General features: G+C 67.1%; 203 protein-coding genes and 3 riboswitches (2 of these 206 cut by a window edge). Of the genes, 110 read left to right on the forward strand and 93 right to left on the reverse strand.

What is annotated here, in order from left to right; all coding sequences use genetic code 11:
- The 5 genes from aceK to DES44_RS15610 form a co-directional block, all read right to left on the reverse strand.
- On the reverse strand, window positions 1-954 hold the start of the coding sequence (gene aceK, locus DES44_RS15590) for a bifunctional isocitrate dehydrogenase kinase/phosphatase (RefSeq protein WP_058933812.1). 954 nt of this gene lie to the left of the window's left edge; only the first 954 of its 1,908 coding nucleotides appear in the window; it begins with the start codon at window positions 952-954; its stop codon lies beyond the left edge, outside the window.
- Window positions 955-1,049: 95 nt separating this feature from the next.
- On the reverse strand, window positions 1,050-1,787 hold the full coding sequence (gene can / locus DES44_RS15595; protein ID WP_058933811.1) for a carbonate dehydratase: 738 nt from the start codon (window positions 1,785-1,787) through the stop codon (window positions 1,050-1,052).
- 57 nt (window positions 1,788-1,844) lie between these two features.
- Window positions 1,845-3,023 carry an isovaleryl-CoA dehydrogenase gene (locus DES44_RS15600; protein ID WP_058933810.1) on the reverse strand — a complete coding sequence of 393 codons (1,179 nt, stop codon included), beginning with the start codon at window positions 3,021-3,023 and terminating at the stop codon, window positions 1,845-1,847.
- Window positions 3,024-3,266: 243 nt separating this feature from the next.
- Entirely contained in the window at window positions 3,267-3,596 is a 330-nt protein-coding gene (locus DES44_RS15605) for a BrnA antitoxin family protein (RefSeq protein ID WP_083525316.1), read from the reverse strand.
- The gene (locus DES44_RS15610) at window positions 3,593-3,892 is read right to left on the reverse strand and encodes a type II toxin-antitoxin system RelE/ParE family toxin (RefSeq protein ID WP_058933809.1); all 300 of its coding nucleotides are present in this window, start codon (window positions 3,890-3,892) and stop codon (window positions 3,593-3,595) included. The genes DES44_RS15605 and DES44_RS15610 overlap by 4 nt, the downstream gene beginning before the upstream one ends.
- Window positions 3,893-4,200: 308 nt before the next feature.
- Here DES44_RS15610 and DES44_RS15615 point away from each other — a divergent pair, with 308 nt between their 5' ends.
- Window positions 4,201-4,416, forward strand: a complete 216-nt coding sequence (locus DES44_RS15615) for a hypothetical protein (protein ID WP_058933808.1) — start codon at window positions 4,201-4,203, stop codon at window positions 4,414-4,416.
- A 44-nt stretch (window positions 4,417-4,460) separates the two neighbouring features.
- Here the strand turns inward: DES44_RS15615 and DES44_RS15620 are convergent, their stop codons facing one another.
- Together DES44_RS15620 and DES44_RS15625 are read right to left on the reverse strand one after the other, a co-directional pair.
- A complete protein-coding gene (locus DES44_RS15620; protein WP_058933807.1) occupies window positions 4,461-4,928 on the reverse strand; it encodes a cyanophycin metabolism-associated DUF1854 family protein in 468 nt (155 codons plus the stop codon).
- A gap of 16 nt (window positions 4,929-4,944) precedes the next feature.
- On the reverse strand, window positions 4,945-7,218 hold the full coding sequence (locus DES44_RS15625; protein ID WP_058933806.1) for a cyanophycin metabolism-associated ABC transporter: 2,274 nt from the start codon (window positions 7,216-7,218) through the stop codon (window positions 4,945-4,947).
- A 174-nt stretch (window positions 7,219-7,392) separates the two neighbouring features.
- Here DES44_RS15625 and DES44_RS15630 point away from each other — a divergent pair, with 174 nt between their 5' ends.
- The 3 genes from DES44_RS15630 (at window position 7,393) to DES44_RS15640 (ending at window position 14,449) form a co-directional block, all read left to right on the forward strand.
- Window positions 7,393-9,570 carry a cyanophycin synthetase gene (locus DES44_RS15630; RefSeq protein WP_058933805.1) on the forward strand — a complete coding sequence of 726 codons (2,178 nt, stop codon included), beginning with the start codon at window positions 7,393-7,395 and terminating at the stop codon, window positions 9,568-9,570.
- 26 nt (window positions 9,571-9,596) lie between these two features.
- A complete protein-coding gene (gene cphA / locus DES44_RS15635) occupies window positions 9,597-12,185 on the forward strand; it encodes a cyanophycin synthetase (protein ID WP_058933804.1) in 2,589 nt (862 codons plus the stop codon).
- 101 nt (window positions 12,186-12,286) lie between these two features.
- On the forward strand, window positions 12,287-14,449 hold the full coding sequence (locus tag DES44_RS15640) for an FUSC family protein (protein ID WP_211326938.1): 2,163 nt from the start codon (window positions 12,287-12,289) through the stop codon (window positions 14,447-14,449).
- Between the two features lie 12 nt (window positions 14,450-14,461).
- Here the strand turns inward: DES44_RS15640 and DES44_RS15645 are convergent, their stop codons facing one another.
- From DES44_RS15645 to DES44_RS15655, 3 genes are all read right to left on the reverse strand, one after another.
- Complete coding sequence (locus tag DES44_RS15645; protein WP_083525990.1) at window positions 14,462-14,914, reverse strand: Hsp20/alpha crystallin family protein; 453 nt, start codon at window positions 14,912-14,914, stop codon at window positions 14,462-14,464.
- Window positions 14,915-15,045: 131 nt separating this feature from the next.
- Window positions 15,046-15,525 (reverse strand): Hsp20/alpha crystallin family protein, encoded by a 480-nt coding sequence (locus tag DES44_RS15650; protein ID WP_058933802.1) that lies wholly within the window; start codon window positions 15,523-15,525, stop codon window positions 15,046-15,048.
- A gap of 147 nt (window positions 15,526-15,672) precedes the next feature.
- Window positions 15,673-17,589: a diguanylate cyclase domain-containing protein gene (locus DES44_RS15655; RefSeq protein WP_058933801.1), complete on the reverse strand. Its 1,917-nt coding sequence runs from the start codon at window positions 17,587-17,589 to the stop codon at window positions 15,673-15,675.
- A gap of 227 nt (window positions 17,590-17,816) precedes the next feature.
- Here DES44_RS15655 and DES44_RS15660 point away from each other — a divergent pair, with 227 nt between their 5' ends.
- Both DES44_RS15660 and DES44_RS15665 read left to right on the forward strand, forming a co-directional pair.
- Window positions 17,817-18,989 carry a low temperature requirement protein A gene (locus DES44_RS15660; RefSeq protein ID WP_058933800.1) on the forward strand — a complete coding sequence of 391 codons (1,173 nt, stop codon included), beginning with the start codon at window positions 17,817-17,819 and terminating at the stop codon, window positions 18,987-18,989.
- Window positions 18,990-19,223: 234 nt separating this feature from the next.
- On the forward strand, window positions 19,224-20,051 hold the full coding sequence (locus tag DES44_RS15665; RefSeq protein ID WP_058933799.1) for a hypothetical protein: 828 nt from the start codon (window positions 19,224-19,226) through the stop codon (window positions 20,049-20,051).
- Window positions 20,052-20,186: 135 nt separating this feature from the next.
- On the opposite strand, the gene DES44_RS15670 is transcribed toward DES44_RS15665, so the two are convergent.
- The 4 genes from DES44_RS15670 to DES44_RS15685 all read right to left on the reverse strand — a co-directional run bounded on the left by DES44_RS15670 (window position 20,187) and on the right by DES44_RS15685 (window position 27,207).
- Entirely contained in the window at window positions 20,187-21,599 is a 1,413-nt protein-coding gene (locus DES44_RS15670) for an efflux transporter outer membrane subunit (RefSeq protein ID WP_058933798.1), read from the reverse strand.
- 36 nt (window positions 21,600-21,635) lie between these two features.
- A complete protein-coding gene (locus DES44_RS15675) occupies window positions 21,636-24,893 on the reverse strand; it encodes an efflux RND transporter permease subunit (RefSeq protein ID WP_058933797.1) in 3,258 nt (1,085 codons plus the stop codon).
- A 95-nt stretch (window positions 24,894-24,988) separates the two neighbouring features.
- On the reverse strand, window positions 24,989-26,221 hold the full coding sequence (locus tag DES44_RS15680; RefSeq protein WP_058933796.1) for an efflux RND transporter periplasmic adaptor subunit: 1,233 nt from the start codon (window positions 26,219-26,221) through the stop codon (window positions 24,989-24,991).
- Window positions 26,222-26,349: 128 nt separating this feature from the next.
- Window positions 26,350-27,207 carry an alpha/beta hydrolase fold domain-containing protein gene (locus DES44_RS15685; RefSeq protein WP_058933795.1) on the reverse strand — a complete coding sequence of 286 codons (858 nt, stop codon included), beginning with the start codon at window positions 27,205-27,207 and terminating at the stop codon, window positions 26,350-26,352.
- Window positions 27,208-27,457: 250 nt separating this feature from the next.
- On the opposite strand from DES44_RS15685, the gene DES44_RS15690 reads away from it, so the two are divergent.
- Window positions 27,458-28,474, forward strand: a complete 1,017-nt coding sequence (locus DES44_RS15690; RefSeq protein WP_083525315.1) for a LysR family transcriptional regulator — start codon at window positions 27,458-27,460, stop codon at window positions 28,472-28,474.
- Window positions 28,475-28,495: 21 nt separating this feature from the next.
- Here the strand turns inward: DES44_RS15690 and DES44_RS15695 are convergent, their stop codons facing one another.
- Window positions 28,496-29,920, reverse strand: coding sequence for a sensor histidine kinase (locus DES44_RS15695; RefSeq protein WP_058933794.1), 1,425 nt, complete (start codon window positions 29,918-29,920; stop codon window positions 28,496-28,498).
- Window positions 29,917-30,609, reverse strand: a complete 693-nt coding sequence (locus DES44_RS15700) for a response regulator (RefSeq protein ID WP_232309920.1) — start codon at window positions 30,607-30,609, stop codon at window positions 29,917-29,919. Before DES44_RS15700 ends, DES44_RS15695 begins: the two co-directional genes overlap by 4 nt.
- A gap of 206 nt (window positions 30,610-30,815) precedes the next feature.
- Between DES44_RS15700 and DES44_RS15705 the strand changes: the two genes are divergently transcribed.
- From DES44_RS15705 to DES44_RS15715, 3 genes are read left to right on the forward strand one after another with little or no spacing between them, the layout of a single operon-like run.
- The gene (locus DES44_RS15705; RefSeq protein WP_058933793.1) at window positions 30,816-31,805 is read left to right on the forward strand and encodes an alpha/beta hydrolase; all 990 of its coding nucleotides are present in this window, start codon (window positions 30,816-30,818) and stop codon (window positions 31,803-31,805) included.
- Window positions 31,789-32,064: an acyl carrier protein gene (locus tag DES44_RS15710; RefSeq protein ID WP_058933792.1), complete on the forward strand. Its 276-nt coding sequence runs from the start codon at window positions 31,789-31,791 to the stop codon at window positions 32,062-32,064. The genes DES44_RS15705 and DES44_RS15710 overlap by 17 nt, the downstream gene beginning before the upstream one ends.
- Before the next feature lie 51 nt (window positions 32,065-32,115).
- Window positions 32,116-33,345: a beta-ketoacyl-[acyl-carrier-protein] synthase family protein gene (locus DES44_RS15715; RefSeq protein WP_058933791.1), complete on the forward strand. Its 1,230-nt coding sequence runs from the start codon at window positions 32,116-32,118 to the stop codon at window positions 33,343-33,345.
- Between the two features lie 83 nt (window positions 33,346-33,428).
- Here the strand turns inward: DES44_RS15715 and DES44_RS15720 are convergent, their stop codons facing one another.
- Both DES44_RS15720 and DES44_RS15725 read right to left on the reverse strand, forming a co-directional pair.
- On the reverse strand, window positions 33,429-34,049 hold the full coding sequence (locus DES44_RS15720; protein WP_058933790.1) for a response regulator transcription factor: 621 nt from the start codon (window positions 34,047-34,049) through the stop codon (window positions 33,429-33,431).
- On the reverse strand, window positions 34,046-35,989 hold the full coding sequence (locus tag DES44_RS15725; protein WP_058933789.1) for a sensor histidine kinase: 1,944 nt from the start codon (window positions 35,987-35,989) through the stop codon (window positions 34,046-34,048). The genes DES44_RS15720 and DES44_RS15725 overlap by 4 nt, the downstream gene beginning before the upstream one ends.
- A gap of 193 nt (window positions 35,990-36,182) precedes the next feature.
- On the opposite strand from DES44_RS15725, the gene DES44_RS15730 reads away from it, so the two are divergent.
- The 3 genes from DES44_RS15730 to DES44_RS15740 all read left to right on the forward strand — a co-directional run bounded on the left by DES44_RS15730 (window position 36,183) and on the right by DES44_RS15740 (window position 39,288).
- Window positions 36,183-37,202 carry a TRAP transporter substrate-binding protein gene (locus DES44_RS15730; protein WP_058933788.1) on the forward strand — a complete coding sequence of 340 codons (1,020 nt, stop codon included), beginning with the start codon at window positions 36,183-36,185 and terminating at the stop codon, window positions 37,200-37,202.
- Window positions 37,203-37,330: 128 nt separating this feature from the next.
- A complete protein-coding gene (locus DES44_RS15735; RefSeq protein WP_058933787.1) occupies window positions 37,331-37,963 on the forward strand; it encodes a TRAP transporter small permease in 633 nt (210 codons plus the stop codon).
- Window positions 37,960-39,288, forward strand: coding sequence for a TRAP transporter large permease (locus DES44_RS15740; RefSeq protein WP_058933786.1), 1,329 nt, complete (start codon window positions 37,960-37,962; stop codon window positions 39,286-39,288). Before DES44_RS15735 ends, DES44_RS15740 begins: the two co-directional genes overlap by 4 nt.
- A 188-nt stretch (window positions 39,289-39,476) precedes the next feature.
- Here DES44_RS15740 and DES44_RS15745 read toward each other — a convergent pair whose 3' ends face one another.
- On the reverse strand, window positions 39,477-39,812 hold the full coding sequence (locus tag DES44_RS15745) for a hypothetical protein (RefSeq protein ID WP_147307110.1): 336 nt from the start codon (window positions 39,810-39,812) through the stop codon (window positions 39,477-39,479).
- On the opposite strand from DES44_RS15745, the gene DES44_RS15750 reads away from it, so the two are divergent.
- Window positions 39,805-40,263 (forward strand): hypothetical protein, encoded by a 459-nt coding sequence (locus tag DES44_RS15750; protein ID WP_116001653.1) that lies wholly within the window; start codon window positions 39,805-39,807, stop codon window positions 40,261-40,263. The two genes, DES44_RS15745 and DES44_RS15750, sit on opposite strands and share 8 nt — an antisense overlap.
- A 53-nt stretch (window positions 40,264-40,316) precedes the next feature.
- Here DES44_RS15750 and fdhD read toward each other — a convergent pair whose 3' ends face one another.
- The 4 genes from fdhD to DES44_RS15770 form a co-directional block, all read right to left on the reverse strand.
- Complete coding sequence (gene fdhD, locus DES44_RS15755; RefSeq protein WP_083525313.1) at window positions 40,317-41,201, reverse strand: formate dehydrogenase accessory sulfurtransferase FdhD; 885 nt, start codon at window positions 41,199-41,201, stop codon at window positions 40,317-40,319.
- Complete coding sequence (locus DES44_RS15760) at window positions 41,198-41,503, reverse strand: hypothetical protein (protein WP_310732369.1); 306 nt, start codon at window positions 41,501-41,503, stop codon at window positions 41,198-41,200. Before DES44_RS15760 ends, fdhD begins: the two co-directional genes overlap by 4 nt.
- A 15-nt stretch (window positions 41,504-41,518) precedes the next feature.
- Window positions 41,519-43,873 (reverse strand): FdhF/YdeP family oxidoreductase, encoded by a 2,355-nt coding sequence (locus DES44_RS15765; protein ID WP_058933783.1) that lies wholly within the window; start codon window positions 43,871-43,873, stop codon window positions 41,519-41,521.
- Window positions 43,874-44,071: 198 nt separating this feature from the next.
- Window positions 44,072-45,742, reverse strand: coding sequence for an OFA family MFS transporter (locus DES44_RS15770; protein ID WP_058933782.1), 1,671 nt, complete (start codon window positions 45,740-45,742; stop codon window positions 44,072-44,074).
- Between the two features lie 694 nt (window positions 45,743-46,436).
- On the opposite strand from DES44_RS15770, the gene DES44_RS15780 reads away from it, so the two are divergent.
- The 4 genes from DES44_RS15780 (at window position 46,437) to DES44_RS15795 (ending at window position 49,367) form a co-directional block, all read left to right on the forward strand.
- Window positions 46,437-47,147, forward strand: coding sequence for a YoaK family protein (locus DES44_RS15780; protein ID WP_058933781.1), 711 nt, complete (start codon window positions 46,437-46,439; stop codon window positions 47,145-47,147).
- Window positions 47,148-47,328: 181 nt separating this feature from the next.
- Window positions 47,329-47,721, forward strand: a complete 393-nt coding sequence (locus DES44_RS15785; protein ID WP_058933780.1) for a hypothetical protein — start codon at window positions 47,329-47,331, stop codon at window positions 47,719-47,721.
- A gap of 47 nt (window positions 47,722-47,768) precedes the next feature.
- Window positions 47,769-48,641 (forward strand): hypothetical protein, encoded by an 873-nt coding sequence (locus DES44_RS15790; protein WP_232309919.1) that lies wholly within the window; start codon window positions 47,769-47,771, stop codon window positions 48,639-48,641.
- 168 nt (window positions 48,642-48,809) lie between these two features.
- Entirely contained in the window at window positions 48,810-49,367 is a 558-nt protein-coding gene (locus DES44_RS15795; RefSeq protein WP_058937180.1) for a cysteine hydrolase family protein, read from the forward strand.
- A gap of 34 nt (window positions 49,368-49,401) precedes the next feature.
- Here the strand turns inward: DES44_RS15795 and DES44_RS15800 are convergent, their stop codons facing one another.
- From DES44_RS15800 to dmeF, 3 genes are all read right to left on the reverse strand, one after another.
- Window positions 49,402-49,632 carry a hypothetical protein gene (locus tag DES44_RS15800; RefSeq protein WP_147307111.1) on the reverse strand — a complete coding sequence of 77 codons (231 nt, stop codon included), beginning with the start codon at window positions 49,630-49,632 and terminating at the stop codon, window positions 49,402-49,404.
- Window positions 49,633-49,946: 314 nt separating this feature from the next.
- Window positions 49,947-50,087, reverse strand: a complete 141-nt coding sequence (locus DES44_RS25115) for a hypothetical protein (protein WP_157592931.1) — start codon at window positions 50,085-50,087, stop codon at window positions 49,947-49,949.
- Window positions 50,084-51,205 (reverse strand): CDF family Co(II)/Ni(II) efflux transporter DmeF, encoded by a 1,122-nt coding sequence (gene dmeF, locus DES44_RS15805; protein ID WP_058933778.1) that lies wholly within the window; start codon window positions 51,203-51,205, stop codon window positions 50,084-50,086. The genes DES44_RS25115 and dmeF overlap by 4 nt, the downstream gene beginning before the upstream one ends.
- Window positions 51,206-51,266: 61 nt before the next feature.
- Between dmeF and DES44_RS15810 the strand changes: the two genes are divergently transcribed.
- Window positions 51,267-51,542: a metal/formaldehyde-sensitive transcriptional repressor gene (locus DES44_RS15810; RefSeq protein WP_058933777.1), complete on the forward strand. Its 276-nt coding sequence runs from the start codon at window positions 51,267-51,269 to the stop codon at window positions 51,540-51,542.
- Window positions 51,543-51,837: 295 nt separating this feature from the next.
- Window positions 51,838-55,539: a CheR family methyltransferase gene (locus DES44_RS15815; RefSeq protein WP_232309918.1), complete on the forward strand. Its 3,702-nt coding sequence runs from the start codon at window positions 51,838-51,840 to the stop codon at window positions 55,537-55,539.
- 27 nt (window positions 55,540-55,566) lie between these two features.
- Here DES44_RS15815 and DES44_RS15820 read toward each other — a convergent pair whose 3' ends face one another.
- Complete coding sequence (locus DES44_RS15820) at window positions 55,567-56,742, reverse strand: acyltransferase family protein (protein ID WP_058937178.1); 1,176 nt, start codon at window positions 56,740-56,742, stop codon at window positions 55,567-55,569.
- A 373-nt stretch (window positions 56,743-57,115) separates the two neighbouring features.
- Between DES44_RS15820 and DES44_RS15825 the strand changes: the two genes are divergently transcribed.
- On the forward strand, window positions 57,116-58,219 hold the full coding sequence (locus DES44_RS15825; RefSeq protein WP_058933776.1) for a catalase family protein: 1,104 nt from the start codon (window positions 57,116-57,118) through the stop codon (window positions 58,217-58,219).
- Window positions 58,220-58,251: 32 nt separating this feature from the next.
- Here DES44_RS15825 and DES44_RS15830 read toward each other — a convergent pair whose 3' ends face one another.
- Both DES44_RS15830 and DES44_RS15835 read right to left on the reverse strand, forming a co-directional pair.
- Window positions 58,252-59,322 carry a sensor domain-containing diguanylate cyclase gene (locus DES44_RS15830; protein ID WP_058933775.1) on the reverse strand — a complete coding sequence of 357 codons (1,071 nt, stop codon included), beginning with the start codon at window positions 59,320-59,322 and terminating at the stop codon, window positions 58,252-58,254.
- 48 nt (window positions 59,323-59,370) lie between these two features.
- Window positions 59,371-59,676 (reverse strand): hypothetical protein, encoded by a 306-nt coding sequence (locus DES44_RS15835; RefSeq protein ID WP_058933774.1) that lies wholly within the window; start codon window positions 59,674-59,676, stop codon window positions 59,371-59,373.
- 261 nt (window positions 59,677-59,937) lie between these two features.
- On the opposite strand from DES44_RS15835, the gene DES44_RS15840 reads away from it, so the two are divergent.
- On the forward strand, window positions 59,938-60,222 hold the full coding sequence (locus DES44_RS15840) for a hypothetical protein (protein WP_058933773.1): 285 nt from the start codon (window positions 59,938-59,940) through the stop codon (window positions 60,220-60,222).
- A gap of 25 nt (window positions 60,223-60,247) precedes the next feature.
- On the opposite strand, the gene DES44_RS15845 is transcribed toward DES44_RS15840, so the two are convergent.
- The 4 genes from DES44_RS15845 to DES44_RS15860 all read right to left on the reverse strand — a co-directional run bounded on the left by DES44_RS15845 (window position 60,248) and on the right by DES44_RS15860 (window position 66,011).
- Window positions 60,248-62,797, reverse strand: a complete 2,550-nt coding sequence (locus DES44_RS15845) for a 2-oxoglutarate dehydrogenase E1 component (protein ID WP_058933772.1) — start codon at window positions 62,795-62,797, stop codon at window positions 60,248-60,250.
- Window positions 62,794-64,338 carry a methyl-accepting chemotaxis protein gene (locus DES44_RS26000; RefSeq protein WP_083525311.1) on the reverse strand — a complete coding sequence of 515 codons (1,545 nt, stop codon included), beginning with the start codon at window positions 64,336-64,338 and terminating at the stop codon, window positions 62,794-62,796. The genes DES44_RS15845 and DES44_RS26000 overlap by 4 nt, the downstream gene beginning before the upstream one ends.
- Before the next feature lie 227 nt (window positions 64,339-64,565).
- Window positions 64,566-64,796, reverse strand: a complete 231-nt coding sequence (locus tag DES44_RS15855) for a hypothetical protein (protein WP_116001657.1) — start codon at window positions 64,794-64,796, stop codon at window positions 64,566-64,568.
- A 204-nt stretch (window positions 64,797-65,000) separates the two neighbouring features.
- Complete coding sequence (locus tag DES44_RS15860) at window positions 65,001-66,011, reverse strand: LacI family DNA-binding transcriptional regulator (RefSeq protein ID WP_058933770.1); 1,011 nt, start codon at window positions 66,009-66,011, stop codon at window positions 65,001-65,003.
- A 109-nt stretch (window positions 66,012-66,120) separates the two neighbouring features.
- Here DES44_RS15860 and DES44_RS15865 point away from each other — a divergent pair, with 109 nt between their 5' ends.
- Complete coding sequence (locus DES44_RS15865; RefSeq protein WP_058933769.1) at window positions 66,121-67,101, forward strand: aldo/keto reductase; 981 nt, start codon at window positions 66,121-66,123, stop codon at window positions 67,099-67,101.
- Window positions 67,102-67,178: 77 nt separating this feature from the next.
- Here DES44_RS15865 and DES44_RS15870 read toward each other — a convergent pair whose 3' ends face one another.
- Entirely contained in the window at window positions 67,179-68,255 is a 1,077-nt protein-coding gene (locus DES44_RS15870) for an NAD(P)H-dependent flavin oxidoreductase (protein WP_058937177.1), read from the reverse strand.
- Between the two features lie 345 nt (window positions 68,256-68,600).
- Window positions 68,601-69,605: an amino acid ABC transporter substrate-binding protein gene (locus tag DES44_RS15875; RefSeq protein ID WP_083525309.1), complete on the reverse strand. Its 1,005-nt coding sequence runs from the start codon at window positions 69,603-69,605 to the stop codon at window positions 68,601-68,603.
- 259 nt (window positions 69,606-69,864) lie between these two features.
- Here DES44_RS15875 and DES44_RS15880 point away from each other — a divergent pair, with 259 nt between their 5' ends.
- Window positions 69,865-70,107, forward strand: a complete 243-nt coding sequence (locus tag DES44_RS15880) for a glutaredoxin family protein (protein ID WP_058933768.1) — start codon at window positions 69,865-69,867, stop codon at window positions 70,105-70,107.
- A gap of 7 nt (window positions 70,108-70,114) precedes the next feature.
- Here the strand turns inward: DES44_RS15880 and DES44_RS15885 are convergent, their stop codons facing one another.
- Window positions 70,115-72,472 (reverse strand): S9 family peptidase, encoded by a 2,358-nt coding sequence (locus tag DES44_RS15885; RefSeq protein WP_083525308.1) that lies wholly within the window; start codon window positions 72,470-72,472, stop codon window positions 70,115-70,117.
- A 191-nt stretch (window positions 72,473-72,663) separates the two neighbouring features.
- Between DES44_RS15885 and DES44_RS15890 the strand changes: the two genes are divergently transcribed.
- Both DES44_RS15890 and DES44_RS15895 read left to right on the forward strand, forming a co-directional pair.
- Entirely contained in the window at window positions 72,664-73,515 is an 852-nt protein-coding gene (locus DES44_RS15890) for a transporter substrate-binding domain-containing protein (protein WP_116001659.1), read from the forward strand.
- 6 nt (window positions 73,516-73,521) lie between these two features.
- On the forward strand, window positions 73,522-74,175 hold the full coding sequence (locus DES44_RS15895; RefSeq protein WP_058933766.1) for an amino acid ABC transporter permease: 654 nt from the start codon (window positions 73,522-73,524) through the stop codon (window positions 74,173-74,175).
- A 22-nt stretch (window positions 74,176-74,197) separates the two neighbouring features.
- Here DES44_RS15895 and DES44_RS15900 read toward each other — a convergent pair whose 3' ends face one another.
- A complete protein-coding gene (locus DES44_RS15900) occupies window positions 74,198-74,953 on the reverse strand; it encodes an oxygen-binding di-iron domain-containing protein (RefSeq protein WP_058933765.1) in 756 nt (251 codons plus the stop codon).
- Between the two features lie 124 nt (window positions 74,954-75,077).
- On the reverse strand, window positions 75,078-76,670 hold the full coding sequence (locus DES44_RS26005) for a methyl-accepting chemotaxis protein (protein ID WP_083525306.1): 1,593 nt from the start codon (window positions 76,668-76,670) through the stop codon (window positions 75,078-75,080).
- Between the two features lie 633 nt (window positions 76,671-77,303).
- Here DES44_RS26005 and DES44_RS15910 point away from each other — a divergent pair.
- Entirely contained in the window at window positions 77,304-79,217 is a 1,914-nt protein-coding gene (locus DES44_RS15910) for a DUF1631 family protein (protein WP_211326939.1), read from the forward strand.
- 10 nt (window positions 79,218-79,227) lie between these two features.
- The gene (locus DES44_RS15915; RefSeq protein WP_058933763.1) at window positions 79,228-81,141 is read left to right on the forward strand and encodes an ATP-binding protein; all 1,914 of its coding nucleotides are present in this window, start codon (window positions 79,228-79,230) and stop codon (window positions 81,139-81,141) included.
- Window positions 81,142-81,148: 7 nt separating this feature from the next.
- Here the strand turns inward: DES44_RS15915 and DES44_RS15920 are convergent, their stop codons facing one another.
- Complete coding sequence (locus tag DES44_RS15920; RefSeq protein WP_058933762.1) at window positions 81,149-81,799, reverse strand: hypothetical protein; 651 nt, start codon at window positions 81,797-81,799, stop codon at window positions 81,149-81,151.
- Between the two features lie 215 nt (window positions 81,800-82,014).
- Between DES44_RS15920 and DES44_RS15925 the strand changes: the two genes are divergently transcribed.
- A complete protein-coding gene (locus tag DES44_RS15925) occupies window positions 82,015-82,530 on the forward strand; it encodes a hypothetical protein (RefSeq protein ID WP_058933761.1) in 516 nt (171 codons plus the stop codon).
- Window positions 82,531-82,549: 19 nt separating this feature from the next.
- Window positions 82,550-82,873: a hypothetical protein gene (locus DES44_RS15930; RefSeq protein ID WP_058933760.1), complete on the forward strand. Its 324-nt coding sequence runs from the start codon at window positions 82,550-82,552 to the stop codon at window positions 82,871-82,873.
- Here DES44_RS15930 and DES44_RS15935 read toward each other — a convergent pair.
- Together DES44_RS15935 and DES44_RS15940 are read right to left on the reverse strand one after the other, a co-directional pair.
- On the reverse strand, window positions 82,851-83,561 hold the full coding sequence (locus DES44_RS15935; protein WP_058933759.1) for a YjjG family noncanonical pyrimidine nucleotidase: 711 nt from the start codon (window positions 83,559-83,561) through the stop codon (window positions 82,851-82,853). The genes DES44_RS15930 and DES44_RS15935 overlap by 23 nt on opposite strands.
- A 74-nt stretch (window positions 83,562-83,635) precedes the next feature.
- On the reverse strand, window positions 83,636-84,337 hold the full coding sequence (locus DES44_RS15940; protein ID WP_157592930.1) for a hypothetical protein: 702 nt from the start codon (window positions 84,335-84,337) through the stop codon (window positions 83,636-83,638).
- A gap of 144 nt (window positions 84,338-84,481) precedes the next feature.
- On the opposite strand from DES44_RS15940, the gene DES44_RS15945 reads away from it, so the two are divergent.
- The 5 genes from DES44_RS15945 (at window position 84,482) to DES44_RS15965 (ending at window position 88,532) form a co-directional block, all read left to right on the forward strand.
- Window positions 84,482-84,976 carry a GNAT family N-acetyltransferase gene (locus tag DES44_RS15945; RefSeq protein ID WP_198164890.1) on the forward strand — a complete coding sequence of 165 codons (495 nt, stop codon included), beginning with the start codon at window positions 84,482-84,484 and terminating at the stop codon, window positions 84,974-84,976.
- 149 nt (window positions 84,977-85,125) lie between these two features.
- The gene (locus tag DES44_RS15950) at window positions 85,126-85,635 is read left to right on the forward strand and encodes a hypothetical protein (protein WP_058933757.1); all 510 of its coding nucleotides are present in this window, start codon (window positions 85,126-85,128) and stop codon (window positions 85,633-85,635) included.
- Between the two features lie 141 nt (window positions 85,636-85,776).
- Window positions 85,777-86,157: a hypothetical protein gene (locus tag DES44_RS15955; RefSeq protein WP_058933756.1), complete on the forward strand. Its 381-nt coding sequence runs from the start codon at window positions 85,777-85,779 to the stop codon at window positions 86,155-86,157.
- Window positions 86,158-86,235: 78 nt separating this feature from the next.
- The gene (locus DES44_RS15960; protein WP_058933755.1) at window positions 86,236-87,225 is read left to right on the forward strand and encodes a LacI family DNA-binding transcriptional regulator; all 990 of its coding nucleotides are present in this window, start codon (window positions 86,236-86,238) and stop codon (window positions 87,223-87,225) included.
- Between the two features lie 68 nt (window positions 87,226-87,293).
- Complete coding sequence (locus DES44_RS15965; RefSeq protein WP_058933754.1) at window positions 87,294-88,532, forward strand: AGE family epimerase/isomerase; 1,239 nt, start codon at window positions 87,294-87,296, stop codon at window positions 88,530-88,532.
- A gap of 69 nt (window positions 88,533-88,601) precedes the next feature.
- Here the strand turns inward: DES44_RS15965 and DES44_RS15970 are convergent, their stop codons facing one another.
- Window positions 88,602-89,531, reverse strand: coding sequence for a substrate-binding periplasmic protein (locus DES44_RS15970; protein ID WP_116001663.1), 930 nt, complete (start codon window positions 89,529-89,531; stop codon window positions 88,602-88,604).
- 91 nt (window positions 89,532-89,622) lie between these two features.
- Between DES44_RS15970 and DES44_RS15975 the strand changes: the two genes are divergently transcribed.
- Entirely contained in the window at window positions 89,623-90,072 is a 450-nt protein-coding gene (locus DES44_RS15975) for a GNAT family N-acetyltransferase (RefSeq protein WP_233441653.1), read from the forward strand.
- A 47-nt stretch (window positions 90,073-90,119) separates the two neighbouring features.
- Here DES44_RS15975 and DES44_RS15980 read toward each other — a convergent pair whose 3' ends face one another.
- Window positions 90,120-91,793, reverse strand: coding sequence for a cellulase family glycosylhydrolase (locus DES44_RS15980; RefSeq protein ID WP_083525305.1), 1,674 nt, complete (start codon window positions 91,791-91,793; stop codon window positions 90,120-90,122).
- A gap of 144 nt (window positions 91,794-91,937) precedes the next feature.
- Between DES44_RS15980 and DES44_RS15985 the strand changes: the two genes are divergently transcribed.
- Window positions 91,938-92,360: a VOC family protein gene (locus tag DES44_RS15985; RefSeq protein WP_058933750.1), complete on the forward strand. Its 423-nt coding sequence runs from the start codon at window positions 91,938-91,940 to the stop codon at window positions 92,358-92,360.
- Window positions 92,361-92,405: 45 nt separating this feature from the next.
- Here the strand turns inward: DES44_RS15985 and DES44_RS15990 are convergent, their stop codons facing one another.
- Window positions 92,406-93,500: a glycoside hydrolase family 5 protein gene (locus DES44_RS15990; RefSeq protein ID WP_058933749.1), complete on the reverse strand. Its 1,095-nt coding sequence runs from the start codon at window positions 93,498-93,500 to the stop codon at window positions 92,406-92,408.
- A 760-nt stretch (window positions 93,501-94,260) separates the two neighbouring features.
- Between DES44_RS15990 and DES44_RS16000 the strand changes: the two genes are divergently transcribed.
- From DES44_RS16000 to cobA, 17 genes are all read left to right on the forward strand, one after another.
- Window positions 94,261-94,833, forward strand: coding sequence for a PEP-CTERM sorting domain-containing protein (locus tag DES44_RS16000; protein WP_170156685.1), 573 nt, complete (start codon window positions 94,261-94,263; stop codon window positions 94,831-94,833).
- Window positions 94,834-94,849: 16 nt separating this feature from the next.
- Complete coding sequence (locus DES44_RS16005) at window positions 94,850-97,087, forward strand: phosphocholine-specific phospholipase C (RefSeq protein WP_083525304.1); 2,238 nt, start codon at window positions 94,850-94,852, stop codon at window positions 97,085-97,087.
- A 51-nt stretch (window positions 97,088-97,138) separates the two neighbouring features.
- Window positions 97,139-97,355, forward strand: a riboswitch (cobalamin riboswitch).
- Window positions 97,356-97,486: 131 nt separating this feature from the next.
- Window positions 97,487-98,167 carry an energy-coupling factor ABC transporter permease gene (locus tag DES44_RS16010; RefSeq protein WP_058933746.1) on the forward strand — a complete coding sequence of 227 codons (681 nt, stop codon included), beginning with the start codon at window positions 97,487-97,489 and terminating at the stop codon, window positions 98,165-98,167.
- Window positions 98,164-98,532, forward strand: coding sequence for an energy-coupling factor ABC transporter substrate-binding protein (locus DES44_RS16015; RefSeq protein ID WP_058933745.1), 369 nt, complete (start codon window positions 98,164-98,166; stop codon window positions 98,530-98,532). The genes DES44_RS16010 and DES44_RS16015 overlap by 4 nt, the downstream gene beginning before the upstream one ends.
- Window positions 98,529-99,278: a CbiQ family ECF transporter T component gene (locus DES44_RS16020; RefSeq protein ID WP_058933744.1), complete on the forward strand. Its 750-nt coding sequence runs from the start codon at window positions 98,529-98,531 to the stop codon at window positions 99,276-99,278. The genes DES44_RS16015 and DES44_RS16020 overlap by 4 nt, the downstream gene beginning before the upstream one ends.
- Window positions 99,275-100,144: an energy-coupling factor ABC transporter ATP-binding protein gene (locus DES44_RS16025; protein ID WP_058933743.1), complete on the forward strand. Its 870-nt coding sequence runs from the start codon at window positions 99,275-99,277 to the stop codon at window positions 100,142-100,144. The genes DES44_RS16020 and DES44_RS16025 overlap by 4 nt, the downstream gene beginning before the upstream one ends.
- Entirely contained in the window at window positions 100,134-100,937 is an 804-nt protein-coding gene (cobM, locus tag DES44_RS16030; RefSeq protein ID WP_232309917.1) for a precorrin-4 C(11)-methyltransferase, read from the forward strand. The genes DES44_RS16025 and cobM overlap by 11 nt, the downstream gene beginning before the upstream one ends.
- Window positions 100,934-101,953, forward strand: coding sequence for a sirohydrochlorin chelatase (locus DES44_RS16035; protein WP_058933741.1), 1,020 nt, complete (start codon window positions 100,934-100,936; stop codon window positions 101,951-101,953). Before cobM ends, DES44_RS16035 begins: the two co-directional genes overlap by 4 nt.
- A complete protein-coding gene (locus DES44_RS16040) occupies window positions 101,950-102,651 on the forward strand; it encodes a precorrin-8X methylmutase (protein ID WP_058933740.1) in 702 nt (233 codons plus the stop codon). Before DES44_RS16035 ends, DES44_RS16040 begins: the two co-directional genes overlap by 4 nt.
- The gene (locus DES44_RS16045) at window positions 102,648-103,859 is read left to right on the forward strand and encodes a cobalt-precorrin-5B (C(1))-methyltransferase (protein WP_058933739.1); all 1,212 of its coding nucleotides are present in this window, start codon (window positions 102,648-102,650) and stop codon (window positions 103,857-103,859) included. The genes DES44_RS16040 and DES44_RS16045 overlap by 4 nt, the downstream gene beginning before the upstream one ends.
- A gap of 13 nt (window positions 103,860-103,872) precedes the next feature.
- Window positions 103,873-105,246 (forward strand): bifunctional cobalt-precorrin-7 (C(5))-methyltransferase/cobalt-precorrin-6B (C(15))-methyltransferase, encoded by a 1,374-nt coding sequence (locus DES44_RS16050; RefSeq protein ID WP_058937171.1) that lies wholly within the window; start codon window positions 103,873-103,875, stop codon window positions 105,244-105,246.
- The gene (gene cobI, locus DES44_RS16055) at window positions 105,239-106,060 is read left to right on the forward strand and encodes a precorrin-2 C(20)-methyltransferase (protein WP_058933738.1); all 822 of its coding nucleotides are present in this window, start codon (window positions 105,239-105,241) and stop codon (window positions 106,058-106,060) included. The genes DES44_RS16050 and cobI overlap by 8 nt, the downstream gene beginning before the upstream one ends.
- Window positions 106,057-106,935: a cobalamin biosynthesis central domain-containing protein gene (locus tag DES44_RS16060; RefSeq protein ID WP_083525301.1), complete on the forward strand. Its 879-nt coding sequence runs from the start codon at window positions 106,057-106,059 to the stop codon at window positions 106,933-106,935. Before cobI ends, DES44_RS16060 begins: the two co-directional genes overlap by 4 nt.
- Window positions 106,932-107,342, forward strand: coding sequence for a cobalamin biosynthesis protein (locus DES44_RS16065; RefSeq protein ID WP_058933737.1), 411 nt, complete (start codon window positions 106,932-106,934; stop codon window positions 107,340-107,342). The genes DES44_RS16060 and DES44_RS16065 overlap by 4 nt, the downstream gene beginning before the upstream one ends.
- Window positions 107,339-108,346, forward strand: a complete 1,008-nt coding sequence (gene cobJ / locus DES44_RS16070; RefSeq protein ID WP_083525300.1) for a precorrin-3B C(17)-methyltransferase — start codon at window positions 107,339-107,341, stop codon at window positions 108,344-108,346. The genes DES44_RS16065 and cobJ overlap by 4 nt, the downstream gene beginning before the upstream one ends.
- Window positions 108,343-108,750: a (2Fe-2S) ferredoxin domain-containing protein gene (locus tag DES44_RS16075; protein WP_058933736.1), complete on the forward strand. Its 408-nt coding sequence runs from the start codon at window positions 108,343-108,345 to the stop codon at window positions 108,748-108,750. The genes cobJ and DES44_RS16075 overlap by 4 nt, the downstream gene beginning before the upstream one ends.
- Window positions 108,751-108,758: 8 nt before the next feature.
- Window positions 108,759-109,511 (forward strand): uroporphyrinogen-III C-methyltransferase, encoded by a 753-nt coding sequence (gene cobA, locus DES44_RS16080; protein ID WP_233441654.1) that lies wholly within the window; start codon window positions 108,759-108,761, stop codon window positions 109,509-109,511.
- Here the strand turns inward: cobA and DES44_RS25665 are convergent.
- Window positions 109,501-110,469, reverse strand: coding sequence for a PEP-CTERM sorting domain-containing protein (locus tag DES44_RS25665; protein WP_232309916.1), 969 nt, complete (start codon window positions 110,467-110,469; stop codon window positions 109,501-109,503). The two genes, cobA and DES44_RS25665, sit on opposite strands and share 11 nt — an antisense overlap.
- Before the next feature lie 273 nt (window positions 110,470-110,742).
- Between DES44_RS25665 and DES44_RS16090 the strand changes: the two genes are divergently transcribed.
- The 3 genes from DES44_RS16090 (at window position 110,743) to DES44_RS16100 (ending at window position 113,454) form a co-directional block, all read left to right on the forward strand.
- Entirely contained in the window at window positions 110,743-111,108 is a 366-nt protein-coding gene (locus tag DES44_RS16090) for a glyoxalase superfamily protein (protein ID WP_058933734.1), read from the forward strand.
- A 181-nt stretch (window positions 111,109-111,289) separates the two neighbouring features.
- Window positions 111,290-112,348 carry a glycosyltransferase family 9 protein gene (locus DES44_RS16095; RefSeq protein WP_083525299.1) on the forward strand — a complete coding sequence of 353 codons (1,059 nt, stop codon included), beginning with the start codon at window positions 111,290-111,292 and terminating at the stop codon, window positions 112,346-112,348.
- A gap of 8 nt (window positions 112,349-112,356) precedes the next feature.
- Window positions 112,357-113,454 carry a glycosyltransferase family 9 protein gene (locus tag DES44_RS16100; protein WP_083525298.1) on the forward strand — a complete coding sequence of 366 codons (1,098 nt, stop codon included), beginning with the start codon at window positions 112,357-112,359 and terminating at the stop codon, window positions 113,452-113,454.
- Here DES44_RS16100 and gmhB read toward each other — a convergent pair.
- The 4 genes from gmhB to DES44_RS16120 are packed head-to-tail and all read right to left on the reverse strand — an operon-like array spanning window position 113,440 to window position 116,052.
- Window positions 113,440-114,042 (reverse strand): D-glycero-beta-D-manno-heptose 1,7-bisphosphate 7-phosphatase, encoded by a 603-nt coding sequence (gene gmhB / locus DES44_RS16105; RefSeq protein ID WP_083525297.1) that lies wholly within the window; start codon window positions 114,040-114,042, stop codon window positions 113,440-113,442. The two genes, DES44_RS16100 and gmhB, sit on opposite strands and share 15 nt — an antisense overlap.
- Entirely contained in the window at window positions 114,039-114,545 is a 507-nt protein-coding gene (locus DES44_RS16110; protein ID WP_058933731.1) for an adenylyltransferase/cytidyltransferase family protein, read from the reverse strand. The genes gmhB and DES44_RS16110 overlap by 4 nt, the downstream gene beginning before the upstream one ends.
- Entirely contained in the window at window positions 114,542-115,486 is a 945-nt protein-coding gene (gene rfaE1 / locus DES44_RS16115; protein ID WP_083525296.1) for a D-glycero-beta-D-manno-heptose-7-phosphate kinase, read from the reverse strand. Before rfaE1 ends, DES44_RS16110 begins: the two co-directional genes overlap by 4 nt.
- Window positions 115,483-116,052: a D-sedoheptulose-7-phosphate isomerase gene (locus DES44_RS16120; protein WP_058933729.1), complete on the reverse strand. Its 570-nt coding sequence runs from the start codon at window positions 116,050-116,052 to the stop codon at window positions 115,483-115,485. The genes rfaE1 and DES44_RS16120 overlap by 4 nt, the downstream gene beginning before the upstream one ends.
- A gap of 287 nt (window positions 116,053-116,339) precedes the next feature.
- Window positions 116,340-116,429, forward strand: a riboswitch (cyclic di-GMP riboswitch).
- 56 nt (window positions 116,430-116,485) lie between these two features.
- On the opposite strand from DES44_RS16120, the gene DES44_RS16125 reads away from it, so the two are divergent.
- Both DES44_RS16125 and DES44_RS16130 read left to right on the forward strand, forming a co-directional pair.
- The gene (locus DES44_RS16125) at window positions 116,486-119,122 is read left to right on the forward strand and encodes a S53 family peptidase (RefSeq protein ID WP_198164889.1); all 2,637 of its coding nucleotides are present in this window, start codon (window positions 116,486-116,488) and stop codon (window positions 119,120-119,122) included.
- A 141-nt stretch (window positions 119,123-119,263) separates the two neighbouring features.
- Window positions 119,264-120,040 (forward strand): alpha/beta fold hydrolase, encoded by a 777-nt coding sequence (locus DES44_RS16130; RefSeq protein WP_058933727.1) that lies wholly within the window; start codon window positions 119,264-119,266, stop codon window positions 120,038-120,040.
- Between the two features lie 22 nt (window positions 120,041-120,062).
- Here DES44_RS16130 and DES44_RS16135 read toward each other — a convergent pair whose 3' ends face one another.
- Entirely contained in the window at window positions 120,063-120,401 is a 339-nt protein-coding gene (locus DES44_RS16135) for a hypothetical protein (protein WP_232309915.1), read from the reverse strand.
- Between the two features lie 507 nt (window positions 120,402-120,908).
- On the opposite strand from DES44_RS16135, the gene DES44_RS16140 reads away from it, so the two are divergent.
- Window positions 120,909-121,688 (forward strand): alpha/beta fold hydrolase, encoded by a 780-nt coding sequence (locus DES44_RS16140; protein ID WP_058933726.1) that lies wholly within the window; start codon window positions 120,909-120,911, stop codon window positions 121,686-121,688.
- 3 nt (window positions 121,689-121,691) lie between these two features.
- Here the strand turns inward: DES44_RS16140 and DES44_RS16145 are convergent, their stop codons facing one another.
- A complete protein-coding gene (locus DES44_RS16145; RefSeq protein WP_058933725.1) occupies window positions 121,692-122,099 on the reverse strand; it encodes a GFA family protein in 408 nt (135 codons plus the stop codon).
- Window positions 122,100-122,250: 151 nt separating this feature from the next.
- Here DES44_RS16145 and DES44_RS16150 point away from each other — a divergent pair, with 151 nt between their 5' ends.
- Both DES44_RS16150 and DES44_RS16155 read left to right on the forward strand, forming a co-directional pair.
- Window positions 122,251-122,631 (forward strand): DUF2946 domain-containing protein, encoded by a 381-nt coding sequence (locus DES44_RS16150; RefSeq protein ID WP_058933724.1) that lies wholly within the window; start codon window positions 122,251-122,253, stop codon window positions 122,629-122,631.
- A gap of 139 nt (window positions 122,632-122,770) precedes the next feature.
- Window positions 122,771-125,287 carry a TonB-dependent receptor gene (locus DES44_RS16155; RefSeq protein ID WP_232309914.1) on the forward strand — a complete coding sequence of 839 codons (2,517 nt, stop codon included), beginning with the start codon at window positions 122,771-122,773 and terminating at the stop codon, window positions 125,285-125,287.
- Window positions 125,288-125,339: 52 nt separating this feature from the next.
- Here the strand turns inward: DES44_RS16155 and DES44_RS16160 are convergent, their stop codons facing one another.
- From DES44_RS16160 to DES44_RS16185, 6 genes are all read right to left on the reverse strand, one after another.
- Window positions 125,340-127,469, reverse strand: a complete 2,130-nt coding sequence (locus DES44_RS16160) for a CHASE2 domain-containing protein (RefSeq protein ID WP_058933723.1) — start codon at window positions 127,467-127,469, stop codon at window positions 125,340-125,342.
- A 1-nt stretch (window position 127,470) separates the two neighbouring features.
- Window positions 127,471-129,234: an HD domain-containing phosphohydrolase gene (locus DES44_RS16165; RefSeq protein WP_058937167.1), complete on the reverse strand. Its 1,764-nt coding sequence runs from the start codon at window positions 129,232-129,234 to the stop codon at window positions 127,471-127,473.
- A gap of 4 nt (window positions 129,235-129,238) precedes the next feature.
- Window positions 129,239-131,254 carry a FecR family protein gene (locus DES44_RS16170; RefSeq protein WP_083525294.1) on the reverse strand — a complete coding sequence of 672 codons (2,016 nt, stop codon included), beginning with the start codon at window positions 131,252-131,254 and terminating at the stop codon, window positions 129,239-129,241.
- A complete protein-coding gene (locus tag DES44_RS16175) occupies window positions 131,251-132,615 on the reverse strand; it encodes a porin family protein (protein ID WP_058933721.1) in 1,365 nt (454 codons plus the stop codon). Before DES44_RS16175 ends, DES44_RS16170 begins: the two co-directional genes overlap by 4 nt.
- A gap of 228 nt (window positions 132,616-132,843) precedes the next feature.
- Complete coding sequence (locus DES44_RS16180) at window positions 132,844-134,244, reverse strand: cytochrome c (RefSeq protein WP_058933720.1); 1,401 nt, start codon at window positions 134,242-134,244, stop codon at window positions 132,844-132,846.
- Entirely contained in the window at window positions 134,241-134,852 is a 612-nt protein-coding gene (locus DES44_RS16185) for a c-type cytochrome (protein WP_058933719.1), read from the reverse strand. Before DES44_RS16185 ends, DES44_RS16180 begins: the two co-directional genes overlap by 4 nt.
- A gap of 329 nt (window positions 134,853-135,181) precedes the next feature.
- On the opposite strand from DES44_RS16185, the gene DES44_RS16195 reads away from it, so the two are divergent.
- Entirely contained in the window at window positions 135,182-136,678 is a 1,497-nt protein-coding gene (locus DES44_RS16195) for an aminotransferase-like domain-containing protein (RefSeq protein WP_058933717.1), read from the forward strand.
- Here the strand turns inward: DES44_RS16195 and DES44_RS16200 are convergent.
- The gene (locus DES44_RS16200) at window positions 136,665-137,471 is read right to left on the reverse strand and encodes a hypothetical protein (protein ID WP_147307113.1); all 807 of its coding nucleotides are present in this window, start codon (window positions 137,469-137,471) and stop codon (window positions 136,665-136,667) included. The genes DES44_RS16195 and DES44_RS16200 overlap by 14 nt on opposite strands.
- A 118-nt stretch (window positions 137,472-137,589) precedes the next feature.
- Window positions 137,590-138,393: a MipA/OmpV family protein gene (locus DES44_RS16205; protein ID WP_083525293.1), complete on the reverse strand. Its 804-nt coding sequence runs from the start codon at window positions 138,391-138,393 to the stop codon at window positions 137,590-137,592.
- Window positions 138,394-138,595: 202 nt separating this feature from the next.
- On the opposite strand from DES44_RS16205, the gene DES44_RS16210 reads away from it, so the two are divergent.
- The gene (locus DES44_RS16210; RefSeq protein WP_058933714.1) at window positions 138,596-139,261 is read left to right on the forward strand and encodes a response regulator; all 666 of its coding nucleotides are present in this window, start codon (window positions 138,596-138,598) and stop codon (window positions 139,259-139,261) included.
- A complete protein-coding gene (locus tag DES44_RS16215) occupies window positions 139,258-140,691 on the forward strand; it encodes a sensor histidine kinase (protein WP_058933713.1) in 1,434 nt (477 codons plus the stop codon). Before DES44_RS16210 ends, DES44_RS16215 begins: the two co-directional genes overlap by 4 nt.
- 69 nt (window positions 140,692-140,760) lie before the next feature.
- Here DES44_RS16215 and DES44_RS16220 read toward each other — a convergent pair whose 3' ends face one another.
- Entirely contained in the window at window positions 140,761-141,591 is an 831-nt protein-coding gene (locus tag DES44_RS16220; protein ID WP_058933712.1) for an alpha/beta fold hydrolase, read from the reverse strand.
- Window positions 141,592-141,693: 102 nt separating this feature from the next.
- On the opposite strand from DES44_RS16220, the gene DES44_RS16225 reads away from it, so the two are divergent.
- Together DES44_RS16225 and DES44_RS16230 are read left to right on the forward strand one after the other, a co-directional pair.
- The gene (locus DES44_RS16225; RefSeq protein WP_058933711.1) at window positions 141,694-142,587 is read left to right on the forward strand and encodes a LysR family transcriptional regulator; all 894 of its coding nucleotides are present in this window, start codon (window positions 141,694-141,696) and stop codon (window positions 142,585-142,587) included.
- Window positions 142,588-142,838: 251 nt separating this feature from the next.
- A complete protein-coding gene (locus DES44_RS16230) occupies window positions 142,839-144,713 on the forward strand; it encodes a carbohydrate-binding module family 20 domain-containing protein (protein WP_058933710.1) in 1,875 nt (624 codons plus the stop codon).
- A gap of 81 nt (window positions 144,714-144,794) precedes the next feature.
- Here the strand turns inward: DES44_RS16230 and DES44_RS16235 are convergent, their stop codons facing one another.
- Together DES44_RS16235 and DES44_RS16240 are read right to left on the reverse strand one after the other, a co-directional pair.
- Window positions 144,795-145,643 (reverse strand): DoxX family protein, encoded by an 849-nt coding sequence (locus tag DES44_RS16235; protein WP_058933709.1) that lies wholly within the window; start codon window positions 145,641-145,643, stop codon window positions 144,795-144,797.
- 89 nt (window positions 145,644-145,732) lie between these two features.
- Complete coding sequence (locus DES44_RS16240) at window positions 145,733-146,812, reverse strand: polysaccharide deacetylase family protein (protein ID WP_116001668.1); 1,080 nt, start codon at window positions 146,810-146,812, stop codon at window positions 145,733-145,735.
- Between the two features lie 382 nt (window positions 146,813-147,194).
- Here DES44_RS16240 and DES44_RS16245 point away from each other — a divergent pair, with 382 nt between their 5' ends.
- On the forward strand, window positions 147,195-148,673 hold the full coding sequence (locus tag DES44_RS16245) for an MFS transporter (protein ID WP_083525290.1): 1,479 nt from the start codon (window positions 147,195-147,197) through the stop codon (window positions 148,671-148,673).
- Complete coding sequence (locus DES44_RS16250) at window positions 148,670-149,911, forward strand: ATP-grasp domain-containing protein (protein WP_058933707.1); 1,242 nt, start codon at window positions 148,670-148,672, stop codon at window positions 149,909-149,911. Before DES44_RS16245 ends, DES44_RS16250 begins: the two co-directional genes overlap by 4 nt.
- Window positions 149,912-150,208: 297 nt before the next feature.
- Here the strand turns inward: DES44_RS16250 and DES44_RS16255 are convergent, their stop codons facing one another.
- Entirely contained in the window at window positions 150,209-151,336 is a 1,128-nt protein-coding gene (locus tag DES44_RS16255) for an MFS transporter (RefSeq protein ID WP_375137543.1), read from the reverse strand.
- A gap of 189 nt (window positions 151,337-151,525) precedes the next feature.
- On the opposite strand from DES44_RS16255, the gene DES44_RS16260 reads away from it, so the two are divergent.
- The 10 genes from DES44_RS16260 (at window position 151,526) to fumC (ending at window position 164,335) form a co-directional block, all read left to right on the forward strand.
- Window positions 151,526-152,434, forward strand: coding sequence for a LysR family transcriptional regulator (locus DES44_RS16260; RefSeq protein WP_058933706.1), 909 nt, complete (start codon window positions 151,526-151,528; stop codon window positions 152,432-152,434).
- Window positions 152,435-152,950: 516 nt separating this feature from the next.
- Window positions 152,951-154,141, forward strand: coding sequence for an MFS transporter (locus tag DES44_RS16265; RefSeq protein ID WP_058933705.1), 1,191 nt, complete (start codon window positions 152,951-152,953; stop codon window positions 154,139-154,141).
- On the forward strand, window positions 154,138-155,277 hold the full coding sequence (locus DES44_RS16270; protein ID WP_147307114.1) for a hypothetical protein: 1,140 nt from the start codon (window positions 154,138-154,140) through the stop codon (window positions 155,275-155,277). Before DES44_RS16265 ends, DES44_RS16270 begins: the two co-directional genes overlap by 4 nt.
- Before the next feature lie 180 nt (window positions 155,278-155,457).
- A complete protein-coding gene (locus DES44_RS16275; RefSeq protein ID WP_058933703.1) occupies window positions 155,458-156,777 on the forward strand; it encodes a heme oxygenase-like domain-containing protein in 1,320 nt (439 codons plus the stop codon).
- Window positions 156,774-158,927: a TonB-dependent receptor plug domain-containing protein gene (locus DES44_RS16280; RefSeq protein ID WP_058933702.1), complete on the forward strand. Its 2,154-nt coding sequence runs from the start codon at window positions 156,774-156,776 to the stop codon at window positions 158,925-158,927. Before DES44_RS16275 ends, DES44_RS16280 begins: the two co-directional genes overlap by 4 nt.
- An 81-nt stretch (window positions 158,928-159,008) precedes the next feature.
- Window positions 159,009-159,923, forward strand: coding sequence for a hypothetical protein (locus tag DES44_RS16285; protein ID WP_058933701.1), 915 nt, complete (start codon window positions 159,009-159,011; stop codon window positions 159,921-159,923).
- A gap of 27 nt (window positions 159,924-159,950) precedes the next feature.
- Window positions 159,951-160,802 carry an isocitrate lyase/phosphoenolpyruvate mutase family protein gene (locus tag DES44_RS16290; RefSeq protein ID WP_058933700.1) on the forward strand — a complete coding sequence of 284 codons (852 nt, stop codon included), beginning with the start codon at window positions 159,951-159,953 and terminating at the stop codon, window positions 160,800-160,802.
- Between the two features lie 46 nt (window positions 160,803-160,848).
- Window positions 160,849-161,679 (forward strand): hypothetical protein, encoded by an 831-nt coding sequence (locus DES44_RS16295; protein WP_058933699.1) that lies wholly within the window; start codon window positions 160,849-160,851, stop codon window positions 161,677-161,679.
- 8 nt (window positions 161,680-161,687) lie between these two features.
- The gene (locus tag DES44_RS16300) at window positions 161,688-162,896 is read left to right on the forward strand and encodes a pyridoxal phosphate-dependent aminotransferase (RefSeq protein ID WP_232309912.1); all 1,209 of its coding nucleotides are present in this window, start codon (window positions 161,688-161,690) and stop codon (window positions 162,894-162,896) included.
- 38 nt (window positions 162,897-162,934) lie between these two features.
- On the forward strand, window positions 162,935-164,335 hold the full coding sequence (fumC, locus tag DES44_RS16305; protein ID WP_058937163.1) for a class II fumarate hydratase: 1,401 nt from the start codon (window positions 162,935-162,937) through the stop codon (window positions 164,333-164,335).
- Between the two features lie 263 nt (window positions 164,336-164,598).
- On the opposite strand, the gene DES44_RS16320 is transcribed toward fumC, so the two are convergent.
- Window positions 164,599-164,790, reverse strand: a complete 192-nt coding sequence (locus DES44_RS16320) for a hypothetical protein (RefSeq protein ID WP_058933698.1) — start codon at window positions 164,788-164,790, stop codon at window positions 164,599-164,601.
- An 85-nt stretch (window positions 164,791-164,875) separates the two neighbouring features.
- Here DES44_RS16320 and DES44_RS16325 point away from each other — a divergent pair, with 85 nt between their 5' ends.
- From DES44_RS16325 to DES44_RS16335, 3 genes are read left to right on the forward strand one after another with little or no spacing between them, the layout of a single operon-like run.
- A complete protein-coding gene (locus DES44_RS16325; RefSeq protein WP_058933697.1) occupies window positions 164,876-165,157 on the forward strand; it encodes a LysR family transcriptional regulator in 282 nt (93 codons plus the stop codon).
- Window positions 165,148-165,432 (forward strand): BPSL0067 family protein, encoded by a 285-nt coding sequence (locus DES44_RS16330; RefSeq protein WP_058933696.1) that lies wholly within the window; start codon window positions 165,148-165,150, stop codon window positions 165,430-165,432. The genes DES44_RS16325 and DES44_RS16330 overlap by 10 nt, the downstream gene beginning before the upstream one ends.
- On the forward strand, window positions 165,426-165,902 hold the full coding sequence (locus tag DES44_RS16335; RefSeq protein ID WP_310732371.1) for an STY0301 family protein: 477 nt from the start codon (window positions 165,426-165,428) through the stop codon (window positions 165,900-165,902). The genes DES44_RS16330 and DES44_RS16335 overlap by 7 nt, the downstream gene beginning before the upstream one ends.
- A 39-nt stretch (window positions 165,903-165,941) precedes the next feature.
- Here DES44_RS16335 and DES44_RS16340 read toward each other — a convergent pair whose 3' ends face one another.
- Window positions 165,942-166,877 (reverse strand): LysR family transcriptional regulator, encoded by a 936-nt coding sequence (locus tag DES44_RS16340; RefSeq protein ID WP_058933694.1) that lies wholly within the window; start codon window positions 166,875-166,877, stop codon window positions 165,942-165,944.
- A 128-nt stretch (window positions 166,878-167,005) separates the two neighbouring features.
- Between DES44_RS16340 and DES44_RS16345 the strand changes: the two genes are divergently transcribed.
- The 3 genes from DES44_RS16345 to DES44_RS16355 all read left to right on the forward strand — a co-directional run bounded on the left by DES44_RS16345 (window position 167,006) and on the right by DES44_RS16355 (window position 169,248).
- Window positions 167,006-167,845 carry a type 1 glutamine amidotransferase domain-containing protein gene (locus tag DES44_RS16345; protein WP_058933693.1) on the forward strand — a complete coding sequence of 280 codons (840 nt, stop codon included), beginning with the start codon at window positions 167,006-167,008 and terminating at the stop codon, window positions 167,843-167,845.
- Between the two features lie 38 nt (window positions 167,846-167,883).
- Entirely contained in the window at window positions 167,884-168,585 is a 702-nt protein-coding gene (locus DES44_RS16350; RefSeq protein ID WP_058933692.1) for a type 1 glutamine amidotransferase domain-containing protein, read from the forward strand.
- 111 nt (window positions 168,586-168,696) lie between these two features.
- Window positions 168,697-169,248: an SMI1/KNR4 family protein gene (locus DES44_RS16355; protein ID WP_083525288.1), complete on the forward strand. Its 552-nt coding sequence runs from the start codon at window positions 168,697-168,699 to the stop codon at window positions 169,246-169,248.
- A 225-nt stretch (window positions 169,249-169,473) separates the two neighbouring features.
- Here DES44_RS16355 and glmS read toward each other — a convergent pair whose 3' ends face one another.
- The gene (glmS, locus tag DES44_RS16360) at window positions 169,474-171,348 is read right to left on the reverse strand and encodes a glutamine--fructose-6-phosphate transaminase (isomerizing) (RefSeq protein ID WP_058933690.1); all 1,875 of its coding nucleotides are present in this window, start codon (window positions 171,346-171,348) and stop codon (window positions 169,474-169,476) included.
- Window positions 171,349-171,486: 138 nt separating this feature from the next.
- Between glmS and DES44_RS16365 the strand changes: the two genes are divergently transcribed.
- Entirely contained in the window at window positions 171,487-171,990 is a 504-nt protein-coding gene (locus tag DES44_RS16365) for an Lrp/AsnC family transcriptional regulator (protein WP_058933689.1), read from the forward strand.
- Here the strand turns inward: DES44_RS16365 and DES44_RS16370 are convergent.
- A complete protein-coding gene (locus DES44_RS16370; protein WP_058933688.1) occupies window positions 171,962-173,143 on the reverse strand; it encodes a class I SAM-dependent rRNA methyltransferase in 1,182 nt (393 codons plus the stop codon). The genes DES44_RS16365 and DES44_RS16370 overlap by 29 nt on opposite strands.
- 122 nt (window positions 173,144-173,265) lie before the next feature.
- On the opposite strand from DES44_RS16370, the gene DES44_RS16375 reads away from it, so the two are divergent.
- On the forward strand, window positions 173,266-173,817 hold the full coding sequence (locus tag DES44_RS16375; protein WP_058933687.1) for a cytochrome b: 552 nt from the start codon (window positions 173,266-173,268) through the stop codon (window positions 173,815-173,817).
- Window positions 173,818-173,822: 5 nt separating this feature from the next.
- On the opposite strand, the gene DES44_RS16380 is transcribed toward DES44_RS16375, so the two are convergent.
- Genes DES44_RS16380 through DES44_RS16400 form a run of 5 tightly spaced genes read right to left on the reverse strand, consistent with a single transcriptional unit; the run spans window position 173,823 to window position 178,980 of the window.
- Entirely contained in the window at window positions 173,823-175,559 is a 1,737-nt protein-coding gene (locus DES44_RS16380) for a BamA/TamA family outer membrane protein (protein WP_058933686.1), read from the reverse strand.
- A gap of 11 nt (window positions 175,560-175,570) precedes the next feature.
- Window positions 175,571-176,500, reverse strand: a complete 930-nt coding sequence (locus DES44_RS16385; protein WP_058933685.1) for a tyrosine recombinase XerC — start codon at window positions 176,498-176,500, stop codon at window positions 175,571-175,573.
- Window positions 176,478-177,176 (reverse strand): DUF484 family protein, encoded by a 699-nt coding sequence (locus DES44_RS16390; RefSeq protein WP_058937162.1) that lies wholly within the window; start codon window positions 177,174-177,176, stop codon window positions 176,478-176,480. Before DES44_RS16390 ends, DES44_RS16385 begins: the two co-directional genes overlap by 23 nt.
- On the reverse strand, window positions 177,173-178,039 hold the full coding sequence (gene dapF, locus DES44_RS16395; protein WP_058933684.1) for a diaminopimelate epimerase: 867 nt from the start codon (window positions 178,037-178,039) through the stop codon (window positions 177,173-177,175). The genes DES44_RS16390 and dapF overlap by 4 nt, the downstream gene beginning before the upstream one ends.
- Window positions 178,040-178,089: 50 nt before the next feature.
- On the reverse strand, window positions 178,090-178,980 hold the full coding sequence (locus DES44_RS16400; RefSeq protein WP_058933683.1) for an LpxL/LpxP family acyltransferase: 891 nt from the start codon (window positions 178,978-178,980) through the stop codon (window positions 178,090-178,092).
- Window positions 178,981-179,145: 165 nt separating this feature from the next.
- Between DES44_RS16400 and metK the strand changes: the two genes are divergently transcribed.
- The 3 genes from metK (at window position 179,146) to DES44_RS16415 (ending at window position 182,775) form a co-directional block, all read left to right on the forward strand.
- A complete protein-coding gene (metK, locus tag DES44_RS16405) occupies window positions 179,146-180,324 on the forward strand; it encodes a methionine adenosyltransferase (RefSeq protein ID WP_058933682.1) in 1,179 nt (392 codons plus the stop codon).
- A gap of 156 nt (window positions 180,325-180,480) precedes the next feature.
- Window positions 180,481-181,500: a GGDEF domain-containing response regulator gene (locus DES44_RS16410; protein WP_058933681.1), complete on the forward strand. Its 1,020-nt coding sequence runs from the start codon at window positions 180,481-180,483 to the stop codon at window positions 181,498-181,500.
- 174 nt (window positions 181,501-181,674) lie between these two features.
- Window positions 181,675-182,775, forward strand: coding sequence for a DNA glycosylase AlkZ-like family protein (locus DES44_RS16415; RefSeq protein ID WP_058933680.1), 1,101 nt, complete (start codon window positions 181,675-181,677; stop codon window positions 182,773-182,775).
- Window positions 182,776-182,807: 32 nt separating this feature from the next.
- On the opposite strand, the gene DES44_RS16420 is transcribed toward DES44_RS16415, so the two are convergent.
- Entirely contained in the window at window positions 182,808-183,734 is a 927-nt protein-coding gene (locus DES44_RS16420) for an AraC family transcriptional regulator (RefSeq protein WP_058933679.1), read from the reverse strand.
- A 200-nt stretch (window positions 183,735-183,934) separates the two neighbouring features.
- Here DES44_RS16420 and DES44_RS16425 point away from each other — a divergent pair, with 200 nt between their 5' ends.
- Window positions 183,935-185,032, forward strand: a complete 1,098-nt coding sequence (locus DES44_RS16425; protein WP_083525287.1) for an aldo/keto reductase — start codon at window positions 183,935-183,937, stop codon at window positions 185,030-185,032.
- A 42-nt stretch (window positions 185,033-185,074) separates the two neighbouring features.
- Here the strand turns inward: DES44_RS16425 and DES44_RS16430 are convergent, their stop codons facing one another.
- The gene (locus DES44_RS16430; RefSeq protein ID WP_116001670.1) at window positions 185,075-185,551 is read right to left on the reverse strand and encodes an Lrp/AsnC family transcriptional regulator; all 477 of its coding nucleotides are present in this window, start codon (window positions 185,549-185,551) and stop codon (window positions 185,075-185,077) included.
- A 240-nt stretch (window positions 185,552-185,791) separates the two neighbouring features.
- Between DES44_RS16430 and DES44_RS16435 the strand changes: the two genes are divergently transcribed.
- Window positions 185,792-188,101, forward strand: coding sequence for an aminotransferase class V-fold PLP-dependent enzyme (locus DES44_RS16435; protein ID WP_058933678.1), 2,310 nt, complete (start codon window positions 185,792-185,794; stop codon window positions 188,099-188,101).
- Between the two features lie 30 nt (window positions 188,102-188,131).
- Here the strand turns inward: DES44_RS16435 and DES44_RS16440 are convergent, their stop codons facing one another.
- Window positions 188,132-188,980 carry an HAD-IIB family hydrolase gene (locus DES44_RS16440; protein WP_233441655.1) on the reverse strand — a complete coding sequence of 283 codons (849 nt, stop codon included), beginning with the start codon at window positions 188,978-188,980 and terminating at the stop codon, window positions 188,132-188,134.
- 42 nt (window positions 188,981-189,022) lie between these two features.
- Window positions 189,023-189,118, forward strand: a riboswitch (S-adenosyl-L-homocysteine riboswitch).
- Window positions 189,119-189,196: 78 nt separating this feature from the next.
- Between DES44_RS16440 and ahcY the strand changes: the two genes are divergently transcribed.
- From ahcY to DES44_RS16460, 4 genes are all read left to right on the forward strand, one after another.
- Window positions 189,197-190,630, forward strand: coding sequence for an adenosylhomocysteinase (gene ahcY / locus DES44_RS16445; RefSeq protein WP_058933676.1), 1,434 nt, complete (start codon window positions 189,197-189,199; stop codon window positions 190,628-190,630).
- 113 nt (window positions 190,631-190,743) lie between these two features.
- A complete protein-coding gene (locus tag DES44_RS16450; protein WP_058933675.1) occupies window positions 190,744-191,529 on the forward strand; it encodes a TlyA family RNA methyltransferase in 786 nt (261 codons plus the stop codon).
- Window positions 191,526-192,365 carry a methylenetetrahydrofolate reductase [NAD(P)H] gene (gene metF, locus DES44_RS16455; protein WP_058933674.1) on the forward strand — a complete coding sequence of 280 codons (840 nt, stop codon included), beginning with the start codon at window positions 191,526-191,528 and terminating at the stop codon, window positions 192,363-192,365. Before DES44_RS16450 ends, metF begins: the two co-directional genes overlap by 4 nt.
- A gap of 119 nt (window positions 192,366-192,484) precedes the next feature.
- Window positions 192,485-193,156 carry an OmpW/AlkL family protein gene (locus DES44_RS16460; RefSeq protein WP_083525286.1) on the forward strand — a complete coding sequence of 224 codons (672 nt, stop codon included), beginning with the start codon at window positions 192,485-192,487 and terminating at the stop codon, window positions 193,154-193,156.
- Between the two features lie 208 nt (window positions 193,157-193,364).
- Here the strand turns inward: DES44_RS16460 and DES44_RS16465 are convergent, their stop codons facing one another.
- Window positions 193,365-193,841, reverse strand: a complete 477-nt coding sequence (locus tag DES44_RS16465; protein ID WP_058937159.1) for a GNAT family N-acetyltransferase — start codon at window positions 193,839-193,841, stop codon at window positions 193,365-193,367.
- Window positions 193,842-193,957: 116 nt separating this feature from the next.
- On the opposite strand from DES44_RS16465, the gene DES44_RS16470 reads away from it, so the two are divergent.
- Window positions 193,958-194,653: a glutathione S-transferase gene (locus DES44_RS16470; RefSeq protein ID WP_058933673.1), complete on the forward strand. Its 696-nt coding sequence runs from the start codon at window positions 193,958-193,960 to the stop codon at window positions 194,651-194,653.
- 101 nt (window positions 194,654-194,754) lie between these two features.
- Here DES44_RS16470 and pepQ read toward each other — a convergent pair whose 3' ends face one another.
- On the reverse strand, window positions 194,755-196,182 hold the full coding sequence (gene pepQ, locus DES44_RS16475) for a Xaa-Pro dipeptidase (protein ID WP_083525285.1): 1,428 nt from the start codon (window positions 196,180-196,182) through the stop codon (window positions 194,755-194,757).
- On the reverse strand, window positions 196,179-196,745 hold the full coding sequence (locus DES44_RS16480; RefSeq protein ID WP_058937157.1) for a 5-formyltetrahydrofolate cyclo-ligase: 567 nt from the start codon (window positions 196,743-196,745) through the stop codon (window positions 196,179-196,181). The genes pepQ and DES44_RS16480 overlap by 4 nt, the downstream gene beginning before the upstream one ends.
- 245 nt (window positions 196,746-196,990) lie before the next feature.
- Here DES44_RS16480 and DES44_RS16485 point away from each other — a divergent pair, with 245 nt between their 5' ends.
- Window positions 196,991-197,500, forward strand: a complete 510-nt coding sequence (locus DES44_RS16485) for a TfoX/Sxy family protein (protein ID WP_083525283.1) — start codon at window positions 196,991-196,993, stop codon at window positions 197,498-197,500.
- Here DES44_RS16485 and DES44_RS16490 read toward each other — a convergent pair.
- Window positions 197,424-197,852: a DUF2917 domain-containing protein gene (locus DES44_RS16490; protein ID WP_170156686.1), complete on the reverse strand. Its 429-nt coding sequence runs from the start codon at window positions 197,850-197,852 to the stop codon at window positions 197,424-197,426. The genes DES44_RS16485 and DES44_RS16490 overlap by 77 nt on opposite strands.
- 82 nt (window positions 197,853-197,934) lie before the next feature.
- Between DES44_RS16490 and DES44_RS16495 the strand changes: the two genes are divergently transcribed.
- Window positions 197,935-198,924, forward strand: coding sequence for a LysR family transcriptional regulator (locus tag DES44_RS16495; protein WP_058933671.1), 990 nt, complete (start codon window positions 197,935-197,937; stop codon window positions 198,922-198,924).
- 60 nt (window positions 198,925-198,984) lie between these two features.
- Here DES44_RS16495 and DES44_RS16500 read toward each other — a convergent pair whose 3' ends face one another.
- Window positions 198,985-199,581: a 5-formyltetrahydrofolate cyclo-ligase gene (locus tag DES44_RS16500; protein ID WP_058933670.1), complete on the reverse strand. Its 597-nt coding sequence runs from the start codon at window positions 199,579-199,581 to the stop codon at window positions 198,985-198,987.
- 11 nt (window positions 199,582-199,592) lie between these two features.
- Between DES44_RS16500 and DES44_RS16505 the strand changes: the two genes are divergently transcribed.
- Window positions 199,593-201,653 (forward strand): lytic transglycosylase domain-containing protein, encoded by a 2,061-nt coding sequence (locus tag DES44_RS16505; protein WP_058933669.1) that lies wholly within the window; start codon window positions 199,593-199,595, stop codon window positions 201,651-201,653.
- A 43-nt stretch (window positions 201,654-201,696) separates the two neighbouring features.
- Window positions 201,697-202,410, forward strand: coding sequence for a glutathione S-transferase family protein (locus DES44_RS16510; RefSeq protein ID WP_198164888.1), 714 nt, complete (start codon window positions 201,697-201,699; stop codon window positions 202,408-202,410).
- Between the two features lie 72 nt (window positions 202,411-202,482).
- Here DES44_RS16510 and DES44_RS16515 read toward each other — a convergent pair whose 3' ends face one another.
- The gene (locus DES44_RS16515) at window positions 202,483-202,791 is read right to left on the reverse strand and encodes an LPXTG cell wall anchor domain-containing protein (protein WP_116001672.1); all 309 of its coding nucleotides are present in this window, start codon (window positions 202,789-202,791) and stop codon (window positions 202,483-202,485) included.
- Window positions 202,792-202,952: 161 nt separating this feature from the next.
- Between DES44_RS16515 and DES44_RS16520 the strand changes: the two genes are divergently transcribed.
- The gene (locus DES44_RS16520; RefSeq protein ID WP_058933667.1) at window positions 202,953-204,188 is read left to right on the forward strand and encodes a multifunctional CCA addition/repair protein; all 1,236 of its coding nucleotides are present in this window, start codon (window positions 202,953-202,955) and stop codon (window positions 204,186-204,188) included.
- Here the strand turns inward: DES44_RS16520 and DES44_RS16525 are convergent.
- From DES44_RS16525 to purE, 11 genes are all read right to left on the reverse strand, one after another.
- Window positions 204,176-205,321, reverse strand: coding sequence for a class I SAM-dependent methyltransferase (locus DES44_RS16525; protein ID WP_058937155.1), 1,146 nt, complete (start codon window positions 205,319-205,321; stop codon window positions 204,176-204,178). The genes DES44_RS16520 and DES44_RS16525 overlap by 13 nt on opposite strands.
- On the reverse strand, window positions 205,318-207,423 hold the full coding sequence (locus DES44_RS16530; protein ID WP_058933666.1) for a putative bifunctional diguanylate cyclase/phosphodiesterase: 2,106 nt from the start codon (window positions 207,421-207,423) through the stop codon (window positions 205,318-205,320). Before DES44_RS16530 ends, DES44_RS16525 begins: the two co-directional genes overlap by 4 nt.
- A complete protein-coding gene (locus DES44_RS16535; protein ID WP_058933665.1) occupies window positions 207,420-208,442 on the reverse strand; it encodes a uracil-DNA glycosylase in 1,023 nt (340 codons plus the stop codon). Before DES44_RS16535 ends, DES44_RS16530 begins: the two co-directional genes overlap by 4 nt.
- Window positions 208,439-208,936, reverse strand: coding sequence for a ribosomal protein S18-alanine N-acetyltransferase (gene rimI, locus DES44_RS16540; protein ID WP_058933664.1), 498 nt, complete (start codon window positions 208,934-208,936; stop codon window positions 208,439-208,441). Before rimI ends, DES44_RS16535 begins: the two co-directional genes overlap by 4 nt.
- A gap of 11 nt (window positions 208,937-208,947) precedes the next feature.
- On the reverse strand, window positions 208,948-209,733 hold the full coding sequence (gene tsaB, locus DES44_RS16545; protein ID WP_083525281.1) for a tRNA (adenosine(37)-N6)-threonylcarbamoyltransferase complex dimerization subunit type 1 TsaB: 786 nt from the start codon (window positions 209,731-209,733) through the stop codon (window positions 208,948-208,950).
- A 49-nt stretch (window positions 209,734-209,782) separates the two neighbouring features.
- A complete protein-coding gene (locus DES44_RS16550) occupies window positions 209,783-210,484 on the reverse strand; it encodes an OmpW/AlkL family protein (protein WP_058933663.1) in 702 nt (233 codons plus the stop codon).
- Window positions 210,485-210,507: 23 nt separating this feature from the next.
- Window positions 210,508-211,917 (reverse strand): alpha/beta hydrolase, encoded by a 1,410-nt coding sequence (locus DES44_RS16555; RefSeq protein ID WP_083525279.1) that lies wholly within the window; start codon window positions 211,915-211,917, stop codon window positions 210,508-210,510.
- A 318-nt stretch (window positions 211,918-212,235) separates the two neighbouring features.
- Complete coding sequence (locus DES44_RS16560) at window positions 212,236-213,174, reverse strand: SGNH/GDSL hydrolase family protein (RefSeq protein ID WP_058933661.1); 939 nt, start codon at window positions 213,172-213,174, stop codon at window positions 212,236-212,238.
- A complete protein-coding gene (locus DES44_RS16565) occupies window positions 213,171-214,220 on the reverse strand; it encodes an L-threonylcarbamoyladenylate synthase (RefSeq protein ID WP_232310002.1) in 1,050 nt (349 codons plus the stop codon). Before DES44_RS16565 ends, DES44_RS16560 begins: the two co-directional genes overlap by 4 nt.
- A 17-nt stretch (window positions 214,221-214,237) precedes the next feature.
- Window positions 214,238-215,398 carry a 5-(carboxyamino)imidazole ribonucleotide synthase gene (locus tag DES44_RS16570; protein WP_058933660.1) on the reverse strand — a complete coding sequence of 387 codons (1,161 nt, stop codon included), beginning with the start codon at window positions 215,396-215,398 and terminating at the stop codon, window positions 214,238-214,240.
- Window positions 215,398-215,862 (reverse strand): 5-(carboxyamino)imidazole ribonucleotide mutase, encoded by a 465-nt coding sequence (gene purE, locus DES44_RS16575; RefSeq protein WP_058937153.1) that lies wholly within the window; start codon window positions 215,860-215,862, stop codon window positions 215,398-215,400. Before purE ends, DES44_RS16570 begins: the two co-directional genes overlap by 1 nt.
- Before the next feature lie 385 nt (window positions 215,863-216,247).
- On the opposite strand from purE, the gene DES44_RS16580 reads away from it, so the two are divergent.
- Window positions 216,248-217,204, forward strand: coding sequence for a tetratricopeptide repeat protein (locus DES44_RS16580; RefSeq protein WP_058933659.1), 957 nt, complete (start codon window positions 216,248-216,250; stop codon window positions 217,202-217,204).
- Between the two features lie 18 nt (window positions 217,205-217,222).
- Here the strand turns inward: DES44_RS16580 and DES44_RS16585 are convergent, their stop codons facing one another.
- Window positions 217,223-217,990, reverse strand: a complete 768-nt coding sequence (locus DES44_RS16585) for a DeoR/GlpR family DNA-binding transcription regulator (protein WP_058937152.1) — start codon at window positions 217,988-217,990, stop codon at window positions 217,223-217,225.
- Between the two features lie 257 nt (window positions 217,991-218,247).
- Between DES44_RS16585 and DES44_RS16590 the strand changes: the two genes are divergently transcribed.
- The 7 genes from DES44_RS16590 to DES44_RS16620 all read left to right on the forward strand — a co-directional run.
- Window positions 218,248-220,509 (forward strand): TonB-dependent receptor, encoded by a 2,262-nt coding sequence (locus DES44_RS16590; RefSeq protein WP_170156687.1) that lies wholly within the window; start codon window positions 218,248-218,250, stop codon window positions 220,507-220,509.
- A 61-nt stretch (window positions 220,510-220,570) separates the two neighbouring features.
- Window positions 220,571-221,776, forward strand: coding sequence for an alkaline phosphatase D family protein (locus DES44_RS16595; RefSeq protein WP_058933657.1), 1,206 nt, complete (start codon window positions 220,571-220,573; stop codon window positions 221,774-221,776).
- Entirely contained in the window at window positions 221,773-222,870 is a 1,098-nt protein-coding gene (locus tag DES44_RS16600) for an ABC transporter substrate-binding protein (protein ID WP_232309911.1), read from the forward strand. The genes DES44_RS16595 and DES44_RS16600 overlap by 4 nt, the downstream gene beginning before the upstream one ends.
- Window positions 222,867-223,787 (forward strand): alkaline phosphatase family protein, encoded by a 921-nt coding sequence (locus DES44_RS16605; RefSeq protein WP_058933656.1) that lies wholly within the window; start codon window positions 222,867-222,869, stop codon window positions 223,785-223,787. The genes DES44_RS16600 and DES44_RS16605 overlap by 4 nt, the downstream gene beginning before the upstream one ends.
- A gap of 8 nt (window positions 223,788-223,795) precedes the next feature.
- Window positions 223,796-224,635: an ABC transporter permease gene (locus DES44_RS16610; RefSeq protein ID WP_058933655.1), complete on the forward strand. Its 840-nt coding sequence runs from the start codon at window positions 223,796-223,798 to the stop codon at window positions 224,633-224,635.
- Window positions 224,632-225,546, forward strand: a complete 915-nt coding sequence (locus DES44_RS16615; RefSeq protein ID WP_058933654.1) for an ABC transporter permease subunit — start codon at window positions 224,632-224,634, stop codon at window positions 225,544-225,546. The genes DES44_RS16610 and DES44_RS16615 overlap by 4 nt, the downstream gene beginning before the upstream one ends.
- Window positions 225,543-225,993, forward strand: the 5' portion of a protein-coding gene (locus tag DES44_RS16620; RefSeq protein WP_083525277.1) for an ABC transporter ATP-binding protein. 689 nt of this gene lie beyond the right edge of the window; the window shows 451 of its 1,140 coding nt (coding positions 1-451); its start codon is at window positions 225,543-225,545; the stop codon falls past the right edge of the window. Before DES44_RS16615 ends, DES44_RS16620 begins: the two co-directional genes overlap by 4 nt.

A 225,993-nucleotide genomic window follows, 5' to 3' on the forward strand; every position in this document is an offset into this window, starting at 1 on the left:
CAGCGAGCGCAGGAACTGCACGTAGGCGCTGGGCACTTCCATGTCCACCAGGAAGTAGGCGCGGGCGAAGCTGAACAGCATCAGCAGGTCGTCTTCGCCGAAGAGGGCTGCATCGATGTAGAGCAGGCCCGGCGATCCGTCGGTGGACCTGGCGGTGAAGTCGTCAGTGGGCGTGATGTCGGCCGTCGCGGCGGCCCCGCCCGAGTGACCTGCAGCCCCCGCCGACGACGGCGTCTCCAGATGCAGGATGGGCAGCGCAAAGGCCGTCTCGGTGAAGCCATTGACGATCTTGCCCACGATGTAGGCGCCCTTGTTCCGATAGAACAGCGACGACAGCACCTGCACCTGGAAATTCGTGCGCCAGCGGAAGTTGCCCAGTTCGCGGCTGATGGCCTGCAGCACGCAGTCGATGTCCCGCCCCAGGTCCTCGAACTCCAGGTCGAGCTGGAAGTTCCAGACGATGCGCATGAAGGTGTCGCGCAGCGTGTCGTGCGAGGGGTAGTAGCAGCGGTAGGTGGGTTGCGCGGCGGGCTCGTCGTTCTCGATGTATTCGGTCGAGATGGCGGGCCGCACGAAGATGAAGTCGTTGTGGAAGTAGCTGTGGTGCAGCAGCCGGGTGCAGACCGAATTGAAGAAGGTCTCGGCCAGCTCCGGCTGGCGGTGGTTGGTCAGCAGCCCGATGTAGTGCAGCTTGACCTGCTGCCAGACGTCGGTGGGCAGGGCGCTGGCCTGGTAGCGCTGCTCCAGCAGCGTCACGGCTTCGTCCACCCGCAGATCGTAGAACTCGATCCGCTCGCGCTGCGCCCGCTGCTGGCCGCGCCAGTCGGCCTGCTCGAAGCGCTGCTTGGCGCTGGCACTGGCGGCACGGAACAGACGGTAGTGCTTGTTGAAGCCCTCCAGCAGGGCCATCGCGATCTGGAAGGCGCGTGGGTCGGTCAGTTCATGAGGAAACATGGGCCTGCCTGCTGGTGGGAGATCGAGTCGGCGCGGGGTGGGCGCGGGGTGGGCGCGGGGTGGGCGCGGCGTCTTTCGGGTCCGTGCCGACGGGTTCAGCCCTGCGGCGAGGTCGATGCCGACCCCTGAGCAGCAGTTGGGACCGCGGTCGATGCCGGACCGGCGCCCCGCGCGGCTTCGTAGCGCTGATGCAGGGCCGCCAGTGCGCGGCGGTAGGCCGGGGTGACGTCGTCCGCATGGGCGGCCGACACGCTGAGGTCCTTGAGCAAGCCGTTGTGCAGGCCATAGACCCAGCCGTGCACGGTGACGGACTGTCCGCGGGCCCAGGCATCCTGCACCACCGTGGTCTGGCAGGCGTTGCGGGCCTGTTCCAGCACGTTCAGCTCGCACAGGGCGTTGACGCGCTGGTCCTGCGGCAGTTGCTCCAGCCAGTCCTGGTGATGATTGCGCACGTCCTGGACGTGGCGCAGCCAGTTGTCCACCAGGCCCACGCGCAGGTCCTGCAAGGCGGCGCGCACACCCCCGCAGTTGCTGTGGCCGACGATGATGATGTGGCGCACCTTCAGCTCATCCACTGCGAACTGCATCACCGAGAGGCAGTTCAGGTCGGAGTGCACCACCACGTTGGCCACGTTGCGATGCACGAACAGCTCACCGGGCAGCAGGTCCACCAGTTCGTTGGCGGGAACGCGGCTGTCGGCGCAGCCGATCCACAGGTACTGGGGGGTCTGCTGCTTGAGCAGGCGGGAGAAGAACCCAGGGGTGTCGTCTTCCGTCTGCGCGGCCCAACGCTTGTTGTTGTTCAGCAGGTCTTGGAGTTCGTTCGTGCTCATGGGTCCGATTTTGTCACCGGCCGGCCAGGCCGACCTTCGCAGGCCGGGCAGCGACCCTTACATCGTCTCGGCGAACAGCTCGCGACCGATCAGCATGCGCCGGATCTCGGACGTGCCCGCCCCGATTTCGTAGAGCTTGGCGTCACGCCACAGCCGGCCCAGCGGGTATTCGTTGATGTAGCCGTTGCCCCCGAAGATCTGGATGCCTTCACCGGCCATCCAGGTGGCCTTTTCGGCGCACCAGAGGATGACGGAGGCGCAGTCCTTGCGCACCTGGCGCACATGGGCGCCGTCCAGGGCGTCGAGGTTCTTGCCCACCGTATAGCAGAACGCGCGTGCGGCCTGCAGCACGGTGTACATGTCGGCCATCTTGCCCTGGATGAGCTGGAACTCGCCGATGCTTTGGCCGAACTGCTTGCGGTCGTGGATGTAGGGCGTGACGTTGTCCATCACCGCCTGCATGATGCCGATGGGGCCGGCGGCCAGCACGGCGCGTTCATAGTCCAGGCCCGACATCAGCACCTTGGTGCCCCCGCCGACGGTGCCCAGCACGTTCTCGGCCGGCACTTCCACGTCCTTGAACACCAGCTCACCGGTGTGGCTGCCGCGCATGCCGAGCTTGTCCAGCTTCTGGGCGATGGAGAACCCCTTCATGCCCTTCTCGATCAGGAAGGCGGTCATGCCGCGGGCGCCGAGCTCGGGCTCGGTCTTGGCGTAGACCACCAGGGTGTCGGCATCGGGGCCGTTGGTGATCCACATCTTGTTGCCGTTGAGGACGTAGTAGCCGCCCTTGTCTTCGGCCCGCAGCTTCATGCTGACCACGTCGGAGCCGGCGCCGGGCTCGCTCATGGCCAGCGCGCCGACGTGTTCGCCGCTGATCAGCTTGGGCAGGTATTTGCGCTTTTGGGCGTCCGTGCCGTTGCGCTTGATCTGATTGACGCACAGGTTGCTGTGGGCGCCGTAGCTCAGGCCGACCGAGGCGGAGGCGCGGCTGATCTCTTCCATGGCGACCATGTGGGCCAGGTAGCCCATGCCGGCGCCGCCGAATTCCTCGGGGACGGTGATGCCCAGCACGCCCAGGTCGCCCATCTTGCGCCACAGGTCCATGGGGAACTGGTCGCTGCGGTCGATCTCGGCGGCGCGGGGGGCGATCTCCGCTTCGGCGAAGGCCCGCACGGTGTCGCGCAGGGCTTCAATGTCTTCGCCCAGGAAAAAGTTCAGGCCAGGCAGGTTCATCCGTATGTCTCCTCGACCGCCTCTGACCAGCGATGAGGCCGGGCAGGACAGATTCTTTGATGGTTCGAGCGTGAGGGTCAGTGCCAGGCCGGTACGGCCACCGCCCCGGGGAGGATGCTCCTGGGTTTGGCTGACGTGCACGGCATGCAGTTGACGTTCGCGTCAATTGTAGGACGAGCCGGGGCGGGGTGGGGGTAGCGCAAAACTACTTAATCAGAACTGCGGGGCATGACCCGCCTTGCCTCAGCGGGGCGTCTGGAGATGACCGCTCAAGATCAACGATGCACGCAGCATGTCGTTGATCCGCGTCTGCCATCCGTCACCGGTGGCGCGCAAGGCGGTCAGGATGTCCTGGTCCAGGCGCAGTTTCACGGGCTGTTTGGTCTGGGCGGCCTTGCTTCCCATCGGTCGCCCTCTGCGTCGCTTCGCGATGTCTTCAGGCGTGTGGACGACGCCACTCACGCCGGCCTTCGCTTCGGCCAGCGATTCACGCAGACCACGGAGAGACTCGCCAGCATCGGCCTCGATGGCCGCGGCAACTTTGTCGATATCCAGGTTTTTCAGGGCCTTCATTTCATGCTCCAAAAGAGTCGCTTCCGGCTGACGTTGTCGCGATCGGACTTGGCATAGAGGAGTGCCAGGAGAACCACCTGATCTTCTACCCAGTGCCAATACACCACCCGCACGCCACCGCGTTTACCCAGTCCCTCACGCCCCCAACGCACTTTTCGCGCCCCCTCTGCGCCGGGAATGACGTCTCCGGCGTCAGGGTGGTTGGCGATGAAATCGATGAATTCATGCCGCTCGGCCTCTGACCACACATCAGCAGCCTGCCGCTGAAAAGTGGGCGTTTCAATGACTGTCCGCATTTATTGTGCACCCAAACAATTGGTTCATCAAGTTGCCATCTGGCATGAGATGAAGCTAACGGAATGGTGTGCGGCGGCGTATCACCTGGGATTGCCTCGGTTCGCTCTTGTGCGCCCGGAACCGGTCACCGACCGACTGGCTTGAGTGGAATTCGAGACGCGTGAAGCGCGTGCGAGCCCAGCGGAGAAGGCGGTACGGTCCGGCGCCAGCGCTCTGGTGCACAGCCAGGTTGGTGGTGTGCGTGACACGTGGCTGTGCTCAAATTCGCGCCGTTTGCTTCAGCGCCAGAGTCCAGGGATCCCCACCCATGTTTTTGAAGATCATCATCATCCTGCTCGCCATCGTGGCCATCACTGCAGGCGTGCGGACCATCCTCAAACGGGAGGCCAAGTTCGGCGGCGACTCGGAGGATGGAGATGGTTACCTGGTGATCGAAGGGTTCCCAGCTGTCTTGCTTGGCGTCGTGGAGATCGCCATTGGCGTGTACATGCTGATTTATCAGCGGTCGCCGGCGCTGTTCTGACGATCGCCACCAAGACGAGAGGAGTGATGCAAACGGGGCGAGCCTTACAGAAACCGCTCCAGCAACTTCTTCGACTGCCGATCCATCGCAAACCGGTCCGGCACCAGGAAATGAATGCCATGGCTGCTGCCAATCAGCAGCCGCCCTTCCCCCAGCCGACGGATGTCTTCCTCGCTCTTGAGGATGAAGCGCGTCTCTCCGCGATCCGTCTCCACCGTCCATTCGCTCGGCGTGGAGAAGGTCGACACCGCGAGCACCCGATGCACCGTCGGCATCAGCTCCCGGGCTGCGAACTCCTCGCGAAGCAGACTGCGCACCGCTTCAGGCTGGCGGTCCAGATGGTCGATCCAGGCGATCTCATGCCCGTCCTCGCCCACCAGCGCAATGCCCTCGTCGGGCGCGCTCAGCGGATGCGCCCGCACCGGCGTCACGTTGTCATGAATGCGGCCTTGCAGGTCCACCAGTTGCAGGCGGCCGAACGCATTGCGGACCAGATGTTGAATGTTGCTCATCAAGGGTCTCCCGGCCTCAGGCATTCGCGGTGTGGGCATTGGCATTGGGCGGCACGATGACCACCGCTTCCTCCGCCTCCTGGTCCACCCGGCGGGCCTGCGCCTCCCACAGTCGCCAGTAGGCGCCCTGCTTGGCGATCAGCTCGTCATGCGGGCCGACTTCCACGATCTCGCCGCGGTCCATCACCACCAGGCGATCCGCCTTGCGCAGCGTGGACAGGCGGTGGGCAATCGCAATCGTCGTGCGGCCCCGCACCAGGTTGTCCAGCGCCTTCTGGATTTCCTTCTCCGTCTCGGTGTCCACCGCCGAGGTGGCTTCGTCCATGATCAGGATGCGCGGGTCGATCAGCAGTGCACGGGCAATCGAGATCCGCTGGCGCTCGCCCCCGGACAAGCCCTGGCCGCGCTCGCCCACCAACGAGTCGTACCCCTGGGGCAGCCGCAGGATGAATTCATGCGCATGCGCCGCGCGGGCCGCCGCCACGATCTCCTCGCGGGTCGCGTCCGGCTTGCCGTAGGCGATGTTCTCGGCGATGGTGCCGAAGAACAGGAACGGCTCCTGCAGCACCAGGCCGATGTGGCGACGGAAGTCGGACAGGCGGAAGCGCCGCAGGTCCACCCCGTCCACCTTGATGGCGCCCTCGGTCACGTCATAGAAACGGCAGATCAGGTTGACCAGCGTGCTCTTGCCCGAGCCGCTATGGCCCACCAGGCCGATCATCTCGCCGGGCTTGATCTGCAGGTTCAGGTCGCGGATCACCGTACGGTTGCCGTAACGGAAACCAATGTCCTGCAGCGTGATGGCGCCCTCCACCCGGTCCAGCTTCACCGGGTTGGTGGGTTCGGGCACATTGGACTGATGGTCCAGGATGTCGAAGATGCGCTTGGCGCCAGCGGCAGCCTTTTGCGTCACCGACACGATGCGGCTCATCGAATCCAGCCGGCCGTAGAAGCGGCCGATGTAGGCCAGGAAGGCGGTCAGCGTACCGACGGTGATCTGCGAATGCGCAATCAGGTAGATGCCAAACGCCCACACCACCAGCAGGCCGATTTCCGTGAGCAGGGCCACGGTGGGCGAGAACAGGCTCCAGGTCTTGTTCAGCCGGTCGTTGACCTCCAGGTTGTGGTCATTGGCTTGCTTGAAGCGCTGCGCCTCACGGCGCTCCTGCGCAAACGCCTTCACCACCCGGATGCCGGGAATCGTGTCGGCCAGCACCGAGGTCACTTCGCCCCACACCCGGTCGATCTTCTCGAAGCCGGTGCGCAGGCGGTCCCGCACCATGTGGATCATCCACGCGATGAAGGGCAGCGGCACCAGCGTGGCCAGGGCCAGCCAGGGATTGGTGCTGAACAGGATCACGGTGATCATGCCCAGCATCAGGCAGTCGGTGATGAAGTCCAGCGCATGCAGCGACAGGAACACGCTGATCCGGTCGGTTTCAGAGCCGATGCGGCTCATCAGGTCCCCGGTCCGCTTGGAGCCGAAATATTCCAGGGACAGCCCCATCAGGTGCTCAAAGGTTGTCGTGCGCAAATCTGCAGCAATTCGCTCGGACACCAGCGCCAGGATGTAGGTCTTGGCCCAGCCCAGCACCCAGGAGACGATGGCCGCTCCCAGCAGCCCGCTGAGATAGAGCACCACCAGGCTGGGATCGATCTGCTGCCCCTGCTGGAAAGGAATCAGCACCTTGTCCATCAGCGGCATGGTCAGGTAGGGGGAGACCAGCGTGGCGCCGGTGGCGCCCATCATCAGGAGGAAACCGAGCAACAGCTGGCCCTGGTAGGGGCGGGCGAAACGCCACAGGCGCAGCAGCACCCAGGTGGAGGGCGGCGTGTGCAGCTCACGGGCGCAGCTGGGGCATTCCTCGCTGTCTTCCGGCAGCACGGCCTGGCAGCTGGGGCACAGCTCCGGTTCGTCGCTCTGCGCACGAACCGGCTCGCCCCGGGTGTTGAACGCGTCCTGGAAGCGCTGGGCCTGCAGATTCGCGCGCATGGTGAAGCGCCACAGGGCCAGCCGGCCTTTCCCGTCCGTCAGCTCCAGCAGGCCCACGCCGGCGTGGTCGCTGAGCAGCAGGCGCAGGGCCGGCGTCAGGAGCCATTCCTGGAACGAACCGTCCGGCTCCGCCGCCAGCAGCCGCTGGTCCGTGAGTTGCAGCACGCCCGAGGAAAAGCGCAGGTGGGTGTCGAGGTCAACCTCCAGGGCGGCCCGGACGTTCTCGCCTGGGCGCAGTCGCGCTTGAAGTGCCTCCGCCGCCGGACTGGCCGAAACGACAGGATGTGAATGCTGCATTTGTGATTGTTCTGAGGAAATGACCGTAACGGTATGGCAGGATTTTCTCCCAAGGAAACTCTCCAGGACCGTCCGCGGTTGACCCCGCCCTCCGAAGCCCCCGTTTCTTGAGCGCACAATTGCGCTTTGCTTCTTCTTCCGGTAGCCGGTCCCCCCTTCCACGTCTCCCCCCAAATGAGCCGACACGACGACATCAAGCTCCTGCGCATCAACTACCTGCGCGGCCCCAACATGTGGACCTATCGCCCGGTTCTGGAAACCTGGCTGGACCTCGGGGACCTGGAAAACCATCCGTCCAACCTGCTGCCCGGTTTCACCGAGCGGCTCACCCAGCGCCTGCCGGCCCTGGTGGAGCACCACTGCGGCGTGGGCGAGCGGGGCGGCTTCCTGCAGCGCCTGACCGAAGGCACCTGGATGGGCCATGTGATGGAACATGTGGTCATCGAGCTGCTGAACCTGGCGGGCATGCCCACCGGCTTTGGCCAGACCCGCTCCACCAGCCAGACCGGCGTCTACCGCATGGTCTTCCGCGCCCGGGACGAGCAGGTCGCCCGCGAAGCCCTGGCCCAGGGCCATGCGCTGCTGATGGCCACCATCAACGACCAGCCGTTCGATGTGGACGCCGCTGTCCATGCCATCCGGGACAAGCTGGACGACTGCTACCTCGGCCCCTCCACCGCCGCCATCGTGGCCGCCGCCACCGACCGGCGCATTCCCCACATCCGCCTGAACGACGGCAACCTGGTCCAGCTGGGCTACGGCGGCCGCCAGCGCCGCATCTGGACGGCGGAAACCGACATGACCAGCGCCATTGCCGAAGGCATCGCGCGGGACAAGGACCTGACCAAGGAGCTGCTCAAGTCCGTCGGCGTACCAGTGCCCGCCGGCCAGGCCGTCAAGACGGCCGAGCAGGCCTGGGACGTGGCCCAGGACCTGGGTCTGCCGGTGGTGGTCAAGCCGTCGGACGGCAACCACGGTCGCGGCGTCACGCTGGACCTGCGTCGCCAGGCCGACGTCGAGGCCGCCTTCCACCTGGCCGATGCCGAAGGCTCGGAAGTGTTGGTTGAAAGCTACATTCCGGGCATGGAACACCGGCTGCTGGTCGTCGGCGGCCAGGTGGTCGCCGCCGCCCGGGGCGAAGAAGCCTGGATCACCGGCGACGGCACCCACACCGTCATCGAGCTGATCGACCTGCAGATCAACACCGACCCGCGCCGCGGCCTGACCGAAGACTTCCCGCTCAACCGCATCGACATCCGCGAAGACGCGGTGGTGCTGCTGGAGCTGCAGCGCCAGGGACTGACCGGCGACGGCGTGCCGGAAGCCGGCCGCCGGGTGCTGATCCAGCGCAACGGCAACGTGGCGATCGACTGCACCGCGCAGGTTCACCCGGAAGTGGCCCATGCCGTGTCCCTGGCCGCCCGCACCATTGGCCTGGACATCGCCGGCGTGGACCTGGTGACCAGCGACATCAGCAAGCCGCTGTCCGAGACCGGCGGCGCCATCGTCGAGGTCAATGCCGGCCCCGGCCTGCTGATGCACCTGAAGCCGGCCGAAGGCATGCCGCAGCCGGTGGGCCAGGCCATCATCGACCATCTGTTTGCCCAGGACGAAAACGGCCGCATCCCCATCGTGGGCGTCGCCGGCTCGCGCGGCACGGCCCAGGTCTCGCGCCTGGTGGCGTGGCTGCTGCATCTGAATGGCCGCCATGTGGGCCTGGCCTGCGGCGATGGCCTGTTCCTCGGCACCCGCCGTGTGGAACGCAAGCCCAGCGCCCACTGGGCCGCCAGCCACCGCCTGCTGATGAACCGGTCGGTCGATGCCATCGTGGTGGAGAACAGCGCCGGCATCATCCTGAGCGACGGCCTGGCCTACGACCGCTGCCAGGTCGGCGTCGTCACCGACATGGGCCGCGTGCCCGAGCTCGACAACCACGACATCCAGACCGAAGACCAGCTCTACAAGGTGCTGCGCACCCAGGTGGATGTAGTGCTGTCCGACGGCGCCGCCGTGCTGAATGCCGACGAACCGCGCCTCGTGGAAATGGCGCCGCTGTGCGACGGGGAAGTGGTCTTCTACGCCCTGGACCCCGCCAGTCCTGCCCTGGTGGACCATCGCGCCAAGGACGGCCGCTGCGTCTTCCTGCAGGGCGGTGCGGCCGTGCTGGCCCATGGCGGCGCGGAAACCTCCGGCGCCAATGTGGACAGCCTGCGCGCCCGCTTCCGGGCCATCGGCCAGGACCTCAGCCCGGATGCCGTGCTCGCCGCCGTTGCTGCGGCCTGGGCCCTGGGCATCTCGCCCGAACTGATTGCTGCCGGCCTCGATACCTTCGTGCCGGAACTGCCCCAATAAAAGAACAGACGAACGAAAGACGACAGATGGAAGTCTCTCGCACCCGCGCACTCCGTGGCCCCAACATGTGGAGCCGTCATACCGCGATTGAAGCAGTGGTCCACTGCAGCGACACCGAACGCACCATCGCCGACATGGACGGTTTCGAGGCCCGCCTGCGCGCCCTCTTCCCCGGCGTCGGCCCGCTGCGGCCGGCCAGCAGCGCCAAGACCCCGATCTCCCTGGCCCATGTGCTGGAGCAGGCCGCGCTGGCGCTGCAGGCCCAGGCCGGCTGCCCGGTCACCTACAGCCACACCCACATCACCTCCGAGGCCGGCACCTATCAGGTGGTGGTGGAATACAGCGAGGAAGACGTCGGCCGCATGGCCTTCGACAAGGCGGTGGAACTGATCAATGCGGCCGCCACCGGTGGCAGCTTCGATGCCGACGCCGCCGTGCGGGCCCTGCGTGAAACGGACGAGGACATTCGCCTCGGCCCCTCGACCGGCTCGATCGTGGAAGCCGCCTGCAAGCGGGGCATCCCCTTCCGCCGCTTGACCCAGGGCAGCCTTGTGCAACTGGGCTGGGGCGTGAAGCAGCGCCGCATCTGGGCCGCGGAAGTGGACGCCACCAGTGCCGTGTCCGAATCCATCGCCCAGGACAAGGACCTCTCCAAGCGCCTGCTCCAATCGGCTGGTGTGCCGGTGCCGGTGGGCGCGCCCGTCAGCTCGGTGGACGAAGCCTGGGACGTGGCCCAGGAGATCGGCCTGCCGGTCGTGGTCAAGCCGCTGGACGGCAACCAGGGCAAGGGCGTGACGGTCAATGTCGCCTCGCGCGCGCATCTGGAGATCGCCTACAAGGCCGCCGAGGACATCGGCACGGTGATGGTCGAGAAGTTCCTGCCCGGCAGCGACTACCGCCTGCTGGTGGTGGGCGACAAGCTCGTGGCCGCCGCCCGCCGCGATCCGCCCAACGTCATCGGCGACGGCACGCACACGGTGCGCGAGCTGGTGGCCAAGGTCAATGAAGACCCGCGCCGCGGCGACGGCCATGCCACCTCGCTGACCAAGATCCGCCTGGACGACATCGCCATTGCCCGTCTGGACCTGCAGGGCCTGACGCCCGACTCGGTGCCCGACAAGGGCCGCCGCGTCATCCTGCGCAACAACGCCAACCTCTCCACCGGCGGCACCGCCACCGACGTGACGGACGATGTGCATCCGGAAGTGGCCGCCCGCGCCATTGCAGCGGCCCAGGTGGTGGGCCTGCATGTCTGCGGCGTCGATGTGGTGGCCGAAAGCGTGCTGCGTCCGCTGGAAGAGCAGAACGGCGGCATCGTCGAGGTGAACGCCGCGCCGGGCCTGCGCATGCACCTGAGCCCGTCCTACGGCAAGGGCCGGGATGTGGGCGAGGCCATCATCGCCAGCCTCTACGGTCACGCCTCGCGCGGTGACAAGAATGAAGACGGCCGCATCCCCATCGTGGCGGTGACCGGCACCAACGGCAAGACCACGACGTCCCGCCTGGTGGCCCACATGTTCGCCACCCAGGGCCTGCGCGTCGGCATGACCAACACCGACGGCGTCTATGTGGAAGGCCGCCAGACCGACAGCGGCGACTGCTCCGGCCCCAAAAGCGCCCGCAACGTGCTGATGCATCCGGATGTGGAAGCAGCGGTGTTCGAAACCGCCCGTGGCGGCATCCTGCGCGAAGGCCTGGGCTTTGACCGCTGCCAGGTGGCGGTGGTGACCAACCTCGGCGAGGGCGATCACCTGGGCATGAACTTCCTCAACACCGTGGAAGAGCTGGCCCTGGTCAAGCGCGTCATCGTGCAGAACGTGGCGCCGAACGGCTACGCCGTGCTCAATGCGATGGACCCGGTGGTGGCCAACATGGCCGCCGTCTGCCCCGGCCAGATCATCTTTTTCGCCAGCGACCGCCATCACCCGCTGATGGCCACCCACCGCGCCCAGGGCAAACGCAGCGTCTATGTGGACGGTGACAGCCTGGTCGCCGCCGAAGGCGCCTGGCGTGAATCAATTCCGCTGCGCGACATCCCCTTCACCCGCGGCGGCGCCATCCCCTTCCAGGTGGAAAACGCCATGGCCTCGGTGGCGGCCGCCTGGGGCGTGGGTCTGGACTGGGACACCATCCGCCGCGGCCTGGCCAGCTTCATGAGCGACGCCGACAGCGTGCCGGGCCGCTTCAACGTCATGGACTACCGGGGTGCCACCGTGATTGCCGACTACGGCCACAACGGGGACGCCATGAAGGCCCTGGTCGCCGCCGTGCAGGCCCTGCCGGCGCAGCGCCGCTCGGTGGTGATCTCCGGCGCCGGCGATCGTCGGGATGAGGACATCCGCGTCCAGACGCAGATCCTGGGCGAGGCCTTTGACGACGCCATCCTGTTCCAGGATGCCTGCCAGCGCGGCCGTGAGGACGGCGAGGTGCTGGCCCTGCTGCGCCAGGGCCTGGAAGGCGCCAGCCGGACGCGCCATGTGGAGGAAGTCCGCGGCGAGTTCAATGCCATCGACCGCGCGCTGGAACGCCTGCAGCCGGGTGACCTGTGCCTGGTGCTGGTGGATCAGGTGGAAGAAGCGCTGGCGCATCTGTCGCAGCGCATCAAGGAAGCTTGAACCCCCTGCAAGCTCCCGCCGGACCGCGCGGTCGTACGTCCGGCCGGTCCGGCCCTCCGACCCCCACGGGCCCGATGGGTCCGCGCCGGCAGCGCGGACTCGTGGCCCTGCCCGGCGCCGCCGACCGCTCGCTGTCGTGGCTGCTGGGCCGCTGGCGGCAATGGCCGGTGCACTGGTGGAACGGGCTGACAGTCGCACTGGGAGTGGCGCTGGTGCAGCTGGTGGTGTCGCACCTGGCACCGGCGGAGCACGCCCACATTGCCTCGCAACTGGCCATGGCCTGCGCCATCTGCGCGAGCCTGGCCGACCTGCCGGGCAGCCTCAGCCGTAATTTCAAGCGGGTCGCGCTGGGCGGTTTGCTGGCCCTGGTGGCGGTGGTGGCCGTGCCGCTGCTGCGCAACCACCACGGCTGGATGGGCGCGCTGGTGGCCGCCATGGCCTTTGGCAGTGCGCTGATGATGGCCTGGGGCCAGCGGGCCGCGGCCGTGTCGTTTGCGCCCATCCTGGCCATGGTGTTTGCACTCGCCTGGCCCCCGCTGCCCCTGACGGTGGTTGTGGCCAGTGGCGCCGCGGGCGTGGGTCTGTATCTGGGATGGGCCTGGCTGTCCGGCGCCGTGCTGCAGCGACGCTTCCGGCGGCTGGCCCTGGCCGAGGCCCTGCGCGGCCTGGCCCAGTTGCTGCAGGCGCGGGCCGAGCTGCTGGGCAGCGGCGGTGCCGCCCATGCCATGCAGGACTGGCTGGGCAACGAAGCGCAATTGGCCGAAGTGCTGCAGTCCACCCGCGACCAGATCTTTCCCCATGTGCAGGACGACCCGCGCAGCGTCGCCGTGCTGCTGCATGTGATCGAACTGCGGGACCTGATGCTGGCCAGCCGGCTGGACCTGGAGCTGATCGGTGAGGACCCGATCGGCCAGCAGTTGCGCCAGTCCCTGGTGCAGCGCCTGGCGTCGCTCACCCAGGCGCTGGAAACCTGTCGCCTGGCCCTGCTGAACGACGAAGCGCCGCGCTCGCTGGTGCTGGCGCCGATCGCCTGGCCGTCGGTATCGGCCCAAGACCCGCGCGCCCGCCTGCAGGCCTTGCTGCACGACCGGCTGACGCATCTGGACGGCGAAGTGCTGGCCATTGCTCAGGCCCTGGACCCGGACCAGCCCCTGCCGCCGCTGCCGCTGGACCAGGTGCAGCTCAACCAGTTCCTCACGCCGGAAGGCTGGCCCATCAGCCTACTCAAGGCCCAGTGGCGGCTGGACTCCCCGGTGCTGCGCCACGCGCTGCGCAGCATGCTGGCGCTCTCCAGCGCCTACTACATCGCCCTGGCGTTGCCCTGGGCCTCCCATCCGCACTGGCTGGTGCTGTCGGTCGCGGTGGTGCTGCGCGGCACGCTCGACCAGACTTTGGCGCGTCGCAACATGCGGGTGCTGGGCACGGCCATTGGCTGCGGCCTGATCCTGCTGCTGACGATGGTGCCCAACCTGACCTTGTGGACGGTGGTGCTGCAGGTGGCGGTGGGCATTGCCCATGCCTTCATCACCCGCCGCTACCTGGTCACCGCCATCGCGGCCACCGTGATGGCGCTGCTGCAGGCCCATCTGGCCGACACCACCCACGGCGTGGCCGCGGTCGAGCGGCTGGCGGACACGGTGCTGGGTGCGGCCCTGGCCTGGGCCTTCAGCTATGTGCTGCCGGCCTGGGAGCGGCGCCACCTGCCCCGCTCGCTCAAGCGGGCCCGCAGTGCCTTGCAGCTCTACGTGAAGCAGGCGATGACCGCCGAGCTGACACCCGCCGGCGCGCTCAGCCAGCGGCTGGCCCGGCGCCAGGCGTATGACGCGCTGGCCGCCCTGTCCGCCGCCCTGCAGCGCAGCCAGTCCGAGCCGCGCCGGGTGCGCCCGCCGCTGCAGGAGCTGAGCACGGTGCTGGACCACGGCTATCGCCTCATGGCGCATCTGTCGATGATGCGCCAGACGCTGATGCGACGTGCCGCGGAACTCGGCCCCGAGGCGCTGGCGGAACTGCCGCCCCACGCGCTGCGCCTGCAGCGCGCGCTGGAAGGCCGTGAGCCGGTGCCCCACACCCTGCAGTTGCTGCAGGACTGGAGCCTGCTGCCGGACGTCGGCCCGATGCAGGACCTGCGGCCCTGGATGCGGCGCCGCCTGCAGGTCAGCATGGACGATGCCGCCCGGGCCGGCCAGGCGGCCGAAGCCGCGCTGGTGGCCATGGGCGCCGACCCGTCCACCGAGTCGGTGCAGAACAGCCTCAGCGGCGAGTGAGCCGCTGGAGACTCAGCCCAGGTTCACCTGGATCTTGCGCGGCTGCGCATGGGCCGCCTTGGGCAGCCGCACCTGCAGCACGCCGTGGGTCAGCTCGGCGCTGATCTGCTCGGCGTCCAGTTCCTTGCTGAGGGTGAAGACGCGTCGGTAGTGCTGACGGGTCACCTCGGCATGGCCGGCGCGCAGGCCCTCGGGCATGTCCAGGCGCATCTCGGCTTCGATGATCAGCTGGTCGCCATCCACCCGCAGGTTGAGCAGGTCGCGCGGCACGCCCGGCAGGTCGGCATACAGCGTGATGCCTTGCGGGTCTTCGATCACATCCACGGGCGGCACCAGAGCGAGGTCGTCACGCTGGCGGCTGGACCCCGTGCGCGAACGGGCGGTGGAGGACGATGCCGATGCGGATGCGGCAGTCGGGGTGCTGGCGGGCGCGGTGGCGGCGCCTTCGACGGCGGCGGGCGTCATCTGGCCGACCACGGCCGGGTGGACGGCCGCAGAGGCGGCAGCGGAAGCGGAGGTCGAGGCTTGAACGGCTTGCGTGCTCATGATGGGTACTCTTGGCTGAAGACGGTGGAGGGAGATCGCCGAAGGCGTGCTCAATGGATGTCGATGCGGCGCGGCTGGACGGCGGCGCGGCGCTTGATGGTCACGCGCAGCACGCCATCGCGGTAGCGGGCCTGCACCTGGTCCGGATCGATGTCATCGGGCAGGCTGACCACGCGGCGGAAACTGCCGCTGAAGCGCTCGTTCTGATGAACGATGCTGCGGGCGTCGCTGGCAGCGACCGATGCTCCCGATGCGCCTGCGTTTTCAGGCTTGGCGGCAGTCTGGGAGGCCCGCTCGCCGGACAGGCTGAGCACGCCGCGGTCCAGGTCCACGCTGATGCTGGCGGGGTCCAGGCCCGGTGCAAAGGCATACACCTCCACGGCTTCGGGGGACAGGCCGACATTCAGTGCCGGATAACCGCCGCGGCCCTGGCCACGGATGCTGGAAGACACATCAAAAGCCTGGCTGACCTCGCGCTGCAGGCGCTCGAGGTCGTTGAACAGGTCACGGGCGAACAGACGTTGGTACATGGGGCCTCCTGATGGACAGTGGGTGTCGTTCGGCGGCCGGGATGACCGCCATGCATCCCAGTTTTGGACGCAGCAGCGGTTCTTCAAGATCTTGAAATTGGGGGGTCGTCGCCCCCATATCGCCCCGCCTTTGAGGGAGTCGGGAGGCTAGCGGCGGCTGTCCAGCCCCGGCCCGTGCAGCACGGCAAACCCGTTGCGGCCGGCGCGCTTGGCCTGATAGAGCGCCCGGTCGGCGAGGACCATCAGGTCCCGCGCCGACATCTCGGGTTCCTCCAGCGTGGCCACGCCAATGCTGGTGGTCACGCTCAGGCCGGCCAGCGGCTGGTGGGCCACCGCCTCGATGATCTTGGCCGCCACGCCGGCTGCCTCGTCCGGGCTGTTGAGCCCTTCCAGCACCGCCACGAACTCGTCCCCGGCCAGCCGCGCCACGACGTCGCTGGCCCGCACCGTATGGCGCAGGCACTGGGCAAAGGCCTTGAGCACCTCATCTCCGACCGCATGGCCGTAGGAGTCGTTGATGGTCTTGAAATGGTCCACGTCCAGGAACAGCACCGCCATCGCGCGGCCCTCCCGGGCCAGCCGGCGTTGCCGCAGCAGGGCCTGCTCCAGCGCCTGGTCCAGCTCGCGGCGGTTGGGCAGACCGGTCAGCGCATCCGCACTGGCCCACTGCGCCAGTTGCGCCTCGGCCTGCTTCATCGGCGTGATGTCGATCGACAGCAGGAACAGGCCCACGACCGCGCCGCCATCCCCCACATCCGGCACATACACGCTGCGGAAATGCCGCTTGCGCCCCAGGTGCACGGAGGTGGTGTCGAATTCCACCCGCTCCCCTTGCAGCCCCAGCGCCAGATGCACACGCCGCTGGGTGTATTGCTCCGGGCCCAGCAGCGTCTCCAGCGTCTTGCCGAGGGCATCGTCCAGGTCCACGTTGAGGAAGGTGCGCACCGTCTCATTGGCATAGCGCAGGCGCTGCTCGGCATCGATATAGCCCAGCGCGATCGGCAGGTTGTCCGTCACCGCCTTCAAGCGCTTTTCACTCTGGGCCACGCGGATCTCGTCCCGACGGCGCTCGGTGATGTCCATCGACACGGCATAGAACCCGCGGGTCACCCCCGCCGCCGCCCGGTCCGGCACCAGACATTGGTGGAAGTGGCGCCACTGGCCGTCCACGCACACGCGTGCATCGAACTCAACCGTCTCGCCAGCCAGCACCCGGTCCATCTGCGGCTGCATGGCCGCGGCGCCTTCCGGCGTGTGCAGGTCCGCAATGGACCGCCCGACCGCGGTCTCCGTCTGGAAGCCAAACACCCGTCCCGCTTCCGCATTGGCGAACAGCAGGCGCCCCTGGCGGTCGAAATGGCCGATGAGGGCCGGCACATGGTCGGCGATGTCTCGCAGACGCTGCTGGGAACGCTCCGCCGTGCGGGTGCGGGTGATGACCTGTGTCACCGCAATGGCGGTGAACAGCGTCAAGGTGCCCAGCCCGCCCAGCAGCAGCCATTCGCCCTGGCTGGCATCGCCCTGCAATCGGTTGTTGATGCTGGCCTGTTCGGCGGCGAGGTCCGCGCGCAACTCCCCCAGCAGGTCGCGCAGCTCATCCATCTGCGCGGGGCTGCCCATCACCCGCTCCAGGGCCTCGTCATGCTGGCCGCTGTCGTGCAGACGCAGCAGCTGGGACATGTCCCGCAGCCGGATCAGGGCCAGTTCGCGGACGCGGGCCAGCCGCGGGCCCTGCATCGGATCGGGGCTCAGCTGCACCAGATCATCCAGCCGCTGCTCCAGCCCGCTGACCGCTTCGCGATAGGGTTGCAGGGCACTGCCCTTCTGGGTGAGCAGATAGCCGCGCAGGCCGGTTTCGGCATTGAGCAGGTCCTCCATCACCCGGTGCAGTTGCGGCAGGGTGTGGCCGATCCGCTCGGAGCGCTGCAGGTGGGTCACCGTGGCATGCGCGCGCCAGGCCAGCAGCGCGCACAGCACCGCCATCGCCGCCAGGGACACCATCAGCCAGCTGACGCCGCGACTCAGACGGGATGGTGGGAGGGCGGGCAGGGGGATGGTCGGCATGCGTTCGGCAAGAAGAGCAGCGGAGGGATCAGGGGTCGCGGTGCGTCAGGCGGCGCTGATTATCCTTGGGCCGCATTGCAGCACGTCAAGGTCAGACCCTCAGTCGGAATGACGGCCGATTCAGCCGCTGCCTCGCACGCGGGCGCGTTGCCAGACAGCATTCAGGCCGCACGGCATCGCCCCAATGGCAGACGCGCCCGTGGCCCGGGCTTCCTACAGTCCCGCTCATGCACGCCCCAACCCGACATCGCCGCTCCCTGCTGCGCGCCCCCGATCCTGACGGCCATGCCAAAGTCAGCTTTGCCGAGCTGTTTTTCGACCTGGTGTTCGTGTTTGCCGTCACCCAGCTCTCGCACCGGCTGATTGGCCACTTCACGCTGGCCGGCGTGCTGCAGACCCTGTTCCTGATGCTGGCGGTCTGGTGGGTCTGGGTCTTCACCTCCTGGGTCACGAACTGGCTCGATCCGGAGGCGATTCCCGTACGAGCCTGCCTCTTTGTGTTCATGCTGCTGGGGCTGCTGATGTCCGGCGCGATTCCCGACGCTTTCGATGGGCGTGCGCTGATGTTTGCCGGCAGCTATGTCGGTATCCAGGTGGGGCGTACGCTGTTTTTTCTGTGGGCGGCGAGGGGCAGCGCCGGGCTGCTGCGGAACTTCCAGCGCATTCTGGCCTGGCTGGCCAGCAGCGGGGTGCTGTGGATCTGCGGGGCTGTGATGCCGCAGTGGCGAGTGGCCTGCTGGATGGCGGCGCTGGGGCTGGAGTTCATCGGGCCGTCGCTGGGGTTCGTCGTGCCCGGGCTGGGACGGTCCGCATCCACCGACTGGACGGTCTCCGGCGGGCACCTGGCGGAACGCTGCGCGCTCTTCGTCATCATTGCGCTGGGCGAATCCTTGCTGGTGACAGGGGCCACGTTTTCGGAGCACGCCATCACGCCCGACACCGCCCTGGCCTTCCTGGTGGCCTTTGCCGGCAGCCTGGCCCTGTGGTGGCTGTATTTCGACACCACCAACGACCTGGCCACCGGCCGCATCGCCCACAGCGACGACCCCGGCCGCCTGGCGCGCTTGAGCTACACCTACCTGCATCTGCCCATCGTGGCCGGCATCATCGTGAATGCGGCGGGCGACGAATTCGTCCTGGCGCATCCGATGGGCGAGACCCCGCTGCGCACGGCCGTGTGTGTGCTGGGCGGGTTCGGGCTCTACATCCTGGGGGTCGGACTTTTCAAGTGGTCGGTCCTGGGACGATGGCCCTGGTCGCATGCCGTGGCGGTGGGCCTGCTGGCGCTCACCGGTCTGTGGGCTGCGGCGTGGCCGACGGTTCTGACCAGCGCAGTGGCCTGCCTGGTGCTGGTGGCCTTGGCGGTGTGGGAGCGCCAAAGCCGGAAGATTCCCGCCTGAGCCGCGAGCGACCCCGCATGACCCAGGAATGGGTGCCGACTGAACGCAGAAGGAGCGCCGCTGCGGGTGGCCCGGACGCTGGCACCGTTGCCAGTACTACCCCCTCGCATTGGGGGGACCAGGGTTCCTCATGACGCGTTGCGCGCATGACCGATGGGAACATACCGCGCTTTTGGACGGTGTCCGTCAGCAACCGTCCGTCGATTCACCCTGAATTCGCCCAGCGGCATCCCCATGCGATTGATCCATTCGGCTTTCGTGGCCATCGTTTCCACGGCCCTCATCGGCTGCGCCTCCACCCCCCCGCAAATGCAGGCTGCACGGCCAGCGTCCGCATTGACCCAGAGCTACGGCCTGGCAAAGATCGAAGCGGTCGGTGCCACCAGCCACATGCAGCAGCCTCTGGACAGCGACCAGTCGGTGATCTACTTCCAGAACCAGGGCGGCGGCGGAGCCGGCCTGGGACTTCTGCTGGGCCCACTCGGCGTGCTGGCTAACGTCAAGATGATCCAGAGCGTCACCGACAGCGATGTCGCAAAACTCAAGGGCAAGCTGAACGTGGACCCCAAGGCGGCGCTGCAGGAGGCGCAGTTGGCCACGGATTCGCCACTGCGGATCGCGGCCACACCGGGCGACGTGAAGGTTTCGCCGTTCCTGCTGGTGTCCAAGACCAGCGAAACGACCCTCCAAGTGTCTTCGGTGATCATGTTCGAGGGCACCGAGGGACAGGCCAAGTGGAACCGGCGTTATCAGTACCAGTTGCCTGGCAAGTACACCCTCGAGCAGTTGTCCACCCTCTCCCCGGCCTCGTTGGCGCAACTTCAATCGGCCAGTGTGGCGGCCTATGCCGCGCTGCTCAAGCACATCGCCGAGGAGCAGCCCGCAGCGATCGCCGCGGAGCGTCCGGTCATCCTGAAGTCCGCCTTCATCTCCCCGCGCTTCGAGCTGGAGATGCAGGGCACCCTGATTGGTGAGAAAGACCAGCGCATCTGGGTCCGAACGATTGGCAGCGTGATTGCGTTGGATCCGTCGGACATCAAGTACGAGCTGTCGAAGACCTGACGCATCCCACCCGCTTCACTCGCAAAAAAGGCGCCGAGCGCCGCGGGAAGTCCCGGGGCAGTCGGCGCCAATACATCCCTGGGGCGTTGGCCCACCCCAGGAGTCCTGCACAAAACAAGCGGAGATGTCAGGCCATCAGCCCGCCGGCGTCCAGCCGCCGCCCAGGGCACGCACCAGCCCCACCGTGGCCTGGTACTGCTCGGCTTGCACCTGCAGTGCCACACGGCGGTTGCGCAGCTCGCTGCGACGGGCATCGAGCAGGTCCAGCTGGCTGATGAAGCCGTTGCGATAACGCGAGTCCGACAGCGCCGTGGCGCGTGACGCGGACGCCACCGCCTGCGCCTGAACCTCCGCCTGGCGCGACAGCAGTTGCAGACCGCTCAGGCTGTCTTCCACTTCCCGCAGCGCCTGCAGCAGTTGCTGCCGGTAGTCAGCCATGGCCAGATCCAGCCCGGCCTGGGCCGACTCGATGCCGGCCTTGCGACGGCCGCCGTCAAACAGCGGCAGCGACAGCAGTGCATCCACCGACCAGGCGCGTGCCGACCACTTGAACACATCGCTCAGCTCGGGCGAGGCATAACCACCCGTGGCCGTCAGCGTCAGGCTGGGGAACCAGGCGGCCTGGGCCACGCCCACGCGAGCCTGCGCTGCCAGCAGGCTGCGCTGCGCTGCGGCCACGTCCGGACGCCGGGCCAGCACTGCGCTGGGCAGGCCGGCCGGAATTGCCGGCAAGGCCGACAGGTCCTGCGTCTCGGGCAAGCTGAAGCCGGAGGCCGGCTCGCCCAGCAGCACGGCCAGCGCGTTTTCCAGCTGTGCGCGGCGACGGTCCAGGGCCACCGCTTCCGCCTCGGTGGAGGCCACCTCCGCCTGCACCCGCGCCAGGTCCAGCTCCGCCACATCGCCGGCCTGATAGCGGCGCTGCGTCAAGGCCAGCGTCTCGCGATAGGCGGCCACCGTGTCGCGCACCAGACGGCGCTCCTGGTCGGTGAAGCGCAGCGACAGATAGGTCTGCGCCACGTCCGCCTGCACCATCAGCCGCGTGCTCTGCAGCAGGGCCTCGCGGGCCTGGGTGTCCAGTCGCGCGGCACGGCTGGCCTGGGACAGGCGACCCGACAGGTCCGCCTCCCAGCTGGCCGACAGGCCGGCGCGGTACAGCGGCGTCACGGCAGGTCCCTGCCCGGCCGTGGTGCCGCGGTAGGCGCCGGCATTGGCGCCGACCTGCGGCAGGCGGTCCGCATCGGCGCTGCGCGACAGGGCCCGCGCCTGGGCCAGGCGAGCGGCCGCCGACTGCAGGTCGGTGTTGTTGCGCAGCGCGCGCTGCTCCAGGTCGTTGAGCTGGGCATCCGCGAACGCCAGCCACCAATCGCCGCGCGGCTCGGCATCGGCCGGCGGCACCACCGCCCAGCGGCCGTCCGCCACGGCGGCGCTGTCCTGCCCGGCCTTGAAGGCGGTGGGCGTGGCGGGCAGGCGCGATTCATCGATCGGCGGCGGGGTGGCGCAACCGGCCAGCACCAGGGCCGCCAGCAGCGTGGTCATCATCAGTTTCATGGCACAAATCCTTGTTGGTCTGCGAAGCGGCTCACGTCACTCATGGTCATGGCGAGGCGCTGCCGGATGCGGCTTGGCACCCGCACCGCCCCCGAAGTCATGGCCCGCGCCCTGTTCAGGCTGGGCAAAGGCTTCCAGATGATCTCCATGCTGCTTGAGCGGACGGTTGCCCGACAGGCGACGCATCAGGACATAGAACACCGGCGTCAGGAACAGACCGAAGGCCGTCACGCCGATCATCCCGGCGAACACCGCCACGCCCATCGCATTGCGCATCTCGGCGCCGGCACCGTGGGCCAGCACCAGAGGCAGCACGCCCATCACGAAGGCCATCGAGGTCATCAGGATCGGGCGCAGACGCAGCCGGCTCGCTTCGATCGCGGCCTGCAGCGGGGTGCGTCCCGCAAACTCCAGCTCCCGGGCGAACTCCACGATCAGGATCGCGTTCTTTGCAGACAAGCCCACCAGCACGATCAAACCGATCTGCGTGAAGACGTTGTTGTCCCCATGGCTGAGCCACACGCCGGTCATCGCCGCCAGCAGACCCATCGGCACGATCAGGATGATGGCCACCGGCAGCGCCAGGCTTTCGTACTGGGCGGCCAGCACCAGGAACACCAGCAGGATGGCCAGCGGGAAGACCCACAGCGCGGAATTGCCGGCCAGGATTTCCTGATAGGTCAGCTCGGTCCACTCATAGCTGATGCCCGGGGGCAGCGTCTCGGCGGCAATGCGGGCGATGGCATCCTGCGCCTGGCCGGTCGAGAAACCGGGGGCCGGGCCGCCGTTGATGTCGGCGGACAGGAAACCGTTGTAGCGCATCGCACGCTCGGGGCCGAAGCTCGGCTCGATCTTCATCAGTGCGGACAGGGGCACCATCTCACCGGTGTTGGAACGCACCTTGAGCTGGCCGATGTCTTCCGCACGCGCCCGGAACGGCGCATCCGCCTGCACCCGCACGGTGTAGGTGCGGCCGAACTTGTTGAAGTCGTTCACATACAGGCTACCGAGGTAGATCTGCATGGTGTCGAACACGTCGGTCACGGCCACGCCCAGTTGACGGGCCTTGGTACGGTCCAGGTCGGCATACAGCTGCGGCACGTTCACCTGGTAGCTGGTGAAGAGACCGGCCAGCTCCGGCGCCTGCGACGCCTTGGCCATGAAGGCCTTGACGGCGCCGTCCAGCGCTTCGTAGCCCAGGCCGCCGCGGTCTTCCAGCTGCAGCTTGAAGCCACCGGTCGTGCCCAGGCCCTGCACCGGCGGGGGCGGGAACATCACCACGAACGCGTCTTCGATCTTTCCACCGAACTGCGCATTCAGATTGCCAGCGATCTCGCCGGCCGACATGCCCTTGCCAGTCCGCTCATCAAACGGCTTGAGCGTGGCGAAGACGATGCCGGAGTTGGAGCTGTTGGTGAAGCCGTTGATCGACAGGCCCGGGAACGACACGGCGTGGTCCACGCCCGGCGTCTTGATGGCGATGTCGCTCATGCGGCGGATGACGTCTTCGGTGCGGTCCAGCGTGGCACCGTCCGGCAGCTGCGCAAAGCCGATGAGGTACTGCTTGTCCTGCGCCGGAACGAAGCCGCCCGGGACGGCCTTGAACAGGCCCACGGTCAAGGCCACCAGCGCGGCATAGATCACCAGCATGATCGCCTTGCGGCCGATCACGCGGGTCACGCCGCCGCTGTAGGCCTTGGCGCCGCGATTGAACAGGCGGTTGAAGCCGCCGAAGAAGCGGCCCAGCACGCGGTCCATGCCGCGGGTCAGCCAGTCCTTGGGTTCATCGTGGCCCTTGAGCAGCATGGCGGCCAGGGCCGGCGACAGGGTCAGCGAGTTCACCGCGGAGATCACGGTGGACATGGCGATCGTCAGCGCGAACTGGCGATAGAACTGGCCGGTCAGGCCGGTGATGAAGGCCAGCGGCACGAACACGGCCACCAGCACCAGGGCGATGGCGATGATCGGGCCGGACACTTCCTTCATGGCGCGATAGGTCGCCGCCCGCGGACTCAGGCCCGCCTCGATGTTGCGCTCGACGTTCTCTACCACCACGATGGCGTCGTCCACCACGATACCGATGGCCAGCACCAGGCCGAACAGCGACAGTGCGTTGATCGAGAAGCCGAAGGCATGCATCACCGCGAAGGTGCCGATGATCGACACCGGCACGGCCAGCAGCGGAATGATGGAGGCGCGCCAGGTCTGCAGGAACAGGATCACCACCAGCACCACCAGGGCCACCGCTTCCAGCAGGGTGTGGACCACCGATTCAATCGAGGCCCGCACGAACTGCGTCGGGTCGTAGACGATCTCATAGCTCACGCCTTCCGGCATGGTCTTCTTCAGCTCCGCCATCGTGGCACGCACGTTGTTGGAGATCTCGATGGCGTTGGAGCCCGGCGCCTGGAAGATGGGGATGGCGACGGCGGACTTGTTGTCCAGCAGCGAGCGCAGCGCGTATTCAGCAGCGCCCAGCTCGATGCGGCCCAGGTCGCGCAGACGCGTCACCTGGCCATTGGCACCGGTCTTGACGATGATGTCGCCGAACTCGTCCTCGTTCTTGAGGCGGCCCTGGGCGTTGACCGGCAGTTGCAGGTCGATGCCCTGCAGGCCGGGCGATGCGCCCACCACACCGGCGGCAGCCTGCACGTTCTGCTCACGGATGGCCTGCACCACGTCGTTGGCGCTCAGGCCGTGCTCGGCCACCTTCTGCGGGTCCAGCCAGACGCGCATGGAGTAGTCGCCGGAGCCGAACAGCTGCACCTGGCCCACGCCGGCGATCCGCGCCAGACGGTCCTTGACATTGAGCACTGCGTAGTTGCGCAGGTAGGTCATGTCGTAACGGTCATTGGGCGACAGCAGGTGGACCACCATGGTCAGGTCGGGGCTGCTCTTCACCGTGGTCAGCCCGAGCCGGCGCACTTCTTCCGGCAGGCGCGGCTCGGCCTGCGACACCCGGTTCTGCACCAGCTGCTGGGCCTTGTCCGGGTCGGTGCCCAGCTTGAAGGTCACGGTCAGCGTCATGTTGCCGTCGGTGTTGGCCTGGCTGCCCATGTAGAGCATGCCTTCCACCCCGTTGATGGCCTCTTCCAGCGGCGTGGCCACGGCTTCGGCGATCACCTTCGGATTGGCGCCCGGATATTGCGCCCGCACCACCACCTGCGGTGGCACGACTTCCGGATATTCGGAGACCGGCAGCACGCGGAGCGCGAGCAGGCCGGCGACAAAGATCAGCACCGACAACACACCCGCGAAGATCGGGCGGTCGATGAAGAATTTGGAGAGATTCATGGCAGTCTTTCTAGACAGCGGAATGGATCAGCGGCGAAAGCGAGCCCCTCGCACCGGCCGGAACCGGTGCGTTGGAGACGTTTGCGGCTGTCAGATCAGGACTTGTCGGCCTTGGACGCGCCGTCCCGGGCTTGCAATTCCGCCTTGGCGTTCATCGGCACCATCTGCGGCTGCACCAGGGCGCCGGGGCGCACGCGCTGCAGACCGTTGACGACCACCCGCTCATTGGCCTGCAGGCCCGCGTTGACGATGCGCAGGCCATCGACGCTGGCGCCGAGCTGCACTTCGCGATAGGCCAGGGTGTTGTCCTTGTTCACCACCATCACGAACCGCTTGTTCTGGTCGGTGCCCACGGCCCGTTCATTCACCAGCAGCGCCGGACGGCTCTTGGACTGGCCCAGGCGGATGCGGGCGAACTGGCCCGGCATCAGCGCGCCGTCCTTGTTGTCCAGCACGGCGCGCACGCGCACCGTGCCGCTGCGGGCGTCGACCTGGTTGTCCACCAGTTGCAGGCGGCCGTTGTAGGGCGTGTCGGCCGTTGCGGACGTTCCGATCTGCACCGGCACCTTGTCCAGTTGGCTGCGGGCGCCAGCACCGCCGGGCAGGTCGGCCAGGGCGCGGGCCACCGTGCGCTCGTCGGCATCGAAGCTGGCGTAGATCGGGCTGACGGAGACCAGCGTGGTCAGCACGGGCGCGCCCGGGCCTGCGGCCACCAGGTTGCCCTGGGTCACCTCGATGCGGCCGACACGGCCGGCCACCGGGGCGCGCACCTGGGTGTAGCCCAGGTTCAGACGGGCCGACTGCAGCGCAGCCTGGGCCGCACGCAGATTGGCATCGGCTTCACGGGCGGCATTGCTGCGCTCGTCCAGCTCCCGCTGGGCAATGGCGTGCTCGCTCCACAGGCGGTTGGAGCGCTCCAGTTCACTCTTGGTGTAGCTGACACGGGCCTGCGCCGCGAGCACCTGGGCTTCGGCACGGTCCACCTCGGCCTGGAAGGGCGCCGGGTCGATGGTGATCAGCAGCTCACCGGCCTTGACCAGCGAACCTTCACGGAAGTGGACCGACTGCACCGCCCCCGCCACGCGGGAGCGCACATCCACACGTTCCACCGCTTCCAGGCGGCCGGAGAACTCTTCCCAGGCAGCGACGTCCTGGCTGGTGACGGTGGCCACTGACACCGGGATCGCCTGCGGCGCAGCAGCCGGCGGATTGGCTTCCGCCTGCTGGCTGTGCAGGCCGACGACAGCGGCGGCCAGCACGGCGGCCACGGCGGTGATGGAAGTGGCGGTAATGGCCAGCGGACGCTGGCGGCTGAGCAGGTGTTTCATTGTTGTGACTCCGTGGATTCGGGACGGTTCTGGATGAGGCAGGATTCGAAGGTCAGACTGGAGATGCGAGGCGGCGGACATCGCCGGGATCGTGTCGGCTTCAGCGGTCGGGGCATGAACGCAGCTCCTCAGGACGGTTGAGGACGAGTGCCGCGTGAGGACCCCAGCGGCGGGAGGGTGTGCAGGAAGTCGAACAGTCGCTGGCGGAGCGCCTTCACCCAAGGCGGCTGCAGCAGCTCCAGCGAGGGCAGGCGCATCAGACTGGCGGGCCAGCCGGTGGGGCCGGGCAGGATGGTCTGTTGCACCGCCACGCCGGCGCGGTGCAAGGCCCGGGCATAGGCCACGGTCTCGTCGCGCATCGGGTCGTCGTCGGTGCTCAGCACCAGTGCGGGCGCCAGGCCTGCCAGGCGCTGGGTGCAGGCCGGCGCTGCATAGGGATGGTCGCCCTCTTCGCATTCACCGAGGTAGGCGCGCCAGCCGTGGGTCCAGCGGCATTCCCCATCACCGGCCTCGGCGCGGCGCAGGGAAGCGGTGCCCAGGCAGGGGTTGAGCATCGGGCCCAGCAGGATCTGGCCGGCCAGCTTGCCGTGCCCCTGGTCGCGCGCCATCAGGGCCAGCGCCGCGGCCAGGTTGCCGCCGGCTTCTTCACCGGCCACCAACACCGGGCTGGTGCGGCCCGAGAGACGGCCGCGAGACTTGTAGAGGCCTTGCAGCAACGCATCCAGGGCCTTGAGCGCAGTCGGGAAGACTTTGTCCACGCCGGTGGGATAGTCCACATCCACCACCACGGCGCCGGCCTCAGCCAGCAGTTGCGAGACCATCGCGCCGTTGTCCAGCGAGCCGCTGGTGAAGGCCCCGCCATGCAGATGCAGCACCACCGGCGCCTGCGGACGGCGATTGGCGGCCTTGTACACGCGCACCGGCATGACGCCGTCGCCGGCGGGCAGCAGATCGTCGTGACAAGCGGTCAACGGCAGGGCTTGCATGGTGGAGGAATCCTTGGGAATCGTGGAATTGCTGCGGGGACAGCAAAGGCCTGCACAGACAAGGGGCAGGCAAACATGTTGCAATGCAGCGAAATTTAGAGATTCAGCCCGCAGAGATAAATGGCCGCCTTCGCGAATCAATATTTCGCCGGCGAAACAATGACTGCGGCAGGATGGCGACCTCGCGCGCGCGTCCTGGGAAGATGACCACGGCTGGGCGCCGTTGCGGAAACAGCAAGAGGAACGTCAGATGGACAAGCTCAATGCCATGCAGGCCTTTGCACGGGTCGTGGAAGCCGGCACCTTCACCAAGGCCGCCGAATCCCTGGACCTGCCCAAGACGGCCGTCACCCGGCTGATCCAGTCGCTGGAGGACCATCTCAAGGTCAAGCTGCTGAACCGCACCACCCGGCGGGTGAGCGTCACGCCGGACGGCGCGGCTTATTACGACCGCGTGACGCGGCTGCTGTCGGACATCGAGGAACTGGAAGGCTCCGTGTCGCACGCACGTGCGGCGCCGCGAGGGCGCATCCGGGTGGATGTGGCCTCGTCCGTGGCGCGGATGCTGATCATCCCGGCACTTCCGGAGTTTTATGCAAAACATCCGGACATTCAGATCGACCTGGGCGTGTCGGACCGACCGGTGGACCTGATCAGCGACAACATCGACTGCGTGGTGCGCGGCGGCGAGATCAGCGACCAGTCCCTGGTGGCCCGGCGCATCGGCGACTGGGGCTACGGCTGCTGCGCGTCTCCGGAATACATCCGCCGCCACGGCATTCCGCAGCATCCGCTGGACCTGGAATCGGACCAGCACTTCGTGGTGAGTTACTTCTCCGCCCGCACGGGCAAGCGCTTCCCCTTCGACTACAGCAAGAACGGCCAGCGCTATGAGGTGTATGGGCGCTACCAGGTGTCGGTCAACGACGGCAATGCCTACATGACCGCCGGCCTGACCGGGCTGGGCGTGATCCAGGCGCCCTACTTCATGATCAAGCCGCACATCGACGCGGGCGAGCTGGTCCCCTTCCTCTGCGAATGGGAGTCGGACCCGCTGCCGCTGTATGTGGTGTATCCGCCCAACCGGCATCTGAGCACCAAGCTGCGCGTGTTTGTGGACTGGGTGGCGGAGTTGTTTGCCCGTCACACGGTGTGGCAGAAGCAGCTGATTGCCAGCTGCGATGCGAAGAGGGGCAACACGGACGAGGCGCAGCCGCCCACCGCCGAGCCGAACGGCAACAAGCTGGCGGTGCTCAGCGCCGCCTGACTTTGAGCTTCAAGCCGGCGTTCAGCCGCGGCGAGGCACGCTGAGCCGCACCCGCAGGCCCTGGCCGCTGGTGGCATCCAGCAGCTCCAGCCGCCCGGCATGACGCTGGGCAATGTCCACCGCAATCGCCAGCCCCAGGCCGCTGCCAGTGGCCTTGGCCTCACTGCCGCGCTGGAAGCGCTGCAGCGCCAGCGGCCGGTCCTGCGGCGCTATGCCGGGGCCGTTGTCCTCCACCTCCAGGTAGGCCCAGTCGTCCCGCGCGCCGGTGCGCACGGTGATGCGGGCGGCCGGTCCCGCGTAGTTCAGGCTGTTGTGCAGCAGGTTCTCCAGCAGCTCCCGCAGCAGGAAGCCCTGCCCCAGCACCGGCGCTTCACTGAGCTCGAACCCCAGGTCCATGCCGGTTTCCAGCGCACGGGGCACCCAGTCCTCGGCCACCTGCGCGGCAATGTCGCGCAGGTCCAGCGGCGACTCGCGCTGCTGGGGTTCGGCCTCGGCGCGGGCAATCGACAGCATCTGCTGCGCCAGGCGCGCACTGCGGTCCACCGATTTCTGCAGCCGCTTGAGCAGCGGCTCCACCTGCGGGTCGTGCGGCTCCAGCAGGGCCAGGTCGATTTCGGTGCGCAGCGAGGTCAGTGGCGTGCGCAGCTGATGGGCTGCATTGGCCAGGAAGTCCTGCTGCGCGGAGGAGGCGCGGCGAAGGCGCTCGAACAGCCGGTTGAAGGCGGCGATCAAGGGCTGAAGTTCACCCGGCACCTCGGCCGCCAGCGGTTCCAGCCGGCCCAGGTCGCGGCGCTCCAGCTCGGCGCTCAGGCGGGCCAGCGGACGCAGGCCCTGATGGGTGGCCCACCAGCCGGCCGCCGCCAGCAGCACCGCCATGCCGCCGATCAGCAGGCTCACCACCGCCAGCAACTGACGCTGCAACGCGTCGCGCTTGTGCAGCGTCTCGGCCACCAGGATCTGGCAGGACTGCGCAAAGCGGCAGGCCGACCCCAGCGCAGCCACCCGCAGCGACTCACCGTTGAGCGTGGCGATGGTGAAGTACCACTCCCCGGCGGCGCGGTGCGGCAGTTTCAGGCCCCTGAGGGACGCGTCCCCGTGCAGCACCCGGCCGTCCGGATCCAGCACTAGGTAATAGACGCTGTCGGTGCGGTCAAAGCGCAGGGCGCTGTCGGTGGGGCCGGACACGTCCACATAGATCTGTCCGTCCCGGTCGTGGATCAGGCTGGCCACCGCTAGCGCGGTATCGCCCAGCGACTGGTCCAGCCAGGAGATGGCGGTGTCGTGCATCACGCGGTAGAGCACGGCGCCAGCTACCGGCACCGCCACCAGCACCGGCACCATCAGCCAGAGCAGGAGTTGCTGCTTGAGGCTGAGGCGGGAGCGGCGCTCCGGGGCCGGAGCCGGAGCCGGAGCCGAGGCGTCAGGGCTGGGGCTGGGGCTCGTCATCGACGCGCAGGCTGCACTTCTTCCAGCAGGTAGCCCAGCCCTCGCACCGTGCGCAATTGCAGGCCGGCCGGCTCGATCTTGGCGCGAAGCCGCGAGACGCAGACTTCAATGGCGTTGTCACTGACGCCCTGCTCCCAGCCATTGCTGGCCGAGCCGATCTGCTCCTTGGCCACCACCTTGCCGGCACGGGCCAGCAGGAAGCCCAGCACGTCCCATTCCCGGGCGGACAGGGCCAGCGGCTCGTCCGACACAAAGGCCCGGCGAGCTTCCAGATCCATGCGCAGGGAGCCCAGCTGCAGTTCATTGCCGGAGCGGGCCTGGCTGCGCCGCACCAGGGCACGAGCGCGGGCGATGAGTTCGCTCAGGGCGAATGGCTTGACCAGATAGTCGTCCGCCCCGCCTTCCAGGCCGCGCACCCGGTCTTCCACCGCGTCGCGGGCGGTGAGCAGCAACACCGGCACGGTGCTGCCCTGGGCGCGCACCCGGCGCAGCGTCTCGAAGCCGTCGATGCCGGCCAGGCCGATGTCGAGGATCAGCAGGTCATACCGGTCCTCACGCAGGGACAGGGGGACCGGTTCCCCACGGCCGGTCACATCCACGACCCAGGACTGGGACCGGAGCGCCCGGGCCGTGGATTCGGCCAGGAATTCATCGTCTTCGACCAACAGGATGCGCATGGTGATCAGCATAAACCCGCTGTCTTGCAGCGGTCATCCACCAGGCTTGCAGAAACCTGAGGGCAACGGCGCGGACAGCTTTCTGCAAGCTTGGCGACAAGTACGCAACAGCGACCCCCGCCAGACTGCCGGACATGGTTGCTTCACTCAATTCTCCGCTTTCAGCCGGCGTGTCGTCGGGTGCCGTGTCTGGTGCTGCACGGGATGCAGTGTCCGACATGTCGAGCGATGGGTCCTCCGGCATGCCGCCCTCCCCGGCATCCGTCCCGACGACCGCCGGTCTGAAAGCTGTGGAAACGCCGCGCCCCAGCGCGCAGCGGGATCCGCGCCCCGCCGTCCTGCTGCTGCATGGCCTGTGCGCCAATCCGCTGGAGCTGATGCCGCTGGCCCGCACCCTGCGGACCGCCGGCTATGTGGTGGACGCTCCCGCCCTGGCAGGGTATGGGGTCTCGACCGAGAAGGAAACCCAGGGCGAGAAAGCCCCTGTCACACGTTTCGAGGACTGGCTGGCGCTGGCGCTGCAGCACTTCGACGCGCTGGCGGCCCGCCATGAGCAGGTGGTGGTGGGTGGGCTGTCCATGGGCTCGGTGCTGGCGCTGGCCGTGTCGCTGCGGCGTCCGGTGGCGGCCCAACTGCTGCTCTCCACCTCACTGCACTACGACGGCTGGAATGTCTCCCCCTGGCGCCGCCTGCTGCCGCTGGCCTTCGTGCCGCCGCTGCGCCAGTGGCTCAGCTTCCGGGAGCGCGAGCCCTACGGCATCAAGAACGAGCGGCTGCGGGCCTGGGTGGCACAGGCCATGGCGTCCGAGCATGTCTCCGCCGCCGGTGCGGACACCTTGTCCGCCGCGGCGCTCTATCAAGCGAGCCGGATGATCCGCTTCGTCCGCGCCGGCCTGCCCCAGATCCAGGCCCCCACGCTGATCCTGCATGCCAGCGAGGACGACGTCAGCGGTCCGCGCTCGGTGCATGAGCTGCAGAGCCGCCTGGGCACACGACCCGAGCAGATCGAGGTCCACTGGTTCCACCACAGCTATCACATGCTGACGCTGGACAACGAACGCAGCGCGGTCGCCCATGCGGCCCGCGACTTTCTCCTGAGCCGGGTGCCCGTGAGCGCCAGCCTGCTGGCGCATCCGATCTCGCACCTGTCCCCCCTGGCGCATCGCCACAACCTCACCGAAGAGACCTTCCATGAGCAACACGCTTGAATCCCTGCGCCAACTGGCCTGCCGCGAACTGGGCCTGCAGGAGTCCGACCTCGACAGCCACGCCACCTTCGCCGACCTCGGCCTGGACTCGCTGATGCTGGTGGATTTCATGTTCGCGGTCGAAGACCACTATCTCATCCAGATCGACCACGACACGGCCATGAAGACCCCCACCCTGGCGGGACTGGCCACGCTGGTGGACAGCCTGCTGGCGGCCACGCCGGTGAGCACCGCCCCGGCCACTGTGGCGGCGGCCTGACCCTGCCAACGCCAGCGGCAAACACACGACGGCAACGGCACAGGCATGGTCATGAGCGGAGAAGAAATATGGATCACCGGCATCGGCGCCTGCAGTGCGCTCGGCCCGGATGCGGACTCCCTCGCCGACGCGCTGGAATCGGGGGTCTCCGGCGTGCGGCTGCATGCGGGCGATCCGGAGCGGGGGCTGATGCCCTTCGCGGCGGCCTCGATCGAGACGCCGCTGGGGCAGGAAATGCCGCCGGCACAGCGCAATCTCTACGACCGGCACAGCCTGATGGCGCTGCAGGCCGCGGCGCAGGCCTGGCAGCAGTCGGGCCTGCCGGCGCTGGCGCAGCAGCCGGACCGTGCAGCGGTGGCCTGGGGCACGGGTCTGGGGGGCTCCAACGCCTTGCAGCAGTCCTATACGGAAGTGCTGACGAAACCGGCGCCGCGGGTGCATCCCTACACGGTGGTGCGGGTGATGAGCAATTCGGCGGCCTCGCATCTGGCCATGCGCTATCAGTTGCGGGCGGCGATGCTGAGTCTGTCCAACGCCTGCGCGTCCTCGGCCCAGGCGCTGGGCGAAGCACTGCTGCTGATGCGGCAGGGCCGGGCGGATGTGGTGCTGGCGGGCGGGTCGGAGGCGATGCTGAATCCGGGCTCGGTGATGGCCTGGCAGGCCATGGGCGTGATGGCGCCGCCGGATGCGGACGATCCGTCGCAGAGCTGCCGCCCGTTCGACGACCAGCGGCGCGGACTGGTGCTGGGCGAAGGAGCGGCGGCGCTGGTGCTCGAGACGGCGTCCCACGCCCGCGCACGCGGCGCGTCGGCGCTTGCCGTGCTGGCCGGTTATGGGCATAGCGTGGATGCGGTGCATCTGTCGCGGCCGGATGCGGACGGACAGGAACGGGCCCTGCGGGCGGCACTGGCCGATGCGGGTCTGGCACCGGATCAGATCGGTTATGTGAATGCCCATGGCACCGCCACCGAGGTGGGCGATGCGGTGGAGGCGGAAAGCCTGGCCCGTGTGTTTGGTGCGCGGGGCGTGCCAGTGAGCGCGACTAAAGCGCTGCACGGGCACCTGATCGGCGCCGGTGGAGCGCTGGAGCTGGTGGCCTGCGTCCAGGCCCTGCGCCGGGGTCGCTTGCCGGTGAGCGCCCATGTGCGCCACAGTCCGCTGCGGGAGATCGTCGATCTCATCGAGGGCAGCCCCCGCGACCTGGCACCGGGACGCGCGATCGTCTCCAACTCGTTCGCCTTCGGTGGGAGCAACGTGTCCCTGGTGGTGCGGGGCGCTTGAGCGCTTGAGCGAAGGTCCGCCTGGACCGATCTCGACCGTCCTGGCGCGGCGCTTTGCGCCCGTCCGACGGCTGGCTCAACGGATCACTTCAACTCAAACCGCTCCAGCAGTGTCGCCAGCTCGGCGGCTGAGCGCAGGCCCAGCTTGGTGAAGGCGCGGGCACGGTGGACCTCCACCGTACGGATGGCAATACCCAGTTCGTCCGCCACCTGCTTGTTGAGCTTGCCGGCCGCCACGCGCAGGGCCACCTCGCGCTCCCGATCGGTGAGGCTTGCCAGGCGGCCCGCCGCGTCGGCATGGGCCACCGCCTCCCGGTGGCGATGGGTGTCCAGGGCCAGCGCCCGTTGCACCTTGTTCACCAGCGCCTGATCGTTGAAGGGCTTCTCCACGAAGTCGATCGCGCCTTTCTGCATGGCGTCCACCGCCATCGGAATGTCGCCGTGGCCGCTCAGGAAAATCACCGGCAGCTTCACCCCGCGGCGCATCAGCTCATCCTGCACCTGCAGTCCGGACAGCGGCTCCATGCGCACATCCAGCACGATGCAGCCCATCGGGTCCGGCTCCTTCTCCAGCGCGTCCAGCAGCTCCGGCCCGCTGGCATGGGTGCTGACCTTGAGCCCATGGGAGCGCATCAGGAAGGCCAAGGCGTCCCGCACGGCGGCTTCGTCGTCCACCAGATGCACGGTCGAGGCAATGTCGGTCATGGGGTGTTCTCCTGTCTCGTGTCTTGAGGCACCGACGCGCGCGGCCCCTGCTCCGCCAGCGGCAACGTGAAGCTCAGGCGTGCGCCGCCGAGCGCGCTGGTGCCCGCCTCCATGCCGCCATGGTGGGCCTCGATCACCGATCGGCAGATGGCCAGCCCCATGCCCATGCCGTCGGGCTTGGTGGAATAAAACGCGGTGGTGAGCTGCTCGATGCCGCGCCCTTGCAGGCCCGGTCCGTTGTCGTCGACATCCACCCGCACAAAGCGCTGGCCGACCAGCATCGCGCTGATGCGGATGTGGGGGCGCGGCGCCGGCTGCGGCCGTGCCTGCAATTCATCGGCGGCATTGCGGATCAGGTTGATCAGCACCTGTTCGATCAACACCGCATCCGCATTCACCGGCGGCAGATCCGCAGGCAGCGCCTGCTCCACCCGAAGGTTGCGCAGGTCGCGCTTGAGCAGCGCCAGCACCCGGGCGACGATGTCGGCCATGGTGCAGACCTCCGGCTGCGGCGCCCGCCGCGTCAGGAAGGCACGGATGCGCTGCACGATGCGGCCCGCCTCCGTGGCCTGCTCACCCAGCCGCCGCAAGGCTTCCATCACCATGTCGTCCGGCGGACCTGTGCGCTCCAGGATGCGCAGCGCGCCGGCGTTGTAGCCGGTGATGGCCGCCAGGGGCTGGTTCAGTTGATGGGCCAGCGCCGAGGCCACTTCGCCCAGGGTGCTCAGCCGGGCTTGATGGGCCAGTGCCTCGGTCTGGCGGCGTTCCCGCTCTTCCGCCAGCTTGCGGGCGCTGATGTCCACGATCGACCCCATCCAGCCGATCTGACGGCCAGCCGCGTCCACCAGCGGCGCTTCAAAGATCATGACCTCGACGATGCGCCCGTCACTGCGCAGCCAGCGCGCTTCATAGCCCTCGCGGGGCGCCCCGCCGGCCATGTTGCGGCGGTGCCGGCGCAGGCTGTCTTCCATGTCGTCGGGCAGCCAGTAGGGCATGGGCGGCAGGCTGCCGAGCAGGTCTTCAGCGCTGTAGCCCACCAGGTCGCAGAAGGCGCGGTTGACGTGGGTGACGCGCCCTTCCAAATCCCGCCCGCGCAGGCCGACGGTCAGTGAATCTTCCACCGCGCGGCGCCAGGCAGCCTCGGTCCGCGCCTCGCCCTCGGCGCGGCGCACTTCCCGCATCTGCCGACGCAGCATGACGCTGGCCAAGGCCGACAGCACGATGAACACGGCCATCAGCGGGCCTGCAAGCGTTGTCCACCAGGGCACATGACGCTCGCGCGTGTTGAGCTCCAGCCAGGTCTCGCGCATGGCCGGATCCATGCTGATGCGATAGCCCTGCGTGCCGGCCTGGGCTTCGTCGCTCCCGGTCTGCGCCAGACGTTGGCCCAGTGCATCGACCAGACGCACGTCGTATTTCTGGGACAACCACCAGGGCACGGTCTGGCGCAGCAAGGCGGTGGGGGCGAAACGCACGATCAGCCGTCCGCCGCCTGGCCGGTCGGCGCTCCAGTGGGCGGTGACGCCGCCGTCGTCCAGGCTCACGCCGGTCCGCTCCCGCGGCGGGGTCGCCTGAGGCACGAAGTGCGGCACATGGGCCACCACCCGGTTGTTGGCATCCAGCACCGTCACGCCCACCCACAGGCGGCGAAGTCCTTCGGCCACATCCGGATGGTTGAGCAGGAACTGGTCGTCCACGCGGCGCGGCAGTTGCAGCGCCAGCCGGTCCACCACCGCATGCTCGGCAGTGAGCCAGTCGCTGATGCGAGCTTCGAGCGACAGGGTGTCGGCAATCAGGGTCAGCCGCTCTTCTTCAAGGTCCCGGGCGTCGCTGTGACGCAGCCAGCCGGCCACCGACGCGGCAAAGGCCAGCGCCAGCAGCAAGGGCAGCACCCAACTGGCACGCCGCAGGGCTTCGAATCCGGGAACAAGCATGCGCATGCCCGCAGTCTAGAGCCCCGAGGCCAGCGGCAGCGGGCGATGCACGGTCCAAAACGCGGTGGATGTGGAAGTCCACAACTGGCCGGCATCGACCGCGGTTTTCACAATCCGCCGCATGCAAGGCAAGGTCTGGGACCTCCGTCCCCGCCCTGCTGCCTGGCCCACAAGATCAGAAGCCCATCAGGAGACCTCCATGTCCGCTGCCTTCCCCCGCCGCCTGTTGCTGTCCGCCGCCGTGGCGGTCGCCGGTCTGTCCACCGGTCTGGGTGCACTCGCCCAGGCGCCCATCGTCATCAAGCTGAGCCACGTGGTGGCGCCGGACACGCCCAAGGGCAAGGGCGCCCAGCGTTTCAAGGAGCTGGTGGAAGAGCGCAGCAAGGGCCGCCTGAAGGTGGAGGTCTATCCCAACAGCCAGCTCTACAAGGACAAGGAAGAGCTGGAAGCCCTGCAACTGGGCTCGGTGCAGATGCTGGCCCCGTCCCTGGCCAAGTTCGGCCCGCTGGGCGTGAAGGAATTCGAGGTCTTTGACCTGCCCTTCCTCTTCAAGGACGACGCCGCCTTCCGCAACACCACCCAGACCCTGGGCATGGAGCTGTTCAAGAAGCTCGAGCCCAAGGGCATCAAGGGCCTGGCCTTCTGGGACAACGGCTTCCACATCATGAGCGCCAACAAGCCGCTGCACCATGTGGCGGACTTCAAGGGCCTGAAGATGCGCATCCAGAGCTCCAAGGTGCTGGACGCACAGATGCGGGCCCTGGGCGCGATCCCGCAGGTGATGGCCTTCTCCGAGCTCTACCAGGCGCTGCAGTCCGGCGTGGTGGATGGCACCGAGGGCGTGCCGTCCAACTTCTACACCCAGAAGACCTATGAAGTGCAGAAGCACACCACGCTCAGCAACCACGGCCACCTGGCGTATGCGCTGATCATCAACAAGAAGTTCTATGACGGCCTGCCGGCCGACCTGCGTGCGGTGGTGGACAGCAGCGTCAAGGACGCGACGGTCTATGCCAACGCCATTGCGGCCACCGAGAACCAGCAGGCGCTGGAGAAGATCCGCGCCAGCGGCAAGACCACCATCTACACGCTGACGCCGGCGGAAGTGAACGAGTGGAAGCTGGCCCTGATGTCGGTGCATAAGGACATGGAAGGCCGCGTGGGCAAGGCCACCATCGAAGCGGCCTACAAGGCGGCCGGCTTCGTCAAGCCGCAGTAATTCACCTCGACACCTGAACGCCGACGTCGGCAGACGGACTCCCCCACGGGAGCCCGGGGCCAGGCTCTGCCTGCGCTCTGGCGCTCACCCCGGAGGAAGGCCGCCTGCTGCGGGGCTGGGGGACTCTTATGAAATGGCTGGATCGATTGGAGGAGAGCTTGATCAGCCTCCTCATGGCAGCGGCGACGCTGGTGATCGCGATGGCGGTGCTGCACCGCTTCCTCGCCGGCGTGCCGGTGCTGCAGGACTGGATCATCCGCATCGACGTGAGCTGGGCGCAGGAGCTGTGCATCTACATGTTTGTGTGGATGGCCAAGTTCGGCGCGGCCTACGGTGTGCGGGCCGGCACCCACGTGGGCGTGGACGTCATCGTGCGCAAGCTCAAGCCCGAGCATGCGAAGTACCTGGTGATCTTCAGCCTGCTGGCCGGCGCGGTATTCACCGCCACCATCGGCACGCTGGGCGCCACCTTCGTCTGGGAGAACGGCGCCCACTATGCCTTCCTGCATGCGCTGGGCCGGGACCCGGGCGAGATTCCGGAAGGCCCGACGTCGCCGGACCTGGAGATCCCCACGTGGATCGCCTATGCCTGCGTGCCGCTGGGCAGCTACCTGATGTGCTTCCGTTTCCTGCAGGTGTGCTGGCACTTCATCCGCACCGGTGACGTGCCCCATGCCGACCACGGCCATGTGGAAGGCATCGACGACAACCCGTCGCCGGCAACGCCGACGGCGCTGGCCCAGGAGGAGCTGCGTCCATGAACACCCTGATCATCTTCTCCCTGCTGGTGGTGCTGATGCTCACCGGCATGCCGATCTCCATCTCGCTGGGCCTGACGGTCCTGACCTATCTCTTCACGATGACGCAGGTGCCGATCGAATCGGTCGCCCTGAAGCTGTTCACCGGCATCGAGAAGTTCGAGATCATGGCGGTGCCCTTCTTCATCCTGGCGGGCAACTTCCTGACCCATGGCGGGGTGGCGAGGCGGATCATCCATTTCGCCACGACCATGATCGGCCACTGGTTTGGCGGCCTGGGGCTGGCCGGCGTGCTGGCCTGCGCAATGTTTGCGGCCATCTCGGGCTCGTCCGTGGCCACGGTGGTGGCGGTCGGCTCGATCATCCTGCCGGCGATGACCAAGCAGGGCTATCCGAAGCAATTCGGCGCCGGCGTGATCACCACGTCCGGAGCGCTGGGCATCCTGTTCCCGCCGTCGATCAACCTGGTGATGTTCTCCATCGCCACGGCCGGCATGTCGGCCACGGGCCCCAACGGGGAATCGGTGGGCACGGCGTCGGTCGGGCAACTGTTCATGGCGGGCGTGGTGCCAGGGCTGGTGCTGTCGGTGCTGCTGGGCATCACCACCTGGTACCGCGCCAAGAAGTTCAACTATCCCCGCATGGAGCGCGCCACCTGGGCCGAGCGTTTCAAGGCCTTCCGCGAAAGCTTCTGGGGCCTGATGCTGATCGTGGTCGTGATCGGCGGCATCTACAGCGGCAAGTTCACCCCCACGGAAGCGGCGGCGGTGGCGGCGGTCTATGCCTTCATCATCTCGGTCTTTGTCTACAAGGACATGAGCCTGAAGGACGTGCCGCGCGTGCTGCTCAAGGCAGCGGCGATGAGCTCGATGCTGCTCTACATCATCACCAATGCGGTGCTGTTCAGCTTCCTGATGGCCTCGGAGCAGATTCCGCAGACCATGGCGGCCTGGATGTCGGCACAGGGCTTCGGGCTGGTGGTGTTCCTGCTGCTGGTCAACCTGATCCTGCTGGGCGCGGGCAACTTCATGGACCCTGCGGCCATCGTGTTGATCATGGCGCCCATCCTGTTCCCGGTGGCGGCCAAGCTGGGCGTGGACCCGGTGCACCTGGGCATCCTGATGGCGGTGAACATGGAGGTGGGGCTGTGCCATCCGCCGGTGGGGCTCAACCTGTATGTGGCCTCGGGCATCACCAAGATGGGCATCACCGAGCTGACGGTGGCCGTCTGGCCCTGGTTGCTGACCATGCTCGGTTTCCTGCTGGTGGTGACCTACTGGCCGGGCTTGTCCCTGGCGCTGCCGAGACTGCTGGGGTTGGTGACCTAAGGCGGTCGAGGACCTCTATTCGACAACCCGGGGCCGTAGACACGGCCCCTTTTTCTTTGGCCCAGCCCCCGCCGCCCAGGGTCTTCCCCATCTACCGGTGATTTCACCTAGGCCGAAGGGCCAAGACTTCAGGCCGCCTTCAGTCAGCAGGATCAGTCTCTGCGGCTGGGATCACACGGTCGGGGAGGTCATATGGCCAAGGTTGTTCGGCGCAGGATGCGCAGGGCGTGGGGACGAGTGGCAGGCATGGCGGCCCTCAGTGCCGTGGCGCTGCCCGTGTGGTCAGCGGACGGCGCGGCGGCGTCGAGCGCCCGTCCGTCTTCGGCCACCAGCGTCGCGGTGGCAGTCGCACGGATTGCCCCCTTGTCGGTGGCTGGCTCGAGCGGCGGATCTGCGGTCATGCAGCCCGGCGGAATAGTCCAGGGTGCAACCGCCTTCGCAGGCCCTTCAACAACGCTGCCGGCCGGTGCTTCATCGGCAACGACCTCGCCGACGTCCTCCATCGCTGCCTCGACCATGGCCACGGTCACTGACCTGGATACCGCAACCGGCGCGGCCCCAGCGATCGTCGCCACCGTCCCCATCCCTCCGGCCAGCGCGGAAGCCGCTCCCTCTTCGCTGCCCTCCCCCGGCTGGCTCAGCCTGCGGCCGCGCTTGTCGATGCGTCTGCCCCTGAGCGCCCAGGACTGGCGATCCGCCTCGGCCGCAGAGACCCGCAACAAGCTGGTCGCGATGCCGGATATCCAGCTGGTGGAATTGCCGCGCGAACCGAGCGTCATCGGCCCGCCGCCCAAGCGCGCCCATCACGCCATCAGCGTCGGCATGGAAGCGCCCAAGCAGTTCCTTCGCAGCATGGGGCTCGATGCCACCGAGTGCGCCACACGCTTTCGCCTTCCGTCCAAGCTCGGCAAGAGCCAGAACGGCGACACCACCGTGGAGGTCTCGGCCCATCTGGGCCTGGGTTGCAAATTCTGAGCGCTGACTGAGTACAGCCCCGCTCAGCTCAGCTCAGCTCAGCTCAGCTCAGCTCAGCTGTAGAGCGTCGCTCGCCCCTCGCGGACGAAACCGGCCAGAGTCAGCCCGCAGGCCTGGGCCGTGCGAATGGCCAGATGCGTCGGCGCGGACACGGCCGCCAGCAGCGAGATCCCCGCCCCGGCCGCTTTCTGCACCATCTCGAAACTGGCCCGGCTGGTCACCGCGGCAAAGCCCTGCGCGGTGTCCACCTGCGCGCGGGCCAGTGCGCCCACCAGCTTGTCCAGCGCGTTGTGGCGCCCCACGTCCTCCCGGACCATCAGCACCTCACCGGCCGGACTGCACCAGGCGGCCGCGTGAATGCCGCCACTGCGCTGCTGCAGTGGCTGCGCCTCCGACAGTTCCCGCATCGCGCGGGACAACACCGGGATCAACTGCTCCCGGTCCACCGCCAGCGGCGCCAGCGGGCGGCTCGGTGGACGGAAGACCTGGTCCAGGCTGTCGGTGCCACACAGCCCGCAGCCGGTGCGCCCCGCCAGGGTGCGACGGCGTTCCTTGAGCATCAGCTCACATCGCGCCGTCACTCGTAACTGAAGCGCCACCCCTTGCGGACGGGTTTGCACCTCCACGTCCAGCAGGTCTGCCGGCGAGCCGATCAGGTTCTCGCTCAGGGAAAAGCCCAGCGCGAAATCTTCCAGATCCAGTGGCGTGGCCAGCATCACCGCATGCGAGAGCCCGTTGTACTCCAGGGCGATCGGCACTTCCTCGGCCACCCATTCCTCGTCCCCGCGCGCAGGGCCGCCCAGCCGGGTCGGACGGACGCTGACCAGCGCGGCGGGCAGCGGCGCTTCACCGGCATCGCCAGCCTCGCCATCGCGGGTCGCGGCATTCGGATCGGGCAGCGCGCATGCGCCTGAAGGAGTGGAGAAACTGCTGCTCATGGGGCGGAATGATCCCACTGTTCGGGATCCCCTCGCCCGGCTGCTGTCATGCTGGCCATCCAGCGGCCGTCCTCTTCGAGCACCAATCGCACCCAGCCAGGACCGGCGGTGTCACCGACCCGGGCGTCGCTCAGCAGCGTGAACAGGCGCAGCAGCACGCTGACCCGCAGACCGGTGCGTTTGGCCAGACGGGGCAGGGACACGCCCTTGCCGCCGTCCAGCTCCGCCAGGGCCTGCAAGGCCAGCCGAGCCTGGGTTTCGAACGCAGGCTCATCGGCGATTCCGTCAGCGGCCTCGGACACTGGACCGTCTGCGCATCAAACCGCTGCACCTTCCACCGACCGCGCCTGATCCTGCGGGATCGGCGTGTCCTGCGGACGCAGCGTCAGCACCACCGGAATCGACTTAGACGTGGGCGTACCCGCGCCGATCGACACGCTGGACAGCGGCACCAGGCTGTTGGTCTCCGGGAAGTAGCTGGCCAGGCAGCCGCGCGGAATGTCGTACTCGATGAGCACGAACTTCTCCGCACGACGTTCCTGCCCGTCGCTGAAGACGCTGGTGATGTCCACCCACTCGCCGGCCTTCATGCCGATGGCCTTGAGATCCTCCGGATGGATGAAGACCACCCGGCGATGACCCCAGACGCCGCGGTAGCGGTCGTCCATGCCGTAGATGGTGGTGTTGTACTGGTCGTGCGAGCGCACGGTGGCCAGGTTGAACACCACCGTCTTGTGCTCGCGCAGGCGCTCACGCGCCTGATGCACCGGCGTATCGGTGGGCAGTGCATACGGGATGAAGGTGGCCTTGCCGGTGGGCGTGGCCCAGACGCGCTCGCTGGCGGTGTTGCGCAGACGGAAACCGCCGGGCGTCTTGATCTTCTCGTTGAAGCCCTTGAAGTCGTCGAACACTTCCTCGATCTTGTCGCGGATGCGGCTGTAGTCCTCCACCAGCCACAGCCACGGCGTCTTGCTGTGCCTGAGCGTGGCGGCAGCCATGCGAGCGACGATCATCGGCTCGGACAGCAGATGCTCGGAGGCCGGCGCATTCATGCCACTGGAGATGTGCACCATGCTCATCGAGTCCTCCACCGTGACGCCCTGCGGGCCGCCGGCCTGCATGTCGATCTCGGTGCGACCCAGGCAAGGCAGCACCAGCGCGTCCTTGCCGTGGATGGTGTGGCTGCGATTGAACTTGGTGGTGACATGCACCGTCAGGTCGGTGTTGCGCAGCGCCTTCCAGGTGGCCAGGGTGTCCGGCGTGGCCGAGGCGAAATTGCCGCCCAGGGCGATGAACACCTTGGCCTTGCCGTCCAGCATCGCCTGGATGGCCTCGACCGTTCCGTAGCCATGCGCACGCGGCGGCTCGAAGCCAAAGACCTTGCCCAGGCGATCCAGGAAGGCCGGGGCCGGCTTCTCGTAGATGCCCATGGTGCGGTCGCCCTGCACATTGCTGTGACCGCGCACCGGGCAGGCGCCCGCGCCTTCGCGACCCAGGTTGCCGCGCAGCATCAGCAGCGCCGCAATGTGCTGGATGGTGGCCACCGAATGCTGATGCTGGGTGATGCCCATGCCCCAGCAGATGATCACGCGCTTGGCCTCGGCATACAGGTCGCCGGCTGCGCACAGTTGCTCCTGCGACAGGCCGGATTCGGCTTCCAGCGCTTCCCAGGTTTCAGCGCGGATGCTGTCGGCAAAGGCGTCAAAGCCGGCGGTGTGCTGCTCGATGAAGGCCACGTCCAGCACCCGCTCGCGGCCCTGGGCCACGGCGGCATCGTCCAGCTCCAGCACCCGCTTGCACAGGGCCTTCATCACGGCCATGTCGCCGCCGATGCGCAGCTGGAAGTAGTGCGAGGAAATCGGCGTGCTGCCCAGCGTCGCCATTTCCATCTTGTTCTGCGGGTCGGCAAAACGCTCCAGGCCGCGCTCGCGCAGCGGGTTGAAGCTGACGATCTTGCAGCCGCGCTTGGACGCTTCGCGCAGCTCACCCAGCATGCGGGGGTGATTGGTGCCGGGGTTCTGGCCGAAGACGAAGATGGCGTCGGCCTTCTCGAAGTCATGCAGCGTCACCGTGCCCTTGCCGATGCCGATGGTCGGCTTCAGGCCCTGGCCGCTGGGCTCATGGCACATGTTCGAGCAGTCGGGGAAGTTGTTGGTGCCGAACTCCCGCACGAACAGCTGGTAGAGGAAGGCCGCTTCATTGCTGGCCCGGCCCGACGTGTAGAACAGCGCTTCGTTGGGGTCGGCCAGCGCGTTCAGGCGCGCGGCGATCAGCGCGAAGGCCTCGTCCCAGGTGGTGCGCTGATAGGTGTCGGTGGCCGGGTCGTACTTCATGGGCTCGGTGATGCGGCCCATGTTTTCCAGGTCGTAGTCGGACTGCTCCGCGAGCCAGCTCACCGTGTGGGCGCTCAGCACCTCGGGCGTGGCGCGCTTGGCGGTGGCCTCGGCCGAAATCGCCTTGGCGCCGTTCTCGCAGAATTCAAACGTGGAGCGGTGGTCACGGTCCGGCCACGCGCAGCCCGGGCAGTCGAAGCCGTCCGGCTGGTTGGCCGACAGCAGCGTCTTGGCACCCTTCACCGCAATGCCCTGCTCCTGCAGATGCTTGGCGACGCTGCGCAGTGCGCCCCATCCACCGGCGGGGCCCTTGTAGAAGTGGATTTTTTGTTCGCTCATCCGGTCCTCGGCTCTGGCGTCAGTGACGTCGGAACCCTTCCCGCGGAAGGGCCTCAACGAAGCTCGCCCCGGGGCGCCGATGACAGGCGGCCGACGGGGCGAGGCTGAGAATAAGGGCGAACGCGCGGACGCGCTCGCCTGGGGTCATGCCCCGGGCCACGCTGCCAGGGTCACCCCCGGGCAGCGGGCGGTTCAAGGTCAGGCGAACAGCTTGGCCACCGTCAGTGCCGTGCGGTAGATACCCCACGCCAGCGGAATGCCCACGGCCAGCCAGGCCAGGATCACCAGGAAGGCCGGGGTGGCCTTGCCGGTGCCGGGGCCGCTGCCCACTTCGTTGGCGGCGGCACGCTCGCTGGCCAGTTGCTTCTCGACCGCCAGTTCGGCATCGGTCATGAAGTGCTTGTCCGCCACCGGGCGCACCAGCAGGTTGGCGATCAGGCCGATGACCAGCAGTCCCACCAGGATGTACATCGTCTGGTTGTAGACCTGCTCACGCGGAATGCCCAGGCCCAGCTGGTAGTCGCGCATGAAGTTCACGACGATCGGGCCGAGGATGCCGGCGGTGGCCCAGGCAGTCAGCAGACGGCCGTGGATGGCGCCCACCATCTGGGTGCCGAACAGGTCGCCCAGGTAGGCCGGCACGGTGGCGAAACCGCCGCCGTACATCGACAGGATCACGCACACGGCGCCCACGAAGGCCAGCTTGTGGCCGGCAGCGGCGCTGCTCGGCAGGCTGGCGTACAGCAGGCCGCCCAGCACGAAGAAGATCGTGTAGGTCAGCTTGCGGCCCAGCTTGTCGGACAGGGTGGCCCAGAAGAAACGGCCACCGATGTTGAACAGGCTCAGCAGCGCGGCAAAACCGGCAGCGATGCCCGCGATGGCGGCCAGCTGGGTCTTGTCCAGTTCACCGAACTTCGCGTCCACGCCGATCAGCGAGCCGCCGAAGATTTCCTGCAGCATCGGGCTGGCCATGCCGATCACGCCAATGCCGGCGCTCACGTTCATGCACAACACGATCCAGACCAGCCAGAACTGGGGGATGCCCCAGACCTTCTTCACGTGCACGTGACGCTGGGTGACCATGGTGTTGCTGGCGGCAGCGGCGGGCGGCGTCCAGCCTTCCGGCTTCCAGCCCGACGGCGGCACGCGGTAGCCCAGGGCACCGGCGACCATGAAGGCGAAGTAGATCAGCGCCATGACCACGAAGGTCTGCATCACGCCCGGGTCGGTGGGCGTGGCGAAGTTCTTCATCAGTTCAACGGCCAGCGGGGAGCCGATCATCGCGCCGCCGCCGAAGCCCATGATGGCCATGCCGGTGGCCATGCCACGACGGTCCGGGAACCACTTGATCAGCGTGGACACGGGCGAGATGTAGCCCAGGCCCAGGCCGATGCCGCCGATCACGCCCGAGCCCAGGATCATCATCCAGAGCTGATGGGTGTGGATGCCCACGGCCGAGATCAGCATGCCGCCGCACCAGCAGACAGCGCTCACCAGACCGGCCTTGCGCGGACCGGCACGTTCCAGCCAACCGCCCCAGATGGCGGCCGAGCAACCCAGGAACACGAAGAACAGCGTGTACATCAGGCCCAGCGTGGTCACGGTCCAGTCGCACTGGGTGGTGAACAGCTGGTCGAAGAAGCTCACGTCCTTGCCGCAGGCGGCGCCGGTGCCGGCGGTCTGCATCAGCTTGGACAGCGGCAGCCAGAACACCGAGAAACCATAGGCCATCCCGATACACAGGTGAATGGCCAGCGCGCTGGGCGGTACCAGCCAGCGGTTAAAGCCGGGCGCAGCAATCGTGCGCTCCTTGCTCAGCCAGCTTGCGCTGCTGGGCGCGACGCTCGGGTCGGTCAGCACTGAAGACATGGGTCCTCCTGAAATGATGAATGGGCCCTCGGGCCTTTTCTTCGGTTACTACACCAGCGCGCGGACCCCTCCGTCCGCCGCCGGCCAGGGCGCGAATCCTGGCGTTAAAACGCCGCCAGGATGTACGTAAAACTCCGACCTGACAGCAGTCGGAAGTCGCTTTCGTTAGGAACCGCTCACTCGTTACAACCCGTAAAGACTGAGAGGCTCTGCGCGAGACCGCACATATTGACGGCAAGGATTGACGAAACAGCACAACCCCACAACTTGTACGGGCGTATATAGCGTTCACGCGACAACTTGTGCACGTTTGCACGACTTCGTGCGGATGACGACTTGAATGTTCGTGCGAGTGCCGAATGCCCGTGGCGCGGGCCGCGCAGCCTTGGAGGTCGGTGAATGTGACGAATGCCGCACAGCGCTCGTCGGGGTTTTCTCGCAAAGGAAGCCTTAGCGCGAATCAGGGCATTCACGGGGCTAGGGAGGATGCCTATTGTTCTGAGGGCGGATGCTTTGGACGCCCCATGGGCCAGGCCGCGACTCGTTTCTGAACCCCTTTCTGTAACGGGCCTCTGCCGACAGCCGGTCTTCGTCATGCAGCCCGAACTCTGTGCGCAGACCCATGCCCGAATGGGATAAGACGATCCGGCCAAAGCTCGTCACGATGACGCAATCCTTGTTGTTGCGAAGTTCCATGAGCACTCCCCCGACCTCCGTCTTGCCCGCCTCCTCCGGCGCCGCCCCGCTGTCGTCCAACCAGGGCGCCACGTTGATGGCTGCCGTGGCCGGTTATGTCGACACCCTCGGCTTTGTCGCCCTATTCGGGCTGTTCACGGCGCATGTCACCGGCAACTTCGTGTTGATCGGCGCGGAATTGGCGCGCCCGGGCCATGGCGTGCTGCTCAAGCTGCTGGCATTTCCGGCCTTCATCCTGGCCGTCGCCGCATCGCGGGTGATTGCACTGGCGTGCGAGCGCCGTGGCTACAACGCGGTGCGTGCGCTGCTGAGCCTGCAGGCGCTTTTGTTGCTGGGTTTCATGCTGGCCGGCCTGTGGGGACACCCCATCCGCGGGTCGGAACATCCGCTGGCCATTGCCGCCGGCTTGATGGGGGCCGCCGCCATGGGCCTGCAGAACGGCATGGGGCGGCTGCTGCTGAGCAAGCTGACGCCGCACACCGTCATGACCGGCAATGTGACCCAACTGGTGCTTGATTTGACCGATTGCCTGATTGGCAAAGGCTCGCCGGAGCTGCGCAGCCGAATCCAGAAGATGCTGTGGCCCATTCTGGCATTCGGGGCCGGCGCCATTCTGGGCGCATTGGCCTTTGTGCAGATCGGATGGCTGGCATTGGTGCCCGCATTGCTGGCGGTGGCATTCCTGGCGTGGCGCGGCATTGCCGCCTAGTATGGAAGCTGGCGGTGGGGTCTTTGCGTTTCGCCGCCCGAACTGTATCGATCTGAAATCTTCCCTTTGTCCTACAAGCGCTAACGGCCTCAACTCACGCACAAACCCCTGCGCAAGGTCCACAGTTGTTCCTACCCGATCCAGCGATCGGCTTAGCCAATCAAGCCTAAAGGAGAGACTGATGAACCCGACCAAATCCCTTGTGACCGGTGCTGTCGCCCTGACCGCTTTTGCAAGCGTGCTGGGTCTGGCTTACGCGCAAGTCGAGAACCAGACCGACGCGACGCAGACCCAGACGATGCAGCAGCAACAGCCGGCCACCATGACCGACCCGTCTCAGCAGGCCGTGCCGGCCGAGCAGAGCATGGCCCAGTCGGCGGATCCGGCAGCCAGCAGCGCCAACCCGCAGCAGCAGACCTACAGCGAGTCGCAATCGAACTCGGCCCCTGGCCAGCAGCAGATGCAAACCCAGGACAACACCTGGCAGAACCAGAATGCCGCTTCGCAGCAGGACCCGCTGCCCACCGAGCCCACCTCGGCGGGTACTCCGGCCCCGCGCGCGGACCGCAACTAAGGTCTGAGACAGGCCCACGTTCCCGGTTGTCAGCCTGAGGGGATGCCATGCTGCGCGCATCAAGCGGATATTCCAGCGGTGAAGACTCGCCCGGTGGCGATTCACCCCAGGAGCCCGGCACGCCGGTGAAGCCGACGTCCGAGTCCTTCCGCGAGCGCGCGGTGTGGGCCGCTCAGGGCCTGGCACTGGGATTGGTGGCAGCGGCCCTTGCATGGCCCGCCGCCACCTATGTCATGAAACAGGCCCGCGCCGTCCAGCAGCCCGATCCGGTGCCCCAAGAAAGCGCCCTGCGCGCCGCCGGCAACATTCCGCCCCGTCCCACCGTGGTGATGGGCGGCAAGGCGGACTTTGGCAAGGTCAAGGCCTCGGTGCAGGCCCGGCAACTCGCCAGTTGGGTGATGGCCGGTTACGACCATGGCGGACGTCCATTCGCCATTCTCGACAAGCGTCAGGCCCAGGTGTTTGTCTTTTATCCCGACGGCAAGCTCGCTGGCGCGACACCGGTGCTGCTGGGGTATGCGGCCGGTGATGACAGCGTGGCAGGCATCGGCTTGCGACCCATTGCCGAGGTGCGCCCCTCCGAGCGGACGACCGCTGCCGGTCGGTTTGTAGCCCAGCCGGGTCGCAACGCGCTGAATGAAGATGTGTTGTGGGTGGACTATGAAGCCGCCGTGTCGATGCACCGCGTGCGGGTGACCAACCCCGCCGAGCGTCGACTGGAGCGACTGGCTTCCCCAACGCCGAAGGACAACCGCATCAGCTATGGCTGCATCAACATGCCGGTGAAGTTCTTCGAGAACCAGCTCTGGCCCATCATGGGCAAACGCGGCGGCATCGTCTACGTGCTGCCGGAGAAGAAGCCCATGGAGCAAGTGTTTGGCGAACAGATGAAGCGGGCCCAGGCGGGGATGCCGACCTGAGGGTCGTGTGAGTCCCTCCTTCCGCGGGCATTGGGACTGAAATCGCGCCCGAGCGCCTGAGAATGCGCTGTGCGGGCGTATGCTTGTCCCGTTCCGAGCGTGCGCAGGGCTTAAACGCCCGTTGAACGCTCGTGCCCCGTGCCAATGATCGTTCAGCCCCTGCCCGCCATGACTTCACGCACTGCCCTGCTCATCATCGACGTCCAGCACATGATGTGCAATGGACGCTATGCCTGCCACGACATCGACAATGTCATTGGACGCCTGAATGGCTTGGCCGAAGAGGCCCGCGCCGCGGGGGTGCCAGTGATCTTTGTGCAGCATGAGGACGACGAAGACGGTGGTCTTCAACACGGCACCGAAGCGTGGCAGCTCGACAGCCGCCTGGACGTGAAAGCCGGCGACCCGCGTATCCGCAAGACCTCCCCGGATTCATTCCACCGCACCGACCTGGATGCGCTGCTGCGCATGCTGGGGATTCGGCATCTGGTGATCGGAGGGCTGCAGAGTGATTACTGCGTCGACACGACCGTGCGGCGTGCCCTGTCCTCCGGGTATGACGTGACGCTGGCGGCCGATGCGCACAGCACCATCGATGACGGTGAACTCACCGCCGCTCAGATCTCGGCGCACCACACGCGCATCCTGAGTCATCTCAACAGCTTTGGTCCTTCGATGGCCGCCGTGCCTGCGGCCAGTATCCGGTTTGCCCGTCAGCAAGGCTGACGTCCGAGCGGCCGATGGATCAGCGATCCATGGCTCAACGAGCCCGCGAATGGTCCTGATGATTCACGGCTTCCGCCCACTCGTCCCAGGTCGATTCCGTCACTTCCAGTCCTTCGAGTGAAGGATGCTCGGCCTCGGCAGAGGTGCCGGCGGCGGAGACGCGGCGCTGCATCAACAGTTCCGTCTGGCGCAGGATGCGCTGCATCACCAGACTGAACTGGTGGTGCTGATGCCCCATTGTGTGGGCGGCGAATCGATGTCGCATGTCTTGATCTCCCCTCATGACGCCACTATCGGGCGGAGCCTTCGGACGTGCCATCCCACCATAGGGTGTACCCCGAGATCCGCCAGCGCAGGGTGACGGACGGTCGGCGGCGCCCCGTTGGACGGCGGACGAAGACGAATCGGCAGGCGGGATGCCTGCGAAAACAAGGAGATACAAGAAGATCTTGCCGGCCAACGGGGCAAGACAGAGGCGCATGACGAAGACGCCGGCAGCCTTCGGAAGCCGACTCGGAACGCTCTAATGGGGGAATCGCGGACCTCCCCCCTACCGGGGAGATCGCCCTGGTGGCCGCGTCAGATCACCTGACGCAGCAGCGCATACAGCGCCACCACCGCTGAAATCAGGCAGAACACGGTCTTCATCGACCGGCTGCTGATGAACGCACCGATGGTGCTGGAGACCAGAATGGCGGCGAGCAGATAGTTGGTTTTCATAGGGCCGGGATTGTGGCGCGGTTCACCTCCACCGTGATGTGACGCAATTCCTCATGCACGGCCAGAAGACGCTTGAAATCCTCCGGCTCGGCCTGCGTCGGGGTGACGAGGGACAGGATGCAGGCGTAATGGCTGCGCCCCACCCGCCAGACATGCAGGTCGATGATGGTGGCCGGCCAGGGGCTGGCCTGGATCACCTCCCGCACTTCCTGGACCACGGGGGTGTCCATTTCCGCATCCAGCAGGACGCGGCCCGTGTCGATGATCAGACCTCGGGCCCAGATCAGCACCAGCACGGCACCCACCACCCCCATGACCGGGTCCAGCCACGCCCAGCCCAGGGACCAGCCGGCCAGCAGCGCCACGATGGCCAGGACCGAAGTGGCGGCATCTGCCAGGACATGCATGTAGGCGGCACGGAGATTGAGGTCATGGTGCGCGGCGGAAGCACTGCCGCTGGAGCCGTGGTCGTGGTCGTGGTCGTGGTCGTGGTCGTGGTCGTGGTCGTGAGTGCCGTGCCCATGCCCATGCCCATGCCCATGCCCATGCCCATGCCCATGCCCATGCCCATGCCCATGCCCATGCCCATGCCCATGCCCATGCCCATGCCCATGGCCGTGGCCGTGGCCGTGGCCGTGGCCGTGGCCGTGGCCGTGATGGTGCCCGCCTCTCAGCAACCACGCACAAATCAGATTCACACCCAGCCCCAGCACCGCCACCGCCACCGCCTGCGGATAGTGAATGGGACTGGGGGCAATCAGCCGCTCCACCGACTGCACCGCCATCAAGCCCGCCACCCCCAGCAGCAGCAACGCACTGCTGAACCCACCCAGGATTTCGATCTTCCAGGTCCCAAACGCAAACCGCCCATCCCGGGCCCAGCGCCTCGCCGCGCCATAAGCCAGGACCGACACGCCCAGCGCCACGGCGTGGGAACTCATGTGCCAGCCATCGGCCAGCAGCGCCATTGAATTGAACCAGTAGCCGCCCGCAATCTCCGCCACCATCATCACGACGGTGAGCAGCACGGCCCAGCGGGTGTTTCGCTCCGCCAGCGGATTGCCTTCATCGAAGACATGCGTGTGCTGATGCGGTGCAAGGGAGGCTGGGGGTGTCATGCGTCGGATCCTTTTCACATACTCCCCCCCAGTATATTGGGCATGCTTAGAATGGCTGCCCATGGCGCACACCATCACCGGAAAAAAGAAACTGCTGGGCCGGATCCGGCGCATCCAGGGCCAGGCATCCGCCCTGGAGCGGGCGGTGGACGGCGAAACCGACTGCCTGGACGTGCTCCAGCAAATTGCCGCCATCCGCGGTGCGGTCAATGGCCTCATGGCGGAGGTCATGGAAGGTCATTTGCGGGAGCATCTGGGCTCCCCTCAACTGGACGAGCACACCCGCCAGGCAGAGACCGAAACGCTCACCAAAGTGATCAGGGCCTATCTGCGCTGATTCACCGGCATCGCCCCGAAGTAGCGGCAATCGGTGATCGACGGTGCGATTTGCACACGGAAATGAATGACGAATGACGCTGTCTCGGCGGGTCGGGCATGCCGCATGCCCCGCAGCATCTGGGTCTGCTGTCGCACCGCCGAGCGGCTTTCGCACCGCATGGATCGCGCCCAACGTCCAGCGAATCAGACCCCGCACCAACGCTGACGCCCGGAGCTTCCGAGAACGGTAGACTCTGGCCGCCAAAAGTCATATCTGCAAGGGGCATCGGGTGGAGCCAGACCAGAATCCCGTCGTGCGAGTCGTGGTGCTGGGCGGCTCGGCCGGAAGCATTGAAGTGTTGAGTACCGTCCTGTCCGGGCTGCCGCGCGCGCCTGGGTTTGCGGTGCTGGTCATCACCCATCTCCCCGCGGACATTGAATCGCATCTGGATGAATTGCTCCAGACACGCACCGAGCTGCCAGTGCAGCGGCTCCAGCATTTCACCAAGATCGAACACGATCACGTGTATGTGCTGCCGGAGAATGCACTGGTCTATGCACTGGACGGGCATTTCCGTCTGACGCGCCGGCAGCCGGGCCCGCATCTGCCGCTGGATGTGTGCCTGGCATCCCTGGCGCAGGACCCGGACGTGCATGCCGCTGCCGTGGTGCTGTCCGGCTCCGGCCGCGACGGCGCCAATGGACTGGCCGACCTGCGTTCTGCCGGCGGGCTGGTCATCGCCCAGGCCCCGAACACGGCCGAGCATGACGGCATGCCCACCGCCGCCATCAATACCGGCCTGGTGGAGCAGGTCCTGGCGCCTGCCGACATCGCCCCGGCACTGATCAAGCGTTTTGGCGACCCCAGTCACGACACCGACGCGGGCCCGGTCGAAACCAATGCGGACGCCTTGGAAACGGCCCTGGCCATCGTGCAGCAGAAAACCGGGGTCAACCTGGGCTATGTGAAGGACGTGAATCTGCGCCGGCGCTTTCTGCGCCGCGTGCTGCTGCAGAAGAATCGAGATGTCCCGGCCTACCTGCAATTGCTGCGTTCTGATGGACTGGAAGCGGCCGCGCTGCGGGACGATGTGCTGATCGGCGTCACCGCATTCTTCCGGGATTCGGAGTTCGTGAATGTCCTGCGGCAGACCGTCATTCCCAAGCTGCTGGAGCTGCAACACGACCCGATCCGGATCTGGGTGCCGGCCTGTTCCACCGGGGAAGAGGTCTACACGATTGCCATGCTGCTCAGGGAAGCCCTGCAGACCGAAGGCGTGAATCGTCGTGTGCAGATCTTCGGCACGGACATCAATGAAGCGGCGATTGAAACCGCACGCGCGGGCCGCTACAGCGCCGCCGCCCTGGAAAGCGTGCCGGAGCCCTATCGCGAAACCGCCTTCAACGCCACCTCCAGCGGCTACCTGGTCAGCAAGGACCTGCGCGAGATGTGCGTCTTTGCCCGGCACAACCTGCTGACCCATGCGCCGTTCTCCGGCATGGGCCTGATCAGCTGCCGCAACATGATGATCTACCTGCGCAAGGAAGCGCAGCAGCATGTGCTGGAAGTGCTGCACTATGCCTGCCGGCCGGATGGCCTGCTCATCCTGGGCCGTGCGGAAGCGGCCTCGATGACCGATGGCTTCGAGCATGCCGGCGCCCCGCATCTGTACCGCAAGCTGACCTCGGCGCGTCGCCCTCGCCCGCTGTTTCCGATCGATGCCCTGCGGCCCTGGGCCAGCGAAGGCGCAGCGCCCCGACCCGCGCAGCCGCCGGCGCCCGACCTCATGGCGGACGCAATCAACCGGGTGGCCATGGCTCGTTACGTGCCGCCGGGATTCGTCGTGGATGCCAATGGCGATGTGGTGCAGTTTCGCGGTGATGTCGCGGCCTTCATTGCACCGGCCACTGGAGATGCCACGCTGGCCCTGCCCCGGCTCCTGCACAGCGAGCTCAATGTGCCGGTGCGCACCGCCCTGATTGAAGCCAAACGCACCGCCGGCCCGGTCCGGCGCGAGCGGGTGCAATTCATGGAACGGCGCTATGTGCTGGAAGTGCTGCCGGTGGACACCCAGGCCGCGCTGCCGCATTTCCTGGTGACGCTGGCTCCGCAGGTGGACGAGACCAGCCCGACCATCGTGCTGCCGTCGCAGCCGCCGCGGGCGCGGGTGGACGAGCTGGAACGCACCGTCACCACGCTGTCCGATGAGCTGGAAGCCACCCAGGCCCAGCTCAAGACGGTGGTGATCGAATTCGAGTCGGCCAATGAAGAGCTGCGCACCGCCAATGAGGAGATGCTCAGCACCAATGAAGAGCTGCAAAGCGCGAATGAAGAGCTGCAGAGCGCAAAGCAGGAGCTGGAGTCGGCCAACCAGGAACTGGTGTCCCTGAATGAAGAGCTCAAGTCGCGCAATGACCAGCTGGACGTGGTCAACGACGACCTGACCAATCTGGTGGAAGGCATTCCGCTGCCGGTGGTGCTGCTGGACCGCCAGCTCAAGCTGCGCCATGCCTCGCCGCAGGCGGCGCAGCTCTTCGGGCTCACGGCCGAGCATATCGGTCAGCCGCTGAGCGCCGTCAGCAACCGCTTCTCGCTGGGCGATCTGGAGCAACTGGTGCAGGCCGCCGTGCAGGGCCTCACGCCGGTCGAGCATGAGTATCAGGACAATGAGGAGCGCTGGTGGATGGTGAATGTGCGGGCCTACCGCACCGCTGACGACCGCATTGACGGTGCAGTCATTGCCTTCCAGGACATTCATCAGCTCAAGCGCGCCCTGAATCAGGCGCAGGACGCCCGGGTGGACGCCGAACGGGCCAATACCGCCAAGGACGACTTCCTGGGCATGGTGTCGCACGAGTTGCGCGCGCCATTGAACGTGATCGCCGGATGGGCCTCCGTGTTGCGCCAGGCCCATGAGCGGCACACCTTGAGCGAGGTGTCCACCGGCCGTGCCATTGCCACCATCCTCAAGCATTGCCAGGCGCAGGCGCAATTGATCGACGACCTGCTGGATGTGTCCCGCATCACCTCCGGCCATCTGGCTCTGGAAATGCGGCCCCTGGATCTGGCCGCCAGCGCGCGTGCAGTGATCGAAGGGCTGATGCCGACGGCGCAGGCCAAGCAATTGACGCTGGTGGCCTCCGGCCTGCAGGAACCTCTGCGCGTGCAGGGTGACCCACGACGGGTGCAGCAGGTGGTGTCCAACCTGCTGGGCAATGCACTCAAGTTCACGCCGGCGGGTGGGCGCATCACCTTGAGCCTGAATCGGGTCGGCACCATGATTGAGCTGGCGGTGGCCGACACCGGGATTGGCGTCAGCCCGGATCTTCTGCCTCATCTGTTTGACCGCTTCACGCAGTCGGACATCAGCCGGACCCGCGAATATGGCGGGCTGGGTTTGGGGCTGTCCATCGTTCGGCACCTGGTGATGGCGCACGGTGGCACGGTGGCGGCGCACAGTGACGGCGCCGGACGCGGCACGCGGCTGACGGTGCGCTTCCCCGCCGTCGAACTGGGCCAGGACCTGACGCTGTCCACCGCCGACTCGCCAGCGGGCCAGACGGACCTGAGCGGCATGCAATTGCTGCTGGTGGACGATGACCGCCACGGCCTGGAGGCCTTGGAGGCCGTGCTGCGCATGGCTGGCGCTGCGGTGATGACGGCGGGGTCGGTGGCCGAGGCGCGGGACCTGCTGGCCGTGCATTCATTCGATGCGCTGGTGAGCGATGTGGCGATGCCGGGGACGGATGGGTATGCGCTGATTCGGGAATGGCGGGAGCAGGAGCATCAGCGGCGCAGCCACGTTGCCATGAACGGCGGGGCCTCTGCGGGGAATGGGGCAGTGTCGGCTTCCGACGCACCCAGCTTCATCCGCATGATGGCCATTGCCTTGAGCGGCCTGGCCACCTTGCAGGACCGCGATGCAGCGATTGCAGCAGGGTTCGACGACCATCTGCCCAAACCGGTGGACATCGATCGCCTGATGGAGCGGCTTGGGTTGGCCAAGCGGGGCTGATGGGCGGGTAGACGGGCGAGAGGCCCCTCACAACGCCTGAACCCGCCCCCTCGCGCTGCCCCCCATCGCCGTCACCCGCCCCCACACCCACAACCATCCCCCGGCCAGCAGATAACTCACCCAGCAGCTCACGCCGCCGGTCACCAGGAACTTCACCAGCGCGGGCGCCTGCACATGCCGCCAGGCCAGCGACACGCCCACCACCACCGGCGCGTGAATCACAAAGATGGTGTACGCACGCGCCGCCAACGACCGCCAGAGTTTGCTGCTGCCCTCCACCTGATGCTGGAATCGCCACAGCAGCCCCAGGATCACGCCCCACGCCACCAGCGGCTCCCAGAAGGCGTACACCGCTGCCAGCACGTTCCAGCCGCCTTCCGGCGCCCCCCGCAGCAGCGGCACTGCAGGCGCCGCCAGGGCCATCACCGGCAGCACCGGCAACACCCAACGCCGGACGCGACGCCACTGCTGGACCTGCACCAAGTCCAGTCGCTCCAGCCAGCGCGTGCCAGCCACTGCATATCCGCCCCAGAACAGCGTGAGGTATCCGGCAAAGTAGCCCAGCTGCAGCCCCCACCACTGCGTACCCACCGGCCACCACAGCCGCAGCAGGAAGGCAGCCGCTCCGGTCAGCAGCGCGGCCGCCAGAAGCTGCGCGGAGGACGGCGTCGACACCCGCTTCAAGCCGTTCAGCTTGAAGACCAACGCCGCCGCACAAGCCAGCATCAGCAGCGCCTGGCAGAACCAAAGTGGCCCACGCTCGAACTCCCCGTGTCGAATCAGGAAGAGCAGGGTCTCCAGGAAGCCTTTGCCCTGGGCGGTCTGGGCCAGCGCAATCGTCATCGGTCCCAGCACCAGACCAAAGAACAGCAGCGGCAGGCCCAGGCGGATGAAACGGTCCCACAGATAAGGGCCCACCCCTTTGCGCGCCAACGCCGCCGGGGTGAAGTAGCCCGCCAGCAGGAAGAACAGGCCCATGAAGAACGCCTGATTGAAGGTGCAAAAGAAGATGAGCAGCTTGGAAGACAAGGACCCGTCCGGCAGCACTTCCTTGTAGAACCATCCCCCCATGGCGCCATAGGTGATGGCCGTGTGATGCAGCACCACCAGCATGGTCATGGCGGCCCGCAGCGCATCCAGGCCGAAGCCGCGCTGGGAAGGAACGGGCGAGCCGGGCGATGAAGTCTGAGCCGGGAGCGTCATGAGCCATTCACGGGCGCCCGCCGCAAAACCGGCAAAAACGCCAAGAGTCACAAGACGTTCAGTGTCGCCGCAATGGGCTCTTAGAGGTCTTCCGCAACCACCCGGGTTTGCCATTAGAACGAATCGTCACTCACCCCATCGATAGGGGGTTCCCATACGTTCTCGGCGACCGCCATTTGCGGCGTGACCCACGCTCATTGTTCGCATTGATTCATTCGCCATGAATGGGGACGAATCGCGTCGATTCAGCCGGAGATTCGCGCGCGGCACTCACGCATCTCCATTGCATTCAAAACACTGCAATCGCTTGAATCCTCGATGCCATCGGGCATGCACCTTGCCGCGCAGCCCTCAGCACCTTTGGAGCCCTCGAATGAGTCCCTTGCCCGACATCCAGCCGGTTGTCTTCACCCCTGACATGGAACAGACCGCGCCGGACGAGATTGCCACCATCGCCGAGCTGGTCGATGTCTTTCTCGGCATGGCCCATACCGTGGCCGAGTATGAGGGGCATGCATTCCGTGCCGTCCATGCCAAGGGTCATGCGTTGCTGCGCGGTCAGCTGACGGTGCTGGACGGACTGCCTCCGATGTATGCCCAAGGCCTGTTTGCGCAGCCCGGCAGCTACAGCGCCCTGATGCGTCTATCGTCGCCGCCTGCGGAACAACTGTCCGATCAAGTGTCCACGCCGCGAGCCGTCGCGCTCAAGCTGATGCGCGTGCCAGGCGAGCGGGTCCCTGAATCGCGGGACCACGACACCCAGGACTTCCTGATGGTGAATGCCCCGACCTTCACCCGCCCTGGCCCCAAGGAGTTCCTCAAGGACGCACAGCTGCTGGCCAGCACCACCGAGAAGGCGCCCGAGGCCAAGGAGATGCTGTCGTCCGTGCTGCAAGCCGCCGAACATGTGCTGGAGGCCATGGGCGGCGAGAGCCAGACGCTCAAGACGATGGGCGGTGAACCGGCCACCCATCCGCTGGGTGACACCTTCTATGCGCAGACGCCTTTTCTCTACGGACCCTACATCGCCAAGTTCGCGCTGGCGCCGGTCTCCCCCTCACTGACCGCGCTCACCGGCCAGAAGCTGTCCAGTGACGATGAGGATGCGCAGCGACACGCCGTCTCCGCGTTTTTCCACGACGGTGGCGGTCCTCCCGCGCAGTGGGAGCTGCGGGTCCAGCTGTGCACCGACCTGGATCGAATGCCGATCGAGGATGCGTCGGTGGAATGGCCGGAGTCGCTCAGCCCTTATGTGCCGGTGGCGTCCCTGGTGATGCCGGCCCAGCAGAGCTGGCTGCAAGGGCGCAGCCAGGTGGAGGAAGATGAGCTGGCCTTCGACCCCTGGCACAGCATTGCGGCCCACCGGCCGCTGGGCGGGCTCAACCGCGCCCGCAAGGTGGTGCTGGCGGCCTCACGGCAGTTCCGTGGTGCGTTCAACCGGTGCCCGATCCACGAGCCCAAGCTTCGCCGGGCATAACGCCACCGGGGGTGACTGCCCGGAGAGGACACTCAGTGCGTCGTCTCCGGCACCGTCAGCCGCTGTTGCTGGCGCGCCCGCTTGACCTCATACATGCGCGCATCGGCACGATGCAGCGCTTCCTCCGCGGTCAGGCCCACGGGATTCAGCGCCACCACGCCCACGCTGGCGCCGGCATATTGCACCGTCTCGCCGTCCAGCTCGAAGTGGCCCACGGTGGCCAGGGTGGCGCGCTGCTGCAGCGTGGCGGCCGCCTGCAGCGCCTCGGGGTGGTCGATGACCGCGCCCGACGCCGCCGTCCGGCCGCGCAGGTCCAGGCCCGGTCCCACCACCACGAATTCATCGCCGCCCATGCGGGCCAGCATGTCGGAGCCGCGCATCTCCAGGGACAGACGCTGCGCCACTTCCCGCAGGAACTGGTCGCCGCGCTGATGGCCCAGGCGGTCATTGATGGTCTTGAAGCCGTCCAGGTCGATACAGCCCACCAGCACGCTGCTGCCATCCCGGCTGGCGCGCTGGATGAGGCGCTGCAGTTCGTCGAACAGGGCGCGGCGGTTGGGCAAGCCCGTGAGGGAATCGGTCAGCGCAAAGGTGGCCAGCTGCTCATTGGCCCTGCGCAGTTCCTCCACCAGACGCTCGCGCTGGATGAATTGGCCCACCAGCGCCGCGAACAGGGACATCAAGGCCACGGCATTGGACCCGACCGGATGCACCTGCGCACTGGCGCCGCACAGCGTGCCGATCAGCGCGCCATCTTCGGAGCGGACCGGCGTGCTGACAAAGGTTCGGATGCCCAGGCGTCGGGCCGCGGCGCTGTCAGGCCAGCGCTGGGGCACGTCGAGCGTGACCGGCTGGTCCTCCTCCAGCGCACGGCGGCAGAGCGTGTCCTGCCAGTCCACGACCAGGCCTTCCCGGATCTGCAGGCTGCCCGCGTTGCGGGCCAGCACGATGCGCTGCTGCGCCGCCTGCTCGTCCACCGTGGTGAGGTAGGTGGATTCCAGGCCGGTCGCGGTCCCCAGCATGTCCAGCAAAGGGCGGGTGAGCTGTTCCAGGCTTCGTGCCTTCGGGACAGTGGTGGACAGCTGGGCGATCAGGGCTTCCAAGATGGGCGCGTCAAGAGGGGCAGACGCGCCGATCTTAGCCGAGCAGGGTCACGCCCCCCGGGCGTAGTCGCCCAGGCCGGGCGAGACGCCCTTGCCGTCGTTGGAGTCACGGGTGGGGAAGCCGGCGGCCGGACGGCTTTGCTGGTTCAGCGCCTCGCCAGGGTTGACCGCTGCGGCGGCCTTGGAGACGCCAGGGGTCAGCGGCGTGGCCGCTGCGCCGTCGCCCAGGGGCATGGCGGGCTGGTCGCCGTGACGATGCCAGCCGGTGCTCAAGGACGAGCGGGCGCCGCGCATGGCGTAGTAGCCCAGGGCGGCGACGCCGGTCAGCACGGCGATTCGGGTGATGCTGCTCATGATGGATCCTTTCAGTGGGAGTGCAGATGCAGGCTCTACGGCAGGCGGCGCACCCAGGCCGCGGGGGTGGTGCAGCACCGCAAACGCCGGGAAGGCGTGCTCACTGCGGCAAAGATTTCGCAAGGGGCGCACAGAGGCGCGCAGAGGCGCGCAGGGGCGCCCAAGCCGCACCGCCCGGCAGGTGCATGGCTTGCCACGGCGATTCGTCTGGCGCCTTGGCGGCGTCAGCTTCCCTTCACCCTCACAGCAAGGAGACCCGCCATGGGACAGGAACAGATCTATCGGGGCACCAGCTACGTGGTGGAGGCCGTGCCGGACGGACAGGGCTGGCATGGCCGATACCGGCTGCTGGATGTCGGCACCATCGGGGACGCCGACAGCCTGCATCCCTCCCTGGACACGGTCTGGGCCACCGAGAACGAAGCGCTGACCTACGCCACCGAGGCGGCCTGCCACGCCATCGAGACCCTGCAGACCGGCCGTCCGCAGGGCCAGGGCCACGGCAGCCCGTCGTCGGAGCGGCGCTACACCTCGCTCGGCCAGTGAGCACCGGCCGTTTCACCCCGCATCGCTAGGCCGGATCACCCGGCGCCTCCTCACCCAGCGCCTGCGCCACCAGGGCCGCCTGCTCCCTGCGGTGCACGGCCAGGGAGGACGTGGCGCCCGATGCGGTCGTGGGCCGGCACACACAGCGCAGGCGCACCTGGGGCGGCAGCAGCGGCTCCAGGTGTTCACGCACGAAGCTCCAGGCGCCCTGGTTGCGGTGCTCTTCCTGGACCCAGGTCAGCTCCACCGCCGCCGGATAACGCGCCAGTACTTCACTCAGCGCTTCGGCGGGAAACGGGTAGAGCTGCTCCAGGCGCAGCACCGCCAGGTCGGCGCGTCGGACGGCCTGCCGGGCCTGGTCCAGGTCATGGAAGACCTTGCCGCTGCACAGCAGCAGTCGCTCCACCTGCGCGGCGCTCTCCACCCGGTCATCATCCAGCACCGGCTCGAAGCGACCGTTGACCAGTTGCGCGAGCGTGGCGTGGGAGGCCGGCTGGTGATAGAGCGTCGCCTTGGGCGTCATCACCACCAGCGGCTTGCGCTGGGGCGACAGGCCCTGGTGCCGGAGCAGGTGGAACCACTGGGCCGCGGTGGAGGGGAAGGCCAAGCGCAGGTTGTCCTGGCCGCACAGCAGCAGGAAACGGCTGAGATAGGCGCTGGAATGGTCCGGCCCCACCCCTTCATGGCCATGCGGCAGCAGCACGGTCAGGGCGGAGCGGTAGCCCCATTTGTCTTCGCCCGAGCTGATGTACTGGTCCAGGAACACCTGGGCGCCGTTCACGAAGTCGCCGAACTGCGCTTCCCAGATCGTCAGGCCCTCGGGCTGCTGCACGCTGTAGCCGTATTCGAAGCCGAGCACCGCTTCCTCGGACAGCGGGGAGTTGTGGATCTCGAACCGCGCCGCGCCCTCCCCCAGCAGCTGCAGCGGCACCTGCTCCAGCGGCGGCTGGTCCTCGCCCTGGGACACCCACACCGCCTGGCGGTGCAGGAAGGTGCCGCGCCGCACGTCCATGCCGGAGATGCGGATGGGCACGCCTTCGGTCAGCAGCGTGGCGCAGGCCAAACTCTCGCACAAGGCCCAGTCGGCCTTGTGCGGGCTGCCAGGCGCGACGGCCTTTCGCCAATGGTCGATCAGGGTCTGGACGATGACGTGGGGCTGGAATTCCGGCGGCAGTCGCGTCATGGCCTCCACCAGCGCCCGCAGCCGCTGCTCGGTCACCGGGGCCGCTGGCGCATGGGACGTCGCCGTGCCCTCAGCCGGTGGCCAGGGCGGCATCCGCGGATCGGAAAACGCCTGATGCGCCTTCCACCGACGCCGCGCCACGTGGCTGTCCATCTCTTCGCCAGCGGCCACGCCTTCGGTCTTCAGCCGGGCGGCGTAACGGTCGGCCACGCTGCTGTGGCGCTGGGTCAGGGCATGGATGCGCGGACGGGTCAGCGCAGGCACGTCGCTTTCGGAATGCCCCAGACGTCGGTAGCCGATCAGGTCGATGACCACGTCCGACCCGAACCGCGCGCGCCAGTCCAGGGCCATGGCAGCGGCGCGCAGGGCCTGCTCCGGATCGTCCGCATTCACGCGCAGCACCGGCGCGTCCACCATGCGGGTCACGTCGGTGCAGGTCTGTGGCGGCCAGCGGCACATGGGATTGGGCTCGGTAAAGCCCACCTGGTTGTTGATGATGATGTGGACCGTCCCGCCCACGGCATATCCCGGCTTGGTGCCCAGCATCAGGCTCTCCATCACCACGCCCTGCCCGGCAAAGGCGGCATCGCCATGCAGCATCAGCGGCAATACGCGCTGGGCACCGTCCGCGCCCAGCTGGTCCTGCTGCGCCCGGGCCATGCCCAGCAGCACCGGATGCACGCTCTGGAGGTGCGAAGGGTTATGCGCCAGGGTGAGGTGCACCCATCCCTGGGGCGTCTGCAGCCTCCGCTCGCCGCCCAGGTGGTAGACCAGATCGGTATGGCGCTCGGGCTGAGGGGACTGGGAGTCGAAGAAATCGAGCACCTGCGCGGGCGGCATTCCCAGCAGGTTGATCATGACGTTCACCCGGCCGCGGTGCGGCATGCTCATCAGCACCCGCTCCGTCCCGTGCCCGGCCGCTGCTTCGCAGACGGCATGCAGCAGCGGGATGAGCGCCTCGCAGCCCTCCAGCGAAAACCGCTTGCCATGCGGGAAATGCAGCGCCACATGCTCTTCCCAGGTCTGGGCACGGATCAGATGTTCCAGCAGAGCCAGCCGCTCCTGGTGGCCCTGCGGGGTGGGCGGCGCCGCCTCCATGCGCTGGTAGAGCCACTCCCGCCGTTCATCCTCCCGCACCGCGGACGCATCCAGCGCCAGCGTGCCGCAGTAGATGGACTTCAGGCACCGGTCCAGGTCGGCCACGGTGCGTGCGCTCCATAGCGGTGTGCCGGCCGCATTGAGCCATTCGGACGGTTGCAGCCCAAAGGCGTGCGGGGACAGGGCCGCCAGGTCCGCCGGCCGGCTCAGCTGCAAGGGATCAAGGGCCGCGCAGCGGTCGCCCAGCCGTCGGTGGGCGTCGATGAAGGCCAGCACCTCGGGGCGTAGCTTCACAACACAAAGGCCTTCACGGCGTCGTTCAACTGGGCGGCCTGGTCCTGCAGGGCGCGGGCGGCCGCCGTGCTCTGCTCCACCATGGCCGCGTTCTTCTGTGTGGTGTCGTCCATCTGGATGATGGCGGCATTGACCTGTTCGATGCCCAGGCTCTGCTCCCGGCTGGACGCGCTGATCTCGGCCACGACCCCGCTGACCTGCTGGATGCCCGAGACCACCTGCTGCATGGTGCTGCCGGCCTGCGTCACCAGGCGGCTGCCGGCGCTGACCTGCTGGGTGGAGGCCTCGATCAGGGCCTTGATCTCCTTGGCGGCGCCGGCCGAGCGCTGGGCCAGTGCCCGCACTTCCGAGGCCACCACCGCGAAGCCCCGTCCGTGCTCTCCAGCGCGCGCCGCTTCCACCGCGGCATTGAGCGCCAGGATGTTGGTCTGGAAGGCAATGCCGTCGATGACGCCAATGATTTCCCCGATGCGCTGCGACGACGCAGAGATGGCATTCATGGTGCTGACCACTTCTCCCACCGCACTGCCGCCCTGCGTGGCCACCTGCGAGGCCGACACCGCCGTGGCACTGGCCTGGTTGGCATGGTCCGCGCTCATGCGCACGGCCGCCGTCAGCTGCTCCATCGCGGAGGCCGTCTGCTGCAGGGCGCTGGCCTGGGCCTCGGTGCGGGCGGACAGGTCCGCATTGCCCTGCGCCACTTCGTGGGCCGCCGCCGTGATGGTGACCGCACCGCGCCTGACGTCCGACACGATCCGGTGCAGGCTGTCCACCATGTGCTGCAGCGCTGCCACCAGGCGTCCGATTTCATCGCGGCTCTGCGCCACCGGGTGATAGGTGAGGTCGCCCTTGGCCACATCCTCGGCCAGCGCGATGGCGCCGTGGATGCGGGTGGTGATCGAGCGGGTGATGCTGTAGGCAGTCAGCACGCCCAGCAGCACCGCCACCACCGCCACGCCGGCCATCCACTGCTTGGAGCGGCGCGCATCTTCGTTGGCGCGGGCCACGTCGGTCTGCATGGCCTGGGCCTGGTAGTCCACCATCTTGTCGATCAGCGCGTAATAGCGGGCCTGCAACCGGGCCATGTCGCCCTGGTAGATGGCCATCGCCTGCTCCCGCTGACCGGCCGCCACCAGCTCGAACAGCTTGCGCACAGCCGCGCCATAGTCCTTGCGCGCCACCGACTGCTCGGCAAAGATGGCCTTGCCTTCATCGGTGTTGAGCATCTTCTCGAACTTGGCGAAGTTCTCGGTGTTGGCGGCTCGCACCTTGGCGTAGTCGTCCATGTAGCGCTTGCCCTGCTCTGCATCGGTGCTGAGCAGCAGTCGCCCGATGACGATGACGCCCTGGTCTCCCACGTTCTTGATGTCGTCGCTGACGGCGATCTGGGCATACCGGTCCTGGACGAGCTGGTCCATGGTCTGGCTGAGGCGCGTCAGCACGGAAAACGCCACTGCAAGGACCAGCAGCAGCAGGATCAACACCACGGCGAAGGCGGCAGACAGCCGCGTGCCGATGTTGAGGTCGGACAGTCTTGGCATGTAGTTCTCCCTTACCCCCATCGCAGGACGGAAGCCGGATCTGTGCCCGACCCCAACAGCGCCCGCCGGAGGTAGGAACTTGGCGGCAAAACCAATGCCCGAGCGGGCACGGTCTGACTCAAGACACGTCCGGGGATGCTGCCGTCATGCGTACGGTGGCTGCTCCGATTGCCGCATTGAACTGATGCCGCGGCAATCGAAGACCATTCAGCGCGCTCAGGAATAGATCACGCCTGATCCGCAAAGGTGGTGATGTATTGACGGGCCACCCGGTCCGCATGGCTCAGGGCCTCTTCCTCGCTGGCCCATTCGTCGTCCAGCTCATGCCATCGGCTGGTGTCGACCTGGCCGTCGTCCTGCCCTCGGAGCAGGAAACGCCCCTGGAAGGGGCCCGATCCTCGGGCCGCAAGCAGGTAGATGCGGCCTTTGTGCTGACGGGAAGTGGAGGTCTGCTGCATGGACAACGGGCCCGAGACCGACGGCCTACAGGCGGTATTGCCGGCATGGACGGCGCCCTTTGCCGGGATGGACAGCGCCCCTTGCGCCAGGGGCCCCTGGATGGGTTGTACACCTGGCGCTGTGATTCCTGTATGAAAACCGCAATCGAATTGGGTGATGCAGTGCAGCAATCGTCTGAGGATTCAATCGATGCAGCCGATGGGTCAGGCACTCTCCCGCGCAATGAGCTCGCAGGGCAATGCAGTGTGCCGTGGCGGCGCCTCCCCGGCGGCCAGACTGAGGATGTGCCGGGCGGCGCAGTGGCCAATCTCCCGCGCCGGCGGCCGGATGGTGCTGAGGCTGGGCAGCAGCTTGTCGGAAAACGCATAGTCCCCGAAGCCGAAGAGGGCGATGTCCTGCGGCACCCGCAAGCCCTGGCGCTGGGCGGCCAGCAGGGCGCCACAGGCCAGGTTGTCGTTGGCGAAGAACACCGCGTCCGGTCGCGGCGTATGCGCCATCAGCCAGGCCAATGCTTCGGCGCCTGCCGCCAAGGGGTCGGGATCCTTGGGCGTGACGTGTTGCGGCGTGCGGCCCATCGCCTTGAGGGCGTCCGAATACCCTTCACACCGCTCTTTGGCGCTGTAGTCGCCGGCCGCGCTGTTGTGCACGAAGGCAATGCGCTGGTAGCCCCGCTCCGCCAGATAACGCACCCCGTCACGGCCGACCTGCCGGTGTGAAAAGCCGATCTGGAAAGGCGTGCGCCGCAAGGCCAGGTCCCAGGTCTCGATCACCGGCATGCCGGCGGATTCGATGAGACGCTCGGTGCCCGTGCTGTGATGCCGGCTGGTCAGCACCAGGGCGGCCGGCTGCCAGCCCAGGAAGGCGCGCACCGCCCGCTCTTCCGCATCCAGCGAAAAGTAGCTGGAGGCCAGCAGCAATTGATAACCGGCATCCGACAGCCCGTCCGACAGGGATTGCAGCGTGTGCGCAAAGATCGGTCCGGAGATGTTGGGCACCACCATCGCCACCACCTTGTTGTGGGCCGAGGCCAGTCCGCCGGCCGCCAGATTGGGCACGTAATTCAAGGCCTCCACGGCCGCCTGGATGCGGATGCGGGCATCCGCCCCCACCCGGTCCGGCGCATTGAAGAAACGCGACACGGTAATGGCGGAGACACTCGCATGGGCTGCAACGTCGGCAAGAGTGGGTCGGCGGGTCGCGCGGCGGTTGGGCATGACCGGGATGGGGCAAACTTCGGCCCCGGCCCTCCCCTCGGTGAGGTCGGCCACAATGCATCAAGCCGCCCCGTGCGGCAGCTTTGCGCAACCTGATCTGAGAATCTCCATGGCCCAGCCGTCCCTGCCCCTCCAACAGCTCCTCCCCGCCACCAGCCCACTGGCCTTCGGCTGCATGGGCCTGGGCGGCAGCTGGGATGACGCGCCCTACACCGAAGACCATGTGGCTCATGCGCATGCGGCGGTGGAAGCCGCGCTGGACATCGGCGTCACGCTCTTCGACCATGCCGACATCTACACCCGCGGCAAGGCCGAGTCGGTCTTCGGCGAGCTGATGCGTCGCCAACCGTCACTGCGGGACCGCATCGTGCTGCAGAGCAAATGCGGCATCCGCTTTGCGGACGACGAAGGCCCCAAGCGCTTTGATCTGTCCCGCGAGTACATCGTCGCCGCGGCCGAGGCGAGCCTGCGTCGCCTGGGCACCGAGCGGCTGGACATCCTGCTGCTGCACCGGCCGGACCCGCTGTGGGAACCGGAGGAGATCGCCCTGGCCTTCCGCCAGCTGAGGGAGCAGGGCAAGGTGCTGCACTTTGGCGTCTCCAACATGAATGCCGCGCAAATGGCCTGGCTCGGCCGTTCGCTGGACCAGCCGCTGGTGGTCAATCAATTCGAGATGGGCCTGGGTCATCTGGAGCCGATCGAGGCCGGCACGACCTTCAATGACGGACAGGCCGCTGCCCGTCCCGGGAGCCTCGCCTGGAGCGGCACGCTGGAGCATTGCCAGCAGCAGGGCATCCAGGTGCAGGCCTGGGCGTCGCTGGCCCGCGGCCGGTTCAGCGGCGACACGGCCAAGGACCCCGCCGATGAACCGGCTCGCCGCCTCGTGCAGGAACTGGCGCAGCGCCACGGCGTGTCCACCGAAGGGGTGCTGCTGGCCTGGCTGATGCGCCATCCGGCCCGCATCCAGCCGGTGATCGGCAGCAGCCAGCCGGCCCGCATCCGGGCCTGCGGCGATGCGCTCAAGCTGACGTTGACACGTGGCGAGTGGTACGCCCTTTACGAGGCTGCGCGGGGCCGGGCACTGCCCTGAGCGGCCCGACCTTGCGCAAGTGGACTCGGAGGAGTCCGCTGGACGCGTGGCAGCGCTCGGCGCTCGGCGCTTGAGTCTCAGACCGCGGCGTTTCCTTGCTCGGCGATACCGTCCCCGAATCCCTCCGCCAGCGCGGCCACCAGATCCGCAGCGGGCAGTTCCTTCAAGCCGCTGAAGTTCTGCCCCGCCCACAGCGGGGAGAAGTCCCCGCTGCCCTGGGCCTCGGCCTTGGCACGCAGCGGCGCCAGCGCATTACCGGCCAGCGGGAAGGCCGGTGCCAGCTCATTGATCGGCCCCACCTCCCGCATCAGGCGGTTGACGATGCCGCGCGCCGGCCGGCCCGTCATCAGGTTGGTCACCGCCGTGTGATGCAGGTCCGGCTGTCGCAGGGCCTGGCGATGCGGCGCGGGGGTGATGGCTTCATTGCTCAGCATGAAAGCGGTGCCCACCTGCACCGCGCCAGCGCCTAGTGCCAGTGCTGCACGCACGCTCGCAGCATCGGTGATGCCGCCCGTGGCGATGACCGGAATGCTCACCGCCTTCACCACCTGCGGCAGCAAGGCCATCAGACCCGCCTGCCGGGTGAGGTCGGCGCTGAGGAAATGCCCCCGGTGCCCGCCAGCTTCCCAGCCCTGCGCGATGACGCCATCCGCGCCATGCGCCTGCAGCCACACCGCTTCTTCCACCGTGGTGGCCGAGGACAGCACCCGGCTGCCCCAGGATTTCACCCGCGCCAGCAGGTCCGGTGCCGGCAGTCCGAAATGGAAGCTGACGATCGGCGGCTTGAAGACCTCCACCAGATCCGCCACTTCATGGTTGAAGGGTTGGCGGCCGACGCCCGCGGTGATGGTGGACGGGTCCACGCCGTATTCGGTGAAATAAGGCGCCAGACGATCGCGCCAGCGCGCCTCGCGCGCCGGGTCCGGCAGCGGGGGAATGTGGGCGAAGAAATTGACGTTGTAGGGCTGATCGGTGCCGCTGCTCAACAGCTGCAGTTCCTGCTGCAGCGCCTCTGGCGGCAGCAGGGCCGCCGGCAGCGAACCCACGCCACCGGCCCGGCACACGGCCAGGGCCAGCGCAGAGCGCTGCACGCCGGCCAGCGGCGCCTGGATGAGGGGCAGACGGCTGCCCAGCAGGTCGCGGGCAGCGCGGATGGCAGACGAAGAGTGCCAGGGGGCTGGCAGGTCAGCGTGATCCTGGGAGGCGGCAGCAGGCAACGACATGGCGGATCCTTCGGAGCGAGATGATCTCAGGTGGACAGCGGCCGTTGTGGCGGCCTACCCCATCATCGCAAATCCGTGGCCCTGCCCGGCCCGTCACCCAGCGGCGACGTGATCGCGCGCCCGCTTGCCTGTCCCTTCCATCCCGCTCTGATCGATCTCAATGTGATCGCCGATCGACGCCTGGATTGGCGTTGAGATCGACGCTTGGATCGACGCTGAGGGCGCCGCTTGGATCGACGTTTGAATCGACGCCAAGTGCGACGCTCAGTGCAACGCTCAGATCGAATAACCCAGCAACATCGCCACGCCGGCTTCCTTGTTGGGACGCACGAAGCTGTCGCGCGTGAGGCGGCTCATCGGAATGGTCAGGGCCGGCGTCTCGAACCACTTCTTGTAGAGGGTCTGGATCTCGCCGCTGGTGAACAGACGGCTCAGGGTGCGGTCCACCACCTCGTTCAGGCGGGTGTCGCCCTTGCGCATCATGATGCCGTAGGGTTCCACCGAGAAGGCCATGCTGGCCAGGCCCAGCGCATCCAGCGCCTTTTCCTTCGAGGCCAGGCCTTGCAGCAGCGCGTCGTCCTGGGGGAAGGCGCGGGCCTTGCCTTCACGCAGCGCCTTGAACGCTTCGTTGTTGTTGGCGTATTGCACCAGCTGCATCTTGGCTTCGCCGGAGCTGTTGAGCTGGGTGAACAGCTTTTCGGACGTCGTGCCCTTGCTCAGCGCGATGGTCATGCCATCCAGGTCCTTGAGCGATTCCACCCGGGTGCCCTTGGGCACCAGCACCTTCATGCCGGCCACGAAGATGGTGTAGCTGAAGCTCACCTGCTCCTGACGGGCCTTGGTGTTGGTCGTGGAGCCGCATTCCAGGTCGATCTCTTCCTTCTGCAGCTTGGGAATCCGTTCCGGGCCGGAGACCACCACGTAGTTGACCTTCAGGTCCGGCAGCTTGAGTTCCTTCTTGATGTCGTCCACGGCTGCCAGGCACAGGTCGACCGAGTAGCCGGTCGGCTGCTTGGCGTCGTTCAGGAAGGAGAACGGACGGGCGGCTTCCCGGACCCCGACGTTGATCGTCTTGGTCTCGCGGATGCGGGACAGGGTGTCCGCCTGCGCGGCGACGCACGCCAGCGAGGCGACCAGCCCCAGCGAAGCCATCGCCAGCGGGCGGATCAGCGGAAGCGCCGCCGGACGGATCAGCGCGTTCAGGGTGGGCAGGACGCCCGGGTTAACAGCGGCGACGGCACGGACAGCACGAAGCGAGGAGAACACAGAGAAGGCAGGCATGGACGCTCTCAAGAATTCGATAACAGCACGGGAAAGAGCGGCTGTGGATACGCCGGTTCGGCGCGACGCAATACGGTACCTCAGCAGGGTCGCGGACGCGAAGACCGGTGGCACCAGCACCACAACCGTCCGTCGGATAGTGCCGATCAGCAGGGGATTTACACCGCTGTTCCGCGGATCGCCGCGCGATCAGCGCCCAATGCCCGGATGGTTGCGGTATCACCAGCGGGTCGGGTCTTGAGCCGCTACAGTCACGGCCATGGAACTCAAGATCGTTGTGTATTCGAAGTCGGCCTGCCCGCAATGCGACACGGCCAAGATGCTGCTCAAGTCACGTTCCCTCCCCTTCGAGGAGATCAAGATCGACGACGAGGCGCAGCGCCTGGCCTTCTACGAGAAGTGCGGCCCGTCGGTGCGTCAGATGCCCCAGGTGTTCATCAACGACCAGCGGGTCGGCGGTGTCACCGGCCTGCAGGCCGCTCTCAAGCAACTGGGGATGTAAGTCGGCGCTAGCGTCCGGCCAGCCCCCACTGGTCCAGCATGAAGGCATAGACCCGCGCGCGCTCCCGCAGCGCGTCGTAGCGGCCGGAAGCGCCGCCGTGGCCGGCCGTGAGGTTGATGTCGAACAGCACCGGACGCGTGTCCGTCTTGACGCTGCGCAGTCGGGCCACGAACTTGGCCGGCTCCCAGTAGGGCACCTGGCTGTCGTTCAGGCCCGCACGGGCCAGCACGGCGGGATAGGCGCCCGGCTTGAGGTTGTCGTAGGGGCTGTAGGCCCTCATCCAGGCATAGTCCGCCGGCCGCTTCGGGTTGCCCCACTCCTCGAACTCCTCCGTGGTGAGCGGGATGGTCTCATCCAGCATCGTGTTGATGACGTCCACAAAGGGCACCTCCGCCACCACCGCCTTGAACAGGTCGGGCCGCAGGTCGGTCGCCGCGCCCACCAGCAGGCCGCCGGCGCTGCGTCCGGTGATGATCAGTTGCTCCGGCCGTGTCCAGCCGGACCGCACCAGCATCTCGGCACTGGCGATGAAGTCGGTGAAGCTGTTCATCTTCTTGTCCAGCTTGCCGTCCAGATACCAGCGCCGGCCCATCTCTCCGCCGCCTCGCACATAGGCGGTGGCCAGCACCACGCCGCGGTCCAGCAGCGAGACGTCCTGGGCATTGAAGCGGTGGTCGATGGACAGGCCATAACTCCCATACCCGCGCAGCAGCAGCGGACGCGGGCCCTCGCCTCGCAGCGCCTTCGCATAGATCAGGGCCACCGGCACGCGCGTGCCGTCGGCCGCGGTCGCCCAGACCCGTTCGCTGGCATAACGTGAGGGGTCGTACCCCAGCACCGGCTGCTGCTTGCGCACCTGCAGGCGCCGGTCGCTGAAGCGGTAGTCCATGACCGTGGGCGGCGTGAGCAGGGTCTGATATTTCAGGCGGACCTCGTCGCTGTCGAATTCGCCGTTGAGCTCGTGCTGCTCGTCCAGCTGCGCGCTGGACATCGGGTCCGGCATCGCGAAGGGGGTCACCGTCGCCGGCCCGGGGCGACGGCGTCCCAGGCCCAGGCCCGACTCGTCCAGCACCCCCAGCTTGACCGCACCGTTCTCGCGCCACTGCAGCACCAGATGGCGGGCGAAGGGCCGCAGCCGCTCCGGAGAGACGGTCTCGGAATACGGCAGCAGTTCCCGCGCCCGGGCCAGGTCGCCGGCCTGCAGCAAGGGCGCACCGACAGACGGTGACGCGGCCTTCCCCCGGCGGGCCGCTGCCCCTTGGGGCATCGCCACCCGCACCAGCCGGAAATCCGGCCCCCGGTCGTTGATCAGCAGATAGAGCTGCCCGTTGCGATGCTCCACCCGGTATTCCTGCCCCGCGCGGCGCGCCAGCACCGGGCGCCAGGCGGCATCGGGACGATCCGCCGGCAGCAGCATCACCTCGGTGGCGTTCTTCGCATAGCTCACCAGTTGCAGCCACCGGCCGTCGGCGGTGGCGTGAAGCTCCAGGTTGAACAGTGGGTCCTTCTCCTCGAAGACGAGGACGTCCGGCGCGGCCCCGTCCACCGCATGGCGCCAGAGCTGGCTGCGGCGGCGGGCTTCGTCCGAGCGGATGTAGAAGACCGTGCGGCCATCGGCGGACCAGACCGCGCCGTCGGTGCGCTCACCCACCCAGGGCAGGTCCTGGCCGCTGGCCAGGTCGCGGATGCGCAGCTGGAAGTCGCGGTAGCCGCTGTCGTCCAGCGAATACAGCAGGCGGCGGCCGTCCGGGCTGGGCTCCACCTGGCTGACCGACAGGAACTGGCGCCCCTTGGCCAGCTCGTTCAGGTCGAGCAGCACCTGCGCCGGCGCCTGCGCGTCGTCCAGGCGTTGTGGCCCCTGCGCGGCGCGGCGAATGTATTGCGGGTACTGGGCGCCGGCGATGGTGCGCTTGGCATACCACCAGGCGCCGCGCCGCACTGGCACGTCCTCATCAAACGGAGCCATGCGGGCGACCATCTCCTGGTAGAGCGTGTCCTGCAGGGGCTGCAGCCGCTGGAACCAGCGGTCGGTGTAGGCGGCTTCGGCCTGGAGGTGGGCCATCACCGCCGGGTTGTCCCGTTCGCGCAGCCAGTAGTAGGGGTCGATGCGGGTGTCCCCATGGACGGTGACATCCTTGGGAATCTGGCGCGCCACCGGGGGCGACAACGACGACGCGTCCGCACCCGCGCCGCCCCCAGCGCCAGGACCGCCCGCCTGCATGCGCGACGCTGGGGATTGGCATGCCGCCATCACCGCGCCCAAGGCCAGCACCAGCGCCATCTGCGCCATCCGCGCCATTTGCGCGGCGCCGCCGCGCCTGCGGGCCTGTTGAGATCGACCTCTGACCGTGCTGGATAGGCTCATGACGTTCTTCTCTCCCTGGTGGTGCGCCCGAACCTCCCAGGCCCGAAGCGCAATGATTGCGGCTGATTGTGCCGTTCACGCGCCGCTGCGGCTTCCCCAGACCGCCTGGGGCTGTTGCGCCCCGACCGCTCCGGCAGGCCCGCTTGGTGGCAAGATGCCCCCCATTCCATGCCAACACAACGAGGAACGACATGAACGCCCAGGTCCCTGCCGCCCCCCATCCAACCAGCGCCCTGCGCCGTCGCCTGCTCCGCCGGGCCGCGCTGGTGCCAGGGCTTGCCGCCGTCCTGCTTGCCCTGGCCCCGGCCGCCCATGCCGCGGACCTGCTGGACGAGGTCAAGGCCCGCGGCACCCTGCGCATCGCCTGCGAGGGCACCTACCCGCCCTTCAACTTCAAGAACGACAAGGGCGAGCTGACCGGCTTCGATGTCGACATCGCCAAGGCCCTGGCCGCCAAGATGGGCGTGAAGGCCGAATTCACCACCACCGAATGGAGCGCCATCCTGGCCGGCCTGCAGGCGGGCAAGTACGACGTGATCGTCAACCAGGTGGCCGCCACCGACCAGCGCCGCCAGACCTTCGACTTCAGCGGCCCCTACGTCATCTCCTATCCGCAACTGATCGTGCGCGCCAACGAGACGCGCAAGCTCGACACGCCGGCGGACCTCAAGGGCAAGAAGGTCGGTGTGGGCCAGGGCAGCAATTTCGCTGCGCTGGCGCAGAGCATCGAGGGCGTGGAGGTGCGCACCTACCCCGGCGCGCCGGAGTACCTGCAGGACCTGGCGACCGGCCGCATCGACGCCGCCATCAACGACAGCCTGCTCATCCCCTATCTCAAGGCCAAGACCAAGCTGCCGGTGAAGGCCGGCGCGGCCATCGGCAAGCCCGAGAGCAATGCCATCCCGTTCCGCAAGGGCAGCCCCAAGTTCAAGGCCGCCATTGACAAGGCGCTGGACGAGCTGAAGAAGGACGGTACCTACGCCCGCATCTCCACCCAGTGGTTCGAGCGTGACGTGAGCCAGCCGCTGCCTGGCGGCCAGTAAGCCCGGATGGATCTCGCGTCGCTTTTCGCGCTGGCCTGGCCGGTGCTGCTCAAGGGCAGCGGCTACACCCTGTTCTTTGCCGTGTCGGCCATGCTGCTGGGCCTGCCGCTGGCGGGCCTGATCGCGCTGGTGCGGGTGCTGCAGGTGCCGGTGCTGACGCAGCTCAGCGCGGTCTACGTCAGCGCCATGCGGGGCACACCGCTGCTGGTGCAGGTGTTCATCGTCTACTACGGCCTGCCCAGCATCGGCATCGAGTTCTCGCCAGTGTCCGCCGGCATCCTGACGCTCACGCTCAACGTGGCGGCCTACATGAGCGAGACGCTGCGGGGCGGCATCCATGCGGTGTCGCGGGACCAGTGGCTGGCCGGCACCAGCCTGGGCCTGACCCGGCAGCAGACGCTGCGCTATGTGGTGGCGCCGCAGGCCCTGCGGGCGTCGGTGCCCAGCCTGTCCAACAGCCTGATCAGCCTGATCAAGGACACCTCGCTGGTGTCGGTCATCGCCGTCACCGAGCTGATGCTGGCCACCAAGGAACTGATCTCCACCACCTTCCAGCCCTTCCCGCTCTACCTGATGGCGGCGCTGATCTACTGGGTGCTCAGCTTCGTGTTCGAGCAGTTGCAGCGGTGGATGGAAAAACGCATGGCCTATCCGCACTGAACCGGCTCGGGCGGCTCGGTGCCTAGGCCGGCACCGCGTAGTCCTTCTGCGTCACCAGGTCGATGCCGCAGGACAGGGTCTGGATCCAGTCGATGAACTGCTGCACCGCCGCGCCTTCCATGGGCGCGCCGTGCTGCGGCACGATCATGCGGATGGGCAGGCTCTTCACCATCTCGGCCCACAGCCGCAGCACCTTGCCGCTGACCATGTAGCGGCGGTGGAAGGCCAGCATCGACGGGATGTGGGGTTCCAGCTCGGTGATGGTCGCGCCTGGGTCCACGCCGATGGACACGCCCAGGTCGCCCGAGAACAGAATGCCGCTGACCGGGTCCCAGAACTGGAAGTTGCCCTCCGAGTGCATGAAGTGCGCCGGCAGCGCCACCAGCTCGCACTGCCCCACAGGGATGCGCATGCCGCGGTCCGGCACGCCCACCACCCGACCGCTGGTCTTGCCCGGCTTGCAGAAGTGGGGAATGAAGCGCTCCCAGATGCGGGAGATGTACACCGGCGCGGCGGTGGCGGTCATCCACCGGTCCAGCGACGCAATGATGTCGGGATCCGCATGCGAGGCCAAAATGGCCGAGAGCTTGTGCGGCGGAAAGCAGGCGGTGACGCCCAGGTACAACTCTCCATAGGCCAGGTTGCCGCCCGGATCGATCAGCGCGCCGGTGCCGCTGTCCACGATCAGGAACTGGTTGGCCTGGACGCCGTCCTCGTGGCCGAAGTCGGAGAACATGAGGCAGCGATGGCTGCCGTTATTGAAGAGTTCGATCGCCAAGGGGGCTCCGCAGAAAACAGTCCCCCACACGATATTTCGCATGACAACCGCTTGGAACCGCTGGCGAGCGATGACCGGCGCAGGAATTGATTTATGGCAAGACCTGCACCGGCTGGCGGTGAACTCAGGCGCGCGCAGCTCCGCGGCTGGCGCGCTCAGCATCGACGCGGAACACCGCAATCGCTTCCACCATGCGTTCGGCCTGACGCTTGAGGCTGTCCGCCGCGGCCGCACTCTGCTCCACCAGGGCGGCGTTCTGCTGCGTGGCCTGGTCCATGCGGGTGACCGCCGAGCCCACCTGCGAAACGCCTGCGCTCTGCTCGACGCTGGCGGCCGTGATCTCACCCATGATGTCGGTCACGCGGTGAATGGCGGACACCACTTCCTGCATGGTCTCACCGGCCCGATCCACCAGGGCCGAGCCTTCCGACACCCGCTCCACGCTGGTGCTGATCAGCGACTTGATTTCCTTGGCGGCTTCAGCCGAACGGCCGGCCAGGCTGCGCACTTCGGACGCCACCACGGCAAAACCACGGCCCTGCTCGCCGGCACGGGCGGCTTCCACGGCGGCATTGAGCGCCAGGATGTTGGTCTGGAAGGCAATGCTGTCGATGACGCCAATGATGTCGGCAATGCGGCGGCTGCTGTCGTTGATGCCCTTCATCGTCTCGACCACCTGGCTGACCACCTCACCGCCCTTGGTCGCCACTTCGCTGGCGCCCTGGGCGAGCTGGTTGGCCTGGCGGGCGTTGTCGGCGTTCTGCTGCACCGTGGCGCTGAGCTGCTCCATGGAGGAGGCGGACTCCTGCAGGGTCGAGGCCTGCTGCTCGGTGCGAACCGACAGGTCGTTGTTGCCCTGCGCGATTTCGGCGCTGGCGGTGGCGATATCCGAGGCGGACCCACGCACCTGCACGATCAGGTCGAGCAGTTGCTGCTGCATGCGGCCCATGGAGGCCAGTACGCTGTCGCTGGGCGCGGCAGCTGCGCCTTCGATGGGGCGCAGGTCACCGGCGGCCACGCGGCTCGCGACGGCGCCCAGCACGGCGGGCTCGGTGCCCAGCGCGGTCATCAGGCGCCGGGTGATGAACCAGCCCAGCAGCGATGCGGCCACCACGGCCAGTGCACACAAGGCCATCATCCCGTGGCGCTGGGACGCAGCAGCGTCCATCGAGGCCTTCTCGGTGATCTTGCCCTTGGCGGCCACGTAGTCGGAATAGTCCCGGAAGGCGTTGAGCAGGGCGGCCAGCAGCGGACGGCAGTCGCTGATCATCAGGTTGCTCGCCTCCTCGCGCTGGCCGGAGCTGGCCAGCTCGACGATGCGCACCGCCACCGGGCTGTACTTGGCCTCCACCTCGAGGATGCGGGCCACCTGCTCACGTTCCTTCGCGGTGACATCGTCGTTCTTCAGCTCCCGCTGGATCTGGCTGAGCAAGTCGCCCAGGGCCTTGTGCGCCTCCAGCGCCATGGTCTTGGCGCCGGCCAGATCTTCCGGGGTGCGCACGATCACCATGTCCCGCACGCCGATGGCCCGGCGGTTGGTCATCACCCGCGCTTCCAGCACCAGCTCGCGACGGGCCGATGCGCCGTTGAGGTAGTCGGTGTAGCGGTTGTTGACCTGGCTGATGCCAAACAGGCCCCAGGCGCTGACCAGCAGGACCAGGGCAACGAGGGCAGCAAAGGCAAATGCCAGCTGCTGCCGGACGGACAGACGATTCATGGTGATGAGTGAGAACGAAGAGGAAGCAAGGCCCCGAAGGGTCGTGAGGAATGCCTGCCTGAGGTCTCACCCGGTTCCGCTGCAAGCGCCGCTTCACCGGTTCTGGAACCGGCGTTGGAAGGGGCTGTCGAGGGAGCTCGGAACAGCCCGGCACGGGGCACGATTCCAGCGGGTGGAAAGCAGTTGCAATCTGATTCAAATGCTACGGGTCCAAAATAGTTTGACCAAATGCCAGGACCCTGCCGATCGTGACGGAGTCGAGTCGCCTCTCTAGACACCCCCCCGGATGGGGGATACGAGTGATCCAAACCGACGGGCGCTCCCCGCGCAAGCGATGGTCAAAAGCGTGTCGGGTTCCTCACCGGCCTCAAGCGCGGCACACTGCCGCTCCGTCGGCGCCCGGACAATGCACCGATGTCGAGCACGGTGGGTCGAAATCCACACGGCTTGTTTCAAATCCAGACAGGGCAGCAACAGCCGAGAGGAAGCGGATACAGACAATTCGCGACCGCGCGAGCAGATGTCTCGCTGTGTGCTGACCTGTGTTCCCGACTGCGCTGCGCTGCGTCCTTGTGACTGAGCTTCGGGGTTCCCGAGAGCGCCCTGTGAGCCAAACCGCTGAAGATGGATGCCGTGCCCCTGCCCAGTGAATGGATGGATGCCTGCCGCGCCGAGCTGGTGGCGGCGGCCGCGCAATGGGTGAGTGACACCGGCACGGCGCTGGAGCGGGCGCAGAACCGGGCGGACAGCGTCGGCGAGGCCAATCGTCTCTTCCATGTGCAGCGGGCCCTGGACCGCTGGCAACACAGCGCGCCGGAGCGCATCGTCAGCCTGCTGCTGTCCAGCATGAAGGAACGCTGCAGCGAGCCACGGCTGGGCGCAACGTCCCCGCTGCTGCCCAGCGAAATGGAGCTGGTGGACGACGATGTGGTGAGCGAGAGCATCGGCATCTCGCGCCTGGTCACCGGCATTTTCTCGGTGGCGGAATGGGAGATCCGCACGGTGGAGCGGGCCCTGGTCGGCCACATCAAGGATTTCTCCGAACGCAGCAATCCGTTCCATCCGGAAGCCATTGCCCGCACCATCTGGAAGCTGGCGGAAGACCTGGGCCTGCAGCGCGAGGAACGTGCCGCCTGCCTGAGAGTCTCGCTGGACGCCACCACCGCCCTGGCCCGGACCGCCTACGCCTGCCTGGGCACCTGGCTGGCGGGACAGCGGGAGGTGGGCCCGCTGGCCATCCAGCGGCAGTCCGAGGTGCACAACGCCATTCCGGTGGACGTGCTGGCGGGCCTGGCCGCGGAAGCTCCGCCGCTGGCGCTGGAACTCGAGCCGATGCATGGCCGACCGTTCGATGCCGCGCCCACGCCTCGCGGCGGTTCTCCGAAGGCCGGCGGCGAGGTGGTGTTCACCCGCCTGATGCGCGGGGTGGAGGACATCCTCGGGGATGTACGGCTCACCCACGAGCTGCGGCGGGTGCTGAGCGGACTGCAACTGGGCGTGCTGCGCTTTGCGTTCGGCACGCCCTCTTCGCTCTATTCCACCCAGCATGAGATGTGGGACATCACCGGCGTGCTGGTGCAGTATGCGCTGCAGCATTGCCTGAAGGACCGGGTGGTGCATGACGACTTCGTCCTGTTCGCCGACCAGGCCATCCAGACCCTGCTGAGGCTGGACCCCAGCCGGCTGCATGAGCTGGACAAGACCCTGGTGCGCCTGCGGCGCTATGTGAAGGAGCGTCCGGCCGAGCTGGTGGAAAGCCGCCGCCATGCCTCGATGCAGTTTGCCCGGCTGGAAGAGCGCCGGCGGCAGATCCGCAGCGTGTCCATCAACCGGCACCGCGAGCGCATCAATGCGGTGATCGCCGACCAGGAAATTCCCTATCGCCTGCGCCAGTTCCTGCTGGTGGACTGGGCCGAAGCCCTGGCCCATGCGGAAGTGGCGGAAGGGCCGAAGTCACCCGCCTATGCCGAGCTGTGGGGCGCTGTGGACCGCATGATGCGCGCCGTGCAGAAGAACACCCTGACCGCCGACGCGGCGAGCCTGCAGGAGAAGATGGAGCTGCTCAAGCTGCTGGAGCGCGGCATCACCTGCGTGGCGGTGCCCAGCGTCGAGAAATACGAGCTCACCGACATCCTGGACCGCACCGGCATGATCTCCCGCGAGGGCGAGGAATGGTCGGACAGCGACATCGGCGGGCTCGACAGCGCGCTGCCGCCCTCCCCGTCGCCTGCGCCGCATCGCCGGGACTTCTGGGGCGCGCAGTCGCAGTCGGGCGGCAAGGGCTGGTCCACGGCCGACGAGACGACCGTGGGTTTCACCACCGCCATGCCCACCTCCGATGCCGAGCACTGCGTCAATGCCCTGCAGGAGGACGATCTGATCGAGCTGTTCCTGGCCGGCACCTGGGTGGAGGTGCGGCTGGTGGAACTGGCCGAGGACGGGCAGATCTTCCTGTTTGAAGGGGAGACCGACGGCGGCGGCACCCACCAGCTGACACGACGGGCGCTGCTGCGCCTGTTCCGTGAAGGCCTGGCCACTCCGATCTGAGCGCCCCGACATGAGCCACGACTCTCCGGTTCCTGAAGACATCGTCGAGCGCAGCGCCAGCTTGCGGCTGCTGGGCGAAGCCGAGTGCCGCTGCGACGACGGCACCGTCACCCGCATCACCGATGCCCGCGTGGCCACGCTGCTGGCCATGGTGGCCCTGGAAGGCGGCATGCCGCGCACCCGCGCGGCCGACCTGTTCTGGCCGCAGTCCGGCAGCAATGCCCGCACCAACCTGCGGGTGCTGCTGCACCGCACGCAGAAGACCTTCGACCTGAAGCTGTTCACCTCCGGCGACGTCATCGAACTGGCGCCGCACATCCGCGTCGATGTCCAGGCCCCGGACCATCAGCTGGTGATGAGCTGCCTGAGCGCCGGAGCGGCCGGCCTGCGCCTGCTGTCCAGCCTGGAGCTGCCGGAGGGCCTGACCGAAGCGGCCCACTGGCTGGCAGCGGCCCGCAACCAGATGGAGCAGCGGCTCACCCGCAGCCTGATCGCCTGGTTCGAGCGCGCCGGAGAGGCGGTCGACCTGAGCCAGGCCATGGCGCTGGCCGAGGCCCTGATCAGCCTCAATCCGCTCAGCGAGGTGGGTTACCAGGAACTGATGAAGGCGCTGGTGGCCAAGGGCGACCGGTCGGCGGCGCTGGCCGTGTTCGAGCGCTGCCGCAAGGAGCTGCAGGAGCACCTGGGCACGCACCCCAGCCGGACCACGGTGGAGCTGCACCGGCAGATCCTGCGCTCACGGGCCGAGGGCCAGCAACTCGCGGCCGTGGGACGCCTGATCCAGCGCGAGACCGAGATCGAGCAGATCACGCAGGCCATCAGCCGGCGGCGGGTGGTGATCGTCGAAGGGCCGAGCGGCATGGGCAAGTCGTCCCTGCTGCGGCATGTGGCCCAGGAGCGGGGCGACCTGTACTGGCGCATCACCGAGCAGGACAGCAGCCGACCTTTTGCCAGCCTGCATCGCATCACCCTGCACCTGATGGAGCGGCTGCGCGCGCAACCGGGTCAGCCGGCCGAGAACCTGGCCAAGGCCGAGCGTTTCCTGGAGCAGCTGGACCCGGCCCATTCGCGGGAGATGGCCTCGCCGGCCAGCACCCGCTCCCTGCTGGAATCGGCGATCCACATCATCGAACTCAGCCGGCCCGAGCGCAGCACCGCCGTGCTGGTGGATGACCTGCACCTATGCGATGACGAAAGCCTGGATGTGCTGTCCGCGCTGGTCACCGAAAGCGCGGCCCTGATGCCCTGGTGCGACTTCGTGCTGGCCTACCGCCCGATGCGGGCGCGGCGCCGCCTGCGCGCGCTGTGTGAGAAGCTGGCTGCTTCCGGCCGGCTCAAGCTGGTGCAGCCGGCGGCCCTGACCGTGGCCTCGGTGCAGCGCATGCTCAACGAGGACGGCAGCACTTTGGCGCCCAAGCTGGTGGAGGACGCGGTGCGCCTGAGCGGCGGCACCCCCGCCATCCTGATGGGGCTGCTGCAGGCCTGCCAGGACCAGGGCAGCCTGGTGGGTGTGCCCACGCCGGCCATGCGGTCGCTGCTGCTGCAGCGGCTGGGTTCCTGCAGTTCCACCGCGGAAGGGGTGGCACGGCTGGCGAGCGTGGCCGGCGGTAGCTTCTCGGTGCGCATGGCCTCGGACATCACCGGCCTGTCGTCCTGGCGGGTGGCGGAGAAATGGAACGAGCTGCTGCTGGCCGGCGTCTTCGATGCCAAGGGCTTTGCCTTCCCGCTGCTGGAAACGGTGGTGTATGAATCGGTGCCGGAGACGGTGCGGCAGTTCATGCATGGGGAAGTGGCCGCAGTGCTGGAGCGGCATGGCGCCACGCCTGCGGAGCTGGCGCACCACTGGCGCATGGCCGCCGACATGGCGCGCGCGGCGGACTACGAGCGCCGGCTGACGGCGGGGGACGCGTCCCCGGCGTCCTGAGCCGCGCTCAATCGAAGTCGCGGTGATACGGGCCGATCTCCATCGGCTCGGTATCCATGAAGACGGTGTCGCGCCAGACCGGGGTCGTGGCCTCGGACCGGTCCTGGGCTCCGTGTTGGGCCGAGTGTTGGGCCGAGTGTTGGGCCAAGTCCTGCGCCAAGTTTCGGGCGGTCAGCGGCTTCTCGGCCAGGCTCCGCAGCGCGGCATCGCCTTCGGCGAGCAGCGCCTCCACCCGTGACCGGCGCTCCTGCAGATGCCGGTCCAGTTGCAGCCGCAGCACATCCAGCGTGGGCGACACACGGGCAGCCTGTTCCAGTTGGCGAATGGCGACATCCAGCGTGCGCGGCGGCAAGCGGGAAAACGGGTCATCGCCACTGGTGGCGCAGGCGAATTCCAGCAGCGTCAAGTGGCCATGCTGCTCCCGCAGCCCCGGCCGGGCCTGCAGCGCCTCCCGCAAGGCATCGACCCGCAGCGGCACCGCCCGTGCGGAAGGATCCGCCGCCGGCAGGGGCCCGGCGGGCAACTGCGGACGTGTCGGTGCAAAGGAACGGGTTTCCACGCCCGAGCCGCGCCGCTCTCCCCTGTCCCGCAGGCCCAGCGATCGGAACAGCGCGCGAGCAACGGCACGGCACCAGGACGTCGTCTTGGGGTCTTTCATGAGGGCTTGAGGCTGCGGCAGAGGGTGGGGAGGAGGCTGGGGTAAGTGTCGGTAACAACCGTTTCACCAGCGTTTCGATGACGGTAACAGCAGCATCCGGAAGAACCCTGAGGCCGCAACGCCGGGGCCCGTAACGGCGGCCCACCGACCTGGAAACGGGTGTGAAACGCCTGCGGGGGATAGTGCAGCCCATTGCAGACACAGGGCGCACGGACATGACACTCGCGGCACGCATTGAAACGGCAGTCAAGATTCAAAGCCTGCTGAAGGACCACGCCATTTCGGTGGACCCCGTCCGCCTGGCCTGTGACGCGGACTACGCCGCCGCCATGGAGGAGGTCTGCCAGCAGGTGGGCCAGCTGGACGAATGCCTGCGCCTGCTCAATGCCCTGGTGGACACCATCGTGCTGTCCGGCCTGCCCTCGTCAGCCGCGGTGGATGAGGATGCCCGGCTGGGGGATGTGCATCCCGAGTTCGTGGACACCGTGTCCACCTATTCGCTGGACCTGGATGTGGACCAGGGCCCGGGCGTGGACATCGACCTGGAGCAGACCGCCATGGCCCGATCCCACCGCCGGGTGCGGACCCATTTCCAGGCGGGTCTGGACTATCTGCGCCGCGATTCCCATCCCAGCCACTTCAGCACCAGCCCGGAGCTGCTGGCCGCCTTCGTGGTGGCCTCGGCGGCCGAGGTGCTGGCCAGCGCGTTGCATCAGTCGCAGCCCTTGTAAACCCTCCCTGGTTGTCCCCATGCAAGCCTTTCACCTGCAGCACTGGATCTTCAGCGGCTTCCTGGCCGGCGCCCTGCTGGGCAGTTTCATCAACCCGATGCGGGTGATCAACCTGGCCGCGATCTGCGGCGTGGGCGCCTTTGCAGCGATGTGCTTCTGGCCGGACGCCTTCGGCGGCCGGGGCGCCGAGGTGTTTGGCAGCTTCGTGATGGCCGTGCCGGCCTGGGGCGGCGCGACCGCGGTGGGCGCGCTGATCAGCCATCCAACGGTGCGACAGCTGCGGCGCAAGGGCTATCTGCGCATCCGCAAGCGGGCCCGTTTCATGCAGCATCCCGACGACTGAGCGCCTGCAGCGCCGGAACCACCTCGTCCAGGCGACGAACCTCGCAGGACGGACGGAGGTCGGGCGTGGCGGGCGCCTGCAGCGGATTGAACCAGCAGCTGTCGATGCCGAAGCGCTGGGCGCCCAGGATGTCGGCGTCCAGCCGATCCCCAATGATGACGGTGTGGGCGCGATCGAACTGGCGGGCCTTGGCGACCGCATCCTGGAAAAAGCGCGGGTCTGGCTTGGCATGTCCGCAGGCCTCCGAGGTGGCCACGAAACGGATGAAACGGCCCAGGCCCGAGGCCTCGATGCGGCGGGTCTGGATGCGTTCCACCCCGTTGGTGATGACGCCCACCTCCCCCACGGCGGCCAGTGCCTCGCACAGGGCCATTGCACCGTCGATGAGCACGGCCGTCCCGGCCAGCATGTCCAGGTAGCGCTCGCTGGCCGTCTGCGCATCCAGGCCGGGTGCATGCAGCGCGAAGGTGGCCCGGAAACGCTCCACTTTCAGCGCGTCCTTGCTGACGGCCCCCTGCTCGAACTGACGCCACAAGGACTGGTTGATGGCCTGGTAGTCTCGGTACATCGCGTCCAGCGGCGCTTCATGGCCCAGGCCCTGGAGCATCCGCGCAAAGGCCTGGCGCTCGCTGGCCTGGAAGTCCAGCAGCGTGTCGTCCAGGTCGAGCAGGAAGAGTCGGTATTTCATGCGGGGGCCACTCTATCGCAGCGGCGACGCGAAGGGCTGCCAAGGCAGGGCAGCTCAGCTCTGGTCAGGTCAGGTCAGGAGCACACCGCAATGCGTTCGGTGCGCACGCCGGTGTGGGCCTGCGCGGCTGTAGGCACGACCTGGCGCTTGCCCAGGTAACGCCGCACGGTGCCATCGGCCATGCGCTCTTCCTTGAGACACAGGTCCGGATTCAGGCCCAGGGCGATCTTCTCTTCCACCGATGGGCGAGGCGTGTTGGTGCGAGGGTCCTGCGTGGCCGGATTGGCCAGCGAGCCTCTGAGCACCTCCCGTCCGGGCTTCATCGCGAGGCGCTCAGGTCCGGACGTGGGCCCGTCCGGCCCCCGGGCAGCGCCGTCCAGGCCCACGGCGCCGAAGGACTGCGCGGTGTCGGCGCTGGTGCAGGAACTGGTGGCTGACGCGGCCGAGGGCGACGAGGCCCAGTCGGCCGGCTCCATCATGAAGGTGACCTGGGTGCGCAGACCGCTGGGCAGCGACGCGGGCGGCGGCGGCGCAAGCAAGGCCGATGAGGGTGTCGGGGTGGCACGGCTGGGGCTGGTCGCCGGCAGGAGGCGAAGGGTGCTGGACCGCCTTGCCGGGAAGGCCTCCGGGGTCTCCAGAGACGGCTTCACGCTGCTGGCCAGCCAGAGCAGCAACAGATGCGCCAGGGCAGCCGCGCCCAGGGCCCATCCCCGCCGGGCCGGCCGGGGCCAGGCGCCTGCAGCCACTGGGAAGGGGGAAAGAGTCAATGCGCTCAAGTGGGCTGGACTTCGCCATGCTGGATCGATCCCCTATGCTAGCGGCCACCCGCCGGCATCGGCCTTCACGCGTGTTGGGGGCAGGTAAAGGCGCTGACACGTGCGCCACTGGTGCCCACCCCCGCTCCACGGTCCCGACATGACATGAATCCCAAGCCCACTGCCGCTGCCAATGCCACTGCTGTGCCAACGGTCCTGCGCCCCGCCCTGCCCAGCGACATTGCCGCCTGCATCGACCTGCGTGGCCGCACTCGCGAGAACGCGGTGTCCGCGGCCCGGCTGGCGGAACTGGGCATCACCGAGGCGTCCTGGTCGGCGCAGGTGCGCAGCGGTGAACTGCCCGGCTTCATTGCCGTGGTTCACGACACGATGGCCGGCTACTGCTTCGGCGATGCCGTCACCGGTGAGATCGTCGTGCTGGCCCTGCTGCCGGCGCATGAAGGCCGCGGACTGGGGCGACAGTTGCTGGACCGCACCGTCGCGCATCTCGCGTCTCTGGGTCATCGCCGTCTGTTCCTGGGCTGCTCCTCCAATCCCGCGCATCGCTCCTTCGGCTTCTACCGGCGGTTGGGCTGGACCCCCACCGGACAGCGCGACCGCCTTGGCGACGACGAACTGGAGCTGTGGCTGCCGGCCTGAAAAAGCGCCGAAAACAGGCAAAATGCCGGCTTCACCAACAAAAAAGGCACGTCCGCCACGATGCGGAGCGCTCCAGCGGCATGTCCGGACGTCGGTCACGTCCCAGCCGCACGAGCGCCCATGTGCCGAGCAACGGGAGGATCTGGAACATGCCACACCTGGCCTGGACAACGCTGCGCCCCGCCGGCGCGATCGCGACTGCGCTGCTCGTCACCGCCCTGAGCACCGGCTGCAAGCCGACCAAGCTCAACGAGGAGATGGTGCAGGACATGATCAACACCGGCCTGAATGCCTCGGCAAATCGCAATGCCACCGTGCTGTGCGACCAGATCGCCGAAGACGCCGACATTCGTCTGGTCGTCTTCAAGTTCTCCGGCTCGGACATCCGCACCTTCAGCAAGGCGCAGTGGTGCGACTACCTGCGGGAGTCGTTCGCCCAGTCCGAGGGAACCGGCCTGTCGGTGAGCGTGCACATGAACATCCAGTCGATGACCATCGCCCCGAACGGCAAGACCGCCGACTTCAGCGCCGACGTGGTGGAGGAAGCCGGTGTCGGAGGCCGCACCCTGATGCGCATGAACTCCAAGCACACCTACACGGTGGAGCTGCGCAAGGGCAAGCCGGTCTACACGCGGCTCAGCGCGCGCTACACCGGTTGATCACCGCTTGATCACGCGTCTTTTCCGAACGCGTTCCCTGGGCGATCCGAGAACTTAGGGAAGCCCTGAATAACCCCTTTTCCAGCGGGCTCGCTAGACTTCCAGCTCTGGTGCGCCTGACCGCACGCCCTGGTCCGCACCATGTCCGACAACGAAAGCGACGCCCCCCTGAGTGAACCCGCCCCGATGGTGGTGCTGGGCCCGTGGCGTGCGTTCCGCTCCCCGATGGGCAAGCTTCACATCGCCAGTGAACTGGGCCCCGGCACCGTGCGCATCACCTCCTCGCTCAGCGGTGTGGACCGGGTGGCGCGCATTGCCAAGACCAGCTCGGGCAATCTCTACCGATTCGTCTGCCCGCCGGCCCAGGACCGGGTGACCTGCGACATGCTGGTGGACTATGCGGGGCGCGCCGGTCTGGCCGGCGCCACCGATGTGAGCGCCAAGCTGTGGCAGGCCATCGAAGACAAGGCCGCCGAGCTGGCGGCGCGGGCTGCGGCTCACGCCCCCGCGCCTGTTTTGTAAACAGCACTAAACAAGGCGCGAGAATCAGCGGCTTCGATTGACCGGCGCCTCACGCGCCCTGAAAAATCGGCGCCACCCATGAGCTCCGTCACCATCCGCGATATTGCCAAGGCGTCCGGCCTGTCCATCGGCACGGTATCGCGCGGGCTGCGCAATCAGGGTGGCCTGTCCGACGCCACCCGGCAGATCGTGCAGGACTGGGCCGCCCGGCTGGGCTACGACCTGTCGCAGCTGCGCCGCCACCGCATCCGGCGCGTGGGCTTCCTGCTGCACAGCCAGCACAACACGCTGGCGTCCAGCCCCTTCTTCTCCTCGGTGCTGCACGGCGCGGAATCGGTCTGCCGACGCGAGGGGCTGACGCTGTCCTTCATCGTCGCCGGCCCTACCGACCGGGTCATCGACCAGGCCCGGGTGCAGCAGCTCGATGCCTACCTCTGCGCCGGCTACTTCGAGCCGGAGATCCTGGACAGCCTGCGCCGCACCGGCAAGCCGATGGTGCTGGTGGACATGCACCGGCACGGCATTGCCTCGGTCAATCCGGACCACCAGCACGGCAGCTTCCAGGCCACCAGCCACCTGTTGCGCAGCGGTCGGCGCCAGATCGCGGTCATCAGCGGCTCGCCCGCGCATTACAGCCTGCAGCAACGGGCGCTGGGCTACCGGCGCGCGCTGTTTGAAGCCGGCATCCAGGCCGATCCCGACCTGGAAGTGGTGGCGGCGCATCTGGGCGATGGCGATGCCGGCGTGACCGCGGCCCTGCGCGAGCTGCTCGGCAGGCGGCGCCGGCCCGATGCGATCGTCTGCTTCAATGACAGCGCTGCGCTGGTGGCCCAGCAGCACCTGCTGGGCCAGGGCCTGCGCATGCCTCAGGACGTGGCTCTGATCGGCTTCGACGACATCCCCGCCGCCGCCCGCGCCCATCCGCCGCTGAGCACGGTGCGGGTGGACAAGGAGGCCCTGGGCGCCCAGGGCCTGGAGATGCTGCTCACCAGCCCTCCCGACGGCCCACCGCAGGAGCGGGTGCTGCCGGTGGAGCTGGTGGTGCGAGACAGCTCCAGCCCGGATTGACCCGCGCCGACGCGCCGCCCTTCAACCTCCACGCTTCTTCAAGCCCTCTGACCAGGACCCGCCCCACCATGTCCCATCTGCCTGACTTCCACGACCCCGAGGTGCTGCTGGCGCATGTGCGGCACACCATGGCCTTCTATCACCCGCGCTGCATCGATCCCAGCGGGGGCTTCTTCCACTTCTTCAAGGACGACGGCACCGTCTACGACGCGCATCAGCGTCATCTGGTCAGCAGCACCCGGTTTGTCTTCACCTACGCCATGGCCTGGCGGCACTTCGGAGATCCCGCCCATCAGGCCGCCGTGAGGCATGGCGTGCGCTTCCTGCGCGAGGCCCATTTCGATGCGGTCCAAGGCGGCTACACCTGGCTGCTGGACTGGCGCCAGGGCCGCGCCACCGTGCTGGACGGCACGCGCCACGCCTACGGCATGGCCTTTGTGCTGCTGGCCTATGCGCATGCCGTCATGGCCGGCGTGGAAGAGGCGCGCCCCTGGCTGGCGGAGACCTTCGAGCTGATGGAGCGACGCTTCTTTCAGCCCGAGAGCGGCCTGTATGCCGACGAGGCCAGCGCCGACTGGCAGCAGCTCTCTCCCTATCGCGGGCAGAACGCCAACATGCATGCCTGCGAGGCGATGCTGGCCGCCTTCGACGCCACCAAGGAAGACCGCTATCTGCAGCGCGCCGCATTGATCGCCAGCCACATCACGCGGCGCCAGGCGGAGCGATGCGGAGGCCTGATCTGGGAGCACTACAACGCCCACTGGCAGCCGGACTGGATGTTCAACAAGCATGACCCGGCCAACCTGTTCCGCCCCTGGGGCTATCAGCCCGGTCACTTCACCGAGTGGACCAAGCTGCTGCTGCAGCTCGAATCGCATGGGCCGGCGCTGGGCCAGGATGTGAGCTGGATCCTGCCCACCGCGTCGAAGCTGTTCCAGGTGGCGGTGCGACGCGGCTGGGATGCGGAGTACGGCGGCCTGTGCTACTCACTGGCGCCCGACCTGACCGTGTGTGATGCGGACAAGTACTTCTGGGTGCAGGCGGAAAGCATGGCCGCGGCCAGCATGCTGGCCGCGCGCACCGGCGACCGCGTCTATTGGGACTGGTATGAGCGCCTGTGGGCCTACAGCTGGACCCACTTCGTGGACCATGAACACGGCGCCTGGTGGCGCATTCTGGACCGCCAGAACCGCAAGCTCAGCGACGAGAAGAGTCCTGCCGGCAAGGTGGACTATCACACCATGGGGGCCTGCTACGACATCGTGAAGGTGTTGAAAGCCTTGCCTCAGACGGGCGGAGGGCGCTGAAACAGGCGGGCTCGGACCGGCACGATCAAGGCACGGTCTGGGCACGATCAAGGCACGGCCGGGGGCCGCTCAAGGCAGAAACTCCAGCCTGGGCAACCCGTCGTGCGAGTAGTCCACTCCGCCCTCCAGCGCAATCACCCGCCGGCTCTTAAGGTTGAAGCGCTGCTGTGACGGCTTGAGATGGCGCAGCAGCAGCGCCTGGGCGGACCCGTCTTTCAGGGCGCTGGTCAGGCCGGCCTGGAGTACGCCGGCGAGCGCGCGGTCCTGCTGGTGGACATAGAGGTAATGCGGCGCCGCATACTTCAGGAGGAAGCCGTCCAGCACCGCCACATCCGGTGGCGCCATCGACAGCTCCGGCAACACCTCCAGCAGGTTGCGGCAGAACAGGTCCACCCGGCCCAGGCTCATCATGCGGAAGATGGAATCGATGCGCTGCACCTCGATCACGCGCAGCGCGTTGGCCCGGAGCACCGGGGTGTCGGCCCAGCCCTGGCCATGGGCAAAGGTGTAGCCCTGCAGGTCGCGCAAGGAGCGGATGCGACTGGCCTCCTCCTTCAACGCCACGCGTCCGAAACAGATCCGGTAGTCCGAGGCACCCAGAAACGTCGGCACCGGAATGCGCTGCAGCCGCGCGTCGTCCACCTGCCCGGCGATGTTGAGCACAAAGCCGGGCCGTTGCCCTTCCTTGAGCATCGTGATGGCCCTTGTCTTGGTCATCGGCTCGGTGGTGTCGATCTGAAGCTCGGTGCCCGGGGGCGAGCCCTTCTCCAGCGCCAGGGCGATCAGCTCGCGCACATAGCGCTCGCTCAGGTCATAAGGACCACTGGCATGGACTCGCACCTGCAGCCGGTCTGGCGCGGCATGTGCAGTGGCAGCGGCTGCAAGCAGAAGGGCCAGCAGGACGCCCAGCAAAAGGCGTGGCACAAGGCTTGGCAGCAGGCTTGGCAGCATCGGCTTGAACACTGGCATCAGGCGATCATCGGTCAACGCAGCAGGCATTCACAGGGCTCACCGAGGGCCCTACTCGACATTTGAGAGATGATTCTCGCCTGCCAGATGCATTTCATGCACACCGATGGACCGACCTTCCTTGACCCCCGAGATCGCCTTGACGCCCACCACCGTTGCGGATGGGGAGGACCTGGCCACGCTGCGGGTCCACGCCATGCAGCAGAGCCTGGAGCGGATTGGCCGTTTCGACCCGGTGCGTGCCCGGGAGCGTTTCCTGTCCGGCTTCGATCCGGCGCAGACTTTCGTCATCGAAGCGGACGGCCAGCGTGTGGGCTTTGTGGTGCTGCGACGGGACCCGCAGGGCCTGCATCTGGACCACCTCTACCTGCATCCGTCCGCGCAGAACCGCGGCATTGGCGGGACGGTACTGGCCCGGCTGTGCAGACAGGCGGATGAAGAAGGCGCCAGCATCCGGCTGGGCGCCCTGAAACAGAGCGACTCCAACCGGTTCTACCAGCGCCATGGGTTTGAACTCACCCACGAAGGTGAGTTCGATCTGTACTACCTGCGCCGCCCTGGCGGCCGCTGAGAGGCCGCTAATAGACCGCTGACGGGCGGCAGGCAGGGTTCGCCCGCTCACTTGCAGACGTTGGCGTCCACCGCCGATCCGTCCCACAGGCGCTTGAGGTTGTTGTACTTGTCCTGCGACACCGACTGCCAGTCGTCTTGCAGGATGCCGCCGGTATCGCCCGAATTCGGGTTCCAGGACCAGTAGAAGAAGTTGCGCACGCCCTTGCACTTGAGCCAATCGACGAACTTCACCTGCCACTGACGGTCCTTGTCGGTGAAGCGGCCGCCGAATTCACCCAGCACCACCGCGTTCTGGCCCATGAAGCGACCCAGCTGGTTCTGCCAGATGGCCGGCAGGTTGTTGGGGAAACCGGTGCCGTCATTGAAATACGGCTGGTTGCTCACCGACGGACCGTAGATGTGCGGCGACAGCACCAGCTTGTTGCGCGGGATCTTGGTGCTGTCGATGGGATAGCAGCTGAAGGGCTCGATATTGCCGCCCCACCAGTGCGCATCGGGGTTCTCGCAGCGGCCGCTGTTGTCGGAGACACCTTCCACGAAGACCAACACGCGGCTGTTGCTGGCCAGCACCGCGCTGCCGGCCTTCTCTGCGGCCAGCTTCCAGTCATTGTTGATGTCACCGGTGCCCCACAGCGCGCCACTGCCGCCAATGCTGTGCGGCTCATTCTTCAGGTCAATGGCAAAGACATTGGGGACATTCTTGTAGCGGTCCGCCACGAACTGCAGGTCGGCCACCCACTGGTCCAGGGAATAGCCGGGAATCTGCGGTGTCATGGAGATGGCATTGCAGTCCGGACGGTGATGGTCCAGCAGCACATAAAAGCCCTGCGTGGCGAATTCGGCCACCACGCGGTCCATCACCTGCAGCGGCGTCTTGTTGGCCAGGTCCGGATTGACGCTGGTGTTCAGCGCGCCGCTGGGGCGGCCGGTGGACCGGAGGGTCGTGGGGCAGAAAGGCAGGCGCACGGCGTTAAAGCCCAGCGTCTTCATCTGCGTGATCATGTCCTTGTAATTGCGCTGCCACAGGCCGTGGGCGACCAGGTCCGGCGTCTCGAAGCCGAACCAGTTCACGCCGCGCAGGGAGACCGTGGCGCCCTTGGCGTCGAGGATGCGCCCGTCATTGGAGACGGTGAAGGGCAAGGCGAACTGACCGGTGGCGGGGACGGAGAGGTCGCCGCCGGGGGCAGGCGCAGGCGCGGGGGATGGGGCCGGCGCAGGGGATGGTGCGGGCGCTGGGGATGGCGCTGGGGATGGCGCGGGCGCCGGGGTGGGCGCAGGCGCAGGCGCCGGCGAAGGTGCCGGTGCGGGCGAAGGTGCTGGAGCAGGCGAAGGCGCTGGCGACGGTGCACCCGCTTCGCTGATCCGGAAGCTGGCATTGGCCGGCGCCGTGCCCGTGCCACAGAAGCCCACTTCAAAGCTCTGTCCTGCAGCCGCCGGAGAATTCCAGCTCACGCCCTTGACCGAATAGCTGGTGCCACTGCGGGTGAACTGGCCATTCCAGCTGTTGTTGATCTGGCCATTGGGAAGCTCGAATTGCAGGGTCCATGCGCCACTGACACTCGAGCCGGGATTGCGCACCGTCACGTGGGAGCAAAAGCCGCCGGACCAGACGTCCTGGGCCACACTGACCGTCAAGGCCGCGTGCGCCGGTGCCATGGCACCAAAGGCCAGAGCGACCAGACTGCTGCGGAGCAGGAAACGACGGGGAAGAGCGCGCATGATGACGAGGCCTCATTGACTGGAAGAGCAGTCAGTGTGCTCAAGCACCGGTTAATGCCGCGCAATAAATGGTAAGAGAACTTTGGCCGCAGGATGAACAGCTGGAGTAAGCTGCTGTCGCCGGTTGCAATGAATGGAGCGGTCATGTTCTCTCACGTCTTCGTCGGCGTCACCGATTTCGCGCGAGCCAAGGCGTTCTACGATCCCCTGATGGGGCTGATCGGCGCGCGTCAGCGCTTCTCGGACCTGAGTCGTCCGTGGGCGGGCTGGGAGTCTTCCCCGGGGCTGCGGCCGCTGTTCATCATCGGCAGCCCGATCAATGGCGAGCCGGCCACGGCGGGCAACGGCGCCATGGTGGCCTTCCAGGTGCCCACCCGCGATCAGGTGGATGCCGCGTATGCGCTGGCCCTGGGCAGCGGCGGGCGCGATGAAGGCGCCCCCGGACTGCGCCCCGAATACCACGCCCACTACTATGGCGCCTATTTCAGGGACCTGGACGGCAACAAGCTCTGCGTGGTGTGCCACGCGCCGGAGGCGGACGGCTGTGGTGCGTTGCTGCAGGGGTGAACCGCAGCCCCGCAGGCCCGGCTCACCCTTTACCGTCCACTGCGATCACTGGCAGACGCTGCTGTCGGTCGCCGAGCCGTCCCACAGACGCTTGAGGTTGTTGTACTTGTCCTGAGAGACCGTCTGCCAGTCGTCCTGCAGGATACCGCCGGTGTCCCCTGAGTTCGGATTCCAGGACCAGTAGAAGAAGTTGCGCACGCCCTTGCACTTGAGCCAATCGACGAACTTCACCTGCCATTGGCGGTCCTTGTCGGCAAACTTGCCACCGAATTCGCCCAGCACCACCGCATACTGGCCCATGAAACGGCCCAGCTGGTTCTGCCAGATGGCCGGCATGTTGTTCGGGAATGCCGTGCCGTCATTGAAATACGGCTGATTGCTCACGGACGGACCGTAGATATGCGGCGACAGCACCAGCTTGTTGCGCGGGATCTTGGTGCTGTCGATGGGGTAGCAGCTCACCGGCTCGATATTGCCGCCCCACCAGTGGGCATCGGGGTTCTCGCAGCGGCCGCCGTTGTCGGAGACGCCTTCGACAAACACCAGCAGCCGGCTGTTGGTGGCCAGCACCGCGCTGCCGGCCTTCTCGGCCGCCAGCTTCCAGTCGTTGTTGATGTCACCCGTGCCCCACAGCGCGCCACTGCCGCCAATGCTGTGCGGCTCATTCTTCAGGTCAATGGCAAAGACATTGGGCACATTCTTGTAGCGGTCCGCCACGAATTGCAGATCGGCCACCCATTGGTCGAGTGAATAGCCGCTGATCTGCGGCGTGGTGGAAATCGCATTGCAGTCCGGCCGGTGGTGGTCCAGCAGCACGTAGAAGCCATTGGTGGCCAGTTCGGCAACGATGCGGTCCAGCACCTGCAGCGGCGTCTTGTTGGCCAGGTCGGGATTGAGGCTGGTGTTGAGCGCACCGCTGGGACGCCCGGTAGAGCGGACCGTCGTGGGGCAGAAAGGCAGACGCACGGCATTAAAGCCCAGCGACTTCATCTGCGTGATCATGTCTTTGTAATTGCGCGTCCACAGGCCGTGCACCACGAGGTCCGGGGTTTCGGCGCCAAACCAGTTGACGCCGCGCAGAGAGACCACCGCGCCCTGGGCATCCAGGATGCGGCCGTCCGTCGCCACGGTGAAGGGCAAGGCGAAGGCGCCGGTCGCGGGGACGGAGAGGTCACCGGCCGGTGCGGGCGAGGGCGCGGGGGACGGTGCGGGCGAAGGGGCAGGCGTCGGCGCGGGGGCTGGTGCCGGTGAAGGAGCAGGCGTCGGGGCGGGGCCAGGCGCCGGGGCCGGTGAGGGCGCAGGTGACGGCGAGGGCGACGGAGAAGGTGATGGCGATGGCGATGGCGCCGGTGCAGGAGCCGGCGACGGGCTCGGGCTCGGGCTAGGACTGGCTCCCGGCCCCGGTGCGGGCGCCGCGGACGGCGGCGGTGCACTCGGAGTGGCGGTCCCCCCATCCTTGTCCGCTCCGCCGCCGCATGCGGTCATGGACGCGGCCGCCAGCAGGGCGGCAAGGCTGGACGTCAGCGGCGGACGAGGGCATTTCATGGCAGGGATCGCAATCTCAGGAGAGCCGGGAATGGCAGGAATGAGCCCGCAATCGTCCCTGAAAGCGCTTTACCACTTCGTCACATTGTGTCCCTGCAAAGGCTTGTTTCGTCTCCATTGGTAAGCAATGCCACATCCGCCATGCATTGCTCAAAGCCCCGCGCCATTGCATGACAGCGAAACGACGCCGACGTAACCAACCCGTTTCATGGGACAGCCACCCCGCACTGCGGCGCCCACCGCACGTTGACACACGCCATTCACCCGACTGTCAAACGCGCTCCTGAAGATGCGGCGTCACCGCGCGGTTGGTCTGGCCAATCGCTCCACGCACCGATCTTCAGGAGTTGCTTCCATGCGTTGTCCCCTCCCCTTGCTGGCCCTGCCGCTGGCGCTGGCCCTTTTCACTGCGTCCGCGTCCGTGTCTGCCACCGTGCTGAGCTTCGATGACCTGGGCACGGACGGATATGTGCCGCTGAATTACGGCGGCCTGGATTGGTCCGGCAGCAGCTGGTTCCAGTACGCCGGTGAACAGGCGCCCTTTGCTGCGCATTCCGGCGACCGTCGCGCCACCCTGGGCTGGGACGGCAGTGCCGATTCCAGCGCCATTCGCTTCACCACCGCCAGCAGCTTCACCGGCGCCTGGTTCGCCGGGTATGACGGCGTGTCGGTCAGCATCGATCTCTACAGCGGCAACACGCGGGTGGCCAGCACGGCCACGCTGAACCTGAGCGATTCCCCGGTGTTCCTGGCCTCGAACTATGCCGGGCTGGTCGACCGCATCGTCTTCCGCAGCAACGACCCCGCCAACTTCGTGATGGACGACCTCACCTTTGCGTCGGCCGTTCCGGAACCCGGCAAGGCCGCCCTCACCCTGGCCGGCCTCGGCCTGGTGGCCTTTGTCGCCCGCCGCCGTCGTCCCGTCTGACCGCCAGGAGCCCCTCATGAGCCACAGCCACGACTCCCACGACAACGCCGCCACGCCCGCCCAGGACAGCCCCACCGACCGTCGCCGCTTCCTGCGCGCCATGGCCGGCACGGCCGGCGCCACGGCCGCACTGGCCAGCTTCCCGCCGGCCATTGCCCGTGCCTTGTCGATTCCCGCCGCGCGCCGCACCGGCACGATCCAGGACGTCGAGCACATCGTCATCCTGACGCAGGAAAACCGCTCCTTCGACCATTACTTCGGCACGCTCAACGGCGTGCGCGGCTTTGCCGATCCGTTCCCGATTCCGGTGGCGGACCAAGCCGCCGCCGGCATCGTCGGCAAGACGGTGTGGACACAGCCCACGGTGGCAGGCACGGCGGTGCCGGCCATTGCGCCCTTCCATCTCAACACCACGCAGAACTTCTCGGTGATGCGGGTCAGCGGCACGCCGCACTCCTGGTCCGATGCCCAGGCCGCCTGGGACCAGGGCCGCATGAATGCCTGGCCGCGCGCCAAGCAGAACCATTCGATGGGCCACTACGCGTCCACCGACCTGCCCTTCCAGTACGCGCTGGCCAATGCCTTCACCCTGTGCGACGCCTACCACTGCGCCACCCAGACCGGCACCAACACCAACCGCCTGTTCCTCTGGTCTGGCACCAACGACCCGCTGCGCCGGGGCAATGGCCCGTCCACCGACAACAGCCATGACTGGTTCAACGAGAACCCGGCGGACGACTACACCTGGACCACCTATCCGGAGCGTCTGCAGGCCGCCGGCATTCGCTGGCAGGTCTACCAGAACATGAACGACAACTTCACCGACAACCCGCTGGCCGGCTTCAAGGCCTATCGGGATGGCTGGTATCAGCGGCCCGGGTATTCGCAGGCGCTGAAGGACCGCGGCATCTCCACCCGCGACCTGGACCTGCTGCGCGACGACGTGCTGAACAACCGGCTGCCGCAGGTGTCCTGGATCGTGGCCACGGCGGAAGGCTCGGAGCATCCGGGCCCTTCCAGCCCCGCCCAGGGCGCGGACTACACCGCCAAGGTGCTGGAGGCGCTCACCGCCAATCCGGAGGTCTGGAGCAAGACCGTCCTGTTCATCAACTTCGACGAGAACGACGGCTTCTTCGACCACATGCCGCCGCCCGCCGCGCCGTCCTATGTCACCTGGGAGGCCGACAAGAGCCGCGCCGTGCTGGCCGGCGCTTCCACCGTGGACACGACCGGTGAATATCACGAGATCCTGAACGGCTCGTCCCCGACCTACCTGCACCGCCCCTACGGCATGGGCCCGCGCGTGCCGATGTATGTGGTGTCTCCGTGGAGCAAGGGCGGCTGGGTGAATTCGCAGGTGGCGGACCACACCTCGGTGCTGCGTTTCGTGGAAGCCCGCTTCGGGGTGATGGAACCCAACATCAGCGCCTGGCGCCGTGCCGTGGCTGGAGACCTGACCTCCTGCTTCAACTTCGCCGACCCGGAGGACAGCGAGTTCTTCTCGCGCCTGCCCAGCACCATTGCCCTGGCCAACCGGGCGCGCGCCCTGCCCGGCACCACCACCCCGGTGGTTCCCGGCAGCGTGGCAGCGCCGCGCCAGACCGCGGGCGTGCGGCCCGCTCGTCCGCTGCCCTATGACCTGCAGGCCAGCGCCCGCATCACGCCGGCCAGCGTGCTCGGGGCCAGCACCGTGTCGATCAGCTTTGAGAACACCGGCCGCGCGGCCGCCGTGTTCCACGTCTACGACCGGCTGCGCCTGGCCGAGCTGCCGCGCCGCTACACGGTGGAGGCCGGCAAGCAACTCACCGGCAGCTTCACGCCCGCAGCCAGCGGCGCCTACGACCTGTGGATCATCGGCCCCAATGGCTTCCATCGCCATCTGGCCGGCAATGCCCGCCGCGCCGCAGCCGCCGGCCAGCCCAATCCGGATGTGGTGGCCCGCTCCGAAGCGGCCACCGGTGAATTGGTGCTCACGCTGACCAACACCGGGCCGGTGGCCGCCAGCTTCACCCTGGTCCACAACAAATACCGGCAGGTGCCCGCGCAGACCGTCAATGTGCCGGCCCGCAGCAACAGCGTGCTGCGCATTCCGGTGGCGGCCAGCGCCCACTGGTACGACGTGTCGGTGCGGGTGGGCGGCCAGGCGGACTTCCTGCGCCGCTTTGCCGGCCACATCGAAACCGGCCTGCCGTCGGTGTCCGACCCGGCCATGGAAGGCCCGGCGGTGACGGAGCAGTTCCGCGTGGCGGGCTGATACCGAAGAGGGAACCGCACACGCGGTTTCCACGGGCGCCGCGGAGCGGTTAACATCCGCCTCGCCTTGGGTGCGCGCCTTCCTGCCGGAATGCGCGTTAAACGGGAAACCGGTGACGCGGGCGGATCGAACGATCCGGCCGCCAGTCCGGTGCAGCCCCCGCTGCTGTAAGCCAGACGACCCTGCCACCAGCCACTGTGAATCTCACGGGAAGGCGCAGGAGAGGATGACGGCGAGCCAGAATACCGGCCCGATGGCAGATGTCAGCACCATTCCCCGGGGCGAGGGAAGCCGCTGTCGGACCCGCCCTGCCCCTGCGCAGCCCGGCGGGCTGCCGATGTTGCCGCCGTATCCCCGTTGACTGGTGTCGGATTTGAACCATTCGACGGGAGGTATCGAATGCACATCATGGAGGGCTTCCTGCCTTTCAAGCATGCGCTGGCGTGGACGGTGGCGTCCGCACCCTTTCTGGCCTGGGGCCTGGCTTCGGCCGGCCGGCGGCTGCGCGCGCATCCGGACCATCGCATGCTGCTGGGCGTCAGTGCGGCATTCGCCTTTTTGCTGTCGGCGCTGAAGCTGCCGTCGGTCACCGGCAGTTGTTCCCATCCCACCGGGGTGGGCCTGGGTGCCTTGCTGTTCGGGCCGGCGGCCATGGTGCCGGTGGGCTTCGTGGTGCTGCTGTTCCAGGCGCTGCTGCTGGCGCATGGCGGGCTGACGACGCTGGGCGCCAATGTGTTTTCCATGGCCATCGTCGGGCCGTTCGTTGCATACGGCGTCTTCCGGCTGGCCTGCCTGCTGGGCCTGGGCCGCAGTCCCGCGGTATTCCTGGCGGCCTGCCTGGGCGACCTGGCGACCTATGTCACCACCTCGCTGCAACTGGCGCTGGCCTTTCCGGACCCGGTCGGCGGGGTGCTGCTGTCCTTCGAAAAATTCGCCGGCATCTTTGCGCTGACGCAGCTGCCGCTGGCCATCACGGAAGGGCTGCTCACGGTGCTGGTGGTCAATGCCATGGCGCAGTTCAATGCGCGTGAGTTGCAGCGCATGCCGGTGCTGGCGCTGCTGCGAAAGGCGGCGCCATGAGTCGCGACCTCAAGAGCCGCGTGAGCACATGGCTGCTGTGGGCGGCCGTGGTGGCGCTGACCACTGTTCCGCTGGTGTGGGTCGGGCACGGCCCGGTCGATGAGCAGGGGACGGCCGGGGAGCTCTTCCAGGGCGCCGACAGCCGCGCGCAGGACGCCATCACCCGCATCGCGCCAGACTACAAACCCTGGTTCAGCCCGGTGCTGGAGCCGTCCAGCAACGAGATCGCTTCGCTGCTGTTTGCCTTGCAGGCAGCGGTGGGTGCGGGGGTGATCGGGTATTGGCTGGGTCTGTCGAAAGCCCGCGCACGTGCTGATGCTGATGCTGATGCTGGTGCTGGTGCTGACCCTGATCGCCCATCGTGACCCTTGAACGTCTGGCCTACGCCAGCCCGTGGCGGCGCATTGCGCCATCGGCCAAGGCCCTGTTCTGCGCCTGCGCCATGGCGGCCGCCTGGTTGACCGCCACACCGCTGGGCGCCTGCGCGCTCGCGCTGCTGCTGGCCGCCATCACCGTGGCGGTGGCACGAACGCCCTGGCGCGACTACCTGCGGGTGCTGCGCGCGCCCTTGGGCTTTCTGGCGCTGTCCTGCCTGACCATGCTGGTGACGATCACGCCCGGCGACCACGGCCCGGCCGGCTGGCGCCTGGCGCCGGAACTGCTTCCCCCGGTGATGATGACGGTGACCCGCGCCGCGGCGCTTTGCACCGCCCTGCTGCTGCTGGTGCTCACCACGCCGCTGGGCGACCTGCTGGGCCTGCTGCGTCGCCTGCGGGTGCCGGCCCTGCTGCTGGACCTGATGGCTCTGGCCTATCGCATGCAGGCCGTGCTGGGCGAGGCCTGGTCCGACGGCACCACCGCCCAGCGCGCCCGGCTGGGATATGTCGGACGCCGGCAAGCCCTGCGGTCCATGGCCGCCCTCATCAGCTGCATGGCCGTGCAGGTGTGGGCCCGGGCCAGTGCGCTGCAGGCCGCGGCCGATGCCCGCAACGACACCGGCGAGCTGCGCTTCCTGACGCCGCAATTCGACCGCTCGCCGCGCCACCACCTGATGGCGGCGCTGGCCGGGGTCATGCTCGTGGCCACCGTCCTGGCCGGAGGCCCCGCATGATCCCGCTCATCGAACTGCGCGGCGCCTCCTACCGCTATCCCGATGGCAGCCACGGCCTGCGCGACTGCCACCTCGCCCTGCGTCCCGGCAGCCGCAATGCCCTGCTGGGCGCCAACGGCGCTGGCAAGACCACGCTGATGCAGCATCTCAACGGCCTGCTGCAGCCCGAGACCGGCGTGCTGCGCTGGAAGGGCGAGACGGTCGTGCACAACCGCGCCGGCCTGCGGGCCCTGCGGCAGCAGGTGGGCCTGGTCTTCCAGAATCCGGACCGCCAGCTGTTCTCCGCGCATGTGGAGGAGGATGTGTCCTTCGGCCCGCTCAACCTCGGCCTGCCCGAGACGGAGGTGCGCAACCGCGTCGCACAGGCCCTGCGGGCGGTCGGCCTGCAGGACCATGCCCGCGCCCCGGTGCACCACCTCAGCTTCGGCCAGAAGAAACGGGTGTGCCTGGCCGGCGTGCTGGCCATGCGCCCGCAACTGCTGGTGCTCGATGAGCCGATGGCCGGCCTGGACCTGCCGATGCAACAGGACTTGCAGCGGCTGCTGGACGCGCTGGTGGCCGAGGGCGTCACCGTGCTGGTGTCCACCCACGACCCGGATTTCGCTGCGGACTGGGCGGACGAGATCCACGTGATGGCCCAGGGCCGGTGCCAGCTGTCGCAGCCGGTGGCGGCACTGCTGACCCAGCCCTCGGCCTGGCAGGCCGTCGGCCAGACGCCGCCCCAGGTCATGGCCCTGCATGCCGAACTGGTCCGCCAGGGCCTGCTTGCCGCGGTGCCGGTGCCCCGCTCCATCGAACGCCTGCTGGCAGTGCTGCGTGCGCGCACGCTCCCGGCTTCTCAAGAAAGTGTGATCCATGACGCCTGACATGACGCCTGACCTGCCCGGCACGGTCTGGTTCGTCGGGGCGGGCCCCGGCGACCCCGAACTCATCACCGTCAAAGGCCAGAGGCTACTGGCCCAGGCCGGCGCGGTCCTGTTCGCCGGCTCGCTGGTGGACCGGGCCGCGACCGACTATGCGCCCGCCGGCTGCGAGATCCGCGACTCCAAGGACATGACCCTGGAGGAGATGACCGACTGGCTGGTCACGCGTGCCCGCACCCACGGCACCGTGGTGCGACTGCAGACCGGCGACCCGTCGCTGTATGGCGCCCTCATCGAGATGGCCCGTCCGCTGGACGCCGCCGGGGTGCCGTGGCGCGTGGTGCCTGGCGTGTCCTCGGCCATGGCGTCCATGGCGGCCGCCGGTGAATCGATGACGCTGCCCGAGGTCACGCAGACGGTGATCCTCACACGCGTGGCCGGCCGCACACCGATGCCGGATGGCGAGGACCTGGCCTCGCTGGCGGCCCATCGCAGCACGCTGTGCATCTTCCTGTCCATCACGCTGCTGCACAAGGTCGAAGCTGCGCTGCGCGAAGCGGGCTGGCCGGAGGATGCGCCGATGCTGGTGGTGCACAAGGCCAGCTGGCCCGGCGAAGAACAGATCCTGCGCGGCACGCTGGCTGACATCAAGCAGCGCTGCCGCGAGGCCGGCGTGGTCAGCCAGGCCATGATCGTTGCGAGCCCCACGCTGGGCTCGCGTCACTGGGAGACGCTGGTGCGCTCCAAGCTCTACGACCCCACTTTCACCCATCGATTCCGAAAGGCCACCGCATGATCAGCAGCACCGACACCATTCTGATTGTGGGGCACGGCTCCCGGGAGGATTCCGGCAACCAGGAGATCCTGGCCTTTGCCGACCAGTGGCGCCAGCGCCAGCCGAGCTGGCGCATCGACGTCTGCTTCATTGAATTCGCCTCGCCTGGGCTGAACCCGGGGCTGCTGGACGCCGCTCGCAGTTCCCAGCGGGTGCTGGTGGTGCCGCTGATCCTGAACGCCGCGGGGCACGTGAAGATGGAAGTGCCCGAGGCCATCGAGCAGGCCCGCCTGGCCTATCCGCACACCGAGATCCTGCTGGCCCCGCACCTGACCGCCTGCGACCCGGTGCTGGCCGTGCTGCGCCGCCGCCTGCGCAAGGCCATGCAGGCCCTGGACATGCCGGACCCAACCACCACCGGCGTGGTGCTGCTGGGCCGCGGCTCTTCCGATCGAGGCGCCAACGGCGACATGGCCAAGATGGCGCGCTGGCTGCTGGAATCGGGCGACCATGAACTGGTGGACCTGGCCTTCACCGGCATCACCTGGCCGCGGCTGGAGCGGGTGGTGCAGCGGCAGGCGCTGCTGGGCATGACGCAGATCGTGGTGCTGCCCTACTACCTCTACACCGGCACGCTGATGCAGCGCATCCACCGCCAGGTGGACCATCTGCGCCTGCAGTATCCGCAGCTGCGTTTCCACTGCACGGGGCACTTCGGATTCGAGCCGGAGATCTTCGAGCTGATGACGCAGCGCGCGCTGGACCTGGACGCCCGCGTGCCGGACAGCCGCCTGCCCTGCGACGGCTGCACCTACCGTGAGCTGGCGCACGACGCCGGACATGGCCATTCGCATGAGCACACGCATGCCATCCAGGTGCATCCGGCAGGCACGTTGGGCGGCACCCCTCAGGGGCAGGCCGACGGCCACTCGCACGATCACCACGGGCATCACGAGCACCACAACCACCACGATCACGACCACGGGCACTCGCACGCCCATGGCCACCCGCATCCTCACCCGCATCCGACCGCATGAGCACCGTCAACACCGTCACCGAACAGCTGACGCGCGCCGGCCAGGCGATCGAACACGACAGCTTCTCCATCATTGACGCCGAAGCCGGCCCCCATGCCTACACGCCGTCGCAATGGGCCATCGTGCGCCGCATGATCCATGCGAATGCCGACTTCGACTTCAACGGCCTCACCGACTTCCATCCCGAAGCGGTGCATGCCGGCGTGGCCGCCATGCTGCGCGGCGGCACGCCGATCGTGGCGGATGTGGAGATGATCTGCTCCGGACTGTCGCGCCCACGGCTGAATCACTTCGGCATGAAGCCGTGGCAGTTCATCAGCGATGACGACGTCATTGCCGCTGCCCAGGCGCAGGACACCACCCGCGCCGTGCAGGCGATGCGCAAGGCGCATCGGCACGGCCTGCTGGACGGTGCCATCGTGGGCATCGGCAATGCGCCGACCGCCCTGATCGAGCTGGTGCGGCTGATCCGTGAGGAAGGCGTCCGCCCGGCCCTGGTGGTGGGCATGCCGGTGGGCTTTGTGTCGGCCGCCGAATCCAAGGACCTCATGGCCGAGGTGCAGCAGGTGCCATGGATCGTCATCCGCGGCCGCAAAGGCGGCTCCACCCTGGTGGTGGCCGCCCTGCATGCGCTGCTGGCGCTGGCCGAAGCGCATCAGCGCCAGGGCGAGACGCCGGCTGCGGAGCCGCGTGCATGAAGGACTCGCAACCGGCGGCGCCCCGCGGCACCCGCACCGGCTTCACCACGGGCGCCTGCGCGGCCGCGGCGGCCCGGGCGGCGGTGCTGGGCCTGGCCGGGGGGCCGGTGCCCGATCGCATCGAAAGCCTGCTGCCCAACGGCGACCGCGTGTGGTTCGACGTGCATGACGGCCGCTGTGAAGGCGACTCAGCCCATGCCATGGTCATCAAGTTTGCCGGGGACGATCCGGACTGCACCGACGGCGCCCATCTCACCGTCGACCTTCAGCTGCTGCCCGGTCGCGCGCAGGAAGTGACCTTCCATGCCGGCGACGGCGTGGGCATGGTCACCATGCCGGGGCTGGGCCTGGAGGTCGGCGGGCCGGCCATCAATCCGGTGCCTCGCCGCAACATCGCGGACAACCTGCGCGAAGCCGCGCCGCAGTTGCTGGCGCAGCACGGCGTGGCCGTGACCATCAGCGTGCCGGGCGGCCAGGAGATGGCCCGCAAGACCACCAATGCGCGGCTGGGCATCCTGGGCGGCATCAGCATCCTTGGCACCACCGGCATCGTGCGGCCCTATTCCACCGCCGCCTGGCGGGCCAGCGTGGTGCAGAGCATCCAGGTGGCGGCCACCGTCGGCCACGGCCTGGTGGCGCTGACCACCGGCGGCCGGACCGAGAGCTTTGCCATTGCCGCCCTGCGCGCGGAGCGGCCGGAACTGCCGCAGGCCTGCTTCGTGCAGATGGGCGACTTCCTGCGCTACGCGCTGGATGAAGTGGTGGCCCAGGGCATTGGCCTCGTGGTGCTGGCGGTGATGGTGGGCAAGCTCACCAAGATCGCCCAGGGCGAGACCATCACCCATGCCAACCGCAATGTGGTGGACACCGACCTGGTGGCCGAGATCGCCCGTCGCATCGGCGCCTCCGAGGAGGACTGCCAGGCAATCGCCGCCGCCGAGACCGCCCGCTTCGGCGCCGAGCTGATGGTGGAGCGGGGCCTGGGCGATGCCTTCCACCATGCGCTGGCCCAGGCCGCCATCGACACCCTGCTGGCCCCGGACCGCTACGACCAGGACTTCGCCCTGCGGGTGATGGTCTGCGACTTCAATGGTCAGTGCGTGGCCGACGTGTCCTCCGGTCCGGCCCGCCCCCGAGAGCGCCCCGCCACCGCCGGCCGCACCGGCATTGACCATCTGCTGGACGCCGACTCCGGCGCCGACCTCTGAGGTCCACCAAGGAATTGTTGTGAAAGATCCCAACCCCTGTCATGTGATCGGCGTGCTGGATGACGGCATGGCCAGCCTGAGTGCCACGGCCGGTGCGCTGATCCGCTCGGCCGATGTGGTCATCGGCGGCGGGCGCACGCTGGAGCTGTTCAGCCCCTGGCTCAAGCCCGGCGCCGTGCGGCATGACCTCACCGGCGCCCTCACCCGCGTGCCCGACTGGGTGCGCGCCGCACGCGAACAGCTGCAGCGCTGCATCGTGCTGGCGACCGGCGACCCGCTGTGCCACGGCATTGCCCCCTACCTGGCCCAGCATCTGTGCATCGACGCGCTGGAGATCCATCCCAATCTCTCCACGCTGCAACTGGCCTGCGCCCGCATCGGCCTGGCCTGGCAGGACGCGCGCATCGTGTCGGCCCACGGCAAGGACGCCGGGGAGTGGACGCGCGGCAGCACGCCGGCCCACGGGCTGTATCCGCTAGCCCAGGCACTGCGGGCCCATGACCGGCTGCTGGTGCTGACCAGCCCCTGCAACAGTCCGGACCGGATCGCCCGTCTGCTGCTGACCGAGGGCCTGGGGGACGATTTCCAGATGGCGGTGGCCGAGCGGCTGCTGCAGCCGCAGGAGCGTGTGCTGCCGCAGCTCACCGTCGCGGAAGCGGCGCAAATGGCGTTTGCCGATCTGAATGTGGTGCTGCTGTGGCGCCAGGTGCCGGTGCCACGGCCAGTGGTGTTCGGGCTGCCGGACGCGGCCTATCACCAGCGCCAGCCGGACAAGGGCCTGATCACCAAACAGGAAGTGCGCGCGGTGAGCCTGGCGCGTCTGCAATTGCGCGCCGACAGCACCGTGTGGGACATCGGTGCGGGCTCCGGCTCGGTCGGGCTGGAAGCGGCCCGGCTGTGCCCCCGGGGTCATGTGCTGGCCATCGAGAAGAACGAGGCGGATGTGGCGATCGCCCGCCGCAATCACGAGGCCTTCGGCGTCAGCAACTACAGCCTGCACCACGGCAAGGCGCCCGAGGGACTGGACCGCTGGCCCGCGCCGGATGCCGTGTTCATCGGGGGTTCCGGCGGTGAGCTGGCGTCCCTGATCGGCTTGATCCTGGAGCGACTGCGGCCGCAGGGCCGGCTGGTGATGAACTTCGTGACGCTGGAGAACCTCGCCACTGCCACCGCCGCGCTGCAGTCGCTGCAGGACCAGGGCGTCGAATGGGATGTGCTGCAGCTGCAGGCGGCCCGCAGCAAGCCCATCCTGCACATGCATCGCATGGTGGCGGAGAACCCTGTTTGGATCGTCTGCGCGTGGCGGGGTGAGAGTGGCGACAAACGCCACGAGGCCGATGCGGACCTCACTGCCGGGCAGGCTGCCAAGGAGCCGCGTGATGCGTGAGACCCTCGCCGTCACCCGCTCTGGCCCCGGCCGGTTGTGGGGCATCTCGCTGGGGCCGGGTGATCCGGGCCTGATCACGCGCGCCGCCTGGCAGGCGCTGCAGCGGACCGACACCGTCTGGGTCTATCCCGCCCGCAGCGGCAAGACGCCCAGTTATGCCTTCGACATCGTGCAGCGCGCAGGCCTGACGCCGCCGGCCACCCACAGCCAGCTGCTGTTCCCGATGACCCACGACGGCGAGAAGCTCGCCCGCGCCTGGCTCAAGGCGGCGGACACGGTGCTGCCCTGGCTGCGGGCGGGGCAGGACGTGCTGTTCCTGGTGGAGGGCGACGCCAGCACCTATGCGACCTTTGGCCATCTGGCCCGCACGGTGAAGTCGCTGGACCCGTCCATCCCGGTGCAGGTCATTGCCGGCGTCAACGCCTTCACCGCCGCCTGCGCCAGTGTGGACACCCCGTTCGCCGAGCAGGACGACACCGTCGCCATCGTGCCGGCGGCCTACGGCGTCAGCGCGGTGGACCGCCTGCTGCCCGACTTCGACACGCTGGTGCTGATGAAGATCAAGCCGCTGATCGGTGAGCTGATCGACTGGCTGGAGCGTCGCCAATTGCTGGACGGCGCGCACTTCATCGAACGCGTGGGGGCGCCGGACGAGCGCCGGGTCTCAGGACCGGCGCTGCTGGCCCTGCGCGGCGAAAAGGTCAGCTACCTCTCGCTGCTCATCGTCAAAAACCCGCACCGCATCCGCGGTGAACGCATCAAGGGCTGCCTCAAGAAGAGCAGCCCGATTCCGGACTCCGTGGACACACCATGACCGCCTCATTCAAGACTTCCTTGCCCACCTCCGCTCCGTTGACCGCCGCGTCGGGTGATGCCGGCGCCGCTGGTGGCACGACCGAGCCGCGGCTGTGCCTCGTGGCCATCACCAAGCACGGCGCTGCGCAGGCCGCCCGCCTGGCCGCGGCGCTGCCGCAGGCCCAGGTCTGCACCTCCGCCAAGTTCGCCGACGCCTTTGCCGGCCTGCCCAACACCGTGCGGGCTTATGACGGCGCGCTGCGAGACCAGATCGCCCCGCTGTTCGCGGAGCAGGACCAGCTCATCTTCTTCGTCTCGCTCGGTGCCGTGGTGCGGCTGATCGCGCCGCATCTGCGCGACAAGGACGTGGACCCCGGTGTGATCGTGGTGGACGATGCCGGCCAGTACGTCATCCCCGTGCTGTCCGGCCATGTCGGCGGGGCCAATGAGTGGAGTGAACGCGTGGCCGACCTGATCGGCGCCACACCGGTGCTCACCACCGCATCGGACGTGGGCAAGACGATTCCGGTGGACATCCTCGGCCGGCATCTGGGCTGGCGGGTGGAAGCGCCCAAGATCAACATCACCCGGGTGTCGGCCCATGTGGTCAATGGCGAGCCGATCGCCTTCGTGCAGGAGGCCGGCAGTCCGAACTGGTGGATCCGGCCCACGCCGCTGCCCGCGACGGTGCACCGCTTCGATCGATTCGACGCCGTGGACCTGTCGCGCTTTGCGGCGGTGCTGTGGGTCACCCATGCGCCGGTGCCGGCCTCGCTGTGGGAGCAGCTGCATGAGCGCCTCGTGGTGTATCGGCCTCCGCTGGAAGGCGATGCGGTCCCCGCGGACGCTTGCGCCACGGGCCCTGCAGGCGCCCCTCAGCCAGGCCGCGCATGACCGAGCCCCGGTTGACCCTGGGCATCGGCTGCGACCGCGGCACGTCCCTGGCCACGCTGCTGGAAGCCGTGGACGCCGCGTTGCAGCTGGCCGGCGCGCAGCCCAGCCAGGTGGTGGGCGTGGCCAGCATCACGCTCAAGGCCGATGAACAAGGCCTGCTGGACCTGGCCGCCGCACGGCGCTGGCCGCTGCAGTTCTTTCCGCCGGAGGTGCTGGCCGGCGTGCCGGTGCCCAACCCGTCCGAGACGGTGCGCCGCCACACCGGCACGCCGTCGGTCAGCGAGGCCGCCGCCCTGCTCGCCGCCGGCCCGGACACCCCGATGACCGCCCTGGTGGTGGAAAAACTGCGTCACCGTGGCCGCGACGAGCGCCACGCCACCGTATCGATTGCAAGGAAGACGTCATGACCGATCTCGTTGAGACCCCCGCCGCCCTCGCGGGAAAAATCATGCTGGTGGGCATCGGCCCCGGCAGCGTGGAGCACATGACCCAGCGGGCCCGCGCCGCGATTGCCGAAGCCGACGTTGTCATCGGCTATGTCACCTACATCAAGCTGGTGGCCGATCTGATCGAAGGCAAGGAGATCATCCGCAAGTCCATGACCGAAGAGCTGGACCGTGCCGTCAGCGCCCTGGAAGCGGCGCGTCAGGGCAAGAAGGTGGCGCTGATCTCGTCGGGCGATGCCGGCGTCTACGGCATGGCAGGCCCAACCTACGAGGTGCTCTTCCAGGCCGGCTGGACCCCGGACGATGCCGTGCAGGTGGAAATCATCCCCGGCGCCTCGGCCTTGAACAGCTGCGCCGCGCTGGTGGGGGCACCGCTGACGCATGACTTCTGCGCCATCTCCCTGTCCGACCTGCTCACGCCCTGGCCGACGATTGCCCGTCGGCTGGATGCCGTGGCCATGGCCGACTTCGTGGTGGCGCTCTACAACCCCAAGAGCGGCCGACGCACGCGGCAGATCGTGGAAGCCCAGCGCCTGTTCCTGCGCCACCGCCGGGCGGACACGCCGGTGGCCATCGTCAAGAGCGGCTATCGGCGCCGCCAGAACATCGTCTTCACGACGCTGGACCAGATGGCGGAGGCCGACATCGGCATGCTCAGCACCGTGCTGATCGGCAACAGCAACACCTTCATCCGGCACGGCCTGATGGTGACGCCCCGGGGTTATGCCAACAAGTACGACCTGGAGGACGGCGGCAGCACCCGCGAGGGCGAGAAGGCCGGACGGTCCCTCTCCACCGGGCTGCTGGGCTGGCTGGAGCAGATCCGCGCGGACCATGCCGAGGGCGTGGACGTGGCCACCCTGGCCCGTCAGCACCGCCTGCCGCAGGACTACATCAGCGCGGTGCTGGCCGAGCCCGATGCGCTGCCAGAGGAACCGGCCCCCGCTGAAGAGGACGCCGCATGAGCGAGACCCCCGTCATCAAGCCCAAGATCGGCGAATACCGCCGCCACATCCTCGTCTGCACCGGTGAGCGCTGCACCAGCGACGGTGCGTCGCAAGTGCTGTTCGACAGCCTGGGTGACAAGTTCAAGGCGGCCGGCCTGACCGCCGGTCCGCTGCGGGTCAAACGCACGCGGGCCAGTTGCTTTGCGGCCTGCAAGGGCGGACCCATCGTCTGCGTGCAGCCCGACGGCACCTGGTACTACAACGTGACGCCGGAGAACATGGACCGCATCATCGAGCAGCATCTGTGCGGTGGGAAGCCGGTGGAGGACCTGGTCTTCCATCAGGCCCAGTCACCGGACGATGAGGACGCCGGCGCCTGTGCGGTCGCGCAGGCCCCACAAGGCAGCGGAGGCAACGCTTGAAGTCCCAGGTGCTCCTGACCCCGGGCAGCGTGGCCCTCGTGGGCGCTGGCCCGGGTGCCGCGGACCTGCTGACCGTGCGGGCCTGGGCCTGCCTGCAGCAGGCGGACGTGGTGCTGCACGACCTGCTGGTGAGCGACGACGTGCTGGCCCAGCTGCCGGCATCGGTCGAGCGCATCAGCGTGGGCAAGGCCGGCGGTCGCCACAGCTGGGCGCAGCGGGACATCTGCGCGCTGATGGTCGACAAGGCCCGGGCCGGATTGCGGGTCGTGCGCCTCAAAGGGGGCGACCCGTTCGTGTTCGGCCGGGGCGGCGAGGAAATGGAGGCGCTGATGGAGGCGGGCATCCCTGTGCAGGTGGTGCCCGGCATCACCGCGGCGGTGGGCGCTGCTGCATCGCTGGGCTTCCCGCTGACCCATCGCGACCATGCCCACAGCTGCATCTTCGTCACCGGCCATCTGCAGCACGACACCCTGGCGCTGAACTGGTCCTCGCTGGCGCAGCCGCGACAGACGGTGGTCATCTACATGGGCATGACCGGCGTGGAGACCATCGCACGCGAGCTACAGGCCGCCGGCCTGCCGGCCGACACGCCGGTGGCCGTGGTCCGTTATGCCACGCGGCCCGAGCAGCAGGTGTGGACCGCGTCCCTGGCCGGCCTGCCGGGCCTGGTGAAGGACCACGGCCTGGCGCCGCCCTCGCTGCTGGTCATCGGTTCGGTGGTGAGCCTGCTGGCACGCGCGGAGCAGCGGCTCACGCCTTGACGGCGCGGCGTCGCCACATCACCAGCAGGCCCACGCCGGCCAGCAGCATGGCGTAGGTGGACGGCTCGGGCACCGGGGCGGCCAGTTGCTCGTAGGCGATTTGCTGCAAGGCGGAGACCTGCCCCGCCGTCAGGCCCAGCTGGGCGGCGGACGTCTCATTGGCGCCCAGGCTGCGCGGGTCCAGGCCGGTCACATGGCCGAAGACCGTCAGGGCCTCCAGGTAGCTGCCGTAGAGGCTGGCGTGATAGTTGTCGTTGGCCCAGAGCTTGACCTTGCCGGGGTCGATGCCGTCGTACGGATTGGTGTCGGCAAAGCCCTGCGTCATGGCGCGGTTCCAGGCCAGCCCGACCGGAATCACGCCGCTGACGGTGTCCCAGGTGGCGTCGGCGAGTTCATAGCCGGCATTCACGTCCTTGGCCATCTGGTAGATATCCTTCCCGTACCAGGCGCCGCTGGGCAGGTAGGTCTGGTCCGCGCGGGACCAGGTGGCCATCAACTGCACATCCACCTGGCTGTTCCTGGCCTTGAAGGCATCGGCCAAGAGGCCGGCGTACTGCACCAGCTTGGCCGGATTGCCGGGACGGCTGGCGTCCAGCGTGCTGTAGCTCTGCAGCACCACCTTGTCCCAGGCCTTGTCCAGCACCGCCAGCTTGTTGTTGTAGTGATAGTCCAGGCCCTGGCCGGGCGCGGTTTCCAGGCTGACGTCATAACTCAGGCCCGCCTGCACGGTGAAGGCCTTGAACAGGGCCGGGATGCCGCCGATGCCTTCCTGGTTCAGGTCGGTCACGGTGCCGGCATTCCAGTACTTCACGGCGGAGCCTTCCCCAAAGGTGAAGCTGTTGCCGACGAATAGGATGGTCTCGCCGTGGGCCAGGCTGGCCGACAGCGCCATCGAGGCGCCCATCAGCAGGCCGGTGATCGTGGGACGCCAGGCGAGGGAATTCACAGGTGTGCGCATTTGTCTTCCTTTGAATGACCACACAGCGGTCTGTTGTGATGCGGAAGCTCTGATCCTGCCGCTCTGAGTGGGGATGGACAGCGACAGGCGTCACCGCTGGCGGCGACACCGCTGTCCCCTGCGTGGGCCCCGGCCAGGCGTGTCCAAAGCGTCCCCAAGGCGTGTCGATTGCCAGGGCGCGCACAGGGGTTCCGACAGGTGCACGCCTTGCTCCACAATGGCCCGCAGAGGCCTGCGGTGGTGCGGGCCTCATGACCCTTGCCGGATGTTTTCATGACCCTTGGTGCGACCGTTCCCTTGCTGCGCATCTTCGACGAGGCCAAGGCCCGGGAGTTCTACATCGACTTCCTGGGCTTCCAGGAGGACTGGGCCCATCGCTTCGAGCCCGCCCTGCCGCTCTACCTGCAGGTGTCACGCGATGGCTGCGTGCTGCACCTGACCGAGCATCACGGCGATGCCTGCCCCGGCGCCGCGGTGCGTATCGACACGACCGACATCGAGGCGCTGCACCGCGAGCTGATCGGCAAGCAGTACGGCTATGCACGTCCCGGCCTGGAGGACATGCCCTGGGGCAGCCGGGAGATGTCGGTGAAGGACCCGTTTGGCAATCGCCTGACCTTCACCATGGACCTGGACTGATCGGATTGGAGCGGATCGGCACCGCGGTTTGTGTCACGTCCGACACGAACGAACCCGATGAACACGGCCCGGGCGCAGCGATTGCCAAGTTTCTTGGCCGGTTTTCAAAGATTGGGTAAAGCTCTCTCCACAGCCGGGGCGCTGGGCCCATGATGCAGCCGGTTTTCGCCCGACTGTGCCCATGAGTTCCACCCACCCCGCCGTCCGCCGCCCTCGTACCGCCGTCCTGCATCAGTGGGTCGGCATGGGCGATCTGGTCTGGCATGTCCCCTACCTGCGGCGCATTGCCGAGACCAGCAGCGAAGGCCAGGTGTCCCTGATCGCCTCGCCCACCACTTTCGCTCGGGACCTCGTCGGCCATGAACCCTGGCTGCGGGAGGTCATCGATTTCGACCGCCATCCCCGCCGCGAAGAAGGCCGGGTGGGCCGGCACCGCGGCATCGCGGGGCTGGTGCGCATGGGCCGGGAGCTGCGGCCGATGGGGTTTGAGCGCATCGTGCTGCTGACCCATCACACCAACCGGTCGATCGTCGCCAACATTGCCGGCATTCCAGAGCGGCTGGGCTACGGCAGCAACGGGCTGCAGCGGCTGTTGCTGAGCCGCGGTCCCTGGATCGAGCCCTATCGCGGTCCGGCGGTGAAGGCCTACCAGGACGTGACCGCCTTTGCCATCGCGCAGGGCTGGGCGACCGAGCCGATCGTGCCCAGCCTGGTGGTCCGCCCGGATGCGCTCGCGGTCGCCCGCCAGCGTCTGGTCGACCTGCCGCGACCGCTGGTGGCCCTGGCCGTCGGCAGTTCCGAGCCCTACAAGCAATGGGGCGCCACCCGCTTCTCCGCACTCGCCACCAGCCTGGTGCATGCCGGCTGCGGCGTGGTGCTGCTGGCCGGACCGGCAGAACGCGTGCTGACCCAGACCGTCATCAACAGCATGGCCGCCGCCTTGCGCCCGTGCGTGCGGGCCATCACGCATGGCAGCGTGGCGGAGACGGTGGCTGCGCTGTCGCTGGTGCACGTGTGCGTGGGCAATGACACCGGGGCGGCCAACATCGCCGCCGCGGTGGGCACGCCCACCTGGGTCATCCTGGGGCCCCGGCCGCCGCTGGAACATGACCCGCAGACGCTGCGGGCGCTGGTGGCGCCCCGGCTGGAGGACATCACCCCCGGCGATGTGGTGGCCAAGGTCCTGGCCACCCTGCGCCGTTCCGAGACGGTGCCCCTGCGCGAGGCCGCCCTGACGTGAATCTTCCGATGGTGAATTCCGCTTCATCCGCTTCATCCGCTGCCGATCCCCGCCCCGCCACCGCCGTCCACATGCGCCACAACGGCATGGGCGACCTGGTGTGGCATGCCGAGTATTTCCGCCTGGTGGCCGCCACCAGCCGAGACGGCCAGGTGACCGTGGTGGTGCCGCCGTCCACCCGCGCGCGAGACCTGTTGGGTCATGAGCCCTGGGTGCGGGAGGTGATCGATTACGACCGCCGTCCTCGTCGCAGCGAAGGGCGACGCGGGCGGCACAGCGGGCTGACCGGGCCGCTGCGCTTCGGCGCGGAGCTGGCTTGCCGGCAGCTCGACCGGATGGTGCTGTTTTCGGACCGCCCCGGACGCACCCTGGTGGCCTGCCTGCGCGCGGGCATCGGCACGCGCATCGGCTACGGCACTACCTGGCTGCAACGTCGACTGCTGACCGAAGGGCCGCGCATTGCGCTCTACCAGGGCCCGGCCGTCGGCCTGTATCACGACGCCACCGCGCTGGCCATGGCCCACGGCTGGTGCCATGGTCCGGTCGTGCCGCGACTGACCGTGCGGCCCGATGCGGTGCACCGCATGCGCGAGCGACTGCAGGCCCTGCCCTGGCCGCTGCACGTGATGGCGATCGGCGCGTCGGAAACCTACAAGCAGTGGGGTGCGCGGCGCTTCACCGCGCTGGCCACCTTGCTGGCGACGCGGGGCCACGGTGTGGTGCTGCTGGGCGGTCCGGCGGAAACCGCCTTGTCGCTGGAGATCCTGTCCGGCCTGCCGCAGCCGCTGCGCCGGCAGGTGATGGCCTTGACCGACCTGCCGGTGCCGGACAGCGTCGCGGTGCTGTCGCTGGCGCAGACCTGCATCGGCAACGACACGGGCATGTCCAACATCGCGGCGGCGGTGGGCACGTCCACCACCATCGTGCTCGGCCCGCGGCCACCGCTGGAGCATGACCCGGTGCACATCACCCTCATGCAGGCGCCGTCCCTGGAGGACATCCGGGCGGAACAGGTGATGCAGCAGGTGCTTCAGCTGAGGGTGTCAACGGGCGGCACGTCACCGGGTCCGGGCGCCCGGCAGGCACAGTCACTACGGATGGTGTGACGAGCCCGCCTCGGCAAGCCAGTGGTCCACCGCGTCCTGCAAGGAGCGGCAGGGCGAGGTGTGGCAGCGCGGGGTGCGGGCCATGGGGCACAGCAAGTCGTCCGGCTCCCCCACGCCATCGGTCGCCACTAAAAACGCTCGGCCCACGCCCGCCCGTTGCGCCGCCTCCATGTCGGAAGCTTTGTCACCCACCATCACCGACCGCGCCAGGTCGATGCCCAGCCGATGTGCCGCCCGCAGGATCATGCCCGGCTCGGGCTTTCGGCAGTCGCAGTGGACGGCATAGGCCGGCACCGCCGCGCCGGGCAGATGCGGGCAGTACTCGATGGCGTCGAGCTGGATGCCCTCGCCGTGCAGATGCTCGCGTAGCCGCTCGCCCAGCGCCCGCACGTCCGACTCGGCATACAAGCCGCGCGCCACCCCAGACTGGTTGGTGACGATGACCAGCGCGTGCCCCGCGGCCTGCAGGCGACGAAGCGCCTCCACGGCGCCCGGCACAAACTGAAAGTCTTCCCAGCGATGGACATAGCCGTGATCGAGATTGATCACGCCGTCACGGTCCAGGAAGGCTGCGCTGCGGCCGCTCACCGCAAACCGTTCTGCCGGATGCGTTGCACCAGCGACGTGGTGGAGTACCCCAACACAAAAGGAATGGCGAGGGACGCTCCGCCCCAGCTCGCCATCAGACGGGTCTCGGCCAGCGTCGCCATGTCGTAGTCCCCGCCCTTCACATACAGCGCCGGACGCACGCGAGCCAGCAGCTCGCAGGGCGTAGGCTCATCGAAGAACAGCACCCGGTCCACCGCCGCGAGACCGGCCAGCACCAGGGCGCGATCGTGCTCGCGGTTCAGGGGGCGGTCCGGTCCCTTGCCCAGGCCGCGCGCCGAGGCGTCCGAATTGATCGCCACGAGCAGGCTGCCTCCAAGCTCGCGAGCCGCATGCAGGTAGCTCACATGGCCGCGGTGCAGTACATCGAACACCCCGTTGGTGAAGACCCAGGGACGCGGCAACCCCTCCAGCGCCTGGGCCAGCGCCTCGTCGGTCAAGGCGCGGGCATCCAGCAGCTTGGTGTCCAACGCGGGGAAAGTCATGCGGCCAGTTCCTCGTAGCGGACGGCAGCGGTGCCGAACTTGCCAACGACGATACCACCGGCCTTGTTGGCCAGCGGCATGGCCGTGGCCAGGGGCTGACCGGCTGCCACCAGCGCCGCCAGCGTGGCGATGACGGTGTCGCCCGCGCCGGTGACGTCGAACACTTCCCGCGCCCGAGCGGGCTCATGCTGGACGGCCTCGGACGAAAACAAGGTCATGCCTTCTTCGGACCGGGTCAGAAGGATGGCCGCCACCTGGATCTCTTCACGCAGCGCCTGCACGCGCCGGACCAGATCGGCCTCGTCCCGCCATGGGCCCACCACCTGGGTCAGTTCAGCCCGATTCGGCGTGATGAGACTCGCGCCCGCATACCGGCGGTAGTCGTTGCCCTTGGGGTCCACCAGCACCGGCTTGCCGGCGGCACGGGCCAGGCTGATCATCCGATCGATCGGGGTCAAGGCGCCCTTGGCATAGTCAGAGAACAGCACCACATCGTGCTGGTGCACCTGCTCGGCAAAGGCCGCTTCCAGGCGCGCCAGTGCCGCAGCGGCCGGCGGCTGTTCCACATCGATGCGCAGAAGCTGCTGCGCACGTCCGATCACCCGCAGCTTGACGATGGTGGACATGCCTTCGTCCGCCATCAGCAGCGGCTCCACGCCACTGTGCAGCAGCAGGCGTCTGAGCGCATCGGCGGCGGCATCGTCACCGGTCACCGTCAGCAGGCTGGCCTGCGCGCCCAGGCTGGTGACGTTGAAGGCGACATTGGCCGCGCCGCCCAGTCGATCCTCTTCCCGCTCCATGCGAACCACCGGCACCGGTGCTTCCGGCGAGATGCGTTCCACGACGCCATGCCAGTAGCGGTCCAGCATCACATCGCCCACCACCAGCACCCGGCATGCGGCCAGCGAGGGCAGGGGCGGCATCCTGAGCTCGGTGCTCATGCCACACCGAGACCGGATTCGATGAGGCCGCACAGCGTGTGGCCGATCAGCAGATGGGCTTCCTGGATGCGGGCCGTCACCTGGCCCGGCACCACGATGGCCGCGTCGCACAGCGAGCGCAGCGGGCCACCGTCCCGGCCCAGCAGGCCCACGGTGTAGATGCCGATCTCTCGCGCCGCCTGCACCGCCTTGATGACATTGGGGGACTGTCCCGAGGTGGAGATGGCCAGCAAGGCATCGCCCGGTCGGCCCAGCGCATGCACCTGGCGGGCGAACACATCGTCGAAGCTGTAGTCGTTGCCGATGCAGGTGAGCGCGGAGCTGTCGGTGCTCAGGGCCAGGCCGGCCAGCGGGCGTCGGTCCTTCATGAAGCGACCGGTCAGCTCCGCGGCCAGATGCTGGCAGTCGGCCGCCGAGCCGCCATTGCCGCAGAACAGCAGCTTGCCACCGGCGCCCAGCAGCGCCGCGAGAACATCGCCCGCGTCGGTGATGGTCGTGTCCAGCACGGACAGCTCCGCCATCAGGGCTTGATGGCTCGTCAGATTCGATAGAAAGAGTGAAGTCATGGCACGCAGATCAGTGGCCAAGATGATGCGTCGGCAACCGATAAGCCTGCGTCAGGCGGCCTCAAAGAAAGGTAAAGAGAGATGGCTGCCTCGACAAACACAGGCCCGGCCGGCGCGCCAACCTGAAGCTGCGCTGAGCCCACGGCACAGATAGCGCAGCCTCGTGCATGACCGCACAGCTTCTTGAAGTGCGGTGTACGGAAAGCGGATGGGGGCGTCTTGCGCCCTTGCGTTCGCTCGTTGCCGTCGAAACAATTCGTGACTGCGGGTTTCCCTGAAGGGCAGTCCCGCAAAAAGGGCAAACCAGTCGAAAGGCTGGGGCGCAAAGCTTCCGGCCTACCGCATGTAACCCATGCCACGGCAGCGGGGCCGCCGCAGGGCCGTCGAGACGGCCCGGTGAGTGGCTGCGCGCGTGGTTTCACCGACAGTCGCCATGCAGCATCTTCCGTCTTTGGCCTCTCCCGGCTCTTACCGCGCCGGCCCCCTGGCCGCCGCGTTCCTGGCGAGTCTGGTCCTCACGCTGGCGGGATGCGGCGGAGGCGGCTCCGAAGCCACCCCTGGCACATCACCGGCCGCCGCCGCCTCCGCGGCATCGGCCGCTGCGCTGGCCGCATCCCTTCAGATGCAGCCGACCTATCACCTGTCGCCGGTCTTGCCGGGCGCCCCCTCCGAGGTGGACCGCGACGGCAGCTCCAGCAGCGCGCACCAGCAGCCGCGGTCGGTGTCCATCCCTGCCTCTCGCCAGGGCATGTCCACCCGGGCCCTGACCTTCCAGGAGGTCGCGGACGGCACGGGACGCGCCACGGTCTTGAGCACGAACGCCTCACCGCAGGCCACCGCCGCCGCCAGCGTCACCTACACGCCGGCGCAGATCCGCGCGGCCTACGGCCTGCCGCCGGTGCCCAGCAACCTGACCGGGCTGACAGCCCTGCAGGCGGCGCAGCTCGGAGCCGGCCAGACCATCTACATCGTGGACGCCTTCCACGACCCCTATGCCTTCGGCGAACTGTCGGCCTTCAGCAGCCAGTTCGGTCTGCCGGCCTGCACCCGGAAAACCCTGTCGCCCACCGCGACCCTGCCGCTGCCAGCGCCGTCCACCACGGCGACCACCTGCGAGTTCTACCAGGTGGCCAGCGGCACCGGTGGCACCATCGCCGCGAGCTTCCCGCGCTATGACGCGCAATGGGCCACGGAGATCGCGCTGGACGTGCAGTGGGCCCATGCCATCGCGCCGCTGGCCCGGATCGTCCTGGTGGAGGGCAGCGACGCGAGCCTCAACGCGCTGGGCAGCGCCATTCAACTGGCCAACCGCATGGGGCCCGGTGTGGTGTCGATGAGCTTCGGCGCGCCTGAAGGCAGCTATGTCAGCAACTACGAGTCGCTTTTCAAGGCGTCCGGCATGACCTACTTCGCGGCCACCGGGGACAGCGGCACGGCGGTGAACTGGCCCGCTGCGTCTCCCTCCGTCGTGGCGGTGGGCGGCACCAGCCTGCGCTACAGCGGCACCGGCGCCCGCACCGAGACGGCCTGGTCCCTGGCCGGCGGAGGCATCAGCGCCTATGTGGCCCTGCCCAGCTACCAGAACGCCACGCTGCTGCGCAACACCGCCATCACCCGGCGCGCCGTGGCCGATGTGTCGATGAATGCAGATCCGACCACCGGCCAGTATGTGGCGGTGATTCCCAACCAGACGACCTGCACCTTCTGCCAGGTCAGCTGGGTCACCACGGGCGGCACAAGTATGTCCGCGCCCCAATGGGCGGGCCTCGCCGCCGTGGCCAATGCCCAGCGGGCGCAGGCCGGCAAGGGGCCCATGGGTGCCCCCCATGCAGCGCTGTACCAGGCGCTGTCCAATGCAACGACTTACGCCACCGCCTTCCTGGACGTGACGGCCGGCAGCAACGGCCTGTGCGTCATCTGCGCGGCACGCGCCGGCTATGAAGCGCCGACGGGTCTGGGCACGCCGAACGGGCTGAACATGGTCAACCTGCTGGCCAGCGCCACAGCCCCGGTGGCACCGGTCGCCCCGACCGTGGTGGCGTCCACGGTCAATGGCAACTACGGCATGGCCCTGAGCTTCACGCCTTCCGTGTCGGCCACCAACCCGGTGACGCTGTCGCTCAGCGGCGCGCCGGCCGGCATGGTGCTGTCCGGCAGCAGCGTGACTTGGCCGAGACCGGTCACCGGCAGCTTCAAGGTCACCGTCACCGCCAAGGACAGCAAGAACGGCCTCACCGGCAGCGGCGTCTACACCGTGGTGATTGCACCGCCGCCGCCGCCTATCGTCAGCAGCGGCAGCCTGACCACCACCGTCGGCAAGGCGCTGAGCGTGCCGGTGTCGGCCGGGGACCGGTATCCCGTCAAGCTGAGCCTGGTCGGCGCACCGGCGGGCATGACGCTCACCGCGCCCACCGTCAACGGCGCCCTGCTCACCTGGCCCAGCCCGGTGGCCGGCACCTTCCGATTCACCCTGCGTGCGGACACGACGCAGACCGGCCTGTCGTCCACCGGCAGCTATGTGGTGGTGGTCAACCCCGCAGGCGCGCCGCAGGTGGCATCCGGCCAGATCGCCCTCAATCCGGGGACGGCCTGGAGCACGTCGGTGTCGGTGGTGGCGGCCAATGCCTACACCTTGAGCCTGAGTGGCGCGCCCGCTGGCATGACGATCAGCGGGACGGGCGTGCTGTCCTGGCCGAGCCCGGTCGCCGGCACCTATGCAGTGACCGTGTCTGCCCGTGACACCAAGACAGGCCTGGTGGGCAGTGGGGTGATCAACCTGATGGTGGGCAGCAGCACCGGCCCGGCGGTCTTCAGCACGGTCTTCACCGGCGTGGCCGGCAAGGCCCTGAGCGGCACGATTTCGCTGACCGATGCGGGCGCCAGCCTGTCGGGCCTGTCGCTGGCCAGCAATCAGGCGGGCATCAAGTTCAGCACCTCGCTCGGCATGGCGACCACCACCGTCTCCTGGCCCGCGCCGGTGACCGGCAACTGGTGGATCCAGGTGTCCGTGACCGACAGCGCCGGACGCAGCTCGATGGCGACCATTCCGGTGATCATCAACGCAAAGTAAAACGGGCGGCGTCCTCTCCCATCGGGGACACCGCCGCGGCTCCCGTCTGTATCTGGCCGACTGGCCAGGTGAGAGACGCGGAGCCGCCTTGCGCGACCTATCGTTGTGGCGTCACAAGCTTCCACAACGAAAGCACACGCCATGCGCAACTTCCTCAAGGGCCTTCTGGCCGTCAGCACCCTCAGCCTGGCCGCGTCTGCCGCGCTCGCCGCCGACAACAAGCCCACCATCGTCCTGGTGCACGGCGCCTTTGCCGGCTCCTCCAGCTGGAACGGCGTCTATGCCGAGCTGTCCAAGAAGGGCTACACCGTGATTGCCGCCGCCAACCCGCTGCGCAGCGTCGCCGGAGATGGTGCCGCCGTGGCGGCACTGGCCAAGTCCATCAACGGGCCGGTGGTGCTGGTCGGGCACTCCTACGGCGGTGCGGTGATCTCCGCAGCAGCCAACGGGCTGAGCAATGTGAAGGCGCTCGTCTATGTGGCGGCGTTTGCGCCGGACCAGGGCGAAAGCGCACTGGACCTGACCGGCAAGTTCCCGGGCTCCACCCTGCCGCCCACGCTGGCAGCACCGGTCAAGCTGGCGGACGGCGGTGAAGACCTGTACGTGCAGCAGGACAAGTTCCCCAAGCAGTTCGCCGCCGATGTGCCGCTGGCCCAGGCGCGTGCCATGGCTGCGACCCAGCGTCCAATTGCCGCTGCCGCGCTGAAGGAAGCCGCACCGGCGCCCGCCTGGAAGAGCATCCCCAGCTGGTCGATCTACGGCACCGGCGACCTGAACATTCCGCCGCAGGCCATGGCCTTCATGGCGGAGCGGGCGCAGTCGAAGAAGACGGTGGTCATCAAGAACGGATCCCACGCGCTGATGGTGTCGCATCCGAAGGAAGTGGCGGCGCTGATTCAGGAAGCGGCGGCGAACTGATCGGCCAGCGCAAGGCCGGGGTTCAGCGCTGCCGCAGTGCTGCCAGCGCGTCGCGTGCGGCCTGCTCGGTCTGCACCGACCGGTCCAGCGGGCTCAGGCAAAGTCCTGCCACGTCGTACTGCTGGTTCTCATACAGCTCCGCCGTGGCGGGGAACACTTCCAGCAGCTGCGGCAGGGCCACATGGCCGGCCTGCTGCGCCAGTTCGGCGCTGACACGCGCCACCAGCTGACGGTATTGGCCGGGGTCGGGCGCGCGGCCGCTTCGCTCCAGCTTCTCCAGCATGGTGGCCAGATGGGCCAGATTGTTCAGCGTGGCCGGCAGTCGGACCACGCGCGTGCTTGCATCGGTGGATGAACTCATGGTGCTGACAGGGGCTGAATCACAGTTCCTCTGTACATGGGCGCGGGCGCGAAGATTTCAAGTCTGGGCGCTCCAAGGGGGCGGCGAACACGACCTCAAACATCCCCGGGCACCTCGGAGCGAGCAGCGCCCAATGGCCCCGACTCGCCCAGGGGATCTTGAAATCCACTTCAGGCTTGCCCAGAATTTTTGCCTGTCTGAACAACCTGCTGCTCAGGTAGGAGAGACAGATGGCACGATCAGGCAGATTCTCCGCAGAGCCCTTGCCGGCGCGAAAGACCGCGCACGGTCCCTTGACCGATGCCCAGCTTCGGGCGTACCTCGCGGCCCGGGAAGCCATGCGTCAGCTCAAGCCCTCGGGAGGGCCGTGTTTTGCCAGAAACTGGCGGCCCCCGGGATGGATGTCCGCGCAGCGCTCGCAGGCAGCGCCCGATGGCAAGGGGTCCGGGGACGCGGAGGTGTACGGCGCCTGTAAAGTCGGATGACTTTCATTCTGCAAGCAGCGCCATGACACCCACCGTCGTCTTCCTGCATTCCACGGGATTGGGCCCCTTCATGTGGAGTCCTTATCAAGCCCTGCCGGGCGAGGCGACGGTGCTGACGCCGTTCAATCGCGGCTATGCGCCGGGGGATGAAGTGCGCCGGCCGGATCAGGTGCGGGTGGCGGAAGACGTGGCGGCCTTGTCCAGCCAGTTGGCCGACGTGGAAGGCGACCTGCATCTGGTGGGCCATTCATACGGCGGCCTGCTGGCCCTGGAGCTGGCACGTCAGCAGCCGGACCGGGTGAAGTCGCTCTACCTGTACGAGCCGGTGGTGTTTGCCGCGCTGCGCGCCCGCGCCGATGAGATCGACCCGGCCGCGGCGGCCGATGTGCGGCAGCTCTACAGCGATGCGAGCTTCTTCGACGATGACGTCAACGGCGGCGACGAGACCTGGCTGCAGCGGTTCATCGACTACTGGAACGGCCCCGGTGCGTGGCAGGCCATGGGGGAGCGCGCCCGTGCAGCGATGCGCCGGGTGGGCTGGAAGATGCACCTGGAAGTGAAATCGGTGTCGGTGGATGCGCGCCCGTTCGAGGCCTATCGGCTGCCCATGCCCGTCACCCTGGTGGCCGGGGAGAGGTCACCGGCCACGGCCCGCGAAATGGCGCGACTGCTGGCCGCTGAGCTGACCGGCGCCACGCTGCATGCGCTGCCAGGAGCCGGCCACATGAGCGTGCTGGACCGCGCCGATGCGGTCGGGCCGACGATGGCCGCGCACTTCAAGCGGGTGCTGCAGCCGCGCTGAGGCTCAGGGGCGAAAGTCATCGTCTTCGTAGCGGCCGGGGTTGTCGCGGTCGTGCCGGTAATGGCGCGACAGCGGGAACGCCGGCAGCCAGGACTCGCGACGGACGGTCCACAGCTCGTAGGTCGGCTGGAACTGGTCGATTTCATCGAAGGCGCCCAGGCTGACCTCCACCTCGTCGCCCGATCGGGCGAAGACCGAAGAGCCGCAGCGCACGCAGAAATGGCGTCCTGCCCATTCACGCGTGTCCCCCGAAATCGCCACGGCTGATTGCGGATAAATGGCCGACGCATGAAACAGCGCGCCATGATGCTTGCGGCAATCCAGGCAGTGGCACACCCCCACGCGGTACGGCGCGCCATTGGCAATGACACGCACATCGCCGCATAGGCATCCGCCGGTCTTCGGGTCCATGTCAGTCTCCCCATCTCAAAGGCTTGGCTAGCGGCAATGCCGATGCCCACGCCCGATGCTAAGGCCGGCAGCCCCTGCGGCGGATGTCTCGCCCACCACGAAGTTGATGGATTGCTGCGCGGCCCGGCGGACGCGCCTCTAGAATCGCGCGATGTTTGCTTCCCGCAGCGCCAAACGCCTCACGCTCTGGATGGCCCTTGTGGCCATCCTGATGATGGCTGTTGCGCCGCTGGTGTCGCAAGTGGTGGGCGCGGACCGCGAATGGCAGGAGATCTGCGGCGTGGGCGGTGCCCGCTGGGTCCAGACCAGCACGGCGGACCCGGGACAGGACTTGCCCCAGTCCCCCGCGCATCTGCTGGACCATTGCCCCTACTGCTCCCTGCATGCGGATGCGCTGGGCATGCCTCCGTCGCCGCTCGCCGCCTTGCCGGCGCTGCCTGCGCACACCCTGCCACCGGCCTTCCTGCAGGCGCCCTACACGCTGCATGCGTGGCTGACGGCGCAACCCAGAGGCCCTCCCCAGATCGGCTGACGGCTCGGTCCACGAGCCTTTGATGGCTGGGTCGCTCGTCCCCTCGGGGCGTGGCCTTGTCTTTGCACCCTCATCTGCCTCCGCGCACCCGGGGCTTGCTCGTTGAAGCAGGCCCGGGGGCGCCTGCACAGCCGACATCATGAACAAGACCCTGATCGTGGCCGCCCTGGCCACGGCATATCCGCTCGCGCCGGTTTCCTGCGCCTGGGCGCAAACCGCCACCGCCTCTGCATCCGCGACCGCCGCGTCGGCGCCAACCGCCGCTGCTTCCACCGCTGCATCCGCAGCGTCCTCTCAGGCCGGCACCCCGGTCCCACCCCTCCCAGCCTCTGCCCCCAAGGAAGCGACGCTTCGTGGCCGTTCTGGACCTGCGTCGCCGACATCCAAGGACGCCGACCAAGCCGCAGACACCCCGGTCAAGACGCTGGGCATGGTGACCGTCCGAGGCAGCCGTCCCAGCTCCCTGCCCACCAATATTCCGACCACCCTGGAAAGCGTGACGGCGCAGGACATCGAGCGCACGATCAACGCCACCGACAGCGAGGATGCGCTCAAGTACTTCCCCAGCCTGCTGGTGCGCAAGCGCTACATCGGCGACTACAACCACGCCATCCTGTCCAGCCGCGCATCCGGCACCGGCAACAGCGCCCGATCCGCGGTGTATGCGGACGGCATCCTGCTGTCCAACTACCTCGGCAACGGCGTGGGCGGACTGTCCTTCCCGCCCCGCTGGGGCCTGGTGACCCCGGAAGAAATCGAACGGGTGGACGTGATGTACGGACCGTTCTCCGCCGCGTACGCCGGCAACTCGGTGGGCGCGGTGGTGGACTTCATCACCCGCATGCCGACGAAGTTCGAAGCCCATGCCAAGGCCAGTTATGTCCTGCAGCCGATGCGGCTCTACGGCACGGACGAGAACGAGCATGCCTGGCAGACCAGTGCGTCCGTTGGCAGCCGCTCGGGCGACCTGTCCTGGTGGATCAATGTCCATCACACCGACAGCCTGGGCCAACCCCTGACCTTTGCCACCCGACTCAAAAGCGCCGGTACGCCGGGCACCGCCGGCACGCCCGTGACCGGTGCCGTGCCCGGCGCCAACACGGCCAACCAGCCGTGGCTGGTGCTCGGGTCCGGCACCCAATACACCACGCGCCAGGACCACTTGAAGATCAAGCTGGCGTACGAGCTCACGCCCACCGTGCGGGCCAGCTACCTGCTGGGGGTCTGGCAAAACGATTCCGACGGCAATGCCAGGAGCTATCTGAAGGACGCGACCGGCGCGCCGGTCTACAGCGGCCCCATCCGCATCGAAGGTCTGCAGTACACCGGCAGCCAGGCACTGACGGGCGGCGACTTCGCCGTCACGCGCGAAGACCTGATGCATGTGATGCAGGGCGTCTCCGTACTCAGCCATGGCGGTGGTGAATGGGACTGGGGCGTCTCCGCCAGCCAGTACGACTACCGGCGCGACCGCAAGCGCCAGAATGCCGCCAGCAACCCGCAGCCGGCCGCACTGGCCGGCGGGCCCGGCACCCTGGCGGACGGCAGCGGCACCGGCTGGACCACGCTGAGCGCGCGGGGCATCTGGCGTCCCTCCGCGCAGCACACGGTGGAGGTCGGCGTTCAGCAGGACCGCTACCAGCTGCGCTACCGCACCTTGAGCATCGCCGGCAACTTCCTGACCGACGAGGCCGGCACCCTGGCCAGCAGTGTGCAAGGCCGCACGCGTTTGCAAAGCGTGTATGCGCAGGATGCGTGGGACCTGGCCGATCGCTGGCGGGCGGTGCTGGGCCTGCGGGCGGAGCATTGGACAGCTTCCGACGGACGGACCGATTTTTCCGGGACGTCCTCGCAAAGCTATGCATCGCGGCGTGTGAACGACCTGTCACCCAAGGCAGCGCTGTCCTGGCAGTGGCTGCCGCAGACGGTGCTGAAGGCATCGGTGGGACGCGCAGTCCGCATGCCCACGGTCTCGGAGCTGTACGGGGCCACCTCCACCACCAACTCGCAGTACATCAACGATCCGAACCTGCGTCCGGAAAAGTCCTGGACCGGCGAGCTGAGTGCCGAGACCACGGTGGGGGCCTGGTCGTCTCGCCTGACCTTCTTTGCTGAAGACACGCGCGATTCGCTCTATTCCCAGACCACCTTCGACGTTACGGCCAACAAGAACATCAGCCGGGTGCAGAACGTCGATCACATCGCCACCAAGGGCCTGGAAGCCACGGTGTCCGCCAATGACTGGGGACTCCAGGGCCTCGATCTCTCGGGCAGCGTGACCTATGCCGACTCCCGCATCAAGCGCAACCAGGGCTTCGTGACCACGCCCGGCGACACCGTCGGCAAATGGCAGCCCAACATCCCGCGCTGGCGCGCGACGGCCGTGGCCAGCTACCGTTTTGATGCGCACTGGACGGCCACCCTGGCCGGTCGCTACAGCGGACGCCAGTACCGCACGCTCAACAATGCGGACGTCAACGGCTTCACCTACCAGGGCGTGAGCAAATACGCGACGCTCGACGCGCGGGTGCTCTACCGCTTCAACAAGCAGTGGAGTGCAGCCGTGGGCGTGGACAACCTGAACAACTACCAGTTCTGGAACTTCCACAACTATCCGCAGCGGAGCTACACGGCGGAGCTGAGGTTCGACCTGTAAGCGGCGGGCTGGTGCGGTCCGGCGTCAGGCGCCTGGATCGCACCGCCCTCGCTCACTTCATCGACAGCTCGATGGCATCGTCGCGGCAGCCCGCTCGCAGACGATCCCGGTGAAAGGCCACCAGGCCATCCTGCGGGCGTTGCGCCGCCAACGATTCAAAGGCCGGCAAGGCCTCGTCGCGGCCGTCCCGCATCAACGCAAACGCCTGCTCGTAGTCTGCATCGACCTGAGCGGCGTCCGGGCCCATGCCCAGGCCTTCGTACGCCATCAGGAAGGACGTGCGCCCCGCCAGCCGCAGCCGGCCAATCGGACGCGCCACGGCCCCGGGGCAGGCCTGCAAGGTCTCCTCGGACACGCACAGGGACGTCCCCAGGAACTTGTTGGCGCCCTCCAGCCGGGCAGCGGTATTCACCGGGTCGCCCAGCGCGCGATAGTCAAACAGCGTGTCCCCGCCGAAGTTGCCCACCGTGACTTCGCCGCTGTGAACGCCGATGCGGGTCTCGCAGAAGGCAATGCCCTGCCGCTGCAGCGCATCGACGTAGCCACGGGCGAAGGCCTGCATCTCCAGCGCACATCGCAGCGCCCGGGCTTCGTGGTCCGCCTGCGGGACCGGCGCGGAGAACATGATGGCCACCGCATCCCCGACGATGCGGTCCAGCGTCCCGTCATGCCGGAAGGCAATCGCCACCATGCCGTTCAGATAGTCGTTGAGCACGGTCACGGCCACCGCGGGATCCATGGCTTCCATGCGCGCGGTGAATCCCTGCAGATCGGTGAACACGAAGCTGCAACGCTGTCGCCGCCCCCCCAGCTCCAGCGCCTGCGGATGGGCCAGCAAATAGCGGATCAGGTTGGGCGAGACGTACCGCGAGAAGGTCGCCTGCATCCAGCGCTGGCGGCGCTCCGCCCAGCGGTGGCGCAGCAGCGTGGTGGGCGCGAAGACCAGAGTCATGACCAGCCAGGGCGGGACGGGATCCAGCAGCAGCCGTTGGTAGCGGAAGCAGACCCAGGCCGTCAGTGCGATGGCACCGACCAGCCCCAGCAGCACCAGGCTCGACCGGCCCGGCCGGGCCTTCATCGCCACGACTCCCACCACCAGCCCGCCGAGCAACGCCACCAGCCACTCCGCCGCCGGTGCCCATCCCGGGCGAGACAGCTGCTGACCGGACACGATCTGCTCCAGGGCCTGCGCATGCACCTCCACCCCGGGGATCACGCCGCCCAGCGGACTGAAGCGCAGGTCCATCAATCCTTGCGCCGAGGTGCCCACCAGCACGATCTGGTCGCGTAGCGCGCCTGCGGCCACCCGGCCCTCAAGCAGTTGCCATGCGGGGATGCTGCGTCCCGCTTGGGCGCGGCCATAGTGCACCCACAACGCGCCGGACGAGTCGGTGTCCAGCACCCGCGTGCCCACCTGCAGGTCGATCACGCCCCCGCCTGCTTCAGCCGCATGGATGCGATAGTGGCCCTGCCCCGCGGCGACGCGCAGCGCCTCGGCTGCGAGCGAGGGCACCGGGCGCCCTTGCAGGTTGAACAGCAGTGGCACACGGCGCACGATGCCGTCCACATCCGGCAGGAAGGTCATCGCGCCCTGCCCGCTGGCGGCGGCCTGCAGGTCGGGCAGGTTGCTGACGCTGCGGGAGAACGCCGGCAGCGAGGGCATGGCGTCTCCGCCCATCAACACGAAGCCGGCTTTGGACTGCAGCGCCTCATTCGCCTGATGCGCCTGATGAGCCTGCGTCTCAAGGCCCGCCTGCGCTGCAGACCCCGTCAGCGCCAGACCCAGCACCACCCGTCCACGTCGCACTTCCTCGGCCAGCATCCGGTCCGGGTCTTCCACATCACCGCCGCCGGCCCGCGCCTGCGACGAGCGCTCCGCTTCCGGGAACATGATGTCCAGGGAGACCGAGGCCGGCTGCTGCGCACGCAGCGCTTCCAGCAGCCGCGCCACCTGCGCGCGTGACCAGGGCCATTGACCCACGCGGCGCAGACTCTCCTCGTCGATATCGACAATGCGGACCGCGGGCGCCTCATAGGGCCGCGGAAACCAGCGCTGGAACTGGTCGAACACCGCATTGCGCGCGGTCCGAAGCGGCACCGGGCTGGCGATCACCAGCGCCAGGCCCAGTAACAAGGCGCCAAGCGGGACCCACCAGGCCCAGCGCGTCAGGCGCCCGTTCATCTCAGGCCTGAGCGCCGTTGGCGTAGAACGGCGTGGCGTCCTGCACGTCGATCTGCGAGGGATGCAGATGCTTGCGCGCGAAGTCCAGGTAGACGCCCGAGGACAGGAACAGGTTGAAGATGTCCGGGTCCACATGCGGGCCGGCCATGCGCTGCAGCACGGCCAGCGCCTCCGACAGCTTCTTGGGCTTCTTGTACGGACGGTCCGATGCCGTCAGCGCCTCGAAGATATCGGCCACCGCCATGATGCGGCTGGGCACCGAGAGGCGATCCGGGCCCAGCTGCCGTGGATAACCCTTGCCGTCCATCCGCTCGTGATGGGTGCCGGCGTACTCCGGCACACGTCGCAAATGCTTGGGGAAGGGCATCTGCTCCAGCATGGTCACCGTGTGCACCATGTGCTCGTTGATCTTGTAGCGCTCCTCCGGCGTCAGCGTGCCGCTGCGCACGCCCAGGTTGTGCAGCTCACCGCGGTTGTAGAGGTGCTCGGGCACCTTCATCTTGAAACCGTAGGCCGGATCGGGCCGGTCCTCCGGCGGCCGCGGCACCAGGTCGCGGGGACGGTCGGACAGCAAAGGCTCGCTGCACGGCAGCGACGCGGCGGGCTCGTGGGCCCGGCTGGCCAGCTCCGCGGCGGACAGGCCCAGCCGGTCGTCGAAGTGGCGCATCCAGCGCTGCTCGCCGATGCGGTGCAGCCGCTCGACCGCCTCGTCATCCATGGTCTCGGTGCCGACATTGGATTTCGCGACAAAGGCAAAGTCCTCATCCAGCCGGGCGAGCGCCGCATCATGAGCGGCCTGGGCCGCATCGTCCCAGTGGCCCGCCAGGCGCTGCTGCAAGGCCTGGATCTCCAGGTCCCGGCGCATCACCTCGAAGCGCATCCGCACCTCGTGGATGCGGTTGTGGATGGTCTCGAGCTTGGTCGCCTTGTCGATCACATACTCCGGCGTCGTGACCTTGCCGCAGTCGTGCAGCCAGGCGCCGATGCGGAACTCCTCCCACTCCTCTTCCGACCGGAACGCAAAATGCTTGAGCGGTCCTTCGGAGCTGTCGCTGGCGGCGCGGGCCAGCATCATCGCCAGCTCCGGCACCCGTTCGCAGTGGCGGCCGGTGTAGGGGCTCTTGGCGTCGATGGCATTGGCCAGCACGCGGATCAGGCTGCCCATCAGCTCTTTCTGCGATTCCACCAGCGCCAGGTTGTCCAGAGCGACGGCGGCTTGTGCGGCCATGGCCTCCACCAGCCCCACCGTCTCCGGGTCGAAGGGCACGATGGCGCCAGTGGTCGGATCGAGCGCATTCATGAACTGCAGCACGCCGATGGGCGCACCGCCTCGCGGCGCGATCGGCACCGTCAGCATCGACACGGTGCGGTAGCCGGTGGCCACATCGAAGGCACGGGTACCCGTCAGGTCGAAGCGCGACTTGGCGTACACATCGTCGATCAGCACCGAGCGGTTGTGCAGCACGGTGTAGACCGACACGAAGTTCTCGTTCGGGCGACCCGTGTGCTCGTTGTAGAGCGGGATCTGCTGCGACGGCAAGGGGTCGCTGCGGGTGCGGAGTTCAAAGCGCAGCGTCTGCTGGTCCGTCACCATGTACATGGTCGCACCGTCGCAATGCAGCAGCCGGCGGCCTTCACCGAGCAGTTGCTGCAGCAAGGCGGGCCGGTCCCGGCTCATGGACATCATGATGCAGGTCTCGATCAGGCCCTTGAGCCTGACCGCGTCCACGGAGCGGGGCGACGGGCGGAAGTCGGAAGAGCTCATCAATTCAGCGCTTGAAGACGATCACGCCGGACACATTGCCGATCCGGGTGTCGAAGCCATAGAGAACGCCGGCCTGCGTGCCCGAGGCCCCCGCCAGTTGCCCCATCACCGACACGTTGTTGCCCAGGCTGCCGGTACAGCCGCCGACGCAGCCGCTGCCGGTGCTGGAGATCAGCGACACGCCGGAGAAGCCCGAGGCCGAGGTCTGCGTGGCCACGCCGACCAGCGAGAAGGTCTGCCCCGCGACCGGCACGGTGAGTGAATAGCTGGCATTGCCGCCCAGCTGCAGTTGCAGGGAAGCGGTGAAGGAGCCGGTCGCGCCGTTGACGGCGCCAACGGCCACCAGCTTGCCGTCGGACTGCACGGTGGGCGCGGTGGAGGCGAATGAGCGGAAGGTGCCCGAGACCGGGCCCGTGGGGGTCTCGGCCAGCGCGAAGTAATGCAGCGTGGTGATCTTGCCGTTGCCAACGCCCTTGCCGTTGGAGGTGCCTTTGACCTTGCTGTCGCCATCCGTCCAGCGGCCCCAGCCGATGACGCCGTTCGAGGCCGCATCGACAGGCTTGCCTTTCTCCAGCATCGCCTTGCCGGTCGAGGGATTGTCGAGATCGGTCATGCCCTGTTGAGGGTTGAAGGTGGCAATGCCTTCAGTCACGCCGGAGGCGGCTTCACCGTCCTTGTTGCTCCAGACCAGGCCCACCGTCAGCTTGCCGCTGGGGAGCGCGACGGTCGGGCCCGGGCCGGGCAGAGGTCCGGGTCCGGGTGCTGGCGTGGGAGGCTTGGGCGCTGGGGGCGGGGATGGCAGAGGCGATGGGGAAGGCGCGGGCGAAGCACCGGGCGCAGGCGCCGGCGTGGGCGATGGTGACGGTGCGGGAGACGCGCCAGGGGCCGGTGCAGGCGCTGCCCCGGAGCCTGGGGCCGGCGCTGGCGTCGGGGACGGCACGGGAGCGGGCCCCGTCGACGGCGGCACCCCAGGGGGACTCACCACCACGATCGGTGCTGTCTTTCCGCTGCTGGCGGGGGCGGGCGCAGTGGCGACCGTGGTCGAGCCGGGAAGGCTTGGCAGGGTGTCCGCGTCGGACGGCGCGGCCGGGGCCGGCGCGGGGGCGGACGTGGGAGGCGGTGCAAGCGCCGCGACCAGATACTGGGCCACCTGCTCCCCCGATGAGGGCTTTGTGGGCGTGGCGGGCACATCCGCGGCAACCACTGCGGCAACCACCGGTGCGTCTGTGGACGCTGTACTGGGCGCAGCCACCGTCGGAGCCGGGTTGGCTGCTTCGTTGCCCAATTCGCCGGTGGGTCTGCCGGCGGATTCGCCGGTGGATTCGCGAGACGCCTCCTCGGCCTTGTCTGCCACGGCCACTGTCTTGGCATTGGCCGGTTGCAGCATCACCAGCGGCCGGGCCGCCACCGCCGGTTTCACCGCACGGCTGGGCGTCTGAGCGCCAAACCCCTTGGGCACATCGACACAGCCGCCGTCATTGCAGACGGCCACCCGGCCGCCGATGACGCCCACATCCAGCTCGCCCGCCGCGCCAATGGCCGCGGTGTATTCAGTGCCTCGAATGCCGATCGTGCCGGACGGCGTGTCGAGCCGGTAGTCCTCGGCGCGCGGATGGCCGATGCTGCCGCTGATCGTGCGCAGCGCGCCGCGCACCAGGCTCATGAAGCCGCGCTCCTCGCCACCCGGCGTAGGCGCCACGCGGTAGTCGTCCAGCCGCAGCGTGGTCTGCTCGCTCAGCGACATCATCGCGCCATCGACCATGCGCAACTGAACGCGCCCCCGTCCGGTCTGCACCGTTTCGCCCGATTCGATCTGCGCGCCTTGGGCCACCTCGCGCACCTGGCCCTGGGCCGACACCACCCGCACGTCGCCGCTGGCAAACAGCACCGTGGCGGACGGCGCCGCCCAGCTCAAGCCCGACACCACGCACAGCGCGGCCATGGCCACCAGGCGGCGCAGGGCCGGCATCGTCGTCGCAGGGGCGCCATCGTGTGCAGCGCGCGGGAGTTGACGGGTCATGGGAAATTCCTGTGCAGGGTGACCTGGACGGTGTTGCGGACGTAGTCGTAGAGCACGACGTTGGAACCGGCGCGCGTGTAGCGCAGCTGGCCCGTCAGTTCCCAGCGAGGGCTGACGGCATGGCGCAGACCGACGGAGAGCTCCGTCAGCCGATCACGTCGGCTCGTGTTGAAGAAGGGTTCCTCGCCGCCGTAACGGCGGCCCTCGTACTGCGCTTCTCCCAGCAGCACCAGGTCGCCGCGCAGGCGACGCTCCAGCCCGAGACGCAGCCCCTGCCCCCGATGGCCAAAGGCGGCGAAGGCCGCATCGGTGCGCTCACGAACGAGATAGAGACTGCCGTAAGCCAGCGTCACGCCCCGCTCGAAGCTGCGCGCCGCGCCAAGGCCGAGCACGGCCCGGTCGTTGTCGCGACCGATTTCACCGGGGAAGTTCTGACGCGACCATTGACCAAACACACTGCCCTGCAGCGTTTCATTGAATTGCGTCTGCCACTGGGCCGTGACGCCGCCGACATCGCGGTAGCGCTCGGACCCCACCCAGGCATTGCCGCCTTGCAGCGCCACCGTCTGACTGTGCGCGCCCGCGGTATGGCGCACACCGGCGGTGGTATCGACCAGCACGGTGTCGAGCGCGTGGACGTCACGGTTGACGGTCCGTCGCACATTGGCCGCCCCGATCAGACTCCAGGTGCGGGACAGCGGCCATTCCACCAGTCCGCCGCCCGCCGCCTGCCCCACCAGCGCACTCTGGCGGCGACTGTCTTCGGAGGTCTGGAACAGGATGCCGCCAAAGGCCGGGATGGCGAATTCGCCTTGATGGGTGGCGCTGTTGACGTTGCTGTCCCAGCCGGCGCCGACTTCCAGATAAGCGGACGCGCGTGCACCGCGCCGTGGCACGACCTGGTCCATGACGCCCAGCACGCGGTCGATGGCGGCGGCGGCCTCGGGCGGTGTGTCGCCGGCGCGGGCCTGGTCCAGTTGCTCGCGCGCCCGGCCGGACTCCCCCGCGGCGAGATAGGCCCGGCCCAGCTCCGCACGTGCGAGACGGTCGTCCGGACGACGCGCCACCACCCGCTCCAGCGCGAAGAGGGCGCGGGTCACATGGCCGGCGTCCAGCGCGGCAATGCCCAGCAGATAGTCGAAGCGGGGGTCACCCGCGCGCTGGGTCTCCGAAGGCGCCAGCAACGCATAGGCGGCAGCGGCCTCCTGACGCGACAGCAAGGCCGCAGCCTGGTCCAGCAAGGCATCCTGCGCCGTGGCGCTCAGGGCGCAGCACGTGAGCGAGACCGCCAGCACGATGCCCCCAACCCCCGACTGTCCGCAACGAGCGAATTTCCGGGTGGCAGTCTTCTCCAAACGCATGTCACCTCTTTTTGATGGTCGTGAATGCGCCGAAACGCATCCCAACCTCCCATCATCGGTGCCGGTTCGGTCAAATGAAACGTCTCGATACGAGTGTGCGTGACTTCCTGCTCGCGCACCGCCGTGGTGAATCCGGCCTCAATGGTCGAGTTCGACAGGCATTCCCTCGAAGCGTTCGATAACGCACGTTAAATCGCAGCCGTACAGCCAACGTCAATGCGCGGTGTGTCAGTGCACTTGCAGCACGTCGAGCGAAGACACGGGCTCGGCCTCATTGCCCCACGACTGCCGCAGATAGGTTGCGACGTCCGCGATCTGCTGCTCATTCAGCGCCTGCGCAAACGGCGGCATGCCGAAGGGGCGCGGGTTGCCCAAGGTGGCCGGCGCAAAGCCTCCATGGCGGATCATCTGCACGAGGTTGTTGATCACCCCCAGCGTGACGGCGCGGTTGCCGGCCAGGGCCGGGTATTGCCCCGCAACGCCTTCGCCGGACGCCCCGTGGCAACTGGCGCAGTGCTCGCCATAGAGCTTGCCGCCGCGCTGCAGCACTTCCGGGGTGGCGCGTTTGAAGCCCTGCCCGGCGGAGGTGCCTTGGGTGTCGCTCTTGGCCCGGGTTGCAGACCCGGCCCTTGATGCGCGCACGGGCACCGTCGCCAGGTAGTCCGCCATGGCGCCCAGGTCTGCCGCGGTCATGTACTGCGTACTGGAAAAAACGACGTCGGCCATCGGGCCGGATACCGACGAGCCCTGCGTCACGCCCTGCTGCAGCAGGCTCACCACCTGGGCGCGCGACAGATGCTGGATGCCTGCTTCATGCGGATCGGCCAGCGACGGCGCATACCACGCGCCATCCGGCATCAGGCCGCCGGACCATTCGCCATCGCTGCGGATGCCGCCCAGAGCATTGCGCTCGGAGTGACACGCGGCGCAATGGCCCAGACCCTTCACCAGATAGCGGCCTCGATTCCAGTCCTGCGTCTGCTGAGGGTCGGCCTGAAACGTCGCCGGTTGAAAGTTCAGTGCACGCCACACCGCCACGGCCGCCTGCGTCCCATACGGAAAACGCAGTTCATGCGGTTCATTGGGTCGCTGCACGGCAGGCACCGAACGCAGATAGGCCCACAGCGCGTCCGAGTCCTCCCGCGTCACCCACGTGAAGCTGGGATACGGGAAGGCGGGATTGAGGAAGCGTCCATCCTTGGAACGGCCATGATGCAAGGCCCGCCAGAAATCAGACGCCGTCCATCGACCGATGCCGGTGGTGTCATCGGGTGTGATGTTGGGGGCGAGCACCACGCCAAACGGTGTGTCGATGCGCCGACCTCCGGCAAAGGGGCTGCCGCCTTGAGGCGTGTGGCAGCCCATGCAGTTACCCGCGCGGGACAGATAGGCGCCGCGCTCGATCTGCTGCGCCGATGGCGCGGACACGGCGCTGGTCGACATCGGTCCACCGGACGAGCCTTTCACTGCAGCCCCACCGGGCACCGCGGCTGCGTCAGGCTTCTCGGACGCCTCGGGCGCCTCGAATGCTTCCCCGCGCACGTTGAGCCAGTAAACGCTGACCGACGCCACCGCGCCCGCCAGCAGCAAGGTGCCGGCCCAGGCCCATGGATTTCGCCAGGCGCTCATGGCCCGCCACTCCCGCAGGTGATGGGCAACGGCTGCGCGCCTGCCGGTGCCGGATGGGGATTCGCCGGCACCGCCTGCGAGGACAACCATCGGGCCAGCACGCTGACCTCATCTGCCGTCAGGCGCTGGGCCACTGTGGCCATGCAGTCCGGTGCCCGGGCGTGGCGTGACCCGGTCTGCCAGGCCCCCAGTTGCCCGATCAGATAGTCCGCCGGCAAGGTCAGCAGGCCGGGCATCGCCGGAAGCTTGCCGGTCATGTCGGCGCCATGGCAGGACACACACGCGGGCAGTTGGCGCTGCGGTGCGCCCCGATAGACCAGGGTTTCGGCGAGCCGGGTCTCCTCGGCGGTGAGGCCGCTGGGCCGCGCGGGCGGATACGGCAGGTCCAGGCTGGAAAAGTAGGCGGCCATCTCTCGCAGGTAATCGTCCGACATGTACTGCATCAGATGATTCATCGCGGTATTGCGGCGACGGCCTTCGCGGAAATTCTGGAGCTGGTTGAAGAGGTAGCCCGCAGGCTTGCCGGCAATGCGCGGGAAGTAGCCCGCACTCGTTGCGCGCCCTTCCCGGCCATGGCACATGGCGCAAGCCTTCATGCGCTCGGCCATGGCTTCACGGGGTAGCGGCGACGACGCAGGGGTCGCCGTCTGGGCGGCTGGCTGTGTCGCTGTCGGCGCGGATGTCGGGGTAGATGGCGGGGCAGATGTCGGCGCCGATGTCCGTGCCGATGTCTGTGCCGACACCTGCAAGGCGGCTGCACAGACCATCAGCGCAGCGGCACGACGGACCAAGGAAGGCATCCAGGACATGGGCAAGACTCTGCGGCATTGGGGCCAGGAAGTACAGAAGCAGTTTCGCGCGAAAATCCCGGATCAGACGCCCCCTCCCCCAACGGACTGTCGGCAAGCACAGTCGTCCCCATCACGTCGGACCCCGCATGAAGCGCTATGAAGCCTTGGCCGAGGAACTCGCCGAATCGATCGCGTCCGGGCAACTGCGCGCCGGGGATCGGCTGCCGTCGGTGCGTGAGTCCAGCCGGGATCGCGGCATCAGTCCGTCCACGGTCTTCGAGGCGTATTACCTGCTGGAAGCGCGCGGGCTGATTGAAGCGCGCCCGCGCTCGGGCTACTTCGTCCGCCATGCAGTGGCCTCGCAACCGGAGCCGTCCGCGTCGGTGCCGGAGATGCGCGAGCGGCAGGTGGAGGTGTCCGAGCTGGTCTTCCAGGTGCTGGGCCTGGCCCGCAACCGCGCGCTGACTCCGCTGGGCTCCGCCTTTCCCAGCCCGATGCTGTTCCCCCTGCCCCGGCTGGCCCTGGCCATGGGCAAGGCCGCGCGACGCCTGGACCCATGGCGCACGGTGGAGGACCTCTCCCCCGGCAGTGCGGAACTGCGACGCCAGTTGGGCCTTCGTTATCTGACCTCCGGCTGCCGGGTTGATGCTGATGAGGTGGTCATCACCAACGGCGCGATGGAGGCTTTGAACCTGTGCCTGGAAGTGGTCACCCAGCCCGGTGATCTCGTTGCCATCGAATCACCGACGTTCTACGGCGCCCTGCAGGCGCTGGAGCGGCGCGGATTGAAGGCGGTCGAAGTGGCGACCCATCCCCGCACCGGATTGGATGTCGACGCCTTGGCCAGTGTGCTGGAGAAGCATCCGGTCAAGGCCTGCTGGCTGATGCCCAACTTCCAGAACCCGCTCGGCAGCCTGATGCCGGATGAGGCCAAGGCGCGTCTGGTGGCGCTGCTGGCGCGGCATCAGGTGCCGCTGATCGAGGACGACGTGTATGGCGAGCTGTACTTCAGCCGCCGGCCCCGCCCTGCCAAGGCCTGGGACAAGACCGGGCTGGTGCTGCACTGCAGCTCCTTCTCCAAGTCCCTGGCGCCGGGCTATCGGCTCGGCTGGACGGCGGCGGGCCGCTTCGCGGAGGCGGTCGCGCGCCGCAAGCTGATGAGCACGCTGGCCACGCCGGTGCCGATCCAGGAAGGTCTGAGCGAATACCTGCAGCGGGGCGGTTACGACCGGCACCTGCGGCAACTGCGGCAGACCCTGGCCCAGCATCGGCAGCAGGTGCTGCAGGCCATTGCCAGGCACTTCCCCGCCGGCACCCGCGCGACGCAGCCCGAAGGCGGCTATTTCGTCTGGGTGGAGCTGCCGGCCGAGATCGATGCGCTGGCGCTGCACCAGGCGGCGCTTTCGGAGGACATCAGCATCGCGCCGGGGCACCTGTTCTCCGCGGACCATCGGTTCCGGCATCACCTTCGGATCAACTTCGGGCATCCGGACCATCCGCGGGTGGAGGCGTCGATCAGGGCTTTGGGAAGGATCGCGCAAGCGATGAACGCGCGAGAAGACTCAGGCGGCACCCGCCGCTCAGCTGGGTCCAGCGGCTCAAGGCATTCAAGTGGGACGGGAGCCCCATTCAACGAGCTTTGATGGAATACCGGTCCCCATAAGGGAACAGGTCCGCATCGTCTTTTTTGCACGTCACGAAACAACGGTGGATGACGAGCTCCTGGCGCTCGAGCGCCGTCAATCCGTCCTCGTTGATCTCGCCTGCTGGGAGCGCGGAGAGATCGCAATCGCCCTCCACGTTGAAATGGAAGGTGCCATCAATGAAATAGTCGCGCCGGAAACGGGTTCGCCAAGAGGAATTGGCGCCCCATCCGTGCGCCAGATCGGAATGCGGGCGTGTCTTCCTGCGGTGGGCCCAATAAAGCCTGGAGGTCGATGCGATGTCCGGAGCCAAGGTGTGGGCGCCTGCTGCAACAGCCACCCCTGCCCGCATGAAGAGCATGGACCCTAGCATCAGACAGGGCCAGTGTTCGTGCAGGACCTCAGGCGCGGCCTTGGGATCAGGCACTGTGGTCAATGTCGTGATCTCATGATGGAACGGGGACCATGCCAAGGGACGCATGACCGTCAGCCCGATGCTCTGCGCGAACTGGGCGAATTCCTCCTTCGTGATGGCGGGGCCAGGCCATTCACTGCCGTCGGCATTGCCGCTTTGGAATCGAAGCACCAGCAACTCGAGCACGCGGTGAGCCTCGTAAAGCAACCAGCTCTCATCGTCAGACAGCTGAGGGATCGACTTGATCGATCGAATGTTCACTGACTTCAGCGGATCCACCGCTGACGTGTGGGACCTCAGCCAGGTCGTCAACACGTCGGCGAAGGCCGCCTCACCGTCGTAGTCAAGCAGTTGGTCGGGGAGCAATCGGAAAGACACGGTCGAGGCTGCCAGGGCATAAAGATTTCGATAAGCCGAGCTTAGCTGCGGTCAGTGGCCGCAACTGCAGCCAGCCTGACAAAGTCCGAACGCGGGTTCTCCGCGGACTCGGCTCGGTTCAGAAGCGATAGGCCACGCCCACCCCAGCCGTCACTGCGGTGGGCCGACTCACGATGGGGCTGCGGCGCGCATCGCCCAACAGCCGCGTGACGCCAATGTTGGCGTTCAGGCTCCAGGGCCCGGTGATCTTGTAGTCGGCCCCCAGAGACAGATCCGCCTTTTCCAGACCCGCTTTTGGAGTAAAGACCGTAAAGCCACTGGCGGCGGACTGGGTCGGACTGACCCCGAAATAGGCCTGCATCTGACGACGATCGGCCCAGGTCACGCTGCCGTCCACCGACAGCGAGAGGCGATCCCCCACAGGCACGGCATGCCGCGCCAGCAGGCTCCACTGAGCGCCTTCGCTCCCGCGGCTGCCCACCGACTTCAACACCAGGATGCCAATCGGCCCGTAGCCGGCCATCGCACCGACCTGCGCACTGCTGCGGATCTCGCCCATGCCTTTCAAGCGTGCATCGCCGGGCACTGGATAGCTGCCACTGGGGCGGCGCTCTTTGCGGCCCGGGTCGACGTTCAGCAGGACGCCTCCCCAGAATGGGCCGGCCTCCGCGCTCCAGCTCAGGCCGGAGCGACCGTCCAGGTCCACGTGTCCCCAATCCCGCGTGCGATAGCTCAGGGACAGATCCAGAGCCGGTACCGTCACACGGTTAGGGCTGCCCAGGTAGGTGGGCGTCTGCACGGCGGCAATCCCCGCCTGGCCGCTCAGGCCCAGGGGAACCCTCGCATCCTGGGCGAAGGCGGCACAGCCGTAGGCCACCAGGGCCAGGGTCAAGGTGAGGCGAAACTGTCGAAGTGGGCGCATGGTTGAATCAGAAAAGTGGAAGATCAGACGCGGCGGCCCTGCCAAGACTTGCACGCGCCGATCGCATTCTTCAAAGCCATGACCGAGGAAATGCCCAGGGCCTCACGCGACGGGTCGTTCGGAGCGCACCGAAAACATCCTGGGCAAGCCCTCGGTTTGAGTTCACTAGACTGGCGTTTTTCAAGTCCCCCACGAGCTAACCGTGCACCTGCTGCTTGTTGAAGATGATCTGGACCTGGGCGCCGACGTTCAGCGCGCACTGTCGGCCGCTGGGTTCACCAGCGAATGGGTGCGAGGCGTCAAGCCGGCCTTGGCGATGACGGCTGGCGAGGATGCGGGTCGGTTTGCCTGCGCGCTCTTGGACCTGGGCCTGCCGGATGGCGACGGGCTTCGGCTGTTGAAGCAATGGCGTCAAGCCCATCTGACCTTGCCCGTCATCGTGCTGACCGCTCGCGATGCGCTGGAAACGCGTGTGGCCGGCCTCGATGCGGGCGCCGACGACTATGTGGTCAAGCCCGTGGCCGCCGAGGAGCTGGCCTCTCGCATCCGGGCGGTGACCCGCCGCGCGGGCGGCTATGCCACGGCCGTCTGGTCGCTCGGCGCTTTGCGCATCGATACGGCCCGGCGCGAGGTCATGCTGGAGGACCGGCTGGTGCCGCTGTCGCCCAAGGAATTCCTGGTGCTGGCGGAACTGGCCCGGCGCCCGGGTGAGGTCGTGGCCAAGCACCGGCTGGCGCAGGCACTGTCGCCGCTGGCCGAGCCCATGGATTTCGGGGCCCTGGAATGGCATATCGCGAATCTGCGCCGCAAGCTGGGCGAGAGCCGCATCCTCACCACGCGAGGCGTGGGCTACAGCGTGGTCGAATGATGAAACGCTGGCTGACGCATCCGTCGATCGCAAGGCGGCAACTGTTGTCCCTGCTGGGCGCCTATGCCCTGGTATGGCTCGTGGTGGTCGCCATTTCTTCCAGCGCTGCCACCTGGTCGGACTCAGGCGATTACGACCGCGAGATGCGCTCCATGTCCAATGTGATCGACAGCGTCATCCAGACACCGGGGTTGTCGCTGTCCTCCGCACTGGAAAGTGTGCGACTGAAGCTGGTGCAAGACGGGAAGCTGGCGGGTGTCGATGGGGCGCCGTATGGCTTCGAGGTCAGGGATGCAGCCGATCAACTCATCGCGCGAGGGGGCGTCGTGCTGCCGGACTTCAAAGACGTCGTGGGCGCCGGCTTTGTCAACGCGGACGTGCAGGGCCAGCGGTGGCGGCTCCTTCGCGAGGTGTCTCTGGGCGGGGAGCGAATGATCATCGTCGCGCAGACGCGGGAGATGCGGTGGAAATTGCTGAGCGCTGGCATCTTCAACACCACGGCGCTGCTTCAACTGCTGGCGTGCATCCCCTTGTTGTTTCTGCCGATCTGGCTGGCGGTGTGGACCGGGCTGGCGCCGCTGCGGCGCCTCTCTGAAAGCCTGTCTGCACGGCAGGCCGGCGATCTTGCACCCGTACAGTTGGACCCGCCCCATCGGGAGCTGATGCCGATGGCGGACGCTTTGAACGGCACACTCGCGCGGCTGTCCGAGTTGCTCAACCGGGAGCGTGCTTTCCTGGCCGATGCGGCCCATGAACTGCGTACGCCGCTGGCCGTGATCTCTGCGCAGTACGACACGCTCAGGCATTCCCCCTCAGGGCCCCAGTGGGATGAGGCCTTGAAACGGCTCGGGCTGGGCGTGAACCGGTCCGCCCGACTGGTCAATCAACTGCTGGTGCTGGCCCGGCTGGAAGCCGGCGATGGTTCGCGCCGGACCCGGGTGGACCTGGCCAATCTGATGCGGGACTGTCTGGCGCTTCAGGCCACGGAAGCGGCGCGGCGCGGCATTGAGCTGAGCTATCTGGGCTGCGACAGCCTGATCGCGTGGGTGCCGGAACACGGCGTGGAAACGGTCGTTCACAACCTCGTCAGCAACGCCATCCGGTATGGCCGGCCGGGCGGCCAGGTTGAAGCCGTCCTGGAGTTGGGCGAGGAGGATTGGTGCGGCATCAGTGTCAGTGACGACGGGCCGGGCCTGGCAGAGGACGAGCATGGCAAGGTGTTCGAACGCTTCTGGCGGGGCAGCGCTGCCACCACCGCCTCCCCCGGCTCCGGGCTGGGTCTTTCCATCGTGATGGCAGCGGCACGGCAACTCGAGGGACAGGTCCGCATGTCGCCGGGACTCGGGGGCAAGGGGCTGCGCGTCTCGCTGTTCTGGAGACTGGAGCGAGAGCGCTGGGAGCCGGCTGCGACGCCTGGCACAGCGCCCTGAGCAAGGGTGGTGTGCGTCGGTCAGGGGCTGCCTGGGCGGCCCCTTCATCGGCGCCGCCCAGGTCCTGCTTCATGACGAGCGCGCTGCGTCAGTCTCCTTGCGTTCGCTGCGCTGTCCCCGCGCATCCAGCTCGCGGACAAAGCCTTCGATGGCAGCAGCCACCTGCTTGGGTGCCTCGAGCGGCAACAAGTGCCCCGGACCGGCCAAGACCTGCAGCCGTGCACCGGGAATGCGGGGCAGCAGTTCCTCACGCAAGGTGTCGGTGCGATCGACCTTGTCGCCGTCTCCCGACAGCACCAGCACCGGCACCCGGATATGTCCCACAGCGGCAGTGATGTCCTCGGCCATGCCCACCTCGGGCCAGGCGCGCTTGGCCTGGGCAGAACCCGCCAGGCTGTCCTCGATGACCTGCGCCTTGAGCTCTGGCGCCAAAGGCGTTGCGGTCAGCACATGGTCCACCACCCATTCAACGGACGCGGGTGTGTCGTAGGCCCCAGCCATCACCGTCCGCTCCTGCTCGGACAGGCGCATCGGAGACGGCGGCGACGGCGCGACCAACACCACGCCTTCGAGCCCTGGCAGTTGCCGGGATGCCAGCAATTGAGCGGTCTTGCCCCCCATGGAATGGCCCACGAGGACATATCGCTGAAGCCCCAGCGCCTCGATCACGCCCTGAGCATCATTGGCCATGTCCTCGATGCGGTAACCCTCTTGCGGCGCCTCCGATTGGCCCCACCCACGATGGTCAGTGGCGACAGTGCGGAATTGGGAGGACAGTGTGTCGATCACCCGCTGCCAGGTGCGGGACGATCCCCCGTAGTAGTGCAGGAAAACGAGGGTCCGGTCCCCATCGCCGGCCTGCTTCACATGCACGCGGATGCCGTTGGATTGAATGAACATTTGCAATCTCCTTTCGGTTGAGTGACGGCAATCTTCACTCCCTCCAAAACCTTTGATAATCCTTCGATCCCCATCGACAGTCGCTCTCATTCGGATCGAATCATGGACAGATTTCTGAGCTTTTCTCTCTTCACGGCAGCCGTGGAGGAAGGCAGTCTGGCGGCTGCCGGTCGCAGATTCGGACTGACACCGGCGGTGGCTGGAAAGCATGTAAGCGCCTTGGAGAGTCAACTCGGCGTGCGACTGCTGCAAAGGACCACTCGCAGGCTCTCGCTGACGGACGCTGGTCATGCCTTTTTGCCGCGATGCCGACGCATCCTGGCGGAGTTCGATGAAGCCAAGCGTGAAGCCGGCGATGGTCAGCAGCAGGTCACCGGCCGCTTGCGCGTGGCCGCCCCCACGGAATTCGCTGTGGCGCGACTCGGCGAAGTCATCGCCCGCTTTGCAATGGCCCATCCTGCAGCGCAGGTGGATGTGTGCCTGGATGACCGCTACATCGACCTGCTGTCCCAGGAGATTGATGTGGCGATTCGCATCGGACGCCTCGCGGATCCCAATCTGGTGATCCGCAAGCTCGGGAGCTGCCGATTGGTGTTCTGTGCCTCCCCTGCTTTCATTGCGACGCATGGCATGCCACAGCATCCCTCAGCGCTGAACAGCCTCCCCAGACTGGCCTTCAGCCAGAGCGTGTCGCCGCATGACTGGAGCTTGTGGGACGCACAGGGCACCCTGCATGCGGTGAGCGGACCCAGCGCGGTCTGCGCGAACAATGTGCAGTTGCTGGCAGAAGTTGCTGCCGCCGGTGCTGGTGTGGCCTACGGACCGGATTTTGTCTTTGCGTCCAAGCTCGCGAGCGGAGCCTTGGTGCGTGTGCTGGAAGACTGGCAGACGCCGAGTCTGGAGATCCAGGCGGTGTATCCAGCAGCCCGATTCATTCCGCAGAAGGTGAGGTGCTTTGTGGACCTGCTGGCGGAAGTCATGCGCGAGGAGCGCTGATCATCTGCGCCGCTCCCGCGTCGATGCCAATGTGGGACGGGTAACAAAACTACACCGCGTACGCCATCCATCCCCTGACCGCTTCATGGGCATAAGGCGCGGATTAGTAGTTTTCCTACGAGCGATCTTCACAAGCCTGACTAGAGTTGGAGCACTTTCCGATTCCGGAAAGACGGCCATGGCGTCTTGAGGCGTGGCCGAATCCAGCCGCCCCGCAACGAGGGTGGCGGTCGATCAACACCGGAGACAACATGCCCCAGCTGCCCTTTTTGAGCCGCAGGCTCGCTCACGCCCTGACGGTCACCGCCAGCGCTGCCCTGACCGTCTTTGCCAGCCCGGCGCAGGCGCTCAACCCGAATTCGACGTCGGTGCAGATGTTCGAATGGGCCTGGCCCGACATCGCCACCGAATGCACCCAATGGCTCGGACCCAAGGGCTTCGGGGGCGTGCAGATCTCGCCGCCCGGCGCCTCCAAGAATGCCAATGGCTGGTGGGGCGTCTACCAGCCGGTGAACTACGCCAACCTCACCAGCCGCATGGGCACGCCGGCGCAGCTCCAAAGCATGATCAGCGCCTGCCATGCGGCCGGCGTTCGGGTCTATGCCGACATCGTCGTCAACCAGATGGCCGACGGCAGTGGCACCGCCACCGACGGCTCCACCTGGAATGCCGCGACGCTGACCTACCCCTTCTTCAGCGCCAACGACTTCCACGCCAATTGCGTCATCAATGACGCCGACTACAACTCCCCGGCCGGCCGCAGCAATGTGCAGAACTGCCGGCTCGGTGGACTTCCCGACCTGGCGACCGAGAGCAGCTATGTGCAGGGCCAGATCGTCAACTATTTGAAGTCGCTGCTGGCACTGGGCATCGACGGCTTTCGGATTGACGCGGCCAAGCACATGCCGGCCAGTGCGTGGACATCGATCATGAGCGCCGTGAAGACGGCCTACCCCAAGACGCTGCAAGGCGAGAACATCTGGCTGACGCAGGAAATCATCAACGACGGCGAGGTGGATCGGCCCAGCTATTTCCCCATCGGCACCATCAATGAATTCCAGTTCACCTACGCCATGCGCGACGTGTTCCGGGGCAACAACGGCAACAGCCTTTCCAGCATCCCCGGCATCATGGGCACCTGGGGCAATTGGGGCGGCAGCTGGGGCTTCATCCAGCCGCAGAACGCCACCGTGTTCATCACCAATTGGGACACCGAGCGCAATGGCAGTTCGCTGAACATCAACAATGCGGCCGGCAATGACGCCGCCAATCAGCGCTACACGCTGGCCAACATCTTCATGCTGGCGCAGGGCTATGCGGAGGCGCAGCTTTATTCCGGCTTCAAGTTCAGCAACACCGACGCCGACCGCCCCACCACCAGCCCATACAGCGGCGGCGTGCCGCAGATCAACGTGGTGTGGGACTTCGCGCACCGCTGGACACCGCTGGCCAACATGGTGGGCTTTCGCAATGCCAGCATCGGGCAGCCGCAGCAGAACTGGATCGTGGGCAACAACGGCAACCAGGTGGCGTTCAGCCGCGGCAATGTCGGCTTCGTGGCCTTGAACAACAGCGGCAGCGCGTGGACGCGAAGCTTCGCGACTGGACTGGCCGCAGGCACCTATTGCAATGTCATCAATGGCACGAAGAACGCCGCAGGCACGGCCTGCACGGCGGACTCGGTGACCGTGGATGCCAGCGGCAACGCCAGCTTCACCGTGCCGGCCAACAACAGCGGCAGCACGCCTGCCGTGGCGATCTACACGGGGCAGAAGGTGACGGGTGGTGGCGGGGGTGGCACCGGCACCTGCGCCGTGACCTTCACCATTGCCAATGCCAACACGGTGGTGGGCCAGAACCTGCGGGTGGTGGGCAGTGTGAGCGGGCTGGGCGCCTGGGCGCCGGCCTCCGGCTTTGCACTGACGATCCAGGGGTCCGGCGCCAATGTGCCTTGGAGTGGCACCGTCACGCTGCCTGCAGGCACGGCGATCCAGTACAAGTATGTGAAGTGGAATGGATCGAACGCGGTGTGGGAGAGCAATCAGACCACCAGCAGCGGGAACCGAGAGTTCACCAGCTGCGCCAGCGGCTCGCAGGCGCGGTCGGACGGGAACTTCAAGTTCTGATGAGACGACTGGATGGGGGCTCCGCCCTCATCAGGCGTGGTGGCACCCGCGTAGGTGCCACCCGCCTTGGCCCCTGGCCGCTCAGACAAAGAGTTGGCGAAGCTTCGAGGGCCGCTGCCTCAGGGTCGCATCCACGGAGACGGATCCGCCTCCGGTAAAGGCGAACACCGAGACCGCAAAAGCCCACAGCGCGGGAAACTCCCAGCCGCCCGTGGGCAGCACCCAGATATAGCCGACGCTGAAGTGCCCACCCAGGCCCACTGACACCAGCAGGTAGACGGCCGCACCAACCGCCGCCAGGCGCGTCATGAAACCGAATGCCAGGCCCACCGTGACGGCCAGTTCGATCAGGCCCGCCAGCACCACAAACGCCGCAGGCTGCGGAAGCCCGATGCTGCCGAAGTAGGTGACAAACACCTGAAACGCCATCGGGCCGCCAAAGAGATGACCGGCGAAGTGCGGCACGAACATCAGTCCCACGTAGATGCGCAGCGCGGTCAGTCCCCATTGCTCGGCACTGCGGCCGCCTGGGGCGCGACTGTCGTGCTGGGCGAGCCGAAGCAGCCGCGCCGTAAGCATCAGGAACAGCGCAACACTGACCGCTGTGACCGACGGAACGCCAGGACCAGTCTCGGCGATCGACAGCGGATCGGCCGTGATGAGCGAAGCGTCGGGCGGCACCAGATGCAGGGTCGAGAACAGCCGGCCAATCACCAGAGTGCAGAGCATTGCGGCGATCAGCAGGAAGGGATGGTCCGGGCGCCGCAAGGATTCGATCAGCGCGCATGTCAGAAGCACGAGACAGACGCTGAGTGCGCTCACGGTGATCCGCGCCATGGTGTGGTCTGAAAACACCCGTACGGAAAGCAGCACCAACAGTGCGCCGGCGAGCAGCGAGAGGCCTCGCAAGCCTCGGTCGAGAAGGATCATGAACCAGGTCCAGTCAGGGGGAGTTGTGCGCGCTGGCGTGTCGCCTCGATACGCCACCGGCAGGGGCAAAGACGCAGTGGAATTGCACTTCACGCACCATCGAAGACTCGGGGCGGGTTGTGGGGCGTGTCCGGACGGGACAGTGCCCAGCGCGCGATGTCGTCTTTGCGCATGAATGCCACGCCGGGCTTGGATTTGGCGTAGGTGATGAACTGGTCCAGCGCACGCACGACGGTGGGCGTGCCAGCGATACGGTCGTGAGCGGAAAGCGACATCATTCGGCGTCGATGCACGCCCTCTTCATACAGCACATCGAATTCATCCTTGAGCTCCTGCAGCAAGGCGGCGCCCGTCATGGCGGTGGACCCTGCAATGCGCCCGATGTCGTTGTTGCGCAGTGTGTAAGGCACCACCACGAAGGGCTTGCCACGCACCGGCGTGATCGAAGGCTCGTCGCGCGACAGATCGTCGATGTGATAGAGGAAGCCCAGGTCTTGCAGGATGTTGAGGGTCTCCCGTGAATGCCGCATCCAGAAGGCATTGAAGCCAATGGGCCGCTGACCGGTCGCACGTTCGATGATGTCCGAGGCCTGCTGGTAATGGCGGCGCTCCTCGGCCGGAGACAGGCTGTATTGCGGGGCCCACTCCAGGCCGTGCCCGGAGGCCTCGTGACCGCGACGAACGATCTCCGCCGCCAGTTCGGGGTGGGCCTGCACGGCCTTGGCCACCATGTGCGAGGTGACCTGGATGCCGTGCTTATCAAAGAGAGTCAGCAGACGAGGAATGCCCTCCAGCAGGCCATAGCGGTACCAGCTGGGCACGATGGTGTCGGGGAACTGCTGGTCCAGCGGGGGGAACGGGCCTTCGGCGTCGGCGGGTTGCCCCCCGGCTTCGAATTGAAGGGAGATGGAGATGACAAGGCGGTGGCCATTGGGCCAGAAAGGCGGAGCAGGCAGCGGGTGGTGACGGCTGGTGGCCGCGATGGCTGAGGGGGTGGCGGCGGGCGCAGTGCCTGGGGCGGGTGGTTCCCCTGCTGCGGTGGTTGCGTGAATCGCGTGGACGGCGGGCGTTGCAGGCGCTGCAATCACTGCCGTCGGAAGGCTTGAACTGACGGCGGCCATGGCGCTCGCAGCAGCGCCGGTCTTCATGAAATCTCGTCGGTTTGACATGGGTCCACAGGGGAGAAGGTGTGGACCTGATGCTATGAACGGTGCCGGGGCTTGTGAATGTGCCCTGGCCTTGAAACTGTTTTTGGGTGCACCGAAGAATCGTTGAGACCGGCTGATGTGTGTGGCCGGTTGCTTCGAATGCGCAAGGCCGGAGGTCAATTCCACCCAATTGATCATTTCTTGGCCTCGGAACGGCAGACAGAACTGATAGGTTGGCGGAATCAATCAGGTCGGTCAGGTCAAACGCAATGAATCTATCGTCATGCAGGGGCTCACAAGAATGGAGGGAGCGCAAGGTGTAAGCCTTGTCACCTCTGGAGGACGACGCGGCAGCACTACAGTGCGTGTTGGGGTATTTCCACCTGCCCCTCGCGAAACCTGAATGACCTTCTCTTCATCGCCCCCCACGAACGCCGGGCTTGCCGCGTCCGCATCACGGGGACCTCACTTCATCGTCCTGGTGGCGATCTTGCTGTGCTCCTACGCCATTGCCCTGGAAACGACGGTGGTGACGGCTGCCATTCCCACGGTCATCAAAGGCTTTGGTGGACTCTCCGACCTCAGCTGGGTGTTCAGTGCCTACCTGATTGCCCAGGTCGTGACCATGCCGGTCTTCGGCAGTGCTTCGGACCGGCGGGGCCGCGTGAAGGTGTACGTGGTGGCTGCGGCGCTGTTCTTCGCCGGCACGCTGGCCTGCGGCCTGGCGCAGGACATGACGTCGCTGGTGCTGTTTCGGGCGTTGCAGGGCGTGGGCGCGGGCGGGCTCATCACCGTGGGCACGGCCGCGCTCAATGACATCATTCCGCAGGACAAGCGCGGCAGGTATCAGGCGCTGGTCAGTGCGGTGTGGGGCTTGGCGGCGATCTCTGGGCCGATCGTGGGGTCGCTCATCATGGAGCTGCTGGATTGGCGATTCATTTTCTGGATCAACCTGCCCGTCGTCGTCGCCTCCACCGTCTTGCTGTGCCTGTTCTATCGTGGCCGCCCCGTTATCGAAGACGGGCAGAAGCCGGCCGTTCTGCCGTCCCTGGGCCTGTGCGCGGCACTGCTTTCGATCATGGTGGCCCTGGTGCACAACAAGGCCTTGACGCCATTGCAATGGGGGCTGTGCACCGCGGGCGCGGCGATTGGCGCCCTGCTGCTCTGGGTGTCACAACGCAGCGGGGCAGCGGGCGTCTTCCCCAAGGATCTGATGCACACGCGCGTGGTGCCGCTGGCGTCCGCCTCGGCCTTTTTGTGCGGGGCCATTGCCATGGGCATGACCGTGTACATCCCCAGCTTTGCGGCCACCGTGCTGCGCGCGGACACCTTGGTGATCAGCACGACCGTGGCCGTCCTCACCTTCTCATGGACGCTGAGCAGTATCGGGTTGGGAATGCTGATGAAGTCCCGCCATTACCGGAGCTTGGCCGTTGCGGCCAGCGGGGTCGTTGTCGCCGGGGCTGCGGGCCTGTGCGGCGTTGTGGCGTGGTCTCAGGGCACCTGGCCCTTGCTCCTGGTGTCCGGGCTGCTGGGAATCGGGCTGGGTGGGTGCAGCGTGGTGTTTTCCGTGTCGCTGCAATCGATGGTGGCAGACCGTATACGCGGCAGTGCCACGTCCGCGTTTTATCTCTCCCGCATGCTGGGCCAGTCGATTGGCGTGGCGCTCTGTGGGGGACTTCTGGCCAACAGTGAGACCGCAGCGGCTGAGGTGCTGCAGTCGCAGTTCCTGACCATGTTCTCTCTGCTGGCCGTGGTGGCAGTGCTTCAGCTGATTTTGGCTTTGCGGATGCCGGCAGTGAATGAGCTTGCTGGAGGTCCGGCGAAAGCCTCCGTCGAGCCACCGGAGCCGCCTCCTTCGTCTTCCAAGAGGTTTGCGTGAAAGTTCTGATTCTTCACAGGATTGTCTACCCCAAGATCGTCTACGGCAACGGCATCGATCACGATGCACACGATGTCGTGTATGTAGGCACGGCGGACCGACTGCGGGACATCCCGGAGGGCCTGCGTTGTCGCAAACTGGCGCGCGAGGACCTGGGCGACAACGTCCACGACGCCGTGATGGCGGCGCTGCGGGGAGAGACGGGGTTTGATCGCGTGATCTCTTTGTCCGAATCCGAATTGCTGGAAGCGGCCAAGGTGCGGGATACGCTGGGCGTGTCCGGTCCTGGTTATGCGCAGGCCCGGCTGGTGCGGGACAAAGTGGCCATGAAGCAGGCGGTTGCGGCGGCGGGGCTGGACGCACCGCGCTTTGTGGCCGTGTCCTCATTGGAGGCCGGTGCTGAACTGACTTGGACCGGCAAGACGGTGCTCAAACCCACGCATGGGGCTGGCAGCGAAGACGTGGTGATCTATCCCACCGCGCAGCAATGTCTGCAGGCCTTGGCAGAACGTCGCACTGGCATTCCAGCGCTGGACGAGACGCCGGCCCTGCCAAAACGCTACGAGCTTGAAGAGTTCGTGACCGGGGCCATCATTCATCTGGACGGATTGGTCCGGGATGGGCAGGTGCAGGCGGTCCTTGGCAGCCGCTACATCGGCACGTGCCAGCGCTACAACGAGAACGTGCCGCTTGGGTCCTATCAATTCGATCTGGATGCCGGCGTGCGCCGCTGGGTGCAGCGGGTCATTGACGCGGTACAGATCCGGTCTGGCGCCTTTCATTTGGAGGGGATTGAATCGGATCGCGGGCTGGTGTTCCTGGAGATTGGCAATCGATCGGGTGGTGCAGGCGTGCCTCAGGCGACTTCACTGGCCTGGGATGCGAACTTCCAGAGGCTGGAGCTGGAGCTGCTGGTGGGCGACTGCTCGGCCGATCTTTCTGGTTTGCAGCGACGGGGGCACTACTACGGCTGGTATGTCGTCCCCGGCCACCTTTATGGGCAGGGACGATGGAGAGCGTCCAGGGCGGTGGATGCGCTGAGAGTCGATCCGCGTGTGGTGCGATGGTATGAGCGTGCCGAGAGCGAGGGCTTTGACCCGAAACCGGATTACGACTTGGCGTCGCTGCCGTTTGGCGGCATCGTGGGGGCGGAGACTTCGGAGGGAGTGCGTGTTTTCATGAACGCGCTGTTTGCGGCGATTCATTGGGAGCGGCACAACGAAAGCGTTCAGCCTTGAGGAGGCGTGTTCCGAAGGCGTGGCCGGATGGACGCCAGACTGGCCAATCCGACAGATACCGACGACTGCCGGAATCGGCTCCCAGTCAAGCAGGACCGCGCCAGCGCCACCCACCACGCAGCGCCCGACGATAGCGAGCCAACCTCTATAAGCGCCGAACTCAATGCGGTGATGAACCCAAGCAGAGTACCTTGCCTGACGGTCAAACGAGCCTCATCAAGTCGGGTGCTGATATCGGCATTGATGTGACGCGCATCTACGATGTGCCTGAGGCCTTGTGAGCCTTCTGGGAACCCTTCAGCCCTCCAGGCGCTCCGACGGATGACCCCATCGCACGACCCCAGCGCCCAACGCAGCCACCAGCGCCAGAGCGGCGGCCACATACCCTGCACTGCTGGGCCCCCATGCTGCAACGGCAAGCCCACCCACCACGGCGCCCAATCCAATGCCCGCATTCGCAGCCGACACGTTCAAGGTCCCTGCCAGCGCCTTGGCCTTCGAAGCGGCTTTCATCACTCGCACCTGACAGATCGGATACAGCGCCGTATTGGCGACACCCCAGACCGCCAGCGCGACGGAAAGACCCATGCGGTCATTCACCAGCGCCATGCTGGCGGCCATGCCAACGGCCAACAGCACGCAGAACAGCGCGGTCACACCCAGCGGGTGTCGGTCCACCCATCGGCCGCCCAGGAAATTGCCCGCCAGGCCCACTGCGCCAAAGCCCATCAGCCACCATCCCACTTGCGCCTTGGGCACGCCTGCGGCCTTCTCCAGGGTGTCCGCGAGGTAGGTGTAGGCAGTGAACATCGCGGTGAACACCAGCACGGACAGCGCAAGGTTGGCCAGGAACGCCGGATCCCTCAGGATCCGCAACTGCTCGCCCATCCGCAGACGCTGCGGCGAACGCACCGCTGGCATGCCGAACTGCAGCATCATGGCAATCAGCAGCGATATCGCGGCCAGCAGCCAAAAGGCGCCGCGCCAGCCCAGCGCTTCAGACGCCAGCGTCCCTAATGGAATGCCAAACAGCATGGCCGCCGAAATACCCAGGTAGACCGACGACACCGCCTGACCGGCGCGCTCCGGACCAGCCAGTTGGGTGGCCGTCTCGCTCGCCGTGCCCCAGAACACGGGAAGCGCCAGTGCGGGCAGGAATCGGGCAAGACCGAGGACCCATAGATTGGGCGCGACCGCGGCCAGGGCATTCGAGCCTGCAAACACCAGCAAGATGATCACGAACAGACGCTTGCGTTCCAGATGGGCCAAGCCCGCCGTCAGCATCGGTCCAAAACACATCACCGTGAAGGCGAACAGTGTCACCAGCAAGCCGGCCTGCGAGATTGAAATGGAGAGGTCTCTCGCCATCGCAGGCAACAGGCCCACGATCAGGAATTCGGTCGTGACAACGATGAAGGCCGCCATGGCCAGAATGAAGATGGACAGCGTGCCGCCCGCGTCTTTGGGGCGAGGGGCGGCGACGGCGATCGTGTTGGAAGAGTCGGACATACGTTCAGAACAACCGGGGAGGCGCGCAGGTTATAGGGGACTGCGTTTCTTGCCTTGGGAGATATTTCCATACACTCTGGACCCACATTCCACAATCAGACGCCGATGGCGCCCTCAGAACGTCTCAAAGGCCTGGAGGTCTTTGTCTGCACCGCCGACGCAGGCAGCTTCACTGCAGCCGCCGAGCGTCTGAACCTGACCAACTCAGCGGTGGGCAAAGCCGTCGCGCGCCTGGAAGCACGCCTGAACACACGGCTGTTTGATCGAACGACACGCAGCCTGGCGTTGACCGATGCAGGCGCGGCCTTTTATCGGACCTGCGTCCGCGTACTGGATGAGCTGGAAGTCGCAGAGCAAGTGTTGGCGGCCGGCAAGATGGAGCCATTTGGACGGCTGCGGGTGGATGCGCCGGCCACCTTTGGTCGCATGCGAGTGTTGCCATCGCTGCTGGCCTTTGCGGAACAGCATCCGGGAGTGCGGCCGCACATCTCATTCGCCGATCGATTCGTGGACCTGGTCGAAGAGGGCATTGATGTCGGCATTCGCATCGGCGGTGCCGATGCCTGGCCAGCGGCCGTGGGGCATCGATTTCTGGGGACAGAACGGCTGATCTTCTGCGCGGCGCCCGCCTATCTGGATCGGCGAGGCACGCCGACTTCCGTCGCCGAACTGCTCGACCATGATGCCGTGACCTACGGTCGCGCGGATGGAAGCGCCAACCCTTGGCTCATCACCCATGGCTCAGGGCCAGCAGAGCGACGTTTCGTGGAAGGTCGCATCATCGTCGGTGATGGCGAGGCGCAGGTGGAAACGGTGCTGGCGGGCGGCGGCGTGGCGCAATTGGCCACCTGGCTGGTGGACGAGCATCTGGCCAGCGGACGTTTGATTCAACTGGTACCAGACGCCGCGACAGAGGGACTTCCACTGCACCTGATCTGGCAACGAAGCCGTCAATTGCTGCCCAAGGTGGATGGGTTGCTTGCCCATCTCGGTCGAACGCTTCAGATTCTCTGAAGGGGCACCGGTCAGATCAGCTCGGCGTGCCAGACAGGTTGAGTTCGCCGACGAATGTTGTCCAGATTCAGCCGGCCCAGGCGCAAAAGCCTTGCCGCGTATTCACCTTGCACCCACGCCCATTTCCCCGCTGCGCCTAGCGCGACGCTAACTCATTTGCGGCGGTGAGGCTTACGAGGCCGACTTCAGCGCCTCTCTTGGCAAGCTTTGCCATTTCTCAAGAGTTGTCCACCCCCAGTCTGAACGGGTGTTTTTGCCACGCCCCTGTAAGCCCTGACAGGGATGGGTTAACCCGGCTTGCTGTCAAAAATCTGTAAATTTACATTTTAAGTGCGCAGTGTGAACTGCGATAACTAATAACAAAGAAGCAGGGTGGAGTCATGCATCAACACATGCTGGCGGGGTTTCCCCGCCGTCTACAGATATACGCCGCACGACCCAGCTGATATTCATATTCAGCTCGTTAGTTCCGCCGCAAGGCGATACCCATTTACGCATGACCTCCAACGGGTTTCCATGAATACCGTGCTGGTGCGGCTCGCATTTATCAAAAGTGCTCAGACCGCCTTGATGCTACTCATCCCGCTGCTGCTGGTTCAATCCAGCCGGGCTACAAGCTCCTTCGTATTGGCCCGCGTTCTTGAGGCCCTTCCACTTCTGGTGTTGGGGTTGCTTGGCGGCCTGCTCGTGGATCGACTGGGGGCACAGCGAGTGAATCGCCTGGCCCTCGTGGCCTATCTGGTGCCCCCTGCCATGTTGGCCTGCGCCCACCTCCAATGGCTGCCGACGTCGATCCTGCCGCTTGCATCAATGGGCGCCGTGGCATTGGGCCAATTGCTTGTGCTGTGCGGGGATCGGGTGGTGCTGGACAAGATCCCCAGCGACGACCTGCCGCGCTACAACGCGAACGCCATATTGATCGAACGCGCAACGTCGCTCGCACTGCCGCCCGTACTCGGGGGTTTGGCATTGTGGAGCCTCGATGCTGCAGTCTGTGCGACGGCCGCCTTGGGCATGCTCGGCGCACTGTGTCTGGCGTGGTTAAGCCCGAATGGCCAATCTACAGCGAACGCAACCCGCATGAGTATCTCGGAACAGTTGCGCGCGGGTTTTTCGGCGCTTGCGGGAGAACGCTTCCTTCGTGACCTCATCCTCATTGCCATGCTGGTGAACGGGCTCGAAGCCGTGCCGATTGCCTATACGTTCCTATATGCCCATGAGGGCTTGCATATGAACGCTGCGGAAATCGGCATGCTCACCACCATGACCGGCCTAGGAGGGTTATGCGCAGCGACCCTGGCACGCCAGTTAAAGACGTCAAGAGCTCGTTTGCTGAGTATTTTTGTGGCATCAATGCTGGTTAATGCCACACTCTATGCACTTATTTGGGTGCTCAATCACAAATATGCGTTGCTCGCCGCGAAATTACTTGAGGCATTCTCTTTCGTATTTTCAGCCGTCGCTTATCGGACGCTGCGACAGGAGCACACGGCGAAGGCTCTGTTCGGCACGATCAGCGGGGCTGTGGGGTTCACGGTGAAGCTCTGCATTCCATTCACGATCCTGCTTGCCGGGGTCATGCTGGCAGGGGTGGCACCCCAAGATCTCTTTTTGGGCACTGCCATCGCAGAACTGCTGCTGGCCGTTTGCGTAGGGGCCTGGGCGAGGCGCCAGGTGACGCGGTTCGATAAAAAGGCTTACGCATGAGCGGCCGTTTTGAACGTTTTTTGTCGCGCCTTCATCCCCCTGGCACCGAGCTGGGGGAGACCGCTGGCCTGCAGCTGCAACAGGAAAAGCTGCTGCTCACTGTGGCCACGCAACGAGGCACCACACTGGCCGCGCCCCTGCTCCCACTGCTCGCGCAGGAGCGCCGCAAATTGGAACGCCTGCGAGCGCTCGGGACGGCCTTGGTTCAGACGCATGCAGGCGTACGGCTACTCAAGGGAGAGCGCCATGGCGCGCTCTACCCGACCGGGCATGACCGCTATCAAGGCGATCTCGACCTGCTCGCGGGCGACGAGGCCAGTTTCGCAAGTTGCCTTGCGGACCTGACGCGACGCGGCATGACGATGCGAACGGGACATGTGACCGCAGCACCGCAAGGGGAGAGCTTCTATGCCTCGGCGATCTTCTACGAGCCCAACGCCGACGGCGACAGGACACCCGACAGCCTTGTTGTTGAGCTTCACTTACGCGCCTTCCCGATCACGCCGTTCTCGCATCTTGACCGAGACGCCGCCCCAATTGCGATGCTTGGCGAAGACGCGTTCGACGCACTCGTGCTGCTGGGGGAATTCGTCTATCGCGATGGGCGCGCCAAGCGCTTTTTGCAACGCGACCTGCTCGACAGCCTGCTCGTGTTCGACAAGCTCTCTCCGAACGACCTTCCCGCATTCACGGGCGCCCTCGATGACTCCGCATTGTGGGTGTCTTTGGCACTGCTGCGGCACCAATTGCAGCGAATCGATTGGTACGACCTGCCTGCATCACTGGACGCATTGTTCAATGACCCGCGCTGCCTGGATCAGCCGGCCGACTACAGCATGTACGAACACCAGACGTGGCCCTTCTGGCAGCGTCGAGGCCGCACTCGCGCGCAGTACGAGGCCATGGTGTCCGCCTATGGGTTGATCAATCCACGCCAGGATCCATCGGAGCCGTTGAGCGCCTTCGAAATTGGTCTGCACTGCGCCCGAGGGGTTCCGATTGCTTTCCGACTGCGTGAAGACGTGCTTTCTGCCCTCGACGGCGATTGTCGTCACGTGCGTCTGCTCAACGTCTGCCAGCTGGTTGCCGGTCCCCCTGACCGGCGCCGAGTGATTCATCCCGGACCTGGCGTGTGAACGCCACATTCGTCCCCGGCGTGAGCCGGGCCCATCAACCTCTCTTCAAGGAGATTGTCATGCAAGTGCGTAACACCACTGTTGGCGTCGAGTCGGGCGACTTCCGCCTGTAATCGACAGGAGACCCCGGAGCCTCGGCCCCGGGGTTTTCTCCAGCGTGTCTTCTACCGTCCACAGCCCATGTCATTCATCCAACCCACCCTCATCCACGGCGTTCAATACCAGCGCGTCGACCGAAGCCTGAACTTTGTCCATGGCGGCCATACATTCGCCCTTGACCTGGATTCGGAGGCACTGGCCGCTGCAGCAGAGCAGGTGTTGGATAACCTTCGCACCGGCACGCTCAGCGCGGCGGAACTTGCCGAGCGACATGACGCCGCGCTGCGGCCGTATGACACTCCGACCCTGCTGAACATTCTGATCGCCGAAATGGTGATCACCGAAGCAGCGCCCCCTTCGCAGATGCGCGGCGGCCGTGCGCTGTTCTACGAGCTGCGCGCACACCAACGCGCCTCTATCGCACCGGCACTGCGTGATGAGCCGGGAGCACTCAAGTACAGCCGCGGTGAGTTGAGCCATGACGACCTGAAGGCCTGGTCGATCGAGTACTACTTCACCACCCGATTTGCCGAGCAATGCATCATCGGAGCGGCCAGCCAGCACTCCCATCCTGCGTTGCAGCGCATGTTTGAGGAGTTCTTCATCGAAGAGGTGGGGCACGACAAATTGCTTGAGCGCTCACTCCTGGGCTTCGGCTTCAGTACCACCGACCTGGAGCATCTCAGTCCCCACATCTCCACCGTTGCCGCTATGGGGATGCTCTTGCGGGCTTCGCTGTTCGACTTGCCCCTGTTTATCACTTTGGTCGGCCAGTTGGAGGGGACCGAAGTCCAGTGCCGTCGCTACATCGAGATGCTGGAGCGATCCGGCCTTCCGCATGAGGTCATCCACCCGCAGATCGTCCACGAGATGATCAACATTGAACACGGACATTTCGACGAAGCGCTCGACATGTCGGCCACGCTCCCCGGCGTCACGGGCGCCGACATTGAACGCTGCAAGCGTTTGCTCTCGCTTTATGCCGAGATGCGCAAGGCCGTCTACCCCCACGTGTTCAAGGGCATCGCCACCGCTCGAACGCTCGACGCCGAATCCTATCTGGGGGCTTGGCGCACCCATGGCACCGCCATCAAGAAGTCGCTGCTCGCGATCGCCTGCGCCAATGCCCCCGAAGTGCTGTCCCGCAGCCTCGCACGTGATTTCGTTGAATTGCGAAAAGTGGCCTATGTGGTGTGGAATGCGGCCGAAGAGGGTCATGTCGCCGCGGCCCTGCTCGAGTACTCCCTCTGGAAGGTGGCCTACCAGGAGCCCGAGCGCATTTCAGCGACGTTGGCATGGCTTGACGCCCGGGCTTTCGGACCCACGGCTGACTCGGGCTTGGTCCCTCGCTTCCTGCTCCTGGCCCTGCAAGCGGCCCGCGAGATGCAGGTTCCGGCATGAAACCGTTCGGCGCCGATCCTGCCTTCGGCCCTCTTCTGGCCGCGTTGCCCACGGCCCTGCTGCTTCCCCTCTCAGCAACGGCCGCCGACACGCCCACAGCAGAAGTGGCTCCCCGTGTGGTCGTGCAGGGGGAAGGATTGCACTCGTCGAGCCTGACGGTCGCTGGGCAGATCGAGGTCGTGCGCCGCGCGGACCTGCTCAAGTTTGGTCAGGGATCCCTCGGCGAAGCGCTCAGCCGTAGCGGATCGATCGCCATCATCCCCGGGCGCAATGGCGCTCAGGAGATCACCCTATCAGGACTGGGCGATGGCTATACCCAGATCTTGCTCAATGGTGCGAGGGCGCCCCGTGGCTTCAGCATAGACACTCTGTCCGTTGACGCGATCGAGCGAGTCGAAATCTCACGCACGACCAGCGCCGAGACCAGCGCGCGGGGCATTGCGGGCACCATCAACATCATCCTGAAGAGAACCTCGAACAACCGGGAAACGGCCACACTCAAAAGCTCTGTGTCCGGCGGATGGGTGGACGGCCACTCGATTGACGGGTCGTACTCTTTCGCCAACGAGTCCGGCAGCATCGCGCTGCAGGCATCGGAACGCCGCACCGATGTGATGCGTTCCACTCGCAGCGCGCTGGTGGACCAGTTGCCCGGTGCCGCAGCCATTCGCAGCCAGGAAGTGGCGCGCGGTCCGGCCACCACGCATGAGCAGAGTCTGGCACCCAAGGCCGAATGGCGGGACGAGCGACGCTCGGCGACGCTCGAAGGACTCTACCAACGCTCCCACCAGCAACGGCACACCACGCTGACGCGCTGGGACAGCGCTCTTCCGGACGGCGGCAGCCCGGTGAGCGGTGCCACCGACAGCCGCATCAACCGCGAAACCTGGTCAGCCTCGGCCCTTTACCGCCAAGACGACTGGTTGACCGACCATGTGCTCGACGCACGGCTCACCGCGGGTTCCAGCCGCCGCCTGTCGGAGGGCACAGTCGTTGATGAGACGGCTGCCCCAGAAGACCGGGATCGCGCCGTCCGATATCCCTCTCTCGACCGCACCTTCGGTGTTCGCCTGCGAACGCAGAGCCGTGCCGACGCCCCAAGCCGTCTGACCTTGGGATTGCAGTACGACCGCCTGCATCGCTCCGAGCAGCAGACGATCCTTGCGGGCACCCGCACCGATGATGACTACGGGATCGAGAACACAGACCTCGCTCTCTTTGCCAGTTGGACCCACCGGTTGGCTGGCGGTGACGAACTGCAGGCGGGATTGCGGCAAGAGCGGATCTCCTTCGCTTATGAAGAGAATCAGAGCGCCGCGATGCGCCGTCGCTTCGCCTACTGGATTCCGCAGGCGGCATGGCAACGCAAACTCGCCGAAGGTGGACCCACCATCAACCTGGCCCTGACCCGCTCGATCCGCCTGCCGGACGAAGCCGACTTTTCCAGCCGCACTTACCTGGCGGTTTTCAATGGCCCTGCCAGTCCCGACCAGCGCGGCAATCCGACGCTTCGACCAGAAACGGCGGGCGCGATTGAACTCGGACTTGCGCTACCCAAAGGCGCACCTTTCGAACTCAAGGGCTCCTTGGCGTACAAGCATCTCGACCATGTGATCGTCCAGGAGCTGCTGTATGACGAAAGCTGGGTATCGCGACCCCGCAATGCTGGCAAGGGCCGGCTGTGGACGTCCAGTGTGAGCCTGCGCCATCCCTTTCAGCAGCAGGCGTCGCCAGGTCTCAAGGGCAGCGGTTCGTTGTCACTGAGCACGAATGGCTCGTCGGTGGCATTGCCCGATGGCACCCGCTCCCGGCTGCCCAATGCAGCGCCTTACCAAATCAGCATCGGCGGGGACCTTCAAGGCGGCAATACCTGGCCATGGTCGGCCGGCCTTCAATGGACCTATCGCGCTCCCACCCACTATCGCCTGCTGGGCGGCGCCAGCATGAGCACTGGCAGTCGCCGCACGCTCGACCTCTACGGCTCAACGCGTCTGGCCAAGACACTGACTGCAAGGATGACACTGGCCAACGTGGCACAACGTGCACAGCAACGCAGCTATGTCTTCGATCAGGGCGGGCGCTTGGCCGAATCCACTTCCCGCATCCGCGACGGCGCAACCGTTCGCCTGGCGCTGGAATGGTCGATGTAGTGCGCTGAGTACGCACTGCACTTCCTGACGGTCTTCACACCGCTTTTCACCCACCTGTCTCTTACACGCGATAGCAACGCCATGAACCACCGCTGGATCCGCACCCCTGATTGGAGTCAACTGACACACGACCCGCAGAAGCACCGCCATTACCCCTCGGAGTTCGAATTCAGGCTGCTTTGGGAAGACCTCGAGCAAACATTCGGCATCAATGCCGAGTCCAGTCTGTTGGATTACACCGTGCTGGTGCTCAAGCCCGAATGTTTTCGGCGGAAGGTCTCCAAGCAAGTGCTTGACTACATTGTCGAAAACGGCTTCACCCTGGTCGATCTGGACATTCGGCACATCACGCCGGCTGAGGAAAACTACATTTGGCGTTATCAGTGGAACACCGCGACGGTGGACCGCTTGCGACTGCTGACGATCAAGAACCACGGCGAAGCCAGCGCCATCCTGCTCCTGAGGCGGCCAGCGTCGGCACACGCTGGGGTGCCGGCGAGCGTCCATCTGGCGTCCATCAAAGGATCTTCGGCTTACCTGGAACGACGACAGGCCACCGACATCCGCACGATTCTGGAGATCCCGAATCGTGCGCTCACTTTCATCCACTGCCCGGATGAGCCAGCCGACCTTCTTCGCGAAGCCATCACCCTGTTCCCAAAAACCGACCGCCTGATCGATCGACTTCGCGAGGGCGTCGATGCAACTGGGCACATATTCGACCGTGTCATGAGCCATGAACTCAGCATTGCTCCGCACGGTGTCAGGTTTTCCGAAGTTGCGGAGCGTCGAGGACTCTCAACCCACACCGCCGACAAGCGGCCCCTCGACGACATCCGCTCTGCGTTCGGTCCCATTGACCAGGAGACCGATCGCTGGGACTTCGTCACGTATGCGGCCGAGCTCATCCGGCACGACCGCTTGGACGAAGGTCCCGCCATCTCCACCCGCTTCTTGCCTCAGATCCTGGCAAGTTGGTCAAGCGAACCGCGCTGAGACGCGGCATCAAAAGGGAGTTTGAAAATGACAGAACGATTGAATCTGAGCATCTCGAGCTTTGACGTTGCCATGGAGATGCACAACCCGCTGTCGGCCATCGTGGCCCAGGAAGCAGGTTTCCCGGCACTCTGGGCCTCGGGGCTCACATTCGCCAGTGCGATGGGCTGCCGGGACCGCAATGAGGTGTCGTGGACACAGTCGCTGCACAACCTGATCGACGTCGTGCAAGTGGCGCGTCGGCCCATCTTGTTCGACTGTGACTCAGGCCATGGGGACTTCAACAACTTCCGGCATGTGGTGCGACGCATCGAACAGATTGGGGTCTCGGGCGTCGTGCTTGAAGACAAACTGTTCCCGAAGTCCAACTCATTCGTCGAGGGCGACCAGACCCTGGTGAGTGTGCGTGAGCAAGTGGGCAAGCTGCGCGCAGGGCTCGACGCGCGCAAGAGCGAGCATTTTTTGATCGTCGCCCGTAACGAGACGATGATTTCTGGCGGCACGGTGGCGGAATCGCTGGACCGCTGCCATGCCTATGTGGAGGCCGGCGCCGACGCCGTATTCATCCACTCGAAGCGCCGCGATCCGGAGCAGATCTTCGATTTCCTCAGTCAGTGGAAGCGCCGGGCTCCGGTCGTGATTGCGCCCACCACCTACGACGACGTGCATTTCGACGAGTTCGCCCATGCCGGTGTCAATCTGGTGCTGTGCGCCAACCACAGTCTGCGCGCCTCGGTGCGCGCCATGGAGCAGGTTTGCCAGCAGATTCTGCAGACGCGCCGGCTGAGTGCTGTGCGCGAAATGGTCTGCTCGATGGACGGCCTCTTTTCGATGCTCGACTACCAGAAGCTGGCGCAGGACGAACTCCATTACGGCTGAATACGTCTGTATGCCACCAACCTACATCAGCACAAGAGGATGAGCCATGAGTGAACCCGCAGCGACTTTCTTCGAGTATGTGAGCAAGGCCTTGAGTGAGGTCCCAGATCAGCGCCTTACGGCGGCGCTGATCTCAGGCTTTGAGAACAATCTCGACTCCCTCCGCAACTATGCCGAAACCTACCAGCACATCACCTCGTCGAAATGGTCGGCAGATTCTCTAAGCACCTTCTTCTGCGGATGGCGCAGTCCGGACGGCGCTGCACATGCGGTGTCCAGCATCGCCGTACGACTCCTTCAGGAAGCGGCGCTCCTGCCTCGCGATGAGGACAAGCTCAAGCTGATGCAGGCGGCACGCCATTGCGGCGAAATCATTGTTGAAGACATCGGACTGGGCGAGCTGCATGGTCATCCCCACCATTCGAAGCTCTATCACCGCCTCGCTTCGGCCGTCTGCGGATCTGATGCGTGGCGGCTTCAGGACCGATTCCTGAACCCGATCACCAAGGAGTTCTCGACCTGGGTGGGCCAGAAGAGACCGTTGGCCCCGCAACTGATTGAAGCCATCGAGATGATGATCATGACCGAGCTGTTCAACACCGGCGAATACAACATGATGACGCCGATGTGGAAGGCGTGGCTGCGTAAGCACTACGGCTACTCAGCCAGCGAGGTCAATCATGTGGCCTCTTTCCTGAGCGTCCATTGCGGCAGCGTCGAGGCGCGACATTTCACTCACGCAACCGAAGTCCTGGCACTCTATGCCGACGCGACCGGTGAGGCCATCGATTATGGGCGCATCGCTGGCCTGTCGGCCGAGTATGTCGACCGCGCCTGCACCCATGCGCGCAAGATGGCTTCAGTGCTGACACATTGAGTGCGTTCATGATCGAATTTTCCAATGCACTTGCTGAGCGCATGCGGCTCGTCACCGCACCGGGCACGTCGAGCATGCGCTCCAAGGCCAATGCGCTGCGGGCCCAGGGCATCGAGGTGGTGAACTTCGCGGCTGGGGAGCTGTTTTTTGACGCCAGTGAGGGCATGCGGCGTCATGCGGTGGCCGCCGTCAATGGGCGCCGCAATCGCTATACCCCGCCACTGGGCATGCCCGAGCTTCGCGAGCGACTTGCCGAACATCTGAGCCTACGTCTGGGGGTCCGCTATGCGCCAGACGAGGTGGCGGTCACCTGCGGCGCCAAACAGGCGCTCTTCAATACGGCCCTGATCCTGCTCAATCCGGGCGACGAGGTGCTGATTCCGGCGCCCTACTGGGAGACCTTTCCAACGCAGATCCAGCTGGCTGGCGGGGTACCGGTGATCGTTGATACGACGCGCAGTGGCTTCCGCCCTCGGGTGGAAGACCTGCACGCCGCTTTGACGGACCGCACTCGAATGATTGTGCTCAACACGCCGAATAATCCGACCGGCGTTGTTTATGACGAATCGCTGTTGCGCGACATTGGAGAATTCGCTCGCAGGCACGGGCTTTGGATCGTGTTCGACGAGTGTTATGGAGAGCTCGTACGGGAGGGGCACGTGCATCACAACGTGGTCTCCCTCTGTCCGGAACTCAAGGCGCAGACCATCGTGGTCAATTCGTTCTCGAAGAGCCACGCAGTGACCGGATGGCGCGTCGGCTATGCGGCCGGTCCGCGGCAAGTCATCGGGGCCATGCACAATCTGCAGGGACACACGACGTCTAATCCTTCCACGCTCTCCCAATATGCGGCACATGGGGTGATGGAGGACGGCGATCCGAGCTTTCTTCACACGGTGAACACTTTCCTGGAAGACCAGGCTCGAATTGCACGAGAGATTGTCGGCGAAGTCCGCAGCATTTCCGTCGCACCTGCCGAAGGCGCTTTTTATCTTTATCTGCGGGTGGCCAGTCGGCTCGGCGGTCGGTATGGCGGACGCCCTATCGAGACGATCGATGCGCTCGCGGAATTGCTTCTGGGAGAAGCCCATAGCGCCGTGGTGCCGGGCAGCGCCTTCGGTGATCCCTGCGGCCTGCGCATTTCTTACGCCGTTGAGACGAGCGCATTGACGCAGGGGCTTCTGAAGATTCGTGACGTTTTGAACGCGATCGACTGATACTCCCGACCTGATTCTAATGACCCGGAGCCATGACCATGACTGATGTACGCACGGAAACCGATTCGTTCGGCCCCATCAACGTCCCAAGCGACCGTTACTGGGGTGCACAGACCCAGCGTTCACTGACCAACTTCGAGATCGGCGCTGACCGTTTCCGCTGGAAATTCCCTGTGATCCGCTCCCTGGCGATCCTGAAAAAGGCCGCCGCGCAGGCGAATGCCGAGCTTGGTCAGCTGCCGAGCGAACTTGCCGAGGCCATCGTCAAAGCCGCGGACGAGGTGATCGCCGGAACGTGGACCGATCACTTTCCGCTGGTCGTGTTCCAGACGGGCTCGGGCACACAGTCCAATATGAATGCCAACGAAGTGATCGCCAATCGGGCGAGCGAGCTCCTCGGCGGCGTTCTGGGAAGCAAACGACCGGTTCATCCGAATGACCATGTCAACTGCGGCCAAAGCTCCAACGACACCTTCCCGACTGCGATGCACATCGCCGTGGTCGCGCAACTGGAGGACCAGTTGCTGCCCAAGGTCCTGCAGCTGCGCGACACGCTCCACCAGAAAGCGCAATCTTTTGAGACGATTGTGAAGACCGGGCGGACCCATCTGCAGGACGCCACGCCCATCACGCTCGGCCAGGAGATCGGCGCGTGGGTCGCGCAGCTTGATTACGCGCTCAGCACCGTGCGCGCCAGCATGCCAGCGCTTTTCGATCTGGCGATCGGCGGCACAGCCGTGGGCACAGGGCTCAACGCTCATCCGCAGTTCGGTGACTTGTGCGCCAAATACATCGCGGCACAAACCAAGCATCCGTTCCGCTCGGCCGCCAACAAGTTCTTCGCGTTGTCGGCCCATGACGCGCTGGTCACGACGTCGGCAAGCCTGCGGACGCTGGCTGGCGCACTGCTCAAAATCGCCAACGACGTGCGCTGGCTCGCCAGCGGGCCGCGCTGCGGCATTGGAGAAATCCGGATTCCGGAGAACGAGCCGGGCTCGTCCATCATGCCGGGCAAGGTGAATCCGACACAGTGCGAAGCCCTGTCAATGGTGTGCGTGCAGGTATTCGGCAATGACGCCGCAACCGCCTTCGCTGGCAGCCAGGGCAACTTCCAGCTCAATGTCTACAAGCCGGTCATGGTGCATAACGTGCTAGAGAGCATCGACCTGATTGGTGACGCCTGTGTGTCCTTTGACCTGCACTGCGCCCGTGGCATTGAACCGGACCTTGCAGTGATTGAGCGCAATCTCGAAAAGAACCTGATGCTGGTCACCGCGCTGAATCGGCACATCGGCTACGACCATGCTGCGAAGATTGCCAAGACGGCGCACCAGCAGGGTAAGACCCTGCGTGAGACGGCGATTGAGTTGGGGCTGACGACCGCGGAAGAGTTTGACCGCTGGGTGGTGCCGGCACAGATGACGTACCCGACCGCCTGACGCGAAAGGCGCAAGGCCCCCGCGGCCAACGCAGCCAAGGCAGCCACTGGCGCCATAGCGGCGGCGACATACCCTGCGCTGCTCGGCCCCCACGCCGCAATAGCCAGACCGCCCACCACCGCCCCCAATCCAATGCCCGCGTTCGCAGCCGACACGGTCAAGGTCCCTCACACGGAGGGACTGCCGCTGCATTTGATCTGGCAAAGGAGCCGCCAATGGCTGCCCAAGGTGGACGGCTTGCTTGCGCATCTCGGTCGAACGCTTCAGATGCTCTGAAGAATGCGCCGCCCCCGCTCCACCTGCCGGAAGGTCTCATCGTCTTTCCAGGCAACGTCCAGGAAAACCCGGGTGGATTCCAGGAAGTTTCCGTCCACGTCAAACGTTCGGCTCACGCCGTGCCATTGCCCCATGAAGGCGTCGAATGGGCGTTCCTGATTTGATTGCATTGCTTGCATCGATATCTCTCCTGTGTTGCTTGGGGTGTGTAGACTTGTCTAGGGGCACCAATCGATTCAAAGAAGGAGCGACCGCGTACCTGCCATGGATTTACAACAACTCCGTACCTTCACTGTGATCGCCCGGGAGGGCAGTCTTGCCCGGGCATCGGCCCAACTCTTCCTCAGCCAGCCGGCCATCAGTGCCCAGTTGAAGGCCCTGGAATCGGAACTGGGCGTCAAACTCTTCGACCGAACGTCCAAAGGCATGACCCTGACCTTCGCCGGTCGCGATCTGCTGCAGGAAGCCAGCAATAACCTGGCCGCGGCAACAAACATCCTGGCGCTACGACGCAACCTAACAACTGGAAGAAGGGCATGGCGTTGACGCCCGCCGTGGTGATCGCGCTCTCCGCAGGAACGCCCATCGCGAGCGGCTGGAACGCCGCGGGGTACTACCCCAACAATTCGACAGGCCAGCACGCAGGAATCTTCTCCGGTGCATTGGTGGAGAATGGGCAAGCAATCGGCTTCAAGATCATCGAGCAGTACAACGGCATCGACAAGATCAGCGAACGCACCGTTTACTTCGACCCGGTCGCACACGGCAAGCGCGACACCTATTTCTATAACGGCGAGAACTACGCCACCATCCAATGGTGAATCCATCCGCACAGTCACTTCGCCGATACCTCACGGCACTCCTGGGCGTCATGGCTCTTTCTGCGCCTGTTCTCTCAACAGCCGCACCTGAACCCTTCTCGTGTCCGGTGCTGTTGGGGCAGACCGATCAGAAGGCCCTCGCAGAACACCCAGGTTGGCAAGCCGTCGTCATTCAGCCGGAAGTCACCAAGCACGAACTCAACAGCTTCCAGATCAATTGGGGGCCGGTGGAGAAGCCAGACGGCGCCATCTACGACGAACAGGTGGAAAAGCCCGATGGCCGCAAAGGCAGCAGCCTGACACTCGGCTGGGATGTGCATGAGATCCAACAGGGCTATGCGATTTGTGGCTATGCATTCACCAATGTCCGGCTGGTGCGGCCATTGAAGGGTTACTCCCGCTGCACCGCGGTCAGCCGTCGCCCCTCCAAAGACGCCGCCTATCGGTTCGAGTCGGCCGGCTGCCGCTGAAGGATCCGAAACATCACCGCAGCAGCGGCGACTGGCATTTCAGGGAAATTGGGCCGCCGTTGCCGCGCCGACCGCCTTGGCGAGATAGTCCACGAAGGCCCGCACGCGTGCAGACAGGTGGCGGTTTTGGGGATAGAGCACATGGAAGGAGCGGGAGCGCCCCCCGTTGTCCTGCAGCACCTCGACCAGTCGTCCCGACTTCATCGCCTCGCGGGCCACGAAGTGGTAGATCTGGAACAGGCCACCGCCCGCGATGGCCCAGCCCACGCCGGCCAGCACGTCTTCATGCACGCGCTGCCGGCTCTTGAAGCTGAAGTCGATGTCCTCGCCTGCGGCATTGCGGAAGATCCAGGGCATGGGCCGGCCGGTACTGGGCAACACGAACTGAATCAGGTCGTGCACCGCCAGTTCCTCCAGCGTGCGCGGCGTGCCTTTGCGCCGAAGGTAGTCGGGCGCGCCGAACACGCCAACGGTGGCCTCTTCCAGCTTGCGCGCCACCAGGCGTGAGTCGCGAGGCTCGCCCAGGCGGATGGCGAGGTCATAGCCGTCTTCCACGAAGTCGATGTTCCGGTTGGACACATTGAGCTCGACCTCCACGCCCGGATAGGCCGCCATGAAGCCCGGCAGCAGGGGGACGAGCCGATGGTGGCCGTAGAGCGTGCCCACGCTGACGCGCACCAGGCCCTTGGGCTCGCTTTGCTGACCAGTGATGGCCCGCTCTGCTTCCGCGATCTGCTCCAGCGCCTGCTGACACTCCGCGCGGTACAGCTCACCGTCACTGGTCAGGCGCACGCTGCGCGTGGTGCGGGTGAACAGACGCACGCCCAGGCGGGTCTCCAAACGACTGATCGAGCGGCTCACCGAAGCGGGCGTCACGCCCAGCAATTCGGCGGCGGCGGTAAAGCTGCCCAACTCGGCAGCTTTGCAGAACAGCTCGATGCTGCCGAGCTGCACGGGGTCAAATTGCCGGGCCATTTATTCAGCTATGTAATCAAAGAAGTTCTGTAAGACCAGTTTATCGACATTGATCGGATCAATAAAGTCTCGATCCAAGGGGCGGCGAAGCTCGCCCCACCGATCAACCTGTACGAGTCCAAACTGCCATGAAAGCTCTGTTCAAAGTCCTGCTGTCCACCGTGGCGCTGAGCCTGTCCACGCTGGCCGCCGCCGCCCCCAAGGGGGAGGTGCTGGTGGTGCTGTCCAGCGAGACCGCCTTGCCCCTGCGCGATGGCAAGACCTTCCCCTCCGGCTACTACCTCAACGAGTTCGGCGTCCCCGCCGATGCCCTGCAGCGCGCTGGCTACCGGCTGACCGTGGTCACGCCGCGTGGCAACCGCCCGCAGGCCGACCAGCGTTCGGTAGATCCTCAGTACTTCCGCGGCGACGCACAGGAGATGAAGCGCATCGCCGGCGTGGTGGACCAGTTGACGCAGCCCAATCAGGTCCACTCGCTGCCTGAAGTGATCAAGGGCGGTCTGGATCGCTACGCCGCAGTGTTCATTCCCGGCGGCCACGCGCCCATGATCGATCTGGCCAACAACCCGCTGGTGGGACAGGTGCTGCGTCACTTCCATGCGCAGGGCAAGCCCACCGCCGCGATCTGCCACGGCCCCATCACGCTGCTCGCGGCGCAGGACGATCCCCAAGGCTACGAACAAGCGCTGGGTGAAGCCAACACGGGCCCGGCCAGGAACTGGATCTACAGCGGCTACCGCATGACCATCTTTGCCGATGCCGAGGAGGCGGTGTTCGAAGCCTCGCTCAATGGCGACAAGCTGCGCTACTACCCCGCCCGCGCCATGGCCACGGCCGGCGGTGACATGCGATTCGCCAAGGCCTGGGAGCCGCATGTGGTCGTGGACCGCGAACTCATCACCGGCCAGAACCCTTTCTCGGACCAAGCGCTGGCGCAGGCGCTGATCGCCGCCCTGGCCAAGCGCTAAATGGCATAGCCCTCTTCAACACACTGAAAGGACACCTCATGAGCTCCCGCATTCTGATGATCGTCACCTCCAATGCCCGCATGGGCGAAACCGGCAAGCCCACGGGCTTGTGGGCCGAGGAGCTGGCTGTCCCCTACTACGCGCTGGTGGATGCCGGCGCCGAAGTGACGCTGGCCTCGCCGGCCGGCGGCCCCGCACCCATCGATCCGGGCAGTCTCAAGCCCATGGGGCAGAACGACCCCGTTGTTGAGCGGTTCCTGGCGGACGAGGCCCTGCAGGCGCGCATTGCTGCGACGCCCAAGGCTGAAGATTTCGACGGGGCCGACTTTGATGCCGTCTTCTTCCCGGGCGGTCACGGCACGATGTGGGACCTGCCGGTCGATGCCGGCGTGACCCGCGCGGTGGAGCGAGCCTTTGCGGCCAAGAAGCTGATTGCCTCGGTCTGCCATGGTGCGGCCGGTCTGGTGACGGCTCGGCGTCCGGATGGACAGTCCATCGTGAAGGATCTGCGCGTCAATGCCTTCACCGACGCCGAGGAAGTGGCGGTGGGCCTTGAGAAGGTCGTGCCCTTCATGCTCGAGGCGCGTTTGCGCGAGCTGGGTGGCCGCTTCGAGGGAGCCGCGAATTGGCAGCCCTTTGCTGTTCGTGATGGGCAGCTAATCACGGGGCAGAATCCCCAGTCGTCGCACTTGGTCGCGCAGGAGCTCTTGGGGGCGCTGGCCGAAGCGTCGCGGCAGTGACGGGCTGACGGATTGGGGGAGGCATGACCAAGGAGCGCAGCCGGGACTGGCTGCGCTCGGTGGTGTTCAATACGTACTGAGCAAGGGCGGTGAAGCCGCGGAGCATGGGTCATGAGCTGGAGACTGGTATTCCCATTCATGAAAGACTACCCGGTGATCACCCCGGACGACATCAGCGCCTTTGAGGCTCGCAACCAGCTGAAGTTGCCTGCCGACTATGTCGCCTATCTGCTGGAGTTCCGGGGATCCTCGCCCATTTACCATAACGATGAAGGGCGATATCGCGCCGTCGAGTACACCGTGGACTGGGAGGGGAAGCCGGCGCAGTCCTATGGGGACGAGTGCGGGCTCGAGAGCACGTTCAGCATCTTCGAAGGCAAGGAGATCGATTCGCCTTACAAGGGAGGATGCGATCTCGACGACAACATTGTCTGGAATCGGCACCTCCATCCTCCTGGCTTGCTGCCGATTGGCATGGATGCGGGCAACTCGCTGTTTTTGTTGGGTGTGGAGGGCGATCTGACGGGGCGGGTGTTCTTCCTGTCGACCTTTCACGTGCCGGATCCGATCTCCTTCGAGCATATCGGCCACATTGCCCCGACGTTCACGGATTTCCTTCAGGTTGGCCATCCCGCTGGCTCCTCGCGCAGCGCGTCAAGATAACGAACGGCACGGCCATCACCTTCTCCCACCTGGCCGAGATGTGTGACCTGCCGGACGGACAGGTGGTGAATCAAAACGGGAGACGCCGACTCCCGTTTTGGGCTCTGGGTGTGTGGCCAGCGCCGCCGTGAGCGCAGCGCATCCAGCGATGCGGCAGCAATTCATGGATGCAGCTGGCCGGCTGGGTCGGCAACTGGTCCACAGTACCCGGCCCGGGGCTCTGACTCACTCCACCGTCACACTCTTCGCCAAATTCCGCGGCTTATCCACATCCGTCCCCCGCGCACACGCCGTGTGATACGCCAGCAACTGCAGCGGCACCACGTGGAGGATCGGGCTCAGCGCGCCGTAATGCTCCGGCATCCGGATCACATGCAGCCCCGGCTCGCTTTCAATGCGCGTATCGCCGTCGGCAAACACAAACAGCTCGCCCCCGCGCGCCCGCACTTCCTGCATGTTGCTCTTGAGCTTCTCCAGCAGCGCGTCATTCGGCGCCACCGTCACCACCGGCATCTGCGCCGTCACCAGCGCCAGCGGGCCGTGCTTGAGCTCACCGGCGGGATAGGCTTCCGCGTGGATGTAGCTGATCTCCTTGAGCTTGAGCGCGCCTTCCAGGGCAATCGGGTAATGCAGACCACGCCCCAGGAACAGCGCGTTTTCCTTTCGAGCGAATTCCTCGCTCCAGGCAATCACTTGCGGTTCCAGCGCCAGCACGGCCTGCACGGCCACCGGCAGGTGGCGCAGTGCCTTCAGATGCTCCGCCTCCTGCTCCTCCGTCAAATGGCCACGGGTCTGCGCCAGTGCCAGCGTCAGCAGGAACAATCCCACCAGTTGCGTGGTGAAGGCCTTGGTCGATGCCACGCCGATTTCCGCACCCGCACGGGTAATGAATGACAACGCGCATTCACGCACCATGGCACTGGTCGAGACATTGCACACCGTCATCGTGTGCAGCATGCCCAATGAACGCGCATGCTTCAGGGCAGCCAGCGTGTCGGCGGTTTCGCCGCTCTGGCTGATGGTCACCACCAGCGTGCGAGGGTTGGGCACGCTGTCGCGGTAGCGGTATTCGCTGGCGATCTCCACGCTGGTCGGGATCTTGGCAATGCTCTCCAGCCAGTATTTGGCGGTGGAACCCGCGTAATAGCTGGTGCCGCAGGCCAGGATGAGCACATTGTCGATGTCCTTGAACACGCGGTAGGCCCCGTCGCCAAACAGCTCCGGCGAAATGCCGGTCACTGCATCCAGCGTGTTGGCAATGGCCACCGGCTGCTCGAAGATTTCCTTCTGCATGTAGTGGCGATACGGGCCCAGTTCCGCCGCGCCGCTGTGGGCATGCACGGTGCGCACTTCCCGCACCACGCTCTGGAATCGGCCGGTCACCTCGCCGCGCGCCGTGATCCAGTAGCGGCCCAATTGCAGGTCCACCACATCGCCCTCTTCCAGATAGACGATCTGGTCGGTGACGCCGGCCAGTGCCATGGCGTCCGACGCGAGGAAGAATGCGCCCGCATGTTCGTCACGGCCCACGCCCAGCACCAGCGGCGAGCCTTCGCGCGCGCCGATCACCCGGTGCGGTTCGTCGCGGTGGAACACGGCAATCGCGTACGCGCCCTTGAGGCGGGCCACGGCCTGTTGCACGGCATCCAGCAGGTCGCCTTGGTAGAGCAGGTCCACCAGGTGCGCGATGACCTCGGTGTCGGTCTGGCTCAGGAACACATAGCCATGGGCCTTCAGCTCCGCGCGCAGCTCGTCATGGTTCTCGATGATGCCGTTGTGGACCAGCGCCACGCGGCCAGGGCCTTGCGGGGCGTCCACGCCAGGGCCGTGAGAGAAATGCGGGTGGGCGTTGTGCACCGCCGGAGCGCCGTGCGTCGCCCAGCGGGTGTGGGCGATGCCGGTGCCGGCTGCCACGCCGTCCTGCGCGGCCAGGTCCTGCAGTTCCGCCACGCGCGACGTGCTCCGTGCGCGGCGCAGTTGACCGTCTTGATGCACCGCCACGCCGCAGGAGTCATAGCCGCGATATTCCAGGCGCTTCAGGCCCTCGATGAGGATGGGGACGATGTCCTTCTGGCTGACTGCGCCGACGATGCCACACATGGAGAAGCTCCTGGAATATTGCGAATGGCGGAATCGTAGGAGCGCCGTTCAGCAAGAGGCTTTCAATTTCAAAGGCGAAACGCAATATTCAATCACCGCCAACAGTTAAGGAACTTTTCTTTCATAATTTGCGTCAAGATGGAATCTTCAATCAATCTGGATGCTGTCGACCTGCGCCTATTGGACCTGCTGCAGGCCGATGCCTCGCTCTCCAACCAAGCCCTGGCCGAGCGCGCGCACGTCTCCCCCGCCACCTGCCTGCGCCGCGTGCGGCGGTTGGTGGAAAGCGGGGTGATTGAAAAGCAGGTGGCCCTCTTGTCTCCCGACAAGCTAGGCAGCGGGCTCAGCGCCCTGGTGGAGATCACGCTGGACCGGCAAGGCGCCGAGCATCTGGACGCCTTCGAGGCCCTGGCCGTGGCCGCCCCGGAAGTCCAGCAATGCTGGCGGGTGGCGCCAGGCCCGGACTTCATCCTGGTGATGCAGGTGCCGGACATGCCGGCCTACCACGCACTGGTGCAGCGCCTGTTCACCCAGCAGGCCAACGTGCGCAACGTGAAGGCCTTTTTCTCGGTGAAGCGGGCCAAGTTCGACCCGCGCGTGGCGCTGCCCGGCCTCAGCGCTTCAGGATCAGCAGCCCCTTGAGGTACTCGCCCTCGGGGAAGTAGATGGTCTGCGGATGGTCCGGGGATGCGCCCACCCGGTCCATGATGAACCCGTCCACGCCCGCATCCATGCCAGCGCCCGCCACGATCTTGTGGAAGAGCTCGGGGCCCACGCCGCCGGAGCAGGAGAAGGTGAACAGCAGGCCGCCCGGCTTGAGCAGCTTCAGGCCCAGGCGATTGATGTCCTTGTAGGCCCGTGCCGCCCGCTCAGCATGCGCCGCCGTCGGCGCGAACTTGGGCGGGTCCAGGATGATGGCGTCGAAGCTGCGGCCCTGCTTGAGCATGTCGCGCAGCGTCTGGTTGACGTCAGCATCCAGCGCCGTATGACGGGCGGGGTCGAAGCCGTTGAGCTCGACGTGCGCCGTCGCGCGGGCCAGCGCCGGTGCGGAGGAGTCCACGCTCACCACCTCCGTCGCGCCCCCTGCCAGTGCAGCCACCGAGAAACCACCGGTGTAGCTGTAGCAGTTCAGCACGCTCTGGCAGCCGTAGTGCCGCACCAGGTCGGCGAACTTCTTGCGGTTGTCGCGCTGGTCGAGGTAATAGCCGGTCTTGTGGCCCTCGGCCACGTCCAGGCTCAGCTTCCATTCGTGTTCGGAGATCACCACGGCGGTGTCTCCGTCGCCGCGCAGCCAGCCGGTGACCGGCTCCAGGCCTTCGAGCGTGCGCACGCCCGAATCCGAACGCTCATACAAACGGGACAGGCCGGTGGCCGCGAGCAGCAGGTCGGCAATGACGCCCTTCCACTTCTCGGTGCCGGCAGACAGGAACTGGGCGCACAGGGTGCTGCCGTAGCGGTCCACGATCAAGCCGGGCAGGCCATCGGCCTCGCCATGGATCAGCCGCACGGCATCCGAGGCGATCGGCATGCGGGCCCGCAGGGCGATCGCCGCCTGGATCTTGCGCTGGAAGAAGGCTTCGTCGATGCGTTCATGCTCATCGAAGCTCCAGGCGCGCACCCGGATCATGGAGGTGGGACTGAAGGAGGCCCAGCACAGGAATTTGCCTTCGGCCGATTCCACACGCACGGTTTCACCAGGGTCGGCCTTGCCTTTGTCGATCGAGCCCTGGAAGACCCACGGATGGCGGCGCAGCAGCGAGCGGTCCTTGCCCTCGCGGAGACGAATCACTTTCATGCGAGCGATTGTCCCCGATCGCGCCGCACCGTCCGCAACCGGCCGGCACGCCAGGGTCTCGCGCCGCCCTGCGCTGCCAACAGGCTCACGAACTCCGCCCGCGGCCGCGGGGACTGACCCGCATGCACATCCATGCCTTCCCCGCGGACCGGCGCCGCTATTCCGCCTTCCTCCGTCACGCTCACTGGCTCTCGGCCGCGCTGGTGCTGGTGGCGTATGTCTCGATCTATGGCCGCGAGTGGTGGGAGCGCGGCACGCCCGAGCGGATCCTGGCGGGACAGCTCCACACCCTGTCCGGCCTGCTGTTGCTGCTTCTGACGGTGCCGCGCCTGCTGGTGAGATTCCAGGAGACGCCGCCCCCCATCGTGCCCGCCCCACCCCTGCCGCAACGGCTCATGGCCGGGCTGGCGCATGTGGCGCTGTTCCTGTACCTGGTGGTGCAGCCGCTGCTGGGCCTGTCCACGCTGATGGTGTCGGGCAAGGGAGTCGGCTTTCCGCTGATCGCGTGGCGCATCCCCGGCCTGGCCGTTCCCAATGAAAGCCTTGCCAAGGCGATCAAGGAGCTGCACGAATTTGTTGGCGTGCTCTTCATCTATGTGATCGCGGCCCATCTGCTCGCCGCGATCTGGCACTGGCGGGTGCGGCAGGACAACGCGCTGCAGCGCATGCTCTAGGGGACTCAGCGCGCCCGCGGCCCCAGCGTGCCGAAGGCCCAGCCAATGTTGACGCTGGCCATGGGGGTGCTCTGCTTGGAGCCCCCCAGCGCCTTCCACTGGCCCACCCCCACCTTGATGCGCAGACGGTCCTTGGGCTCCCTGCCCTCCCACTGCGCCCACAGCTCGCCCTGGGTGACCGCGCCGCCGCCGACCGCCACACCGCCGCCGCCGGCTGCGCCTACCAGCGCTTCCGCGCCGACCCGGAAACCACCCGGCAGGCGCTGCGTCTTCGCGCCCAGGCCAAACATGCCGTAGGAAAACGCGCCCGCCTTGCCAAAGGCCGCGCTGCCCGCCTGCGCGACCCCATACCAGGGTCCGCTGAAGTCGCGCGCCATGCCGATGCCCAGGCCCGTCACCGAATCCTTCGAGCCGTCCTTGAATTCGAAGGTCTTGAAGCGCGGCATGCTCAGGTACCAGTCCTGCTCCCGCACGGTGCCGGATTCCAGCGGCGGGGTGTTGAGCACCCGGGAGCCCTTTTCCAGCGGCAAGGCCAGCGACGCCCGCACCTGGAAGGAGTCGTAGTGGCCCCACGGCGCCTTGAGGTAGCTGCCGTCCACCCGCAGCGTCGGTCCCCAGGGCGTGATCCAGCGCAGGGTCGGGCCGGCGCGGAAGAGCCAGCCATTGCCCGTATCCAGGTTGCCGCCGCCGCCCAGGCCGGTGGAGAGCTGCCCCCCCACCCGCAGGCGCGGCGAGATCACGCCCCAGTCCTGGCCGGCATTGGCGAAGATCTCCATGTAGCCGTCGGACCCGCCGGAGGCTGCGCCCGAGGCCTCCAGGCCCCACCACGATCCGCCATTGCCGAAGTACTGGCGCAGGTCCGCGCCGGCCTTGCCCTTGCGGTTGGCGACCGACTGTCCGTCCCGGGTGATGCTGCCGGAGCGCGGTTTCTCCACACCGGCGCTCAGCGCGATTTCGTCGAAGCCCATGCCGGTGCGGTCGCCCGCGCGACCGAAGAGCCCGGCATCGGCGGGCGAGAAGCTGAGCAGCCGGTCCATGCGGCCCAGCGTCAGGCCCCAGGTCGTGTCCTTGATGTTGCCGCTGGGAAAGCGCACCTGCGTCACGCCCACGCCTGCATACCAGTTGCCGAATTCCCCCCGCAGGGAGATTTCCGGGCGCAGCATCAGGCCACCGCCGGCACGGACCTTGTCGGAGCTGACGCCGCCGCCGGCCCCTGCATAGATGCCGGTGGCCACATGCCAGTCCTGCGTCAGCCGCCAGCGGCGCTGCGCCGTGAAGCCTGCGGTGAACAGGCCGCCATAGTTGCCCTTGGCTGCGCCGTAGAAGGTCGGTCCCAGGCCCCAGTCCTCATTGACCGCCACCATGTAGCTCAGGCCCAGCAGCGCCGTGCGCTCGCCCGTGGGCATCTTCAGCGGCGTCCAGTTCAGTTCGAAGGCGGCCGGCCGGCTGTCCGTGGCGGTGACGGGCACGTCAGCCGTCGTACCGCGGCGCAGATCGGTGGTGACCCCGGGCGTGGATGCGGACGAGGATGCCGACAGGAACGGACCGGTGCCCTTCGCCGGACCGGAGGTCGGGGGCTGCGTTTGCGCCTGCGCAGTCGCCGCCAGCAAGGCCGAGCACAGCAGCAGCGGACGGCCGGGTGACGGCACCCGCAGCGGTCCCAGGGCCAGCCAGCGGGGAGAGACGCCGCGCAGCGCGCCGCGCCAGGAAGACGGCAGGGAGGAGGAAAGTGGGGAAGGCATCGAACAGTCGCTTATTTCTTCTTGGCGCGCGGATGCGCGGCGTCATAGACCTTGGCGAGGTGCTGGAAGTCCAGGCGGGTGTAGACCTGCGTGGTGCTGATGTTGGCGTGGCCCAGCAGTTCCTGGACCCCTCGCAGGTCACCGCTGGACTGCAGCAGGTGCGAGGCAAATGAGTGGCGCAGCATGTGCGGGTGGACATGCGTCGGCATGCCGGCATGCAGGGCCCGTTCCTTGAGCCGTGCGCGGACCTGATGCGCGGTGATGCGGCGCCCCCGCTTGTTCACCAGCAAGGCGGTCTCGCCGTCCTGGGCCCACTGGCCGCGAACGGCCAGCCAGTCCTGCAAGGCCTTGAGCGCCGGCCCGCCCAGCGGCACGGCACGGCGTTTGGACCCTTTGCCCAGCACGTGGGCCTCCTGGGTGTCCGGTTCGATCCAGCCCAGCGAGGTCGGGAAATAACGCAGGTCCAGGCCCACCAGCTCCGACACCCGCACCCCGCCGCCATACAGCAGCTCCACCAGGCAGCGGTCCAGCGCCTCGCCGACCGGGTCGGCATTCGGTTCTGCGTAATCGGCCAGGCGCACCGCATCGTCCACCGCCAGCGCCTTGGGCAGCGGTCGCCCTACCTTGGGCGGCCGCAGGTCGACGATGGGATTGGCGGCGATCAGGCCGTTGTGGCCCAGCCACCGATACCAGCCGCGCCAGGCGGACAGGATCAGCGCCAAGGTGCGCGGCGCCAGGTCGCCCTGATGCAGCTGGGCCAGGAAGCGCCGGGCCTGATGCGCCGTCAGCCGCAGCAGCGGCACGTCCGCTTTGGCGGCCAGCGCATTCAGGCGCTCCAGCGCCTCGGTATAGAGCGTGAGCGTGCGCTCCGCCAGACGGCGCTGCACACGCAGGTGGTCCAGGTAGCGCTGCTGCTCGTCAGTCAGCTTGGGCGGCTGCATGCGGGTCCGCGGTCAGCAGGCGCGACAGCGCGGCGCTGGCGATTTCGCCCACGCGCGTCAGAAACTCGGTGCCCATCTCGGCCGTGTAGCGGGTCGGGTCGGGCGAGCCCAGCACCAGCAGGCCGAAAGGCTGCGAGGGCGTTCCGGCCATCAACGGCACCAGGGCCAGCGAAGCCACATCCTCTTCCAGCCAGCGCGCGGCTTCGAAACCGGAGTTGATGCCGCAGTACGGCTGGTTCAGGCTGCTGACGAAGGTCTTCACATCGCTGCTGACCTCCGACGCAAAGGGCGCCAGCGCATGCCCGGCATTCACGTTCCACAGGCGCAGGTTGGCCTGGGGAATGAGGAACTGATGACGCAGCTCGCGCAGCAGCACTTCGGGCAACTGGCCGTCCTCACGGGTGAGCATCAACGCCAGCGTCCAGCGGTGCAGGCGGTCGGCGATGGCCACGTTCTCCTGGCCGTTGCGGATCATCTCGACGATCTTGTGTTCCAGGCCGCGGATCTTGTCGCGCAGCAGTTCCGCCTGCCGCTCCTGCAGCGACACGGCACGCTGGCCGTGCGGATGGGAGATGCGCACAGTGGCCAGCAGCTCGGCATGACGCTCGAAGAAGCCGGGGTCTCTCGCCAGGTAGTCGGCGATGTCTTGTTCGGTAATGCCTTCGATGCCGCTCACAGTTCGATTTCTCCTTCAAACACGGTCTGCGCCGGTCCGGTCATGAAGACCGACGCCTCCAGCCCCTGAGTGAGGCCGGCCCATTCGATGCGCAGGTCGCCGCCGTGGGTGTGGACTTCCACGGCTTCGTCCAGCCAGCCCAGGCGGATGCCGGCCACCACCGCCGCACAGGCGCCGGTGCCGCAGGCCAGGGTCTCGCCGCTGCCGCGCTCGAACACCCGCAGCTTCACTTCGCTGCGGCTGACGATCTGCAGGAAGCCGGCGTTGACCCGGCGGGGGAATCGTTCATGGCCTTCCACCTGCGGGCCGATCAGGCCGACTGGGGCGTGGTCCACGTCTTCCACCCGCTGCACGGCGTGGGGGTTGCCCATCGACAAGACGGCCACCTCGCAGGCCATGCCGTCGCCCAGCGCCAGCGGCCACAGGTCGAAGCCGTTGAGCGCGCGCGGGGTGAGGCCTTCGGGCTGGAAGGGCACCTGGGGCAGGTCGAAGATCGGCGCGCCCATGTCCACCGTCACCCGGCCGTCCTCGCGCAGACGCAGTTCCAGGATCTTGTTGACGGTCTGCACGCGCACCGTGCGCTTGTCGGTCAGGCCCTTGTCCACCACGTAGCGGACGAAGCAGCGGGAACCATTGCCGCAGTGCTCCACCTCGGAGCCGTCGGCATTGAAGATGCGGTAGCCGAAGTCCACGCCCGGCGTGCGGGAAGACTCGATGACCAGGATCTGGTCGCAGCCCACGCCAAAGCGGCGGTCCGCCACATGGCGCAGCTGCTCATGGGTGAGCTGCATCGGATGCTGCGTGGCGTCCAGCACGACGAAGTCGTTGCCAGCCCCATGCATCTTGGTGAAGCGCAGTTTCATGAGGGGATTATCACCGTGGTCCGTGACGCGCCGGGGCCTGACAGGCCTGCTCAGCGCTGATAAAGCGACGGCTCCCCCGGCGGCCGGGTCTTGAAGCGCTTGTGGACCCAGAAATACTGGGCCGGATTCTCCAGAATCCGCGCCTCCAGCCATTCATTGAAGCGCCGCGCATCGGCTTCCAGGTCGCCGCTGGGATAGTTTTCCAGCGCGTCATAAGCGGTGACCCGGATGCCTTGTCCCTTGGGCAGCATGGTGACCACCACCGGCTGCACCACCATCTTCATGGTCTGGGCAATCTTGGCCGGGGCCAGCAGTGTGTTGGCCGGCACACCGAAGAAGGGCACGAAGGCAGAGTCCTTGGGGCCGAAGTCCATGTCCGGCAGGTTCAGGAAGCCGTAGCCGTCGCGGATATGGCGCAGGATGCTGCGCACGCCCTCATGCCGGTCCGCCAGCTTGGTCGTGCCAAAGCGGGACCGCGCGCGGCGCAGCGCCACATCGAAGGTCGGGTTGCTCTGGCGCTGATAGATGCTCGAGCCCGGCTTGGACTGGTTGAGCATGATGGCCGGGCCCACCCAGTCCAGGCCCACGAAGTGCGGCATCAGCCACATCACCGGCCGGTCCACCTGCTCGGACAGGCGGATGTTGCCTTCCACCTTCATCATCCGCTGCAGCCGCGCCGGGGACGAATACCAAAGAAACCCCCGCTCCAGCAGGCTGCGACCCAGCCAGCCGAAATGCTCCCGCACCAGCGCCTGGCGCTCGGCCTGCGGCATCTGTGGGAAGCACAGCTCCACATTGCGCAGAGCGACCCGGCGACGCGAGCCGGCCAGCCGGTGGAGCAGCCCGCCCAGGCCCCAGCCCAGCGCCGCCACCCAGCGCAAGGGCAGCCAGTGCAGCAGCCACAGCAGCCCGATCAATGCATAAGTCGCCAGTTTTCCCATCCGTGCCAATTCCATTGGGCAGCACAGGGCTGCCTTTTTTCTATAATGCGCCCGTCGCCGAGTTAACTTGGACAACTTGCGGGGCGACTCAAAAATGCCGCTAAAGCGTTCGCCGCCTGACTCCCAGCACGGCAACGCCCGTAGACTGAAAAACAGGAGTTTAAATTGGCGAGCGATTTCCTCTTCACTTCGGAATCCGTGTCTGAAGGCCATCCGGACAAAGTGGCCGACCAGATCTCCGATGCCATCCTGGATGCCATCCTGGCCCAGGACCCCCGTTCCCGCGTGGCCGCCGAGACCCTGTGCAACACCGGCCTTGTGGTGCTGGCCGGCGAGATCACGACCAATGCGCATGTGGACTACATCCAGGTCGCCCGGGACACCATCAAGCGCATCGGCTACGACAACACCGAATACGGCATCGACTACAAGGGCTGCGCGGTGCTCGTGGCCTACGACAAGCAGAGCAACGACATCGCCCAGGGCGTGGACCAGGCCTCGGACGACCATCTCAACACCGGCGCCGGCGACCAGGGCCTGATGTTCGGTTATGCCTGCGACGAGACGCCGGAGCTCATGCCCGCGCCCATCTACTACGCGCACCGTCTGGTGGAGCGCCAGGCCCAACTGCGCAAGGACGGCCGCCTGCCCTTCCTGCGTCCGGACGCCAAGAGCCAGGTGACGATGCGCTATGTGGACGGCAAGCCGCACAGCATCGACACCGTGGTGCTGTCCACCCAGCATGCCCCCGAGATGTCGCTGGGCGACAAGATGAAGCCGGAGTTCTACGAGGCCGTCATCGAGGAAATCATCAAGCCGGTGCTGCCCAAGGAATGGCTGCAGGACACCAAGTACCTGGTCAACCCGACAGGCCGCTTCGTCATCGGCGGCCCGCAGGGTGACTGCGGCCTGACCGGTCGCAAGATCATCGTGGACACCTACGGCGGCGCATGCCCGCACGGCGGTGGCGCGTTCTCCGGCAAGGACCCGACGAAGGTGGACCGCTCGGCCGCCTACGCCGCCCGGTATGTCGCCAAGAACATCGTGGCGGCGGGCCTGGCACGTCAGTGCCAGATCCAGGTGGCCTACGCCATCGGCGTGGCCCGTCCGATGAACGTGACGGTCTACACCGAAGGCACCGGCGTCATCCCCGACGAGCAGATCGCCGCGCTGGTCAACGAGCACTTCGACCTGCGCCCCAAGGGCATCATCCAGATGCTGGACCTGCTGCGCCCCATCTACGGCAAGACCGCGGCCTATGGCCACTTCGGCCGTGAAGAGCCCGAGTTCAGCTGGGAGCGCACCGACCGCGCCCAAGGCCTGCGCGCCGCTGCCGGACTTTGATCGGACCCTCGGGCCCGGGCAGCTGAGCAACATGTCACGGTCTCTGCATCCCGCATGAGAATCCGGGCGTAGTGCGCATCTGAAAAGCCCAAATACCCCTCATCCAGGGCCGCTTCTCGCGGCCCTTTTCATTGGGGCGTGGGCAAAATCAGGGGCATGCATGCTGCACCGACTCCGCTGACCATCCTCATCGTCGATGACCAGAACGCCACCCGCGTGGCCCTGACGGCGGAACTGGATCGGGTGGGGCATCGCGTGCTGGAAGCGGACAGTGCGGAGTGGGGCCTGGAGCTGTTCCGCCGCTACCGTCCCGACGTGGTGCTCATGGACGTCGAAATGCCGGGCCATGACGGCTACTGGACCGCCCGCGAGATGCGCGCCGCGGAACCGGGTGGCTGGACGCCCATCATCTTCCTCTCCCAATTCAAGCAGGACCTGGACATCTGGAAGGGCATCGAGTCCGGCGGGGACGACTATCTGGTCAAGCCCGTGTCGCCGATGATCCTGCATGCCAAGCTGCGTGCGATGCAGCGGCTGGCCCAGATGCGGCACCGCCTGGTGACGATGTCCGAGGAACTGCGTGCGGCCAATGCGCAGCTGGAGGAACTCTCCAGCGTGGACGCCCTCACCGGCCTGATGAACCGCCGCGCGCTGGATGCCCGGCTGCAGCAGGAACTGGACCTGGCGCGTCGCGAGAACAAGCCGCTGACCCTGGTGCTGTGCGACGTGGACCATTTCAAGCGCTACAACGACGCCGCCGGCCATGTGGCCGGAGACGCCTGCCTGCGCCGGGTCGCCCAGCTGCTCAAGGAAACCTGCCGCCGTCCCGCCGACTGCGCCGGACGGTATGGCGGCGAGGAATTCGCGCTGATCCTGCCCAACACGCCGCGCTCGGGCGCGATGACCTATGCCCGGGCGCTGATGCGCACCATCGAGCTGTCGGCGATTCCGCATCCGGACTCGCCGACCGGCCCCAGCATCACCCTGTCCGGGGGCATCACCACCTGTGTGCCGGATGAAAGCACCAGCGTGGAAGGCCTGATCATGCGGGCCGATGAAGCGCTGTACAACGCCAAATCCACCGGCCGCAACCGCTTCTTCAGCTTCGAGATGCAGATGGACACGCAAGAGCAGAAGTCGGCCTTCGGGACGCTGGACGGCGGCCGCCGGCCCTGATCAGCGCCACACACGCAACCCCTCGGCTCATCCTCCGCGTTCCCCGGCCCCCTCGGCGCACCCTCCGCGCACCCTTGCGCGCCGGTGACCCGCTCGGGCCCGCGCGCTGCTGCCAGAATCCAGCATCAGCCCGACGTATCGTGCAGGCTGCCTCCCAGCCTCATCGCCGCTCCGATGCCTGTGATCGACCACGATGCCCTGCGCCGGCATGCCATTGCCCGCACGCTCTTCCCGCCCACCACCTTGCTCAAGGCCATCCGCCGCCTCGGCTTCGTGCAGGCCGACCCGATGCGGGCGCCGGCCCGAGCGCAAGACCTGATCCTGATGCAGCGGGTGCAGGACTACCGCGCCGGAGATCTGGAGCGCCGCTACGCCCGGCTGCCGCTGGAAGAGGACTGCCTGGTCAACTACGGCTTCCTGCCGCGCGAGCATCTGCCGCTGATGCATCCCCGCACCGCCAAGCGGCCGTGGGACGCAGAGACGCATGCGCGCGCCGCCGAAGTGCTGGCCTTCGTGCGCGAGAAAAAACACGCCCATCCCGCGGACGTGCTCAATGCCTTCAGCCACCATGGCCGCGTGGCCGGCTACTGGGGCGGTGAGCTCAACGCCAGCACCCAGTTGCTCGACGGCTTGCATTACCGCGGCCTGCTGCGGGTGGTGCGGCGCGACGCCGGCACGCGGGTGTATGCAGCGGTCGAGCACCCGCCGCAAGACGACAGTCCTGATGCCCGGCGTGCCAGGGCCCATGCGCTGCTGGATCTGGTCGTGTCGCTGTATGCGCCGCTGCCGTCCGCCACGCTGGGTTACCTCACGACCTTGCTGAACTACGGCGCCTTCCATCTGCGGGAGGAGACCCGGGCCGCCTGCAAGGAGGCAGCCTCCCGCTACGCGCATGTAAAGATCGACGGCGAGCGCTGGTTCTGGCCCGCGGATGAATCGCCGACCTCGCGCCGCCACCGGGTGGACCTGGAGCGGGTGCGCCTGCTGGCCCCCTTCGACCCGCTGGTCTGGGACCGTCGCCGGTTCGAGCGCCTGTGGGGCTGGGCCTACCGCTTCGAGGCCTACACGCCGGCCGCACGGCGCACCATGGGCCACTACGCCCTGCCGATGCTGTGGGGCGACCAGATGATCGGCTGGGCCAATCTCAAGGTGGTGAAGGAGCGGCTGGTGCCGGAGCTCGGCTTTGTCGGCACGCGCCCGCGGGATGCGGTGTTCCGCCGGGCGCTGGACGAAGAGTTGCACCGCATGTCGGTCTTCCTCGGCCTGGAGGACTGACCCCGGCGGCGCTGCGGTTCAACGCGCGCCGCTCAGCTGGCGCGCAGGATCTGCTCGATGTCCGCGCGGGGCGGGGTGCCAAACAGCCGCCGGTACTCGCGGCTGAACTGCGAGGCGCTTTCATAACCGACCTGATGCGCCGCGCTGGCCGCATCCAGGCCCTCGGCCAGCATCAGGCGCCGGGCATGCTGCAGCCGCAACTGCTTCTGGTATTGCATCGGCGAGAAGCTGGTCAGCTGCTTGAAGCGCTGGTGCAGCGTGGAGGGGCTCATATGCGCCACCTCGGCCAGATGGTCGATGCTCAGCGGCTCGTTGAAACGGCGGGTCAGCTCATCGATGGCGCGAGACAGCCGGCGGGTGGCACTGTCCTGCTGCGCCAGTGACCGCAGTCGGGGGCCCAGAGGTCCGGTCAGCACCCGGTAGAAGATTTCCCGCTGCAGCAGCGGGCCCAGCACGCGCTGGTCCTGCGGGCTGTCCAGCAACTGCATCATCCGCAGGGCGGCGCCCAGCAGCGAGGCATCCACCGGGGCCACGTTCAGGGCGCTCTGGGCCTGCGGCTGGGCATCGGAACTCATCGGACCGACCTCCAGCATCAGGTCCGCCAGGGTCTGGGTGTCGCAGCTGACGCGGATGCACAGATAGGGCTTGTCCGGCGTGGCATCGATCACCTGGCCGCGCGGGAGCATGGTCATCGACACCAGCAGGAAATGCAGCGGGTCGTAGAACAGCGTCTCGTCGCCCAGCTCCACTTTCTTGCGTCCCTGCAGCACGATCACGACGCCGGGCTCATACAGCGCCGGGCCCTTGGGCGTGGTGGTGCAGGCGCGGATCAGGTGCAGGCAGGGCACGGCGCTTTGGTGGGAGCCTTCACCGGCCACATGGCGCAGCGTCAGGTCGACCATCTGGGCGCGCAGAGCCTGGAGCTCGTCGGCCACGGGGAGGGAGGTGGGAACAACCATGCTGCGAATTGTGCAAACAGAACGCGCACGTGCACAGGGTGTCGGACAGCGGTCTGGAGGATTGGGCAATTACGGGCGAGCTTTGCGCTGGTTCTGAGGGGGGTCGGATTTCTAAGCTGTCGGACATCGCAGCCCAGGCCGGACGTCCCGGCCCGCTGCCCCCTTGCCCCCCTGCCCCCCTGCCACCAAGGAGTGCCGCCATGACTGTCTTCACCCGCGAACCTCTCAACCAGCTGCCGCAAGTGCCCCGCCGCCGGCTGGGCGCCCATGGTCCCGAAGTGTCCGCCCTGGGTCTGGGCTGCATGGGCATGTCCGACTACTACGGCCCCGCGGACGATGGCCATTCGCTGGCCGTGTTGCACCGGGCACTGGACCTGGGCATGAATTTCCTGGACACCTCCGACCTTTACGGCCAAGGCGCCAATGAGCGCCTGCTGTCCGGGCTGCTGGTCAACCGGCGGCGCGAGGTGGTGCTGGCCACCAAGTTCGGCATCGTGCGCAATGCGCAAGGGCTGTCGGTCGGCGTGGACGGCCGTCCGGCCCATGTGCACCGCGCCTGCGATGCCAGCCTGCGACGGCTGGGCGTGAATCACATCGACCTGTATTACCTGCACCGGGTGGACCCGCAGGTGCCGATCGAGGACACGGTGGGCGCCATGTCCGAGCTGGTGCGCTCGGGCAAGGTGCGGCACCTGGGCTTGTCGGAGGCCTCCGCCGACACCATCCGCCGCGCCCACAAGGTGCATCCGATCACGGCGGTGCAGACCGAATATTCCTTGTGGACGCGGGATGTGGAAGACGAGATCCTGCCCACCTGCCGGGAACTGGGCATTGCGCTGGTGCCGTACAGCCCGCTGGGTCGCGGGTTCCTCACCGGGGCCATCCGCAGCGCTGATCAATTGGCGGCGGACGACTGGCGCCGCATGAATCCGCGGTTCCAGCCAGCGCATCTGCGGGCCAACCTGGGACTGGCCGATGCGCTGGCGTCACTGGCCGCCGATCACGGCATGACCGCTGCGCAAATGGCGCTGGGCTGGCTGCTGGACCGCGGGCCGGACATCGTGCCGATTCCGGGCACCCGCAGTCTGGCGCGGCTGGATGAAAACGCCCGTGCCGCGCGACTGCGCTTCTCCGATGTCCTGCGGGAAGACCTGGCGGCGCTGCTGGCGCGGCATCCGGTGTCGGGCCAGCGGTATCCGGAGGTGTCGATGGGGCTGCTCAATGGGTCTACACCGGTGCGCTCGGGCTCGACGGCGAAGGCGCCTGAAGCGGTGCTACCGCAGCGGGATGCGGCGTGAGTTCCTGAGTGCCTGAGAGTGCCTGCGTCACGGCGCCCCTCGTCATGGGAGGTAGGACAGCGGCAGTGCCGTGGTGAACTTTAGCTCCTCCATCGCGAAGCTGGAGGAGACGTCAAACAACTGGGTGCCGGCGATGAGGCGCTTGTAGACCTGGTCGTAGGCGGCGATGTCGGGCACGACGACGCGCAGCAGGTAGTCGACATCGCCGCTCATCCGGTAGAACTCGACCACCTCGGGGATGGCCTCGACCGTGGCGCGGAAGCGGTTGAACCACTGCTCCGTGTGGGTGTTGGTCCGCACCGCGACGAAGACGGTGACCGCCACATTCACCTTGGCGCGGTCCACCAGCGCCACCTGGCGAGTGATGACGCCGGCCTCCTTCAAACGCTGCACCCGGCGCCAGCACTGGGTGGCCGACAGGCCCACATCGGCGGCCAGGTCGGCCACCTGCCGTTCGGCATCCACCTGCAGCAGGTCCAGCAGTTTGCGATCGATGGAATCCAGTTTCGTTTTCGACATGGGACGAGGAATCAGAATGCAGCGCTGAGGGTGGATTGGGCCACAGTCGGGGGCAGTCCAACGGCCGCCCGCGTTTGGTAGGTTTCCCCTGGTGGCCCAGATCGCATCCGGATCCACTGGTCGCGATTGGAAATCAGCTTTCCCCCTTAGCTGGATTTCTGGAATGCTCTTGCATATTTCTTCGTAGGGAACAGCGGGATCGCAAGCCATTCCCGCCCCGGGCTTCCGACAATCTGCCAGATGGACATCTATCTGGACGCCAACGCCACCACCCCCGTGCTCGAGCCGGCCCGAGAGGCCGCGCTGGCGGTCATGGCGCAGACCTTCGGCAACCCCAGCAGCGTCCATGGCGCCGGCCTCAAGGTCCGGGCGCTGATGGACGAGGTGCGGGCCACCGCACGACGCGTGCTGGACGCTCCCACAGGCCGACTGCTCTTCACCAGCGGCGCCACCGAAGGCATCCAGACCGCCGTGCTCTCCGCGCTGATGCATCTGCGTCAACGGCGCCACCCGCCCTCGTTCCCAACCGCCCCCTCGCCCGATCGCATCCGGTCCGCCCCGCCCACGCGCGTCCTGTATGGAGCCACCGAACACAAAGCGGTCCCCGAAGCGCTGGCTCACTGGAACAGCGTGCTGGGCCTGGGTCTGGACATCCAGGCCATTCCCGTGGGCCGCGACGGCCGGCACGACCTGAACTGGCTGCGCGAGCATCTCGACGGCACCGGGCTGGTCTGCACCATGGCTGCCAACAACGAAACCGGCGTCATCAGCGACCTCGACGGCATCGCCGCGCTGCTTCGCGACCGGGACCTGCTCTGGCTCGTTGATGGCGTGCAGGCGCTGGGCAAGCTGCCCCTGCACCTCATTCGCCGCCGCATCGACTACGCCCCCTTCTCCGGCCACAAGCTGTACGCGCCCAAGGGCATTGGCATGCTGTACGTGCGGGACGGGGCCCCCTTCACGCCGCTGCTGGCCGGCGGCGGGCAGGAAAGTGCGTCGCGCTCGGGCACCGAAAACACGGCCGGCATCGCGGCCCTCGGCGCCGTCCTCAAGGCGCTGGAAACCGGCGGCACCTTTGCATCGACCCAGGTGCTGCTGGGCCACCGGGACCGCCTGGTCCAGGCCCTGCGAGACGCCTTCCCCGGCGTGATCTTCAATGCGCCGTTCGACATCAGCCTGCCCACCACCCTCAACCTGTCGGTGCCCGGCCTGAGCGCCCGCACCCTGCTGGACCTGTTCGACGCCGCCGGCATCCGCGCCAGCGGCGGCTCCGCCTGTGGCGCCGCCAAGGCACAGCCCAGCTACGTGCTCCAGGCGATGGGCCTGCCGCACGCACAGACGGCGTCCGCGGTGCGTCTGTCGTTTGGACCGGCCGATGCGCCCGAGATGCTGCGGGAAGCCTGCGACCGGCTGCGGGCGTGCGGAGAAGCGCTCCAGTCGTCGTGTCGACCGGGCGACGCCCCTGGCGCCTCGATGCAGGCCCCAACAACCGCCGCCAGTCATGAACGCATCACCCGCTGGGTCGTGGACGGCGCCTGCTGCTACGCCGTGTGGGACGCCGCCTCCGGTCACTGCGTCATCATCGATCCGCTGCCTGAGCTCACCGCCCCGCTGGCGCAATGGCTGGACTGCCGCCATGCCCGCGTCGCGGCGGTGCTCGACACCCATGGGCACGGGGACCATGCCTCGTCCGCACCGCAGCTGCGTGAACGCCTTGCTGACCGGATGCTGCCTGCGCAGGACCTGGACGCGCTGGGTTGGCCGCAATCGGCCGACGAGATCGTGCTTGGCGCGATGCGCCTGAAACGCCTGGCCGTGCCGGGCCACACCGCCGACTCCACGGCGTATCTGCTGGACGACGAGAGCGGACTGTGCGCCGCCTTCGTCGGTGACACCGTCATGCCGGGTGCACTGGGTCGCAGTGATTTTCCGGTGAGTGCGCCGCTGTCATATGCGGACTCGCTGCACCTGCTGCTGAACGTGGTCGGCCGGGACACCCTGCTGCTGCCCGGACACGATTACGACAACCGCTTCGCCACGACGCTCGCCATCGAATGCGACGCCCAGCCGCTGCTGGACGGTGTGCTGAGCGGCCGGCTGGCCCCGCCGGAATTTGCCAGGGCCAAGGCCGAGCTGGAGCGGGACCTGCCGCCAACGCAATATCAGACCATCGCCTGCGGTGCCCGGGCCGCCCCTGCCGGCGCTGCCGATTCCGTGGACATCAGCCAGGACCTGGTCGCTTCCGCGCTGGCCTTGCGCCAGACCGCCGGCGCGGCTCGTCCCCGCCTGATCGATGTGCGCGAAGCCTATGAGCATCAGATGGGGCCGCTGTCGGCCCGCTGGCCGGTGGCGGCTGAAGTGGACGTCGAGGTGGTGCCGCTGTCCCTGCTGCTGAACCAGCTCGACGCCTGGCGCTCGCTGCCGGAAGAAACGCCGCTGGTCTTTTGTTGCCGCAGTGGCAACCGCAGCGCTCAGGCCGCGCGGGCGCTGCGCCGGCTGGGCCACTCCCAGGCGTATAGCCTGGCGGGCGGATTGGCGCTGTTGCCCTGAGCGATCAGGCGCCGTCCCGCAGCGTCTGCCTCATGCCTGGCATGAAGGGCCGGTGTCGGTGACCTCCCTGGCCTCACTGGCCTCCCTGGCCTCCAGCATCGCCTGAACCACTTCGGCGAACCCCTCGCCGCGCTCCGCGCGCGTCACGTATCGGGGGAGATGCGTCAGCACCGGCAGGAAGCGCTCGATGTTGGCCACGGCCACGGTGAACGGCATCCGCTCGAACATCAGCTGGTCGTTGCTCGAGTCCCCCACATACAGCCACCGACGCGGGTCGAAGGCCATGCCCGTGAGGCGCGGCACGGCCCACTCTGCGGCGGTCCACTTGCTGTGCGTGCCGATCCACCCGTTGATGTGGATGGAGCTCACCGTTGCATGCAACCCGTGCGCCTGCATCACCGCACAGACCGCCTCGATGGCCTGCGGCGGCAAATGCGCATGCTCGCTGTGGTCGATGGCGATGTCCGTGAGACGTCCCGCGCTGTCGGTCGCGAGCGTCGCCCCCGGCACCCGCGCCAGGATCTCATCGGCACATTGCTTCAGCCGCAGGGCATTGCGCGCCCGGGTGTCGGCGTCCTGGCTGAACTCGACGATCAGCGGGGCGGGGGAAGGTTCAGGCGAAGCGCCTTTGACCCGTTGCCGCGTCAGCAGCACCCCGCCGTTTTCCGCCACGATGCCGCAGACCGCCCAGTCCCGGGCCATCGGCTCGCTCCAGCCCGCCGGCCGCCCGGTGATGGCGATCACCGGCAGCCCGGCCGCCGCCAGCCGCTCCAGTGCCTGCCGCGCAGACGCGCCCAGGCCCCCGCCGGTGGTCAGGGTGTCGTCGATATCGGTCAGCACCCCCACCACAGCGCGCCATTCCTCACGGGGACAAGACATCAGAGGCTTCATGGCCGGCGATTGTGCGTCTAGAATCTGGCTCGTTCCGAGGAGCGTTGCGACCTCTCACCGCCAGAGGCCAGGCTCGGAACTGCTGTGTTGTATCCCCTCACAGCCCAGCAACCGCGCTCACCCGTTGACCTCTTCAGGCGGCCGGGTGGGTGTGTTGTCCCCACGGCCCCAGGTGTCAACGGCTCAACCCACGCAGGAGCCCGTATGAACGCCGTTCTCAAGCCGCTGGCACAAGACCAGTACCTGATCAAAGACCTGTCGCTCGCCGACTGGGGCCGCAAGGAACTCAGCATCGCCGAAAGCGAAATGCCGGCCCTGATGGCCATCCGCGAGGAATACGCCTCCAGCCAGCCGCTCAAGGGCGCCCGCATTGCCGGCTCGCTGCACATGACCATCCAGACCGGCGTGCTGGTTGAAACCCTGCAAGCCCTGGGCGCCGAAGTGCGCTGGGCGTCGTGCAACATCTTCTCCACCCAGGACCATGCCGCCGCCGCCCTCGTGGCCCGCGGCACGCCGGTCTTTGCCTACAAGGGCGAGACGCTGGAAGACTACTGGGACTACACCCACCGCATCTTCGACTTCGGCCCCAAGGGCTCGGCCGGCGAAGGCCCCAACATGATCCTGGACGACGGCGGCGATGCCACGCTGCTGATGCACCTGGGCCAGAAGGCCGAGAAGGACCTGTCGGTGCTGGCCAACCCGGGCAGCGAAGAAGAGCGCGTGCTGTTCGCCGCCATCAAGCGCAAGCTGGCCGAAGACAGCACCTGGTACACCCGCAAGAGCGCCGAGATCATCGGCGTGACCGAAGAGACCACCACCGGTGTGCACCGCCTGAAGGAAATGGCCGCGAAGGGCTCGCTGCTGTTCCGCGCCATCAACGTGAACGACTCGGTCACCAAGAGCAAGTTCGACAACCTCTACGGTTGCCGTGAATCGCTGGTGGACGGCATCAAGCGCGCCACCGACGTGATGGTGGCCGGCAAGATCGCCGTGGTGGCCGGCTACGGCGACGTGGGCAAGGGCTCGGCCCAGGCCCTGCGCGCTCTGTCCGCCCAGGTGTGGGTGACCGAGATCGACCCGATCTGCGCCCTGCAGGCCGCCATGGAAGGCTACCGCGTGGTCACGATGGAATGGGCTGCCGACAAGGCCGACATCTTCGTCACCACCACCGGCAACAAGAACGTCATCCGCCATGAGCACATGGCCGCCATGAAGCACAACGCCATCGTCTGCAACATCGGTCACTTCGACAATGAGATCGATGTTGCGTCGCTGGAGCAGTACGAGTGGGACGAGATCAAGCCGCAGGTGGACCATGTGATCTTCCCGGACGGCAAGCGCATCATCCTGCTGGCCAAGGGTCGCCTGGTCAACCTGGGCTGCGGCACCGGCCACCCCAGCTATGTGATGTCGTCCAGCTTCGCCAACCAGACCATTGCGCAGATCGAGCTGTTCGCCCACAAGGACGCCTACGACATCGGCAAGGTCTATGTGCTGCCCAAGCACCTGGACGAGAAGGTGGCGCGCCTGCAGCTCAAGACGCTGAATGCACAGCTGACCGAGCTGACGGACGAGCAGGCCGCCTACATCGGCGTGCCCAAGCAAGGCCCGTTCAAGCCTGACACCTACCGCTACTGATGACCGCGGCGGCCTCCCGCCCTGGGAGGCCGCTCGGCCATCTGCCGTCGGCGTCACTGCCCTGCCCATCCCCGTTCATCGCGTCCATCGCGTTCACTGCACCCATCGCCTCGATGAGAGCTGACCAGTTGCTGGTGTCCACCGGCCTTGCCCCCACCCGCTCCGCCGCCCAGCGGCTGATCGAGCAGGGGGCCGTTTCCTGGCATTCGCCCAAGGGCTGGGTGCCGCTGAAGAAGGCCGGCGAGGCCCTGCCCGAACAAGCCGAGCTGCGCATCACCGACGATGCGGAGCTGCGGTATGTCTCGCGCGGTGGCCTCAAGCTGGAAGGAGCGCTGCGGGTTGCAGGCCTGGACGTCACCGGCCTGACCGCGCTGGATGTCGGGCAGAGCACCGGCGGCTTCACCGACTGCCTGCTCAAGGCCGGTGCGGCGCGTGTGGTCGGGCTGGATGTCGGCCACGACCAGCTGCATGCATCGCTGCGCAGCGACCCGCGAGTGGCTGCCCTGGAGGGCACGCATGTGCGCGCGCTGGCCGAGAGCCCTCTGCGCACGCTGGCCCCGGAAGGCGGCTTCGATCTGGTGGTGGGCGACCTGAGTTTCATCTCCATGGTCGGCGCCCTGCCCCACCTGGATCCGTGGCTGGCCGTCGGCGGTCAGGCGCTGCTGCTGGTCAAGCCGCAGTTCGAGCTGGGGCCTCAGGCCATCGGCAAGGGCGGTCTGGTCAAGGATGTGACGCTGTATCCGCAGCTGGAGCAGCAGGCGCGCGACGCCGCGCTGGCGCTGGGCTGGTCGGTGCAAGGCTGGATGGACAGCCCCATCACCGGCGGCGACGGCAATCGAGAATTTTTCCTGTGGGCCCGCAAGACCGGCCTGCAGCACAGGGAAGGACCCACCCCATGAGCACACCTGTCAGCATCGAGTTTTTCCCGCCCAACACGCCAGTGGGCAGCGAGAAGCTCAAGACCGTGGTGCAGGAACTGCGTGCGGTGAACCCGCAGTATTTCAGCGTCACCTACGGCGCTGGTGGATCGACGCGCGAGAAGACGCTGGCCACCGTGGCCGAGATCGCCCGGCAGGGCTTCGACGCGGCGCCGCACCTGTCCTGCGTGGGCTCCACCCGCGAGAACATCGCCGAGATCCTGGCCACCTACCGCGCCCAGAACATCCGCCGCGTGGTGGCCCTGCGCGGCGACTTGCCCAGCGGCACCGCTACCGCCGGCGAGTTCCGCTATGCCGCCGAGCTGGTGCGCTTCATCCGCGAGACGCAGGGCGCCGACTGGGACATCGAAGTCGCGGCCTATCCCGAATATCACCCGCAGCAGCGCTACGCCGCCCGGGACCTGCAGTTCTTCGCCGACAAGATGAAGGCCGGCGCCAGCGGCGCCATCACGCAGTTCTTCTACAACCCTGATGCCTACTTCCATTTCGTGGATGCGGCACGTGCGCTGGGGGTGGACGCGCCGATCGTGCCGGGCATCATGCCGATCAACAACTACGCCCGCATTGCGCAGTTCGCGCAGCGCGACGGCATCGAGATTCCGCGCTGGGTGGCCCTGAAGATGGAAGGCTACATGGACGATGCCGCGTCGGTGCGCGCCTTCGGCCTGGACGTGGTCACCCGGCTGTGCGAGCGGCTGATCGCCGGCGGCGTGCCGGGGCTGCACTTCTACACGCTCAACCAGTCGGCGTTGACGCTGGAGTTGTGTTCGCGCCTCAAGTTGTCATCGGAGCTTTGACATCTGACAAGGCCGCAAGCCCGTGAGGGTTTTGGCGGCCAAACCTTGTGCGGCATCAAGGTTTCTACCGATCGGCAGGCGTTCAATCCGTCCTGTTCGCTACCTAGGAGAAACCTGATATGAACGTCCTTCGCTCTCGTGCCGCTCGTGTGTCCTCTGCTGCGTCTTCTGGTGCGGCCTCGGCCCTGGTGGCCGCCGCTGCTGCGGTGGTCGGTCTGTGCGCACCGGTGATGGCGCAGGCCCAGTCGGTGGAAAACCCCTGGCTGGTGCGCGTGCGTGCGCTGCACCTGGATTCGGCCAACAAGGACTCGACCGGGCTGGACCTGAGCATCAACAACAAGACCTTCCCGGATGTTGATGTTTCCTACTTCTTCACGCCCAACATCGCTGCGGAACTGGTGCTGACCTATCCGCAAAAGCAGCGCATCTACTCGGGGGACACGCAGATCGGCACGCTGAAGCATCTGCCGCCGACCCTGACGGTGCAGTACCACTTCAACCCCGCCGGTCAGGTCCGTCCGTATGTGGGCGCCGGCCTGAACTACACGCACTTCTCCAGCGTGCGCTTTGACAGCGCGGTGCAGGCGGCCCTGGAGCCCAGCATCAAGCACAACAGCTTCGGCCTGGCCGCTCAGGCCGGTGTGGATGTGATGCTGGACAAGCAGTGGTCCCTGAACTTCGACATCAAGAAGGTGCAGATCCGCACGAAGGTGTCGTCGGCCGGCACGGAAGTCGGCAAGTTCAAGGTGGACCCGCTGCTGATCGGCGTGGGGGTGGGCTACCGGTTCTGATGCATCGGTCGTCCGCCGCAGTGTGGTTCCTCACCCAGTGAAGGCACTGCTGCAACGGTTTCATGGCCGACGCACATAGATGATATGGGGCAACGCGGCGGCCATGGGAATGGCGCCTCCTTCGCGGGGGGCGCCATTTTTTTCGTCGGTCGGAGCCGTCGCACCGGGCCGTCGTTCGGAGCCGTTGCGGATCCCCTGCGTGCGCTGATCAGGCAGACTGGCGCGGCGATGATTCAGGCACGGATGCGCCCGCCTCTGCCTGCGAGCCGGGCCGTCTGTAGGCCATGCCCACCGAACGCGGCGCGGTGTGAACGAAGCCGAACTGCGCGTAGAGGTCCTGCGCCTGTCCATCCGCGATCAGGCTGACATAGCCGCTCGCGGGCACATTCGCCTCGATGTACTTCAGGATCTCTCCCATGATGCGCTTGCCCAGCCCCTTGCCCTGATGCGCCTTGAGCACAGCAATGTCGACGACTTGAAAGAAGCACCCGCCATCGCCGATCACCCGCCCCATGCCGACGGGCGTCGAGTCATGGAGGATCTGCACCGCAAACAGCGTGTTGGGGAGTCCCCGCTCAGCCGCCTCGTCGGTCTTGCTACTCAGGCCGGAGCCGACACGCAGGGCTTGATACGTTGGAACCGAAGGCGTTTCAAGCAGGCAGGTGTAGGCGGTGTTTTGGGTCATGAGCCAGGGCTTGTGAAACAAGGCGATGCCTGCATTCTGGCAGTTGGATCGTGACCAGGCTTGGTCAGCGCCATGCCATGTCCGGCGCTGGAGGAGCCCCTGTCAAAATCCCGCCCATGCAGACCCCGTCCCTGGCAACGCCCTCACCACGGCCCGACGCGGACACCCCGAATCCGCTGCTCTACACCTTCCGCCGCTGCCCCTACGCCATGCGTGCACGGATGGCGCTGCTGCAAGCCGGCTGCGTCTTCGATGCGGTGGAGGTCAGCCTGCGCGACAAGCCCGCCAGCCTGCTGGCCTTGTCCCCCAAAGCGACCGTGCCGGTGCTGCAGTTGCCCGATGGCCGCGTGATCGAGGAGAGCTGGGACATCATGCGCTGGGCACTATCTTCGGAGGATGCCCAGGGCTGGTGGACGCGGGCGCAATCCCCGGACAACCTGGAGGCGCTGCAGCGCAACGACGGTGACTTCAAACACCACCTTGACCGCTGGAAGTACCCGCAGCGCTTTCCGGGCGACGCCGTCACGCCGGACGCCCACCGCGACCGGGCCGTTGATGTGCTGTTGCGGCCGCTGGACGAGCGCCTTCGCACCGCGCCGTTTCTCGGTGGCGCGGATCCCTGCGCGACCGACCTGGCGCTGTTCCCATTCGTCCGCCAGTTCGCGGCCGTGGCGCCAGCCTGGTTCGCAACGCTGGACTTGCCGGCGCTCCCGTCCTGGCTGGACGGCTGGCTGGGTCATCCGCTGTTCATCGCCTGCATGCACAAGCTGCCGGCCGAAGGAGTGAGCCGCTTCCCCCCTCTTGAGCCGTAAGGGACGAACAGGCATGACAACGGGCATGACAACGGCCACTTCACCAAGGGCCCACCGGGGCCCGCCCGATGGGCACAGCCCCTCCCCGCTCGGCCTTGTCGTCAGCTCACCTGCTCAAACGCATCCCGCGTCAGGTTCTCGGGCCCGCCTTCCGCGCGGCACGCCACATCGTCTTCGATCCGCACCCCGCCAAAGGCACTGAGGTGCTTCACCAGCGCCCAATCCACCTGGGCCGCCGCGGGCGTGGCGCGCAGTTTCTCCAGCAGCATCGGAATGAAATACAGCCCCGGCTCGATGGTCACCACCATGCCCGACTGCAGCACGCGCGTCAGCCGCAGATAGGGGTGGCCTTCCGGCTTCGGCAGCGTGCCGCCCTCTTCATCCTTCATGAAGCCGCCGATGTCATGCACCTGCAGGCCCAGCAGATGGCCGATGCCATGCGGCAGGAAGGTGCTGGTGACACGCTGGGCCAGCATCGCCTCTTCGTCCATCTTCACGATGCCCACCTCGCGCAGCACATGCGCGCATTCCGCGTGGGCCGCGAGGTGGATGTCACGATAGTCCGTGCCCGCACGCACCCGGTCCACCAGCCGCAGCTGCGACGCTTCCATCGCATCCAGCAAGGCCTGGAAGGTCGCATCGCCATTGCCGGTCGTGCGGGTGATGTCCGAGGCATACCCGCAGCTGTGCGCCCCGGCATCCACCAGCAGCGACAGCGACTGTGCCGGCGCCACCACATCCTGGTACTGATAGTGCAGCACCGCGCAGTGCTCATTGAGCGCGACGATGTTGCCGTACGGCAGATCTCGCTCGGCCATGCCGACGGCGGTCAGGTAAGCGCGGTGCACCTCGGCTTCCGAGGCCCCCTCGCGGAAGGCACGCTGGGTCGCCAGGTGCCCCTTGGCGCCCAGCACCGAAGCCTCCCGCATGCGCAGCAGTTCGTAAGGCGTCTTGACGGCGCGGGCATAGTGCAGCGCATTCAGCACCGCCGGCGGATTGTTGGGCACCAGCTCGCCCAGGGCGGCATCGGCTTCTCCGATCACCGCTAGGCGCCCCGGCACCTGCAGGTGCGGCAGCGCGTCCTCGGCACGGCGCACGATGATCAGCTCGAAGTGCTCCACCCAGAAGCCGCTGGGCGCCGCGGGCGGTACATGCCAGTAGTCCTCGGGCTGGCAATACACGAGGCGCGGCTTGTGGCCGGGGCGGATCACCAGCCAGCTGTCCGGATGCTGCACCAGCGGCACCCACAGCTTGAAATGCGGATTGGGCTGGAAGACGTAGGGCCGGTCATCCAGGAAAGCGAATTTCTCGACGCCAGACGCAATCACCAGCGCATCAAAGCCGCCGCGCTGCAGCGCATGCTCGCTGCGTCGCTGCTGCTCCGCGAGGTGGTCGGCGTACAGCGCCGACAGGGAGGCGGAACGGGACGCGGACCCGGCGGCGGCTGTCACGCTGGAAGCGTCAGCGGCGACGGGAACGGCGGATGCGGCAGAGGCGCCGGAGAGGGAATGAGATGTGGCGAGCGTCATGCGCGAGGATTCTCCCAGACCAGGCCCATGTCGGTCAGCATGGCATCCAGCCGGACATCGTTCGGAAGGGCGGACAGCGCCGGCTGGAAGCCGTGGCTGTAGCCCAGGCCCACCACCAGCGGCCGCGGTTCAATGCGCGCGATGGTGCGCTTCATGAAGCCGCCGCCGTAGCCCAGCCGGATGCCCCCCGGGCCATACCCCAGGCAAGGCAGCAACAGCAGTTGCGGTTCAAAGGCTTCGGTGTCCTTGGGTTTGGTGATGCCGGTGCCGTCTTCTTCCATCGGGCAGCCGGGGTACCAGATGTGAAAACGCAGCCGCTGCTCATCCCGGTCCACCACCGGCAGTCCGATGCGGCGCTGCGCATCCACCTCGCTCCAGCGGTAGAGCGCAGGCATGGGGTCGAATTCCCCCTTGATCGGCCAATAGGCGGCGATGCGGGACTCCTTGCGGGCCACCAGCCACACCCGCAGCACCCGTTGCAGTTGCTCCGACAGATGCAGGCGGCCGGGCAGGTCCAGGCGTTCCTGGATCAGTTGGTCCCGCAGGGCTCGGCGCTCGGCCAGGGCCTCGGGGGAAGCGCCTGCGCCGGGGTCCGGGGGCACGTCCTGCAACTGGCGTGGCGATTGTTCCGGTGTGCCGCTTGGTGTGGCACTTGGAGTCTGATCCGGCTGGGGGCCCGGCTTGTGGTCCGGCTTATGGTCCGGCGTCGTGTCCTGAGAATCCATCCCGCTCCCGATGTCCCGGACCCCGTGGTCCCGGCTGCGTTGATTGTGGCCGTCCAGCGTGGGCCGCGCTAGAGTGGGCCCCCATGGGAACGACTCGTCCAGACAACGGCTTTGTGGCGCACTGCATGGAATTGCTGGCGGTGCTGGGCCCGATCCGCGCCAAGCGCATGTTCGGCGGTCACGGCCTCTACGCCGACGACATCTTTGTCGCCATCATCACCGGTGACCAGCTCTATCTGAAGACCGACGACCAGACCCGGCCGCGCTTCGAAGCGGCCGGCTGCGCGGAGTTCCGCTATGACCGGCGGGCGAAGGATGGATCGGTCACCACGGCGTCGCTGGGCTACTACCAGCCGCCGGAAGAGGCGCTGGAGTCGGCGGCGCTGATGGCGCCATGGGCGAGGCTGTCGATGGAAGCAGCGCTGCGGTCGGCCAATGCCAAACCCAAGCCCAAGCCCACGCCTAAGGCCAAAGCCAAGCCCAAGCCACCAGCGGCCGAGAAATCGCCCGTGGCACTCAAGCCGTCGTCGGGCGCGGCAGCAACGTCAGCAGCCGGTTCGAGATCCGCGTCGAAAGGCCAGAAACTCCGCTGACCGAATTCGCGCCACGGCGGCTGGCGCACGCCTGCGGCGGCACCAGCAGCTGAAACCGCGCCTGCGGCCAGGCTTCGATCACCAGTTCGGCGCCGTTCGGCAGGTCCAACGCATCCCCGGCTTCCAGCCAGTAATCGTCGGACGGCAGGTCCAGCGCGCCGCGCTGGGTCACCCACACGCGCCCTTCCAGCACCCGCAGTTCCCGCTGGCCAGGACCGATCGGCAGCCGCATGGCTTCTCCGGCTTGCAAATCCCAGGCGCCATCCCGACGGGTCGGGTGGATTGATGACAAATTGGTTAAAGACATGATGTACTCCCATCGCCCCCCGACGCCCGCCAGATTGGGCTTCATCCTCGAAGGCATGGTGGCATCCTAGGGTTGCCCCGGGGCGCGGTCCAATGAGAGTTGGGCTTCGGATTGATAGCATTTGCGCATGAATACCCCCCGCCACCGTCCCCTGAGCATCGGCCCGCTGCGTGCGTTTGAAGCGGTGGCCCGGCGGCTCAGTTTCAGCGGGGCGGCGGAGGAGCTGTTCCTGACCCAGTCCGCGGTCAGCCGGCAAATCCGCGCGCTGGAAGAGGAACTGGGCACGACGCTCTTCCAGCGCGGCACCCGGCATGTGGCGCTGACCGCTGACGGCCAATTGCTGCAAAGCACGGTGGCGCCGCTGCTGGAGCGGCTGGACGGCACGGTGCGGCAGATGCGCCAGACGCGCGGCCGCCGGGTGGTGAACGTGACCACCTTTGCCTCGTTCGCCTCCCTGTGGCTGATCCCCCGGCTGGAGGCCTTCCAGCGGGACCATCCGGACATGGACATCCGCGTCTCCGCCCACGATCAACTGGTGGACCTGGAAGACAGCGAAATCGACATCGCCCTGCGCTATTGCCCGCCGCGCGGCGTGCCGCCGACGGCGCAGCGGCTCTTCGGCGAAGTGCTGACGCCGGTGGTCAGCCCGTGGATGGCCGGTCAGGCCGCGTCGGGCCAGGCGCCGCCCCTGAGCACCGCCGCTGACCTGCGTCACCACACCCTGGCGGAGGAGGACGACCAGCGCCCCAGCGGCCTGTTCCTGAGCTGGCGTCGCTGGCTGGCCGAGCGGGGACTGCCGGACCTGCAGCCGCGCCGCTGGATGTATCTGAATTTCACCTACCAGCAGGTGCAGGCGGCGGTGTCCGGCCAGGCGGTAGCGCTGGCGCGGTTGCCGCTGGTGGCCGAGGCGCTGCAACGCGGGGAGCTGGCTGAACCCTTTGGAGAGACGGGGCGCATGAGCGCGCCGACGGTCTACTGGCTGATGCTGTCCCGGCAAGGCCGGGCCCGCGCGGAGGTGATGGAGTTTGCGCAGTGGATCCTGGAGCAGGCGGCGGGCACGCGCAGCGCCATCGGCGAAGGGGAGCCGCCCAAGGCGGCGCCTTTCAGCGGCGACTGAGCGCACCCCTCCTGCGGCGGCCCGTGGCCGGCGCTGGCCCCTGGCCCGATCAGGGCGCGATCAGGGCGCGATGATCTCGATTTCCGTCAGCACGATGGTCAACGGCTGGTCATGCGGCTGCACCTCGAACGGCACCTCGCAGCAGGCCCAGCCCAGCCCGATGGTGGTGACACCGGGATGTTCTTCCAGCCATCGGTCGAAATAACCGCCCCCGTAGCCGAGCCGGTAGCCCTCGCGGGTGAAACCCAGGCACGGCACCAGCAGCACTTCAGGCACCATCACGGCGCCGTTGGCGGTCGGAATGTCGCATTCATCGCGGCGGGTGGGCGCGCTGCCGTCCCAGCGGTGAAAACTCATGCTCGCCGGTCCCTGGTTCGGTCCCGCCTTTCGGGCGAACGGGAGCGCCAGTTGCAAGGTTGCATCGAGTTTGTGGGCCAGAGCCCAGTCCGCTGCGTTAAATTCACCGTCCAGGGCCCAGTACAGCCCCAGGCTCATTGGCTCCAGTTGCTGCAGCAGGCCTTGGAGCTGTTCACCCAGCCGGTTCTCCGCAAGGCGGGCGTCGGGGCTGGCCCACCATTCCTGGCGACGCGCCCGCAAGGCGCGTCGCAGCTCGTTTCTCTCATGGGGCCAGGTGTTGTCCGTGGGGGAGGCATTCATCGCAGTACGGCATGAAGTTCGCTCGGATCACTGTAACCGCCCTGGCGCTTGGCGCCATCGGCCTGTCGCCGCTTCCTTCCATCGCGCAGGCGCCCACGCCCTTTGCGGTGGTCCCCAATCCGCCGCCGCCCAATGCCGACCTGGTGCTGGACGCGCGCGATGCCTGGCAAAAGCGCGACCGCGCCCGGCTGGCCGCCGACCGCCAGGCCGCCCTGGACCAGCAGCATCCGCTGGCCCCCTGGTTCGACTACTGGGACCTCAACAGCCGTCTGTCCGAAGCCACCCAGCCTGAGGTCAGCGCGTTTTATGCGCGCTGGCCCGGCAGTTACGTGGAAGACCGGCTGCGCAATGACTGGCTGCTGGAGCTGGGCCACCGCCGCGACTGGGCCAACTTCCGGCGCGACCATGCCAGCTACAAGATGCAGGACGACCGGGAAGTCGTCTGTTATGCGCTGCTGGCCGACCCGGCCCTGGAGCGCAGCAAGGAACTGCGCGAGCAGGCCCGCAGCGCCTGGCTCAATCAGCGCGACAGCGACGAAGGCTGCCATCTGCTGGCCACCACGCTGCTGGAGACCGGCAAGCTCAAGGACACCGACGTCTGGCTGAAGATGCGCCAAGCGGTCGAGGCCAACCGGCCGCGGGTCATCAAGCAGGTCAGCGGTCTGTTGACCAAGGCCGAGACCCAGTCCCTGACCGAACTCATGGACAAGCCCGACCGCTATCTCAAGCGCAAGGGCGCCGCCCGGCCGCGTGCGCAGGCGGAACTGACCGCCCTGGCACTGCAGCGCCTGGCGGTGCAGGACCCGTCCACCGCCACCGACGACGTGCAGGCCTGGGCCGCCCGCCTGCCCACCGACCTGGCCGCCTGGGTGTGGGTGCAGTTGGGCCGTCAGGCCGCGCTGCGCCAGCAGGAAGTGGCCAGCGATCGTTTCGATCGTGCCCTGCGCCTGCAGGCCCGGGCCGGTGTGCCGATGGAATGGAGCGACGACACCCTCAGCTGGATTGCCCGGGCCGCCCTGCGCGCGGACGGCGGCAACGGCCGGCCGGAGCAGTTGCTGGAGGCCATCGCCCTGATGAAGCCGTCGGAGCAGCGCGATGCCGCGTGGGTGTACTGGAAGGCCAAGGCCCAGCAGACGCTGGCCGCCAAGGGCCCCGCCGGCGACGCCCAGCGCAAGGAAGCCCTGGACGCGCTGCGCGGCCTGGCCTCTCCCCTGCACTACTACGGCAAGCTCGCCGCTGATGAACTGCGGCTGCGTCTGCCGCTGCCGCCCCAGCCGGCCGACCTCACGCCGCAGGAGCGTGCGGCGGCCCTGTCGATGCCGGGGGTGTCGCGGGCGATGCAACTGCTGGCCGTGGGCCTGCGCAGCGAAGGCCAGCGCGAATGGAACTTCACCATGCGCGGTCTGGGCGACCGGGAGCTGCTGGCCGTCGCCCAGGCGGCCTGTGAGCGCGAACTGTGGGAACGCTGCATCTCCACCAGTGAACGCACTCGCCAGGAGATCGACCTCAACACCCGCTATCCCATGCCCTACCGCGCCGATGTGTTCCGCACCGCCGCCGCGTCGGGGCTGGACCCGACCTATGTCTACGGCCTGATCCGCCAGGAATCGCGCTTCATGATGGATGCCCGCTCGCATGTCGGCGCCTCCGGCCTGATGCAGGTGATGCCGGCCACCGCCAAGTGGACCGCCAAGAAGTTGGGCCTGGACGTGAAGCCGGAGATGCTGCACGACCGGGACGTGAATCTGCGCCTGGGCACTGGCTACCTGAAGCTGGTGCTGGACAGCTTCGACGGCTCGCAGGCCATGGCGGCGGCGGCCTACAACGCGGGCCCCAACCGGCCGCGGCGCTGGCGGGAAGGCTCGACGCTGGATGCCGCCATCTGGACCGAGAACATCCCCATCAACGAGACCCGGGACTACGTGCGCAAGGTGCTGTCCAACGCCACGGTTTATGCCCAGCTGATGGGCCGTGAGGGCGGCACGCAGCTGCGCGAACGCCTGGGCCGCGTCATCGGGCCTGCCGGCACCACGGCCGCCGTGGCCCAGGACCTGCCGGCCAACGGCAACTGACACCCCGCCCATCCCTCCTCCACCATCCCCCGGGAGCGCCTCCATGAGCCTGACCCTGCTGATCGGCAACAAGAACTACTCGTCCTGGTCGATGCGCCCCTGGGTGCTGATGAAGGCGATGGAGATCCCCTTCGAGGAGCGGGCGCTGCGTTTCGATTTCACGCCGGACTCGGCCTTCTACAAGGAGGTTCGCGCCGTGGCGCCGACCGGCAAGGTGCCGGTGCTGGTGGAGGATGGCCTGGCGGTCTGGGACAGCCTGGCGATCGTCGAATACCTGGCGGAGCGTTTCCCGGACCGCGGCGTGTGGCCGACCGACCGGGCCCGGCGCGCCCGCGCACGCACGGTCTGCGCGGAGATGCACAGCGGCTTTGGCGCCTTGCGGTCCCACTGTCCGATGAACATTGATGCGGACCTACAGACGGTGGGCCCGCAACTGCTGGCCCGCGAACCCGCGCTACGTGCCGACCTGGAACGCATCGGCCAGTTGTGGACAGACACCCTGCAGGCCTGTGGCGGCCCCTTCCTCTTCGGCACCTTCAGCGCCGCGGACGCTTTCTTTGCGCCGGTGGTCATGCGCGTCACGCGCTATGGCCTGCCACTGCCCCCGCTCGCCCAGGCGTACGCTCAGCGCCTGGAGGCGACACCGGCCGTGCAGGACTGGGTCGCCGCGGCACTGGCGGAAAAGGATTTTTTGGACTTTGAAGAACCGTACCGGGACGTGAGCGGACCGGTGCCGGTGCTCAAGCCGGTGATCTGAGGCGCAATCCGGCCTCAACAAGGGAAACAGACGGGCGCCAGGAACCCTGGCACCCGTCCGGCCGGGACGGCCTTAATCCTCGCGGCGGCGGCGGACGAGGAAGCCCATGGCCAGAAGGCCACCCAGCATCAACGCTTGCGTTTGCGATTCACTGCCCAGGGAGGGCAGCAACGAATCCGCACCTTCCTGCTCATTAACATCCGGCAACTGGACCGGCTCAGACTGGCTACGCTGGACAAAACTGGACTCAGCCGCCACGGGCTCCGCAGGGAGCTGTGACAACCCGCGGACCGCCGAAGACAGCTTGGGTGGGACCTGCTGTTCCTTGGCGTGGGCGGCGAGACTCAGAAACACCAATCCGAGAGCGACGACTACCTTCATTCATACACTCCCAACTGCTGGTCAACCTGCCTGGCTCGGTGTCTCTCTCGGCCCTTTGGTCCGCTGTAGCGGACACTCATTTGCAGGTGACATGGTGAATATACCTAGCTAGCGTAAATTAACTACCCCCACTGTTGGGGATGCTGCACCGCAACATGAGTATGCAAATGTATCTGGTCGGCGGCGCTGTTCGCGATGCGCTGTTGGGTTTGCCGGTCCAGGACCGGGACTGGGTGGCCGTGGGCGCCGATCCGCAGGCCCTGCTGGACGCCGGTTACCTGCCGGTGGGCAAGGACTTTCCGGTCTTCCTCCATCCCAAAACGCATGAGGAAGTGGCGCTGGCGCGCACCGAGCGCAAGACCGGCTCTGGCTATCGAGGATTCCAGGTGCATGCCGCCCCGGACGTGACGCTGGAGCAGGACCTGGCGCGCCGCGACCTCACCATCAACGCCATGGCCCAGGCCGAGGACGGCTCGCTGGTGGACCCCTACGGCGGCCAGCGGGACCTTCAGGCGCGGGTGCTGCGGCATGTGTCGCAGGCTTTTGTGGAAGACCCCGTCCGCATCCTGCGCCTGGCCCGCTTTGCCGCCCGTTTCAGTGACTTCAGTGTGGCGCCGGAGACCATGACCCTGATGCAGGAGATGGTGAACAACGGCGAAGTGGACGCGCTGGTGCCGGAGCGGGTGTGGCAGGAAATGTCCCGGGGACTGATGGAGGACCGTCCGTCCCGCATGATCGAAGTGCTGCGCGAGTGCGGGGCCCTGGCCCGGCTGGCACCGGCCCTGGACCGTCTTTTCGGGGTGCCGCAGCCACCGGTTCATCACCCGGAGGTGGACACCGGCGCCCATCTGCTGCTGGTGCTGGACCAATGCGCCCGGGTGCAGGCGCCGCTGACGGTGCGCTTTGCGGCGCTCTGCCACGACCTGGGCAAGGGAGACACCCCGGAAGCCGACTGGCCCCGTCATCCGGGCCACGATGCCCGTGGCGTGCCGCTGACCGAGGCCCTGTCCGCCCACTGGCGGGTGCCGACCGAGTGCCGGGACCTGGCCGTGCTGGTCGCCCGCGAGCACATTCACCTCCACAGCAGCCTGGGCTTCAGCCCGGAGGCCCGCCTGCGGCTGCTGGAGCGCTGCGACGCCCTGCGCCGGCCCGACCGCTTCAAGGAGATGCTGCTGGCGTGCGAATGCGATGTGCGCGGCCGCACCGGCATGGAGAACCGGGACTATCCGCAGCGGCCCTGGATGCTGCAGTCCCTCGCGGCGGTGCTGGCGGTGGATACCGCCGCCATCTCGGCACAGGCCCTGGCCGCGGGCCGCAAGGGGCCGGCCATCGGGCAGGCGATCCATCTGGCACGGCTCAACGCCCTGCGGGCGATGGAGCCGGTTCAGAGCATGTAGGACCGGTCGCCGCGCTGGAAGCCGATGGCGTCGAATTCCTCGCCCGGCACAAAGCCAATCACTTTGAACAGCTCGCCCATCTCGTGTTCGGCGATCAGCCGGTGCGCCATGCCGCGCTGCGCCAGGTCGGCGCCTTCCATCAGGTCCACCAGGCCGCAGTTGATCAGGAAGTGCGCCTGGGTGGTGTAGCCCAGCACCGTCAGCCCGGCTTCCTGCCCCGCCAGCGCAATGCCGGTGAAGTTCACATGGGTGGTGATGTCCTTCTGCCCCGGCAGGGACAGCGGATCGGGATCGGCCCGGTGCAGGTGGTGGCACATCAACGTGCCGCCGGTGCGTTGCGGGTGGTAGTACTCCGACTCGGGGAAGCCGTAGTCGATGAAGAAGGCGGCGCCGCGCTTGAGATGGTCGGCCAGGGTGCGGACAAAGGCCTCGGCCTGCGCATGCACCTCGGTGACGGTGCCAGGCACGAAGGTGATGTCGGCTTCCGGCGGCGTGGGCGGCCGTGCGGTGGTGGGCCGGTCCGAGAAACACAGCCCGCCCTGCGCATCCATCTCCACCCCGCGTTCACGCCACTGACTGCCGGTCCAGTGCAGCAGTTGCACCGGCATGGCGTCCAGCAGTTCATTGGCCACGAGCACGCCGTGGATCTCCTGCGGCCACTGGTCCAGCCATTGCACCCGCGGCGCGAAGCGCGCCAGGCGCTGGGCCTGCCGCTGCCGAAGCGTGCCAGACAGGTCCACGATCTGGTAGTGGTCCACCGGTGTGCCCAGGGCATCGAGCGTGTCGATCAACTGCTCGGCCAGGGCACCACTGCCCGCACCGAATTCGATGACGGTGCGGGTGCCGCTGACGGTCAGCGCCTGCGACACCTGCCGGGCCAGGGCCTGGCCAAACAGCGGCGACAGCTCCGGCGCGGTGACGAAGTCCGACCCCTGCTGCGGCATGGTGCCGAACTTGCGCAGGCTGTTGGCGTAATAGCCCAGCCCCGGCGCATACAGCACCAGGCTCATGTAGCGGTCGAACGGCAGCCAGCCGCCGGCCTCCTGGAGGGCCTGCCGCAGCAGGGCCTGCATGGCATCGGCAACGTCTGGATGGGAAGGGAGTTCAGCCGGGGGCTGGGAAGCAGCAGTCATGGGTCGATCCTGGGCAGCGTTGGCCGACCCCGCCGGGCCAGCCATGCTTCGAATTCATCCGCCGGCATGGCGCTGGCAATCACTTCACCCTGCAGCTCATCGCAGCCCCATTCGGCCAGCAGATGCCACTGGCGGGCATTGCGAACGCCCTCGGCCCCGACCCGCAGGCCCAGGCCCTTGGCCATCTGCACCATGGCCCGGGTGATGGCAGCGGCGCCGTTATCGTCCGGCAGCACCGCCACAAAACTCTGGTCGATCTTGAGCTTGTCCAGCGGCAGCCGGGTGAGCTGGTTCAGGGCGGTATAGCCGGTCCCGAAATCATCGATCGAAATCGCCAGCCCCTGGGAGCGCAGCGTCTGCAGCAGCTCGGGCAGGCGCTCGATCTCCTCGGTGAGCATGCGCTCGGTCAGTTCCAGCTCCAGCCATTCGCCGGGCACGCCGGCCGACTTCAGGATCTGGCCCACCGATTTCGAGAAACTGGCCAGGCGGAACTGCATGCTGGAGAGGTTCACGGCAATCGGCACCGAGGCGACGCCGCTGTCATGCCACAACCGGGTCTGGCGCGCGGCTTCGCGCATCACCCACTCGCCCAGCGGCAGCATCAGCCGATGCCTCTCGGCCACCAGGATGAAGGCATCAGGCGTGAGCAGGCCGCGCACCGGATGCCGCCAGCGCAGCAGCGCTTCGGCCCCGACCAATTGACCCGTCTGCGCGTCCACCTGCGGCTGGTAGAACAGCACGAATTCGTCGGCGGTCAGGGCCTGGGCCAGTTCGCCTTCCAGCACCAGGTCGGCATAGGCGGTGGCCGCCATCGCGGGTTCGAAGAACCGGTAGGTGGCGCGGCCGGCCGCCTTGGCCAGGTACATCGCCGTGTCCGCATGCTGCAGCAGGTCTTCCGGCGTCTGCCCATGGTCCGGATAAAGCGCCACGCCGATGGATGGCGTGACCGACAGGTCCCGTCCGTCCGCCCGCACCGGCACCTCCACCACGCTCAGCAGCGCGTTGAGCACCACCAGCACGTCCTTGCGCTGCGTCACATGCTCGAGCAGCACCACGAATTCATCGCCGCCGAATCGGGCCACCAGGTCCCCCGCCCGCAGCCCGGCGCGCAGCCGGTCGGCCACCGTGCGCAGCACCTGGTCGCCTTCCAGATGGCCCAGCGAGTCGTTCACCCGCTTGAAGTTGTCCAGGTCGATGAACAGCAGCGCGGCGCCTTCGCCGCCGCGTGCCAGGCGCTCGCGCAGCCGCTCCATCAGGGTGTTGCGGTTGAGCAGGCCGGTCAGCGCATCGTGATGGGCCAGGTGATGGATGCGGGCCATCGCCTCATGCTGGGCGCGCAGGTCTCGCACCACGCCCATGCGGTAGTGCTGGCCCTGGCAGGTCAAGGTGCGCACGATCAGCTCGACCGGTAGCCGGTGGCCCTGGCCATCGATGACGACGGTTTCGTAATGGGTCTCCTCGCCCGCCTCCATCACCGATCGCACCATGGCCACTTCCTCGGCCGCGACCAGATCCAGCGCCTGGCGGCCCACCAGCGACGACAGTGGCAGCCCGAGCAGCTCGCACAGCGCGGGGTTGGCGTCGGTGATCACACCGTCGCGGTGGAAGACGATGCCCTCCATCGACGCCTGCATGAACTTGGCCATGCGCTCTTCCGACTCCCGCACGGCCAGCTCGGCCTCGCGGTAGCGGGTGATGTCGTTGATCAGCACGAAGGCCGACAGCACTTCCTTGCGGTCAGGCGACAGATGCGGCACCAGGTTGACCTCGATCCAGCGCACCTGGCCGTCCCGGCCCAGCAGCCGCCGCTCATAGTTGGCGCTGACATGCTGGTCCAGCAGCAGCCGCACCTGCGGCTCGATTTCCCGGGCGGCTTCCTCGCCGATCACTTCGCGCACGGTCAGGCCGAGGATGGCGTCCTCGTCCAGGCCAAAGGCCGCGGCATACCGGCGGTTGGCGAACAGACAGGTCAGGTCGTGGGCATCAAACACCGCAATCAGCACCGGCACGTTGTCCGCCAGCAGACGGAACTGGGCGGCCTGATCCTGCGCCGACAGCGTCGGACGGGATCGGCGCGAGGGCGGCGGCGCGGCGTGGGTCATTCAGCCTCCGGACGCCCGCCCCCGGACGCCAGCGTCTGGCGCGCCAGGCACAGGTCTTCCCAGGCCCGGGCCTTGTCCGGCAGATTGCGCAGCAGATACGCCGGGTGATAGGTGACCACCAGCGGCACGCCCTGGTAGCGGTGGACACGGCCCCGCAACCGTCCAATGGCCTCCTGGCTCTGCAGCAGCTGCTGCACCGCGAAGCGGCCCATGGCCAGGATGATGCGGGGCTGGATCAGTTCGATCTGGCGCTGCAGGAAGGGCTCGCACTGCGCGAGCTCGGCGGGGTCCGGATTGCGGTTGCGCGGCGGTCGGCACTTGAGCGTGTTGGCGATGAATACCTGCTGCTCGGGCGGCCCTTCGCCACGGCTCAGGCCCAGGGCGCGCAGCATGTTGTCCAGCAGCTTGCCGGCCGGGCCGACAAAGGGCTCGCCCTGCAGGTCCTCCTGCTCACCAGGCGCCTCGCCGATGATCATCCAGTGCGCCTGCGAATGGCCGACGCCGAAGACGGTGTTCTTGCGGGTCTCGCACAGACCGCAGGCGCGGCACTGCGACACGGCGTCGCGCAGACCGTCCCAGTCGAGGCTGGCGATGGCCTGGCGGGACAGGCCGGTGCGGTCGGCCTGGGTGGTTGCACCGACGGCATCCCCCACGGCCGCGGGCAAGGCGCGGGACAGCACATCGGCCGCCCGCTCGGCGGTCGGCCCCGCCGCGCGTTCCGTCTGCGCTTGCGCCGGTGGCGGTCCGCCAGCGGAGCCTGGCGCCGCGCGATCGGCCGCCCGCGCCTGCACGGGCGCACGCGGCCGCTCGGCCACGGCCACGGCGGCTGACGGGGCCTGGGCAGCAACCCGCTCGCGCGGCACGGCGCCTGGCCGCACGCCGGCCGTCTCGCCATCGGCCGCGTCAGCGCCCGACGCCTCGCCCACCGGGACTGCCTGGGCCGCCCCCACGGAAGGCGGCACCCAGATCTTCAGCCCCATGGCCTCCAGCATCCGGCGTTGACGGTCACTCCAGCTCATGGGCTGCCTCCGGTCAGTCGCAGCGTCATCAGCAGCGCATCCTCTCGGCCGTCGGCGCAGGGGTAATACCCGCGCCGCAGTCCGCTCTGTACAAATCCATAAGCCTCATAAAGACGGCGGGCCCGTTCGTTGCTCACCCGCACCTCGAGCCAGATCTGGAAACAGTCCCGGGCCCGGGCCAGCACCGCCAGCGCGTCCAGCATGCGCCGGGCCAGTCCCTGCCCCTGCAGGTCGGGGGCGACGGTGATGTTGAGCAGGTGCATCTCGTCGATCACCTGCATTGCCAGGAAGTAGCCGCACAGGCGGCCCTGTCCGTCCCGCAGCACGAAGCCGACATAACCGGCGGCCAGTGAGTCGATGAAGTTGCCCCGCGTCCAGGGATGGCTGTAGGCCACGTTCTCGATGGCCATCACCTCGTCCAGGTCGATGGTGCGCAGCGGCTGCAGGGCTTGCAGCGCGGGTGAGAGCAGGATGTCCTTGGCTTGGGCGCTCATGCAACAGCTCCTCAGCCGGCAGTCGGGCCTGCGGGCACAGCGGGGGGTTGCGACTGCGGCTGTGGCTGCGCCGTGGCGGCGGCCTTGTCCGCGGCTCGTTCGGCCGTGGTCTGGGCCACCTTGTCCCGCACATACAGCGGCAGGGCCAGGGCCGGGTCCATCGCCAGGCCCTGTGCCCAGGCCTGCTGGGCGAGCGAGCCCAGCGCACGGGCGCGGGAGCGGGTCTGTTCGATCCGCACGGCAGATCCGGTGTCCAGGCCCAGTGCCAGCAGCGCGGTCCCGGCGACGCAGGCCGGTGGGGAGGCGGCCCAGCGGGCCAGCAGCGGCGCCGGGTCGGTCAGCAGGGGGGCGTCCAGCACCTCCCAGTGCTGGCCATTCCATTGATAGTGGCCGGCGTAGATCTGGCCCATGCGGGCGTCCATGGCCACCCAGATGCGCAGGGTCGATTCAAGCGTGTCCGGTGGCTGCTGCTGCAGTTGCTGTAGCCGGGCGTCTTCCGCCACCAGCATCAGGCTGTCCAGCGCCAGCACCGGCTTGCCGGCCCCAAAGGCCAGGCCCTGGGCGACGGAACAGGCGGTGCGCAGGCCGGTGAAGGCCCCCGGCCCCTGGCCAAAGGCCACCGCGTCCACGTCGGACAGGCTCATGCCGGCGTCCTTCAGCAATTGCAGGGCATCCGGCACCATCCGCTGGGACGCCTGCGCGCCCCCATCGGCATCCACAAAAGCAGAATGGCCCTGACCCAGAAGGGCCAGAGCCATGTGTTCGGTGGAGCTATCCAGGGCCAGTAACACGCTCATGCAGCAAGTGTAGTGGCCCCGGCCGGCCCGGGAAGGGCCTCCCCCTCGTTTAGAAGGAGTAGCCGAGCGACAGCGTGTACACCATCGGGCGGAAATTGATGCGCGTGCGCAGCGTTTCCTCGCCGGTGTTGGTGGTGGTGACGGCGCGCATGTTGCTCTTCACATCCGCATAGGCGGCGGTGCCGACCAGCGACCAGCGCTCGGTGTAGCGCACGGTGAAGCCCACGTGCGCGGCGGCGCCCCAGGAGTTGCTCAGGTAGATCTTGGTGGGACCGCCCGAGATCGCGTCACCGGTGGGGGTGCTGCGAGTCTTCTCGAAGTAGGTGTAGTTCACGCCCAGACCGACGAACGGATAGAGCTTGGGCAGCAACGGACCGAAGTGGTAGTTGACGAAGGCCGTCGGCGGCATCTGCCGCACGACTGCGATCTGGCCTGCATTGCGCAGCACGCCATTGCCATACACCTTGTGCGAGGGCGGCACGCCCAGCACCAGCTCGCCGCTCCAGTTGTCGGCAAAGCGATAGACCAGGCCGAAGCCGGTGGTCGTCTGGTCGCCGACGCGGATCTGCGCGCCCGGTTCCGGGAACTGCTTGGAGCCGCCCGACAGGGCCGCCGCCTTGCTGTTCACGTCGATGTGGGCCAGGCCCACATAGACGGTGGTGGTGCCGACGGCGGCGTCCTGCGCGCTGGCCAGACCGCTCAGGGCCAGCAGGGCAGCGGCGGCGACGAGGGAAATGTTCTTCTTCATCATGGGTCTCCGATTCTTTTTAGACATCAACCGCCGGCGGCCAGCACGCGCTGGAACGAACCGCGAACGACGGCGGTGCAGAACGGAGGCACCAGGGTGCCGTGATAGGCGGCTTGAACGCCTGCAGCGCCCACAGCGGCAGCGCCTGCGTCACCGCTTTGCAAGCCCGCAGCCTTGATCGCCGCGGCGGCCGTTGCGGCCTTGCCTTGCTGGAAACCGCCATAGACGGTGGCGCCCACCGAGCTTGCGTCTTCCACGTTGAAGGCCGTGGCCAGGGCGCCCAGCGACTGCTTGGCCACCGGCGTGTTGACCGTGTAGAACACGGTCGGGTCATTGGCGCCACCGCACAGGAAGACCGGATGCTTCGGCGTCCAGCCCAGCAGCGTGTTGGTCTGCAAGGCCTTGCGGAAGTTGGAGGTGGCGTAACCGGTGCGGAAGCTGTCGGTCAGCAGGCCGCCGGTACCGAACAGCTTGGTGAAGGTGGTGTCCTTCGGCAGCTTGCCGTCTTCCATCAGCTTCGAGACGTCCGTGTCGGTCGGGAACAGGGTCTCGGCCGTAGCGGCATAGGGCGACTGATAAACGTCGGTCGTGGCGCTGTAGATGTTGCCGTAGGCCTTCTGGTAGCTGGTCAGCATCAGGGGCAGGAACAGCGTGGCACCGGCATTCACCTGGCCGCTGGGCGACACGATGGTGTCGCCGAAGCCCACCAGGTTGTAGGGGCCGGACATCGGGCCCGAGGCCGACACGGTGAACTCGCTGGCGTAGTCACGCTCGATCACCTTGTGGGTGGCCATGGCGACGTGGCCGCCTTGCGAGTAGCCGGAAATCAGCAGCTTGCTGGACGGCTGGGTGGTGGTGGCAGCGGAGGCCAGATAGCTCTTGGCCGCGCGCAGGCCGTCGATCATGTCGACCGCCGAGGCTTCCGCATTCAGGTAGGGGGTGTAGTTCAGGCCCGAGCGGTCATAGCCCAGGTAGTTGGGGGCGACCACGATAAAGCCCTGGGCGGCGTAGAAGGCCATCACCAACGACGCCTCGGTATTGGTCGTCACCTGAGCCATGTTGTAGCTCTTGAGCGTGGTGGTGCCGTGGGCATACAGCATCACCGGACGATTGCCGGTGCAGGAGGCATCGGAGCCGCTGGGCAGCAGAACGGCGGTGGAGGCCGTGGCCGGGTTGCCGTTCGGGTCGCGGGTCATGTAGTAGACGTAGTGCACGTCCACGTTGCACTTGGCCGTACCGGTCAGAGCCTGGATGTTCTTGGCGCTGGTGCCGGCGTCGATCTGCGCCGTCGTGGCCTGGCCGCCGAGTTGTCCCAGCAGGACCGCGCCGCGGGCCGGAGGTGCGTCGTCACTCGAAGCTTCGCTGCCGCCGCCGCAGGCGGTCAGCAGCACGGACGCAGCCAGCGTCAGGCCGGCCAAGGGGAAATGGCGATTCATTCAGACTTCTCCAGGGTTGTCTCCGTCGTTTGTGCTCCGGGAGAGAGGCACTAAATCGAACGGTCGTTCGTTTTTGTCAGTGACCACTATAAGCGCAGGGCTCTCTACGTTTTTAAACGTAAAAACCCTGACATGACGACAGCATGCCAGGGTCCTGCGCACATTCAGTGCAAGGTCGCGGCGCAGCCGCAACACATTTCAGTGCAATGTGCGAAGGCGACCAAAGTCGTAGAGGCCATTCACCCAATCGGTGCATGGCGCACGCAATGAAAAAGGGACAGGCATGGCCTGTCCCTTTGGGTGTCGGAGACGGTCCGATCAGAACGGATTGTTCGACGCGCGGGTCTGTGCCAGCGACGCAATGCGGGCCTGCACCGACGGCCCCAGCAGCGTGCTGCTGGCCCACATGTAGGTGGACGCCGAAGCCGCGCTGTTGAGCGTCTTGTCGGTGCACAGCGGCGGCTGGTAGGCGGCCAGGCAGGCCGCTTCCGTCGAGTTGGCCAGGCTGTAGGCGCTGGGGTACTTGGCGGCGGTCTGGGTCAGTTCGTCGGTCAGGATCAGGCCGATCTTGTGGCCGTCATTGAGGACGTTCAGGCGCAGGCCCAGATTGAAGCGGGACGACAGGTCGGACAGCAGCTTGGCGCGGTCGGTGTCGGCATGCGAGGCCCGCTCGGACACGGCGAACGGCGTCACGCCCACGTCCGGAATGGTGGAGATGATCACCTTGCCGCCGGCATTGGCGATGGTGTTGACCGTCGCGGCCAGTGCCTTGCCGCGGGCCTCGGCTTCATCGCCGAGCACCTGCTCGCCCTGCGCGCCGTAGGAGGCGTAGAGCTCCAGGATGTCGTTGACACCCGCCAGCACCGTCACCAGGTCCTTGTTGTTGAAGCCGTCCAGGGCGAATTGCTGGTCGGCCTGACGGGCCACGTCGGCCACCTTCGCGCCAGCGGAGGCATACATCACCGCCGTGGTCGCCGCCAGGTTGGAGGTGTTGCACTGGCTGAAGACCAGGCCGTAGTAGGACGCGAGCGACTGCACCCAGATCGGGTTGGACGAACAGGCGATGGCGCCGGTCGTGGCATCGGTGGCATTGACGGTGTACTTGCTGCCGTCCGAGCGCAGGGCGCTGGTCTCGTCACCGAAGGCAATCAGGCGCGAGGGCCGGAACGGATCGATCTGTGAGCTGCCGCCGCCGCAGGCAGCCAGCATCGCGGTCGCCCCCAGCAGAATCGCCAGGTGGCGCTTCAAACTCTTCATGAATTCTCCAAATCATCAAACTCCGGCGTCGCAAAAGCCGCCGCCGCTCGGGACAAACGATCCCGGATACCGTCCCAGGCCGCATCGGCCGGCGGTGCTTCCACCCAGATCTGCGCCGCACCGGCCGCATCCAGCTGCCGCAGCACCGCAAACAGCTCGCGGGCCACGGCCTTGGCCTGATCGGGCATCGGACGGTGCATGACACCGTCCAGGCCCGCCAGACCGGCATGTCGGGAATATACCGCCAGCCCCGCGGGCAACGGACCGGCCAGCGCCTGCTGCAGCGCCTCGGAATCCAGCAGCCGAACGGTGGCCCGGGGCGCGTAATGGGCCGCGAGGGTCCCCGACGCCTTGGGGGCTGAACGGTCCGGGGCCCGCAGCGGTTCACCAGCGGCCGCTTCCAGCTGGGCCGGCGTGAGCACACCGGGACGCAGCAGGACGGGATGCCCGCGGCTGCAGTCCACGATGCTCGATTCGATGCCGACCTCGCAGGGGCCGCCGTCCAGCACCAGCAGCGCCGGACCGAACTCCTCCGCCACATGGGCCGCCGTGGTCGGGCTGACCCGGCCAAAACGGTTGGCACTCGGGGCGGCCAGTCCTTCCACGCCCAGGTCGCGGCAGGCGGCCATGAGCGCACGCGCCACCGGATGGGATGGGCTGCGCAGGCCGACCGTCGATTGCCCGCCCGCAGCGGCCGCGGCAACGTCGGGCCGGCGCTGCACGATCAGCGTCAAGGGGCCGGGCCAGAATGCCTCGATCAGGCGATGCGCCACGGGCGGCAGGTCCTGCGCGAAATGGCGGGCGCCTTGCTCGTCCAGCACATGGACGATCAGCGGATGGTCGCTCGGACGGCCCTTGGCGGCAAAGATGCGGGCCACCGCCGCATCCTGGTCAGCGCGGGCGGCCAGTCCGTAGACGGTTTCGGTGGGCAGGCCCAGCAGCTGGCCGTCGGCCAGCGTGCGAGCTGCGCGCTCGACCGACGCCGGCGCCTGTCCGTCCAGGACCTGGGTCATGTCCACCGTCATCGGCTGCGTCGGCCCTTCCATGGGAGTCACCACTGCATTCACCACTGCTGGGGCAACCCCAGCAAGGCGCAGGCCTGGCGGGCGCTCTCACGCGCCGCTTCCGGCGTGGCACCGGTCAGGTTCAGATGGCCCATCTTGCGGCCCACACGGGCCTGGGCCTTGCCGTACAGATGCAGCGAAGCACCGGGCAGCGCCAGCACCCCCGCCCAGTCGGGCGTGCGCTCCTCACCTTCTGCGGTGAACCACAGGTCGCCCAGCAGATTGAGCATGACCACCGGCGAATGCAGCCGCGGCTCGCGCAGCGGCAGCCCGGTCATGGCGCGGACCTGCATCTCGAACTGCGACACGTCGCAGGCATTCATCGTGTAGTGGCCGGAGTTGTGCGGGCGGGGGGCCATCTCGTTGACCACCAGACGGCCGTCCTTCAGCACGAAGAATTCGACACACAGCACGCCCACATAGGACAGGCCCTGCGCAATGGCCACAGCGCTTTGCCGCGCCTGGGCCTGCAGGGCCTGCGGCACGTCCGGGGCCGGCACTTCGGTCACGGCGAGGATGCCGTCGCGATGCAGGTTCTGCTGCACCGGATAGGTGACCGCCTGGCCGTCGGCCCCGCGCACCACCAGCACGCTCAGCTCCAGCGCCAGCGGCAGCATCTGCTCCAGCACGCATTCCACGCCGCCGAGCTCCTGGAAGGCGAGGGCCAATTGGGTCCGGTCGGTGACCCGGCGCTGACCCTTGCCGTCATATCCCAGACGGGCGGTCTTGAGGATGCCGGGCAGCAGCTCGTCGCTGACACCCGCCAGGTCGGCCGTGCTGCGCAGCACGGCATACGGGGCGCACGGCACGCCGCTGGCCACGAAATGGGCCTTCTCGCGGGCGCGGTCCTGGCACACGGCCACGGCGCGGCCGGCGGGGGCCACCGTGCGGGTGGCGGCCAGCGAGTCCAGCGCCCGGGCGGGCACGTTCTCGAATTCGGTGGTGATGGCGTGGCAGCGCTGGGCCAGTTGGGCGAGCGCGGCGGCGTCGAGGTAGTCGGCCTTCAGATGGGCCTGCGCGACGGCGCCCGCCGGGCTGGCGGCATCCGGGTCCAGGACCACGCAGGTGTAGCCCAGCGATTGGGCGGCCTGCACGAACATGCGGCCCAACTGGCCGCCGCCCAGCACCCCCAGGGTGGCTTCGCCTGGCAGCAGCGGCATCAGCGCAGCTCCTCGGTCATGGCCGTGGCAGCGGCCGTCTGGCGCTTGCGGAAGGCGTCGAGCTGATCGCGCAGGGCCGGATTGTCCCGGGCCAACATGGACACGACGAACAGGGCCGCATTGCCGGCGCCGGCATTGCCGATGGCAAAGGTGGCCACCGGAATGCCCTTGGGCATCTGGACGATGGAGTGCAGCGAATCGACCCCCTGCAGATGCCGGCTGGCCACCGGCACGCCCAGCACCGGCACCAGCGTCTTGGCGGCCAGCATGCCCGGCAGGTGGGCGGCGCCGCCGGCCCCGGCGATGATGGCCCGCAGGCCCCGGCCTTCGGCCGCTTCGGCGTAGGCGAACATCTCGTCGGGCATGCGATGGGCGGAGACGACCCGGGCTTCGAAGGGCACGCCGAACTCAGTGAGGAGGTCGGCGGCGTGCTTCATGGTCTCCCAGTCGCTGCTGGAGCCCATGACCACGCCGACCAGCGCAGCAGGTTGACCACCGCTGTCACCAGCGCGGTGACCAGCGTTGTGGGGCTTGGGGGTGCTCACGGGGTCGCTGCTCACGGCGTCGTCCTGATTCGTGTAATCCAGAAACCTTGAATTGTAGGCGTCCAACCTCAGTTGGCATGTTTCCGGCGCTTGTCGGGCTGCATCGCGTGCGTGACGGCATCGACATTCCCGTCGCAGGCGTGTTGCAGGCCGCGGCGCATCCGCCCTCCACGCTCCCGGATACAGGCATGCCGGTGCCAGTGGCGGGTTTGACGCAAAATGGCCCGAAACCGGACCGCGGCTTGCCCGGTCCTCCTGTAGCCCCTCCCGAATCGGGCCGTTATGCGGCCAAGTTGAACCCGCCATGACCGACATCACCCTGCAAAACTTCGAAGCCGACCTGCTGCAAGCCTCCATGCAGCAGCCGGTGCTGCTGGACATCTGGGCCCCCTGGTGCGGCCCCTGCCGCACGCTGGGCCCGATGCTGGACAAGCTGGAAGTCGCCTATGCCGGCCGCTTCAAGCTGGCCAAGCTCAACAGCGACGACCAGCCGGAGATCGCCACCCAGCTGAGCCAGGCCTTCGGCGTGCGCTCCATTCCCTTCTGCGTGATGTTTGTCGGCGGCCAGCCGGTGGACGGCTTCGTGGGCGCCCTGCCGGAAGCGCAGATCCGCGAATTCCTGGACCGCCACGTGCCCACCGGCGAAGCGCTGGAAGCCGAGGAAGACCTGGCCGAGGCGCAGGCCCTGATGGAAGAAGGCGACAGCGAAGCCGCGCTGCAAAAGCTTCACGCCGCCGTGCAGGCCGACCCCACGAACGAAACCGCCCGCTTCGACTTGGTCCGCGCCCTGCTGGAAGCCGACCTGCTGGACGACGCCAAGGCGGCCTTCGAGCCGGTGGCCCACCGCGCGGCGGACACCATCACCCCGCATGCCCGTTTTGCCGCGCTGGCCACCTGGATCGCCGCCGCGGAGCGCGCCGCCCAGGGGCTGGACCCGGCGGGCCTGCAAGCCGCCATCGCGGCCAACAAGCGCGACTTCGACGCACGGTTTGCCCTGGCCCAGGGCCTGCTGGCCGGCCGCGATTTCACCGGCGCGATGGATGAGCTGCTGGAAATCATCATGCGGGACAAGACCTGGAACGACCAGCTTGCCCGCAAGACCTACGTGGCCATCCTCGAGCTGATGACCAAGCCGCAGGCCGCCCATGCGGCGACCGCCGACACCAAGGGCGGCCTGCAACTGGCCGGCCCCAGCGCCGTGGCCTCGGCCGACCCGCTGCTGGACCAGTACCGCCGCAAGCTGAGCATGGCGCTGTTCTGACGCCAGCCCGCCCGGCGGTCAGCGCATCACCTCCCCCACCCCGGCCTGCCGGAGCCGCTCCAGCGCCTGCGGGTCGGCGTCGGCATCGGTCACCAGCACATCGATGTCGGTGCAGCGGCAGACCTGCATGCGGCTGCCCTGCCCCAGCTTGCTGGCATCGGCCAGCAGCACGCGGCCACGGGCCTGCGAGAGCATGGCCTGCGCCACCGCCACCTCTTCCCACAGATAGCTGGTGGCCCCCATCGCTGCGTCCAGCGCTGTCGGTGAAATGAAGGCCAGGTCCACCCGGTGTCGGCCGATCTCGGCCACGGTGAAGGCGCCCAGGGTGGCTTGCAGGTCGGCGTGATAGTCCCCGCCCAGCAACATCACCTCATGGTGGCCGGACCCTGCCAGCGCGTCGGCCACCGCCACTGAATTCGTGATCACCCGCAGGGCGGTCAGCCCCGGCGTCTGCGCCAGCACCTGAGCCAGGGCCCGGGTGGTGGAGCCGGCATCGATCAGGCAGGTGCTGCCCGAGCGCAGCAGGCCGGCCGCCACCTGTCCGATGGCGCGTTTCTGGCGCTGGCGCGAGAGGGCACGCTCGGCATAACTGGCCTCCACCGGCACCGCCGCCGGCACCGCGCCGCCATGCACCCGGCTGAGCTTGCCGGTCTGCTCCAGCTCGATCAGATCGCGCCGCACCGTTTCCTTGGACACCCCCAGCTCGCGCGCCGCCGTCTCGGTGGTGACGCGATGCCGCTCGCTGAGCATCGCAAGAATCCTGTCGTGTCGTTCCTGGGACCACATGTCGGGCTCTGTCTCCTGGCTGTCCTGGCGGGGCCGTTGGCGTTGCGGACCTTGCATTGGCGCAGCCCCACACGCCCGTTTCATGACAGTTTGAGGATTTTTCTGTGATGTTGTGGATTTCCAGCGAACAGATGTGTTTTTGCGTGGTTGTCGTTGTGTTGTCTTGAGGCTTTGTGAGAGTGCGCAGCGGCGTCGGCGCTGGCCGGCCCATGACCTCCCCCGGTCTTTCGCAACGCACCCCGATCACCGAGAACACCATGAAACATCCGCTGATGCCCACCACGCTGGTCCTGGCCCTGGGACTGGTCCATGCCCTGCCCGCTTTCGCCCAATCGAGCGACGGCAGCAGCCCCACCAGCGCCGGCAGCTCGGCCACCGAGCTGGAACGGGTGACCGTGAGCGTCGGTCGCGGCATGCTCCGCTCGGTGCAGAGCATGAGCCAGGCGGAATTCGAGAACGCACCGGCCGGCACCAGCCCGCTGCAGACGCTGTCGCGCCTGCCTGGTGTGAACTTCCAGGCCGCGGACGGCCTGGGCAACTACGAGTGGTCCACCCGCTTCACCGTCCGCAGCTTCTCGCAGAACCAGGTCGGCTTCACGCTGGATGACGTGCCGCTAGGTGACATGTCCTATGGCAACTTCAACGGTCTGCACATCAGCCGTGCCATCTCCAGCGAGAACATGGGTCGCGCGTCCCTGTCGCAAGGCGCCGGCGCCCTGGAAGCCGCATCGTCCAGCAACCTGGGCGGCACGCTACAGTTCTATTCCACCGATCCGTCCGACCGCTTCGGCGTGCGGGTCTCGCAGACCCTGGGCAGCGACTCCGACCGCCGCACCTTCCTGCGCCTGGACAGCGGCGCCACCGCCTTCGGCCAGGCCTACGTCAGCTACACGAATCAGTCCACCGACAAGTGGAAGGGCGATGGCCAGCAGCGCCAGGAACAGTGGAACCTGAAGTGGACGAAGTCGATTGGCGACAGTCGTGTCTCCGCCTTCGTGAACACCTCGCGCCGCAAGGAAGTGGACTACCAGGATCTGTCGCTGGCCCTGATCCAGAGCAAGGGCGACACCTGGGACAACTTCTACCCCGACTTTGCCGCCGCGGTGAAGGCCGCCAACACCCTGTGCGGCGCCAACGGCAGCACCTATGTGGCCGCCTGCGACGACGCCTATTACGCCGGCTCCGGCCTGCGCAATGACGAGCTGGCCGGCGCCTCGCTGGACCTGCGCCTGGCGGACCACACCACCTGGAAGACCACCGTCTACCACCACCACAACAAGGGGGCAGGCCTGTGGTTCACGCCCTACCAGGCCTCGCCGGACGGCACGCCCGTGTCGGTGCGCACCACCGAATACAGCATCCACCGCTGGGGCGTGGTCTCCAACGCGGAAATGGAGCTGGGCGACCATCTGGTCAAGGCCGGCGTCTGGTTCGAGGACAACGACTTCGACCAGGCCCGCCGCTTCTACGCCGCCAGCCCCAATGCCATTCCCAGCGTCTACGAGTTCCCGAGCAATCCGTTCCTGACGCAGTGGCAATACGCGTTCAACACCAAGACCACCCAGTTCTCCCTGTCCGACACCTGGACCCTGACCCGCGACCTGACGCTGGGCGCCGGCTTCAAGTCGCTGCGGGTGGCCACCGACGGCCAGCTCGAGCGCGGCACCGGCCTGCCGTCCGGCAAGATCACGGCGAAGAAGGGCTTCCTGCCGCAACTGGGCGTGAACTGGCGCCTGACCGAGAGCAACGAGCTCTACGCCACCGTGGCCAAGAACATGCGCGCCTTCCAGGCCGCAGGCACCGGCACCTCGCCCTATGCCACCACCGCGGCTGGTTTCGAGGCCATCAAGGGTTCGCTCAAGCCGGAAACCTCCGACACCTACGAAGCCGGCTGGCGGACCCGGGGTCGCGGTTATGAGGGCTCGGTCAGCGCCTACCTGGTCAACTTCCATGACCGGCTGCTGAGCGTGCAGCAGGGCTCCGGCATCCAGGGCAATCCGGTCGTGCTGTCCAACGTCGGCAATGTGCGGGCCACCGGCATGGAAGGCTCCTTGTCCTTCCGCCTGAGCAGCACCGTGAGCTGGTACAACAGCCTGAGCCTGTCCAAGGCCGAGTACCGGGACGATGTGGTCAGCAACAACGTGACCGTCGCCATCAAGGGCAAGCGGGTGACGGATGCGCCGGACACGATGTTCAAGTCGCAGCTGGGTTATGACGACGGCGCGCTGTTCGGCACGCTGGGGGTGGACTACCTGTCCAAGCGCTACTACACCTACACCAACGACAACTCGGTGCCGGACCGCACGCTGGTGAACCTCACCGCCGGCTATCGCATGAAGAACGTGGGCCTGCTGCGCGAGCTCAGCCTGCAGGGCAGTGTGAACAACCTGCTGGACAAGCACTACATCTCCACCATCGGCAGCAACGGCTTCACCAACAGCGACCCCACCGGCACCTACGCCACGCTGCTGCCTGGTGCGCCGCGCCAGGTCTTCGTGACCCTCACCGGCAAGTTCTGACATGGACGGCAAGCCTCTAGGCACGGGGGAGGACCGCCTTCCCCTCAGCAGGCGCCGCCTGATGCTGGCGGGCTCTTTGGCCGCCAGCCCGCTGGCGGCGGTGGGGCAGGCGATGGCTGCGCCAGCGCCGGCGGTGGCCGTGGGCGCGGCCTCGGGGGCCTCCGGGGCATCGGGGGCATCGGCGGCATCGGGTTCGCAGCCCGGTGGCCCCGCTGCCGCCGGTCGCACCCGCATGCGCATCGCCTTCGGCTCGTGCGCGAAGCAAAGCAAGCCGCAGCCGATCTGGCAGGCGATTCGCGCCGCGCAGCCGGACCTGTTCATCTTCCTGGGCGACAACCTCTATGCCGACGCCCGGGACGAAGCCACGCTGCGCCAGCGGTATGCCGAGTTCATGGCCGTCGAGCCGCTGCAGGCTTTCCGTCGCGACACGCCGCACATCGCCATCTGGGACGACCATGATTTCGGCGATGACGACGAAGGCGCGGACTATCCGCTCAAGCGTCTGTCCCAGCAGCTGTTCTGCGATGCATGGAATGAGCCGGCGGACTCCCCCCGCCGCCGCAATGACGGCATCTACACCCACTCCCACTACGAGGTGGCGGGCCGCCGCGTGCAGGTCATCCTGCCCGACCTGCGCTTCAACCGCAGCGCGCTGACCAACGACCCGCGGCTCAAGTCGAGTTACGGGGCCATGGTGCTGCGGGCCAAGCTCAGCGGCCAACCGATGACCGGCTGGTATGTGCCCGACCCCTCCCCCAGCGCCACCATGCTGGGCGAGGCGCAGTGGCGCTGGCTGGAAGCCTGTCTGCGGGAGCCGGCGGACATCCGCCTGATCGGCTCCAGCGTCCAGTTCGCCGCCGAGGGCAGCGGCTGGGAATGCTGGGCAAATTTTCCGCATGAGCGGGAGCGGCTGATCCGCCTCATCCAGGAGACCGGCGCCAACGGCGTGGTCTTCCTCAGCGGGGACATGCACTACGCGGAGATGTCGCGCCTGGACGTGCCGGACGCCTATCCGCTCTGGGACGCCACCTCCAGCGGGCTGACCGAGGTCTGGAACATCCCCACGCCCAACCGCAATCGCCAGTCCGAGGTGCTGGCCGCCTGCAACTTCGGCCTGCTCGACCTCGAAGCCGACGGCGCCGACCTGCAGCTGCGCTTCTCGCTGTGTGACCAGCAGGGAGAGCCCCGGCTCACCCGGACGCTGGCCTTGTCCTCCCTGCGCCTGCCCACCGCCGGGCCTGCGCCTTCCACCGATCGCCTGCCATGAGCGCCATGCTGTCCCGTCGCCACCTGCTCCATGCGGCGCCTGCCCTGCTGGGCGGCGCCTTGCCCTCCCTGCTGCGGGCCCAGCCCGGCGAGGCCACGTCGGCCTCGCCCGCGCTGCAGGCGCTGATCGCCGGCGCGCGGCAGGAGGGACGCATCCACAGCCTGGGCATGCCGGACGACTGGGCCAACTGGCGTGCGGTGTGGGCGGATCTGCAGCGCCTGTACGGACTGGTGCATGTCGACACCGACATGAGCAGCGCAGAAGAGATCGCCAAGATGGAAGCCGAGCGCAGCAATGCAACGGCCGACATCGGCGACGTGGGCTTCGAATTCGGCCCCATTGCCAAGGCGCGAGGCCTCACGCGGCCCTACAAGCCCTCCACCTGGGCGCAGGTGCCGGACTGGGCCAAGGATGCCGACGGCCACTGGGCGCTGGCCTACACTGGCACGCTGGCCTTCGCGGTGAACCGCCGCCGCGTCAAGGACATTCCGCGCAGCTGGCAGGCCCTGCTGGCCAGCGATGCGCGGGTGCTGGTCGGCGAGGTGGGGCGCGCTGCGCAGTCCAATGCCGCCGTGCTGGCCGCGGCCATCGCCCTGGGTGGAGACGAGACCCGCCTGGCGCCGGCCCTGGCCGCCTTCGCCCGGCTGTCGGCGCAGCGCCGGCTGGTGCATGTGAACGGCAGTCCGGCACTGATGGAACGCGCAGAGGCGGATGTCTTCCTGCTCTGGGACTTCAATGCCCTGAGCTACCGCAAGAAGCTGCCCAATGCGGCCGACTATGAGGTGCTGATCCCGTCGGACGGCTCGGTCACCAGCGGCTACACGACGCTGCTGAACCGTTATGCGCCGCATCCGAACGCGGCGCAACTGACCCGCGAATTCATCTTCAGCGATGCCGGCCAACTGCACCTGGCGCGCGGCCATGCACGCCCCATCCGCATCGACCATCTCAGCCTGCCGGCCGACGTGACCGCCACGCTGCTGCCTGCCGCGCAATATGCCAAGGCCCGCGCGCTAAAACCCACGGTCTGGACCGAGGAAGTGAAGAAGCTGCCCCGTGCCTGGCAACGTGAGGTGCTGGGAGCCGGGCGGTGAACGCGTCTTCCGCGGAGCTGCCGCGCCGTTTGGTGCTGCTGCTGGCCGATGGCCTGAGGGCCGACACGGCGCGGGACTACATGGGCTATCTGCAGGCGCTGCAGGAAGCGGGCCGCGCGCGCGCCTGCGAGCTGCGCTGCGAGCTGCCCAGCCTGTCACGACCGCTCTATGCCACGGTCATCAACGGGGAGCCGCCGCTGGTGCACGGCATCCTGGGCAACGGACAGGCCGGGCAGGCTCTGCCGCATCATCTGTTCCAGCGTCTGCACGCCCAGGGACTCACCAGCGCGGTAGCGGCCTATCACTGGTTCCATGAGCTGCTCAGCGGCGAGGTGTTTGATCCGCTGCGCCATCGCGACGCGCTCCCGCCGGGCACCGGCATCGTCGGCGCCCGCTGGTATTGGGAAGACGACTATCCGGACAGCCATCTGCTGGCGGATGCCGAGTCGCTGCGGCAGCAGCATGCGCCGTCGCTGCTGTTCATTCATCCGATGGGCCCGGACCTGGCCGGCCATCAGCATGGGGCGGAGTCGCCCGCCTATGCCATGAGTGCTCGCAAGCTCGACATGCTGCTGTCGCAACTGCTGCCCCGCTGGCATGCGGCCGGCTACGACCTGCTGCTCACCAGCGACCACGGCATGAATGCGGACCGCATGCATGGTGGCCCCTTGCCGGTGGAGCGGCTCGTGCCGCTGATCTGGGTGCCTCACCCGGCCGGCGAGGCTGGCGAGAGCGGCTCAAGCGGCCCTGGCGCCGGTAGCGCCGGTACCGCCGGTAGCAGCGATAGCACCGACATCACCGACAGCACCGAGATCGCCACGCACTGGGACCCGCTGGCAATTCCCCTGCCGCAGCGCCAGACCGACATCGCCGGCTGGGTCCTGGACTACCTCGGCGCGGCAGACGGCCCGCGCTGATCCGCATCATGTTCACTCGTCGCGCCGCCGTGGGATGGGCCCTGCCGCTGATGCTGCTGATGGGCGGCGCCCTGGTGCTGCCGTTTGTATGGCGCACCGGGCTGCTGCTGTCGGACTGTGCGCAGCAGGAGGCCGGCTGCGCCCTGGCCGAACTGGTCGCGGACGATGAATACCTGCGCGCCGCCTGGAACACCTGGTGGCTGTCGACGGTCTCGGCCCTGCTGGGCCTGCTGCTGGGACTGGGCAGCGCCGTGGCATTGCGACAGCGTCCCGGCGCGCGACCGGCCCTCTCGGCGCTGGCGAGCCTGGGCGCCAACCTGTCCGGCGTGCCGCTGGCCATGGCGCTGATGGTGCTGCTGGGGGCGCAGGGCGTGATCCCTCTGGCGGCGGACGCGATGGGCTGGCCGCTGCGGCTGGATCTGCAGGGCATGGGCGGCCTGCTGCTGGCTTACGTCTGCTTCCAGGCGCCGCTGGCGACGCTGCTGCTGGTGGCACCGGTGGGCCTGATGGACCGCTCGCTGCAGGAAGCTGCCGCGACGCTGGGCGCGCCGGACGGACTCTTCTGGCGACGCGTCGGTCTGCCGCTGCTGCTGCCCAGCCTGGTGGAGACCTTCGGCCTGCTGTTCGCCAATGCCGCGGCGGCCTTTGCCACGCCCTTTGCCTTGTCCGGCACGTCGGCTCAGGTGCTGGCGGTGCGCATGGCGTCGCTGGTCAGCGGCGACATCTTCGCCCAGCCGGAGCTATCGGCGCTGCTGGCGCTGCTGCTGTTCAGCATGATGGCGGTGATGCTGGCGGCCAGCCGGTGGGCCGCCGCCCGCTGCCGCCGTCTGCTGGAGGGCACGTCATGAGCAGGACGCCGGACAGGACCCTGCGCCGATGGAGGGGGCCGTCCTGGTCTTTCCTGGCGCTGATCATCCTGCTGGTGCTGATCCTGGTGCCGATGATCACGCTGCTGCTGTATGGCCTGAGCGAGCGTTGGGACCAGCACCTGTGGCCCGAGCACCCGACGCTGCGCTGGCTCACCGAAGCGGCGACGGACCCGCGGGTGCAGAGCGCCGCCGCCCGGACCGCGGCCTACGCACTGGCCAGCGCCGTGCTGGCCCTGGCCTGCGGCGCGCTGGCGACGGTGCCCGCCGTGCTTGGCGCGCAGCTGGCAGGCGCGGGTTCCGGCGGTGGGCGTCGCAGCGGGCGTCGCGGTGGACGCGCGCATGGGGAAGGCGGCGGGCTGCTGCGCCTGCTGGACGCCCTGGCGTTGCTGCCCTTTGCGATCGCGCCGGTGGTGATCGCCATCAGCGCGCTGGAGCTGTTTGTGGGGCGTCTGGGCGCCTGGCTGCCCACGCCGCTGGTGTACGCGGCGGTGGTCGCGCCCACCCTGTTTCCGCTGGTGCACAAGACGCTGCAGTCGGCCCTGCATCAGCTGCAGGCCGCCGCGCTGGTGGAAGCCGGACGCACGCTCGGCGCCAGCGATGCGCATCTGCTGCGCCGCGTGTTGCTGCCGCTGCTGGCACCGGCCCTGCTGGCGGCGCTGATGCTGGCCTGGGTCACGGCGGCCATGGAATTTGCCATCGCCAACCTGCTGCTGGGCGGCGAGCAGGAACTGCTGCAACCGCTGATGAACAGCCTGCGCAACGTCAACGGTCACCAGGCGGCGGCCTTGATGACGCTGGTGCTGGTCGGCATGGCCGCATTGATGGCGCTGGCGGGCCTGCTCACTTCCTTTCAACGCACGCGCGCCGGCGCGTCTCGCTCCACGACATGACACTGATGGCCGATACGCCGCACCAGGCGCCCTCCACATCCCCCGATGCCGACATGCAGTTGCACGTGGACGAGGCCTGCCTGAGCCTGGGAGGTCGCACGGTGCTGGACGCCGTGAGCCTGCGCCTGGCGCCGGGAGAGGTGGTCGCGCTGCTGGGTCCCTCGGGCTGCGGCAAGACCAGCCTGCTGCGCAGCATCGCCGGCCTGCAGCGGCTGGACGGGGGACGCATCCACATCGCCGGGCGCGACGTCAGCGACTGGCCGGCCCAGGCGCGGGAGATCGGCATGATGTTCCAGCACTACGCGCTGTTTCCCAACCTGAGCGTGCAGGAGAACATCGGTTTCGGCCTGCGGGCCCGGGGCGCGCAGCCGCAGGCCGTGGCCGCGCGCACGCAGGCCTTGCTGGCGATGGTCGATCTGCAGGCCCTGGCGTCGCGCCTGCCGGCGG

This window comes from Roseateles depolymerans (assembly GCF_003387155.1).
Classification (GTDB): Bacteria; Pseudomonadota; Gammaproteobacteria; order Burkholderiales; family Burkholderiaceae_C; genus Roseateles; species Roseateles depolymerans.

What these genes read in the sequence shown, in the direction of transcription:
- DES44_RS16135 (WP_232309915.1), bottom strand. Translation starts at nt 120,401, where the DNA reads ATGAGTTCATCCACCGATGCAAGCACGCGCGTGGTCCGACTGCCGGCC.
- DES44_RS15965 (WP_058933754.1), top strand. Translation starts at nt 87,294, where the DNA reads ATGTCCCATCTGCCTGACTTCCACGACCCCGAGGTGCTGCTGGCGCAT.
- DES44_RS25115 (WP_157592931.1), bottom strand. Translation starts at nt 50,087, where the DNA reads ATGAAAACCAACTATCTGCTCGCCGCCATTCTGGTCTCCAGCACCATC.
- DES44_RS16485 (WP_083525283.1), top strand. Translation starts at nt 196,991, where the DNA reads ATGGGAACGACTCGTCCAGACAACGGCTTTGTGGCGCACTGCATGGAA.
- DES44_RS16550 (WP_058933663.1), bottom strand. Translation starts at nt 210,484, where the DNA reads ATGATGAAGAAGAACATTTCCCTCGTCGCCGCCGCTGCCCTGCTGGCC.
- DES44_RS15795 (WP_058937180.1), top strand. Translation starts at nt 48,810, where the DNA reads ATGACTTCACGCACTGCCCTGCTCATCATCGACGTCCAGCACATGATG.
- DES44_RS16615 (WP_058933654.1), top strand. Translation starts at nt 224,632, where the DNA reads ATGAGCAGGACGCCGGACAGGACCCTGCGCCGATGGAGGGGGCCGTCC.
- DES44_RS16565 (WP_232310002.1), bottom strand. Translation starts at nt 214,220, where the DNA reads ATGGAAGGGCCGACGCAGCCGATGACGGTGGACATGACCCAGGTCCTG.
- DES44_RS16110 (WP_058933731.1), bottom strand. Translation starts at nt 114,545, where the DNA reads ATGACTTTCCCCGCGTTGGACACCAAGCTGCTGGATGCCCGCGCCTTG.
- DES44_RS15895 (WP_058933766.1), top strand. Translation starts at nt 73,522, where the DNA reads ATGGATCTCGCGTCGCTTTTCGCGCTGGCCTGGCCGGTGCTGCTCAAG.
- DES44_RS16610 (WP_058933655.1), top strand. Translation starts at nt 223,796, where the DNA reads ATGTTCACTCGTCGCGCCGCCGTGGGATGGGCCCTGCCGCTGATGCTG.
- DES44_RS15650 (WP_058933802.1), bottom strand. Translation starts at nt 15,525, where the DNA reads ATGTACCAACGTCTGTTCGCCCGTGACCTGTTCAACGACCTCGAGCGC.
- DES44_RS16535 (WP_058933665.1), bottom strand. Translation starts at nt 208,442, where the DNA reads ATGAGCTGGAGTGACCGTCAACGCCGGATGCTGGAGGCCATGGGGCTG.
- DES44_RS16555 (WP_083525279.1), bottom strand. Translation starts at nt 211,917, where the DNA reads ATGAATCGCCATTTCCCCTTGGCCGGCCTGACGCTGGCTGCGTCCGTG.
- DES44_RS16490 (WP_170156686.1), bottom strand. Translation starts at nt 197,852, where the DNA reads ATGAAGCCCAATCTGGCGGGCGTCGGGGGGCGATGGGAGTACATCATG.
- DES44_RS16240 (WP_116001668.1), bottom strand. Translation starts at nt 146,812, where the DNA reads ATGTCAAACCGACGAGATTTCATGAAGACCGGCGCTGCTGCGAGCGCC.
- DES44_RS15670 (WP_058933798.1), bottom strand. Translation starts at nt 21,599, where the DNA reads ATGAAACTGATGATGACCACGCTGCTGGCGGCCCTGGTGCTGGCCGGT.
- DES44_RS15970 (WP_116001663.1), bottom strand. Translation starts at nt 89,531, where the DNA reads ATGCCTGCTGCGTTGACCGATGATCGCCTGATGCCAGTGTTCAAGCCG.
- ahcY (WP_058933676.1), top strand. Translation starts at nt 189,197, where the DNA reads ATGAACGCCGTTCTCAAGCCGCTGGCACAAGACCAGTACCTGATCAAA.
- DES44_RS16205 (WP_083525293.1), bottom strand. Translation starts at nt 138,393, where the DNA reads ATGCGCCCACTTCGACAGTTTCGCCTCACCTTGACCCTGGCCCTGGTG.
- DES44_RS16330 (WP_058933696.1), top strand. Translation starts at nt 165,148, where the DNA reads ATGGCGTTGACGCCCGCCGTGGTGATCGCGCTCTCCGCAGGAACGCCC.
- DES44_RS16570 (WP_058933660.1), bottom strand. Translation starts at nt 215,398, where the DNA reads ATGCCGCTGCTGCCAGGCGAAGCCACCCTGGGGGTGCTGGGCGGCGGC.
- DES44_RS16525 (WP_058937155.1), bottom strand. Translation starts at nt 205,321, where the DNA reads ATGACTGCTGCTTCCCAGCCCCCGGCTGAACTCCCTTCCCATCCAGAC.
- DES44_RS15715 (WP_058933791.1), top strand. Translation starts at nt 32,116, where the DNA reads ATGAGCGGAGAAGAAATATGGATCACCGGCATCGGCGCCTGCAGTGCG.
- DES44_RS16255 (WP_375137543.1), bottom strand. Translation starts at nt 151,336, where the DNA reads ATGGCGGCCTTCATCGTTGTCACGACCGAATTCCTGATCGTGGGCCTG.
- DES44_RS16500 (WP_058933670.1), bottom strand. Translation starts at nt 199,581, where the DNA reads ATGAATGCCTCCCCCACGGACAACACCTGGCCCCATGAGAGAAACGAG.
- DES44_RS16125 (WP_198164889.1), top strand. Translation starts at nt 116,486, where the DNA reads ATGCAGCATCTTCCGTCTTTGGCCTCTCCCGGCTCTTACCGCGCCGGC.
- DES44_RS16175 (WP_058933721.1), bottom strand. Translation starts at nt 132,615, where the DNA reads ATGCGTTTGGAGAAGACTGCCACCCGGAAATTCGCTCGTTGCGGACAG.
- DES44_RS15875 (WP_083525309.1), bottom strand. Translation starts at nt 69,605, where the DNA reads ATGCCTGCCTTCTCTGTGTTCTCCTCGCTTCGTGCTGTCCGTGCCGTC.
- DES44_RS16230 (WP_058933710.1), top strand. Translation starts at nt 142,839, where the DNA reads ATGCCCCAGCTGCCCTTTTTGAGCCGCAGGCTCGCTCACGCCCTGACG.
- DES44_RS15750 (WP_116001653.1), top strand. Translation starts at nt 39,805, where the DNA reads ATGGCCACGGTCACTGACCTGGATACCGCAACCGGCGCGGCCCCAGCG.
- DES44_RS16245 (WP_083525290.1), top strand. Translation starts at nt 147,195, where the DNA reads ATGACCTTCTCTTCATCGCCCCCCACGAACGCCGGGCTTGCCGCGTCC.
- DES44_RS16410 (WP_058933681.1), top strand. Translation starts at nt 180,481, where the DNA reads ATGCATGCTGCACCGACTCCGCTGACCATCCTCATCGTCGATGACCAG.
- DES44_RS16035 (WP_058933741.1), top strand. Translation starts at nt 100,934, where the DNA reads ATGATCAGCAGCACCGACACCATTCTGATTGTGGGGCACGGCTCCCGG.
- DES44_RS16530 (WP_058933666.1), bottom strand. Translation starts at nt 207,423, where the DNA reads ATGACCCACGCCGCGCCGCCGCCCTCGCGCCGATCCCGTCCGACGCTG.
- DES44_RS16275 (WP_058933703.1), top strand. Translation starts at nt 155,458, where the DNA reads ATGTCATTCATCCAACCCACCCTCATCCACGGCGTTCAATACCAGCGC.
- DES44_RS15865 (WP_058933769.1), top strand. Translation starts at nt 66,121, where the DNA reads ATGGCCCAGCCGTCCCTGCCCCTCCAACAGCTCCTCCCCGCCACCAGC.
- DES44_RS26000 (WP_083525311.1), bottom strand. Translation starts at nt 64,338, where the DNA reads ATGCCAAGACTGTCCGACCTCAACATCGGCACGCGGCTGTCTGCCGCC.
- DES44_RS15770 (WP_058933782.1), bottom strand. Translation starts at nt 45,742, where the DNA reads ATGTCTTCAGTGCTGACCGACCCGAGCGTCGCGCCCAGCAGCGCAAGC.
- DES44_RS15955 (WP_058933756.1), top strand. Translation starts at nt 85,777, where the DNA reads ATGTCCGACAACGAAAGCGACGCCCCCCTGAGTGAACCCGCCCCGATG.
- glmS (WP_058933690.1), bottom strand. Translation starts at nt 171,348, where the DNA reads ATGTGTGGCATCGTCGGCGCAGTCAGCCAGAAGGACATCGTCCCCATC.
- pepQ (WP_083525285.1), bottom strand. Translation starts at nt 196,182, where the DNA reads ATGACGCTCGCCACATCTCATTCCCTCTCCGGCGCCTCTGCCGCATCC.
- DES44_RS15790 (WP_232309919.1), top strand. Translation starts at nt 47,769, where the DNA reads ATGCTGCGCGCATCAAGCGGATATTCCAGCGGTGAAGACTCGCCCGGT.
- DES44_RS16300 (WP_232309912.1), top strand. Translation starts at nt 161,688, where the DNA reads ATGATCGAATTTTCCAATGCACTTGCTGAGCGCATGCGGCTCGTCACC.
- DES44_RS15820 (WP_058937178.1), bottom strand. Translation starts at nt 56,742, where the DNA reads ATGACGCTCCCGGCTCAGACTTCATCGCCCGGCTCGCCCGTTCCTTCC.
- DES44_RS15985 (WP_058933750.1), top strand. Translation starts at nt 91,938, where the DNA reads ATGTTCTCTCACGTCTTCGTCGGCGTCACCGATTTCGCGCGAGCCAAG.
- DES44_RS16465 (WP_058937159.1), bottom strand. Translation starts at nt 193,841, where the DNA reads ATGACCCAAAACACCGCCTACACCTGCCTGCTTGAAACGCCTTCGGTT.
- DES44_RS16075 (WP_058933736.1), top strand. Translation starts at nt 108,343, where the DNA reads ATGAGCGAGACCCCCGTCATCAAGCCCAAGATCGGCGAATACCGCCGC.
- DES44_RS16170 (WP_083525294.1), bottom strand. Translation starts at nt 131,254, where the DNA reads ATGACCCGTCAACTCCCGCGCGCTGCACACGATGGCGCCCCTGCGACG.
- DES44_RS16325 (WP_058933697.1), top strand. Translation starts at nt 164,876, where the DNA reads ATGGATTTACAACAACTCCGTACCTTCACTGTGATCGCCCGGGAGGGC.
- DES44_RS15800 (WP_147307111.1), bottom strand. Translation starts at nt 49,632, where the DNA reads ATGCGACATCGATTCGCCGCCCACACAATGGGGCATCAGCACCACCAG.
- DES44_RS15675 (WP_058933797.1), bottom strand. Translation starts at nt 24,893, where the DNA reads ATGAATCTCTCCAAATTCTTCATCGACCGCCCGATCTTCGCGGGTGTG.
- DES44_RS16025 (WP_058933743.1), top strand. Translation starts at nt 99,275, where the DNA reads ATGATCCCGCTCATCGAACTGCGCGGCGCCTCCTACCGCTATCCCGAT.
- DES44_RS16460 (WP_083525286.1), top strand. Translation starts at nt 192,485, where the DNA reads ATGAACGTCCTTCGCTCTCGTGCCGCTCGTGTGTCCTCTGCTGCGTCT.
- DES44_RS16000 (WP_170156685.1), top strand. Translation starts at nt 94,261, where the DNA reads ATGCGTTGTCCCCTCCCCTTGCTGGCCCTGCCGCTGGCGCTGGCCCTT.
- DES44_RS15950 (WP_058933757.1), top strand. Translation starts at nt 85,126, where the DNA reads ATGCCACACCTGGCCTGGACAACGCTGCGCCCCGCCGGCGCGATCGCG.
- DES44_RS16340 (WP_058933694.1), bottom strand. Translation starts at nt 166,877, where the DNA reads ATGGCCCGGCAATTTGACCCCGTGCAGCTCGGCAGCATCGAGCTGTTC.
- DES44_RS15810 (WP_058933777.1), top strand. Translation starts at nt 51,267, where the DNA reads ATGGCGCACACCATCACCGGAAAAAAGAAACTGCTGGGCCGGATCCGG.
- DES44_RS15835 (WP_058933774.1), bottom strand. Translation starts at nt 59,676, where the DNA reads ATGAGCAGCATCACCCGAATCGCCGTGCTGACCGGCGTCGCCGCCCTG.
- DES44_RS16505 (WP_058933669.1), top strand. Translation starts at nt 199,593, where the DNA reads ATGAAGTTCGCTCGGATCACTGTAACCGCCCTGGCGCTTGGCGCCATC.
- DES44_RS16195 (WP_058933717.1), top strand. Translation starts at nt 135,182, where the DNA reads ATGAAGCGCTATGAAGCCTTGGCCGAGGAACTCGCCGAATCGATCGCG.
- DES44_RS15605 (WP_083525316.1), bottom strand. Translation starts at nt 3,596, where the DNA reads ATGAAGGCCCTGAAAAACCTGGATATCGACAAAGTTGCCGCGGCCATC.
- cobJ (WP_083525300.1), top strand. Translation starts at nt 107,339, where the DNA reads ATGACCGATCTCGTTGAGACCCCCGCCGCCCTCGCGGGAAAAATCATG.
- DES44_RS16060 (WP_083525301.1), top strand. Translation starts at nt 106,057, where the DNA reads ATGACCGCCTCATTCAAGACTTCCTTGCCCACCTCCGCTCCGTTGACC.
- DES44_RS16370 (WP_058933688.1), bottom strand. Translation starts at nt 173,143, where the DNA reads ATGAAAGTGATTCGTCTCCGCGAGGGCAAGGACCGCTCGCTGCTGCGC.
- DES44_RS16065 (WP_058933737.1), top strand. Translation starts at nt 106,932, where the DNA reads ATGACCGAGCCCCGGTTGACCCTGGGCATCGGCTGCGACCGCGGCACG.
- DES44_RS15765 (WP_058933783.1), bottom strand. Translation starts at nt 43,873, where the DNA reads ATGAGCGAACAAAAAATCCACTTCTACAAGGGCCCCGCCGGTGGATGG.
- DES44_RS15880 (WP_058933768.1), top strand. Translation starts at nt 69,865, where the DNA reads ATGGAACTCAAGATCGTTGTGTATTCGAAGTCGGCCTGCCCGCAATGC.
- DES44_RS16090 (WP_058933734.1), top strand. Translation starts at nt 110,743, where the DNA reads ATGACCCTTGGTGCGACCGTTCCCTTGCTGCGCATCTTCGACGAGGCC.
- DES44_RS16095 (WP_083525299.1), top strand. Translation starts at nt 111,290, where the DNA reads ATGAGTTCCACCCACCCCGCCGTCCGCCGCCCTCGTACCGCCGTCCTG.
- DES44_RS15655 (WP_058933801.1), bottom strand. Translation starts at nt 17,589, where the DNA reads ATGCCGACCATCCCCCTGCCCGCCCTCCCACCATCCCGTCTGAGTCGC.
- DES44_RS16415 (WP_058933680.1), top strand. Translation starts at nt 181,675, where the DNA reads ATGCCTGTGATCGACCACGATGCCCTGCGCCGGCATGCCATTGCCCGC.
- DES44_RS16580 (WP_058933659.1), top strand. Translation starts at nt 216,248, where the DNA reads ATGACCGACATCACCCTGCAAAACTTCGAAGCCGACCTGCTGCAAGCC.
- DES44_RS16365 (WP_058933689.1), top strand. Translation starts at nt 171,487, where the DNA reads ATGGAATCTTCAATCAATCTGGATGCTGTCGACCTGCGCCTATTGGAC.
- fumC (WP_058937163.1), top strand. Translation starts at nt 162,935, where the DNA reads ATGACTGATGTACGCACGGAAACCGATTCGTTCGGCCCCATCAACGTC.
- DES44_RS16355 (WP_083525288.1), top strand. Translation starts at nt 168,697, where the DNA reads ATGAGCTGGAGACTGGTATTCCCATTCATGAAAGACTACCCGGTGATC.
- DES44_RS16515 (WP_116001672.1), bottom strand. Translation starts at nt 202,791, where the DNA reads ATGAAGGTAGTCGTCGCTCTCGGATTGGTGTTTCTGAGTCTCGCCGCC.
- DES44_RS16220 (WP_058933712.1), bottom strand. Translation starts at nt 141,591, where the DNA reads ATGTTCATTCAATCCAACGGCATCCGCGTGCATGTGAAGCAGGCCGGC.
- DES44_RS16185 (WP_058933719.1), bottom strand. Translation starts at nt 134,852, where the DNA reads ATGGCCGAGCGCATGAAGGCTTGCGCCATGTGCCATGGCCGGGAAGGG.
- DES44_RS16375 (WP_058933687.1), top strand. Translation starts at nt 173,266, where the DNA reads ATGCACATCCATGCCTTCCCCGCGGACCGGCGCCGCTATTCCGCCTTC.
- DES44_RS16600 (WP_232309911.1), top strand. Translation starts at nt 221,773, where the DNA reads ATGAGCGCCATGCTGTCCCGTCGCCACCTGCTCCATGCGGCGCCTGCC.
- DES44_RS16585 (WP_058937152.1), bottom strand. Translation starts at nt 217,990, where the DNA reads ATGTGGTCCCAGGAACGACACGACAGGATTCTTGCGATGCTCAGCGAG.
- DES44_RS16345 (WP_058933693.1), top strand. Translation starts at nt 167,006, where the DNA reads ATGAAAGCTCTGTTCAAAGTCCTGCTGTCCACCGTGGCGCTGAGCCTG.
- DES44_RS15725 (WP_058933789.1), bottom strand. Translation starts at nt 35,989, where the DNA reads ATGCGCATGCTTGTTCCCGGATTCGAAGCCCTGCGGCGTGCCAGTTGG.
- DES44_RS15920 (WP_058933762.1), bottom strand. Translation starts at nt 81,799, where the DNA reads ATGAAAGACCCCAAGACGACGTCCTGGTGCCGTGCCGTTGCTCGCGCG.
- DES44_RS16145 (WP_058933725.1), bottom strand. Translation starts at nt 122,099, where the DNA reads ATGGACCCGAAGACCGGCGGATGCCTATGCGGCGATGTGCGTGTCATT.
- DES44_RS16495 (WP_058933671.1), top strand. Translation starts at nt 197,935, where the DNA reads ATGAATACCCCCCGCCACCGTCCCCTGAGCATCGGCCCGCTGCGTGCG.
- DES44_RS15700 (WP_232309920.1), bottom strand. Translation starts at nt 30,609, where the DNA reads ATGCTGATCACCATGCGCATCCTGTTGGTCGAAGACGATGAATTCCTG.
- DES44_RS15825 (WP_058933776.1), top strand. Translation starts at nt 57,116, where the DNA reads ATGAGTCCCTTGCCCGACATCCAGCCGGTTGTCTTCACCCCTGACATG.
- DES44_RS15730 (WP_058933788.1), top strand. Translation starts at nt 36,183, where the DNA reads ATGTCCGCTGCCTTCCCCCGCCGCCTGTTGCTGTCCGCCGCCGTGGCG.
- DES44_RS15695 (WP_058933794.1), bottom strand. Translation starts at nt 29,920, where the DNA reads ATGACGAGCCCCAGCCCCAGCCCTGACGCCTCGGCTCCGGCTCCGGCT.
- DES44_RS16285 (WP_058933701.1), top strand. Translation starts at nt 159,009, where the DNA reads ATGAACCACCGCTGGATCCGCACCCCTGATTGGAGTCAACTGACACAC.
- DES44_RS16225 (WP_058933711.1), top strand. Translation starts at nt 141,694, where the DNA reads ATGGACAGATTTCTGAGCTTTTCTCTCTTCACGGCAGCCGTGGAGGAA.
- DES44_RS15705 (WP_058933793.1), top strand. Translation starts at nt 30,816, where the DNA reads ATGTCGAGCGATGGGTCCTCCGGCATGCCGCCCTCCCCGGCATCCGTC.
- DES44_RS15680 (WP_058933796.1), bottom strand. Translation starts at nt 26,221, where the DNA reads ATGAAACACCTGCTCAGCCGCCAGCGTCCGCTGGCCATTACCGCCACT.
- DES44_RS15710 (WP_058933792.1), top strand. Translation starts at nt 31,789, where the DNA reads ATGAGCAACACGCTTGAATCCCTGCGCCAACTGGCCTGCCGCGAACTG.
- DES44_RS16160 (WP_058933723.1), bottom strand. Translation starts at nt 127,469, where the DNA reads ATGAACGGGCGCCTGACGCGCTGGGCCTGGTGGGTCCCGCTTGGCGCC.
- DES44_RS15860 (WP_058933770.1), bottom strand. Translation starts at nt 66,011, where the DNA reads ATGCCCAACCGCCGCGCGACCCGCCGACCCACTCTTGCCGACGTTGCA.
- DES44_RS15925 (WP_058933761.1), top strand. Translation starts at nt 82,015, where the DNA reads ATGACACTCGCGGCACGCATTGAAACGGCAGTCAAGATTCAAAGCCTG.
- DES44_RS15945 (WP_198164890.1), top strand. Translation starts at nt 84,482, where the DNA reads ATGAATCCCAAGCCCACTGCCGCTGCCAATGCCACTGCTGTGCCAACG.
- tsaB (WP_083525281.1), bottom strand. Translation starts at nt 209,733, where the DNA reads ATGAGCGTGTTACTGGCCCTGGATAGCTCCACCGAACACATGGCTCTG.
- DES44_RS15890 (WP_116001659.1), top strand. Translation starts at nt 72,664, where the DNA reads ATGAACGCCCAGGTCCCTGCCGCCCCCCATCCAACCAGCGCCCTGCGC.
- DES44_RS16435 (WP_058933678.1), top strand. Translation starts at nt 185,792, where the DNA reads ATGGACATCTATCTGGACGCCAACGCCACCACCCCCGTGCTCGAGCCG.
- DES44_RS16215 (WP_058933713.1), top strand. Translation starts at nt 139,258, where the DNA reads ATGATGAAACGCTGGCTGACGCATCCGTCGATCGCAAGGCGGCAACTG.
- DES44_RS16450 (WP_058933675.1), top strand. Translation starts at nt 190,744, where the DNA reads ATGAGAGCTGACCAGTTGCTGGTGTCCACCGGCCTTGCCCCCACCCGC.
- DES44_RS16270 (WP_147307114.1), top strand. Translation starts at nt 154,138, where the DNA reads ATGAGCGGCCGTTTTGAACGTTTTTTGTCGCGCCTTCATCCCCCTGGC.
- DES44_RS16400 (WP_058933683.1), bottom strand. Translation starts at nt 178,980, where the DNA reads ATGGGAAAACTGGCGACTTATGCATTGATCGGGCTGCTGTGGCTGCTG.
- DES44_RS16510 (WP_198164888.1), top strand. Translation starts at nt 201,697, where the DNA reads ATGAGCCTGACCCTGCTGATCGGCAACAAGAACTACTCGTCCTGGTCG.
- metF (WP_058933674.1), top strand. Translation starts at nt 191,526, where the DNA reads ATGAGCACACCTGTCAGCATCGAGTTTTTCCCGCCCAACACGCCAGTG.
- DES44_RS16155 (WP_232309914.1), top strand. Translation starts at nt 122,771, where the DNA reads ATGAACAAGACCCTGATCGTGGCCGCCCTGGCCACGGCATATCCGCTC.
- DES44_RS16560 (WP_058933661.1), bottom strand. Translation starts at nt 213,174, where the DNA reads ATGAAGAGTTTGAAGCGCCACCTGGCGATTCTGCTGGGGGCGACCGCG.
- dmeF (WP_058933778.1), bottom strand. Translation starts at nt 51,205, where the DNA reads ATGACACCCCCAGCCTCCCTTGCACCGCATCAGCACACGCATGTCTTC.
- DES44_RS16430 (WP_116001670.1), bottom strand. Translation starts at nt 185,551, where the DNA reads ATGTCGAAAACGAAACTGGATTCCATCGATCGCAAACTGCTGGACCTG.
- DES44_RS16520 (WP_058933667.1), top strand. Translation starts at nt 202,953, where the DNA reads ATGCAAATGTATCTGGTCGGCGGCGCTGTTCGCGATGCGCTGTTGGGT.
- DES44_RS15615 (WP_058933808.1), top strand. Translation starts at nt 4,201, where the DNA reads ATGTTTTTGAAGATCATCATCATCCTGCTCGCCATCGTGGCCATCACT.
- DES44_RS16425 (WP_083525287.1), top strand. Translation starts at nt 183,935, where the DNA reads ATGACTGTCTTCACCCGCGAACCTCTCAACCAGCTGCCGCAAGTGCCC.
- DES44_RS15885 (WP_083525308.1), bottom strand. Translation starts at nt 72,472, where the DNA reads ATGAGCCTATCCAGCACGGTCAGAGGTCGATCTCAACAGGCCCGCAGG.
- DES44_RS15690 (WP_083525315.1), top strand. Translation starts at nt 27,458, where the DNA reads ATGGACAAGCTCAATGCCATGCAGGCCTTTGCACGGGTCGTGGAAGCC.
- DES44_RS15630 (WP_058933805.1), top strand. Translation starts at nt 7,393, where the DNA reads ATGAGCCGACACGACGACATCAAGCTCCTGCGCATCAACTACCTGCGC.
- DES44_RS15660 (WP_058933800.1), top strand. Translation starts at nt 17,817, where the DNA reads ATGCACGCCCCAACCCGACATCGCCGCTCCCTGCTGCGCGCCCCCGAT.
- DES44_RS15930 (WP_058933760.1), top strand. Translation starts at nt 82,550, where the DNA reads ATGCAAGCCTTTCACCTGCAGCACTGGATCTTCAGCGGCTTCCTGGCC.
- DES44_RS16235 (WP_058933709.1), bottom strand. Translation starts at nt 145,643, where the DNA reads ATGATCCTTCTCGACCGAGGCTTGCGAGGCCTCTCGCTGCTCGCCGGC.
- DES44_RS15960 (WP_058933755.1), top strand. Translation starts at nt 86,236, where the DNA reads ATGAGCTCCGTCACCATCCGCGATATTGCCAAGGCGTCCGGCCTGTCC.
- DES44_RS16015 (WP_058933745.1), top strand. Translation starts at nt 98,164, where the DNA reads ATGAGTCGCGACCTCAAGAGCCGCGTGAGCACATGGCTGCTGTGGGCG.
- DES44_RS15855 (WP_116001657.1), bottom strand. Translation starts at nt 64,796, where the DNA reads ATGCAGCAGACCTCCACTTCCCGTCAGCACAAAGGCCGCATCTACCTG.
- DES44_RS16120 (WP_058933729.1), bottom strand. Translation starts at nt 116,052, where the DNA reads ATGACTTCACTCTTTCTATCGAATCTGACGAGCCATCAAGCCCTGATG.
- DES44_RS16335 (WP_310732371.1), top strand. Translation starts at nt 165,426, where the DNA reads ATGGTGAATCCATCCGCACAGTCACTTCGCCGATACCTCACGGCACTC.
- cphA (WP_058933804.1), top strand. Translation starts at nt 9,597, where the DNA reads ATGGAAGTCTCTCGCACCCGCGCACTCCGTGGCCCCAACATGTGGAGC.
- DES44_RS15980 (WP_083525305.1), bottom strand. Translation starts at nt 91,793, where the DNA reads ATGCGCGCTCTTCCCCGTCGTTTCCTGCTCCGCAGCAGTCTGGTCGCT.
- DES44_RS15935 (WP_058933759.1), bottom strand. Translation starts at nt 83,561, where the DNA reads ATGAAATACCGACTCTTCCTGCTCGACCTGGACGACACGCTGCTGGAC.
- cobI (WP_058933738.1), top strand. Translation starts at nt 105,239, where the DNA reads ATGCGTGAGACCCTCGCCGTCACCCGCTCTGGCCCCGGCCGGTTGTGG.
- DES44_RS16165 (WP_058937167.1), bottom strand. Translation starts at nt 129,234, where the DNA reads ATGAGCTCTTCCGACTTCCGCCCGTCGCCCCGCTCCGTGGACGCGGTC.
- purE (WP_058937153.1), bottom strand. Translation starts at nt 215,862, where the DNA reads ATGGGCTCCAGCAGCGACTGGGAGACCATGAAGCACGCCGCCGACCTC.
- DES44_RS16130 (WP_058933727.1), top strand. Translation starts at nt 119,264, where the DNA reads ATGCGCAACTTCCTCAAGGGCCTTCTGGCCGTCAGCACCCTCAGCCTG.
- DES44_RS16180 (WP_058933720.1), bottom strand. Translation starts at nt 134,244, where the DNA reads ATGAGCGCCTGGCGAAATCCATGGGCCTGGGCCGGCACCTTGCTGCTG.
- DES44_RS16265 (WP_058933705.1), top strand. Translation starts at nt 152,951, where the DNA reads ATGAATACCGTGCTGGTGCGGCTCGCATTTATCAAAAGTGCTCAGACC.
- DES44_RS15780 (WP_058933781.1), top strand. Translation starts at nt 46,437, where the DNA reads ATGAGCACTCCCCCGACCTCCGTCTTGCCCGCCTCCTCCGGCGCCGCC.
- DES44_RS16150 (WP_058933724.1), top strand. Translation starts at nt 122,251, where the DNA reads ATGTTTGCTTCCCGCAGCGCCAAACGCCTCACGCTCTGGATGGCCCTT.
- DES44_RS15720 (WP_058933790.1), bottom strand. Translation starts at nt 34,049, where the DNA reads ATGACCGACATTGCCTCGACCGTGCATCTGGTGGACGACGAAGCCGCC.
- DES44_RS16595 (WP_058933657.1), top strand. Translation starts at nt 220,571, where the DNA reads ATGCTGGCGGGCTCTTTGGCCGCCAGCCCGCTGGCGGCGGTGGGGCAG.
- DES44_RS16385 (WP_058933685.1), bottom strand. Translation starts at nt 176,500, where the DNA reads ATGCAGCCGCCCAAGCTGACTGACGAGCAGCAGCGCTACCTGGACCAC.
- DES44_RS16590 (WP_170156687.1), top strand. Translation starts at nt 218,248, where the DNA reads ATGAAACATCCGCTGATGCCCACCACGCTGGTCCTGGCCCTGGGACTG.
- DES44_RS15840 (WP_058933773.1), top strand. Translation starts at nt 59,938, where the DNA reads ATGGGACAGGAACAGATCTATCGGGGCACCAGCTACGTGGTGGAGGCC.
- DES44_RS16470 (WP_058933673.1), top strand. Translation starts at nt 193,958, where the DNA reads ATGCAGACCCCGTCCCTGGCAACGCCCTCACCACGGCCCGACGCGGAC.
- can (WP_058933811.1), bottom strand. Translation starts at nt 1,787, where the DNA reads ATGAGCACGAACGAACTCCAAGACCTGCTGAACAACAACAAGCGTTGG.
- DES44_RS26005 (WP_083525306.1), bottom strand. Translation starts at nt 76,670, where the DNA reads ATGAATCGTCTGTCCGTCCGGCAGCAGCTGGCATTTGCCTTTGCTGCC.
- DES44_RS15610 (WP_058933809.1), bottom strand. Translation starts at nt 3,892, where the DNA reads ATGCGGACAGTCATTGAAACGCCCACTTTTCAGCGGCAGGCTGCTGAT.
- fdhD (WP_083525313.1), bottom strand. Translation starts at nt 41,201, where the DNA reads ATGAGCAGCAGTTTCTCCACTCCTTCAGGCGCATGCGCGCTGCCCGAT.
- DES44_RS16440 (WP_233441655.1), bottom strand. Translation starts at nt 188,980, where the DNA reads ATGTCTTGTCCCCGTGAGGAATGGCGCGCTGTGGTGGGGGTGCTGACC.
- DES44_RS16380 (WP_058933686.1), bottom strand. Translation starts at nt 175,559, where the DNA reads ATGCCTTCCCCACTTTCCTCCTCCCTGCCGTCTTCCTGGCGCGGCGCG.
- DES44_RS16320 (WP_058933698.1), bottom strand. Translation starts at nt 164,790, where the DNA reads ATGCAAGCAATGCAATCAAATCAGGAACGCCCATTCGACGCCTTCATG.
- DES44_RS16045 (WP_058933739.1), top strand. Translation starts at nt 102,648, where the DNA reads ATGAAGGACTCGCAACCGGCGGCGCCCCGCGGCACCCGCACCGGCTTC.
- DES44_RS16295 (WP_058933699.1), top strand. Translation starts at nt 160,849, where the DNA reads ATGAGTGAACCCGCAGCGACTTTCTTCGAGTATGTGAGCAAGGCCTTG.
- DES44_RS15685 (WP_058933795.1), bottom strand. Translation starts at nt 27,207, where the DNA reads ATGCAAGCCCTGCCGTTGACCGCTTGTCACGACGATCTGCTGCCCGCC.
- DES44_RS15620 (WP_058933807.1), bottom strand. Translation starts at nt 4,928, where the DNA reads ATGAGCAACATTCAACATCTGGTCCGCAATGCGTTCGGCCGCCTGCAA.
- DES44_RS15785 (WP_058933780.1), top strand. Translation starts at nt 47,329, where the DNA reads ATGAACCCGACCAAATCCCTTGTGACCGGTGCTGTCGCCCTGACCGCT.
- DES44_RS16040 (WP_058933740.1), top strand. Translation starts at nt 101,950, where the DNA reads ATGAGCACCGTCAACACCGTCACCGAACAGCTGACGCGCGCCGGCCAG.
- dapF (WP_058933684.1), bottom strand. Translation starts at nt 178,039, where the DNA reads ATGAAACTGCGCTTCACCAAGATGCATGGGGCTGGCAACGACTTCGTC.
- cobM (WP_232309917.1), top strand. Translation starts at nt 100,134, where the DNA reads ATGACGCCTGACATGACGCCTGACCTGCCCGGCACGGTCTGGTTCGTC.
- DES44_RS15600 (WP_058933810.1), bottom strand. Translation starts at nt 3,023, where the DNA reads ATGAACCTGCCTGGCCTGAACTTTTTCCTGGGCGAAGACATTGAAGCC.
- DES44_RS15645 (WP_083525990.1), bottom strand. Translation starts at nt 14,914, where the DNA reads ATGACGCCCGCCGCCGTCGAAGGCGCCGCCACCGCGCCCGCCAGCACC.
- DES44_RS15665 (WP_058933799.1), top strand. Translation starts at nt 19,224, where the DNA reads ATGCGATTGATCCATTCGGCTTTCGTGGCCATCGTTTCCACGGCCCTC.
- DES44_RS16420 (WP_058933679.1), bottom strand. Translation starts at nt 183,734, where the DNA reads ATGGTTGTTCCCACCTCCCTCCCCGTGGCCGACGAGCTCCAGGCTCTG.
- DES44_RS15915 (WP_058933763.1), top strand. Translation starts at nt 79,228, where the DNA reads ATGAGCCACGACTCTCCGGTTCCTGAAGACATCGTCGAGCGCAGCGCC.
- DES44_RS15740 (WP_058933786.1), top strand. Translation starts at nt 37,960, where the DNA reads ATGAACACCCTGATCATCTTCTCCCTGCTGGTGGTGCTGATGCTCACC.
- DES44_RS15735 (WP_058933787.1), top strand. Translation starts at nt 37,331, where the DNA reads ATGAAATGGCTGGATCGATTGGAGGAGAGCTTGATCAGCCTCCTCATG.
- DES44_RS16010 (WP_058933746.1), top strand. Translation starts at nt 97,487, where the DNA reads ATGCACATCATGGAGGGCTTCCTGCCTTTCAAGCATGCGCTGGCGTGG.
- DES44_RS16280 (WP_058933702.1), top strand. Translation starts at nt 156,774, where the DNA reads ATGAAACCGTTCGGCGCCGATCCTGCCTTCGGCCCTCTTCTGGCCGCG.
- DES44_RS16350 (WP_058933692.1), top strand. Translation starts at nt 167,884, where the DNA reads ATGAGCTCCCGCATTCTGATGATCGTCACCTCCAATGCCCGCATGGGC.
- DES44_RS16260 (WP_058933706.1), top strand. Translation starts at nt 151,526, where the DNA reads ATGGCGCCCTCAGAACGTCTCAAAGGCCTGGAGGTCTTTGTCTGCACC.
- DES44_RS16100 (WP_083525298.1), top strand. Translation starts at nt 112,357, where the DNA reads ATGGTGAATTCCGCTTCATCCGCTTCATCCGCTGCCGATCCCCGCCCC.
- rfaE1 (WP_083525296.1), bottom strand. Translation starts at nt 115,486, where the DNA reads ATGAGCACCGAGCTCAGGATGCCGCCCCTGCCCTCGCTGGCCGCATGC.
- DES44_RS16140 (WP_058933726.1), top strand. Translation starts at nt 120,909, where the DNA reads ATGACACCCACCGTCGTCTTCCTGCATTCCACGGGATTGGGCCCCTTC.
- DES44_RS15625 (WP_058933806.1), bottom strand. Translation starts at nt 7,218, where the DNA reads ATGCAGCATTCACATCCTGTCGTTTCGGCCAGTCCGGCGGCGGAGGCA.
- DES44_RS25665 (WP_232309916.1), bottom strand. Translation starts at nt 110,469, where the DNA reads ATGCGCACACCTGTGAATTCCCTCGCCTGGCGTCCCACGATCACCGGC.
- rimI (WP_058933664.1), bottom strand. Translation starts at nt 208,936, where the DNA reads ATGAGCGCCCAAGCCAAGGACATCCTGCTCTCACCCGCGCTGCAAGCC.
- DES44_RS16290 (WP_058933700.1), top strand. Translation starts at nt 159,951, where the DNA reads ATGACAGAACGATTGAATCTGAGCATCTCGAGCTTTGACGTTGCCATG.
- DES44_RS16005 (WP_083525304.1), top strand. Translation starts at nt 94,850, where the DNA reads ATGAGCCACAGCCACGACTCCCACGACAACGCCGCCACGCCCGCCCAG.